Origin of the sequence: uncultured Maribacter sp., from assembly GCF_947496775.1 — a bacterium.
Taxonomy (GTDB): Bacteria; Bacteroidota; Bacteroidia; order Flavobacteriales; family Flavobacteriaceae; genus Maribacter_B.
Genome location: NZ_CANMDU010000003.1, coordinates 1 through 230,686, shown reverse-complemented (window position 1 = coordinate 230,686; position 230,686 = coordinate 1). Strand labels below are relative to the sequence as shown.

General features: G+C 33.2%; 210 protein-coding genes, 3 tRNA genes and 1 CRISPR repeat array (1 of these 214 cut by a window edge). Of the genes, 108 read left to right on the top strand and 105 right to left on the bottom strand.

Annotated features, from left to right (window positions below; all coding sequences use genetic code 11):
* Window positions 1–2,183, top strand: the 3' portion of a protein-coding gene (locus Q0856_RS07720) for a T9SS type A sorting domain-containing protein (protein ID WP_298503899.1). The gene continues 286 nt to the left of window position 1, outside the view; 2,183 of the gene's 2,469 nt are visible here — the last part of the coding sequence; its start codon lies off the left edge, out of view; it ends in the stop codon at window positions 2,181–2,183.
* 3 nt (window positions 2,184–2,186) lie between these two features.
* Here the strand turns inward: Q0856_RS07720 and Q0856_RS07715 are convergent, their stop codons facing one another.
* The 6 genes from Q0856_RS07715 to Q0856_RS07690 are packed head-to-tail and all read right to left on the bottom strand — an operon-like array spanning window position 2,187 to window position 8,457.
* Entirely contained in the window at window positions 2,187–2,792 is a 606-nt protein-coding gene (locus Q0856_RS07715; protein ID WP_298503897.1) for an alpha-ketoglutarate-dependent dioxygenase AlkB, read from the bottom strand.
* Window positions 2,793–2,844: 52 nt separating this feature from the next.
* The gene (locus Q0856_RS07710; protein WP_298503894.1) at window positions 2,845–4,329 is read right to left on the bottom strand and encodes a cellulose synthase family protein; all 1,485 of its coding nucleotides are present in this window, start codon (window positions 4,327–4,329) and stop codon (window positions 2,845–2,847) included.
* A 1-nt stretch (window position 4,330) separates the two neighbouring features.
* The gene (locus tag Q0856_RS07705; protein WP_298503892.1) at window positions 4,331–5,020 is read right to left on the bottom strand and encodes a glycosyltransferase family 2 protein; all 690 of its coding nucleotides are present in this window, start codon (window positions 5,018–5,020) and stop codon (window positions 4,331–4,333) included.
* Window positions 5,020–5,505, bottom strand: a complete 486-nt coding sequence (locus Q0856_RS07700; RefSeq protein ID WP_298477612.1) for a hypothetical protein — start codon at window positions 5,503–5,505, stop codon at window positions 5,020–5,022. The genes Q0856_RS07705 and Q0856_RS07700 overlap by 1 nt, the downstream gene beginning before the upstream one ends.
* Window position 5,506: 1 nt before the next feature.
* Window positions 5,507–7,096: a 4Fe-4S binding protein gene (locus Q0856_RS07695; protein WP_298503889.1), complete on the bottom strand. Its 1,590-nt coding sequence runs from the start codon at window positions 7,094–7,096 to the stop codon at window positions 5,507–5,509.
* A gap of 2 nt (window positions 7,097–7,098) precedes the next feature.
* Complete coding sequence (locus tag Q0856_RS07690) at window positions 7,099–8,457, bottom strand: FAD/NAD(P)-binding oxidoreductase (protein WP_298503886.1); 1,359 nt, start codon at window positions 8,455–8,457, stop codon at window positions 7,099–7,101.
* A 290-nt stretch (window positions 8,458–8,747) separates the two neighbouring features.
* Here Q0856_RS07690 and Q0856_RS07685 point away from each other — a divergent pair, with 290 nt between their 5' ends.
* From Q0856_RS07685 to Q0856_RS07645, 9 genes are all read left to right on the top strand, one after another.
* Window positions 8,748–9,461, top strand: coding sequence for a DUF547 domain-containing protein (locus Q0856_RS07685; RefSeq protein ID WP_298503884.1), 714 nt, complete (start codon window positions 8,748–8,750; stop codon window positions 9,459–9,461).
* 25 nt (window positions 9,462–9,486) lie between these two features.
* Window positions 9,487–10,395 carry a hypothetical protein gene (locus Q0856_RS07680; RefSeq protein WP_298477624.1) on the top strand — a complete coding sequence of 303 codons (909 nt, stop codon included), beginning with the start codon at window positions 9,487–9,489 and terminating at the stop codon, window positions 10,393–10,395.
* 45 nt (window positions 10,396–10,440) lie between these two features.
* Window positions 10,441–11,442: a glycoside hydrolase TIM-barrel-like domain-containing protein gene (locus Q0856_RS07675; protein WP_298503882.1), complete on the top strand. Its 1,002-nt coding sequence runs from the start codon at window positions 10,441–10,443 to the stop codon at window positions 11,440–11,442.
* Window position 11,443: 1 nt separating this feature from the next.
* Window positions 11,444–12,172 carry a hypothetical protein gene (locus Q0856_RS07670; protein ID WP_298477630.1) on the top strand — a complete coding sequence of 243 codons (729 nt, stop codon included), beginning with the start codon at window positions 11,444–11,446 and terminating at the stop codon, window positions 12,170–12,172.
* A gap of 3 nt (window positions 12,173–12,175) precedes the next feature.
* On the top strand, window positions 12,176–13,438 hold the full coding sequence (locus Q0856_RS07665) for an outer membrane protein assembly factor (RefSeq protein WP_298503880.1): 1,263 nt from the start codon (window positions 12,176–12,178) through the stop codon (window positions 13,436–13,438).
* 115 nt (window positions 13,439–13,553) lie between these two features.
* Window positions 13,554–14,606 carry an N-acetylmuramoyl-L-alanine amidase gene (locus Q0856_RS07660; RefSeq protein ID WP_298503878.1) on the top strand — a complete coding sequence of 351 codons (1,053 nt, stop codon included), beginning with the start codon at window positions 13,554–13,556 and terminating at the stop codon, window positions 14,604–14,606.
* A gap of 163 nt (window positions 14,607–14,769) precedes the next feature.
* Window positions 14,770–15,249: an acetyl-CoA carboxylase biotin carboxyl carrier protein subunit gene (locus Q0856_RS07655; protein WP_298477640.1), complete on the top strand. Its 480-nt coding sequence runs from the start codon at window positions 14,770–14,772 to the stop codon at window positions 15,247–15,249.
* A 9-nt stretch (window positions 15,250–15,258) separates the two neighbouring features.
* Window positions 15,259–16,731, top strand: coding sequence for an acetyl-CoA carboxylase biotin carboxylase subunit (gene accC, locus Q0856_RS07650; protein ID WP_298503875.1), 1,473 nt, complete (start codon window positions 15,259–15,261; stop codon window positions 16,729–16,731).
* A 30-nt stretch (window positions 16,732–16,761) separates the two neighbouring features.
* Window positions 16,762–18,303 (top strand): acyl-CoA carboxylase subunit beta, encoded by a 1,542-nt coding sequence (locus Q0856_RS07645; RefSeq protein ID WP_298503872.1) that lies wholly within the window; start codon window positions 16,762–16,764, stop codon window positions 18,301–18,303.
* A gap of 37 nt (window positions 18,304–18,340) precedes the next feature.
* Here the strand turns inward: Q0856_RS07645 and Q0856_RS07640 are convergent, their stop codons facing one another.
* The 4 genes from Q0856_RS07640 to Q0856_RS07625 form a co-directional block, all read right to left on the bottom strand.
* Window positions 18,341–18,844, bottom strand: a complete 504-nt coding sequence (locus Q0856_RS07640) for a MarR family transcriptional regulator (protein ID WP_298477649.1) — start codon at window positions 18,842–18,844, stop codon at window positions 18,341–18,343.
* A gap of 49 nt (window positions 18,845–18,893) precedes the next feature.
* Window positions 18,894–19,907, bottom strand: a complete 1,014-nt coding sequence (locus Q0856_RS07635; RefSeq protein WP_298477652.1) for a nitrilase-related carbon-nitrogen hydrolase — start codon at window positions 19,905–19,907, stop codon at window positions 18,894–18,896.
* Between the two features lie 117 nt (window positions 19,908–20,024).
* Window positions 20,025–21,095: a hypothetical protein gene (locus tag Q0856_RS07630; RefSeq protein ID WP_298503869.1), complete on the bottom strand. Its 1,071-nt coding sequence runs from the start codon at window positions 21,093–21,095 to the stop codon at window positions 20,025–20,027.
* Between the two features lie 53 nt (window positions 21,096–21,148).
* Complete coding sequence (locus Q0856_RS07625; protein WP_298503866.1) at window positions 21,149–22,150, bottom strand: NADP-dependent oxidoreductase; 1,002 nt, start codon at window positions 22,148–22,150, stop codon at window positions 21,149–21,151.
* Window positions 22,151–22,310: 160 nt separating this feature from the next.
* On the opposite strand from Q0856_RS07625, the gene Q0856_RS07620 reads away from it, so the two are divergent.
* From Q0856_RS07620 to Q0856_RS07610, 3 genes are read left to right on the top strand one after another with little or no spacing between them, the layout of a single operon-like run.
* Window positions 22,311–23,342, top strand: coding sequence for an alpha/beta hydrolase (locus Q0856_RS07620; protein WP_298503864.1), 1,032 nt, complete (start codon window positions 22,311–22,313; stop codon window positions 23,340–23,342).
* A 10-nt stretch (window positions 23,343–23,352) separates the two neighbouring features.
* The gene (locus tag Q0856_RS07615) at window positions 23,353–24,108 is read left to right on the top strand and encodes a hypothetical protein (protein WP_298503863.1); all 756 of its coding nucleotides are present in this window, start codon (window positions 23,353–23,355) and stop codon (window positions 24,106–24,108) included.
* On the top strand, window positions 24,087–24,851 hold the full coding sequence (locus Q0856_RS07610; protein WP_298503862.1) for an SDR family oxidoreductase: 765 nt from the start codon (window positions 24,087–24,089) through the stop codon (window positions 24,849–24,851). Before Q0856_RS07615 ends, Q0856_RS07610 begins: the two co-directional genes overlap by 22 nt.
* Window positions 24,852–24,854: 3 nt before the next feature.
* Here Q0856_RS07610 and Q0856_RS07605 read toward each other — a convergent pair whose 3' ends face one another.
* From Q0856_RS07605 to Q0856_RS07550, 12 genes are read right to left on the bottom strand one after another with little or no spacing between them, the layout of a single operon-like run.
* Entirely contained in the window at window positions 24,855–25,628 is a 774-nt protein-coding gene (locus Q0856_RS07605; protein WP_298503860.1) for an SDR family oxidoreductase, read from the bottom strand.
* A 16-nt stretch (window positions 25,629–25,644) separates the two neighbouring features.
* Window positions 25,645–26,538, bottom strand: coding sequence for a DUF1838 family protein (locus Q0856_RS07600; protein WP_298503859.1), 894 nt, complete (start codon window positions 26,536–26,538; stop codon window positions 25,645–25,647).
* Window positions 26,535–27,440 carry a bile acid:sodium symporter family protein gene (locus Q0856_RS07595; protein ID WP_298503856.1) on the bottom strand — a complete coding sequence of 302 codons (906 nt, stop codon included), beginning with the start codon at window positions 27,438–27,440 and terminating at the stop codon, window positions 26,535–26,537. The genes Q0856_RS07600 and Q0856_RS07595 overlap by 4 nt, the downstream gene beginning before the upstream one ends.
* A gap of 13 nt (window positions 27,441–27,453) precedes the next feature.
* Window positions 27,454–28,374 carry a polysaccharide deacetylase family protein gene (locus Q0856_RS07590; RefSeq protein WP_298503855.1) on the bottom strand — a complete coding sequence of 307 codons (921 nt, stop codon included), beginning with the start codon at window positions 28,372–28,374 and terminating at the stop codon, window positions 27,454–27,456.
* Window positions 28,361–29,311 (bottom strand): polysaccharide deacetylase family protein, encoded by a 951-nt coding sequence (locus tag Q0856_RS07585; RefSeq protein WP_298503854.1) that lies wholly within the window; start codon window positions 29,309–29,311, stop codon window positions 28,361–28,363. Before Q0856_RS07585 ends, Q0856_RS07590 begins: the two co-directional genes overlap by 14 nt.
* A gap of 2 nt (window positions 29,312–29,313) precedes the next feature.
* Window positions 29,314–29,976, bottom strand: coding sequence for an isochorismatase family protein (locus Q0856_RS07580; RefSeq protein ID WP_298503852.1), 663 nt, complete (start codon window positions 29,974–29,976; stop codon window positions 29,314–29,316).
* Window positions 29,977–29,993: 17 nt separating this feature from the next.
* Window positions 29,994–30,425 (bottom strand): nuclear transport factor 2 family protein, encoded by a 432-nt coding sequence (locus tag Q0856_RS07575; protein ID WP_298503850.1) that lies wholly within the window; start codon window positions 30,423–30,425, stop codon window positions 29,994–29,996.
* Window positions 30,426–30,429: 4 nt separating this feature from the next.
* Window positions 30,430–31,608, bottom strand: coding sequence for a CaiB/BaiF CoA-transferase family protein (locus Q0856_RS07570; RefSeq protein ID WP_298503848.1), 1,179 nt, complete (start codon window positions 31,606–31,608; stop codon window positions 30,430–30,432).
* Complete coding sequence (locus tag Q0856_RS07565) at window positions 31,609–32,169, bottom strand: carboxymuconolactone decarboxylase family protein (RefSeq protein WP_298503847.1); 561 nt, start codon at window positions 32,167–32,169, stop codon at window positions 31,609–31,611.
* A gap of 3 nt (window positions 32,170–32,172) precedes the next feature.
* The gene (locus Q0856_RS07560; RefSeq protein WP_298487459.1) at window positions 32,173–32,682 is read right to left on the bottom strand and encodes a 3-isopropylmalate dehydratase; all 510 of its coding nucleotides are present in this window, start codon (window positions 32,680–32,682) and stop codon (window positions 32,173–32,175) included.
* Entirely contained in the window at window positions 32,679–33,914 is a 1,236-nt protein-coding gene (locus Q0856_RS07555; RefSeq protein ID WP_298503845.1) for a 3-isopropylmalate dehydratase large subunit, read from the bottom strand. The genes Q0856_RS07560 and Q0856_RS07555 overlap by 4 nt, the downstream gene beginning before the upstream one ends.
* Complete coding sequence (locus tag Q0856_RS07550; protein WP_298503843.1) at window positions 33,914–34,816, bottom strand: hydroxymethylglutaryl-CoA lyase; 903 nt, start codon at window positions 34,814–34,816, stop codon at window positions 33,914–33,916. Before Q0856_RS07550 ends, Q0856_RS07555 begins: the two co-directional genes overlap by 1 nt.
* A 144-nt stretch (window positions 34,817–34,960) precedes the next feature.
* Between Q0856_RS07550 and Q0856_RS07545 the strand changes: the two genes are divergently transcribed.
* Window positions 34,961–36,373, top strand: a complete 1,413-nt coding sequence (locus Q0856_RS07545) for an aldehyde dehydrogenase family protein (protein WP_298503841.1) — start codon at window positions 34,961–34,963, stop codon at window positions 36,371–36,373.
* A gap of 112 nt (window positions 36,374–36,485) precedes the next feature.
* Here Q0856_RS07545 and Q0856_RS07540 read toward each other — a convergent pair whose 3' ends face one another.
* Complete coding sequence (locus Q0856_RS07540; RefSeq protein WP_298503840.1) at window positions 36,486–37,055, bottom strand: VOC family protein; 570 nt, start codon at window positions 37,053–37,055, stop codon at window positions 36,486–36,488.
* Between the two features lie 191 nt (window positions 37,056–37,246).
* Window positions 37,247–39,901, bottom strand: coding sequence for a TonB-dependent receptor (locus Q0856_RS07535; RefSeq protein ID WP_298503839.1), 2,655 nt, complete (start codon window positions 39,899–39,901; stop codon window positions 37,247–37,249).
* Between the two features lie 442 nt (window positions 39,902–40,343).
* Between Q0856_RS07535 and Q0856_RS07530 the strand changes: the two genes are divergently transcribed.
* The 6 genes from Q0856_RS07530 to Q0856_RS07505 all read left to right on the top strand — a co-directional run bounded on the left by Q0856_RS07530 (window position 40,344) and on the right by Q0856_RS07505 (window position 48,115).
* The gene (locus Q0856_RS07530) at window positions 40,344–41,225 is read left to right on the top strand and encodes a DUF1838 family protein (RefSeq protein WP_298503837.1); all 882 of its coding nucleotides are present in this window, start codon (window positions 40,344–40,346) and stop codon (window positions 41,223–41,225) included.
* Window positions 41,226–41,355: 130 nt separating this feature from the next.
* Window positions 41,356–42,384, top strand: a complete 1,029-nt coding sequence (locus Q0856_RS07525) for a hypothetical protein (RefSeq protein WP_298503835.1) — start codon at window positions 41,356–41,358, stop codon at window positions 42,382–42,384.
* Window positions 42,385–42,722: 338 nt separating this feature from the next.
* Window positions 42,723–45,389 (top strand): pyruvate dehydrogenase (acetyl-transferring), homodimeric type, encoded by a 2,667-nt coding sequence (gene aceE / locus Q0856_RS07520; RefSeq protein WP_298503833.1) that lies wholly within the window; start codon window positions 42,723–42,725, stop codon window positions 45,387–45,389.
* A gap of 20 nt (window positions 45,390–45,409) precedes the next feature.
* Complete coding sequence (locus tag Q0856_RS07515) at window positions 45,410–46,705, top strand: dihydrolipoamide acetyltransferase family protein (RefSeq protein WP_298503831.1); 1,296 nt, start codon at window positions 45,410–45,412, stop codon at window positions 46,703–46,705.
* Between the two features lie 18 nt (window positions 46,706–46,723).
* The gene (locus Q0856_RS07510; RefSeq protein ID WP_298477728.1) at window positions 46,724–47,386 is read left to right on the top strand and encodes a hypothetical protein; all 663 of its coding nucleotides are present in this window, start codon (window positions 46,724–46,726) and stop codon (window positions 47,384–47,386) included.
* A gap of 9 nt (window positions 47,387–47,395) precedes the next feature.
* Window positions 47,396–48,115 carry a hypothetical protein gene (locus Q0856_RS07505; RefSeq protein ID WP_298477731.1) on the top strand — a complete coding sequence of 240 codons (720 nt, stop codon included), beginning with the start codon at window positions 47,396–47,398 and terminating at the stop codon, window positions 48,113–48,115.
* A gap of 22 nt (window positions 48,116–48,137) precedes the next feature.
* On the opposite strand, the gene Q0856_RS07500 is transcribed toward Q0856_RS07505, so the two are convergent.
* The 4 genes from Q0856_RS07500 to Q0856_RS07485 are packed head-to-tail and all read right to left on the bottom strand — an operon-like array spanning window position 48,138 to window position 52,325.
* Window positions 48,138–48,785, bottom strand: a complete 648-nt coding sequence (locus Q0856_RS07500; protein WP_298503829.1) for an NAD(P)H-dependent oxidoreductase — start codon at window positions 48,783–48,785, stop codon at window positions 48,138–48,140.
* 14 nt (window positions 48,786–48,799) lie between these two features.
* Complete coding sequence (locus Q0856_RS07495) at window positions 48,800–49,801, bottom strand: zinc-binding dehydrogenase (protein ID WP_298503827.1); 1,002 nt, start codon at window positions 49,799–49,801, stop codon at window positions 48,800–48,802.
* Entirely contained in the window at window positions 49,801–51,057 is a 1,257-nt protein-coding gene (locus Q0856_RS07490; protein WP_298477740.1) for an MFS transporter, read from the bottom strand. The genes Q0856_RS07495 and Q0856_RS07490 overlap by 1 nt, the downstream gene beginning before the upstream one ends.
* Before the next feature lie 8 nt (window positions 51,058–51,065).
* On the bottom strand, window positions 51,066–52,325 hold the full coding sequence (locus Q0856_RS07485; RefSeq protein ID WP_298503825.1) for an MFS transporter: 1,260 nt from the start codon (window positions 52,323–52,325) through the stop codon (window positions 51,066–51,068).
* A gap of 333 nt (window positions 52,326–52,658) precedes the next feature.
* Here Q0856_RS07485 and Q0856_RS07480 point away from each other — a divergent pair, with 333 nt between their 5' ends.
* The 15 genes from Q0856_RS07480 to Q0856_RS07410 all read left to right on the top strand — a co-directional run bounded on the left by Q0856_RS07480 (window position 52,659) and on the right by Q0856_RS07410 (window position 67,434).
* A complete protein-coding gene (locus Q0856_RS07480; protein ID WP_298503823.1) occupies window positions 52,659–53,300 on the top strand; it encodes a VOC family protein in 642 nt (213 codons plus the stop codon).
* Window positions 53,301–53,392: 92 nt separating this feature from the next.
* A complete protein-coding gene (locus Q0856_RS07475; RefSeq protein ID WP_298477750.1) occupies window positions 53,393–53,908 on the top strand; it encodes a DUF3598 family protein in 516 nt (171 codons plus the stop codon).
* 40 nt (window positions 53,909–53,948) lie between these two features.
* Window positions 53,949–55,217 carry a 3-isopropylmalate dehydratase large subunit gene (locus Q0856_RS07470; protein WP_298477753.1) on the top strand — a complete coding sequence of 423 codons (1,269 nt, stop codon included), beginning with the start codon at window positions 53,949–53,951 and terminating at the stop codon, window positions 55,215–55,217.
* A gap of 6 nt (window positions 55,218–55,223) precedes the next feature.
* Entirely contained in the window at window positions 55,224–56,573 is a 1,350-nt protein-coding gene (locus Q0856_RS07465) for an NAD(P)/FAD-dependent oxidoreductase (protein ID WP_298503822.1), read from the top strand.
* 10 nt (window positions 56,574–56,583) lie between these two features.
* Window positions 56,584–57,108, top strand: a complete 525-nt coding sequence (locus Q0856_RS07460) for a hypothetical protein (protein WP_298477759.1) — start codon at window positions 56,584–56,586, stop codon at window positions 57,106–57,108.
* 4 nt (window positions 57,109–57,112) lie between these two features.
* On the top strand, window positions 57,113–57,874 hold the full coding sequence (locus Q0856_RS07455; protein WP_298477762.1) for an aldolase/citrate lyase family protein: 762 nt from the start codon (window positions 57,113–57,115) through the stop codon (window positions 57,872–57,874).
* 68 nt (window positions 57,875–57,942) lie between these two features.
* Window positions 57,943–58,254 (top strand): hypothetical protein, encoded by a 312-nt coding sequence (locus Q0856_RS07450; RefSeq protein ID WP_298503820.1) that lies wholly within the window; start codon window positions 57,943–57,945, stop codon window positions 58,252–58,254.
* A gap of 3 nt (window positions 58,255–58,257) precedes the next feature.
* Window positions 58,258–59,091 (top strand): SDR family NAD(P)-dependent oxidoreductase, encoded by an 834-nt coding sequence (locus Q0856_RS07445; RefSeq protein WP_298477768.1) that lies wholly within the window; start codon window positions 58,258–58,260, stop codon window positions 59,089–59,091.
* A gap of 92 nt (window positions 59,092–59,183) precedes the next feature.
* Entirely contained in the window at window positions 59,184–61,256 is a 2,073-nt protein-coding gene (locus Q0856_RS07440; RefSeq protein ID WP_298503818.1) for a hydantoinase/oxoprolinase family protein, read from the top strand.
* 2 nt (window positions 61,257–61,258) lie between these two features.
* A complete protein-coding gene (locus tag Q0856_RS07435; protein WP_298503816.1) occupies window positions 61,259–62,686 on the top strand; it encodes an FAD-dependent oxidoreductase in 1,428 nt (475 codons plus the stop codon).
* An 84-nt stretch (window positions 62,687–62,770) separates the two neighbouring features.
* Window positions 62,771–64,387 carry a hydantoinase B/oxoprolinase family protein gene (locus Q0856_RS07430; RefSeq protein WP_298503815.1) on the top strand — a complete coding sequence of 539 codons (1,617 nt, stop codon included), beginning with the start codon at window positions 62,771–62,773 and terminating at the stop codon, window positions 64,385–64,387.
* 5 nt (window positions 64,388–64,392) lie between these two features.
* A complete protein-coding gene (locus Q0856_RS07425) occupies window positions 64,393–65,577 on the top strand; it encodes a class I SAM-dependent methyltransferase (protein ID WP_298503813.1) in 1,185 nt (394 codons plus the stop codon).
* Window positions 65,578–65,588: 11 nt separating this feature from the next.
* Window positions 65,589–65,942: a hypothetical protein gene (locus Q0856_RS07420; RefSeq protein WP_298503811.1), complete on the top strand. Its 354-nt coding sequence runs from the start codon at window positions 65,589–65,591 to the stop codon at window positions 65,940–65,942.
* A complete protein-coding gene (locus Q0856_RS07415; protein WP_298477787.1) occupies window positions 65,942–66,361 on the top strand; it encodes a nuclear transport factor 2 family protein in 420 nt (139 codons plus the stop codon). Before Q0856_RS07420 ends, Q0856_RS07415 begins: the two co-directional genes overlap by 1 nt.
* Before the next feature lie 17 nt (window positions 66,362–66,378).
* Complete coding sequence (locus tag Q0856_RS07410) at window positions 66,379–67,434, top strand: CpcT/CpeT family chromophore lyase (RefSeq protein ID WP_298503810.1); 1,056 nt, start codon at window positions 66,379–66,381, stop codon at window positions 67,432–67,434.
* A gap of 3 nt (window positions 67,435–67,437) precedes the next feature.
* On the opposite strand, the gene Q0856_RS07405 is transcribed toward Q0856_RS07410, so the two are convergent.
* Window positions 67,438–68,364 (bottom strand): DUF1838 family protein, encoded by a 927-nt coding sequence (locus tag Q0856_RS07405; RefSeq protein WP_298477793.1) that lies wholly within the window; start codon window positions 68,362–68,364, stop codon window positions 67,438–67,440.
* Between the two features lie 101 nt (window positions 68,365–68,465).
* On the opposite strand from Q0856_RS07405, the gene Q0856_RS07400 reads away from it, so the two are divergent.
* Genes Q0856_RS07400 through Q0856_RS07350 form a run of 11 tightly spaced genes read left to right on the top strand, consistent with a single transcriptional unit; the run spans window position 68,466 to window position 78,249 of the window.
* Complete coding sequence (locus Q0856_RS07400) at window positions 68,466–69,422, top strand: VOC family protein (protein WP_298503808.1); 957 nt, start codon at window positions 68,466–68,468, stop codon at window positions 69,420–69,422.
* A gap of 12 nt (window positions 69,423–69,434) precedes the next feature.
* Window positions 69,435–70,334 carry a DUF1838 family protein gene (locus Q0856_RS07395; protein ID WP_298477801.1) on the top strand — a complete coding sequence of 300 codons (900 nt, stop codon included), beginning with the start codon at window positions 69,435–69,437 and terminating at the stop codon, window positions 70,332–70,334.
* 17 nt (window positions 70,335–70,351) lie between these two features.
* Window positions 70,352–70,816 carry a redoxin domain-containing protein gene (locus Q0856_RS07390; protein ID WP_298477804.1) on the top strand — a complete coding sequence of 155 codons (465 nt, stop codon included), beginning with the start codon at window positions 70,352–70,354 and terminating at the stop codon, window positions 70,814–70,816.
* Window positions 70,817–70,872: 56 nt separating this feature from the next.
* On the top strand, window positions 70,873–71,388 hold the full coding sequence (locus Q0856_RS07385) for a VOC family protein (RefSeq protein ID WP_298503806.1): 516 nt from the start codon (window positions 70,873–70,875) through the stop codon (window positions 71,386–71,388).
* A 1-nt stretch (window position 71,389) separates the two neighbouring features.
* On the top strand, window positions 71,390–72,340 hold the full coding sequence (locus tag Q0856_RS07380) for a formylglycine-generating enzyme family protein (RefSeq protein WP_298503805.1): 951 nt from the start codon (window positions 71,390–71,392) through the stop codon (window positions 72,338–72,340).
* Window positions 72,341–72,363: 23 nt separating this feature from the next.
* A complete protein-coding gene (locus Q0856_RS07375; protein ID WP_298503803.1) occupies window positions 72,364–73,083 on the top strand; it encodes a CpcT/CpeT family chromophore lyase in 720 nt (239 codons plus the stop codon).
* Window positions 73,084–73,097: 14 nt separating this feature from the next.
* Window positions 73,098–74,099: a VOC family protein gene (locus tag Q0856_RS07370; protein WP_298477815.1), complete on the top strand. Its 1,002-nt coding sequence runs from the start codon at window positions 73,098–73,100 to the stop codon at window positions 74,097–74,099.
* The gene (locus tag Q0856_RS07365) at window positions 74,099–74,674 is read left to right on the top strand and encodes a hypothetical protein (protein ID WP_298503801.1); all 576 of its coding nucleotides are present in this window, start codon (window positions 74,099–74,101) and stop codon (window positions 74,672–74,674) included. The genes Q0856_RS07370 and Q0856_RS07365 overlap by 1 nt, the downstream gene beginning before the upstream one ends.
* Window positions 74,664–75,893 carry an MFS transporter gene (locus tag Q0856_RS07360; RefSeq protein ID WP_298503799.1) on the top strand — a complete coding sequence of 410 codons (1,230 nt, stop codon included), beginning with the start codon at window positions 74,664–74,666 and terminating at the stop codon, window positions 75,891–75,893. The genes Q0856_RS07365 and Q0856_RS07360 overlap by 11 nt, the downstream gene beginning before the upstream one ends.
* A gap of 57 nt (window positions 75,894–75,950) precedes the next feature.
* Entirely contained in the window at window positions 75,951–77,174 is a 1,224-nt protein-coding gene (locus tag Q0856_RS07355) for an MFS transporter (RefSeq protein WP_298477824.1), read from the top strand.
* A 19-nt stretch (window positions 77,175–77,193) separates the two neighbouring features.
* Entirely contained in the window at window positions 77,194–78,249 is a 1,056-nt protein-coding gene (locus Q0856_RS07350; RefSeq protein WP_298503798.1) for a histidinol-phosphate transaminase, read from the top strand.
* Between the two features lie 83 nt (window positions 78,250–78,332).
* Here Q0856_RS07350 and Q0856_RS07345 read toward each other — a convergent pair whose 3' ends face one another.
* The 13 genes from Q0856_RS07345 to Q0856_RS07285 form a co-directional block, all read right to left on the bottom strand.
* Window positions 78,333–78,881, bottom strand: a complete 549-nt coding sequence (locus Q0856_RS07345) for a RidA family protein (protein ID WP_298477827.1) — start codon at window positions 78,879–78,881, stop codon at window positions 78,333–78,335.
* A 10-nt stretch (window positions 78,882–78,891) separates the two neighbouring features.
* Window positions 78,892–79,755, bottom strand: coding sequence for a sulfurtransferase (locus tag Q0856_RS07340; RefSeq protein ID WP_298503796.1), 864 nt, complete (start codon window positions 79,753–79,755; stop codon window positions 78,892–78,894).
* 7 nt (window positions 79,756–79,762) lie between these two features.
* Window positions 79,763–80,197: a VOC family protein gene (locus Q0856_RS07335; protein WP_298503794.1), complete on the bottom strand. Its 435-nt coding sequence runs from the start codon at window positions 80,195–80,197 to the stop codon at window positions 79,763–79,765.
* A gap of 10 nt (window positions 80,198–80,207) precedes the next feature.
* Complete coding sequence (locus Q0856_RS07330; RefSeq protein ID WP_298503793.1) at window positions 80,208–80,645, bottom strand: VOC family protein; 438 nt, start codon at window positions 80,643–80,645, stop codon at window positions 80,208–80,210.
* A gap of 25 nt (window positions 80,646–80,670) precedes the next feature.
* Window positions 80,671–81,804 carry a nitrilase-related carbon-nitrogen hydrolase gene (locus Q0856_RS07325; protein ID WP_298503791.1) on the bottom strand — a complete coding sequence of 378 codons (1,134 nt, stop codon included), beginning with the start codon at window positions 81,802–81,804 and terminating at the stop codon, window positions 80,671–80,673.
* Between the two features lie 10 nt (window positions 81,805–81,814).
* The gene (locus Q0856_RS07320; RefSeq protein ID WP_298477836.1) at window positions 81,815–82,807 is read right to left on the bottom strand and encodes a VOC family protein; all 993 of its coding nucleotides are present in this window, start codon (window positions 82,805–82,807) and stop codon (window positions 81,815–81,817) included.
* 4 nt (window positions 82,808–82,811) lie between these two features.
* Window positions 82,812–84,308, bottom strand: coding sequence for an NAD(P)/FAD-dependent oxidoreductase (locus Q0856_RS07315; protein WP_298503789.1), 1,497 nt, complete (start codon window positions 84,306–84,308; stop codon window positions 82,812–82,814).
* Window position 84,309: 1 nt separating this feature from the next.
* On the bottom strand, window positions 84,310–85,800 hold the full coding sequence (locus Q0856_RS07310) for an FAD-dependent oxidoreductase (RefSeq protein ID WP_298503787.1): 1,491 nt from the start codon (window positions 85,798–85,800) through the stop codon (window positions 84,310–84,312).
* Window positions 85,790–86,695, bottom strand: coding sequence for a DUF1838 family protein (locus Q0856_RS07305; protein WP_298503785.1), 906 nt, complete (start codon window positions 86,693–86,695; stop codon window positions 85,790–85,792). Before Q0856_RS07305 ends, Q0856_RS07310 begins: the two co-directional genes overlap by 11 nt.
* A 20-nt stretch (window positions 86,696–86,715) precedes the next feature.
* Window positions 86,716–87,723 carry a chromophore lyase CpcT/CpeT gene (locus Q0856_RS07300; protein ID WP_298503783.1) on the bottom strand — a complete coding sequence of 336 codons (1,008 nt, stop codon included), beginning with the start codon at window positions 87,721–87,723 and terminating at the stop codon, window positions 86,716–86,718.
* 10 nt (window positions 87,724–87,733) lie between these two features.
* Window positions 87,734–89,236 carry an NAD(P)/FAD-dependent oxidoreductase gene (locus Q0856_RS07295; protein WP_298503781.1) on the bottom strand — a complete coding sequence of 501 codons (1,503 nt, stop codon included), beginning with the start codon at window positions 89,234–89,236 and terminating at the stop codon, window positions 87,734–87,736.
* Window positions 89,237–89,251: 15 nt separating this feature from the next.
* A complete protein-coding gene (locus tag Q0856_RS07290) occupies window positions 89,252–89,755 on the bottom strand; it encodes a c-type cytochrome (protein WP_298503779.1) in 504 nt (167 codons plus the stop codon).
* A gap of 110 nt (window positions 89,756–89,865) precedes the next feature.
* Complete coding sequence (locus Q0856_RS07285) at window positions 89,866–91,284, bottom strand: amidohydrolase family protein (protein ID WP_298503777.1); 1,419 nt, start codon at window positions 91,282–91,284, stop codon at window positions 89,866–89,868.
* An 81-nt stretch (window positions 91,285–91,365) separates the two neighbouring features.
* Between Q0856_RS07285 and Q0856_RS07280 the strand changes: the two genes are divergently transcribed.
* Window positions 91,366–92,379 carry an NADP-dependent oxidoreductase gene (locus tag Q0856_RS07280; protein WP_298503775.1) on the top strand — a complete coding sequence of 338 codons (1,014 nt, stop codon included), beginning with the start codon at window positions 91,366–91,368 and terminating at the stop codon, window positions 92,377–92,379.
* On the opposite strand, the gene Q0856_RS07275 is transcribed toward Q0856_RS07280, so the two are convergent.
* The 9 genes from Q0856_RS07275 to Q0856_RS07235 all read right to left on the bottom strand — a co-directional run bounded on the left by Q0856_RS07275 (window position 92,372) and on the right by Q0856_RS07235 (window position 97,825).
* Window positions 92,372–93,082 (bottom strand): TIGR04283 family arsenosugar biosynthesis glycosyltransferase, encoded by a 711-nt coding sequence (locus tag Q0856_RS07275; RefSeq protein WP_298503774.1) that lies wholly within the window; start codon window positions 93,080–93,082, stop codon window positions 92,372–92,374. The two genes, Q0856_RS07280 and Q0856_RS07275, sit on opposite strands and share 8 nt — an antisense overlap.
* The gene (locus tag Q0856_RS07270) at window positions 93,069–93,791 is read right to left on the bottom strand and encodes a DUF547 domain-containing protein (protein ID WP_298503772.1); all 723 of its coding nucleotides are present in this window, start codon (window positions 93,789–93,791) and stop codon (window positions 93,069–93,071) included. The genes Q0856_RS07275 and Q0856_RS07270 overlap by 14 nt, the downstream gene beginning before the upstream one ends.
* A gap of 65 nt (window positions 93,792–93,856) precedes the next feature.
* Window positions 93,857–94,822, bottom strand: coding sequence for an arsenosugar biosynthesis arsenite methyltransferase ArsM (gene arsM, locus Q0856_RS07265; protein WP_298503770.1), 966 nt, complete (start codon window positions 94,820–94,822; stop codon window positions 93,857–93,859).
* Window positions 94,819–95,640, bottom strand: a complete 822-nt coding sequence (locus tag Q0856_RS07260) for a purine-nucleoside phosphorylase (RefSeq protein ID WP_298503769.1) — start codon at window positions 95,638–95,640, stop codon at window positions 94,819–94,821. The genes arsM and Q0856_RS07260 overlap by 4 nt, the downstream gene beginning before the upstream one ends.
* Window positions 95,637–96,308 carry a TIGR04282 family arsenosugar biosynthesis glycosyltransferase gene (locus Q0856_RS07255; RefSeq protein ID WP_298503767.1) on the bottom strand — a complete coding sequence of 224 codons (672 nt, stop codon included), beginning with the start codon at window positions 96,306–96,308 and terminating at the stop codon, window positions 95,637–95,639. The genes Q0856_RS07260 and Q0856_RS07255 overlap by 4 nt, the downstream gene beginning before the upstream one ends.
* A gap of 3 nt (window positions 96,309–96,311) precedes the next feature.
* Complete coding sequence (locus Q0856_RS07250) at window positions 96,312–96,806, bottom strand: rhodanese-like domain-containing protein (protein ID WP_298503765.1); 495 nt, start codon at window positions 96,804–96,806, stop codon at window positions 96,312–96,314.
* Between the two features lie 246 nt (window positions 96,807–97,052).
* A complete protein-coding gene (locus Q0856_RS07245; protein ID WP_298503763.1) occupies window positions 97,053–97,334 on the bottom strand; it encodes a GIY-YIG nuclease family protein in 282 nt (93 codons plus the stop codon).
* Between the two features lie 89 nt (window positions 97,335–97,423).
* Complete coding sequence (locus tag Q0856_RS07240) at window positions 97,424–97,705, bottom strand: GIY-YIG nuclease family protein (protein WP_298477884.1); 282 nt, start codon at window positions 97,703–97,705, stop codon at window positions 97,424–97,426.
* Between the two features lie 47 nt (window positions 97,706–97,752).
* A tRNA-Phe gene (locus tag Q0856_RS07235) sits at window positions 97,753–97,825 on the bottom strand.
* A gap of 100 nt (window positions 97,826–97,925) precedes the next feature.
* Between Q0856_RS07235 and Q0856_RS07230 the strand changes: the two genes are divergently transcribed.
* The 7 genes from Q0856_RS07230 (at window position 97,926) to Q0856_RS07200 (ending at window position 105,662) form a co-directional block, all read left to right on the top strand.
* Window positions 97,926–98,654: a type III pantothenate kinase gene (locus tag Q0856_RS07230; RefSeq protein ID WP_298503762.1), complete on the top strand. Its 729-nt coding sequence runs from the start codon at window positions 97,926–97,928 to the stop codon at window positions 98,652–98,654.
* Window positions 98,655–99,944: a hypothetical protein gene (locus tag Q0856_RS07225; RefSeq protein WP_298477889.1), complete on the top strand. Its 1,290-nt coding sequence runs from the start codon at window positions 98,655–98,657 to the stop codon at window positions 99,942–99,944.
* A gap of 40 nt (window positions 99,945–99,984) precedes the next feature.
* A complete protein-coding gene (locus Q0856_RS07220; RefSeq protein WP_298477892.1) occupies window positions 99,985–101,355 on the top strand; it encodes a hypothetical protein in 1,371 nt (456 codons plus the stop codon).
* Window position 101,356: 1 nt separating this feature from the next.
* Window positions 101,357–101,965 (top strand): LPS export ABC transporter periplasmic protein LptC, encoded by a 609-nt coding sequence (lptC, locus tag Q0856_RS07215; protein ID WP_298477894.1) that lies wholly within the window; start codon window positions 101,357–101,359, stop codon window positions 101,963–101,965.
* On the top strand, window positions 101,958–102,158 hold the full coding sequence (locus Q0856_RS07210) for a hypothetical protein (RefSeq protein ID WP_298477897.1): 201 nt from the start codon (window positions 101,958–101,960) through the stop codon (window positions 102,156–102,158). Before lptC ends, Q0856_RS07210 begins: the two co-directional genes overlap by 8 nt.
* A gap of 5 nt (window positions 102,159–102,163) precedes the next feature.
* Window positions 102,164–103,453, top strand: a complete 1,290-nt coding sequence (locus tag Q0856_RS07205) for a hemolysin family protein (protein ID WP_298503760.1) — start codon at window positions 102,164–102,166, stop codon at window positions 103,451–103,453.
* Window positions 103,454–103,544: 91 nt separating this feature from the next.
* Window positions 103,545–105,662: a peptidylprolyl isomerase gene (locus Q0856_RS07200; protein WP_298503758.1), complete on the top strand. Its 2,118-nt coding sequence runs from the start codon at window positions 103,545–103,547 to the stop codon at window positions 105,660–105,662.
* 102 nt (window positions 105,663–105,764) lie between these two features.
* Here Q0856_RS07200 and Q0856_RS07195 read toward each other — a convergent pair whose 3' ends face one another.
* Together Q0856_RS07195 and Q0856_RS07190 are read right to left on the bottom strand one after the other, a co-directional pair.
* Window positions 105,765–106,709, bottom strand: a complete 945-nt coding sequence (locus Q0856_RS07195) for a GYDIA family GHMP kinase (RefSeq protein ID WP_298477908.1) — start codon at window positions 106,707–106,709, stop codon at window positions 105,765–105,767.
* Window positions 106,710–106,712: 3 nt separating this feature from the next.
* A complete protein-coding gene (locus Q0856_RS07190) occupies window positions 106,713–108,029 on the bottom strand; it encodes a hydroxymethylglutaryl-CoA reductase, degradative (RefSeq protein WP_298477911.1) in 1,317 nt (438 codons plus the stop codon).
* 229 nt (window positions 108,030–108,258) lie between these two features.
* Between Q0856_RS07190 and Q0856_RS07185 the strand changes: the two genes are divergently transcribed.
* On the top strand, window positions 108,259–110,424 hold the full coding sequence (locus Q0856_RS07185) for a S9 family peptidase (RefSeq protein ID WP_298503757.1): 2,166 nt from the start codon (window positions 108,259–108,261) through the stop codon (window positions 110,422–110,424).
* Between the two features lie 21 nt (window positions 110,425–110,445).
* A complete protein-coding gene (locus Q0856_RS07180; protein WP_298503755.1) occupies window positions 110,446–112,011 on the top strand; it encodes a peptide MFS transporter in 1,566 nt (521 codons plus the stop codon).
* On the opposite strand, the gene Q0856_RS07175 is transcribed toward Q0856_RS07180, so the two are convergent.
* The 5 genes from Q0856_RS07175 to surE form a co-directional block, all read right to left on the bottom strand.
* On the bottom strand, window positions 112,008–114,038 hold the full coding sequence (locus Q0856_RS07175) for a ComEC/Rec2 family competence protein (protein WP_298503753.1): 2,031 nt from the start codon (window positions 114,036–114,038) through the stop codon (window positions 112,008–112,010). The genes Q0856_RS07180 and Q0856_RS07175 overlap by 4 nt on opposite strands.
* A 108-nt stretch (window positions 114,039–114,146) precedes the next feature.
* The gene (locus tag Q0856_RS07170) at window positions 114,147–114,701 is read right to left on the bottom strand and encodes a C40 family peptidase (protein WP_298503752.1); all 555 of its coding nucleotides are present in this window, start codon (window positions 114,699–114,701) and stop codon (window positions 114,147–114,149) included.
* Window positions 114,702–114,734: 33 nt separating this feature from the next.
* Complete coding sequence (gene lpxB / locus Q0856_RS07165; RefSeq protein WP_298503751.1) at window positions 114,735–115,844, bottom strand: lipid-A-disaccharide synthase; 1,110 nt, start codon at window positions 115,842–115,844, stop codon at window positions 114,735–114,737.
* Window positions 115,845–116,089: 245 nt separating this feature from the next.
* Window positions 116,090–116,374, bottom strand: coding sequence for a hypothetical protein (locus Q0856_RS07160; protein WP_298503749.1), 285 nt, complete (start codon window positions 116,372–116,374; stop codon window positions 116,090–116,092).
* Window positions 116,367–117,146, bottom strand: coding sequence for a 5'/3'-nucleotidase SurE (gene surE, locus Q0856_RS07155; RefSeq protein WP_298477935.1), 780 nt, complete (start codon window positions 117,144–117,146; stop codon window positions 116,367–116,369). The genes Q0856_RS07160 and surE overlap by 8 nt, the downstream gene beginning before the upstream one ends.
* 194 nt (window positions 117,147–117,340) lie before the next feature.
* Between surE and Q0856_RS07150 the strand changes: the two genes are divergently transcribed.
* The 5 genes from Q0856_RS07150 to cas2 all read left to right on the top strand — a co-directional run bounded on the left by Q0856_RS07150 (window position 117,341) and on the right by cas2 (window position 125,959).
* On the top strand, window positions 117,341–119,461 hold the full coding sequence (locus Q0856_RS07150) for a carboxy terminal-processing peptidase (protein ID WP_298503747.1): 2,121 nt from the start codon (window positions 117,341–117,343) through the stop codon (window positions 119,459–119,461).
* A 337-nt stretch (window positions 119,462–119,798) separates the two neighbouring features.
* Window positions 119,799–123,923: a type II CRISPR RNA-guided endonuclease Cas9 gene (cas9, locus tag Q0856_RS07145; protein ID WP_298503746.1), complete on the top strand. Its 4,125-nt coding sequence runs from the start codon at window positions 119,799–119,801 to the stop codon at window positions 123,921–123,923.
* Window positions 123,924–123,932: 9 nt separating this feature from the next.
* Window positions 123,933–124,835, top strand: a complete 903-nt coding sequence (gene cas1 / locus Q0856_RS07140) for a type II CRISPR-associated endonuclease Cas1 (RefSeq protein WP_298503745.1) — start codon at window positions 123,933–123,935, stop codon at window positions 124,833–124,835.
* 333 nt (window positions 124,836–125,168) lie between these two features.
* Complete coding sequence (locus tag Q0856_RS07135; protein WP_298503743.1) at window positions 125,169–125,483, top strand: GIY-YIG nuclease family protein; 315 nt, start codon at window positions 125,169–125,171, stop codon at window positions 125,481–125,483.
* Window positions 125,484–125,611: 128 nt separating this feature from the next.
* Window positions 125,612–125,959 carry a CRISPR-associated endonuclease Cas2 gene (gene cas2 / locus Q0856_RS07130; protein ID WP_298504038.1) on the top strand — a complete coding sequence of 116 codons (348 nt, stop codon included), beginning with the start codon at window positions 125,612–125,614 and terminating at the stop codon, window positions 125,957–125,959.
* 136 nt (window positions 125,960–126,095) lie between these two features.
* Window positions 126,096–127,583: direct repeats of the CRISPR family, unit length 46 nt; unit sequence ACTGTGAATTATCCTATAAAGATAAGAACTGAAAGCAATTCACAAC.
* 800 nt (window positions 127,584–128,383) lie between these two features.
* Here the strand turns inward: cas2 and Q0856_RS07125 are convergent.
* The 4 genes from Q0856_RS07125 to msrB form a co-directional block, all read right to left on the bottom strand.
* Window positions 128,384–128,794, bottom strand: coding sequence for a DoxX family protein (locus Q0856_RS07125; protein ID WP_298477941.1), 411 nt, complete (start codon window positions 128,792–128,794; stop codon window positions 128,384–128,386).
* A 126-nt stretch (window positions 128,795–128,920) separates the two neighbouring features.
* A complete protein-coding gene (locus tag Q0856_RS07120) occupies window positions 128,921–130,483 on the bottom strand; it encodes a protein adenylyltransferase SelO (protein ID WP_298503740.1) in 1,563 nt (520 codons plus the stop codon).
* An 18-nt stretch (window positions 130,484–130,501) separates the two neighbouring features.
* Complete coding sequence (gene msrA, locus Q0856_RS07115) at window positions 130,502–131,041, bottom strand: peptide-methionine (S)-S-oxide reductase MsrA (RefSeq protein ID WP_298503738.1); 540 nt, start codon at window positions 131,039–131,041, stop codon at window positions 130,502–130,504.
* Entirely contained in the window at window positions 131,034–131,495 is a 462-nt protein-coding gene (msrB, locus tag Q0856_RS07110; protein ID WP_298477950.1) for a peptide-methionine (R)-S-oxide reductase MsrB, read from the bottom strand. The genes msrA and msrB overlap by 8 nt, the downstream gene beginning before the upstream one ends.
* A gap of 154 nt (window positions 131,496–131,649) precedes the next feature.
* Here msrB and Q0856_RS07105 point away from each other — a divergent pair, with 154 nt between their 5' ends.
* Window positions 131,650–132,462, top strand: a complete 813-nt coding sequence (locus Q0856_RS07105) for a DNA/RNA non-specific endonuclease (RefSeq protein WP_298503737.1) — start codon at window positions 131,650–131,652, stop codon at window positions 132,460–132,462.
* Here Q0856_RS07105 and rodA read toward each other — a convergent pair.
* From rodA to Q0856_RS07065, 8 genes are all read right to left on the bottom strand, one after another.
* Window positions 132,459–133,742, bottom strand: a complete 1,284-nt coding sequence (gene rodA, locus Q0856_RS07100; protein ID WP_298503736.1) for a rod shape-determining protein RodA — start codon at window positions 133,740–133,742, stop codon at window positions 132,459–132,461. The two genes, Q0856_RS07105 and rodA, sit on opposite strands and share 4 nt — an antisense overlap.
* Window positions 133,732–135,600, bottom strand: coding sequence for a penicillin-binding protein 2 (mrdA, locus tag Q0856_RS07095; RefSeq protein WP_298503735.1), 1,869 nt, complete (start codon window positions 135,598–135,600; stop codon window positions 133,732–133,734). Before mrdA ends, rodA begins: the two co-directional genes overlap by 11 nt.
* Window positions 135,597–136,106 (bottom strand): rod shape-determining protein MreD, encoded by a 510-nt coding sequence (mreD, locus tag Q0856_RS07090; RefSeq protein ID WP_298503733.1) that lies wholly within the window; start codon window positions 136,104–136,106, stop codon window positions 135,597–135,599. Before mreD ends, mrdA begins: the two co-directional genes overlap by 4 nt.
* The gene (gene mreC, locus Q0856_RS07085; protein WP_298503731.1) at window positions 136,093–136,917 is read right to left on the bottom strand and encodes a rod shape-determining protein MreC; all 825 of its coding nucleotides are present in this window, start codon (window positions 136,915–136,917) and stop codon (window positions 136,093–136,095) included. Before mreC ends, mreD begins: the two co-directional genes overlap by 14 nt.
* A 180-nt stretch (window positions 136,918–137,097) precedes the next feature.
* A complete protein-coding gene (locus tag Q0856_RS07080) occupies window positions 137,098–138,126 on the bottom strand; it encodes a rod shape-determining protein (RefSeq protein WP_298477967.1) in 1,029 nt (342 codons plus the stop codon).
* A 54-nt stretch (window positions 138,127–138,180) separates the two neighbouring features.
* On the bottom strand, window positions 138,181–139,710 hold the full coding sequence (gene purH / locus Q0856_RS07075; protein WP_298477970.1) for a bifunctional phosphoribosylaminoimidazolecarboxamide formyltransferase/IMP cyclohydrolase: 1,530 nt from the start codon (window positions 139,708–139,710) through the stop codon (window positions 138,181–138,183).
* 92 nt (window positions 139,711–139,802) lie between these two features.
* Complete coding sequence (locus Q0856_RS07070; RefSeq protein WP_298503729.1) at window positions 139,803–140,255, bottom strand: GAF domain-containing protein; 453 nt, start codon at window positions 140,253–140,255, stop codon at window positions 139,803–139,805.
* A 153-nt stretch (window positions 140,256–140,408) separates the two neighbouring features.
* The gene (locus Q0856_RS07065; RefSeq protein WP_298477976.1) at window positions 140,409–141,473 is read right to left on the bottom strand and encodes a hypothetical protein; all 1,065 of its coding nucleotides are present in this window, start codon (window positions 141,471–141,473) and stop codon (window positions 140,409–140,411) included.
* Window positions 141,474–141,682: 209 nt separating this feature from the next.
* Here Q0856_RS07065 and Q0856_RS07060 point away from each other — a divergent pair, with 209 nt between their 5' ends.
* From Q0856_RS07060 to Q0856_RS07035, 6 genes are all read left to right on the top strand, one after another.
* Window positions 141,683–142,096: a hypothetical protein gene (locus Q0856_RS07060; protein ID WP_298477979.1), complete on the top strand. Its 414-nt coding sequence runs from the start codon at window positions 141,683–141,685 to the stop codon at window positions 142,094–142,096.
* Window positions 142,097–142,197: 101 nt separating this feature from the next.
* Complete coding sequence (locus tag Q0856_RS07055) at window positions 142,198–142,932, top strand: MauE/DoxX family redox-associated membrane protein (protein ID WP_298503727.1); 735 nt, start codon at window positions 142,198–142,200, stop codon at window positions 142,930–142,932.
* A gap of 3 nt (window positions 142,933–142,935) precedes the next feature.
* Complete coding sequence (locus tag Q0856_RS07050) at window positions 142,936–145,218, top strand: TonB-dependent receptor (RefSeq protein WP_298503725.1); 2,283 nt, start codon at window positions 142,936–142,938, stop codon at window positions 145,216–145,218.
* A 42-nt stretch (window positions 145,219–145,260) separates the two neighbouring features.
* Window positions 145,261–145,617: a heavy-metal-associated domain-containing protein gene (locus tag Q0856_RS07045; RefSeq protein ID WP_298503723.1), complete on the top strand. Its 357-nt coding sequence runs from the start codon at window positions 145,261–145,263 to the stop codon at window positions 145,615–145,617.
* A 115-nt stretch (window positions 145,618–145,732) separates the two neighbouring features.
* Window positions 145,733–146,710, top strand: coding sequence for a hypothetical protein (locus Q0856_RS07040; RefSeq protein WP_298503721.1), 978 nt, complete (start codon window positions 145,733–145,735; stop codon window positions 146,708–146,710).
* Window positions 146,707–147,762: a DUF3179 domain-containing protein gene (locus Q0856_RS07035; RefSeq protein WP_298503719.1), complete on the top strand. Its 1,056-nt coding sequence runs from the start codon at window positions 146,707–146,709 to the stop codon at window positions 147,760–147,762. Before Q0856_RS07040 ends, Q0856_RS07035 begins: the two co-directional genes overlap by 4 nt.
* A 96-nt stretch (window positions 147,763–147,858) precedes the next feature.
* Here Q0856_RS07035 and groL read toward each other — a convergent pair whose 3' ends face one another.
* The 7 genes from groL to miaB all read right to left on the bottom strand — a co-directional run bounded on the left by groL (window position 147,859) and on the right by miaB (window position 154,599).
* Window positions 147,859–149,493, bottom strand: a complete 1,635-nt coding sequence (groL, locus tag Q0856_RS07030; RefSeq protein WP_298477996.1) for a chaperonin GroEL — start codon at window positions 149,491–149,493, stop codon at window positions 147,859–147,861.
* A 97-nt stretch (window positions 149,494–149,590) separates the two neighbouring features.
* Window positions 149,591–149,869 (bottom strand): co-chaperone GroES, encoded by a 279-nt coding sequence (locus Q0856_RS07025; RefSeq protein ID WP_298477999.1) that lies wholly within the window; start codon window positions 149,867–149,869, stop codon window positions 149,591–149,593.
* A 144-nt stretch (window positions 149,870–150,013) separates the two neighbouring features.
* Entirely contained in the window at window positions 150,014–150,382 is a 369-nt protein-coding gene (gene secG / locus Q0856_RS07020) for a preprotein translocase subunit SecG (RefSeq protein WP_298478002.1), read from the bottom strand.
* Window positions 150,382–151,299 (bottom strand): hypothetical protein, encoded by a 918-nt coding sequence (locus Q0856_RS07015; protein WP_298478005.1) that lies wholly within the window; start codon window positions 151,297–151,299, stop codon window positions 150,382–150,384. The genes secG and Q0856_RS07015 overlap by 1 nt, the downstream gene beginning before the upstream one ends.
* 6 nt (window positions 151,300–151,305) lie before the next feature.
* Complete coding sequence (locus Q0856_RS07010; RefSeq protein ID WP_298503717.1) at window positions 151,306–151,836, bottom strand: LptE family protein; 531 nt, start codon at window positions 151,834–151,836, stop codon at window positions 151,306–151,308.
* Window positions 151,837–151,845: 9 nt separating this feature from the next.
* On the bottom strand, window positions 151,846–153,129 hold the full coding sequence (locus Q0856_RS07005) for a sigma-54 dependent transcriptional regulator (protein ID WP_298503715.1): 1,284 nt from the start codon (window positions 153,127–153,129) through the stop codon (window positions 151,846–151,848).
* Between the two features lie 24 nt (window positions 153,130–153,153).
* Window positions 153,154–154,599, bottom strand: coding sequence for a tRNA (N6-isopentenyl adenosine(37)-C2)-methylthiotransferase MiaB (gene miaB / locus Q0856_RS07000; protein WP_298504035.1), 1,446 nt, complete (start codon window positions 154,597–154,599; stop codon window positions 153,154–153,156).
* 183 nt (window positions 154,600–154,782) lie between these two features.
* On the opposite strand from miaB, the gene Q0856_RS06995 reads away from it, so the two are divergent.
* From Q0856_RS06995 to Q0856_RS06955, 9 genes are all read left to right on the top strand, one after another.
* Complete coding sequence (locus tag Q0856_RS06995) at window positions 154,783–155,445, top strand: class I SAM-dependent methyltransferase (RefSeq protein WP_298503714.1); 663 nt, start codon at window positions 154,783–154,785, stop codon at window positions 155,443–155,445.
* A 178-nt stretch (window positions 155,446–155,623) separates the two neighbouring features.
* Window positions 155,624–156,865 (top strand): hypothetical protein, encoded by a 1,242-nt coding sequence (locus Q0856_RS06990; protein WP_298503712.1) that lies wholly within the window; start codon window positions 155,624–155,626, stop codon window positions 156,863–156,865.
* A gap of 203 nt (window positions 156,866–157,068) precedes the next feature.
* Window positions 157,069–159,576 (top strand): type I DNA topoisomerase, encoded by a 2,508-nt coding sequence (gene topA, locus Q0856_RS06985; RefSeq protein WP_298503710.1) that lies wholly within the window; start codon window positions 157,069–157,071, stop codon window positions 159,574–159,576.
* A 1-nt stretch (window position 159,577) separates the two neighbouring features.
* Window positions 159,578–160,732: a formimidoylglutamase gene (locus Q0856_RS06980; protein ID WP_298503709.1), complete on the top strand. Its 1,155-nt coding sequence runs from the start codon at window positions 159,578–159,580 to the stop codon at window positions 160,730–160,732.
* Between the two features lie 123 nt (window positions 160,733–160,855).
* Window positions 160,856–162,220 (top strand): gliding motility lipoprotein GldK, encoded by a 1,365-nt coding sequence (gene gldK / locus Q0856_RS06975; RefSeq protein WP_298478025.1) that lies wholly within the window; start codon window positions 160,856–160,858, stop codon window positions 162,218–162,220.
* Between the two features lie 89 nt (window positions 162,221–162,309).
* Complete coding sequence (gldL, locus tag Q0856_RS06970) at window positions 162,310–162,963, top strand: gliding motility protein GldL (protein ID WP_298478028.1); 654 nt, start codon at window positions 162,310–162,312, stop codon at window positions 162,961–162,963.
* Window positions 162,964–163,015: 52 nt separating this feature from the next.
* Entirely contained in the window at window positions 163,016–164,584 is a 1,569-nt protein-coding gene (gene gldM / locus Q0856_RS06965; RefSeq protein WP_298503707.1) for a gliding motility protein GldM, read from the top strand.
* 86 nt (window positions 164,585–164,670) lie between these two features.
* On the top strand, window positions 164,671–165,573 hold the full coding sequence (gldN, locus tag Q0856_RS06960; protein ID WP_298478033.1) for a gliding motility protein GldN: 903 nt from the start codon (window positions 164,671–164,673) through the stop codon (window positions 165,571–165,573).
* 221 nt (window positions 165,574–165,794) lie between these two features.
* Window positions 165,795–166,856: an FAD-binding oxidoreductase gene (locus Q0856_RS06955; RefSeq protein WP_298503705.1), complete on the top strand. Its 1,062-nt coding sequence runs from the start codon at window positions 165,795–165,797 to the stop codon at window positions 166,854–166,856.
* A 37-nt stretch (window positions 166,857–166,893) separates the two neighbouring features.
* Here Q0856_RS06955 and Q0856_RS06950 read toward each other — a convergent pair whose 3' ends face one another.
* Window positions 166,894–167,232: a DUF983 domain-containing protein gene (locus tag Q0856_RS06950; protein ID WP_298503703.1), complete on the bottom strand. Its 339-nt coding sequence runs from the start codon at window positions 167,230–167,232 to the stop codon at window positions 166,894–166,896.
* Window positions 167,233–167,296: 64 nt separating this feature from the next.
* Between Q0856_RS06950 and Q0856_RS06945 the strand changes: the two genes are divergently transcribed.
* From Q0856_RS06945 to Q0856_RS06910, 8 genes are all read left to right on the top strand, one after another.
* Window positions 167,297–169,210: an ABC-F family ATP-binding cassette domain-containing protein gene (locus tag Q0856_RS06945; protein ID WP_298503700.1), complete on the top strand. Its 1,914-nt coding sequence runs from the start codon at window positions 167,297–167,299 to the stop codon at window positions 169,208–169,210.
* 179 nt (window positions 169,211–169,389) lie between these two features.
* Window positions 169,390–170,274 (top strand): hypothetical protein, encoded by an 885-nt coding sequence (locus tag Q0856_RS06940; RefSeq protein ID WP_298503698.1) that lies wholly within the window; start codon window positions 169,390–169,392, stop codon window positions 170,272–170,274.
* Between the two features lie 232 nt (window positions 170,275–170,506).
* Window positions 170,507–171,394: a hypothetical protein gene (locus tag Q0856_RS06935; protein ID WP_298503696.1), complete on the top strand. Its 888-nt coding sequence runs from the start codon at window positions 170,507–170,509 to the stop codon at window positions 171,392–171,394.
* Window positions 171,395–171,516: 122 nt separating this feature from the next.
* Window positions 171,517–171,981, top strand: coding sequence for a MarR family transcriptional regulator (locus tag Q0856_RS06930; protein WP_298503694.1), 465 nt, complete (start codon window positions 171,517–171,519; stop codon window positions 171,979–171,981).
* Window positions 171,982–171,990: 9 nt separating this feature from the next.
* Window positions 171,991–173,121, top strand: a complete 1,131-nt coding sequence (locus Q0856_RS06925; protein ID WP_298503692.1) for an HlyD family efflux transporter periplasmic adaptor subunit — start codon at window positions 171,991–171,993, stop codon at window positions 173,119–173,121.
* Complete coding sequence (locus Q0856_RS06920) at window positions 173,121–176,369, top strand: efflux RND transporter permease subunit (protein WP_298503690.1); 3,249 nt, start codon at window positions 173,121–173,123, stop codon at window positions 176,367–176,369. The genes Q0856_RS06925 and Q0856_RS06920 overlap by 1 nt, the downstream gene beginning before the upstream one ends.
* Before the next feature lie 22 nt (window positions 176,370–176,391).
* Entirely contained in the window at window positions 176,392–177,753 is a 1,362-nt protein-coding gene (locus Q0856_RS06915) for a TolC family protein (protein ID WP_298503688.1), read from the top strand.
* 13 nt (window positions 177,754–177,766) lie between these two features.
* Window positions 177,767–177,949 (top strand): CPXCG motif-containing cysteine-rich protein, encoded by a 183-nt coding sequence (locus tag Q0856_RS06910; protein ID WP_298503686.1) that lies wholly within the window; start codon window positions 177,767–177,769, stop codon window positions 177,947–177,949.
* Between the two features lie 6 nt (window positions 177,950–177,955).
* On the opposite strand, the gene Q0856_RS06905 is transcribed toward Q0856_RS06910, so the two are convergent.
* A complete protein-coding gene (locus tag Q0856_RS06905; protein ID WP_298503684.1) occupies window positions 177,956–178,636 on the bottom strand; it encodes a head GIN domain-containing protein in 681 nt (226 codons plus the stop codon).
* Window positions 178,637–178,888: 252 nt separating this feature from the next.
* Window positions 178,889–178,962: transfer RNA gene (locus tag Q0856_RS06900), tRNA-Arg, on the bottom strand.
* Between the two features lie 396 nt (window positions 178,963–179,358).
* Here Q0856_RS06900 and Q0856_RS06895 point away from each other — a divergent pair.
* Together Q0856_RS06895 and Q0856_RS06890 are read left to right on the top strand one after the other, a co-directional pair.
* Window positions 179,359–182,388, top strand: coding sequence for a PAS domain-containing protein (locus Q0856_RS06895; protein WP_298503683.1), 3,030 nt, complete (start codon window positions 179,359–179,361; stop codon window positions 182,386–182,388).
* Window positions 182,385–182,780 (top strand): response regulator, encoded by a 396-nt coding sequence (locus Q0856_RS06890; protein ID WP_298503682.1) that lies wholly within the window; start codon window positions 182,385–182,387, stop codon window positions 182,778–182,780. The genes Q0856_RS06895 and Q0856_RS06890 overlap by 4 nt, the downstream gene beginning before the upstream one ends.
* 148 nt (window positions 182,781–182,928) lie before the next feature.
* Here the strand turns inward: Q0856_RS06890 and Q0856_RS06885 are convergent, their stop codons facing one another.
* A complete protein-coding gene (locus Q0856_RS06885; RefSeq protein WP_298503681.1) occupies window positions 182,929–185,031 on the bottom strand; it encodes a thioredoxin domain-containing protein in 2,103 nt (700 codons plus the stop codon).
* Between the two features lie 104 nt (window positions 185,032–185,135).
* Window positions 185,136–186,059 carry a LysR family transcriptional regulator gene (locus Q0856_RS06880; RefSeq protein ID WP_298478123.1) on the bottom strand — a complete coding sequence of 308 codons (924 nt, stop codon included), beginning with the start codon at window positions 186,057–186,059 and terminating at the stop codon, window positions 185,136–185,138.
* Between the two features lie 87 nt (window positions 186,060–186,146).
* Here Q0856_RS06880 and Q0856_RS06875 point away from each other — a divergent pair, with 87 nt between their 5' ends.
* From Q0856_RS06875 to Q0856_RS06860, 4 genes are read left to right on the top strand one after another with little or no spacing between them, the layout of a single operon-like run.
* A complete protein-coding gene (locus Q0856_RS06875) occupies window positions 186,147–186,452 on the top strand; it encodes a hypothetical protein (protein ID WP_298503679.1) in 306 nt (101 codons plus the stop codon).
* Between the two features lie 38 nt (window positions 186,453–186,490).
* Window positions 186,491–188,158 (top strand): ATP-binding cassette domain-containing protein, encoded by a 1,668-nt coding sequence (locus Q0856_RS06870; RefSeq protein WP_298503678.1) that lies wholly within the window; start codon window positions 186,491–186,493, stop codon window positions 188,156–188,158.
* On the top strand, window positions 188,151–189,512 hold the full coding sequence (locus tag Q0856_RS06865) for a biotin/lipoyl-binding protein (protein ID WP_298503676.1): 1,362 nt from the start codon (window positions 188,151–188,153) through the stop codon (window positions 189,510–189,512). Before Q0856_RS06870 ends, Q0856_RS06865 begins: the two co-directional genes overlap by 8 nt.
* Window positions 189,502–190,917, top strand: coding sequence for a TolC family protein (locus Q0856_RS06860; protein WP_298503674.1), 1,416 nt, complete (start codon window positions 189,502–189,504; stop codon window positions 190,915–190,917). Before Q0856_RS06865 ends, Q0856_RS06860 begins: the two co-directional genes overlap by 11 nt.
* A gap of 54 nt (window positions 190,918–190,971) precedes the next feature.
* Here the strand turns inward: Q0856_RS06860 and Q0856_RS06855 are convergent.
* A tRNA-Met gene (locus Q0856_RS06855) sits at window positions 190,972–191,044 on the bottom strand.
* A gap of 184 nt (window positions 191,045–191,228) precedes the next feature.
* Between Q0856_RS06855 and Q0856_RS06850 the strand changes: the two genes are divergently transcribed.
* The 3 genes from Q0856_RS06850 (at window position 191,229) to Q0856_RS06840 (ending at window position 195,071) form a co-directional block, all read left to right on the top strand.
* On the top strand, window positions 191,229–192,593 hold the full coding sequence (locus tag Q0856_RS06850) for an alanine/glycine:cation symporter family protein (protein ID WP_298478142.1): 1,365 nt from the start codon (window positions 191,229–191,231) through the stop codon (window positions 192,591–192,593).
* Window positions 192,580–193,467, top strand: a complete 888-nt coding sequence (gene era, locus Q0856_RS06845) for a GTPase Era (RefSeq protein ID WP_298503672.1) — start codon at window positions 192,580–192,582, stop codon at window positions 193,465–193,467. Before Q0856_RS06850 ends, era begins: the two co-directional genes overlap by 14 nt.
* 86 nt (window positions 193,468–193,553) lie before the next feature.
* Window positions 193,554–195,071 (top strand): choice-of-anchor I family protein, encoded by a 1,518-nt coding sequence (locus Q0856_RS06840; RefSeq protein WP_298503670.1) that lies wholly within the window; start codon window positions 193,554–193,556, stop codon window positions 195,069–195,071.
* A 59-nt stretch (window positions 195,072–195,130) separates the two neighbouring features.
* Here Q0856_RS06840 and Q0856_RS06835 read toward each other — a convergent pair whose 3' ends face one another.
* A complete protein-coding gene (locus Q0856_RS06835) occupies window positions 195,131–195,628 on the bottom strand; it encodes a GTP-binding protein (RefSeq protein ID WP_298503668.1) in 498 nt (165 codons plus the stop codon).
* Window positions 195,629–195,785: 157 nt separating this feature from the next.
* Here Q0856_RS06835 and der point away from each other — a divergent pair, with 157 nt between their 5' ends.
* Both der and Q0856_RS06825 read left to right on the top strand, forming a co-directional pair.
* Window positions 195,786–197,090, top strand: a complete 1,305-nt coding sequence (gene der / locus Q0856_RS06830; RefSeq protein WP_298478154.1) for a ribosome biogenesis GTPase Der — start codon at window positions 195,786–195,788, stop codon at window positions 197,088–197,090.
* A 97-nt stretch (window positions 197,091–197,187) separates the two neighbouring features.
* On the top strand, window positions 197,188–198,378 hold the full coding sequence (locus tag Q0856_RS06825; protein ID WP_298503667.1) for a DUF6786 family protein: 1,191 nt from the start codon (window positions 197,188–197,190) through the stop codon (window positions 198,376–198,378).
* Window positions 198,379–198,387: 9 nt separating this feature from the next.
* Here Q0856_RS06825 and Q0856_RS06820 read toward each other — a convergent pair whose 3' ends face one another.
* From Q0856_RS06820 to Q0856_RS06800, 5 genes are read right to left on the bottom strand one after another with little or no spacing between them, the layout of a single operon-like run.
* On the bottom strand, window positions 198,388–199,188 hold the full coding sequence (locus tag Q0856_RS06820; RefSeq protein ID WP_298503665.1) for a TPM domain-containing protein: 801 nt from the start codon (window positions 199,186–199,188) through the stop codon (window positions 198,388–198,390).
* Window positions 199,169–199,606, bottom strand: coding sequence for a TPM domain-containing protein (locus tag Q0856_RS06815; protein ID WP_298503664.1), 438 nt, complete (start codon window positions 199,604–199,606; stop codon window positions 199,169–199,171). The genes Q0856_RS06820 and Q0856_RS06815 overlap by 20 nt, the downstream gene beginning before the upstream one ends.
* Before the next feature lie 6 nt (window positions 199,607–199,612).
* Window positions 199,613–200,212, bottom strand: a complete 600-nt coding sequence (locus Q0856_RS06810) for a LemA family protein (protein WP_298503662.1) — start codon at window positions 200,210–200,212, stop codon at window positions 199,613–199,615.
* Window positions 200,213–200,231: 19 nt separating this feature from the next.
* On the bottom strand, window positions 200,232–200,561 hold the full coding sequence (locus tag Q0856_RS06805; RefSeq protein WP_298478168.1) for a MerR family transcriptional regulator: 330 nt from the start codon (window positions 200,559–200,561) through the stop codon (window positions 200,232–200,234).
* Window positions 200,561–201,538 (bottom strand): M23 family metallopeptidase, encoded by a 978-nt coding sequence (locus tag Q0856_RS06800; protein ID WP_298478171.1) that lies wholly within the window; start codon window positions 201,536–201,538, stop codon window positions 200,561–200,563. Before Q0856_RS06800 ends, Q0856_RS06805 begins: the two co-directional genes overlap by 1 nt.
* 104 nt (window positions 201,539–201,642) lie before the next feature.
* On the opposite strand from Q0856_RS06800, the gene alaS reads away from it, so the two are divergent.
* The 3 genes from alaS to Q0856_RS06785 are packed head-to-tail and all read left to right on the top strand — an operon-like array spanning window position 201,643 to window position 205,826.
* The gene (gene alaS / locus Q0856_RS06795) at window positions 201,643–204,258 is read left to right on the top strand and encodes an alanine--tRNA ligase (RefSeq protein WP_298503660.1); all 2,616 of its coding nucleotides are present in this window, start codon (window positions 201,643–201,645) and stop codon (window positions 204,256–204,258) included.
* A gap of 6 nt (window positions 204,259–204,264) precedes the next feature.
* Window positions 204,265–205,215: a GSCFA domain-containing protein gene (locus Q0856_RS06790; protein ID WP_298503658.1), complete on the top strand. Its 951-nt coding sequence runs from the start codon at window positions 204,265–204,267 to the stop codon at window positions 205,213–205,215.
* Window positions 205,212–205,826, top strand: a complete 615-nt coding sequence (locus Q0856_RS06785; RefSeq protein WP_298478182.1) for a DUF4230 domain-containing protein — start codon at window positions 205,212–205,214, stop codon at window positions 205,824–205,826. Before Q0856_RS06790 ends, Q0856_RS06785 begins: the two co-directional genes overlap by 4 nt.
* A 12-nt stretch (window positions 205,827–205,838) precedes the next feature.
* Here Q0856_RS06785 and Q0856_RS06780 read toward each other — a convergent pair whose 3' ends face one another.
* A complete protein-coding gene (locus Q0856_RS06780) occupies window positions 205,839–207,590 on the bottom strand; it encodes an aromatic amino acid hydroxylase (RefSeq protein WP_298503656.1) in 1,752 nt (583 codons plus the stop codon).
* Between the two features lie 167 nt (window positions 207,591–207,757).
* Between Q0856_RS06780 and Q0856_RS06775 the strand changes: the two genes are divergently transcribed.
* Window positions 207,758–208,225 (top strand): Lrp/AsnC family transcriptional regulator, encoded by a 468-nt coding sequence (locus Q0856_RS06775; protein ID WP_298478187.1) that lies wholly within the window; start codon window positions 207,758–207,760, stop codon window positions 208,223–208,225.
* Between the two features lie 59 nt (window positions 208,226–208,284).
* Here the strand turns inward: Q0856_RS06775 and Q0856_RS06770 are convergent, their stop codons facing one another.
* A complete protein-coding gene (locus Q0856_RS06770) occupies window positions 208,285–208,845 on the bottom strand; it encodes a DUF4136 domain-containing protein (protein ID WP_298503655.1) in 561 nt (186 codons plus the stop codon).
* Window positions 208,846–208,922: 77 nt separating this feature from the next.
* Complete coding sequence (locus Q0856_RS06765; protein WP_298503653.1) at window positions 208,923–209,081, bottom strand: DUF5522 domain-containing protein; 159 nt, start codon at window positions 209,079–209,081, stop codon at window positions 208,923–208,925.
* A gap of 195 nt (window positions 209,082–209,276) precedes the next feature.
* On the opposite strand from Q0856_RS06765, the gene Q0856_RS06760 reads away from it, so the two are divergent.
* The 4 genes from Q0856_RS06760 to hemL are packed head-to-tail and all read left to right on the top strand — an operon-like array spanning window position 209,277 to window position 212,633.
* A complete protein-coding gene (locus Q0856_RS06760) occupies window positions 209,277–209,609 on the top strand; it encodes a hypothetical protein (RefSeq protein WP_298503651.1) in 333 nt (110 codons plus the stop codon).
* A gap of 11 nt (window positions 209,610–209,620) precedes the next feature.
* Window positions 209,621–210,529, top strand: a complete 909-nt coding sequence (locus Q0856_RS06755) for a pyridoxal-phosphate dependent enzyme (protein ID WP_298478200.1) — start codon at window positions 209,621–209,623, stop codon at window positions 210,527–210,529.
* Window positions 210,526–211,341, top strand: coding sequence for a glucosaminidase domain-containing protein (locus tag Q0856_RS06750; RefSeq protein WP_298503650.1), 816 nt, complete (start codon window positions 210,526–210,528; stop codon window positions 211,339–211,341). The genes Q0856_RS06755 and Q0856_RS06750 overlap by 4 nt, the downstream gene beginning before the upstream one ends.
* Window positions 211,342–211,355: 14 nt before the next feature.
* Window positions 211,356–212,633, top strand: a complete 1,278-nt coding sequence (gene hemL / locus Q0856_RS06745) for a glutamate-1-semialdehyde 2,1-aminomutase (RefSeq protein WP_298478206.1) — start codon at window positions 211,356–211,358, stop codon at window positions 212,631–212,633.
* A gap of 148 nt (window positions 212,634–212,781) precedes the next feature.
* Here hemL and Q0856_RS06740 read toward each other — a convergent pair whose 3' ends face one another.
* The 6 genes from Q0856_RS06740 to Q0856_RS06715 all read right to left on the bottom strand — a co-directional run bounded on the left by Q0856_RS06740 (window position 212,782) and on the right by Q0856_RS06715 (window position 215,953).
* A complete protein-coding gene (locus tag Q0856_RS06740) occupies window positions 212,782–213,351 on the bottom strand; it encodes a hypothetical protein (RefSeq protein WP_298503648.1) in 570 nt (189 codons plus the stop codon).
* Between the two features lie 6 nt (window positions 213,352–213,357).
* Complete coding sequence (locus Q0856_RS06735) at window positions 213,358–213,771, bottom strand: DUF2007 domain-containing protein (protein ID WP_298478212.1); 414 nt, start codon at window positions 213,769–213,771, stop codon at window positions 213,358–213,360.
* 231 nt (window positions 213,772–214,002) lie between these two features.
* On the bottom strand, window positions 214,003–214,479 hold the full coding sequence (locus Q0856_RS06730) for a hypothetical protein (protein ID WP_298503646.1): 477 nt from the start codon (window positions 214,477–214,479) through the stop codon (window positions 214,003–214,005).
* A 163-nt stretch (window positions 214,480–214,642) separates the two neighbouring features.
* Complete coding sequence (locus Q0856_RS06725; RefSeq protein WP_298478219.1) at window positions 214,643–214,810, bottom strand: hypothetical protein; 168 nt, start codon at window positions 214,808–214,810, stop codon at window positions 214,643–214,645.
* Window positions 214,811–215,322: 512 nt separating this feature from the next.
* Window positions 215,323–215,490 carry a hypothetical protein gene (locus tag Q0856_RS06720; RefSeq protein ID WP_298503644.1) on the bottom strand — a complete coding sequence of 56 codons (168 nt, stop codon included), beginning with the start codon at window positions 215,488–215,490 and terminating at the stop codon, window positions 215,323–215,325.
* 280 nt (window positions 215,491–215,770) lie between these two features.
* Window positions 215,771–215,953, bottom strand: a complete 183-nt coding sequence (locus tag Q0856_RS06715; protein ID WP_298478225.1) for a hypothetical protein — start codon at window positions 215,951–215,953, stop codon at window positions 215,771–215,773.
* A gap of 660 nt (window positions 215,954–216,613) precedes the next feature.
* On the opposite strand from Q0856_RS06715, the gene Q0856_RS06710 reads away from it, so the two are divergent.
* Entirely contained in the window at window positions 216,614–217,018 is a 405-nt protein-coding gene (locus Q0856_RS06710; protein ID WP_298503642.1) for a hypothetical protein, read from the top strand.
* 69 nt (window positions 217,019–217,087) lie between these two features.
* Here the strand turns inward: Q0856_RS06710 and Q0856_RS06705 are convergent, their stop codons facing one another.
* From Q0856_RS06705 to lysS, 3 genes are read right to left on the bottom strand one after another with little or no spacing between them, the layout of a single operon-like run.
* Entirely contained in the window at window positions 217,088–218,518 is a 1,431-nt protein-coding gene (locus Q0856_RS06705; protein ID WP_298503640.1) for a DASS family sodium-coupled anion symporter, read from the bottom strand.
* Between the two features lie 45 nt (window positions 218,519–218,563).
* On the bottom strand, window positions 218,564–219,958 hold the full coding sequence (locus Q0856_RS06700) for a pentapeptide repeat-containing protein (RefSeq protein ID WP_298503639.1): 1,395 nt from the start codon (window positions 219,956–219,958) through the stop codon (window positions 218,564–218,566).
* Between the two features lie 60 nt (window positions 219,959–220,018).
* The gene (lysS, locus tag Q0856_RS06695; protein WP_298503638.1) at window positions 220,019–221,710 is read right to left on the bottom strand and encodes a lysine--tRNA ligase; all 1,692 of its coding nucleotides are present in this window, start codon (window positions 221,708–221,710) and stop codon (window positions 220,019–220,021) included.
* Between the two features lie 150 nt (window positions 221,711–221,860).
* Here lysS and Q0856_RS06690 point away from each other — a divergent pair, with 150 nt between their 5' ends.
* Both Q0856_RS06690 and lipB read left to right on the top strand, forming a co-directional pair.
* The gene (locus Q0856_RS06690; protein ID WP_083467550.1) at window positions 221,861–222,016 is read left to right on the top strand and encodes a YqaE/Pmp3 family membrane protein; all 156 of its coding nucleotides are present in this window, start codon (window positions 221,861–221,863) and stop codon (window positions 222,014–222,016) included.
* Between the two features lie 54 nt (window positions 222,017–222,070).
* Window positions 222,071–222,769 (top strand): lipoyl(octanoyl) transferase LipB, encoded by a 699-nt coding sequence (lipB, locus tag Q0856_RS06685; RefSeq protein ID WP_298503636.1) that lies wholly within the window; start codon window positions 222,071–222,073, stop codon window positions 222,767–222,769.
* A gap of 108 nt (window positions 222,770–222,877) precedes the next feature.
* Here the strand turns inward: lipB and Q0856_RS06680 are convergent, their stop codons facing one another.
* The 4 genes from Q0856_RS06680 to Q0856_RS06665 all read right to left on the bottom strand — a co-directional run bounded on the left by Q0856_RS06680 (window position 222,878) and on the right by Q0856_RS06665 (window position 228,129).
* Window positions 222,878–223,573, bottom strand: coding sequence for a hypothetical protein (locus Q0856_RS06680; RefSeq protein WP_298478245.1), 696 nt, complete (start codon window positions 223,571–223,573; stop codon window positions 222,878–222,880).
* Window positions 223,574–223,594: 21 nt separating this feature from the next.
* The gene (locus tag Q0856_RS06675; protein ID WP_298503633.1) at window positions 223,595–224,914 is read right to left on the bottom strand and encodes an OmpA family protein; all 1,320 of its coding nucleotides are present in this window, start codon (window positions 224,912–224,914) and stop codon (window positions 223,595–223,597) included.
* 125 nt (window positions 224,915–225,039) lie between these two features.
* Window positions 225,040–227,502 (bottom strand): ribonuclease HII, encoded by a 2,463-nt coding sequence (locus Q0856_RS06670; RefSeq protein WP_298503631.1) that lies wholly within the window; start codon window positions 227,500–227,502, stop codon window positions 225,040–225,042.
* A 30-nt stretch (window positions 227,503–227,532) separates the two neighbouring features.
* Window positions 227,533–228,129 (bottom strand): ribonuclease HII, encoded by a 597-nt coding sequence (locus Q0856_RS06665; protein ID WP_298503628.1) that lies wholly within the window; start codon window positions 228,127–228,129, stop codon window positions 227,533–227,535.
* Window positions 228,130–228,280: 151 nt separating this feature from the next.
* Between Q0856_RS06665 and Q0856_RS06660 the strand changes: the two genes are divergently transcribed.
* Window positions 228,281–230,269 (top strand): putative porin, encoded by a 1,989-nt coding sequence (locus Q0856_RS06660; protein ID WP_298503626.1) that lies wholly within the window; start codon window positions 228,281–228,283, stop codon window positions 230,267–230,269.
* Window positions 230,270–230,686: the final 417 nt, after the last annotated feature.

Genomic DNA, 230,686 nt, shown 5'->3' with positions numbered 1-230,686 from the left:
ATACTATTTCTACAGAAGCATCTTTATCGATAAATTCTATTGGGCAGTATCGGGTGGTTCTAGGTTATGAAAATGATGTTTTTGAAAGTTTTTATGCTAAGGTTTTTGAAAATAATATTACATCTTCGGTTTTAACAGTTCAGCCTATAAGTAGTAATGGTGCAAGTGATGGTATTATTGAAGTTTTTGTATCGGGTAATTCAGGTCCATATAGTTATCAGTTATTAGATTTTAATTTTAATCCGATTGTAGCTTATCAAGCTAACCCAGTTTTTACAAATCTTCCTGCTGGAACGTATAACATAAGTACTATTAACTCCTATGGGTGTGAAGTTACTTCACAAATTAGCCTTACAGAACCTCCAATTTTAGTAGGCCAGTTAATCCAAACCCAAGCAACATCTTCTTGTTTAGATACAGGAGTAATTACGGCAAATGCATCTGGCGGAATGCCACCATATATGTATTCTATAAACGGAGGGATGACTTATGTAAATACAAATGTTTTTTCCAATTTAGGTATTGGTAATTATACAGTTAATATTAGAGATGCTAGCAACATTGTTATTAGTACTAACGGTGTAAGTGTAACTTCATTAGAAGATATACAGAGTACTTATACAGTTCAAAACGTAACTTGTTATGGAGAATCAAATGGGAGTATTACGGTGGAAACTATAGGTGGTTCAGGACAGTATCAGTACCAGCTATCTAACGGAATAGATGTTTTAGTTCCTTACCAAAATAGTAACGTTTTTAATAATTTGGCAGTTGGGTCTTATGAAATTAATGTGCAAGATAGCTTAGGATGTGTTTTAATTCTTCCAACTATTGTAATTACAGAGCCACTAGCTTTAGATACTTCTGTTTCAGTTACGTCAATAACTGGTCATGGGGCAAATGATGGCATTATTACAATTACACCATCAGGAGGTACACCAGATTATACGTTTGCTATTTCGCCAAACTTAAATTTATTTTCTACAGATAATACTTTTACAGGTTTAGCTCCTGGCGCTTATACAATAATGGTTAGTGATGCTAATGGGTGTATTGTAAATGTTACACAAGAAATTACAGAGCCAGAAGAGTTAATGGTAACGTTAGAGGTACCTTCCATTTTATGTGGAGTAGCGGTAGATACGCAAGTGAAAATTATAGCTACAGGGGGCTCAGGAAATTTTTTATACGCTTATAATTCTTTAGATATAATAGATGCTCAAGTAGACAATATTTTTATGAGCATAACTCCTGGTAATCATTTTATTTCAGTATTCGATGCTAGTGGTTATTTTAAAACGGTAGATTTTACAGTAGAAGAGTCAGAAGGGTTATCGTTAAATAATGAAATAGCATATGATTTTGAGACCAATAAATCATCGGTAAAAATATCTGTAGATGGGGGAGAAGCTCCATATTATTTCTCTAATGATGACGTAGTATATAGTACCTTTCCTTTATTTAACGGTCTAATAAATGGAGAATATATATTTTATGTAAAGGATAAAAATGATTGTAAAAGTTCTATCACAGTAACTATTGATTTTAGAGATTCAGAGTCTGATGGTGTTTTAGATAGGGATGAAGATGTAAATAATAACGGAAATTTAGAAGATGATGATACGGATAATGACGGTATTCCTAATTATTTAGATAGTGATGATGATGGGGATGGAGTTTCTACAATAGATGAAATAGATAATATTGGTACAGATAAAAATAAAAAATCGGCTAAGAAAGTAGTGTATTTAGATACCGATAAAGATAATATACCCAATTATATAGATAGTGATGATGACGGAGATGGCTATTTAACTATAGACGAAGATTATAATAATAATGGAAATCCTGCAGATGATGATATTAACAAAAGTGGGGTTGCAGATTATTTAGAAAAAGAAATTCATCCCGAATCTGTTACGGAATTAGATCTTAAAAAAGAAGTGGTTGTTTTTCAAAATACAGGGCATACAGAATCTATTAATTTATTATGGAAGGCAGTACAAAAATCGGAAACCATTATTAAAATATATAACGGAAAAGGGAACATAGTATATTCTAATAATTTAAAAAATGGGACTTACGAAGCTAAATTAAATGTAAGTCAATTATCTCGGGGAATATATTTTATCTACATTAAAAATGACGACATGGAGGAAATTAAAAAAGTACTAATTCAATAAGATTTACGAAGTTTCTATAGTTCTAAAAGTTAGATTTATTCTTGGTGTATGTACTTTTTTGGTTGGCGGTAATCGGTGTAACCAATGTTTTTGTGTTTCGCCTTTCATTACCAATAAGCTACCTTTTTCTAGAATTATATTAACGGTCTTTTTGGTGTCTTTATGTTTAAAAAGAAACTTTCTCTCTGCACCAAAACTAAGGGAAGCAATGGCTCCATTTTGTTTTAAATCTTTTTCACCATCACTATGCCAAGCCATACCTTCTTCTCCATTATGGTAAAGATTTAATAAACAAGAGTTATATGTTTCACCTGTTTTATTTTCTACTATTTCTTTTAGCTCTAAAAGCTCTTTAGTCCATGGTAGAGATATTTTTGTGCTCTTAGAATAGGTATATTCAAATGATCTAGCAGCATACCAAGCGACTTTACGTTTGGTAAAAATCTTTTTTCCAAAAATTACGGCCTCATCAGGCTTCCATGCTATGGTGTTGTAGAGAGTGTTAAAATAAAATTGACATTTGGAAAGATTTAATACGGTACCATAATAAATAACTTCTCCATCGAAAGGTAAAATATTAGGAGTAGTATCTTGATTAAATAAATCCATCTTTAAAAGGTGAAATTTAAATATATAATGTTAAAAGGTGCGTAAGGGTATATTAAGCTCTTGCCGTAAGAGACTTAAAAAATACATAACCAAAACCTAGAAATAACATAAAATGAAAGGGAAAGAGTCCAAAATCATTTAATGGAATAGCACTATACATTCCAAAAAGGAAGTAAATCATAAGCGCAGCTTCTATTATCATATTAGGAGAAAGTTTCTTTGCTAGGTATTTATTGCCTTTCCAGCTATCTCTAAGATTATTAAGATTAAATTTCGGTGTTCTAACAAACTCGCTACGTTTTCCCATATGACCTTCTAGCACAGCAATAGAATTATGCAGTGAAAACCCGAGCGCTACAGAGAAAAAGGTAAAAAATAGTTTTATATAATCTATAAAATTATCAAAACTACTTCCTTGGATGCTTTTATAGGTAAACCAATAACAAACAAAAAGTATAATAGTACTGACGATGAAAAAACTTGTTACTTCAAAAACCCAACCTAAATGTCCGTACATGTTTTTTATGTAAAGCATAGGAATACTTAAAAGAGCAACTATAAATACGCAAAGAAACATAGAGCTATTAAGTAAGTGCATTACACCATGAAATTTGGTTTTAAAAGGAATATTTTTAGCGCTAATTACGCTCCATACCGTTTTTCTAAAATTTTCAGCCCCACCTTTATTCCATCTAAATTGTTGGGAACGTGCAGCACTAATTACAACAGGTAACTCAGCGGGAGTTTCTACATCTTCTAAATATTTAAACTTCCAATTTTTTAATTGTGCTCTATAGCTTAAATCTAAATCTTCTGTTAGGGTGTCGCCTTCCCAATTCCCGGCATCTAGAATACATTCTTTACGCCAAATACCTGCGGTACCATTAAAGTTTATAAAATGACCTTTAGCATTACGTCCTACCTGTTCTAAAGTAAAGTGAGCATCTAAGGCAAAGGCTTGTATTTTAGTTAAAGTAGAATAATCTCTATTAATATGCCCCCAACGCGTTTGTACAACACCTATTTCTTCATCTTTAAAATAAATAACGGTTTTCTTAAGCCAATCGCTATCTGGTAAAAAATCAGCATCGAAAATGGCGATAAAATCTCCTTTAGCAACTTCGAGTCCTTCTTTTAAAGCACCCGCTTTAAAACCTTGCCTATTTGTTCTACAAATATGTTTTATATCTAAACCAGTTGCTTGCAGTTTTTTTATGTGCTTTGCCGTATCTATTACAGTTTCATCTGTAGAGTCGTCTAGTACCTGAATTTCTAATTTACTAAGAGGATATTCTAATTTTGCAATATTTTCCAAAAGGCGGTCCATCACATATTCTTCATTATATACAGGAAGTTGAATGGTTACAAAAGGAATTTCTTTTGGGTCTAAAAGGTTAAATTTTGGAGCTGTCTTATTCCGTTTTTTATAACCTAAATAATTGACTAGCAGATTAAGTTGTGCTAAGCTGTAGAAAAAAATCAACACCAGAGCAATGCTGTAAATGGCAATAATTATGTATGCAATTGTAAGTCCCATTTTATTTGATGCTATATTTAAATATCCAACTTAATATTTTAATGCCAGCAAATATACTACCTTTTACTGTTCCTGATACTTTTGAGATACCAATTCTTTTTTTGTAACGTACTGGAACTTCGGTATATGCTAGTTTTTGTTTTAAAGCTTTAAGTTGCATTTCAACTGTCCAGCCATAGGTTTCGTCTTCCATTTGTAGAGACAATAATTTATCATATTGTATTGCTCTAAAAGGTCCTAAATCTGTAAATGTAGCTTTAAAAAGTACTTTCATTAAGCTAGTAGCTAGCCAATTACCAAAAATTTGTTGCGGTGTCATACTACCATCTTCTCTAAGCTCTTTTACACGTGCACCAATAACAAAATCTACTTTTTTATCTACTATTGGTTGCACTAATTTAGTAAGTTCTTCGGGGTAATCCGAATAGTCTCCGTCAAGGAATACGATAATATCGGGTTTTTTGGATTGTTTGCTTACATAATCTAGTCCAGCTAAACAGGCAAATCCGTAACCCATTTTAGTTTCCGTAAGTACTGTAGCACCTGATTTTTCTGCATTTATGACCGTTTTATCAGTAGAATTATTGTTTACTACAATAATTTCTGATACTTCTTTAGGAATTTCCTTTATTACCTGGGAAATAGAATCTGCTTCGTTAAAAGCCGGAATAATAACTTTTATATTGGTCATTAATGTAAATCGGATAATTTATTTTCTTTTTTAAAACTGGAAAAAGTTGTCCATTCTTTTATTCTTTTTCCATTAATATATTGAACAGCGGCAGTAATTTTTTCATTTTTATATTTTAGGCAATATCCATTTTTTTTACCGTCTTTAAGTTGGCATTTATGGGTAATTACTCCTTTTTTATCATAAAAAAGCCACCAATTAATCATCTGTCCATTTTCATACTTCCCTTCGCGAAGTCTAACATTATTTTTACTGTAAAAATACCAATAGTTTTCTCTTTTATTGTTTTTATAATGACCTTGTTCGGAAAGGGTTCCGTTTTCATGATAAAATTTCCAATATCCTGTTTTAATATTTTTTCGGAGCCATCCTTCTTCTTTTATTTTTCCATTTTCGTAAAACGCCTTATGATACCGGGTATCGTCTTTTTCTTTTAAATTTAGAAAAAGACATAATATAGCGATTATTGAAACTTTAAAAACCATGCTATTTTTTATTTACTAATTCCATTAAATCTACATCATTGCCGAGGAGCACTTCGGTAGGGTTAATTCTCCCTTCAGTAGGGCCATTTTCTAGTTTTAAAACACCACGTGGACAAACAGCAGAACAAACACCGCAACCAACACAACTAGATCTAACAATATTTTCTCCTTTTTGCGCATATGCTCTAACATCAATACCTTGTTCGCAATATGTGGAACAATTTCCGCAAGAAATACATTGCCCTCCATTGGTAGTAATTCTAAATCTAGATTTAAAACGTTGCACGAATCCTAAATAAGCAGCCAATGGGCAACCAAATCTGCACCAAACTCTATTTCCAAAAATAGGGTAAAAACCGGTTCCAATTACACCAGCAAAGATAGCTCCTATTAAAAAGCTGTAGGTATTCATTATACTTTGAACTTTAATACCTAGTACAGTTCCAGTTTCTGCAAAAAAGCCATATAATGTAAATCCGGTCATAACTAATGCAAAAAGTAATACCCCATGAATTAACCAACGTTCTACTTTCCAAGAAAATAAGGATTTGCTTGAATGTTGGCGATAAGGGTCTCCTAGAGTTTCTGCTAGTCCACCACATCCGCAAACCCATGAGCAGTACCATCTTTTTCCAAAGAAGTAAACCATTACTGGTACAATGACTACTGTTAATAGAATACCCCAAACAAGAATAAATAAGCCTAAACCTCCACTTGATATTAATTCTTTTAAATTCCAATTGAAAAAGAAATCATAGTCTAAAGGGAAGGCATTTTTAAAATCGTACCCTTTAGAGTAAGATAACTGTAACCTTACCATAATCTCTGGAATTAAAAAAGCAAATACAATCTGAAAGAATAATACAGATGTTGTCCTTACCATTTGGTACATATTATGGCGATATTTAATGTACATACGTATGGCCATAACGGTCATAACTACACAATACATAAACCCGTAAACAAACCAATGCCCTGCAAGATTGCCACTTAAAGACACACTTATTGGGTCTACTAAATACGTCCAGTTTACCGCATACTCCGATTTAAAATATAAAATGAGATAAAAACTCACTAAAAAAATAAAAACCAGCCAGGCTATCCAACCTTTGTTTGTAGAACTTTGGTGGTAAATATGGTCATTTTTAATTCCTTTTTTCCCTAAAGTTATTACTTGAGGCACTATAAACATTAGGGCTCCAATAATACCTAAGCCAAAGGTTAAAAACCACATTAAACCTTTATTTTCAGGAATAAAACCGTAACCCGATTTTTTACGAATAGTAGTTGCTAAATCTCCACCGCTAACATAAACTTTTTTGCTCCATTCTTTGTTTTTGGAATGAACAGTATTGGCATTGGTAATTACCTTATCTACTATTGGTTCTAAAGAAGTTACTCCAGTAAAGTCTTTGTCTACTATTTTGCTTTTTAGATTTTGAATGAATAGTTCACTTTTTATACCCTGACTAGTAATCAATTCATCAAAACCTTTTTGGTCTAGTTTAAAATTACCTAAAAATGGTAAGGCAGTAAAAAATCCTAGTCCAACTAAAAATATGGTAATCCCTATGTTTTGTATTGCTTTCATAATTACGCTCTAGATTTAGGTGTAGTAAAGATTCTTGTCCAACTTTTTTTCTTTGGAGAAATTTGAGTGTCAAATTTTTTGTTGAAATGAGTTATAATTTCTTGTTCGTACTGAGCATAAAACTCAGGGTCAAAATTAGCGTCTTTAAGATATTCCATGACGTATTCTATATTTCTATTTTCAGTAAGCCATTGATCAAATATTTTATGACGCATGCGAATACCGAATGTGTTAATTCCTAAAAATTCTTTTGTGTCTTTATGAAAAGCGATAGTTACACATATTTTTTCTGATGCATGTCGCCAATGAAAGTGTTGCTCGTACTCTTTTTTATTTAATTCACTAAAAACCCAACCATAGGTTTGGTATTCTAGATCCAAAAATTTGGCAGAGTTAAACCAATGTCCAGGCTTGTATTCTGTTGGATTGCCGCAAATAGTTTGCGCAAGAGTTTCTCCCATCATTCTTCCAGTATACCAAACGGCCTCAATTGGTCTTCGATTACCTATTCCTTCGTGTTGTTCTGCGCAATCTCCTATAGCATAAATATTAGGAATATTGGTTTCTAACATCCTATTTACTTTTATCCCTCGACCCAGTTCTATTCCAGAATCCCTTAAAAAACTAATATTCGGAGAAACGCCAGCTGTAAGGCCAACAACATCGCAATCAATAGTATCTCCTTTATCCGTAACAACAGCTTTTGCTTTACCACTTTCATCGGATAGTATTTCCACCAAATTCGTCTCTAATCGTAAATCTATATGGTGTTCTAAAATATGTTCATTGATCATTTGAGATTCTCCGTTTGGAAGTACTCCATTCCAAAAACTACTTTCACGAACTAAAAAAGTTACAGGAATATCTCTGCTCCTTAGCATTTCGGCCATTTCTATTCCAATTAAACCGCCGCCAACAATTACAGCTCTTTTGCAGATTTTTTTATTAGGAGCATTTTTTTCTAATGCATCTAAATCTTGTTTAGAATATAGGCCTTGTACATGACTTAAATCTTGCCCAGGCCAGCCAAATTTATTTGGTTTGGAACCTGTAGCAATAATTAATTTATCATATGATATATCCGTGCTATTTTCAATTTTAAGAGTTTGGTTTTTATGGTCAATAAAATGTACATACCCTTTAACTAAATTAATTCTGTTTTTTTTCCAAAACCAATTTTCGTAGGGTTGCGTATGTTCAAACTTCATATGGCCCATATAGATATACATAAGTGCGGTTCTTGAAAAAAAATAATCTGTTTCCGCAGATATAATTGTAATTTTCTTATCGGATAATTTTCTAATATGGCGAGCCGCTGTTACCCCAGAAATACCATTACCTATGATGACTATATGTTCCATAAAATTGATTGGTTATTTGATGTCTGTCGAAGTTAAACATAAAAACTTAACAAAATTTTGAAATTTATTTTTGTGATAATCACGTGATATTCTTCGTGATAACTATGTGATACTTTTGAAGTTCCTTTGACCCAAGAAAGAAAAAGTATTGCTTTGTTAAGTTTTTAAAATATAAGCGACATAGCATATGTAAATTGCATTTAAAACGTAAACAATACAATTTATATTATTATTTATCGATATAATTAACAAGATTTTTCTTTCAGAAATATTAATTTAAAAAAATAATTATGAAAAAAATAGTAGCTCTAATATTATTGGCTTTTATAGGTCACTTTAGTATTGCTCAAAGTACAGAAATGTTTATTAATAAGGCAGATGTTTTTTTAGGTAAACATGTTAAAAATGGTAAAGTTGCATATTCTGATATCAAAAAAAATACAGCAGAATTAGATGCTATATTGCAATTAGCTCAAGAAATAAAAGTGGAAAAGAGCAATGTTAAAGAATACCAATCTTTTTGGATAAATGGTTATAATTTAACAGTAATTAAAAGTATAGTAGATAACTACCCTATTAAATCGCCATTAAATAAAGCAGGTTTTTTTGATAAGATAAAGCATAATATAGGAGGTAAAAACATTACGCTTAATGATATTGAGAATAAATTATTAAGAGGTAATTTTCCTAAAGAACCTCGTTTTCATTTTGTTCTTGTTTGCGCAGGTTTAGGCTGCCCACCAATAATAAATACTGCCTATAAGCCAAGCACTTTAGAGAAACAATTGCAGATGCAAACCGTTGCAGCATTAAATGACACTAAATTTATACAGGTAAATAAAAACAAAGTAAAAATTTCTCAAATATTTGAGTGGTACAAAGGCGATTTTACAAAGAATGGATCTTTAGTAGATTATATTAATCAATACAAAAAGGAAAAATTACCAATGAAAGCTAAGGTGTCTTATTATCCTTATGACTGGACGTTAAATGATTTAAAATAAAAAACAACAACCTAAAAAAAATATAATGAAATCAATAAAAAAATATATAGTTGCATCAGCAGTTCTTTTAGGAACTAGTGTAAGTTTTGCACAAGAAGAAATGGAAGACAAAAAAATGATGTCTTCTGAACCAGAACAAGAAATAAGTAATATACAACAATATACACCTTCTAAACTAATAGGTAAAGGGCAAGTAGATATAAAGTGGTTTAATAATTTATATACACAAACAGAAAGTACTTTTTCAGAAGGTAAAGAAGCAAGGCAAACTTTTTTCACCTCTACTTTAGAGGCGTATACTGGTATCGGAGAAAATAATAGATGGAATATAGGTGCCATATTTGAATTCCGTTCTAATGTAATAGGAGGTAGAGATGCTTTAGATGTTTTTAAGTTTGATGGGGAAGATAACTCAGCACGTTCAGGTTTAACATCCATTGCTCCATCTGTAAAATTTGTGCCTATTAAATCTGTTAGTAATTTTAGTATTCAAAGTTCCTTTTTTATTCCTTTGGTAGATAATGAAACCGAAAATGGAGTTTTTCTAGATCAGAAAGGATTTACATGGCAAAACCGTTTTTTCTATGATTATACCTTCCCTGGGAACAAATGGCAATTATTTACGGAATTAAACTCAGAATACAATTTTGGAGACAAGGAAGAGAGTTTTGCAAATAATAGTTTAAATCTAACTCCAGGAGTATTCTTAAGTTATTTTCCAAGTTCTAAATTTACTATTCTTGGTCTAGTACAACATTCACAACGTATAGATTTAGGAAATAATTTTGAACAAGATTTTACTGCCGCTGGTGGTGGGGTTAAATTTCAATTGACAGATGCTTTGAACTTGGAAGCTCTATATACCAACTTCTTAAGAGGAAATAATACTGGCCTAGGACAAACATTTAATTTAGGGCTTAGAGTAATATTGTAGCAAACATAATAAATAGCTTAAATTAGAAGTCTTAATACTCATTAAATGAAAAAATTAGGACTTCTTTTTTTGTTATTAGCACAATTTTCTTGTTCTAGTCAAAAGGTTATAAAAATGAATGGAGTAAGTTTTGTAGCATCCGGAGAAGAAGCGCTACAAGAACATGTAGATAATGTAAAACATATTAATGCAAATAGTGCGGCAGTAATGCCGTTTGGTTTCCTAAAAGATATAAATTCTCCTAAAATTATTTTTAATACAGACCGTCAATGGTTTGGAGAAACAAAAAAAGGGGCAAAACAGTATATAGAGCTTTTACATAAGAATAAGATTAATGTAATGCTAAAACCGCAAATTTGGATATGGCATGGGGAGTTTACTGGAACTCTAAAAATGGAATCAGAAGAAGATTGGGTATTTTTAGAGAAATCTTACGAAAAGTTTATTATGACCTATGCGCAATTGGCGCAAGAAACAAATGTGGAACTTTTATGTATAGGGACAGAATTAGAGAATTTTGTAAATAACAGGCCCCACTATTGGAGACAATTAATAGCTAAAATTAGAAAAACATATAAAGGAAAGTTAACCTACGCTGCTAATTGGGACGAATATCCTAAGGTAATATTTTGGGACCAATTAGATTATATAGGAATAGATGCTTATTTCCCATTATCAGAGTCTAAAACTCCATCTGTGAAAGAACTGAAAGAAGGCTGGCAGCCCTGGAAAAATAAAATAAAATCTTTGTCTAACGCAACCAGTAAATCTGTACTATTTACAGAATTTGGATATAGAAGTATGGATTATACTGCTAAAAAACCATGGTTGGTAGATCGTACTGATGAAGGCGTTAATTTAATAGCTCAAGCCAATGCTAAAGAGGCTATATTTTCGGAATTTTGGCAAGAAGATTGGTTCGCTGGCGGTTATGTTTGGAAATGGTTTTTAAATCACGAAAATGTAGGAGGACAAAATGATAATAGATTTACCCCTCAGAATAAGCCAGCACAAAACGTTATAAAAAGCTTTTACAAAATATACTAAGATGAAAAATGTTTTTTTCCTTTTTTTACTAACTGTAATTTGTAGTTGTTCTAATGATTTGGAATCTAGACTAGACACTTTAGGCACCAATATACAAGGAAGAGAAATAGTAAAAGATAATGTAATAGCGTGCGCTGCAAGTAATGAAGATTCAGAAAAAGTAAGTATCTATTTTTATCCAAGAGATGGGGCAACGAATATGCAATGTTATAGCACAAATACTGCAAATGACGATAAAAATAACTACGGAAATTACAAATTAATAAACTTGCCTATTTCGGATGTTTTTAATGGATATTTAATGAAGTTTGATGGCCAATTTGATGCTGAAAAATGGGTTATTGTTACTTTTGAAGAAAGCGGGAAAATACATTTATCTAACCCTATTCGTTTAAAACATTTAAGCAAAGAAACGGAGTATTTACCAGAAAATATTGAGATTCAAACGAACACACAAATGCCAATCTTTACATGGCAAGACGGGGCATATACGGATTCTAAAATATACTTTCAAGTAGTATCTAATTCGCAAAGTAACTTGTTATCAGGGACTTATACCTTCGCTAAAACATTTACCTATTATAATTTAAATAATGTAGTGTTAAATATAACCACAAATACACCTCCAGAATTACAAAATGAAACAGATTATGTGTTTAATTTAATGGGTGTTAGTGAAGATAATTGGGTAAATTTATTTTCTATAAAACCATTTGCTCTGCAATTTTAAATTATGAAAAAATTATACTCTTTTTTCCTTCTAATTTTTGTTTTTTTAAACGGGTATGCACAGAAGGAAACTATTACAGAGGTAACCATAAAAGGAACAAAAAAAACAAAAGTTTCCTTTCTTAAAAAACTAATAAAAGTAGAAGCCAGAACGGAATTAGATTCTACTGTTTTAATTTCGGATATAGAGCACCTTAAAAGATTACCTTTTGTAGCCAGTGCTAATTTTTCCGTAGTAAAGAAAATAGGAATTGGTTATGAAGTAGTATACCAAATAGAAGAGAATTTTACTCTAATTCCCTTTGCTAATCTTTTTAGTTCTTCTAATGACGATTTTGCTTTTAGGGTAGGATTACAAGAATTTAATTTTTTAGGTAAAGGAGTTACCCTAGGTGCTTTTTATCAATACGATATTTTTAATTCGTTTGGAGTTAATATTAGAGCCCCTTATTTATTTAATTCTAAATTAGGTTTGGCAATAAATTATAAAGATTTGACCACTCAAGAACCTGTGTTTTTTGACAATACAAGTGCAGATTATAAGTATAATAATAATGGTGTTGAGGTTTTGGGGTTATATCAAATAAATTTTAAAAATAGAGTAGAGTTTGGCTATAGCGCATTTACGGAAGACTATAAATATATTTCTGGAGCTCAAAATACTGAGGTACCATTAGCTTTAAACGTAGATAAACACTTATGGAAACTTATTTATAATTATGATAATATCGATTATCACTATCAATATTTATCAGGTTTTAGAAGCTACTTAAATTTTCAGTATGTTGGAAGTACGGATACTAATTTACCAGAATTTTTAATTGGCTTTAATGATTTTACTTTTTTTAAAAGAATAGGAGAAAAAGGAAATTGGGCAAGTAGAGTACGTTTGGGTTTAGCAACCAATATAGATACCCCTTTTGCTCCTTTTACAGTAGATAATAATATAAATATTAGAGGAGTTGGCAATACTATAGATCGCGGAACTGCGGCAATTATTGTAAATACAGAGTATAGACATACTCTAGTAGATAAAGACTGGTTTGTTTTACAAAGCAATGTATTTGTCGATGGAGGTTCTTGGAGAAACCCCGGAGGAGATTTTGGAGATTTTAGTGATACGCAGAACCTTCGTATATATCCAGGAGTTGGGTTACGCTTTATGCATAAGAAAATATTTAATGCTATTTTTAGAATAGATTACGGTTACGGAATAACCCAAGATGCTTCCCGAGGATTGGTATTTGGTATCGGTCAATATTTTTAATGTTTAAAACATAGTTAGTTTCTTTTTTAAATCCTTTTCTAGAATACCTTAGAGTTGTATAAATTTGAATTGTCTATTTATTACTATTAGGCATCATTTTTGAATTCTAATTTATATGTCCAGATTTAAACCATTTTTTACAAGGAATATCCTTACCATAATAGTACTAAGCTTTTCTTTTATTACTATAGCACAAGACAGTTTAGATGTTGCAGTTGCCGAAAAAGGAGAGGGGGTTTATGCTTTGTTGCGTAAAAAAGGAAGGAACCCTTACGAAACTTTTGATGCCTTTGTTTCCTTAAACATAGATAATATGCGCGATAGTATTCATTTATACGAGGGCAGAACGTATAAGATTCCGGCTTTAAAGAAAGATACTTTAGAGGAAGTGACTACAGAAAAAAATGTAATCGAAAATACAGTATTAAATGATGGGAAAGGGTACGATATTTTTGGAAAAAAATACAATAGAATACCTACTAAGAGTACCAAGCTTAAAAATGCAGTCTACTATTTAGTTTCAGGTCATGGCGGACCAGATCCAGGAGCAATGGGTACTTATATTGGGAAATCTATTGCAGAGGATGAATATGCTTATGATATAACTTTAAGGTTAGCTAGAGAGCTAATTTCTCATGGAGCACTGGTTTATATTATAATAAGAGATATGAATGACGGAATTCGAGACGAACGCTATTTAAAGATTGATCATGATGAAGTAGCTTACCCCGACGAAGCAATTCCATTAAATCAAGTTGCTAGATTAAAGCAGCGTGTAGATATTATTAATAAATTATATAAGAAGCATAGAGGTAAGTACCAACGCTTAATAGTAACGCATATTGATAGTAGAAGTAAAGGTCAGAATATAGATGTTTTCTTTTATCATCACGAAAAAAGCAAGAATGGAAAAAAAATAGCAGAAAATATTCATGCAACCTTTCAAAAAAAATATAAAAAATACCAACCAAATAGAGCATATTCCGGAACTTTTTCGGACAGAACAGAATTGTATTTGGTTCGTAAAACACATCCTGCTATGACCTATATAGAGATAGGGAATATTAAAAATAAAAAGGATCAAAAACGAATTTTAGAACCAGATAATAGGCAAGCCCTTGCCAAATGGATTAGTGAAGGTGCTATTCTAGATTACACCAAAAAATAATAATATAAATAAAGGGTTTGTTATTGTTATATTTTTAATAAATCCATAGTTCATTCAAAATTAGTTAACAATGTTAACTAATTTTTGTATTTTTGAACAAAAGGAACATCTTTTAAATCTGAGTGTTATATTTTTTTAACTCGAAAATAAATATTTTAATAATATGGCGGACTATTTAATTACTGTTGATAAACAGGAGTTTAGGCGAGATAATGAATTGGTAGACTCCCTGGATATAAATACTATAGACAAGGAAAAATTTCATTTGCTTAAAGATAATAAAGCTTACAATGTAGAGCTAGTTAAGGCTAACTATGCAGCAAAAGAGTTAACTATTTCTATTAATGGGAATAATTATGACGTAAAAATAGAAGACGAGTACGATCAAATGGTAAAACAAATGGGTCTACTTTCTAACACTACTCAGAAACTAAATAATATAAAGGCTCCAATGCCAGGACTTATTGTAGATATTATGGTTACTGTTGGTCAGGAAATAGAAGAAGGAACACCTTTATTGGTTTTATCTGCTATGAAAATGGAAAATATAATTCTTTCTCAAGGAGAAGGTATTGTAAAATCTATTACTGCAAAAAAGGAAGACGCTGTTGAAAAAGGACAGATAATAATCGAGATGGAATAAATGAAAAGCATGAAAAAGATACTAATAGCCAATAGAGGAGAGATAGCTCTACGAATAATGAAAACAGCCCAGAAAATGGGAATAAAAACAGTGGCAGTATATTCAGATGTGGATCGTAATGCCCCTCATGTAAAATTTGCAGATGAAGCCGTTCTTTTAGGGAAGGCACCTTCTTCAGAATCTTATCTGGTAATGGATAAGATTATTGAGGCCGCAAAAGAAACCGGAGCACAAGGGATTCACCCGGGTTATGGTTTTTTGAGTGAAAATGCAGAATTTGCTAAAATGGTCACGGATAATGGGATAACTTTTATAGGACCAAAGCCGCATGCCATTGAAGTTATGGGAAATAAATTAGCAGCTAAAGAAGCTGTTAAAGACTATAGTATACCTATGGTTCCAGGAATAGAAGAAGCTATTACAGATATTGAATTGGCTAAAAAAATAGCTAAAAAAATAGGCTTTCCGATATTAATAAAAGCATCCGCTGGTGGTGGTGGAAAAGGTATGCGTGTTGTAGAATCTATCCAAGACCTTCCGGAACAAATGGAAAGAGCAATAAGTGAAGCTGTTGCTGCCTTTGGAGATGGTTCGGTATTTATAGAAAAGTATGTTACATCACCAAGGCATATAGAAATACAAGTATTAGCAGACACTTTTGGTAATGTTGTGCATTTGTTCGAAAGAGAATGTAGTGTACAGAGAAGACATCAAAAAGTTGTAGAAGAGGCACCTTCATCTGTTTTAACTCCAGAGATAAGAAAAGCAATGGGAGAAGCAGCAATAAAAGTAGCTAAAGCATGCGATTATGTAGGTGCAGGAACAGTAGAGTTTTTGTTAGACGCAGATAAGAATTTTTATTTCTTAGAGATGAATACGCGCTTACAAGTAGAACACCCTGTAACGGAGCTTATTACTGATTTAGATTTAGTAGAACAACAAATAAAAATAGCAAGAGGAGAATTGTTAGAATTTACGCAAGATCAATTATCAATAAAAGGACATGCGTTAGAAGTTAGAGTTTATGCAGAAGATCCGTTAGATAATTTTTTACCTAGTATTGGAACGTTGTCTACCTATATAAAGCCAGAAGGCTCTGGTGTAAGAGTAGATGATGGTTTTGAGCAAGGAATGCCTATTCCAATTTATTATGATCCAATGCTTTCGAAGTTAATTACCTATGGTAAAAATAGAACAGAAGCTATACAGTTAATGATTAAAGCTATTGACAATTATAAAATAGAAGGAGTTTCTACCACTTTACCCTTTGGCAAATTTGTTTGTGAGCATGAAGCTTTTCAAACTGGAAATTTCGACACGCATTTTGTAAAGGATTATTATAACCCAGAACACTTAATAAAAGAGTTTGCTATGGAAAAAGAAATAGCAGCTGAGGTTGGTTTAAAATTATATTTAGATAACCTCAAAGGAGTAAAAGTTCCTAGGAACGCATCTTCTAATTGGAAAAAAAATAGAAACTAGTTTAATATTGCCTTTATCAAAATGTATATAATGAAAGACAAACAAAAAATCCTTACAGATAAACTAGAAGCTGCTAAATTAGGAGGCGGTAAAGAACGTATTAAAAAGCAACACGCTAAAGGAAAATTAACAGCGAGGGAACGCATTCATTTTTTATTAGATGAAGGCTCTTTTGAAGAGTTAGGGGCTTTAGTAACTCATAGAACTAAAGATTTTGGAATGGATAAACAAATTTTCTATGGCGATGGTGTTGTAACAGGGTATGGAACTATTAATGAACGTAAAGTGTATGTTTTTGCCCAAGATTTCACGGTTTTTGGAGGCGCTTTATCCGAAACTCACGCAGAAAAAATATGCAAAGTAATGGATTTGGCAATGCGTGTTGGGGTGCCATTAATAGGTCTTAATGATAGTGGTGGAGCTCGGATACAAGAAGGAGTACGATCTTTGGGAGGCTATGCAGATATTTTTCATAAAAATGTTATGGCTTCTGGAGTAATCCCGCAAATTTCGGCTATAATGGGGCCATGCGCCGGAGGAGCGGTATACTCTCCTGCAATGACCGATTTTACTTTAATGGTAGAGAACTCTAGTTATATGTTCGTAACTGGGCCTAATGTTGTAAAAACCGTAACTAATGAAGAAGTAACTTCGGAGGAATTGGGAGGTGCAAATACACATGCAACAAAGTCCGGAGTAACGCATGTAACTGCTGCGAATGATATAGCTTGTATTAACCAAATAAAGGAATTGGTGAGTTATATGCCGCAAAATTGTGAGGATACTCCTGAACAAATACCATATGAATTAGGAGAAGAAATAAGGGAAGAATTAGAAGATATTGTTCCAGAAAACCCAAACCAACCTTATGATATGCGTCATGTAATAAATGGGGTTATAGATCAGGAATCCTTTTTTGAAATTCATAAAGATTACGCAGAAAATATTGTAGTTGGTTTTGCAAGATTAGCCGGTAGAAGTATAGGTATAGTTGCTAATCAACCCATAAGTTTAGCAGGGGTTTTAGATGTAGAAGCTTCTAAGAAAGCGGCTAGGTTTACACGTTTTTGCGATTGCTTTAATATTCCGTTATTAGTATTAGTAGATGTACCGGGATTTCTTCCAGGGACTGATCAAGAATGGAATGGAATTATTACTAATGGAGCAAAGCTATTGTTTGCTTTAAGTGAGGCTACGGTACCAAAGATTACGGTTATTACAAGAAAAGCTTATGGTGGTGCTTACGATGTTATGAATTCTAAGCATATTGGTGCAGATATGAATTACGCTTGGCCAGGCGCAGAAATTGCAGTAATGGGGGCTAAAGGTGCTAGTGAAATTATTTTTAGAAAAGAAATAGCTTCTGCGAAGGACTCTGAAGCTAAGTTAATAGAAAAGGAAAAAGAATACGCTGACAAATTTGCAAACCCCTACAGTGCAGCAGAAAGAGGCTTTATAGACGAAGTAATAGTTCCGAAAGATACTAGAAAAAAGCTGATAAAAGCGTTCTCTATGTTCGAGAATAAGAATATAAAACTTCCTAAGAAAAAGCACGGAAACATACCCTTATAATGGGGTAATGTTTCCATGCTTTTGTAAAAAAGATTGTTTAAATTAACTTATGGAACGATTTTATTTTATCATCTTCATTAATTAACTTACTCATGCATTCTTCTAAAAACGTAAGGAAAGTTTGTTTTTGTTCTGTAGAAAATCCTTCTGTTAAAAAATGAATAACCCCAAGACGAGATGGTTGCGTTTTATCTATTAAAGCTATTCCTTTTTTCGTAAGCCTTAAACGTTTTTTTCTTCTATCCTGACCATCTTCAAATTGTTTTATGAGCTTTTTTTCTAATAAGACATTTATAAGATTGGTTATATTGGCTCTTGAAACATTTAAAGATTCTGCCAACTCACTAGCCATTAGATCTTTTACGTGTTTTTCTCTTTTGAAAAAAGGTAAGTTGGGATTGCCAGAGAGATGTAATAAAATTAACCATTGTTGTGTCGTTAAACCAACTTTTAAATATACGTCATCTCCTATTTTTTTAAGCTGATTTGCTAAATCAAAGATGCTTAATACTATCGATTCTTCAATGCTTTTATTAATCATGTGTTTTTTCTATTAGAAAAATAAGTTGGCAAATATATAATTTAAAGATCTAATTATATAGTTTGTTAACTATTTTTAGTTGGGTTTGTATAAACAATTCTTTAGTAGGTATTTTTCCTTTGAATGAGTTTGGAGGGTAATGGCTATAAGATGTGTAGGAAGGTGCGTACAATTCAAAGCGTTGCCTTGCAATGTAGTTTTGCATGGAAATTTTAGAACGATAATCTCTTAATGCGTTAATATCAATATAGCTATTAGCTACCATACTGTCTCCGGTACCTGCTTCGGAAAGTACATTTCCTTCAAAATGTACAATTTTAGATAGTCCGTCAGTACTAGCAAACGGAAAATCTATCCCGGATATTCCAGCAGAATTGGCAGAAATTGTATAACACATATTTTCTATGGACCTTGCCCTTTTTGCAATATCTTTATGTGTTAAATTTGGGCTTCCAGCTTCTGAAGAAGAATGTAAAAATACCTCTGCTCCCCGCATCATTAAACAGCGAGCAATTTCTGGATATAATATTTCTTCGGATGCGATACAAGCCAGTTTTCCAAGTTTGGTGTCTGCTACAGGAAATAAAGAATCTTCACCATAGATTTTTAAATAATCATCCAAGACATCATGAGGTGTTGGAGCAAACATGGAGTTTAATCGTCTATATTTTAAAATAAGTTCGCCTTCATCATCAATGATAAAACTACTTTGAAAATATAAGTCTGGAAAGTTTTCATCTAGCTCATAAAAATTACCAGATAAGAAAATGGATTCTTTTATGCAGAACTCTTTCATTTGAGTAAAGAGAGTATCGTCTGTTGTTATACATGCTTTAGTATGCCATTCTTCTATAGATTCCCCAAAAGGAAAACTAGTTAAAAAATATTCTGGTAAGACAACCAATTTTAAGTCTGGTCCAATAAATTTTTTAGAACCACTTGTTTGCGCTAAAACGCTGGTTAAGGTTTTTTGCATTAATGCATGTGCAGACTTCTTGTCTGTACAAGAGTTTATTGCAGCGCATTCTATTTGTAGGGCTAGTGCTTTGTATCTTTTAATCAATTTATTTGAAATTAGGATTTTATTAAAGTTACTAAAAATAGTTAACATTATTAACTATTTAAGCTATAAAATCAGTTCAAAATAAACGTATCCAGTAAATTTAGGTGGTTATTTTTTTTAATTGGTAAGTTTAAATTCCAATTCTTGAATTGGTTTATTTTTTGTTGGCTCTGTTTTTTCAATAATTTGCCAACTAACCCCCGCAGTATCAGTAAAAACAAAAGCCTTTTCATTAAATTCATTATTCTGAATTACAGTTGGGTTTAATTTGTGTTCTGTTACTAATTTATGTACCATTTTTAGTTTTGGGGTATAAAAAGAATGAAGTGTAATTCCTTTTTCGCCTACTTTTTGTTTATCAGATTTATTGGTTTTATCTCCTCTTGGAATAAAAAATTTCATTTTACCACAAATATTATTAGGAGACACAAATCCTTGGTACCAATGACTATAGCCAGGTTCCATTTGAAAAACACGTTTAGGGCCTTTTAGCCAATCGCCATCTACAGTGGGTTCTTCTTCAGCCTGTAACCCCAACGCAGTAGATAAGTAGGCCATTTGCTCCATGGAAGAGGCATTTATAACAAAATCATGGTGCGTAAATTCACTCGTTTTTAATGGAGTATTGTTTTCGATAGTACCGTACCCAGGAATTTTATAACCATAACGTTGAAAGAATATGTGATTAAAAAACTCGCCGTAGACTGCATTTTCTCTAACAATAATTGGTCTATTGAAAAAATCTCTTTCGCCAGTATTTAATCCAAACAAATCATCTGCAATAGGTTCTGTTGGTAGCCAAGGCTTTTTGCCAGATTCTCTAGCGGTTTGGTAAATATCGTAGAGTCTAAAGATATCAGTAGTTCGCATTACTGCTATTCTAGTTCCAATAGTTTCTACGGGAGCATAACCAATTCCTTCTCCAAGAGGTTTTTTCCATTCTAATATCCGTAAGAGTCCATGACTGTCTATAGATCCATTTTGTAATCTATAGGAGGTTAATTCGGAATCTACACCATATAAGTTAATAGCTTCTTTAGCTTGTATGGTGGCACTATCTGTTACATTAAAGCCAAAATCTTTAAAATATTTTATAGCATAATCCGCATTGTCTACGCCTATCATTACTTCATATAAGCCACTAATACCAGTATCAGGTATTTTTTGGGAAGAGGTTTCAGTTATCATAAAAAGAAATGTTAATAGTAAAATGTATTTTTTCAAAGTCATATTACTTGACTTTAGGAATGTACGTTTAGAATTAATTTTCCAAAATTTTCTCCTGTGTATAGCATTTTCAATGCAGAAGGAAAATTATCTAAACCGGTAATACTATGTTCTTTTACCTTTATTTTTCCTTCATTTATCCAGTTAGCAATTTCTTTTACAGCTGCTGGCCATTGTTCTATATAATCAAAAACAATAATTCCGTTCATTTTTCCTCTAGCAGTAACTATTTTCATATAGTTTTTTGGGCCATATATATTTGCCATATCATTATACTGAGAAATGGCGCCACAAATTACTACACGCGCTCCTCTTGCCAAGTTTAATAGAGCAATATCTAATGTTGGACCACCGACATTATCATAATATATATGCACGCCATTTGGAGCGTATTCTTTTAATTTTTGATTTAAATCCTCGGTTTTATAATTAATAGCATAATCAAAACCGCATTCCTCTACTAAGAATTTACATTTAGAGTCGCTACCAGCCGAGCCAATAACAGTGCAGCCTTTTATTTTTGCGATTTGACCTACTGTGGAGCCAACAATTCCGGCAGCTCCCGAAATATAAACAACATCACCAGATACGGGCTCGCCACTTTTTAAAAGACCAAAATACGCAGTCATTCCTGGCATACCCAAAACACCTAAATGATGAGATATTTTACTACTAGAAATGTCTAAAAGTGTTAATTCTTCTCCGTTAGATATACAATAGTTTTGTGCTCCTAATAAACCAGAAACGCAATTTCCTTCTTTGAAATTTTCATTTTTAGATTGTATTATTTTTCCAGCAGAAAATGTTCGTACTACAGCTCCAATTTCTATTCCTTTAATATAGGTTGTACCTTCATTCATCCAACCACGAATAGCTGGGTCTAATGAAATATCATAAATTTGAATTAATACCTCTCCATCTTTAATTTCGCGAAGTTCTTCTATCTTTATATCAAAATTAGTATCTTCTATTTCGCCTTTTGGTCTATTAGCTAAAATTACCTTGGTGTTTTTCATTTTCTTGTTGTTATTTGGAGCAGAGTTGGTTTTTACGCTCTTGTTTTAGGAAAGAAATATGTTAAATATGACTCCTGAATATTTAAAAATACAAAAAATATAGTTAACATTGTAAATAATTAACTATATTAACTAAAATTTTTAATATAACATTTTTATTTTGGAAAAGAGAAGATGGGTTACAGTAGGTAATTTAAAGGTTCATTATTATATAATGGGTGATGGACCCGCACTTGTTATGTTTCACCCCTCTCCGCACTCGGGGGAACTTCTTTTGCCTTTAGCTAAAGAATTAGCTTTTGACTATACTGTGATTTGTGTAGATACTCCTGGTTATGGAAAATCGGATAGATTAAACGTTGATCCAACAAGTTTAAGTGACTATACAGAAGTATTGCATATTTTTTTTAAAGAAATTGAAGTAGAACAACCACTTTTATACGGTTCGGCAACCGGGGCGCAACTTGCAATAAGATATGCATTAGATTATCCAAATGAAGTTTCTCATATTTTTTTAGATAATGCAGCTCATTTTAATGATAATTTACGTGCCGCTATATTACGGCATTATTTTCCAGATCTCACACCTGTAATAAATGGCAGTCACCTTAGACAAGTTTGGGTAATGGTTAATAGAATGTTTCAGTATTTTCCATGGTGTTTTGCGGAAAGTGAATATGCCCTTAACCGTCCACAATTACCTAAAGAAGCCTTGCATATGATTGCACTAGATTTTTTAAAAGCAGGAGGAATATATCATTTAGCGTATAAGGCAGCATTTTTACATGAAAAGGGAGAATATGTACAACAATTAAAAGTACCCACTACCATTTTTAGATGGAAAGGAAGCATAATTAAAAAGCACATTGACGATTTGCTTGCTTTTGATTTTCCGGAACATGTTGAGGCTGTTTCCATACCAGAGGGGCATACAGAAAGAAATTTAGAAATGATTAAGCTAATTAGAAGTAAAAAAGAGGGTGTGCTAAACTATCAGCAGCCGGAGAAGTTTAGTCAAGAGCCAGAAATAAAATCTGTTATTAAAGGAAAAATACCCAACAGAAAGATTCCCAAAATTTCAGCTGATGGTTTACATTTTTTTGAAGCTTGGGAAATACTTAAAAGGGAAAACCCAAATTTTAGCGCCCAGGAAATACAAAATCTTATGGTAAAATGGTTTACAGAAATTTAAAAATTACAATATGAAATCTATAGTTACTTATCTTGGAATTATTTGCTTGGTATTTTTTAGTTTTAAGTCTTTTCATGAAACGAACAAAACTACTTTTAGTCATGAACCATTAATAATAGGGGAGTGGGATAATTTTCAACAGTATTGGCAAGAGAATACGGCAGAAAAAATACATGGTATAGAAACAGATGATAAACACAAACATTTATCATTAATAGTAAAGAAAATAGAAAACGGAGGTTTATCTATGGAAATCCGAGAAGGACGAAATGGTAAGAATTTTATAGAAAAAATAAACCTATCTAAAAATCAAACCGAAAGCGATGATTTTGTTTTAAAAGGCGATACGCTGTTTATAAAAGGGGAGAATCACTTTAAAAATAAAGACCCTTACAAGTTTATAAGAGCTCGGAAATTTTCTGGATGGATTGAAATTCCTATGGAATCGGAGCCAGATGGAAAATACCATCAAGGAAATTTAGAAATAAGTGATCAAGGTGGAATGGCAGAGTTAGATGTTGACGGAGTAGATTATACAGTAGAACTAACGCAATTAGTTTATGGTAAAAAATTGGCTATTATGAAGTTGGCAGTATACGATATGCCTTTAGATAGTGTTGGCATTAATAGCCGTTCTATTAGTTATACTTGGGTTAATCCAGAAGCGAAAAGAATTGGAATTAATTTAAGAAAAATTATTTCTGGTTGGACATTTATAGAACCCGGATTTGTTAATCAAAATACTTGGAGAAAGAAGAAAGAATGATAGAACAGTTATATAAAGCAAACAAAAATTTTGTAGTTATTATTGGTTGTAATAGCGGCATTGGTATAGCATTAATAAAGCAATTATTAGAGATTAATGCTAGAGTAATTGGTGCAGATATTCAAGAACACTCTAAAAGCACTTTAACGGAAAATTACTCCTATTCCCAAGTAGATCCTTTAGATGAAAATGCTATTCTACGATTTGTAGATTTTGTAAAGGAACAAACTAACGAAATTATTGGCTTGGTAAATTTATCTGGCGCAATTACTTATTTTAAATCTATTGAAGAAATGAGTATGCAAGAATGGAACCATACCTATAATATTAGTTTTAAAAGTTGTTTTAATTCTTGTAAAGCTTTTGCATCACTTTTAAGAAATACGCCAAATTCTTCGGTGGTAAATATGTCTTCTGGTTTAGCTTTTATTGGACAAAAAAATTATGGTCCTTATAGTGCAGCAAAAGCTTCGGTAATTAGTTTTAGTAAAACCTTAGCGGCGGAGTTAGCACCAAATACAAGAGTAAATACGGTAGCACCAGGAGCTGTTGATACTAACTTTATTTATAAGGAAGATGGGTCTACACGGATTAATAAAGAGCAATACCAAAAAATTGTTCCTTTAGGTTCTATTGCTAAACCAGAAGAAATAAGTTCTGTTGTTTTGTTTTTATTAAGTGCTGGGGCATCACATATGACGGGACAATGCTTACATGTAAATGGGGGTGCAGGTATGCACTAAATATTATCCCATAGTGCCTTTTACTAACCCGCCATCTACTGATATAGTCTGACCCGAAATATAACCACTATGCGGTGATAGTAACCAAAGTGCTAAAGAAGCAAAATCATTAGGACTACCTATTTTTTCCATTGCCGCTTGTTTGGCTACTGAAGCTCTAATTTCTGATTCCGGAATTCCTTTAAGTTCGCTGTTTTTTTTGAATAGGTTTTCCATTCGTTGCGTGGCATGAAATCCAGGGCCAAGAATATTTAAGGTAACGCCAGAAGCTCCTATTTCTTGAGAAAGTGTTTTTACATAACCCACTACAGCTAATCGCATGGCGTTGCTAAGTACTAAATTTTCTATAGGTTGTTTAACCGAAACACTTTCAATATATAGTAAACGACCATATTGTTGCTCTATCATTTTAGGTATTAGGGCTTGTGTTAACCCAATTTTCCAACGTACTACAGTTTTGTAAGCATCATCCCAATCAGATAACTTTGTATCCAAAACAGGCATTGCCGGTGGTCCGCCAGAGTTAATAACTGCTCCTGTTAAAACTCTATTTCCTATAGTATTTACGATAGTATCCAAAACTTTTTCATCCGATAAATCGCCAGCAATAATTTCTATGTTATCACTTAATTTTTGAAGTTCTTTTAGTTTTTCAATAGTACGGGCAACTGCAATAACTTTAGCGTTCTCAGAAATTAATTGTTCTGTAATTGCTTTACCAAAACCACTAGTGGCACCACCAACTAAAAACAGTCTATTGTTAAGATGTAGGTTCATAATAATTTATTTTAATTTAATTCCAAGATATGATAGCATCAAAGAAAATAGGCTCCTGTGTCTCAATAATACTAACAAAATCTTTTGGCATTTTATCTTTAGAAAAATAGCGCCGCACAATTGAAGTATAGGTCATATGTCCACGTGCATTTGCTAGATTAAGTTGAGGAATCCAATTATCTTGGCTCATTTTAGTATGTATTGATGGAATATAACTAAATGAACGATCCATCATATATTTTTTATCAAAATAATATGTGTCCATTCCCATCCGAGTTCTCCAGCTGTTATTTTTTTTAGAATACCACTTTGTAAAAGAGTGTCTTGTTAAACAAAATTGTTCTTCTAATTCAGTAATAACAAAATTTAAAGGTTTTCCTATAGCGGTACTTTCTATTTGCATATTAAACCCAGTAACAGGCCCATTTGGTGTCATGATACCACCATTTGGTTTTGAAATGTATATTGGGAGAGATAGGGTGTCTAAATGGTATGGGTTCTTAATTTTTTCAATGTACTTATTAGTTATTGGGTCCTGGTAAATGCGAGCTATTTTAGATTTACCTTCGATATTACCATCTTCCAGAACTCTTTTTATTTTTATTTCGCAACTTGAATACCGAAATAGCTCTTTACCAAATTCATTCAGGGATTCTGTCTTATCCGGTCTTACTCCAAAAACACGAGTTTCTGTAAAAACATAGGTTTTCTTTTCGGTAACATCACTTTGTAATTTTTCATAGAGTAAAACCTTGTCTTTTGGATTGTTAAGGTCATAAGTGAAAATTTGAGCTGTATTTTCTTTAGCTGGAAGGTTATCTTTACTCTCCTCTTGTTGCTCCATACATCCTATTGCTATAAAGCAAATAAAGAGCAGTATTAGAACAGATGTTCTTAACGGTTTTTTCATGATAAAGCAGTCTTTTTCTCCCTAGCAATTATTCGAGTAAATATAGCTATTACCCCAACAGCAATAACACACATTACTACACCATAAACACCTGCTGTAGCGGCCATCTTTGGTTCGTTTAAAAGTCCGGCGGAAAGAGCAATTGTCATTCCTAAGACATTATTTTGCATACCACTTTCAATGGCTATTGTTGCCGCTTGTTTGGTAGATATTTTTAAAGATTTGGCACTAAAATATCCAACGGAAAGCGTAGCTACATTTAGTAAGATTACACCTAAAAAAGACGCTTTAATAAAATACCAACTGTCTCCAATTTCTTCCAGTTTCATAATCATTAGTACTAGAGCTAAAATAATAACTATTCCGGAGCCCCAAGAAATTACGGATTTACTTTTTTCTGAAAAAAGAGGAAATTTATGTTTAATGTACATTCCAATTAGAACAGGAAGGGCCGTTAACTTAAAAATATTGAATACGGTAGGTCCAAAAGGGAGCTGTATACTTTTGGAGGATGTCCCTAAAATTGCATCTAAAGAGAAATTTATTATAAAGGGAATAGTGATGATGGTTATCAAACTAGAAATAGCGGTTAGGCTTATAGATAAAGCAGTATCACCTTTTGCTAAGTGCGAAAATAAGTTGGATACCGCTCCTCCAGGACAACAGGCTACAATCATTAATCCCATAGCAACCATTGGTTGCATGGGTACAATAGCAATAATGGTAAATGCAATAATAGGAACAAGTACTATTTGATTAAAGAGGCCTACAAAAATTGCTTTTGGAGCTACGCCTACTCTTTTAAAATCTTTAATAGTAAGTGTTAAACCCATTCCTAACATAACAAGGAATAAAATAATTTGTAAAATGACAGGAATATAGGATAAGATTTGTGCCGTCATTTATATTTTATTTTTAGTTGTTTTTCCAAGCTTTTAAAATGGAGCTAGCCGATGTGGACCATACCGCTTCATGACTTCCGAGAAAATCTAAAACGTGCTCTAAATATTTAATTCTATGCGGTTGCCCTAGTATCCATGGATGAATATTTATACTTAAAATTCTTCCTCCTTGCGTTTCCGTTTCTTGTAACAGAAAATGAAAAGCATCTATTACTTGATGTTTCCAATCTTCAGCGGAATGAAGATTGTTTAAAATAATAAAATGATCATCTAATTCTGTAGTCAATGGCATAGCTGTTAAGATACCATTTTTTGTTTTAAAATTGTATGGCATTTCATCATTTACCCAATCGCAAAAATAAGTAATGCCATTTTCTGCTAATATATCTGGGGTGTTTTCCGATTCATTTTTTGCGGGACTAACCCAACCTTTAATATCTTGTTTTGTTAGATTTCTTAGTCCATCTAAAGAACGTTTTACCAATTCTTTTTCTTCTTTTATATTTTGTCCGCCGTAATGTAATTTATCCATGTCATAACCATGACACAAAATTTCATTACCTCTATCTTTTATTGTTCCTGTTAAATAGGGTAAACGTTCTGCAAGTCTCGTATTCATAGCAAAAGTTGGTACTATATTATATTTATCTAACGCTTTAAAAAAACGATAAATACCAACTCGGTTACCATAATCTCTTAAACTGTAGTGCCGTAAATCTGGATATGGCTTTGTCATACCACCAGGAACTTTAAATGGAATTCCTTTTTGGTTTAGCGGAAAAAATTGAACTCCTACATTAACCCAAAGAGCAATTTTTTTACCCTTAGGCCATACTATAGGTTTTCTGTTGCTAAGCATATTCCATTCGTAACGCTCATGATCCATACCATAGGAACGCTCTGGATATTCTAGGTACGATTTATCTAATGCCATAACGATTGTTTTTTTCTTGAATGTCCTTTAAAGAAGTCTCATAATAATTATCTAAAAAGAAAGTAGCAATTTCTTTTCCAGTAGTAACCCAAACATCGGGATGCCCTGTAATGTATTCTAGGGCTTCTTCATATGCTTTTATACGATGTGCATTGGTTACTTGGTAATTATGCGTGGGTATACACATAATAGTTCCGCTTTCGGCACCCTCCGCATAAAGGCGGTCAAAATTATCCTTAAGTTCTTGTCCGTATCTACGAGGCGTTATTTTTTGAACTAAGTACGCAATAGTATCATTCATTTCTAAAGAATAAGGAATAGAAGCAAAACGTTTTCCGCTTCTTAGATGAATTGGAGTTGGTTGGTCATCGTGAAATAAATCACAGGAATAAAATCCCGCTTCGTCTCCAAACAATTCAGTGCCTACTTCTGCAAATAAATCTAAGGTATTTTCGGAATGAGAAAGGGCAGGGGCTAAATATCCCGCACATTTTTGTCCGGTATGTTTGTATATGGTTTCTATAGAATCTTTTATCATGTCTCTTTCTTGAATTTCAGACATTCCATAGGTATATCTTGTATTATATATGCCGTGGCTAAAAAACTCCCAATTACGTTCTTTACACAATTCTATTATTTCTGGATGATGGTCGCATAAAGCGGTAGAAAGGGATATAGAACCGCGAATACCATATTTTTCTAAAAGTTTCATTTGGCGAATATGTCCAACTCTATTACCCCAATCTCTACTGGTATAACCCGGTAAAGCAGGATTGGGTTGCGGCCATGGTTTCCTAAAAGGATTATTTGGAGGATTTAGCTCGTAAAATTCAATATTTGGAGCCACCCAAAAAGCAACTTTAGCCCCATTAGGCCATTTAATTTTGGGTCTGTTTTCGTAAGGCCAATAATCGTAGTATCCTGGGTCTTCCTTCATAATTATATATTATTTAGCCAAGTGAAAACTTCATTAACTTCTCTAACATCGCAATATTTTAAAGATAAATCTGTAAGATTTGCATAATGGTAACTCTCATGTTTATCTGCAACGCATTCTTCAGGAATTATAGTTCTATATCCTCTAGAAAGAGAATCTACTCCTGCAGCTCTAATACAGCCAGAAGTAGAGCCGCCAGTAAGAATAATAGTATCTACCTGATGCCATACTAAAAGGGATTGTAATGGAGTTTCAAAAAAAGGAGAAGGCATTTTCTTTTCATAAAAAACATCGGTGCTCCTATCTAAAATTAAACGATCATCTAATTCCGAACGTTCGGAACCAAATTTTATGTTTTGTAAACTATCTGGAGTGTCGGTTCGGGTTCCCCATACTCCGGCATCGGCAGCAGTATCCATATAAGCAACATTGGTCCAGACTACTGGCCATCCTAATTTTCTGAATTTCGCGGCTAATTCATTTACATAATCCAACTGTTTGGGATCATTTTGATAAGCTGTTTTAAAAAGATCGGTTCTGGTATATGCTTTTTGTATATCTATATTGACTAAAGCAGCTTTTTTACCAAACCCAAAACGTTTACGTGCTGGGTTAGCTTTTACTTCAAAATAAAGTTCTTTGGCTGTTTTATCTGTGGTCTGCATAGTACTATTTTTAAATTTTATTTCTTTTTTTTGATTTTCGAAGATTGCATTGAAATTATAACCCAATTAGTTTCTTGTTTTTTCCATACTACAGTAAGTCTATATTCCCCTTCATCAAACTCTTTAAACTTTCGTTTGTTACTATAATTTGTTAGAATTACATTAGTATCAATTTTTAGAAAGGAAATATCCGAATTCTCATAACTTTCAAAAGCGTTCTTAATATTTGCTAAGGCTTCTTTTTTACTATATTTTTTTCCACTTTGAGAAGTAAGAATAAGATTATCATGGTATATTTTATCTGCCAAGACTGCATCACTATTTAGATGTGCGGTTTTTAAATTCGTAATCTGAAGTAATATTTGTTCTTTTTCAGCAGTACTTATTTCTTGAGAAATACAACCCATGTAAATAAATAACGTACAAAATATGGTAGCTACTAATTTCATAAGATTATTCTGTTTTAATTATTCCTTCCGCAATCATTTTTTCAATAGTTGCATCATCTATATTTAGGCCTTTTAAAACTTCAGTTGTATGCTCTCCAATTTTTGGAGGATCTAATCTTTTTTTAACTCTAGTGCCTTTATATTCTATAGGGAATTTTGGTAGTTTGGTAATTTTACCACCTCCCATATCAACCTCCATAAGACTATTGCCTTTATTTAATTGTTCATCTTCAAAAAGGTCTTCGGGTCTACTTATTGGAGCAAAAGGAATATGTCCTTTTTCGCACTTTGCAATAATCTCTTGTTTGGTAAATTGTTTAACTCTTTCTTCTAATGCGGGGATAAACCATTCTCGTTCATCAATGCGTAGGTTGTTCGTTTTTAAGCGCTCGTCGGCTAACCAATCTTGCCAGTTAAAAACTTCGCAAAAACGTTCCCAATGTTTTTCACTTATAATGCCAATAAAAGTTTTGTCATTGTCCTTAGTGTCAAAAACTTTATAAATAGACCAAGCACTTACTCTTGATGGCATTGGCGGAATTTTATAATCTATTTGTGAAGAATATGCCATGTGTTGCCCCATTAAAAAAGCACAGGTTTCAAACAAAGCAGATTTTACAAAGCCGCCTTCTCCTGTTTTCTCACGTTCGTATAATGCTTGTAAAATGCCAATATAACCAAACATACCGCCTGTAATATCTATTACGGATGTTCCTGCACGTAAAGGGTCTCCTTCACGACCGGTCATATATGCAAGCCCTCCCATCATCTGAACAACCTCATCCATTGCATGACGCTTCTCATAAGGGCCACTTAAAAAACCCTTAAGAGAGCAATAGATGAGGCGTTTGTTTAGATGTTTTAATTTATCATACCCAAGCCCCAAACGGTCCATAGTTCCAGGACCAAAATTTTCTACAACAACATCATATTCTTTTACAAGATCATAAATAATTTTACGACCTTCTTCTGTTTTAATATTTACGGCAAGACTTTTTTTATTTCTATTATAAAACCAAAAATACCCTGTTCCAAAACCTTGTAGCCTTCTGGTACTATCGCCATGTACGGGTTCTACATGCAATACATCTGCACCCATATCTGCAAGCATAAGCCCAGCACAAGGCCCCATAACTGCATGTGTAAATTCTAATACTTTTATACCTTTTAAAGGAGAACTCATTTATTTTGAATTTAAAGATTTATAAAAAGTTTCTGGAGCATCTTCAATTTGTGTATCTAATGTAGCGTTCCATCTATTTAAAAAGCCGAACATAGAAATTACACCTACTATTTCTACAATAGCTTCACTGTCATAATGTTTTTTTAGCTCAATAAAATCGGCATCGGTAGTTTGGTTAGGAACCATACTGCCATTAACCGTAATATTTAGAGCAGCTTTTTCTGCTTCAGAAAAGATAGGGGAGGTTTTATATTCCCATAGTTTTTCTAATTTTTCTTTTTCTACACCTTGCTCGTTAGCTCCATAGGCAGTGTGGGCACTACAATATTGGCAACCACTTACTTTGCTAGAAAGGTGTCCTATCATTCTTTTTAGGCCAGCATTAACTTTACCTTCTGCATATACTGCTTTTGCCAATAAAAAAAAGGATTTTAGAACCTCTGGTTTATGTGCCATAATAAGTCCGTCATTAGGTAAAAAACCCATCCATTTTTCTGCGTTAGAAAATAGGGAGCCTAACTCGCTTTCTTTTGGGTTTGCTATGGGATCTATTCTACTCATAATTTATAAAGTATAATTTCCATTTTTATTAAGATATGGTACTAATCCGCCTTCGTTTAAGATAGCGATCATTATATCTGGCAATTTTGTTGCAGTATATATTTTATTGGCAGTAATATCTGTAACTGTTCCTTCTTTTAGATTTACTGCAATTTTTGCTCCTTTTTGAATAGTATGTTTGCCAATTTCAAGAACGGGGAGTCCAATATTAATAGCATTTCTAAAAAAAATACGAGCAAAATCTTCTGCTATAACTACGGATATTCCGGATTGCTTTAATGCTAAAGGTGCTTGTTCTCTAGAGGAACCACAGCCAAAATTTATCCCAGCAATAAGTATATCTCCTTTCTGTACTATTTTATTAAAATTTGGGTCTAAATCTTCTAAAACATGATTTGCTAGCGTAGATAAATCTAGAGTTTTGGTGTATTTTCCTGGGATAATACGATCCGTATCAATATGGTCGCCATACACATGTGCTTTAGCTTCTATTATTGTATTTATGGAGCTCATATTAAATATTTTTTGGGGTTAATAATTTTACCTTCTAAAGCAGATGCAGCTACAGTGGCTGGTGCTCCTAAGTATATGTTAGAATTTGGGTTACCCATTCTTCCTCTAAAATTCCTGTTTGCTGCAGAAATAACAACTTCGCCATCTGCGGGAACACCTTGATGTGTTCCTACGCACGGGCCACAACCCGATGTTATTAAAGATGCGCCAGATTCTATAAGTGTAGCCATAGTACCATTACTCATAGCATCTAGTAAAACACTTTGAGAAGCAGGAGCAATAATTAATCGCACATCTGGGTGTATTTTTTTGCCTTTTAAAATCTTAGCAGCAATATCTAAATCTTCTAGCCTGCCATTGCAGCAAGTACCTATAAAAGCATAGTCTACTTTAGTTCCTTCGTAGTTAGATATGTTGTGTACATTATCTGGAGATTCTGGCGCACTAACTTGGGGTTCTAAATCGGATACGTCAAAATCGAAAGTTTTAATATACTTGGCGTCTTCGTCTGGGGTAATGGCACTAAAATCGTAATCTAATTCTAAACCAGCAGGATGTACAATACCTGTTTTTGCTCCCATTTCTGACGACATGTTGGCAATGGTCATTCTACTAGCAAGACTCAATCCTTCAAAAGCTTCTCCGCAAAATTCTATGGCTTGGTAAGTAGCTCCTGAAACGGTTATTTTACCAACTAAAAACAAAATTAAATCTTTAGCAGTAACACCATCTTTTAATTTTCCTGAGCAATGTACCTTTATGGTTTGTGGTACTTTTAACCATATTTTTCCGGTCATCATTACGGCAGCTAAATCCGTAGAGCCAACCCCACAAGCAAACGCATTTAACGCACCGTAAGTTGGGGTATGAGAATCTGCACCAATAAAAATATCTCCGGGTTTTACATATTGGTTTTCTACCATTACTTGGTGGCATATACCTTCACCTATTTCAAAAAGACGCATACCTTGTTCTTTTGCAAAATCGCGCATCATTTTATGTAAATTGGCGATACGTTCGTTAGGTGATGGCGCGGCATGGTCAATAATTAAGGCACATTTATCAGGATTAAAAACCTTTTTACCTCCCATTTCTTTAAATGCTTTAATGGTTAAAGGTCCAGTAGTGTCACTAGCCATAGCACCATCTACATTGCTAATTACAAGCTCCCCTGCATAAACTTTATGCCCTACATGGTTCGATATTATTTTTTCAGATATTGTCTGTCCCATTAGATCATTTTAATAGTGTTATTATCTAGTAATTTGTATAATTGTCCTGGTAGTTCATGACCAAGAGTAGATTCTAATTCTTTACTTATTTCAGCCACTTTATTAATATTTATTCCAGTTTGGTAACCCATTTGATGAATCATATTGGCACTATCTTCTGTGGCAATATTCCCAGTGGCACTTTTTATGAAAGGGCATCCGCCAAGACCACCGAAAGCCGTGTCAAAAATTTGAACACCACCTTCAATCGCAGCATATAAATTGGCATAACCTTTATTTTCTGTATTATGAAGGTGTAGAATAACCGGAATGTCCTTTGCCTTTTCTACAACTTTAGACATTAACTCGCCCAATTGTTTTGGATTTCCCATGCCAGTGGAATCTGCCAAAGCTATTTCGTCGATTCCGGAGTCTAAATGATGTTCTACCATATCGAGAACATGATTCTCGTCTATTATACCTTCATACCTACAACCAAAAGCACATTGTATACCACCACGTACCGTAATTTTGTTAGCCTTAGAAAGTTTAACCATTTCTTGAAAAGTCTTTTTTGCTTCAGAAAGAGTAAGTCTCGCATTTTTTTGACTGTGGGTATCACTTGCCGATATAGAACATGCTAGGTGCTGTAATCCAGTATCAATTGCTCTTTCAACGCCTTTTTTGTTAAGTACTAAACCGCTATAAATTATTCCAGGTTTGGGTTTAAGGTTTTTACAGACTTCTTCGGCGTCTGCCATTTGAGGCACTAATTTTGGATGAACAAAAGATGCTACTTGTATACGAGTTATACCCGCCTCAATAAGCAGGTTAATATATTCCAATTTTTTAGTAGTTGGAATTATTTTGGAGAGGGTTTGAAAACCATCTCTTAGTCCTTGTTCTTCAAGAATTACTTTCATATATTTTAAGTTGAAAGTTCTAAAGTACAAAAAAGTTAAGTAAATTAATAGTTAATAAGGTTAACTATTACGATTTTTTCGATTAACTTAGTAAAGAATCTATTAAAATAGGGTTTTTGTGTATTAAAAAATTAATTTATCAATATGAAAATAAGAAATCCAAGAACGGGAGAGTTTGATTATGAGCTAAGCGAAAATAGTGCAGAGTCCGTTATTGCAATGGCGGATAATGCTCGTTTAAACCAAAAAAAATGGCAGCTTAAAAGTATTGATGAACGCGTTTCCGTTTTAAAAAATTGGTTGGAGAGTATTAAAAAGTATGAAAATGAAATAGCCGAGCAACTTGCTGTTGACACCTCTAGAAAACAAATCGCTAAGGTAGAGGTAAAAGGCATATTTGGTTTGTTAGAAGCATGGTTTTTTAGAGCGCCACAATTATATAATCCTCCCAAGGAAAGACAATCTGCTTCGTGTAATACAGTACAAATTGGTCAACAATGGGTTCCTTACCAATTAATTGGCGTAATAAGTCCTTGGAATTTTCCTTTATTACTGGCCTTGATAGATACTATTCCTGCATTGCTAGCTGGGTGTTCGGTTTTACTAAAGCCAAGTGAAGTAACACCTAGGTTTATGGATGGTTTGGAAAAAAGTATACAAGAAGTACCAGAACTTAATGGTGTTTTAAAATTAGTGCGTGGTGGTGCAGAAGCTGGTAAAGCAGTAGTTCAAAGTGTAGATGCTATATGTTTTACAGGAAGCGTGCCCACTGGAAAAAAAATTGGAGCTGCTTGTGCGGAACGTTTCATTCCTGCTTTTTTAGAATTGGGAGGAAAAGACCCAGCAATTGTATTAGATGACGCGGATATGCAAGTTGCGACTGATGCCATTTTAAGAAGTGCAGTAGGAGCAACAGGGCAAGCCTGTCAATCCTTGGAAAGAATCTATGTAGATGAAAAAATATATGATGAATTTGTAACAATTATTACCAATAAATCTGCCGATGTTACTTTAACAACAGACCCTAATAAAGGACAGATGGGACCTTTGATTTTTGAAAAGCAAGCAGAAAAAATTCAACTACAATTGGATGAGGCAGAAGTAAAAGGAGCAAAAATACTTACAGGTGGTAAGGTCAAAAACATTAATGGAGGTTTATGGTGTAGGCCTACAGTTTTAATTAATGTAGATCATAGCATGCAAGTAATGACAGAGGAGACTTTTGGACCAGTAATACCAATTATGGCTTTTAAGTCGGACGAAGAAGCTATTACCTTAGCTAACGATAGTATATTTGGTTTATCTGCTTCTGTATTTTCTAAAAATAAAGAAAGAGCTTTAGAAATTGCTTCGCAAATAGAGGCTGGTGCTATTAGTATTAATGATGGTAGTCTTACTAATAAAGTTTTCGATGCAGAGAAAAACTCATTTAAAGAGTCTGGTATAAATGGTTCTCGCATGGGAGACTCTGGTTTTTTACGTTTTTTTAGAAAAAAGGCAGTACTATTTCAAACAGCTCATCCAGATACCATGTCTGGTTTTGAAGAAATGCAATAATAATAAAGCCTTTCCAATAAGTATTGGAAAGGCTTTATTATTCGGCTAATTTTTCGAAAATTAAAATTCACATCCTTTTAGAATGTTCGTGTAGTTAAAAGGGATAATCTTTCTAATTTTTAATGTATTCATACATGTGAATTCTAATTCCATTTGGATCTAAAACTGTTAGCGTCATTGATTTTCCTGTTGCAGAAGGAGTTATCGGTGCTATTAAAGGTATATTAGCTGCTTGCATTTGTTTTTCAATTTCTAATAAACTTTGAACCGAAAAAGCTATCATTTGTTCCCCTGCAATTGGATTTCTATTTTCTTTTTGTAGGAGGGGACCGTCTAAAGCTTCTGTAATTTCAATGAAATTAATTCCCATTATAATATTATCTTCGGAAAACTCTGCTGGAACAAGGCCAACATAATCTAGTTCTTGGTCACCTTTAACGCCAAAATTAGCAAGCCCCTCAGGAGTATCGATTTTTATGCGTTTTCGCACAGTGAATCCTAAAAACTTAGTGTAAAATAAAATGGAACTTTCAAGGTCTTTTGTTACAAAAGTCATTCCCGAAACAGTTGCGCTAATTTCAGATTTAGAGGCGTGTTTATTTGTAACTGGATCCTGAGCATGAATGCTGTTTAAGCTGGTAATGATAATTGTAATACTTAAAAGTTTACGTAATACGTTCATATATTTAAATTTCGAAAGTGAATGTTAGTTAGTAGCAATTTTTCTACTTAAAGTAATCTATATAGCTTTTCTATGTAATAGGACCTTTAACTCTTTTATAGTTTTTTATTTTTTGTATAAAAAAATTAAAGACACCTTGATATAAATAAGATCAAGATGTCTTTAAAGCTGACTAACTCAAATTTTGTTTTTTAAAACGTATACCCTAAAGTAAACAATACTCTTTTAGGATTTTGGAATACAGCGGATGATATTCTTCCTATACCATCTGGATTAGCTTGTAGTTCTCTTAAACTAGCATCACCATCCTGTCCACCAACAACAAGCTGTCTTGCATTGGCACCATCAAAAAGATTCTTAATACGCATGCTAACTTTTAATTCATTTTTACCCATAGGGAAAGTATAATATGCGCCAAGGTTATATTCAGATAATGTTGGTAACTCCACAAGATTTAGCACATCTGCGTAAGCTCCGGAATATGTAATACCTCCAAAGTCTGCGCCCCATCTATCCGTTCCGTATCCTATGTTTAAATTATATATAGTAGAAGGTCTATTTTGAGCTTTTAACCCTCCAATATCAAAGGCTTGTAAACCATTCTCTGTAGTTACAAGGTTAAGTCCATAGATATTATCAGGATCAGTACCAGAACTTAATGGCACTAAAAATGTATCATATTCAGAATTAGAAAGTGTAACGGCTCCTCTGAATAAAAGACCTTTTATAGCTTTAGGCGTATATACTGCAGAAAATTCACCACCAAACACTTTATTGGCACCTGCTGGTTGTTCTACCCATTCACCAAGGTCACCATCAAAAATAGTTGCAGTTCTATTATCAATAGTGGTGTTAAACAGGGTAAAATCTAATGTTAAATCTCCTAAACCTGCTCTATACCCTATCTCTAAATTATTTACAACCTCATTATCTTCTGGTAATATTGTTGTTAAGTTAATAGATCCGGGTAATGAAAATGCTCTAACGAAGTTTCCGTAAATAGCTGAGGATTTTCCTAATAAATAATTGGCACCTATAGAATAAGATAAATCTTTGAATTTTAACTCATTTTCTTCAAATGTACCAGGGTCGTAATTTATTCCAGTGGATCTAATTTCTTCTGGATCGTTGTTAAATCTAGTTTTTAGCCAATCATAACGAAAAGATACATTAACACTTAATTTCTCGTTAAACACCATTTCATCCCCTATAAAGATAGCCGTACTAGTTTCGGACCTATTAGAAGAAGTGTTAGAAACATAAGAGGTACTTGGTAAATTTGGATTACTAAAGCTACCTCTAGTAAAACCATTTGGTCCAACAGTAGGGTTCCTAAATGTTACGCTAGAACCATATATAAAGTTTAAACCTAAACGATCCCTTTCGGCTGTACTGTAATAAACACCTCCACTAATATTGTGTTCAGTATTGGCTCCTTTAATCTGTTTTGAAATTCTATGTTCGGTAATTAAATCTCTATTTTGGTTATCTGCCTGACCATTAAACCTACTAACTGTAGTGTTAACATCATAAAAAGTAGAGAAGTTAAACTCATTTATGTCTAGGTATTTAAAGTCATTATATCTAAATCTTTCATTCCAGAACCATCCGTTTCCTAAATCAATATTAAAATCCACACCGACTGTTGTTCCACGAGCTTTCTCTTTGTTTCTCCCAGGATTATCTCTAAGAGCATTGCCAGTATTGGCATCTATCGCAGCGGAAGTATCAAAGAAAGCATTTCTAACTCCTATTTCACCAAAAGCCTGAGTAAGGTTTCCTGCATCATTAAAAAATGTATTTGCAGGGTGCCATCCATCAAGTATTTTGCCATTTTCTAAATCCCAAGGTGCATCTGTAATATTTTGAAACTGGTTATTAAAAGTACTTCCGTATACACGAATGGAAGAAGTTTCCGTAATTAACCAATCAAAATTAGCTCTTATTTGCGCACCTCTATCTTTTTCGAATTGTTCTTTTACACCAGAATCTTCTAAAAGGTACCCACCAATATTATAGCGAATTTTTTCAGTAAGAGGGCCATTAAAGTTAAAATCTGTTCGGAAATCTACTTCATCTTCGAATTGATGCCCTTGTCTTGAATTGTTACTGTACTTTGTTAAAGAAAAAGAACCTTTATGTTCTGTTCCACCTGTTTTAGATATAATATTGATGGCACCCGCTGCTGCTGCTCTACCAAATAAGGTTGCTGCCGCACCACGTACTACTTCAATATTTTGAATACTTGGATCAATACCGTAGAATTCTTGAGTACCTCCAGTTAATCCTTGCGTACCAGAAATGGGTAAACCATCTATTAAGGTTGTTGTGTAACTTGATCCTCCAGGAAAACCACGAATGTTAAATCCACCTTTTCTACCTTGAGTTTCGTCTATGGTGACACCCGGTGTATTTTGAATCGCCTCTGTAAATGATTCAGGTTTTAAAATATTTAGTTCTTGAGTGCCAATAGTATTAATGGCAGTCGTGGCCTGTAATTTTCGTACAGGTTTTCTGGTAGAAGACACTACCACTTCATTTAATAAACTTACATCTTCCTTAAGTTGTATGTTTAATGTAGGTCCTGTTACTTCGGCCTTTTTGCGACCGAAACCAATATAAGAAAAGATAAGAATATCTCCGTTTGCTGCTTGTATGCTATACATACCATTGTCATCAGTAACAACACCGTTGGAAGTGCCTTGTTGTTGTACTGTTGCGCCCAAGATGGGAAGATTGTTGTTGTCCGTTACTGTTCCTGTTACTGTTCCTTGGGCAAATATTCCTGCCGAGAAAAGTAAAAAACTAAGTAAACAGATCAAATTTGAAGTTTTGTACGTTTTCATAGATGTAGTAATTATTTAGTTCAATTTAGTTGATATAACCTAGTGTTTTCGGTTGGTTTCGCCTTTTTTGTTTCTTGTTTTTTTGAAAAAAAGCGCTTAATTTCTTCACTAATATAATAATTAATTATGTTAATGGTTAATTAAATTAACTATTTTTTTAAAAAATTACATTTTTATTGTTTTTAACATATGTTATTCACTATTGGTAACTAATGGTCTTTTATATTGTATAATTAGAGGTTTTGGGGGATTTTTGTTAGAAAATGCATGGTTCGTTTTCTATATATTAAGGTGTAGTTATTTTTTCTTATGTAAATATATATGTTAGTTAATTAAGTTAATAGTTTGATTAGTTAACTAATTAATTGTATTTTAGAGCATGTTTAAAAAGCGCTACATTTTTTATTGTATAGCTTGAATTTTCTAAATAATACAAAGAACTATGAAACATATTGCTACTGGTTTATTGCTTGGTTTATTTTTTCTTCTTGGTTGTAAAGAAGAAAAAAGTACTTCGATAGAGAAAGAAGAAGAAAAACGTACAAGAGAGTTTGTACATCCTTCTGAAGATAAGTCATCTTACAAAAACGCACCAGAGGCACTTAAAATATGGGTGAATGCTAGGGCAGGTACTGGGGACGCTGTTCATTGGATTGCAGAAGGCGGCGTATATGAATACCCTTCCGGCAAAAAGCTTTTTGGAATGATAGGTTTTGATAGTTCCACTATTATTTGGCCAGATACCCCTGAAGGTAAAATAACCCACCTTACCAGAAAAACATTTGCGTATACAGATGTTGAAACGGGAGAGGTTATTACGGAGTATAATGGAAAAGTAGTTGCACCGATTGCATATCCTTATCAAATGATAACTTATAGACTAGAAAATAATAGAATATATGGGGATGTAGAACAGGGTGTCGGAGATAGAGTACAACTAATAGAAGCAAAAGAGGGTATCCCATACCGTAAAATGGGAAATACTTTTATATTTAACGCTGCAGTTTTTTTAGATTTTCCGTTGCCCTCTGGGAACCAATACCAGGCATGGGAGAACTATGATTTTTTTATTCACCCAGAGGGTAGTGTAGAAGAACCACATCAAATGAGTTGGCAGCGGTATGGGCAATTACCTAAATGGGCAGGCAGTGGCCCTGCAATTATACAACTATATTCTTGGCGAGTGGAAAGTCATGATGAATTTCCAAAGCAGTTGTTAACTTGGGCAAAGGAAGTTAAACCACAATGGCTCAATCCACCAAAAGATGTTGCGGAAGTACGTAGTTTGCAAAAAGGAGAAGCTGGTGACGGATGGGGAAGGTAATTCTATATGTTACCTTATTATAGTATCTAAGCGCTATAATTCCAAATTAAACTTAAAGTTGTGTGTGTAATACCTTTAGTTAAAAAAGGTTATTAATAATTAGGGAATAGAAATTTAGAAAAAAAATAGTATGGCCAGCCAACAAGAAATTAGAGGAGTTTATGAATCATGTATAGGAGTGCCAGACCTCATATCGGCAATTTCATTTTGGAACCAATTTGGTTATCGAATTGTGGACCATGGAGAACTATCTATGGAAAGTGCTAAAAAACTTTACAATGTTAATTCAAAGGTTAAGTCAGTTCAATTACAACATTTAGATAGTGATCACAGTTTTATACGATTAATGCAATGGGATAAACCAATAAATAAAGGTATAGGGTATACTGCAAATCTCCGTCATAATGGCGGTAGATGGTGCGTATTATTAACAAAAAGCGTTCTTAATATTCTAAACCATGTAGAAGATGCCATTACTAAAGGAGATTTATGGTCTTTTATTATGCCGCATTGGTTACAGGTATATCAAATGGAAAAAGGAAAGCCATTTTTTGACAGACCACTTGGTGTTAGAGAAGGAATTGCTCTACACCCTTATTGCAGATTGGCAATTTTTGAAAGATATAATTATGAAAAGCCAACCTACGGTAAGATAGATGAAAACTCTTTTCTAAAATCTAGCCAATTTACACATCACGGCATCTTATTGCGCATGGATGATATTGGTTCATTAAAGTTTTATGATGAATGTCTTGGGCTTTTAAGACAAAAAGAACAAAATTTAGGAGGAAAACCTACATGTTCATCAGGAAATCAACAGACCTTTGGCCTTAGTAGTTCAGAGGTTTATAGTATTCATGATTTTGATGACCCTAGGTCTTCTTTAGATGTTAAAGGCCATTTGTCGGGTCGTTTAAAAATTGTTAGAATGTTTACTTCTTCAGAGATGAAAGATGTTCATGACCTTTCTCGACCAGGCTCACTTGGGATGTCTCTTTTAACGTATCAAGTAAGAGATATTGAAGCTTATAGAAAAAAAGTCATTAATGGTGGAGCAACTGAAGTAACAGAAATTTATGAAAATGAATTTAAAGAACCTAGTATTTCATTTAAATCCCCCGATGGATTATCGTGGAACTTAGTAGGTAATTTAAAATGATAACCATTTATATAATGCTTATGTATTAGCAACAATAATAAAAATTGGTTGCGAACAAAATCATAATACTTACCTTGAATTACTAGTACTTATATTTTTAAATTCTCAGATTTTATTTTTTATGCCATTGCAAAACCCATTTAATGGGGTCTTCGAATGAAAAATGGTAAGAGAAGTGTATTGCGTTAGAGTGGGTTTTGAAAGTGCCATTAAGCGCAAATAAATCACTTTTTATCCAAAAACATTAAAATTTAATTTAGTTAACATTATTAATAGTTAATAATATTAATTAAATTTATTATCTTTATACGGTATTTAACATACTCAATATTAAGGTTATGAATAAAACAGTAGAAGCTAACGAATTAGAATGGAGTCAAGAATTGCAAGAATGGATAGCATCTTTAGATGAAGTTATCCAAGATTTAGGGGATGACCAAGCGGCAAAACTGATACGCCATTTACGAGCTTTCGCAATAAAAAAAGGGGTAAAATTAGGAGGCGAAGCACTAAACTCCCCTTATATAAATACAATTAATGTAAAACACCAACCACCGTATCCTGGAGATACAGTGCTAGAAACTAAAATTGAGAATATTAATCGATGGAATGCTATGGCAATGGTATTACAAGGTTATGATAGTGGCGCTGGCGTAGGTGGTCATATTGCCACTTACGCATCGGCTGCTAGTATGTACGAGGTAGGTTTAAATCATTTTTTTAGAAAAAAGTCCGAAGATTATGGGGGTGATTTGGTTTCTTTTCAGCCACATGCTGCGCCAGGAATATATGCACGCGCATTACTAGAAGGAAGATTAACAGAAGATAACCTTAAAAACTTTAGAAGAGAACTACAGAAAGAAGGTGGCTTGCCATCGTATCCACATCCAAGAAGAATGCCTTCTTTTTGGGAAATTCCAGCGGCTTCTATGGGGCTTATAGGAGTAAGTGCGATTTACCAAGCAAGGTTTCAAAAATATTTGGAAAATAGAGGATTAAAAGAGAAAAAAGGAGGAAAAATATGGGCCTTTGTTGGTGATGGTGAAATGGACGAACCAGAAACTCTTGGAACATTAAATATTGCGGTAAGAGAACAGTTAGACAATTTGGTTCTCGTTGTTAATTGTAATTTACAAAGATTAGATGGGCCTGTTCGTGGTAACGGAAAAGTTATTCAAGAATTAGAAAGAAGTTTCTTGGGAGCAGGTTGGAATGTTACTAAGGTTATTTGGGGCAGTGAGTGGGATTCTTTAATAGAAAGAGACCATGAAGGTATTTTAGTAGATAGAATGAATGAGGCTTTGGATGGCGATTACCAAATGTATTCTGTACTTCCAGGAGATGAGGTTCGCAAGCATTGGATAAAAGACAACCCGGAGCTCGAAGAATTGATGAAATCTTTATCTGATGAAGAGATAAGAACCATAAGACGTGGAGGGCACGATTATAAAAAGATTTTTGCAGCATTTGATAAGGCAGAAAAACCTAATGGTAAACCAAGTGTTATCCTAATGAAAACTCTAAAGGGTTACGGAATGGGAGATTCCGGTGAAGGAAAAAATACCACGCACCAGAAAAAAAGCATGACGGCAGAAGAACGTATAGACGCTGCTGCAAGATTTGGTATACCTATGAGTAAGGAAGATGCTGCAAAAGCTAAATTTTACATTCCGTCTCCAGATAGTCCAGAGATTAAATACCTTAAAGAAAAAAGAGAAGCTTTAGGAGGCTACTTACCAGAGCGTAAAGATGAGAGTATTGCTATAAAAACTCCCGGAGACGATTTATTTGGAGAGTTTTACGAAGGTACAGGAGATAGGGAAGTTTCTACCACGATGGTCTTAGTACGGTTAATAACAAAATTAATTCGTCATGATGATATTAAAGAATATATAGTTCCTATTATTCCAGATGAAGCAAGAACTTTTGGTTTAGATGGTCTTTTCCGATATGCAGGAATATATCAACCTAAAGGACAATTATATAAACCCGTTGATGCTGGTAGCGTTTCCTATTACAGAGAAAGTGTTGATGGCCAAATACTACAAGAAGGAATTTGCGAAGCTGGGGCCATAGCATCATTTATGGCTGCTGGTTCGGCCTATGCCATGCATGGATTACCAATGATTCCTTTTTATGTATTCTATTCTATTTTTGGTTTTCAACGCGTGGGAGATATGATTTGGGCCTGTGGAGATATGCTTTGTAAAGGATTTCTTATTGGTGGAACCTCGGGTAGAACAACACTTAATGGGGAAGGGGTACAACACCAAGATGGACACTCTCACATGCTATCTAGCGTAGTGCCTAATATGAAAAGTTATGACCCATCTTTTGCTTACGAATTGGCAATAATAATAAAGGATGGTATCTATAGAATGTATGAGCTACAGGAAAAAATATTCTACTACATAACGGTTACCAATGAAAACTATACCATGCCGGTTATGCCTAAAGGGGTAGAAGAAGGTATTATCAAAGGAATGTATCGTTACCAAAAATCAACTAAAAAATCAAAAAGAAAAGCGCATTTAATGGGTAGTGGATCTATTATGACTCAGGTTATAGAAGCTAAAGATTTACTGGAGGCAATGAACATATCTACAGATATTTGGAGCGTAACTAGTTATACAGAGCTACAGAGAGATGCGTTAAACGCAGAAAGAGAAGCGTTGCTAACAACATCGAAGACAACAAAATCTTATGTAGAAACATTAGTCGAAAAAGAAAAGGGAGTTTTTGTTTCTGTTTCTGATTATATGAAATCTTGGGGCATGAGTATTTCTAAATGGATGCCAGATGCGTATCATGTTTTAGGAACAGATGGTTATGGTTTAAGTGAAGCAAGAACCGATTTAAGGGACTATTTTGAAATTAGCCCTAAATATATTGCTTTAGCGGCTCTTCAATTACTTAGAAAAGAAGGGGACGTTACGGCCAAAGAAGTTAAAGATTTTATCAAGGCACAAAATATTGATAGTGCTAAAATTAATCCTGCATTGTAATAAAGCATAATTCTAGAAAGATGATCGAATTTAAATTACCATCCTTAGGAGAAGGCATTGAAAAAGGAACTATTATTTCTATTTTAGTAAAAGAAGGAGATACCATAGAAGCGGAGCAATCCTTAATTGAGGTAGAAACAGATAAAGTGGTTGTAGAAGTTCCAGCAGAACAAGGAGGAACAATAGCGGCTATTTTAGTTAATATTGGTGATGAAATAGGGGAAGGAACCCTTTTTATGCAATTAAATGGAGGAAATTCTTCTTCAACAGGAGAAGCCGAACCTATAAAAGAAGAAAAACAAGTTGCTAAAGAAGAGGAGAGTAAACCTAAAGAGGAACCTGTAATAGAAGAACCTGCTAAAGTTGCGGTTGCACAACCTGTTGTTGCGTCGCCCCCAATTAAAATAGATTCTGAGCCTAAAAAAGGTTTTAGAGCTTCACCCCTTGCCAGAAAAATGGCAAAAGAAATTGGGGTTAATTTGGCTAACATTTCATTAGAAGGAAGAAGTAAACGAATTTCTTTGCAGGATGTGAAAACCCACGCCAAGCAATTAAATGAAGGTAGAAATATAGGAGGAGCTACGCCTATTACTCCGGATTTGCCAGATTTTAGTAAATGGGGAGATATTTCTAAGGAATCATTATCAGGAATATCTAAGGCAACCAGTGAAAACATGAGCACATCATGGTCTACAATTCCACATGCTTGGCTACAAGAAAAAGTAGATATTACAGCATTAGAAGCAAAGAGGCAAGAGCATAAATTTGCAATAAAAGAACAAGGAGGCTCCTTAACAATCACAAGCATTTTAGTAAAAGTTGTAGCTAAAGCTCTTGAGAGTTACCCAATTTTTAATGCTAGTTTTAATCCTAGTGCAAATGAAATAATATATAAAGAGTACATAAACATTGGGGTTGCTGTAGATACAGATCGGGGGCTTTTAGTACCTGGTTTGCGAAGCCCTAACCAGAAAAGTATAAGTGAAATTGCAATAGAACTTACTGAGGTTTCTACCAAAGTAAAAGGGAAAAAAATTTCTAAAGAAGACTTGGAAGGTATTACGTTTACTATTTCTAACCTTGGGGGTATCGGCACTACTGCTATTTTTCCATTAGTAACATTTCCGCAAGTGGCCATTTTGGGAGTGGCAGCAAGTAAAAAAGAGGCTGTTTGGATAGACGGAGAGTTTAAACCAAGATTACTTATGCCAATTACTATTGGTTTTGATCATAGGATAATAAACGGAGCAGATGCCGCTCGTTTTATAAAGCACATAAAAGGGCTACTAGAAGATTGGTTTTTAATAAACCTATAACAATGCAAAAGCAAGAAAATGAGCATATTTTTAATATTAAAATATTTTCACATTCTATTATTCGTTTTTTGGTTAGGAACAGATATGGGAACTTACTATTCTAGTAAATTCGTTATAAATCCTAAATTGTCAGGGGCGCAAAGATCAACTGCCTTGCAGATTTTACTAGGTTGCGATTTAGGGCCGCGCATTGCTATGCCACTAATAATGCCTACAGGTATTCATATGGCTAGCCTTATGGGGATAATGAAAGTTACTAATCTTGGATTAGGGTTAATATGGGGATTTGGTATTTTGTGGTTATTTTTAGTTTTAAAAGTCCATTTCGGAAAAGATGAAGTTCAGAAAAAGAAGTTAAAGAATGTAGATTTTTGGATACGCCCAATTATAGTTTTTGGTGTATCGACATTTGCAATTTATAATCTTTTTAATCCAGATTATATCCTAGTTTCTTGGGTAAGTTATAAGTTATTAATCGTATGCGGATTAATTCTTTGCGGATTAGGAATAAGGTATCATCTTGGAAAATTTACTCCTGCATTTATCAATTTATTGCAAGGTCACAATGTAGAAAAATCTAACACTATAATGAAAGTTAGAATGGATAAATGCCTGCCCTATGTGTATGGTATATGGATTGGATTATTGGTGAACGCAGCTTTAGGAGTTCATTTATTTTAAAATAGTAAAATGAAACATAAAACTATTAGGGGATATATACGATATACCAGTAAAAAACCAGAGCGTTTAAATGCAGAAAGGGGTAGGGAGTTTTTTACTATTACAAAACAGTATGACGAAAAAATAGTTGTACAAGCGCATTGCGAAATTGATGATGAACCCAATGTAGTTAGAGATGTAGTAATCGCCATGGATGAAAAGGGAGCCCCTTTAGATTGTAGTGTGCGATTATCTGTCGGTGACGAATTAGAGGGTACAGGATGGTATTGGTTCAAAGAGGATAGTGTAGAACTTGAAGTTTTTAATAAAGAAAAGGGTAGAATATCAGAACGAATTCCAGTTAAACAACCTGTGAAATGGTTACAAGCACATCCTATAGTAGCAGATGCGCTGCTTATGAAATTATATGATCTTACTAAAGGTAAAGGGGTGCAATATTTTAAAGATTTACTATTAACTTCTCCAGACCATCGTGGAGCCACGGGGCCTATGATTTTCACCTTAGAGTCTATAGGATTGGAATATCATGGAGAGGAAGTAATTACAATAAAAGCAGGCATTTTCAATGCAAGGCATTTTTCTTTAGCAAGCGCTGACGGTTTAGAGGAAGAACATCCAGCTTATAATGTATGGGTAACAGCAAATGAAGATTATTTATTTCTAAAAGCAGGAGTAGAAGGGTATATGCAAACCCATTATGAGTTAGAAGAGCTAGAGTATTTTGAATGATATGTAGTTTTAAAAAAAGGAGTTATTGAAAGTTTTTTTGAATATAGGTCATATAATTTTCTAAAATTGTTTTCCGCTCAACATCGGTTATTCTAGATACTCCATATGCTACAAAATCGGGTAAGACTTCAAATCCTATTAACCCTAAAATGCCTTGATGAATGTTTTTTAAAATAGCAGCTAAAGTTCTTCCATGCGATCCAGTTTCTGTGTAAAAATTCGCGGGACTACCCGTGGTTACGCATAAAAACGCTTTTTTTCCGCTAAACCTACCTTTATCGTAAAAACCGTAATCTCCTCCGTAGGCATAGCCATAGGCTAACACGCGATCCACCCAACCTTTTAGTATTGCTGGCATACTAAACCACCAAAGAGGAAAATTAAAAATAAGAACATCGGCCTTGCTCAAAAGTTCCATTTCTTCTCTTAAATCATCCGAAAACAAATTATTTTGCTGTGCATGTATTTGCTCCGAAGCATATTTGTAATAAGAAGCATCGGAAATCTTTTTAAAATCGTGTTTACCGCCAACGGGGTTAAAATTCTTTTTATATAAATCGGATATAGTTACCTCATAACCTTCTTTTTCAAAAGTAGATTTAGCAATATTGGCTAGAGCAGAACAAAAGGAATCTGCATTTTCATGAGCATGTACAATTAGTATATTCATAGTGTTTTTTTTTGTTAAAGAGCAACAACGACTTTACCGCAACTTTTTCCTGCCAGTAAATATTCCGATGCAGTAGTAATAGATTCAATTCCTTTAAATAAGGTGGAATCTACCTTAACTTGCAGCTTACCTTCCTGATATAATTGGAATAGATAATTACGTGCTTCTGGGTGTTGTTCCTTGTACAAATGATTCATAAAACAACGGACAGAAGCTCCTTTCCAATAGATACTTTCATATACTCTAGGGCCATGTACTTGCTCAAATTCTGGAGCAGTTAACTCTGTTGCTAAACCACTAACTACTAAACGACCTAAGGGTGCTAAGTTTTGTAAAAAAGCATCAAACATGTAAGTGCCAACGGAGTCAAAGCCTACATCTATTTTATTAGTATATTCTTTGTTTAAAACGGTTATTAAATCTTCTTTATTATAGTTAATAATGCGGTCGCAGCAACCTAAATTCTTCAGTAGATTTTCTTTTTCCGGTTTGCCGCAAATAGCAACCACATGGCAGTTTTTTTGTTTAGCAAGTTGCACTACAATATGTCCTAAACCACCCGAAGCAGCAGAAACAACAATGGTTTCTCCGTTTTTTAATTCTGCGGTGTTTTTTATAGCTAAATAAGCAGAAACACCGGTTGGGTTAAGAGTTAAATATTCGGCAGTAGGTTCTGGAATTTTAACAACTTCTTCTTTGGTAATTATTTGATATTCTTGATAGGCGGTACCAACTTTTACGGTAGATACTGCATCTCCAATTTTTACATTGGTAATATTACTACCAACCTCAACTACAATACCAACGGCTTCTACGCCAAAAACATATGGAAATTGAACGTTTATATATGGTATTTTTCCTTTATAAAGCTCCCGGTCGTAAATAGCATTGATACCTAAAAATTTATTTTTGATTAAAATTTGTGATGCTTTTATTTTAGGAATAGGGGTTTCTATAATACTAGATGCCTCCTGTATATATTCTGAAAATTTGTGTATTACAAGTTGTTTATTCATTATGATAGATTAGGAATGCGTTTAATATTGGGAATAAAGACCATTACCAAAATGGCCGAAATAATATGTAGAAATGCAACAATTGTAAAAACGGGAGCATAGGAAATGGTATCTACTAGCCAACCAATTACTGGTGTAAATAACATAGCCCCTAAACTACCTGCGGATCCTGAAATTCCCCAAACGGAAGCAGCATCTTTTTTAGAGAAAATATCAATTGGTAAAGTAAATAAAGAAGATTGCTTAAACTGCGTAGCAAATAAAGAGATACTAATTAAACCTATGGCTACATATGGGGATTGTACATAAAGGCAGCCTAATACCGGAACTACAAGAATGGCCCCAATCCAAAGCACCCATTTTCTTGAAGCATTTAAAGACATCCCATTGGCAATTAGTTTTTCTCCTGTCCAGCCTCCAACAAAGCTCCCTATATCAGAAAAAAGAAAAGGAATCCAAGCGAACATTCCAATTTCTGTTAAACTAAATTCTTTTACATCTGCCAACCAGGATGGCAACCAGAATACAAAAAAATAAAAAGCGCCGTCAGACACGAATCTAGACAGTGCAAGTCCCCAAACCTCTTTATGTTTAAAAAAACTTAACCAAGGGGATTGTTCTTTTTGAAAATTGTCTTTTTCCTTTTTTAGAATTAATTCTAATTCTTCATTAGTAATTTTCGGATGATTTTCGGGTGTATAATATATGCCCCTCCATAAAACTAACCACAAAAATCCCAATGCTCCAGTAATAACAAAAGACAATTTCCATCCAAAGGTTAAAATTAACCAGACAAGTAACGGAGGTGCAATAATTGCCCCAAAACCAGGACCCATATTTAGTATACCAACTGCTTTACTTCGTTCTTCTTTAGGAAACCATTCCGATATAGCTTTCATACCTGCTGGGTAATTGCCTGCTTCTCCCATGCCAAGTAAAAATCTAAAAATGCCTAGGCTTAATATACCAGTTCCAAAAGCGTGTAACATATTGGCAATAGACCACCAAATAATAGAAATAGTAAAGCCTTTTTTTGTACCTAGTATATCTATTAATCTACCAGAAACTATTTGCATAATGGTATACGCAAGTAAAAAAGAACTTACAATCCAACTATATTGTTCGTTAGATAAATTTAAATCTTCGCGTATAACAGGTGCAGCAACAGAAAGTGCTTGTCTATCAATATAGTTTATAGTGGTAGCCAAAAAAATGGTAGCAACAATCCACCAGCGAAGATTTTTTGTAGCTTTCATCACTTTGACTACTTTTTCTCCACATCAAAATTTCTGTATTTTCCAAGAAGTAATAAAGGAAAAGAACCTACTAAAAATGCTATCATAGCATAATGTAAAATAGAATCATAACTACCAGTGGATGCAAAGAACTTACCGAAAATCACAGGGCCAAAGCCTGCTCCAAATGCAAAAAAACCATATAAAAACCCATAAATTGCAGCGTAATTCTTCATTCCAAAATACCTAGAAACTAAATAGGCCATAAGATCATACTCCACCCCAGCTCCGAAGCCTAAAATTACTACAGCGATGAGTGCATTAGTATAAGTTAAATCTGCACCTTGTAAAATATAACAAGATATAGCCGGAATACTTAACAAAATAAAAGCTACGGCAGGAGCCCAGAAACGATCTAGTAAATATCCGCCTAATAATCGCCCCATTAATACAGAGTATCCTATGATGCTTGCTAAAACAACGGCATCTCCAGTGTTGAAGCCTTTATTTGAAAGCAAATTTTCTAAATTTGGTATTGGGCCTCCAACGGCAAAAGAAATAAGAATAAAGCAAAATGCAAGTAGCCAGAATCTCCAATCTTTAAGGGCTTGTTTTACCGTTAAACCAGATTTCGTAATCGTAGCATGGCTGGGCACTTCGTCTTTTAATTTCTTTAATTTTTTGGCAACTTTAGGGTCATCTACATCTCTAAAAAAGAAGAAGGCTATTGGTAAAGCAATAAGTATAGGTAGTAAGCCAACTCCTAAATAAGCTGTTTTCCAATCAAAATTTTCAATTAACGAAAAAGCATATAGTTTGGCAAAGGCACCAAATAATCCGGTTCCTAATAGGGAAAGGCCAAGGGCTAAACCTCTATTTTCATTAAACCAATTGTTTATTACTCTTGTCCAAGTCATAGGTAAGGTTCCTGCACCTGCAAATGCCATTACGCCCCACAAAGTATAGTATAAAGCTTTTGATCCAGTATTTAAACTAAAAGCAATGAAGGATATTCCAAACAATAATAGTGATAACATGGCGGTTTTTCTAGCACTAACTTTATCCGCAATGTATCCAATTAAAGGACTGGCAATTAATGCTGCTAAGGTAAAAACCGTAAGTCCGCCCATAACTGTATCCATACCCCAACCAAAATTTTTGGATAGAGGAATAGCAAAAACACCAATAGTATAAAATGGTAATGGCGACATGCCTAAACCAATTCCAAAAGTTGAAGAAAGGATAACAGGCCAGCCAAATTTAAATTCTTTAAGGTTAGAAAAATTCATATTTTATCTATTTAGTTGTTAGTCGATTTGTTCTATTTTAGAGATTTTTTTTATTATATCTTGAAAATTCCAAGTACCAAACACTTTTTTAAATCAATTTTTGGTCACCTTTTTAAGGTTTTTCTTGTCGTTTTATTTGTTTTAGTGTATTGTTAATCAATATTTTAAGTTGTTTTTTCTCTTTTTTGAAAAGAAGTGTAGACCTAAAATTATTCATAAATTTAATAATTAATAATGTTAATTATTAATAAAATTAACTATTTTTATGAAAATCTTGAATATATATTAATCATTATACAATATATATTCATTCACAAGAGAATATAAAATACTATGGGCGTATTAATAGAGAATTGTAAATTTCGATTTATTGCTGTTGTATTTTTTTTAACAATTACGGCTTGCACTGGTAAAAAAGAAGATAAGGGCAGTATACAGTGGAAACAGGAAGTAGTAAAAGAAACTAATCAAGATTTTAAAATAGAAGATTACCCTCTAGTCTTTAGAAGAACAACATTAATTGTAAGAGATATTAAAAAATCATTAGCGCTATACCAAGACGTTCTTGGTATGGAAATTATTTACGATAAAATATTAATTCGTAAGCATCCAGAAAAAGACGAAGATCACGAAGTAAGACTAGTGTTTCTTAAGGCAATTAATAGCTATTACGGGGTTTTGGGTCTTATGGAGTATTCTTACAATGATCCAAGCAAATTTATAAAGCCAATTCGAAAAGAAGGATTTACTGCGCAAAACTCTGTCTTGCTATTTAATACGAATGATTTGGAAGGAAGATTTGAAAAAATTAAAAACACGGCAGGGGTAGAAATTATAACCGCGCCAACATTAAGAGAATATCCTTCTTATGATGGTAAAGGGGTTATACGTGTTAAGGTCAGTATTTTTTATGACCCAGATGGTTTTTTAGTAGAATTTAATGAGCCTCAGGACAAAATTAATGTAGAAAAATAAAAAAAATAATGATTAACATTATTAATAGTTAATAATATTAACTATATTTATATCGATAAAAAAAACCAAGCTTTTTAAAATAGAGAAATATTATGAGTTATGAATTAAAATTATTTCCTAAACATACAGGGATTTGGGAAGGAACGTACAAGAGAATTGGAGCCGACGGAAAGCTAATACAAGAGTGGAAAAGTCGCTTAACTATTAGGATAATGCCAGATGGAAGGTATCATCAAGTAAACCAATACTTCTGGGATGATGGTTTTGAAGAGTGTTTAGACTTTGGAATTTGCAATTTTAATGACAAGGGAGAATTAATTTTCGAAAACCCAAGATTATCTGGAAAAGCATGGGAAACAGGAAGGAGTGTAGTACTTATATGGGATTATAAGCACAAGCCCGGGATGACGCTTTTTGAGCAAATAGATTTAATAGGTAATGATGATCATAGGATAAGAGTATGGAAGTGGTCGGAGAATGACACTTTCAATGGGATTACCATGATAGAAGAGAGAAAAGTAGGTTCACAGGACGATATTGACCCTAAATTTTGGGAAGAATTACCCAATATTAGAACCAATGGAAAAGAGTCTAGATCGGATATATAATAAATAGGTATTCGAAGATAATATTTAAAACAGTTACAATATGGGAATGACCATTACTGAAAAAATTATGGCCCGCAATAGCGGAAGAGATCATGTAGTGCCGGGAGAACTTGTATGGACAAATGTTCATACTGTTATGACAATGGATTATCTGGGTAAAACTTGTTTTGATAAATTTAGATCTCTTGGTAAAACAGAGGTTTTTAATAAGGATAGAGTAATTTGTGTGTCGGATCACTTGGTTCCTCCGCCAAATCAAAAATTTGCCACCATGTTAAATGAGTGGCGAGAGGTTGTAAAGCAGCATGATATTACTAATTTTTATGATTTAGGAAGACAAGGTATTGCTCATCAAATCATGGTAGAGCAAGGTCATGTACTTCCTGGTACAATCAGTATTGGTACGGATTCTCATGCGAATACTTATGGTGCAGCTGGAGCGGTAGGTAATGCAATAGGGGTTACAGATGCAGCTGTTGCAATGGCAACCGGGAAAGCTTGGTTTAGAGTGCCAAAATCGGTTAAATTTCATATTACTGGAACCTGGCAACCTTGGGTAATGGCCAAGGATTTAAGTCTGCATATTATGGGTATGATGCATTGGAACGGACATCTTTTGTATAAAGCATTAGAGTTTACGGGTCCGGCAATTGAGAGTCTTAGTATGGCAGGGAGAATGACTTTGTGTAATATGACAGTAGATTTAGGAGCAAAAAATGGAATTATAGCTCCAGACGCAATAACCCAAAGATATTTAAAAGATCGCGCAATTGGGGATTGGGATATGATTGCTAGTGATGATGACGCAGAATACGATCAGGTGTATACTATAGATATTTCCGATTTAGGTCCAACAGTAGCTCTGCCAGGAAAATTAGATGATACTGTTCCTGTAGAAAAACTTATTGGCACCAAATTTAATAAAGCTTTTGTAGGGACATGTACCAACGGTAGATTAGAAGATATAGCTACTATAGCTAAAATTTTAAAAGACAAACAAGTACATAGAGACATAAATATGATTCTAGTTCCAGCAAGTCAAACAGTTTATTTAGAAGCTTTACGTGCAGGATATATAGAAACATTGGTAGAAGCAGGAGTAGCTGTAGATACCCCTAGCTGTGCTGCGTGTGCTGGTATACATACTGGTGTTGCTGGCGATGGCGATATTGTACTTAGTGCGGGAAATAGAAATATGACCGGACGTATGGGTAGTAAAAAAGCAGAAATATATTTAACATCTCCGAGTGTAGTAGCTGCATCAGCATTAACAGGGGTAATTACAGACCCTAGAACACTAAGCCTGTAAAGAATTATGAAAAGACGCTCCTTTATACAAAAAACAGGAATAGCTGGGTTAGGTGTGGTACTAAGCCCTTTGGCTTGTGCTAAAACTAAAGCTTTAGATACAGAATTCCTTATTTTGGGAGGTGGCTTATCTGGTCTTTATTTAGCATATCTTCTAGAAAAAGAAGGTAGAGATTATATTTTGTTAGAAGGCAGTAATAGAGTTGGCGGAAGAATGTTTACCCGAAAGGATATTAATAGAGATGTAGGAGGAAAAGGTATTGGTGACGGTTATGCGGAAGTGATGTCTCTTGTTCAAGAACTCCATACAGAGATGATTGATATTACGGAATATATGAATTCTCCAACTGCCATTTATAAAGATGGCCAGTTACATACTACTTGGGACGGTCCAGAACCAAACCCAAGAATGTTACAATATAGAGCCTTTGGCAAAGAAAAGCAATTAGGCTCTTTAGATGAATGGTATAAGCGACCGGAGTTAGATGAGGCTTATAGTAAAGTTTTAAAACGAAACGGTTTATCTGAGACAGAAATAGATTTAGTAAACATATCGGCGAACTACAATGATGTTAGAGAAACATCCGCAATGAATGCTTATCATAGTAGTGCCTTTAGAAAATATAATACCTCTAAGAGAATTCTTAATTTTAAAGGAGGAACAGCCTCATTTATAGAATCTTTAGTCAAGAAATTAGAGAAACCTGTTTTAAAAAATAAAATGGTAGTTTCTATCGATGATTCTGGAGATAGTGTTTCTGTCACTTGTGAAGATGGTGCTAGTTACAAGAGTAAAAAAGTTATTTCGACCATGCCATTTTCTACGTTAAGAGATGTAAAAATGAATGCTAGTTTTAACAGTAAGCAAGAAAAAGCCATACAGAATTTAAACTATACTAAAATAACTCAGATTCATTTAACGCATAGTTCTCCTTTTTGGGAAGAAGATGGTAGCCCCGCTGCAATGTGGACAGATACCCCTTTGGAACGTGTTATGAATTTAAGTTCCCATAAAGATGAAAAACAAATTGCTTGTTGGGTAAACGGAAAAGGAACAGCCTTTTTTGATAAGATGTCGGAAAAAGAAGTGGCGGAGTATACTATTAAAAAAATGAATGAAATACGACCGGCATCGACAGGTAAAATAGAATATTTGGGAATGCAAAATTGGGGAAAATATAAATATAACAAAGGAGCTTATGCTGAGTTTGGTGTAGGGCAAGCGGCTTGGTTTGAAGATATGATAAAACCTGCGAGTAATATACATTTCGCAGGAGAACATACAGCCCATATGTCAAGGGGAATGGAAGCGGCAGCTGAATCTGCCAAAAGAGTATTTTTTGAATTAATTAATTAAAATAAAAACAATGATAAAAGGAAAATGTTGGGTAGCAGATGATTACGTAATGGCCTACGATATTATCATTCAGGAATATTGGACATCGGCAATAGATGCTGCGGAAAACAGTAAATGGGTAATGGCAGGTGTAAAAGAAGAGTTTAACAAAGAAAACGCCTTTAAGGATGAAGGCTTCACTTTTATTGTTGCGGCTCATAATTTTGCTGGTGGCGGTAAATCTATTGAGCATGTTATTACAGGGCTTATGGGAGCCGGTGTACAAGCTGTTTTTGCAACAAGTTTTGCAAGATTACAGTTTCGTAATGCTATAAACTATGGGCTACCATTTGTTACTTGTGATGATATAGATAAGGGGTGTGAAACTGGAGATGAGCTAGAGTATAACCCGGAAACGGGTATAATAACAAACATAACTAAAGGAACTTCTTTTCAGTCCGTTCCAGCAGCTCCATTTGTTGCTGAGGTTGGCGATGCTGGAGGTTTAATGAATTATGTTCGAGAAAAGATAGCAAATGGCGAACCAATAGAATAGGCTTATGAAAGAGAATAGATTAAAAAAAAGAATAGAAGAAGGTAAAGTTGGTTTTGGAATTATAGGACCAACAATAGACCCAACTATATGCGAATATGTGGGCTATACGGGAATGGATTTTTATATGATGGATGGAGAACATGGCGCAATAACACCTTCCGAAGTTACCAATATGGTGCGTGCATGTGAATTGGTAAATACAACTCCGTTAGCAAGAATTAGAAGCGTTGATACTAAATTAATACTTCAGTATATGGATGCAGGTGTCATGGGAGTAATGATGCCAAGCATCGATACCGTTGAAGATGTTAAAAAAATGATAGATGCTATTAAATATCCACCTTTTGGGAAAAGAGGCCTGGGGCCTGTTCGTGCGGCAGATTATATGCAAGGAAGCATGAGTCAAGCTGAATACGTAAAATTTGCTAATGAGCAAACCCTAGTATTGCCTCAAATAGAATCTTTAGAATGTGTAAAAAACCTGCCAGAATTATGCAAATTAGACGGTGTAGATGGGTTTATTATTGGCCCAAGAGATTTAGCCATGTCAATGGGCTTTTATGATGGGCCGGGACATGATGAAGTAAAAAAACTATTGGATGAGATTTTTAGTACTATTCTTGAATCCGGAAAATGGTATGGAACTGTTGCTGGTAATGCTACGCAGGCAGAAGCATTAATTGATAAAGGAGCTTCTTTTATAATGAACTCTGTACAAGGATTAATAAAAGCTTCGGGAACTGCATTTTTGCAAGCAAGAAAATAATGTAGTAATTGTACTACAAAAGAATAATTTGTGTTATAATAAAGAGTCTAATTTATTAAATAGAAAATATGGCAGCTTTAGTAGTTTTATTCAACTTAAAAAACGATGCCTCTATGGAGGCATATGAAAAATGGGCGCAAACTACAGATGTTCCTACGGCTTCTAATATGTCTTCTGTAGATTCCTTTAAAGTATTTAAACTAGGAACTATTATGGGTACTAATAATGCATCTCCTTTTCAATATTGCGAAGTATTAGAAATTAATGATATGACAAAATTAGGTGAAGAAGTAACCTCCGAAACCATGCAAAAAGTTGCTGTAGAGTTTCAAAAATTTGCCGATAGCCCAATGTTTATTATTTCAGAACAAATAGCATAGTATATGTATAATATCAAAGGTAAAACAGCGATTATTACTGGTTCAGGGAAAAGTGGAGCCATTGGGGAAGCCATTGCATTTAAATTAGCATCCGAAGGTTGTAATATAGTAATATCAGACATAGGTATAACAAAAGGAGAACAGTTTAGCGAAGAACATGTAGGTACAACTAAGGAAATGGACGCTATCGTTTCTGAAATTGAAAAACTGGGAGTAAAGGCCATAGGAGTTTCTTGTGATGTACGAATGGAAAACCAAGTAGCGCATCTAATAAAAAAGGCAACTGAGGTTTTTGGCAAAGTAGACATTCTAATAAATAATGCTGGTATTGGATACATTATGGAGCCTTTTACAGAATTCAAGGAAGAGAGTTGGGATGCCGTTTTAGATGTTAATTTAAAAGGAGCATTTTTATGTTCTAAACATGCCGCTTTACAAATGATAGAACAAGGAAATGGCGGTTGTATTATTAATATAGCAAGTCAAGCTGCTAAATCAGGGTTTCCTTTTGCAGCAGCATATACAGCATCAAAACATGGAATGATTGGCTTAACTCGTTCTAACGCAGTAGAATTAGGAGCTTATAAAATAAGAGTAAATGCGGTTTGTCCTAATCATATTACAACAGGTTTAGGACATTGGCAAAATAAATTTTTTAGCGATAAAATGGGGTTAGACTACGATAAATATTTGCAGTCTATAGTAGATAAAAACCCATTAAAAAGAACAGGATTGGTAGAAGATATTGCAAAGGCTGTAGCATTCTTAGTTTCGGATCAAGCAGACTATATTACGGGAGAGGCAATGAACGTTACAGGCGGGGAAGAATATCATTAAATAAAATTTTAGAAAAAGAGGATGTAAATCTTTAACAATGGGACAGTTTTAAACAGTCTCAAGTTACCATCAAATTAACAAGAACTTACAAAATGAAATTAGGAATAGACATAGGAGGAACATTTACAGATTTTGTGCTGTTTGAAGATACTAGTAATCAACTCTATTTTGCAAAAACACTTACTACGTATCCAGATCCAACAGTTGGTATTTTTAATGGGATAAAAGAATTGGAAGCTAAATTTGGTTTTCCTGTAAAAGAAATAGATGCCATTGTTCATGGAACAACTTTGGTTACTAATGCAGTTATAGAGCGTAAAGGAGCCAAAACAGCATTTATAACAACCAAAGGTTTTGAAGATGTTTTAGAAATTGGTCGTGAAATGCGTTATGACATTTACGATATCTTTTTAACCATGCCCAAACCATTAATTCCAAGGAATTTACGAATGGGTGTTTCGGAAAGAGTAGATACGCATGGTAATGTGCTTACAGAATTAAATGAGACTCATTTAGCACCATTGGCGAGGGCATTAAAAGATAATGGTATAGAAGCGGTAGGTGTATGCTTATTAAATTCTTTTGCTAATACAAAACATGAAAAAGTATTAGGAAAATTTTTATCCAAAAATGTACCGGATATATACTACAGTCTTTCTTCAGAAATTATGCCAGAGATTAGGGAATATGAGCGTAGTTCGGCAACAGCAATGAATGCGTATGTACAACCAATAACAGATAAGTATTTAAAAGATTTTGAAACGCAATTAAGAGAATCTGGCTTTCAGGGCAACATAAATATTATGATATCTAGTGGTAAGTTAACCACTATAGATGGCGCTCGTAAATCGCCAATTCATTTATTAGAATCTGGTCCTGCAGGCGGAGCTATGGCAGGTGTTTTCTATGGTTCTCACTTAGAGGAAGAAAACTTGCTTTGTTTTGATATGGGAGGAACCACAGCTAAGGCATGTGTAATTTATGAAGGGAAGCCAGAAATTACGAATCATTTTGAAGCAGGGAGAGTAAAACGATTTAAAAAAGGAAGCGGACTACCTGTTCGTATACCTGTAATAGATTTAATAGAAATTGGTGCCGGCGGAGGTAGTATAGCAAGAGTTAATAACATTGGGTTATTAACCGTTGGGCCAGATAGCGCTTCGTCGACTCCAGGTCCTGCGTGTTATGATTTAGGAGGAGAAGACCCAACTGTGACAGATGCCGATTTAGTATTAGGGTATCTAAATGCCGACTATTTCTTAGGAGGAGATATGCAATTAAGTGTAGATGCGGCTAGAGAAGCAATACGTGTTAAACTTGCCGAACCTTTAAATATTTCTATAGAAGAAGCAGCTATGGGGGTTCATAAAATTGTGAATGAAAATATGTCTAATGCAGCCAGAGTTCATGTTTTGGAAAAAGGAATGGATCCTCGTCATTTTAATATGATAGGATTTGGAGGAGCGGGTCCGGTTCATGCTTTTGGAGTAGCAAAATTATTGAATACAAAACGATTAATTATTCCGGTAGGAGCAGGGGTAACTTCTGCATTAGGCTTTTTAGTATCACCAGTAGCAAGCGAAAAAATACACAGTTTTATTTCAGAAATAGAAGAGATAGATTGGAAAGAAGTTAATAGCTTTTTGGAGAATATGGAGCAGGATGGCTATAATTTCTTAGCACAATCTGGAATAGATAAAAAAGACGCTACTGTAGAACGCGTTGTAGAAATGCGTTATAGTGGGCAAGGACATGAAATTACCATAGAAATTCCAGAAGGAGAATTAAGCGAAAATTCTATTCCAGAAATAGAAAAACGTTTTGTTAAAGAATACGAATTTAGGTATAACCGATCTATAGAAGGTATGTCTTTAGAAATGGTAACATGGCGTGTGGTAGTGCAAGGACCAATTCCGCAAATGAAAGTAAAACAATTTTCGACTACCGCTTCGGATGCAGAGGCGTACAAAGGAGTAAGAAGAGTGTATTTTGAAGAAACAGGATATTTGGATTGCCCAGTTTATGATAGATATGCTCTTCAATCTAACGAAAAGTTTGACGGCCCTGCTATTATAGAAGAAACAGAGAGTACTACTGTAATTGGGGTAAATAGTTCTGTTCATGTAGATAAAGACAAAAACATTATTATCGATTTACATCATTAATTATGAATTACGATATCCTAATTGTGGGGGCAGGTACGGCAGGCATGAGTTGTGCTATTACTGCGGCAGAGCGTGGGCTAAAAGTTGGCGTTGTAGAAAAAGTGGACTATGTTGGTGGGGCTCTACATTGGTCGGGAGGCCATATGAGTGCTGGTGGCACCCATTTACAAAAAGAAAAAGGTATTGAAGATTCCCCTGAGAAGCATTTAGAAGATATTTATAGAATTAATAATAAGTCGGGCGATATAGATCTTACGCAAAAGGCAGTATTCGAAGCGCCAAAAACAATACAATGGCTTACGGATTTAGGAATGGAATGGTCCCAAGATTGTCCAAGAATAATTTACGGTCATGTAGCTTATGAAACCGCCAGAACTATTTATGGTCCAGATAAAGCTTTAAGTATTTATAAGGCTATGTTGCCGCAATGGAATAAGCATATAGATAATGGTGCTATTGAAATTCATTTTAACAACTCATTTTCGGGGTTAGGAAAAAAAGGAAGTAGGTATGATTCTGTTCTTTGTAATTCCCCTGAAGGAGAAAAAATGTATACCGGTAAGAATATTGTAATTACTACCGGAGGTTACGGTAGTAATCCCGCATATTTTCAAGAAAAGCACGGCGATATTCCTTTGGTAAGTAGTTGTTATCCTACTGCTACTGGAGATGGGCACGGTATAGTTGAAAAATATGGTGCTCAATTTAAATACGCAAATTATCATTTACCCAGTTTAGGAGGTATGGAAGAAGTAGAAGGTAGTGGTAGAGTAGACTTTAACAAGGCTTGGGCCATGGTTCTCACTTCTGTGTATAGGCAACCAAGGGATATATATGTAAATGCACACGGAAAAAGATTTATTAGAGAAGATGAGGTAAGTCCAGAAACAAGAGAACTAGCCGTTATGAAACAGCCAAATTGGTGTTTTTGGATAGTATTTGATGAAAGAGCTTTAGTTTCAAAAGATAACAATGGAAACCATAATCCAATTGTAATAGGTTGGTCCGTAGCACAAATAAAAGAAGAAGCCAAAAAAAATCGTTCTTTGAAAATGGCAGATTCTATTGAAGAATTGGCTGTGAAAACGGGATTGCCAGTAGATAATTTAAAAGAAACAGTAGCATCTTATAACTATATGGTTTCCTCTAAAGAAGATACGGAGTTTAGTAGAACCTATTTAGAAGACGCTATTTCGGAACCCCCATTTTACGCTTTAAAAGTTCATGCCTCTGTATTAGTAACTTTTGGTGGAATTAAAGTAAACAAAGATTTACAAATAGTTGACCAAGACGGAAAAGTAATGGAGGGTTTATATGCGGCCGGAGAATTTTTAGGACTTGGAGCAACAAGCGGAAGTTCTTTTTGTAGTGGTATGGCAATTACCCCTGCGTTAAGTTTTGGAAGGCTTTTAGGAGCAACTTTAAGCTAGTTTTTTCAAAGTTTAACATTCAAAATAAGATTACTAATCAAAAATTAGTTAACTTAGTTAACTAATTATAATACATGTTAATTCATGCAAACAAAAACAACATTTGATCCAATAGCGCTGAGTATTCTTTGGTCTCGGCTAATAAGTATAGTAGATGAAGCGGGAACAACCTTGCAGAGAACATCATTTTCCACGGTAACAAGAGAATCGAATGATTTCGCGGTAGTGTTAATGGATAGAAAAGGAAGATCTATAGCACAATCTAGTGTATCTGTGCCCTCTTTTTTAGGAGTTTTACCTATGTTAACCAAGGCACTTTTGGCGGACTATTTTCCATTAGATAGTTGGAAAGAAGGAGATGTAGTAATGACAAACGACCCATGGTTATGTGCAGGTCATAAACCAGATATTGGTATAGTATCTCCAATTTTTTATGAAGGAAATTTAATCGGATTTATTGGTACTATTGCTCATTCTCCAGATATGGGAGGCGTATTGTGGGGGGCTGGTTCTAGAGATTTATACGAAGAAGGTTTAATGGTTCCCCCGACCAAACTTATATCTCAAGGAAAGCCCAACCACACTTTATTTAATATTTTGGAACATAATGTAAGGGCATCGGATCAAACTATAGGTGATATTAGAGCGCAAATTGCAGCTAATGATCAGGGAATAAAATCACTGATGAAATTGATGGAGGAAAATAACTTAGGGGACCTTCAAAATCTGGCAGATGCAGTTATAAACGCATCAGAAAAGGCAATGAGAGAAGCGTTATTGGCAGCACCAGATGGTAGTTATCAATATGCATATGATACCGATGGAGATGGAAAAGGAAATGGATGTCATTTTGAGATAACAGTCACTATTAAAGGAGATGAAATTCATGCGGATTATGAAGGTACCTCAGGGGCACACCCATTAAGTATTAATGCCGTATTAAATTATACGTATGCTTATACGGCCTATCCTATTAAGTGTACTTTTAGTCCAGATGTTCCGAATAATGATGGTTCTTTTTACCCTATAAAGGTAACGGCACCAAAAGGATGTTTAGTAAATGCGCAGAAACCGTCTCCGTTAGGAGCAAGAAATATTACTGGTAATATGTTACACTCGGTAGTTTTTGGGGCATTAGCAAAAGCAGTTCCAGAACAGGTACAAGCAGATTGCGGAAGTGCTTGTTGGTGTATTGTATTAAATGGAGAACATAAAGGTAAAGAGTTTGTAGAATACTTCTTTTTGAATGGAGGATATGGTGCAAGGCCAACTATGGATGGAGAGCATGTACTTAGTTTCCCTACTAATGTAGCAAATGTACCTATTGAAGTTTTAGAAACAGATATTGCAGTTTTGGTAACTGAAAAATCTTTAGTTCCTAATTCCGGAGGAGAAGGTAAATTTAGAGGAGGTTTAGGGCAGCGTTTTAGTTTTAAAAATGTAGGAGAAAATGCCTTAAATATATCGTTACTAACGGAAAAAACACAAACTCCTGCTAAAGGAATTTTATTGGGTCAGGATGGGCAAATGGGAGCAATGAAAATTATTCCGCATAGAGATTTTCCGCCTAAAGGATTAGATAAATTACATCCAGGAGAAGAATTAATATTAACACTCCCAGGAGGAGGAGGTTATGGGGATCCAGCACAACGAGATAAGGTGTTGATGGAAGAAGATAAAGCATTAGGATATATAAATTAAGAGACATGGCAAAGAATTTACCACCAGTTTGGAACAAAATAGCAAAACATGCTATGATGCCAGAAACGAATCATGATGAAAGAGCACGTTATAACTTTTTAGCGAATTTAAACAAGCATCTAGCGCATGTGTCGCAAGGGAATAAAATGGCTTTTGAGAAACGTGTAGAACCTGCTTTTGTTAAGGAAAAAGAACGTTCTATTGCATCTGTAGAGGAGTTAAATGAAGCCATAAGTAAAGATTCTCATTACCAAATATGGTCATCTTTACGAAGAAGTACTATGGAAATGCGCCAACAGGCCGGTCGTTCTATTGTATTAAGACAAGCAGAGGAATTAAGAGATAAAGCAGCGGAATTGAACAAAGGGAAAGCTACATTAGTGTTAGATGCTAATTGTAAAGTTCCAGAATACTTGTTAGCTGTAGATAACCATTTAATGCCAGGGAGTTATCATACAGAACTTATAGAGGGAGACGTAACTCCGGCAGCAAATTATGATTCTGGAATCTTTGTTACAACAGCTGGTTTACTTGGAAGATATAATGATGGAGGCGGTAAAGCAATAACAAGTTGGGTAAAGAAAACGTACCCAGACTTTGCTCCAAAAAGAATTTTAGATATTGGTTGTGGCATGGGGCATAATGTATTACCAATAGCAAGAGCCTTTCCTAATGCCGAGGTAATTGCTATTGATACAGGAGCTCCAATGCTACGATATGCGCATGCTAGAGCATTAGATCTAGGAGTAACCAATGTTACGTTTATGCAAATGGATGCTGCAAAAACAATTTTTGAGAATGAATCTTTTGATTGGATCCAATCCACTATGTTTTTTCATGAAACAGGAGGTAAATCTATATATAAAATTATGGATGAAGTATATCGTCTTTTAAAACCTGGGGGACTTACTTTGCACATAGAACAACCTCAGTACACCGATGATATGAGTTTGTTCGAAAAGTTTATTAGAGATTGGGATGCTCTAAATAATAGTGAACCTTATTGGTCTAAAATGCATGATATTGAACCTATAGATTTAATGGTGTCTTCTGGATTTAAGAAAGAAGATTTTATGCAAATAGGGGCTAAAGCAGAAAACGATTTGGATGATGGCACCCAAAAAGCAGATGAACCAGAAGATCATGGGCGCTCTCCTATATGGAATGTTTTTGGTGCAATTAAAAATTAAAAAAGAATATTATGATCGATCATATAAAATTAGCGTCTAGTAAATCTAAAGGCAAACGCCCGTATTTTCATGATGACCCTGCGGTAGAACGTGTATTAAATATTACCATGGCAATTGCAGGAGAGTTAGCGGTAATGAGAGAGCGTATGGATTCTATAGAGCGTTTGTTAGAGAAAAAAGGACTAGTATCCCAAAAAGAAATAGATACTTATGTACCAGAAACTAAAGAAGAAGAAACGCAAAGGCAAGAATGGCATAGCGAGTATATTTCTCGAGTACTACGTATAGTGCAACAAGAAATGGAAGAATTAGAAAACCCTGATAAGTCTATTGCCGATATTGCTAATGATATAGATAAAATGTAATGGCAGAACTACACGATAGAATTACTAAGTTTTTTAATGCTATTATTCAGGAGGATATAGAAGAAATAAGAAATGGGTACTGCCAAGATGAGAAAACCTATGTAGTATTAGAAGGACCACGTTACAGTACTAAAGGATTTTCAATGATAGCTAAAGGTTGGGAAGATTTTACGGTTTCACCTATTGCTATGACTAAAATTGTTTGGACAGAAGGTCCTTTTGAGGAAATTGTAGGCGATATGGGGTGGATTAGTGGTATTACAGAACTATATTTAAATGTAGGAGGTAAAGAAGTGTTTAACACTTTTAGAACATCTTTTGTATTTAAAAGAGAAAATAACGATTGGAAAATACGTCATGAGCATGTTTCTGCTCCACACCCTGATCCCTATGGTGTTGGAGATTGGTTAAAAAAATAATAGTAAACTTAAATAATATGAAACCCATTAAGAAAATTGTTGTAACCCTAATTTTTTTAATGGGTTTTTTAATTTGTTTCGGCCAAGAAAAAGAGAACAAACCATCATCTAGTTCTCCCGAAATGGGAGAAACCTCAAAAAGTACTATTAAAAGGCTAGCTACCACAGTAGAGCCAAATAGAAAATTTTCTTACCCAGAAAGAGAGTTAGATTATCTTATGCATATTTGGAAAGGAGAGTATGACAATGTAGAGCAGTTAGGGTTTGATAAAATACAAAAGAAAGAAGGAGTAAACGCAAAAGAACATGATAGGGTTCATGTTTCTATTCGCCAGTTTCAAAATTCTAATTTTGGCGTGGGTGCTGTTTATTTAGAAGAGTATAGAGAAAATAATAAAAACGTTATTACAAGACAATCTATTTATCAGTTGCTACCAGAGGATCAAGAAAAAGCAATTAAGATTAAAGTATTTCATTTTAAAGAAAAAAAGCCAATTTTAGCAAAAGGAGATAGTTTTGATGTGATTTCTAAGTTAACACCTACCTCTAATCTTTTGAAAGATGGATGTTCCATGATACTTAGAAGAAACGGTGATGGTTTTCTTGCAAAAACTATTGCTGAAAGTTGTACAGTAAAAGAAGCAAAAGAGTATCAATTTAGTATATCTGAAAATGCATTTAATTTTAGTGATGATAAACAAAAGAGTGCTTATCAATTAGAAAAAGCGCGTTGTTTTACTTGCATGATAGATTTTCCAAATGAAACCAATGGAAGGTCGACGATAACAAAACACTATATAGATATTTTAGACCAAGGAGGTTCTTTTAAATTTGAATATCCAGATGGGCGCAATATGCTGCTAGGAATGCGAAATACTTGGTCTTTTGGTATGCACCGAGAGACTTTCGTAATCTATATTTTAGATCAAAAAACGAATAAAACATTAATATACTCTTGGGGTAACCCAGGAGCAGACCGTATAGGTTTTAATCCCGGTTGGATTCGAGTGCAGTGCGATATAAAAACAACTAGGAATGTAAAATTACAGCAAGAACTAAGGCCAGGATCGTAGTCTCTATTTTTCTGTTTTTCGATTATTTTTATAACTAGTATACGTACTCTTTCTGCCTTTCCATGGTTTTTCGTCATCAAAATAATTGGGTTGTACTTTTGCCACATAATCTAGCATAGAAATAGGTATTTCAGAAACATCTACTATTTTTCTACCTGTGGCACGCCACATTACAAATCCCGGTTTTTGGCCCATTCGTAACCAAGGTTCCCAAGAATTTACGGCTGTCCAGAAGAAAGTTTGATCGCAAGAGGCTAGCTTTGGATTAAAAAGTTGTTTTGCGTTGGCTACATAAGTAGTAGAGGAACCAAAATGCATTTGTTTTCCAGCAGATGAAATTGGCCATTCTTTAGGCTGTATTGGATTTGTAAAACTAGCAGAACCATATTCATCTAACCAAATTTGGTCCCCCGATTGTACCCAGTTATTTGGATAAGGCTTCATAGTTTCTCCAGATAATATTCCTTTTTCAGTGTACACCTTTTTGTTTGCGCCACCATACATAAAATGAAAAGGTTCTATGGTTTCATTTGTATAGGGGTTTTTCCATTTTTCTAAAACTTTACCAGTCTCTAAATCACCAAAAAAACCTAAATCAAAACTTTCTTTGGTAAAATTATTCCCTTCTTTTTTCCAATTGCTCTTAGCTAAACCTTGCAAAGTTGTTAATGCTTTTGGAGCTTCACCTGGAACAATTCCCCATAAATGTCCAGAAAACCAACTGTATATAGTGGTAGGCTCTAAACTTCCCATGAAGCGTATATGAGATTTAAAAATATCTTTTTCGGAAGAGGGAAAATTAATTTTTTCCTTTGACGCAAACTCAGAAATAAAAGGAGCAGCCACTCCTAGACTTGGTATACTTGCAAGAGAGAATGCTGTTGATGTGTTTAAAAAGGAACGGCGGCTAATTTTTTTATCTTCTTTCATAGTTATAAATATATATTTACTTAAAGATATTTAAATAATTAATATAATTAACAGTTAACTAAGTTAATTATTTTGTATATTGTTGATGTAATGCCAAAAGGATGCATCAATTAAAAACTATTCTAGAAGTTATTTACAGTGTCGGTGATATAGAAAAAGCAAAGAAATTTTTCTGTGATTATGGAGGGTTATCTGTAGTTGGCTCTTATGATACTAGTGCCTCGGTGTTACATTTTTGGAATCTTAAAAAAGAAGTTACAGCGCAGGAAATTTTAATTCAATTTAAGAACCATCCTTCTGGAAAATTACGTTTGGTAAAATTTAAGAACGTAGCGCAGGAAATAATTAGATCCTCTCAGAAACCATGGGACACCGGAGGTATAATGGATATAAATTTACGGGTTCCAGAAGTTGCAAAAACGTTCAATGAGATTCGGGATTTAGGATGGCATGGTTTAAGTGATCCATTGTTACAAACTATGGGACCTTTTAAACTGTATGATATTTTAATGCAGGGTTATGATGACATCATTGTGGCATTTACGCATAGAGAAGAACCACCATTAGAATTACCAAAAGGGTATAAAATACCTTCGCATGTTTATAATTCGTCTTTAACAGTAAAAAACCTAGAGGAATCAAGAGAATTTTACGAGAACCTGTTAGGCTTTACATTGCTCAATGAGTACGAGGTTAAGAAAGATGAACCTGTAGAGAATATGTTTGGTATACCTATGAATATGATAACAGAAGTCACCTGTAAAGCCAATATTTTTTCTTTAGATGGGACTAGAGATGTTATGTTTCAGTTATGCGAGTTCAAGGGTGTGGAGGGTAAAGATTTTTCGAGCCTTGCCATTCCTCCTAACAGAGGGTTGTTGTTATATCGTTGTGAAGTAAAAGGATTAAAAGAGTATTATAAGTCGCTTATAGAAAAAGAGGTGAAATTTTTTCAGCCTATGCAAAAAATTATAATGGAACCTTATGGTGAAGTTAGTTGTTTTTCCATACAAAGTCCAGATGGAGTATTATGGGAATTTTTAGAGAATAATAATTAAATATAATGAAAAATGAAAACTAAAATTACATTGCTTTTAAGTATTGCCTTTTTGATTAATTTGAAGGCTCAAGAAATGAAGTTCGAAGGTGCAAAAGCTTTAGAAATAAGGCAGAAAACTACATGTAATACTCTCGAAGAAGGGAAGCCAGTATATGGTATGTGGGAAGGAAGAATATATAGTAGAGTACAAGGAGAAAAGGATCGTCACTTGTTTAATATTGTAGGCATTAATGTACGCCAATGCGACTGTGTTGATGACCCAGTCAGGGGAAAAGGTTTTAGAAGCGTTGGGCGAGAGATTATGATGTACTTGGATCCAGTGACCAATGAAATTATAGACAAGTGGAAAAATCCATGGACAGGAGAAACAGTAGACGTTATTCACGTAGCAAATGATCCTGTAAATATGAGAGGTTATGTATATGAGAAAGATGAAGAGGGTAATGTTACGGCTAAAACTAGTTTTAGGAAGTATGGAGATGTAGCTGTGACTTCATATGAAGTTCCTTTGTTTTATAATAATCCATTATCTGGAGACTATCAAAAATATATAGGAGGTACGTATCATGCCATGGAAATTTTTAATACTTATTATAAAGCAGAAGAATTAACTAATTCTAAGATTAAAAACTTAAGTCAGTCTAACATATCTTGGCAAAGAATGTCTCAATGGTTGCCTTGGATGAAAATGGGAAGTAGACCAGGGTGGATAATTGCAAATGCTACGGGCGAAAGTATTTTAGAAAAAAGTGAAGTTTGGCCTAGAATTCAAAAAATATTAGATGAAAGGTATCCTTTGTATAATACCCCTCCAGTTATAGATGATAAAAGACCTAATGAAACTTCTTGGACAGTTTTTAAAAAGTACCTAGCCAATAAAAAGAAGGAAGAAGAAAGTAAAAAAGAATAATATAAAAACCCAAAGGCATGAAACTAAAAGTAGGAGATAAGGCCCCTGATTTTTCCTTAGTTGGAATAGATTTGAGAGAAATAAAATTAAGGGATTTTAAAGGCAAAAACGTAATACTTCATTTTTTTCCATTAGCATTTACATCGGTATGTACCCAACAGTTATGTACCGCTAATGGAGAAGAGAATGATTATGCTTCTCTTAATGCTTCTGTCATCGGAGTATCTGTAGATTCTCCTTTTGTATTGGAAAAATTTGGTGGCGAAAATAATTTAAACTTTCCTTTAGGGTCCGATTTTAATAGGAAAGTAAGTAAGGATTATGGAGTTCTGTTTGATGGAGATTTTGTAGGGATGACTCATTTTTCCATGCGTTCCGCTTTTGTAATAGATAAAAAAGGAATAATACGTTATGCTGAAGTTACAGATGGAAAAACCTTGCCTAGTTTTGAGAATATTAAAAGCACTCTTACCGGGTTATAAGTATACCCTTTAATAAATAACATAAAGAGGTTATGAAGAAAACAAATAGTAACGGTTTGAGATTAGTTTTAATTGCAATGTTTCTTTTGATTGGCAACGTAAATGCTCAATCAGGCGTTATGGTGAAAAACGAACAAGAAGTTCATTTAAAAAGAAGTTCTATACTTGTTTCAGATCTTGAAAAATCTTTGGAAGTATATCGCGATGTTTTAGGTTTTAAAGTTGCAAGTATTGTCGAATCTGAAAAAGAATCGTATGCGTATCAGGTATTTAGAATTCCTAAGGAAGCGAATATTAGGGTAGCTACTTTAAATTCTAGTGATCAAAATCGTATTATCAATTTAAAAGAGGTTACAGGTATTTCATTGCCAAAACCGACTTCAGCCCCCTATATGAGTACTGTTCTCATTAAAGTTAATGACTTGCATACCGTAATGAAAAAAATAAAACATTTAGGGTTAGAATTAACTGAAGAGCATACCGTAAAAGGAACTAGGCTAAGTTATAAGGAGCAATCTTTTGTCGACCCTGATGGGCATTTGGTTGCACTATATGAAATTTTAAATAAGTAGTATGAAAAGACAGTTTATCAATATTGTAATTATTTGCTTATTGATGGTATTTTCTAGTCTAAAAATAGCAGAAAAAGAAAAGGGTCAGCTATTCAGGGATTGTGATCAGTGTCCAGAAATGGTGGTTATTCCATCAGGGTCGGTTTATGTGGGCTCGTACGAAGAAGAAATAGGTCGTAAAAAAGGAGAACGAAAGCGAGTTTTGGCGACTATTGCCAATTCGTTTGCTCTTGCAAAAACTGAAGTCACTTTGGGTCAATACAGAGTCTTTATGGAAGAAACCAAATATAAATCCAATCAGGCCTTTTATAAAGGAGAACCTTTAGTTGGTTGTAATTATTTCGATGGTAAAAGTTATGGGTATGTTGCTGAGCATAATTGGAAAAATCCGGGTTACCCGCAAAGAGAAACGGATCCAGTAGTATGTGTAAGTTGGAGTGATGCGGATGCCTATGCGCAATGGTTAAGCAAAAAAACAGGTAGAATGTATCGTGTTCCCTCGGCGGTTGAGTTTGAATATGCTTCTAGAGCAGGAAGCTCTTCTCCTTGGTATTGGGGAACAGACCCTACAGAAGCTTGTGATTATGCTAATGTTGGCGATAGGGCATTTGCTAAGAAATTTCCAACCAGAGCTTCTTTTTCTTGTACAGATGGCTATGTCTTTACCACTAGAGTAGGTAGGTTTAAACCTAATAAATTTGGGTTATACGATATGGTTGGTAATGCTTGGGAATGGACCAGTGATTGTTTTCAAAAAGATTTAACTAACGCTCCTATAGATGGTTCTGCTTGGTTAGAAAATGATAATAAGGAATGCGGTGCAAGAACCCCAAAAGGCGGTAGTTGGATAAGTGGAATAGCTTGGAGCAGAGCGGCTGTTAGATCTCGTGATGGAGCCGATTATAAGAGCTTTATGCTTGGGTTCAGGGTTGCTGCAGAAATAGATAAATAGCGGTGTAATTAAACTAAGAGGAGATGAAAATTTTAAGTCAAAAATTTGTTTGCGCTTTCGCTGTATTGGTTTTATTCGGGAGCTGTAAACAAAAGAAAAAGGGGGCAGTAGAGGCCAAAGAAGTACTTGAAAAAGTTGTAGCTACTCCTGAAGAACAATTGGCTGAAATTATGGCTATATGGCCCGGTAAATACAATAACGATATTCAAATAGCGGAGTTAGAAAAAGCTGGAGAAAAAATATGGAGATTTAATGGCGAAGGTAAAGGAGGATATTTAGAAATTGAGTCGCATTACATTAAGTTAGATAACCCAGAAATAGGTAATAATGTACTATATGTAGAAGAGTATAGGAGTCATCAGCCCGATAGTACTTATAGACAGCGGATATATACAATTGATATTGACTCAACGAAAAAAATACGTGTAAAAATGTGGCCATTTAAGGATAAAAAAAAGTATATAGGTGCTTGGAAAAATCCAGCTATGCTCGATTCGTTAACATTAGAAGAAATAAGTGCTTTCCCAGATATATGTGATTTGTTGACAACCAAAGAAGGAGAAGTTTATAATATGGCTATGAATGGTGAGGATTGCGCTTTTGGCGATCGCGTTTTCAATTATGGGGTACGGCTAAAAGACGGAACGTTTAGTTATCATGATAAAATTACTTCACTTTCTACAGGTAAAACAATAGAAACTGCTGCGAATTTTGCTTACCACAACTTAAATAAAATTGAATAATAGAATTAAAAGTTATGCAAAAAACAAAATTAGAGATACCACATGGAATAGGAGAAGGTGCCTTAACTAGCTATATTCATACCGCAACAATTTGTACGGTTAATTTAGAAAGTTATCAGCATTTCTATGGAGAAGTAATGAAAATGCAATTAGATAAAGTTGCTGTTTCGGAGGAGGAAAAAAAGAAACAGCATAAATTTTGGAATATTCCATTAGATATAGATTATGATTTGTATCACTGCTATCGTGCAACTGTACCGAGTCTTATACAGTTGCGAATTATTCATTTAAAAACTGCAACACCGCATATTCATAATAGCTATAATTCTTATGAGACAGGTTCTTTTTCATTAGGTTTTCCAACCTCTAGTGCTAAGAATATGGATAAAAGAATGCAAGAATTTAGTGTAGAAGCTATGGCTCCTATGCAATTAGGAGATATTGTAAGAGCAGATGGCCAAAAGGGGCAGTATCTAGAAACTATTTATAAAGGTCCAGACTATTTGCATTGCGTAGGTATTGAACGTGTTAATTTTCCGCAACTAGCTCCGTGTGATCCTGTAGATGGATTTGGCGGTCCAGGGTATTCTGCTTTTGTAGCAAAAGATTCGGATGCAGAAGTTGCATTTTACACCAATGTATTAGATCATTATATATTATTTGATTCTGTCTGGGAAGCCGCTGAAGGTGGTGCATTAGGAGTAAATACAGGAACACCATTTCGTTTTTGTGGAATTTATGCTCCTGAGGCAAAACAAAACCATTATTTATTACTAGATTTTAAAGATGGTAATATGGTAGATACCGGAGTGCAAAGTTGTATTCCCAATCAAGGATTAGGAATGTATTCTTTTAATACAAGTAATATAGAGGAGGTTATGAAGAGAGCCAAAGCCAATAAAATTAAAGTTGTTTCCGATGTACAAGAGGTGGCCGATTATATTCTAGGAAAGGGCAAGGCTTGCATTTTAGAAACGCCAAATGGATTATATGTTGAAATATTTCAAAAAAGCTAATGGATAAAGTACTCAGTCGATTTACAGAAATTCTTTGTGGCACTTTAGATAATGCTGCCCAAATTGAAGTGGAAAAGAAAGCCGGAAAACAAGTGCATCCCTATGCCAAACACGTTACAGATGTTTTTAGTCACAGGGTAGTTAATAGACCTAAAAATCATGATGGCATTTATGTTTTAGAAGAAAGTTATTATACGTATCCGAATAAAGAAACAGAAGTAAAACCACTTCTATTTTACTTACGTTCCGATGGTAAAAGTAAAGTATTCCTACAGTCTGTTCAGATTCCTTTGAAATATAAGGCTGAAGAAGCAACCAATGCTAATACAGATTTTATTCTGGATTATAAAGATTTAGAATTTAGGCCTTTTGGTATAGCAGAATATACGTTAATGGAAACAGATGAATTTACAGTAAACCACATTGGAATTGTAGGTCCTGGAATGACATTTCAACTCACTGAAACACTTTCTGATGAAGGTCTTTCTGTGATGGAAATACTTAAAATAGATGGTGTTGTTATGACACCTTACGATACACCAATTCACTATAAACCTATTACTATTGGAAACTAAAAGTCAAAATTTTGAAAAATTACTGGGAATCGCAATTTTAGGTACAATAACCCTTATTGTTTCTAATGGTTTAACCATTTCAGGGATAACTGTTTTTGATGATGCCATTCTTACCGATTTCGGATGGACTAAGTCTGAACTTAAATTTCGAGACCTTATAAATTTAGTTGCATCCTCCTTAATAATGCCTTTTGTAGGTGCGGTAATAGACAAATATGGAGTTAAACGATTTATGGTAATTGGGCTAGCCATGATTTCTGCTCTTTATTATTGTTATTCTTTGATAGAAACTACATGGCAAATGTATGCTATTCATCTAGGATTTGCCTTTGCTGTATCTGGTGCAGGAACATTAGCAACAATAATAATGGTTTCTCAGAGGGTTATAAAAAATAGAGGTACAGCTATTGGAATTGCTTTGGCAGGAACTTCATTAGGAGGAATTATAATTCCTCAAATAGGAAGACCTTTATTAGAACAAGTTGGATGGAGAAGTTCTTTTCAATTTGAAGCAGTTATACCCTTACTAGTAATGGTGGCTTTAATACTATTTCTTAAGCCTGTAAAGTATAAGAAAGTTGTTACGGATAAGGTCGTAAAGGATGAAGAAACAGGCCTTACAGAACTTAAGTTTAACGATGCACTAAGATCTCCTGTTTTTTGGGCTATATCTTTTACAGGAATATTTTGCTTTTACAGTATTTTAGGAATTATTAGTAATTTGTTTTTGTACCTTAAAGAGTTAAACTTTACGAATGCGGAGGCTGCCAATGCTTTTAGTATTTTCTTCTTTATAATGCTTGTTGCAAAGCTTTCTTCGGGAGTTATTACAGATTATATTGATAAATACAAATTGTTTAAAATACAACTAGCATTAATGACCATAGGAGTGGTTGGTTTAGCAATGCATAGTGAAATATTAATATGGCCGGCACTTATTGCTATTGGTTTTGGATGGGGTGGTCTTTATACCTTATTAAATTTTATTATTATCACCACTTTTGGTGTAAAATCTGCAGGAAAAATAGGCGGTGTAATTTCTTTTTTCGAAGGAGTTGGTTCCGGTTTAGGTATGTGGCTTACTGCTGTTATAGCAGATAAAACAGGTTCGTATAGTGTTAGTTTTTGGGTGATTGTTGTTTTCTTAGGTATAGCTTTTCTAATTTCTTTTTTTATTAAACCTATCGTTCCTGAAAATAAAAGTACTCCGACTAGTTAAATGTTTTAAAAAAACAGGTTAAATAAGTAAACCCATAACTCTAAAACATTTTAAAACATGGCAAATAAAAATTCTTTTGTAAAGGTATTAGGAGTAGCTATTCTAGGAACTATTTTGTTAATAGTATCTAATGGTTTAACCATATCAGGAATTACAATTTTTGACGAAGCAATTTTGACAGATTTGGATTGGACTAAATCTGAATTGAAATTTAGAGATTTTATTAATTTAGTTTCTTCAGCCTTACTTGCTCCCTTTGTTGGTGCAGTAATAGATAAATACGGAGCAAAACGATTAATGATAATTGGTTTGCTTGTAATCTCTGCTATGCTATACCTGTATTCTAAGATAGCGTTTACTTGGCATGTATATTTAATTCATTTTATTTTTGCCTTTGCACTCTCTGGTGCAGGAGCTCTTGCAGTTTTGATAATGGTTTCAAAACGTGTTACTGAAAAAAGAGGAATAGCAATAGGAATAGCACTAGCAGGAACTTCTGCGGGGGGTATTATTATTCCTCAAATAGGAATTCCGTTATTAAATAATTTTGGTTGGCGTACTGCATTTCAGTACGAGGCTTTACTACCTCTTTTAGTAGCACTACTATTATTTATTTTTATTAAACCTGTTAAGTTTAAGGAGAAAACAAGTACAGATACTTCTGAAAAAGATAAAGAAACTGGGCTATTTGAGATTCAATTTAAAAAAGCGTTAAAAACACGTGTTTTTTGGGCCATTTGTATCGTTGGAGCATGTTGCTTTTATAGTATAATGGGGCTAATAACAAATCTTTTTCTATACTTGAGGGAGCAAGATTTTTCAGTGGTCTCTGCAGGTAATACGCTAAGTGTTTTCTTTATGATTATTTTGGGTTCTAAATTGGTATCTGGTACCATTGCAGAATACATAAATGAACATAAGCTTTTTAAAATTCAGGTGTCTTTAATGGCTTTAGGAGCTTTGTGTATTGCCCTTGATTCTCCTGTTTTAGTATGGCCGGCCTTAATATTATATGCCTTAGGCTGGGGAGGTCTTTACACTATAATTAACTATATTATTATTACCACATTTGGTGTTAAATCTGCAGGTAAAATAGGAGGAATAATTGCAGCTTTTAAAGGCCTTGGAGCCGGCTTAGGTGCTTGGATGACAGGTTTAATATCGGACCAAACAGGTTCTTATAGTATGAGTTTTTGGGTGGTAGTAATTATACTTTGTATTGCAATTTCTGTTTCCTTTTTTATAAAACCAATTATTTCTGTTCAAGAAACAGAAAAGTAACTTCTTAATTTTTATTCCTATGTTATTAGATATTTTAAAAAATAGAAAACCTGAAAATGTAATTACAGAAACAGAATATGATTATGTTAGACTTAGTGCTAACGAGAACCCTTTAGGACCTTCTAAAAAAGTTAGAAAAGCTATGATGGATGCTTTTGATAAAGTGTGTCGTTACCCTTATGAAGAAACAGAGGCATTGGCAGAACTTATAGCAAGAAAAGAAGGGGTTTCTAGAGGACACATAGTTATTTGTGTGGGTTCATCCGAGGGTTTAAATGCTACGGGGTTAACTTATGGAGTTAATGGCGGAGAAATTATAACCGCGGATCCTGTTTATGATTTTTTAATGACTTATGCAGAGCGTTTTGGTGCTTTTATTAATAAAGTACCGCTAACCAAAGATATGCGTCATGATTTAGCCGAAATGAAGAGAAGAATTACTAGCCGTACTTCTTTGGTTTTTGTTTGCAATCCTAATAATCCAACTGGAGATCTAATTCCAAAAGAGGAGTTACTAGATTTCTTTACTTCTGTATCGGAAAGAACAACAGTATTTTCAGATGAAGCTTATTGCGACTATATAACAGAGCCAGATTATCCTTCCATGATTGAATTGGTTAAAGAAGGAAAAAATGTAATTGTGTCTAAGTCTTTTTCTAAAGTGTATGCGCTTGCAGGTCTTAGAATGGGTTATTTAGTTGCTAGGCCAGATATTGCAGCAAGAATTAGAAGAAATATAATGGCAAGGCCAAATATGATGGCAATAGCAGCAATAAAAGCATCTTATGAAGATGAAGAGTTTTATGCAAAAAGTCTTGCCTATAACATGGAATGTAAACAGTATGTATATAAAATACTAGAAGAGCTTAACCTTTATTATATTCCCTCGCATACCAATTTTATTTTCTTTAATTCCGGCATAGATATTAGGCAACTTCGAGTACAAATGAGAGACAAAGGAATAGCTATAGGACGCCCTTTTTTACCCCATACAAATTGGTGTCGTATAAGTATGGGAAACATGGAAGATATGATAAAATTTGGGGAGGCTTTAAAACAAGTTATAAATAGATAACCAATACAATAATCCCTAAAAAAAATAAGACAATAGATAGCTTTTTAAAGCTATCTATTGTCTTATTTTATGTGTATAAGTAATTATTCTTCTTTAATTTGAACAATCATTTCTATTTCACATGCTCCATTAAAAGGAATTGCTGCCATACCCACGGCAGACCTGGCATGTAAACCTCGTTCACCAAAAACTTCAAACATTAAATCAGAAAATCCATTCATTACTTTGGATTGATCTGTGAAATTAGGGTCAGAATTTACCATTCCCAATACTTTTACGATTTTCTCTACTTTGTTTAAGTCTCCCAAATACAATTTTAAAGTAGATAAATGATTAATGGCAACAAGGCGAGCCGCTTTATAGCCTTCTTCTGCAGTTAAATCTTTACCTAGTTTACCTGTGTAATTTTTGGCTTTAGAGAAAGGCAAATTTCCAGATAAATATAGCATGTTGCCACTTTTTACAGCTAATGATATTTTAAAAGTTTTAGGTTCTTTAGGCTCGGTTAATTCTATTCCTAGCTCATTTAATCGTTCTTCTATATCATAATCATACAAATCATTTATAGAAGATTCTTGGGCATTAGAAAATGTTACTCCCACAAAAAATAATAACAAGATGGTCTTTTTCATAAGTTTTAATTTACTGTTTAATGTTAGTTGCAATAGTTTTATTATTTCTAGACCATTCGCTCCATGAGCCTACATAAAGGTTTGGAATTTCAAGATTTGCATGGGCCATTGCTAAAAGGGTATGACAAGCTGTAACTCCAGAACCGCAATGTATTGTTACATTTTCCATAGGTTTTGACCCAATTATTTTTTCATATTTCTCTTTTAAAATAGAAGGTTCTAGATATAGTCCGTTTTCATCTAAATTAGTGCTAGTAAAAGGAATATTGGTTGCCCCAGGAATATGTCCGGCAATTAAATCTATTGGTTCTACTTCTCCGTTATACCGTTCTTTTGCCCTAACATCTATTACAAGATAATCGTTGTCTTGAGAAATTTTCTCTACCTCGTTCATTGTTTTCATTGGTAGTTTCCAGTTAGCTATAGAATAAGGAGCTACTTTGGCAGGCGTTTCTTTGCCAGAACTAGTAGGGTAACCAACTCTTAAGGCTTCTTTTAAGCCACCATTTAATACTTGTACTTTTTCGTGACCAATAGCAGTTAGCATCCACCATAATCGGGCAGAAGCAATAGCAGCACTTTTATCATCATAAATTACAATATGATTATCGGGAGAAATACCTAAATCGGTTAATATTTTTGAGAACTTTTCTATACTTGGTAATGGGTGTCTTCCACCATTTGCAAGATTTTCTTTTATATCAGACAAGTCGTTGTTTAAGTGTACATGTAAGGCACCTTTTAAATGGTTTTCTAGATAGGTAGCCGTTATATCTTTTCCCATTCTAGTATCTATGAGTACTAAATTTTTGTTCTGACGAATGGTTAATAGTTCTTCTGCGGAAATAAGTGGTTTTATTGTTTTTTTGCTCATAGCGTAATTATTTTTTTAAAATTTCATAAAGTAAAATAAGGTGCCCATCAAAGTCCATAAAAGCTTGTTCTAAATAAGATTCGCCATCTGTAGTATCTTTGAGAAGGTCTAATGTTTCTAACCCTAAAGAAGTAATTTTAGATATCCTATTTTTTAAATCATCTACTTGTAAAACTAAAACAGCCATTCTAGGGCCTTTTTGTTCTGGTAGTTTATATTCTTTAACCTCAGTAAGAGCAAAAGTTCTTTTTTGGGTAGGACTATCTAAAGCACAAAAAGAAACCTGTGCATTTTTTGGTAAGTTAAATACAGGGTAGGAGTAGGAGTCATCTTCCGATTTTTTAATATAGTTAACAGAGAACCCTAAAATATCTTTATAAATGGATAAGGATTTTTTTAAATCTGCAACTAACAGTGTAGCTCTTTTAAACTGTATTGGCATAACAAAAGGATTATATTTTCTCCATCAATTGGTATAGAACTATTAAGTGTCCATCAAAATCTACAAATGCTTGTTCTATAAAAGTTGCATAATCGTTTTCATCTGTTTTAATATCGGTAGTTTTTAATCCTAAAGCCTTTATTTTTGCAATTACATCGCTTAAATTGTCCACTTTAATTACAGATGCTGTCATATGAATGCCTTCTTGTTTTGGTAGTGGTACACCTTTAATTTCAGTTAGCGCAAATGTTCGCTCTTGGGTAGGACTATCCATGGTGGCAAAATTTAAATCGGCTTCATTTGGAATATTAAATACGGGATAAGAGAAAGAGTCTTTCTCTGAAGGTTCAATATAATTAATAGTGAAACCTAAAATATCTCTATAAATGCTAAGAGAACGCTCTAAATCTGCAACACAAAGGGTAATTCTTTTATATAATAATGACATACTATTTTCTTTTAGTGAATATTTTTTAATCTGCTGTTTTAACTGGTACGTAACGGCTAATACTATCGAATAACTTTTTCATTTCTTCACCAGTTTTGGGTAATTTATCTTTTTTTACATTTAAATGATTTATTGGTATTTCTTGGCGGTATTGCTCAAAAACAGGCTTTACCATTTCTAGAGCATAATTGGGTATAGTTCTATCTTTTCTAAATGCAGCGATAGGAATTTTAGCTTCTACTATACCATCTTCTTCTTTACTTGGGTGTTTGGCAAGAATTTCGCCATGCGGATTTACAATAATAGACTCTCCGGCATTATAGCCCGTACTAACTGGGAGTGTAAAATTAGCCATGGCCGAATAAAAATCATTACTCCATGCTGTAAAAACAACATCTTCTTGCGCAAAAAGAGTAGCGGTTCTGAGCATTATTTCGGTACCACGCATAGCAAATGCTGCATATATAAAAGGGTCAAATTGCACAGTACTAACAGCTATGTTTCCATATTCAGTTTGTAGTACAGGAAACTCTTCTTCTATTCCATATTTTTTACGATACGCATCTCTAACCCCTTCTATGGTTGTTGTAGTAATTTCTTTGGTTTTGTATAAACGTTTTATGTTTCTAGATTTCCAAAACGTTTTTGCAATTTTTCCATCTCTACCTAATACAGTGTTTATACTAAGTATATGGTCTGGCCATGCTGCGTCTCTAACATAACTACCAAAAATAACATAGCAATCACAAGACTTTGCAACTTTTCCTAGTCTTTCGGTTTCTGGTCCTGGAACTTCAATTGTAAAAGGCATTTTCTCTTGCCTAGTACCAGAAGAATAGCCCGTAAGTGGAAACTCATGAAATAAAATAATATCTGGTTTGCTGCCTTCGGTTTGTGCTTGGTTAGCAAGTTTTTCCATATATTTCATATTCTCTTCTAACCCTTCTTCAATAGAGTTGAAACTAGATAGAGATTTTACACGAGTTTGCATTACTTTTAGTACAATGGTATCTTTTTCTAATGGAATTTTATCATAAGAGCCATCCGCTTTTACTAGTAGAGTTTTATTTTCTTCTGTTTTAGTTACATTATTTTCCTTAGAATCGCCACAAGCAATTGTAATTAAGAGAAATAGTAAGATAAATTTTTTAAGCATCATGTTTTTTATTTTAATCAATAGTTTCTAAAAACTCTAACCAAACACCATCAGGTGTTCTTACCGAAAAAGCCTTTATTTTTCCATACGGATTAATCTCTAAAACCTGCACTTCCGTATTTAGTTTTCCGCCATTGTCTATTATTTTTTTAGCATAAACTTCCGCGTCTTTTACAGGAAACCGAAGCATTAAAATACCTAAGTTTGGGGGTTGTGCTAGTTTAGAACAGTCTTTCCCTTTTAATTCTTTGGTTTCTAATAATTCTATAGATCCAAAATTTTTCCCTTCTGGGTGTACAATGCAAACAGGAGCAGTAATGCCTCCATTAATATTAGGAGGAACTCCAATTACATTTTTACCATTTTCTCGTTTATTTCCAGGGGTTTCAAAGTATATTTTAAACCCTAATACCTCAGTAAAAAAGGCAAGACTTTTTTTGTAATTTTTGCATACCGTAGTAGAATTAAAAATTCGACTCACTTTTTTAAACTCAAACCCTTCTAAAGGAGGGTAAAAACGCTCCATTGCGGCTATAGTAATTCCATCATGACCTTTAAGTACTACTTCAGAGACATCAAATTGTCCAAAGGTAAATCGATGAGGGTCTGTATAGCCATTCCAACCTTCTCTTTGAAAGGTGGTATACATGGTTTTCATATCTTTTACACGAACATTTACATCGAAAATGCCGCCGGAATCCCATATTTGTGTTCCAGAACGTATTTGTTGTTGATCTACGTTGCTGAATTTCACTAATCTAAGGAAACCTTCATGGTCCTCGGGATTACGAAGTACAACTTCCTCTATTGTAACTTCTTCCTCTAATTTCCAAATACTCTTTAAATTGGTATCTCCTTTATGCCGAGTTAAAATTTCCCAACCACAAATTTCTTGATAAAATTGAAGAGCTCGCTCTAGGTTATACACACTGAAAACTACCTCTTGAAACCCTCGAATAGGAGGGTCTTTTTCACTAAAATTAAAATTACGTTTAATATTTTTCATTTTTCTATCCTAATAATTCCATGATTTCTAAAGCTGCCCTTTCGCCAGATTCCATTGCACCTTCCATACCTCTATTCATTATTGCGGTATGTTCTCCAGCAAAATGAATTCTTCCTATAGGAGTAGCAAGATGGTTTGCGAAATCTGTGATTTGTCCAGGTTTCCAGTAAGCATATGCACCACCAGCATAAGGGTTATTTATCCAGGTCCAATAATAAACAAAATCTAATGCCCCTTTAAGACTTGGTCTTATTTCTTCTAGCGTTTTGGTGACAATAGCAATTGCGTCTTCTTGTTTCATTTTGTCCATTTCAATAGCAACATTGCTATTAAGGAAAGCTACACAACTAGTTACCTTGTTAGGGTTTTGCGGGTCATTTTTCATTGCCATAAATCTTCCTGCTAAATTATCGCACCACATACTTGGCGGTAAGCCATCTTCTTCCCAATATTTTTTCTTTGGAACAAAATGCAATTGTACAACAGGTGTATATTCTAAACTTTCAAAACCTCTTTTTTGGTTCTCTGTAGTGCTTAGAGGTATTTTAATATGGCGTAAAGCTGAGGTTGGTAATGTTACTAAAGTGTACGGTGCTCTTAGGGTACTACCATTATTTAAAGTTACAGTTGTAGCATCTTCTTCTGAAGAAATACTTTTTACAGGACTATTTAACATAATATCTTGCTTAAATGCTGCGCCCATAGCTTCTGGTAATCGTTGGTTGCCCCCTACAATAGCTCCGCCTTTACCAGTAGAAACTGTTTGTTGTCCTATCCATGTTAGTATTTGAAAATACATCATTATAGAAATATTTTTAGCATCAACGCCATAACTTGAGTTTGTGCCCATACATAGTTTTATAGCATCCTCTGAGAATCCTTTTTCCTTTAGTACGGAATAAACCGACTTATCCCAATCCTTATACTTAGGGTCTCTCCAAGCCGCCAAATCATTTTTTGGTAATGGGTTTATTTTTGCGAACATGGGCCAAGTGGTATAGGCGGGTAACGATTTTCTAAATCCTTCTGGTAAGGTATTAAAAGGGTGATTTTGCCAGTTTTCTGGTAGAATGAATTCATTTTTTATATGATAAATTAATTCTCCTTTTCTGGCTTCAGTTCTAGGTCTATCTGAGCCTATTTTAACAGAATATTTTTGCGCGGCATCAATAACTCTAGCATAACCGCCACCAATGCCATTTGCGCCCAATTCTGGATGTCCTGGCACATCTTTTTCTTTGGCAGTATGTACACGGCCCCCAAGTCTGTCTGTTGCCTCGACTATTTTAACTTTAAAACCACTTTCTTCTAAAAGTAAAGCGGCGTTTAATCCGGATAATCCGGCTCCAATGATAATAACATCGGCATCCAAGTTTTTTTTACTTCCGTAAATACACGAATTTAATCCAAAATAAAAAGGAGCAGCTGCCAATAAGAGACTACTTTTTTTAAGCATATCTCTGCGGTTCATATCTTTTAAATAAGTCCTAATTTTTTTCATGTTACAATAGATTCATAATGTCAAAAGCAGCACGTTCTCCAGATTCCATGGCGCCTTCCATACCCCTCATCATAACTGCGGTATGTTCTCCAGCAAAATGTATTCTACCGTTTGGTTTTGCAAATTCGTTAGCGTAAGAAGTAATTTGTCCAGGTTTCCAATAAGCGTATGATCCTCCCGCGTAGGGATTATTAATCCACGACCAGTAATGTGCAAATTTTAGAGTTCCTTTTAGGCTAGGTCTTATTTTTTCTAAAATTTTAAGAACCTGTGAAATTCCTTTCTTTTTTCCAAGCTTGCTAATTTCTAGAGCCTGATTTCCGGCAATATATGCTACGCAACTTGTAACTTTATTTGGGTTTTTTGGATCATTCTTCATGGCCATAAAACGACCAAATCGCTGATCACTCCAAATACTTGGAGGTAAGCCGTCTTTTTCCCAATAGTTTTCTGTTGGTATAAAATGAATTTGCAAATTTGGGGTATAGCATAATTCGTTAATTCCTTTTTGTTGTATTTGGTTAGAAAATGATGATATGGATATACGACGAAGCGCAGGAGTTGGTAATGTAGCTATAACATAACGAGCTCTCATGGTTTTATCATTTTCAAGACTAATTTTTACATGGTCTTTGTTATCTATTATAGCTTTTACAGGAGATTTCATTACTATATCCTGATTAAAATCTGCTGCCATGGCTTCTGGAATACGTTGGTTACCTTTAACCACCCCACCTCCAGAATCTTTAAAAGTAGATTGATGGTTAATAAAATTCAAAATTTGAAAATACATCATTGCCGATAAAGAATGTTCATCTGTTCCGTAGGCAGAATTGGTTCCGGCGGTTAAATGAATTGCCTTATCAGAAAAACCATTCTCTTTAAGAATAGTATAGATAGATTTGTCCCATTTTTTGAATTCTTTTTTTCGCCAAGCCACTAAATCATTCTTTGGAAGCGGGTTTAATTTTTGATAAACACCCCATTGTTGAGAAGATGGGAAACCTTTTTTAAACCCTTTAGGAAATGGGTTCATTGCATGATTCGTCCAATTTTCTTCTAAAATATTTTTATTATTGATATGGAAGTAACTTTCCTTTTTTCTAGGGGTTGACCTAGGTCTAAAAGGGCCCATTTCAAGGTTATATTTTTTAGCGGCATTGAGGATTCTGGCATAACCACCTCCTATACCATTTCCTCCTAATTCAGGATGTCCTGGGACTATTTTGTCATCTAAAGAAAAAACGCGCCCTCCGATTCTATTTGTAGCTTCTATAATTTTTACTCTAAAACCACTTTTTTCTAATATTAAAGCTGCGTTTAAACCAGATAATCCTGCCCCAATAACAATTACATCAGCATCAAAAGATTTTTTTCCACTATTTATGCAACTATGTAAGCCAAAATAAAAAGGGGCTACAGCTAAAAAAACGCTGGTTTTTTTTAGCATATCTCTACGATTAATTTTTGGAGATATGTTTTTATTTTTCATTTTCTTCCCATTTTAGTTCTTCTCCGAAAATGTCTGGTTGTTTTTCTTCTGTGGCTGCTATAAAATCTTTAGGTAAATCTTCTTTATTAAAAAGAGTGCCACCACTAGAAGTCCATATCATGTGCCCTGGAGTTCCATGCATTTTTAAGATGGAAAGCCAAGAGGTTTCACTAGTCCAATGGTATTCCGATGGTATGTGAGTTAAAGACCTATCTGTTAAGTATTTTTTATCTACATCATAAGTATCTAAGGTCATTTCAGTTCTCCATGTTTGCGATTTTTTTTCGAACCATTTTGTAAAAGCGTGCCGAGTAATATGAACTTTATTCCCTATTTCCGTAAATTCTAAGTTAAGAGGAGCTCCAAATGCGGTACTTTCCATAGTGAAATTGGCATCTACTATAGGACCTTCAGGGGTCATGATTCCGCCGCGAATTCCTGCTCTAAAAGCAGGTACTTCAACTAATTCACCTGTATAAGGGTTGGTCATTTCACTTAAAAATTCTCCGGTTTTTGGATCTCTATAAAGTAACCAACCTTTAGATTTTGTTTCGATATTTCCATTTTCTAAAAGGCGCATAATTTTCATTCCACAACCAGAATATCTAAATACTTCTTTACCAAATACATTAAGGCTATCTGGTTTGTCTGGTCGTATACCAAAAACACGACCTTCGGAGTACGAATAGGTCATTTTACCAGAAAGATCCCCTTGCATTTTTTCAAAAATTAAAAGCTGATCTATAGGGCTATTAAGGTCATAGGCCATTGCAGTTTTAGCCAGAATAGCTTCTGTCTTTTCTGGAGTTTCTTTTGGGGTGCAATTAAAAAGCAGAATACTGGCGAATAAACCAAATATTAATTTTAGTAGATTATTATTTTTTTTTAGAATCATGGCTATATTTTTAGTAGGTGTTATTCTTCGCATTCGCAAACTGCAGAAACCCAACCTAACTGAAAGCCTATTTTTTTAGCTTTTGGTTCTGCAAAAGCTAAAGCAACTGATGCTTTTTGACCTTCTTCTTTAAGACGTAGAAAGAAAAAATTAGAATCTTCTAGTTTGTAGAAAGGATATTCTTTATCTCTTAATTGAATATAGTATGTTTTTCCATTTATAGGGTTTACCATAGAAGCTTTGCCTCCTTGGTTGTGTACTTTTAAGTTTTTAAAACTTTTATCTTTTTCACTTGGAACATAATAAGCTGTTTTAAAAAAAGAGACATCGCAAGTATAGTATTTTACTTTTTTCATTTTATGCGGTTCTGCATTAGGATGTCCTTTATGAAACGAATCGTCTTTAACCAAAAAAGTGCGATCTACACGCCAGTACTGTTTTTCGGACAAGATAATATCATGCACGGAGTACCTTTTTTCTTTTCCTTTTCCAAATTGACAGGCTTTGCTCTCCATACTTCCGTGGTATTGCTCTCCTTTTCTTTGAAATATAACATCGCAACCATCTAATCCAAAAAGGTTTTTTTTAGAAATAGTGTTCATCATAGTTTGGTGCGTGTCAGAATCTAAAGCATATTTTGAGGCATCTTTTAAAAAATAAATTTTCATTGCAATACCAGGTTTCTCTTTTAAACTATGAAAAGAGACAAGTCTTTGTCTACTAATTTTTGTTTGGTCATTATCAAGGTATTCTTCCACATAAAAAACAAAGTTTCCAATGCTATCTGCTTTTACTCTTTTATGAATGGCGTGCATTTGTTGGTGTTTCTCATTCTCTTTTCCCCACCAATCTCCACGAGCTTCTACCCACATTTGATCGTCATTATCAAATTCGCCTTCAAACCAATTTGCCAAAACTTCTAGGTCACGGGTATTTGGGTCACCTAAATCAAAAATTATATTTGGCGAAGCTATTGTTAGTTGTAAACTACAGATTGCCAATAAAATTAAAGTAGCATAGGGTCTCATATAATTAGTTTTAAGCATTAAGTATAATGTCTAGAGCGGCTCTTTCTCCAGATTCAAAAGCACCTTCCATTCCTCTTTCCATAATGGCTGTATGCTCTCCACAGAAATGAATATTTCCGTGCGACTTACGCATGTGATTAGCAAACTTTTTTACTTGTCCAGGTTGCCAATACACCCAATCACCAGCACCATGAACATCTCTTTCACAGGATTGGATAATTAACCGTTCTAAAGCTCCTTTTGTGGAAGGTCTCATTTCCGCTAATTTTATTTCAACATAATTAAAGACTTGCTCATCTGTCATTAGCCTAAATTTATTAGATTCTGGACCGTTTATATATGCAATTGCTGCATCTGGATCTGTTTTGTTTCTTTTGGTACGCACAGCAAAACGTTCTAATGGGCCATCTGTCCACATATTAGCTTCCATACCATCTTTTTCCCAGAAAGGTTCTTTAACAAGAAAGTGTACTTGTACAGAAAGTCCATAATCCATTTGGTCAATAGCCTCTTTGGTAATCCCAGATATATGTGGTTCAAAAGTTACATTACGTAAAACAGAAATAGGAATGCTACAAATTACCTGTTTTCCTTTATATTCACTACCATCGGCACAACTCACTTGTACAATACCATCTTCTTCTTTAAAACCAACTACGGTTTTACCTAAATGAGGTTCGTTTTTTAAGCTCCCGGCCATGGCTTCTGGTAGTAAGGAGTTTCCGCCTTTTACCATTTTCCAGTTTGTACCATCTGGAAAACTAATTTTACCATTACTAAAATGCATTACGTGGTAACGGCGTAGTTCGTTTATTGCAGAGGTTCTGTGCATTCCGCCAGAATGTATAACAACATTCATTAAGCGAATAGTTTCTTCATTTACACCTTTAGATCTAAGGTATTGATCATGAGGAATATCGTACTTATGAAATTCTGGTTCTAACCAGGCATCTAAAGGTTTTCCTGATAAAGGATTATCTCTGTGCGATATGGTAGAAAGAAAACGATGAGGTAATAAGGTTCTGTCTTCCCCCTCTAGTGGGTTTAACTTATGAGATTCCCAGTTTTTAGCATCTATATAGTTTCCTTTAATGTTATACAACCAAGGTCTATTATTGCCTCCTCCTTCGGGGTTATACATTTCTAAACCAAGCTTATTAACAGTACTAATCATACGAGCATAATTAGCACCTATGTATTCTCCGGCAGCTTCAGGTTTTCCTGGAACATCTAACAGCGTATAAACTCTTCCACCTAATCTTTGTCTTCCTTCAATTACTTGCACATCGTACCCGGATTCTTCTAAAAGCATAGCAGCGTGTAAACCCGAAAGCCCTGCACCAACAACAATAACATCATGAGAGGCTTTAACAGGTTTATTTTTTATATGAATTGCAGGAGCTTTAGAAGAAGCCGATTCCTTTTTGGAACTGGTAGTGCAACTTACGGGTAATATTAATCCTGCCGATGCACCTGCAATTCCTTGAATGAACTTTCTTCTATTTGTTTTCATGACATTGTAGATTAATTATTCCTCTGTTTTTGTTTCTTCTTTAAGGTATTCAATTAAAGCAGTCTGCTGCTCTTCTTTTTTAATACCAACAAAAGCCATTTTTGTTTGGGGAACGTAACCTGCAGGATCTTGCATCCATTTACGAATGGTTTCTTCGCTCCATGTTATTTCAGATGTTTTAAGTGCTTCAGAGTATTCAAAACCTTCTGTAGTAGCAGATTTTTTGCCAAAAATTCCGTATAAGTTAGGCCCAACTTTATGGGCTTCTCCTTTTTTTAAGTTATGGCAAGCTGCACAAGCTATAAACATTCGTTTTCCAAGAGAGTTTGTTTTTATCGATGTCGTTTTATCGGCTGCATCTACATTTTCTACTTTTTTCTTATTTTTTATTTCGAAGGTTTCTTTTTCTTTTTTTTCTCCACATGAAGTAAAAAGAAAAATACCGGCTATAGCTAGTATAAAAAAGTAATTATTTTTCTTTGAAGAAGTAGATTTAAATAAGAACAAAATTTGCAGCATCTGATCCGAATTATTTATAATTAATAAAATTAATAGTTAATAAAGTTAACTAATATAATTGAATCTAAGAAATTTGATTTACAAATAGTTAGGAGCTATTTTTTATTGGTTTAGTTTTTAAGATGAACTTTCCCCTGTTTTATAACGGTATTAATTTTAGTAGTATTCTTAATATTTACGAGTGGGTTGTCATTTAGAATTAGTAAATCGGCCCACATGCCTTCTTTAATTTTTCCAAGTTCTTTTTCTAAATTAAAATATTTTGCAGGGTTTGTTGTGGCAGTTTTAAGGGCTTCTAAAGGTGTTAAACCAGCATCTACCAAGGAGGCAAGTTCTTCATGTAAGCTTAGTCCAGGCGTTAAATAAGCAATAGGCGTATCTGTGCCTGCCATAATGGGAATATTGGCATCGTGAATTTTCTTAACCATTTTTATGTGCCATATATCATATTTTTTTCGAAATTCAGAAGGGACTATTTCGGTTAAAGCTTCTGCTCTAGATAGCCAATGATGTTGGATAGAATCTGGTAATACGGAATAGCTTTCTTGCCATTCTGGTCTTTCAAAATATCTTCTTGTATAAAAAGTATTTAATGCTAAGGTGGGTATTTGCCAAGTATCATTTCTTTTTAGGACAGATAAAATGGAGTCGGCCTTAGTTTCATCATAGTTGTCTATTGCTTTTTCTTGTTGCATTTTATGGATTTTAGAACGCAATCTTCCTCCGGAAATGTTGGCGTTATTTGCAAGCATTTTTCTCCGCTCCTGTAATAACTCATCGGAGTTTGAAGCGCAAGATAAATCTAAATTACGCATGTGTTCTATGCTGTGCAGACCGGCATTAGACGCACTTATCACATCCATACTTAATGGTATGTGCCCTGTTACTTTTAGCCCTTTTTCATTCGCTATTTTTAAGATATGATGAAATTGCTGCGGACTCAACATCTCATAAGCCTTTAAAAAGTCAACTTTTTGACTTTCCAAAAAATCTATTTGTTTTGTAATCGCTTCTATAGAATTAAGGCCAACCGCAAGTTCGGGGAGTCGAGTATCGCTACCATCATAAACCGTAGGAATACCATCTAAAAGAGGACCTGCCATTAATATTCTTGGAGCTTCGAGAGGATTATCTAAAGCTCTATCTTTCCATTTTTTAACAATATCTATTTTGCCACCAGTATCTCTTACACTAGTAACTCCGTATTTTAAAAATAGGTTAGACATTAATGGAGCCAATTCTTCTATATACGCATAATGTACATGGGTATCCCAAAGACCTGGGATAAGATATTTGTCAGTACCATTTATTATGGTGTTTTTTTGGGATAAATTAATGTTTCTTGAGGGAGATATTTTAATAATTTTTCCTCCTTGTATTATCACTGTTTGATTTTTTTTTAGACCGTCAATAGGGTTTATTGTATGTATATTTTCTATACATAAAGCATTTTCAAAAAAAACTTCATTAGAAGAACAAGAAAGTAATATGAAGGTTATAAAGAACAGGTACTTAGATAAGTAAGACATAATTTGTTTGTAAATGTTGCAAGAATAAAAATGATTAGTTAACTTAATTAAACTAAAAATAATAAGATAAATAATCTTCAAATGTATAATAAAAGATTAGTTCTTGCTTCTAGACCAACGGATTATATAAAGAAGACAGACTTTGCATTAGAAAAAGTTTCACTGCCTAAGATTAAACCTGGGGAGTTTTTAATTAAAGTGCTCTATTTGTCTGTAGCTCCCGTAATGAAATTTTATATGCTAGATGGTGCAGGAATAGAAGCTCCATTGCAAATCGGAGATGTTATGCGGGGCAGAGGAGTAGGAGAAGTGGTAGAAAGTAAACATGCCGATTTTAATGTAGGAGATATAGTGCAAGGAAAATGTGGATGGCAAGAATATGTTATATGTGACGGTAGCCCGTATCATATGATGTATAAAGTAGAACAGCGAATTTTACCTTATTCTACAGCTCTAGGTGTTTTGGGTATGACGGGTTTTACTTCTTATTTTGGTTTATATAAAGTTGGGGCTTTACAAAAAGGAGAAAACGTTTTGGTTTCTGCTGCTGCTGGTGGTGTGGGTTCTTCTGTTGGAAGCTTGGTAGCCATTAAAGGAGCAAGGGCAGTGGGCTTTGCTAGTACAGATGAAAAATGTAAATTACTCGTTAATAAACTTGGTTATATAGGAGCTATAAATTACAATAGCGAAAATATAGGAGAACAAATTGATGCCTTTTTTCCAGAAGGTATTGATGTTTATTTTGATAATGTAGGTGGCCCTTTGTTAGATATTGCTTTAACAAAGTTAAGGAGATACGCTAGAGTGGTTTGTTGTGGTAGAATTTCGCAATATTTGGATGGCAAAGATGCCTCTGTTTATCCTTTAAATAATTGGCATAGAATCGGCGCTACAAGATCTAAAATGGAAGGGTTTTTTATTTACGATTTTGAAAAAGATTTTCATATAGCCGAAAAAGAAATGTCGCAATGGATTACGGAAGGAAAGTTAAACTATCAAGAAGATATTTTAATTGGTTTAGAAAACATGCCTGTAGCATTAAACCGTTTGTTTGAAAAGAAAAATATAGGAAAACAATTAGTTAAAATTAACTAGCAGCAATTTTTCTACGATAAAAATCGTACAATTTATCTGGGCTTGCCCCAAAAAGTTTTTTAAAGTGGATTATGCCAAAATAGAATTGTAGTCTGTAAAACCCTATTTCTTCATATCTCCTAGCGGAGGTTTTTACTTTTTGAGGGAGAACAACGAATTTAGTATTCTCATAGACTCTTTCTATAATTTCATTGTCCTCATAAATCTTATATTCCTCATTAAAACCATTAATTTTTGCGAATAAATTTTTGGTAATAAAAAGGGATTGATCACCTCCACGGCAAATTTGATAATTAAGTTTAGAGAACCAAGCAAAGAAATTTAAAAAGAGATTACTACTATCAAAAGCCATCCTAAAACAACCAGACTCTTTATTCTTAGAAATAGATTTATGAATAAAAAAATCAAAATTTTTAGGAGGAAAAGTATCTACATGTAAAAAATAAAGAATATCTCCGGTTGCTATTTTGGCACCACTATTCATTTGTACGGCTCTACCTTTTTTAGAGGAAACCACTATTGCTCCATTTTCTTTAGCAATAGATACAGAGTTGTCTGTGCTGCCACCATCCACTATAATAATTTCTTTGACTAAATTGGCTTTAGAGATGTTCTTCCTAAGAAAATCTAATAGCTTAGCAATGTTTTTCTCTTCATTTAAAACAGGAATAATAATAGATATTTGGGACTTATTTTTTTTCATTTAAGCTCCAATTATAATCTACATAATCAATATCTGTTTGTTTTGTAAGTTTTACCGAAGTATAAGGTGTTATAAAATCTAATACAGAACCTTTAGTAGTAAAATCTTTTTTAAACCAGTTAAAAATTTTAGATAGTTTAGCTTCTTTACTATCGATTTTATTTCTCTTTGGGTCATTTATAAAACTTCTAGTAGCTTCTTCTAGCTGATTTTCTATCTGGGAAGAAACAAAAGCTTCGTTTTTTAATTTAGGACAAGAATACGAGGCGCAATTAATAACAAAGTGAATTCTAGGTTCTTGCATTTTTCTAAGAACCTTGTGTTCAATATCGCCTAACGAAAGAGTCTTATCGCCAACGGCTATCCATTTCTTATCCCATGGTCTAGAAATTTTCTTAATACTTTTTATGGGATAGTTATCTAGAATTAACTTTACTGTTGCTGCATTATAAAGATTAATGTAAAACGCTAGTTTTTCATTTTTACTCCAAGTATAGTTAGGAGCATTATTCTCTAGTTTTGCTAAATAAGCAGCTATTTTTGGGGTGCAACTTTTTAGATTTTTGTAGTCCACATTACCATCGGCATCTACATAGGTTTTTAATAAAGTATTCCAACCAGAATGTAAGTTTTCTGTAGTAGTTTGGGCGGTCATTAGATTACTCCAAGACCAAACTACTACAGAAATTAACAAAATAGATAAACGCATATAAAAAGTTTAATTAAATAGTAGGCTTGTATACGGTTACCTTACAAAATTATTATCTTTTACGTTTAACAACACCCTCCACCGTTATAGTGCCAGGTACTTTCACTAATATGTATGGGTTGTTTTAGTTTAGATAAATCGTTTGCTGTTTTATCGCAAATTGCGATAGGCATATTTTGCATAAGAACATGTCCCTTTTTATCATCAAAATACTCCTCATCTCCGTAATAAATTGCTGTTTTTCCAGTAAAAATACAAGGACCATCTTCTGGCATGGGATCTTTAATGGCTGCAATTTCTATGGATTCTATAAATACCAATTCATCCGTAGGATAGTGGTTAGGAGAAAGAACACGGTAAGATTTACGTGCTCTTATTTCTATCGTTCCAAAGCCAGCATCGGTTAATGCTTTTACATATTCTTTAATTGGTAAACTTCCACTTAAACAAAGGGCTCTTATTCTGTCATCATTTCTTAGTGTATCGTTCATAGGTTGCTCACAAGTAGGATCACTCATTACTAATCTGCCATGTGGTTTTAGAACGCGATACATTTCCGATACAGCTTTCTTTAAATCTTCAGCCTTAAAGATATTAAATAGACAATTTTGCGCAGCTACGTCCATACTTTCATCTTCAATGGGTAGATTTAGCGCATCGCCTTTTACTAGGTTTACATAGTCGCTCTTAAACCAATCGTTTTCTTCTTCGGCAATTTTAAAATTTTTTCTAGACGCTTCTAGCATTTCGTCAACAACATCAACTCCAGTAACACCTCCTTTTTGTCTGGAAAAATAAGAGAATTGAAGCAGCTCCATACCCCCACCTACACCAACATATAGAACTTTAGGGTTGTTTACTAAATCTTGTGCAGAAACCGTACTTCCACAGCCATAATTCATTTCTTGCATTATGGTTGGTATAGAAAGTCCTGGAAATTGCCAAACGGGATTAGTGGTGCAACAAAGTCCAACATCGGGAGTTAATGCAGCATCTTTATAAAGATCATTTGTAGCATCTAAATAACTCATAATTGTTTTATTAATTCTTTAAATAATTGTATCATTTTTGGTTCTGCTTTCCCTGCAATAGCAATAATTTCTTCAATATTTACTGCTTGTAAGTTGTCAGGGTCGCATTCATCTGTAAGCACAGATACTGCTACAATAGGTAATTTTAAATGGTTTGCTACAATTACCTCAGGTACCGTACTCATCCCAACAGCATCTGCACCAATAATTTTTAGCATACGGTATTCTGCTTTGGTTTCTAGTTGAGGACCAACAACGGAGGCGTAAACCCCAGTTTTTAAAGTTATACCTTCATTTTTAGCTATAGTTTTAAGTTGTTCGCGCATTTTAGGATGGTAAGGTTCTAGCATGTCTACAAACCGATCTCCAAATTCTCCTACGTTCCTAAATGCTAAAGGAGAACCGCCTTGTAGATTAATATGATCTTCAATAAGCATTAAATCCCCTTTTTTAAAATCTAAATTGATGGCTCCGGCAGCATTAGAAATGAAGAGACTTTTAATTCCTAATTGGTGCATAACCCGGATTGGATATGTAACATCCATTAAATCATACCCTTCGTATAAATGAAAACGGCCTTCCATTACGACTACTTTTTTTCCTTCAATTGTTCCGTAAATTAATTTCCCTGAATGGAATTCTACGGTTGCTAATGGGAAAAAAGGAATTTGGCTGTAGTGCGCTACAATGGGGTTTTCTATTTCATCCACTAGTTTACCTAATCCTGTTCCCAAAACGATTCCAATTTCAGGTGCTGCAAACCCTTTGTTTTTAAGAAATTGCGCGGATTCTTGTAATTGTTTTTCTGTTACTATCATATATTTTTTATAAACGGTGTAAAGGCCTTTATGTTTTGGATATCTTCATAAATATCTACATCATTTTTAGCCTCTAAAATATGTGTTTTAGTGTTTTCTAAATCTTTTAAAGTATCTTTTAAAACGGTATTTGTACCCCAAGATTTATTCTTAAAAATATCGGAATTTAGAGTTTTCATTCCTAAGAGGTAATACCCACCATCTGTAGCTGGGCCAATAACATAATCGTTGGTGTTTAGCTGAATAAATGCTTGTTCAATATCTTCTTGGGATAAATCGTACATATCGCTTCCAATTACGATAATATGTTCAAAATCATTTTTAAAACCTTCTAAAAAAGCATTATGCATACGTACTCCTAAATCGGAACCTTCTTGTATTTTTTTATTAAAAATGGCGTTGTCCCACGTATCGTCTTCCCAAATTCCTTCGGAATAATAAACGTGCTTTGTGGCGTATAGGTTTTTGGTAATATTAGCGGTATGTTGTAAAAGAAACTTATAGATTTCCAGAGCAACATTTTCGCCAACTGTAGCAGCTAGGCGTGTTTTACATTTTCCCAATTCTGGATTTCGAGTAAAAATAAGAAGTAGGTTTTTAGAGTTTACGAGTTCAAATCGGATAGCTTGTTCGTCAGATTTATTTTCGTTCGGACTTAGTACACCCATAGGTTATTTGTATATTTTTTTACCTTTTTTTAAAAGTTTACCCCATTGTTTGTCGTATGCATGGACGTTTTCGGTTTCTGTATTTTCCATGTTAAAAACGGGTTGGTCTTTGTTTTTCCATTCAAAAATACCACCATATAAATTTTTAACATTAGTATAGCCCATTTCAAGGAGAAGTTCGCCAATATTTTCGGAACGAACACCAATGGAACAATAAACAACAATTGGAGTTTTTTTATCTGTAACTTTGGATGAAACAGCTTTTTTATTAAAAGAATCGTAACCTACCCAAATAGCATTTTTTAGGTGGCTAACAGTATATTCATTTTTTTTTCTGGTATCTAAAAGAACAATATTTTCCATAGAAGCCAACTCTTCTGTGTATATGTATGGCACAGATTCGCTGTTATATAGTTTTAATGTTTTTTCTAATTTTGATTGCCCCTGCGAAACGTAAGAGAAAAGTAACATTAAAAATATAATACTAAATGAACGCATAATTTTTAAATAAGGAGTTATACCAAAGATACTATTTTAGAGATGTTTAGTTATTATAAAATATATAGAAAAACATTTTTATATTTTAAGTTTACATGGATATTTGTCGCTATTGTTTTTGTAATCTTACTATTTCTAAAAATATAAGTTTAGGAAATTGTACAAACAAAATAAATCCTTACTAAAAAGAGTAAGGATTTATTATGGTGCCTCCAGCCCCGAAGCTTCGGGGGAACCAGGTTATAGTTATTTTTTGTTAAGTATATCTTCTAGAATTTTTGGATTTAGGATAATTTTTTTGATGAACTTAGAGCTTTTCATTCGCTTAATAAATTTTTCAAGATAGATTGCATCGGTTTTAGAATTACATTTTTTTGTTAAAACAATTTTCCAGTCATTAGCAGCATTAGTAAATCCTTTTTTAAAGTAATGTGAGTTATGTTGTTCAAGTCTAACTAAGGGTTTAGTCGATTCTCCTGCGTAATATTTATCTAATGCAACAGAGTAAATAATATATAAATAATGCATGGTAAGTTCTTAAAAACAAAAAACCCTGCATATGCAGGGTTTAATTGTGGTGCCTCCAGCCCCGAAGCTTCGGGGGAACCAGGATATAGTTATTTTTTGTTAAGTATATCTTCTAGAATTTTTGGATTTAGGACAATTTTTTTGATGAACTTAGAGCTTTTCATTCGCTTAATAAATTTTTCAAGATAGATTGCATCCGTTTTAGAATTGCATTTTTTTGTTAAAACAATTTTCCAGTCATTAGCAGCATTAGTAAACCCTTTTTTAAAGTAATGTGAGTTATGCTGTTCAAGTCTAACTAAAGGTTTAGTCGATTCTCCTGTGTAATATTTATCTAATGCAACAGAGTAAATAATATATAAATAATGCATTGTAAGTTCTTAAAAACAAAAAACCCTGCATATGCAGGGTTTAATTGTGGTGCCTCCAGGAATCGAACCAGGGACACATGGATTTTCAGTCCATTGCTCTACCAACTGAGCTAAGGCACCATGCCGTTAAGCGGGTGCAAATATATATTCAAATTTAAGATTTACAAACAAAAATGAGAAAAAAGGTGATAGTTTTTTTACATTTCTTAATCTTTGTATCATGAATTTAATAATAGACGTAGGTAATACTAATGTAAAACTAGCTGTTTTTAAAGAAGATAGCCTTTTGTTTTTGGATATAATTCAAGGGGAGGATTTAGAAAAAAAAGCAAAAAATATTTTTAAAGAATTCCCAGAAATCAAAGATTCTATACTTTCTTCCGTGGGTAATTTAAGTAATAAGGACCTAGAGTTTTTAAAAAGACAAACAAAAGTACATGTGTTAAATGCGGATTCTAAGGTTGCCTTCGTTAATAAATATGCCACCCCAAAGACATTGGGTGTAGATCGTATTGCTTTGGCTATGGCTGCAGTTACGTTGTTTCCAAAGAAAAACGCCTTAATCATAGATGCCGGTTCTTGTGTTACATATGATTTTGTAGATTCTAATGGAGATTATCTTGGAGGGGCAATCTCTCCGGGAGTACAAATGAGATATAAGGCGTTATATAGCCTAACATCAAAATTACCTTTGTTAGAAAAAGAAGATATTTTAAGTTTTATTGGGAATTCTACTGAAACGAGTATTCATAGTGGAGTAGTAAACGGAATTTCTTTAGAAATTGATGGTGTAATCAATCAATATAAAACTAGATTCAAAGATTTAACAGTTATTTTAACAGGAGGGGACACTCATTTTTTGTCAAAACGATTAAAAAATACCATATTTGCGGATTCCAAATTCCTGCTAAAGGGACTAAACCATTTGTTGGAATACAACAAACACTAGATGATTAAGAAAATTGTAATTGCAATCGTGTGCATAGTTTCTTTTAATATGTACGCACAAGAAGGGTCAGTTTCTCCATATTCTTACTTCGGTATAGGAGATTTAAGAACAAAAAGCACCGTAGAAAATCAAATGATGGGTGGTATTGGCATGTATGCGGATAGTATACATGTTAATTTAAAGAACCCTGCTTCTTACGGTAAGCTTGGCTTGTCAGGGAATGATAAAGTAGGGATGACCGTTTACACCGCTGGAGTCTCTAGACGTGAAGTTACATTGAGTAGTTTTACAGCTCAAGAAAAAACATCTATAACTACGTTAGATTATTTGGGGTTAGGTTTTAGTTTAGGAAAAGGATTGGGTATTGGGTTTGGCCTTATGCCATATTCTTCTGTAGGGTATAATTTAGTTGGTGAAACAACAAATAGTAGTAATGCATTGGTTACAAATACGTATACAGGAGACGGCGGATTAAATAAAGTATATTTTTCTGTAGGTTATGAATTACGTAAAGATCTTAGCGTAGGATTATCAGCGAATTATAATTTTGGAAAAATAAATAATAATCGAGTACAGGCTGTTGAAAATGTATTGTTTGGAACTTTTGACCGTAGAACCTCTAAGATAGATGGGGTAGATTTTAACTTTGCTGTAAATTATACACCAGCAATTTCGAAAACCCATACACTATTTACTTCGGTAAGAGTGAATGCTCAAGGGAATTTAAAATCGATAAATACTCAAAACATTGGGTCCTATTCCTTAAGTAACGGAAATGATATTGAGACAATAAGCGTAGATTTAGCAAGCAATGGGTTAAGTAATACAGAATTAAAAATTCCTGCAACTACCACATTAGGATTGGGATATGGTAAAAATAAACAATGGTTTTTGGGGGCAGAGTATAGCTTACAGTCGTTAGGGTCTTTTACTAATGATTTTCTAGGAGCAACCAATGTAGTATATACAGATGCTAGCACCTTTGCATTTGGAGGGTTTTATGTTCCTGACTATGATTCTTTTACAAGCTACTTAAAAAGAGTTACCTATAGAGCAGGTTTGCGTATGGATAAAACCGGGATGATGGTTAATAATAAGGAAGTTAATGATTTTGGCATAACTTTTGGACTAGGTCTACCACTGGGAAGGAGTTTTTCTAATATTAACCTTGGTTTTGAACTTGGTAAAAAAGGAACAACCTCCGCAGATCTTATAGAAGAGAAGTATTTTAAAATTAATATAGGACTTTCTTTAAATGATATGTGGTTCCAGAAAAGGAAGATAAATTAAAAAAAATTAGTACATTAACCACCTTTTTAAACAAATTAATATGAAAACGAAACTTTACTTCGCAGCTATATTGTTCTTAGGGACCCTAGGAGTAAGTAATGCTCAGGCGCAAAATCAAGAATGTATGACCAACTTATCTATATATGTTGAGCATGCAAAAGTTAAAAATTATGATGCAGCTTATACGCCATGGAAAATGGTATATGAGACATGTCCAGAATTAAATTGGGCAACTTTTGCTTATGGAGAAAGGATTTTAAAAGACAAAGTAAAAAAATCTTCCGGGGCGGATAAAGATGGGTACATTACAGATTTATTAGCTTTATATGATGGTAGTTCTAAGTATTTCCCAGCTAGAGCTAAAAAAGCAGATGTTATTATAGATAAAGTGCTTTTGAAGTATGATAATAAAATGACAAATGACGCGGAAATATACTCTTCATTAAATGATGCTTTTACTACTGATTTAGCAAATTTTAAAAACCCAAAAGCTTTATATCTATACTTTTCTAGTTTAGTAAATTTACATAAAGCAGGGTCTAAAGAGCTTCAAGAGGTTTTTGATGTATATGATAATGTTCAGGAAAAAATAGAAGCAGAAAATCTTAAATTAACGAATGTTATTACCAAGCTTTTACCAAAAGAAGAGGAAGGAACTTTAACTTCTAAAGAGAAAAAGCAATTAAGTTCTGCTACAACAAACTCTAAGTCATTTGGGAAAATTACTGGAAGTATAGACTCTAAATTAGGAGCTCTTGCAGATTGTACGAACCTAATTCCTTTGTATAACAAGAGTTTCGAATCTAAGAAAAATGATATTGTATGGGTAAAGCGTGCAGTAGGAAGAATGTTTAGTAAAGAATGTACAGAGGATCCTTTATTCGTAAAATTAGTAGAAGCTCAAAATAATTTGGATCCTTCAGCTGATGCCTATTTTTACTTAGGTTTATTAAAACAAAAATCTGGTGATAATAAAGGCGCTTTGGCAGATTTCAACAAAGCTTTAGAGTTAGAAACAGAAGCTAGAAAAAAATCTAAAATTGCGTATAAAGTTGCTACTATATATAGAAGAGGAAGTAAGTCTACAGCAAGAAATTATGCGCAGAAAGCAATTAATGCAGATGGTTCTAATGGTAGAGCATATTTGTTAATTGCAAGTTTATACGCAGGTAGTGCAAATGCTTGTGGAACAACTCCTTTTGAGAAAAGAGCAATCTACTGGAAAGCTGCAGAAATGGCAAGAAAAGCTGGTAGAGTAGATCCATCTATTAGTGGTAGAGCAAATAAATCAGCGGCAAGTTATGCGGCTAAAGCACCAACAAAAGAAATGATTTTTACAGCAGGTATGGCTGGTAAAACAGTTACTTTTAAATGCTGGGTTGGTGGTAGTGTAAAAGTTCCTGCCTTATAGTATGAATAAAGTATTTACAGATAACTTTAAAAGCATTGCTATGGTATTTTCCATAGCAATGCTTTTTTTTTCATGTAAAGACAATTACAAACGTGTTGGGGAAGAAGCTAAAGCAAATATATTTCCTCAGGGTGTGGCTAAAGACTTTGTATTAACTTATACAGAAACCAAGGAAAGGCTCAATCCAGATGAAAGTAAAAACACTAGGGTTATGGCCGTTATGACCAGCAGCATTAGTAATGATTTTGATAATTTAAAATTTCCATATAGAACTTTTCCAGAAGGAGTTCATGTGGATTTTTTTGATGATAATAATGAGAAAAGCACTATAACTGCTGATTATGGGATAATTTACGGGGCAACAAATGTAATAGACTTACAAGGGAATGTTGTTATTGCTAGTCATGATGGTAAAAAGCTAGAAACAACACAATTGTATTGGGATCAAGGAAATGAATGGATTTTTACCCAAGAAAAGTTTACATTTACAAATCCAGAAGATGGAACCGTAATGGATGGGGAAGGAATGGACTTTAACAAAGATCTTAGTTTCTTAAATGCGCATAAGACATACGGATTAATGCTAATAAAAGAGGAGAACGATGATTAAAATATTACGTTATACAGAGTATTTGTATTTATTAGTTTGTGTATTTTCAGTCTACAGAATATTTACAGATTGGAATGTAGATAGAAACGGAGCATACTTATTTATCTTTTTTGCTATTGTTTCTTTAGGGATGTTCTTTTTTAGAAGGAACTATCGTCAAAAGTTCGAAAAAAGAAAACAGGATAACCAGTAGTTTTTGTGGATGCTTCCATTGTCATTATAATTCTATCCCTACTATTTTCAGCCTTTTTTTCAGGTATGGAAATTGCTTTTATTTCCGCGAATAAGATTCACATTGAAATTGAGAAAAAACAAGAAGGACTTTTGTCCAAAGTTTTAACTCTTCTTACCAAAAAACCTTCCAAGTTTATTGCAACTATGTTAATTGGCAACAATATAGCACTGGTAATTTATGGATTGTTTATGGGGGAACTCTTAATGGAGTGGTTTGTAGGAATGCAAACGCCTTCTAATAGTTTCTTGAAACTGTTATTGACAGATTTTAGTCTATTTACGCAGACACTGATTTCTACTTTTGTAATTTTAATAACAGCAGAATTCTTGCCTAAAGTTCTATTTCAAATATATTCTAATACGCTTCTTAAGGTTTTGGCTATACCGGCATATTTTTTTTATGTTTTGTTTTCTTTTATTTCCGATTTTGTACTAAAAGTTTCCGATTTTATACTAAAAACAATATTTAAAACCAACGGAGATCAAGTGCAGTTGGCTTTCAGTAAAATGGAATTGGGAGATTATATAAATGAGCAGATGGAAACCGTAGAGGAAGAGGATGAGGTAGATTCGGAAATACAGATGTTTCAAAATGCTCTAGAATTTACGGCAGTGAAGGCAAGAGAAGTTATGGTGCCAAGAACGGAGATTACCGCTGTAGAATTACATGAGACCCCTAGGAATTTAGCTAAAATTTTTACAGAAACAGGGTATTCTAAAATACTAATTTATAAAGGCACTATTGATAATATTATTGGATATGTACATTCTTACGAATTATTTAAAAGACCAAAAACATTAAAAAGTATTTTGCTTCCAGTAGAGTTGGTTCCAGAAACCATGTTAATACATGATATTCTTAAAGCATTAACAAAAAAAAGAAAAAGTATTGCCGTTGTATTAGATGAATATGGGGGTACTTCGGGAATAATGACTGTAGAAGATATTGTAGAAGAATTGTTTGGTGAAATTGAAGATGAACATGACTCTACAGATTTAATTGAAGAACAAATAGATAGGTTTAATTACTTGTTTTCTGCTCGATTGGATGTAGATTATATAAATGAAAATTATAAAATGGAACTTCCTGAGGATGATGAATATGAAACTTTAGGAGGGTTAATAGTAAGCGAAACGGGAGAAATACCGGAACAAGACACCGAAATTACTATAGATAATTTTCGTTTTACAATTCTAGAAGTATCCAATACTAAAATAGATTTGGTAGGGCTTCAAGTTTTAGAAGATGATTAGAAGCCTATTTTCCTATAGATAGGAGTTTTTAGGTTTTATTATTTCAATTTAAAATGGTATTTTCGCCACCTGATTTTAATTATTCCAAACAATGGCAATTTTAGAAAATATAAGAAAAAGAACAACAGTTTTAATACTGATTATAGGTTTAGCGTTGTTCGCATTTGTTATTTCTGGTGTTTTTACCAGTAGTAATTTTGGTGGGGCTAAAGTAGGTTCTGCTGTAGCGGAGATTAATGGTAATGAAATTTCTATAGATGCCTTTAGGGCAAAAATAGAAGCTGCATCTAGAAGATACGGACCTACAACATCTTCTATGCAACTTGTGAATCAAGTTTGGGATCAAGAAGTAAAGAATACTATTTTAGGAGAGCAGTTCGAAAACCTTGGAATAGGAATTGAGCAAGATCAAATTATTGATTTTTTAAGAACTACTGGTTACGCTCAGAATCCTCAATTTCAAAATGAAAATGGTGTTTTTGATGCTAATAGATTTAAGAATACTATTGCGGAATGGAAAAATAGTAATGATGGCCAGTATGATGCTTGGTTAGAGACAGAAAAGAATATTATTCAATTGGCAAAAGAACAAACGTATTATAATCTTATAAAAGCTGGAGTTGGAGCTACTCTTAAAGAAGGGGAATTAGATTATGAGTTGGCTAATGAAAAAGTAGATATTAAATATGTACGTGTACCTTACACTTCCATTGCAGATAGTACTATAGCTGTTTCTAAAAGTGAAATATCAGAGTATATTAGTGCGCATAAAGAAGACTATAAGCAGGAAGATGCTAGAGATATACAATTTGTATACTTTGAAGAAAAAGCATCTGCTGCGGATGAGGCTGCAATAAAAGAAAAAATTACAAAGTTGTTAGACGATTCTATCGAGTATAATGAGAGTACGGATAGAAATGATACTATTGTAGGTTTTAGAGATACTAAAAATGTAACTGCTTTTTTAGACAGAAATTCAGATACAAAGTTTGACACTATTTTTAAAGCTAAAAAAGATTTACCAGCCTTATTCGCAGATACATTGATGACTTTAGGTATTGGAGAAATTTTTGGTCCGTATAAGGATGGTAATTTCTATAAATTATCTAAAATGGTTGCTAAGAAGGGAAATGGTTCCGTAAAAGCTAGCCATATATTAATAGCTTATGAAGGGGCTACACGTGCAAACCCTGAAGTAAAAAGAACAAAAGAAGAAGCGGAAGAAAAGGCAAATGAGCTTTTAAAAGAGGCAAAAAAATCGGAAACTGTTTTTGTAGAATTAGCAAGAGATAATTCGGATGGACCATCTGCTGCTAATGGTGGAGATTTAGGATATTTTCAAAGAGGAACAATGGTTCCAAAATTTAACGATTTTGCTTTTGGAAATACTACAGGAACTATAGGTTTGGTAGAAACAGATTTTGGTTTTCATGTTATTAAGATTGATGATAAGCAAGATGTATATCAAATAGCTACAGTTTCTAGAGAAATAGAGCCATCAGAAGAAACAATTAATACGTTATTTACAGATGCTACTAAATTTGAAATGGAATCTATCGATGGTTCTAAATCTTTTTTAGATTTAGCTAAAGAGAGCAAGTATTTAGTTCGTCCTGTAAACAAGATTAAAGCAATGGATGAGAATCTTCCAGGATTAGCCTCTCAGCGCAATATTGTACAATGGGCTTTTAATGAGGATTCTAAAATTGGTGACGTTAAGCGTTTTAATATCAACAATGGTTATGCGGTGGTTCAATTAACAGCAACCTATGCAAAAGGTTTAGCAGATGTTGCAGATGCTTCAGCTTCTGTTCTTCCAATAATACGTAAGCAAAAGAAAGCAGCTCAGATAATTAGTGCTAATCAAAATAAAGCGTTTGATGCTTTTGCGAGTAGTAATAATGTGTCTGCAGCAACAGCTTCAGCTTTAACAGTAAAATCACCTACTATTCCTGGAGCAGGTAGCGAACCAATAGTTATTGGTACTGCTTTTTCTTTGGGTGAAAATGAAACTTCTGCACTAATAGAAGGTAATACCGGTGTATTTATGGTAACGGTTACTAAAAAGACAGATGCAGTTAAATTAGATAATTATAGTACCTACGCGAATTCTTTAAAGAATGCGAATAGTGCTAAAGTGAACACAGCAGTTTATAATGCACTAAAAGATGGTTCAGAAATTATAGATAATAGAGCAACATTTTACTAAAATCGTTGCGGATTAAATTATAAAAAAAGCCTCCATATTTGGAGGCTTTTTTTATAATGAAGTGCGGTGTAAACTTTTTGTTTTAAATCTGGAATGTATTCCTTATAGTACCATATCCTTGTAAGGAATCATTACGGAGTAGCCTTTTCTTTTAAAATAACGCATTTCTCTTGGTGTTCCCGTTGCAAGAATAAAATCCCCGCCCCAGGCCCCAAGACTTTTAATACATCCAGTAAAATCAGGAAATAGATTTTCTTTTTGTGTGGGAATTTTTAAATAATCAGAAATTAAATTTTCGTGTTCGTTGATTAAAGTATTAAATTCTTCTATAGTAGTACTACCAATTAGTTTTTTTGTTATTCGAGATATGCTTTCTATTAAATGGGTTTTTTCTACAGAAATCGATTTGTACTTGGCTATACCATCTCGACTATTTTGCTTTTGGTTTAAGTATATAAAATAAAGCTTGTCTTTAAAAGGAGGGTCAAAAGTCGCTTTAGTAACTTCTGGCTTACTAGAATTAAGTGTATAGGTTATGGGAAAATTGTGTTGTGCGCATGCAATATCATATGCGCTCCCAGAAAAAGAATTCCATAATAATTTGTAAGCATCTACTTTAGCCCAACTAGCAATATTATTGATTAGTGTAGAAGAAGACCCTAGTCCCCAATTTCTTGGAAATGTTAATTTGGTTTCTACAAAGTAACCAGCAGTTGCCGAAAGAAAAGGATTAAGTTTCTGGGCTTCAGACAAAATCTTAATTAGTATATGAGCAGTAGATTGCGCTTCAATATTTAAATTATTTTTATTTTCAACTTCTAAGAGTATGGAGCTTGTAGAATCATCAGGTTTTATAAGAAAAGTTGTTTTAAACCAAGTGTCCCCTTTTTCATCAATACTTGTCCATACTATTTTTGGGGCATTATTTTTTCTAATAGTAAGTAGTTGCCCATATTTAGTTGGTATTGCTAAACTTAAAGCACCATCTAAAACAGCATATTCACCAGTTAGGAGTAATTTACCATTACTATAAAAAGTAGTATTCATCTCTTATTTTTTAATGCTATGGTAAATATCTAAAACGGCACTATGGCTAACAGTGTTTGTTTTAAAATGAGCAACAATTTTTTTCTTTTCTGTCTCCGTGGCACCTAATTGATTAAGGATGTTAAGTAAGTGCATTTTCATGTGTCCTTCTTGTATACCAGTAGTTACTAGAGAACTTACAGCACCAAAATTCTGGGCTAAACCAGCTACGGCAACTATTTGCATAAGCTCTTTAGCAGAAGGTTTTTGTAAAATTTCAAAAGCTAGTTTTACTAAAGGGTGTAAATTAGTTAGTCCTCCTATAGTTCCAAGAGCTAGAGGAATTTCTATCCAAAAGGTGAATACATCATTCTCTATCTTAGCATGAGTTAGACTGGTGTATGTACCGTCTTTAGATGCGTATGCATGTACACCAGCTTCAATGGCTCTAAAATCATTTCCGGTAGCTAATACAACGGCGTCTATACCATTCATAATCCCCTTGTTGTGGGTAACCGCTCTATGTGGTTCTGCTTTTGCAATGGCAATAGCTCTAACCATTTTTTTAGCAAATTCTTTTGAGCTTATCTCTTTGCTTAGCGTTAATTCTTCTACAGGGCAACTAACTTCTGCTCTTACCAAGCAGTTAGGAGTATAGTTAGAGAGGATACTCATAACTATTTCTATGTTTTTCTCTTCATCAGAAAACACATCGTACAGTTTTGCTTCTTTTTTAAATGTGCTTGCAAATTGCTCTAAGCAACTATTAATAAAATTGGCACCCATGGCATCCATGGTTTCAAAAGTACAATGTAGTTGGTAGTAATTATCCAACGAATCGGTTTTGTCTCTAAGTTCTATATTGGTTATTCCGCCACCTCTTTTTTCCATGTTTTTGGTTATAGAAGCGGTATCCGAAATTAATTTGGGATATACTTTTTTGTAAAAATCCCGAAGTTTAGAAACATCTCCTGTGTACATAAAATGTACCTGCCCTATTTTCTCTGTTCCGATAATAGAAGTTTTAAATCCGCCACGGTCTAACCAGAATTTGGCTGCTTTACTAGCGGCTGCAACTACAGAACTTTCCTCTATGACCATAGGTATGGCTAACAATTTTTCATTGATTAAAAAATTAGGAGCAACTCCAAGTGGAAGATAAAAGTTAGAAATGGTATTTTCAATAAACTCATCATGCAATTTCTGTAATTGCGCGTCGGTATTCCAATAGGTATATAATATCTCTTTAGTGGATTCAGGATGCTCGGTGTAATTAGTAGCAATCCATTCTATTTTTTCTTTTTTGGTAAGTTTAGAAAAACCTGTAATAGGTTGGTTCATAGGTTCTTTTGTTTCATTTTTAGCTAAAAAATAAACTGCGTTTTAAAAAAACATAAAGCTTTTTAGCTTAGAAATGGTATTAGGTTAAATAAGAGAGTAAATATAAGGATTATGGCAATATGTAGTAATGGCCATAAATAAGCTTTATTGCTTACTTTTTTTGCTGTAAAATGTTGTTTTTAGTAGAATTATTAGTAAACTTGAAAGATTTAACAAAATTAACGTATTTATGAAGAAATATTACTTTTTGATGCTGTTTGTTCTTGGTTTATTTCAGGTAAACTTAGCGCAAGACAAATCAATAACGGTAGAAGAAATTTACCAAGGAGCCTTTAGAACGGAAGGTATGGATGTATTGCGATCTTTAAAAAATGGTAAGCAATACACGGTACTTAATTTCGATAGAAACACCAGAAGTACAAGTATAGATAAATACGATTACAAAACTTTGGAAAAGGTAGAAACCATTGTTTCTTCTGCCGATTTAGCAGATATAGCCTACTTTACTTCCTACGAGTTTAATACCGATGAATCTAAGATAATTTTAGCAACGGATTTAGAATCTATATACAGGCATTCTGCTTTAGGAGTATATTTTATATATGATATTGCTAGTAAGAGTCTAGTGAAAATAGCCGATTATAAAATCCAAGAACCTTCTTTATCTCCAAACGGAAAACAAGTAGCTTATGTAAAGGATAACAACATATTTTTGTTTGATATAGCTACTAAGAAAACAAAACAAATTACAAAAGACGGAGAGAAGAATAAAATTATTAATGGTATAACAGATTGGGTTTACGAAGAGGAATTTGCCTTTGTACGTGCTTTTGAGTGGAATGCAGATGGAACAAAAATTGCTTTTTTACGTTTCGACGAAACCAATGTGCCCGAGTTTTCTATGGATGTCTATGGAGCGGAGTTGTACCAAACACAAGAGGTATTTAAATACCCTAAAGCGGGAGAAAATAATGCTACTGTTTCGTTACACATGTTAGATGTAAAATCCGAAAAAGTGGCAGAAGTAAATTTAAATAACCCATATTATATTGCCCGTATAAAGTGGATGAATAGCACCAATTATTTAAGTGTACAAACCCTAAATCGTCATCAGAATTATTTGCAGTTACTATCTGTAAATGCAAAAGACAATTCATCTACGGTTATATTAGAAGAAACCGATACGGCTTATGTAGACATTACCGATAATCTTACTTTTTTAGAAGATGATAGTTTTATTTGGACAAGTGAAAAGGACGGATGGAATCATATTTATTTATACAATCAAAATGGTAAATTAATGAACCAGATAACCAAAGGGGATTGGGAGGTTACCAATTATTACGGTTATGATCAGAATGAAGATAAAATTTATTATCAATCTACAGAAAATGGTTCTATAAATCGTGGCGTGTATAGTATTGCAAGTAACGGAAAAAACAAGAAATATTTGTCTGTTGAAAAAGGGAAAAACACGGCTGATTTTAGCTCCGATTTTACGTATTATATTAATACTTTTTCTAGCGCTACTACACCTCCGAAATATACTTTGCATACCGCAATTAACGGGAAAAAAGTAAAAGATATAAAAGATAATTCAGGTTTATTAAATCGTTTAAAAAATTACAACTTAAGCACTAAAGAGTTTTCAACGATTACTATTAATGGTAACGCCCTAAATATGTATTTTCTAAAACCAAAAGATTTTGATGCTTCTAAAAAGTATCCTCTTTTTATGTATCAGTACAGCGGTCCGGGGTCACAAAATGTATCTAATAGTTGGAATGGGGCTAATGATTATTGGCATCAAATGTTAGTTTCTAAAGGGTATATTGTAGCGTGTGTAGATGGTCGAGGAACTGGTTTTAAAGGAAGAAATTTTAAAAAAGTAACGCAAAAAGAATTGGGTAAATATGAAGTAGAGGACCAAATTGCAGTAGCTAAAAAATTGAGCGAATTACCTTTTATTGACGAAACCAGAACTGGTATTTGGGGTTGGAGTTATGGAGGTTTTATGTCTACCAATTGTCTTTTAAAGGGCAATGAAGTTTTTGAAATGGCAATAGCAGTGGCACCTGTAACTTCATGGCGTTTTTATGATACTATTTATACGGAGCGCTATATGCAAACTCCACAAGAAAATGCGAGTGGTTATGACGATAACTCGCCTTTTAATTATCCGGAATTACTAAAAGGAAAATACCTTTTAGTTCATGGGTCTGGGGATGATAATGTACACGTGCAAAATACCATGCGTATGGTAGAAGCATTAGTACAGGCAAACAAACAATTTGAATGGGCAATCTATCCGGATAAAAACCATGGAATTTATGGCGGAAATACCAGAATTCATTTGTTTCATAAACTTACCGATTTTATTTATAACAATTTATAATTTAAACTAACGCAACAATTTATGTCAAATTCAATTAAGCCAGCTCATCAAAAAGAGCTTTTTGGGCATCCAATAGGTCTTTATGTCCTTTTTTTTACAGAAACATGGGAACGTTTTTCTTATTATGGAATGCGTGCATTATTGGTGGTTTATATGACAGCCAAAACAATGCAGGCTAATGGACAAAGCGGTTTAGGTTGGTTAGATGGAGAAGCTTTAGCTCTTTATGGGTGGTATACCATGTTGGTATATTTAATGAGTATTCCGGGAGGGTTTATTGCAGATAGATATATTGGACAAAAGAAAGCAGTTTTTATAGGAGCTGTATTATTAACTGCCGGACATGGTATTTTGGCAATTGATGCTGTATGGGCATTTTTCGCGGGATTAGGCTTTATTATTTTGGGCGTTGGAATGTTAAAACCGAATATTTCTACTATGGTAGGAGGGTTATATAAGCAAAATGATATAAGAAGAGATAAAGGATTTAGTATTTTTTATGTGGGAATAAATTTAGGTTCTTTTTTAGCTTCTCTTTCTGTAGGATTAGTGGTTAAAGCCTATGGTTGGCATGCCGGCTTTGGTTTAGCAGGTATTGGAATGTTATTAGGGCTTTTAGTGTATTTGTATGGTCAACAATATTTGGTTCATGTTGGTAATGCCCCAACGGTGGAGCAAAAATCGTCAGATATTAGTATTGGTACGTTATTTAATCAATTATTTAAGTCCCCTCTGCAATTAGGTATAGTAGTTCTGTTATTAATATATTCTCTTTATGCTGGGTTTACCTATGAAGGCGCTGATCATTGGGGATATGGAATTTTATTTATAGTGTTATCATTAATTACAGGAGTAATGATGATGATATACAAGAATTTGCATAATCAGGTAGAAAAAGATAGGTATGTTGTATTGCTTTTGTCCTTGCTTATGGTTATGGTTTTTTGGGGTTGTTTTGAGCAAATGGGGGGGCTAATGAATTTGTATGCGCAAGAAAAAACTAATAGAATGCTTATGGGATTTGAAGTGCCGGCGGCATGGTTTCAAGGGGCAGGAGCTGGATTTATAATTTTATTAGCTGTTCCTATTGCCAATTATTGGGCAAAAAGAAAATTAAAAGGGAATGAAGCCTCTTCCTTATTTAAAATGGGCATAGGTATTGTAATTATGGGTATTGGTTTCGTTTATATGGTATTTGCTTCTATGGAATACGAGGCTAATGGCAGTTCTGCAATGTATTGGTTAGTATTGGCTTATTTATTCCATACTATAGGGGAATTATGTTTATCTCCGGTATCCTTATCTTTCTTTACTAAATTGGCTCCTACAAGATATATGGCTCTAATGATGGGAGTATATTGGGCCGCAACAGGATTAGGAAATAAATTAGCAGGTATAATAGGAGAAAGCTCTGTTAAAGCAGGGGAGTTTAATGTATTTGGAGGGTTGTTTCTGTTTGCAGTTTTATTTGGTTTAATAGTTGTGTTATTATTAAAACCTTTAAAAAGATTAACGCATGGAGCTGAAGATAAAGAAACATTAATACATGATGATGAAACAGAAGGTTTTGAACTTTCCAATCATTAAGGAGAAATAGTATTGGGCACTAAATAAGCTCCTTTTTCACCAGTATAGTGAAAAGGGAGTTTTCTTTTTTTACAAGTTTTTTTCCAACGAGTAATATAGCTTTTGTAGTTACTACCATCCGCAATTATTTTTATGGGTTTAACAGAATCTATAAAACGACTTAAATTTATTTTAGGAGAATTAGACAACAGATAAACAGAAGGTTTCTTTGTATTGCTATACATACCGCTAGAATCTATAACTGTAAATGTTTTAGGGCCGTAACTATAAGAATTAGACAAGAGATTATATACTGTAGAATCTATGTTCTTTTCTATTTGATACGCATTTATGGAAGGGGTAGCTATTTTATCTCTAGTAGACATAACATGTAAATTCTTTCCTTTTTGATGTAAAAGAATTGAATTTTTAGTTTGATGTAAAACCCAGACTTGCTCTTCTTTTTGTAAGCTATTATCCTGATAGAAATATACTATTTGCCACAACATAATACTAGTTAAAAATAAAGCTACTTTTTTAAAAGTAGTTTCGGTTAGAGCATTAACAAATAAAACCAATAAACCATAGCTTAAGAGAACTTGTATTTTGTTAAATGATACGGACGTAAATAAGAAAGTTTCTTGTGCTGCGACCCATGCAATTATATTGTTCATAGTACTAATTACCAAGTTGTATATATGAACTAAAATAGTAGGAAGCCAATTAATTGCAGCCAATAGAATAATGAATATTCCGAAACCTAAAATAATACCTAAGAACGGAATAACCACCAGGTTTGATATAAAGAACAAACTAGGAAATTGATGAAAATAAAAAAGGGAAATTGGCAGTACGCCTAATTGGGCAGCGATACTTACAGAAAGTAATTGCCAAATTTTATTTAGAACAATATTTTTGGGAAACCAAAATCGTTGCAGCATAGGAAATAGCCAAACAATAGCGAAAACTGCAGCATAACTCATTTGAAAACCTACCTGAAAAATAAGATTAGGGTTAATCACTAGAAGAATAAAACCCATAGACAAAGCAAGAATATTAAAAGTATTGCTAGGTCTATTTAGGTGTAGGGCATACGCAACAAAAGTAAACATGGTAGTCGCTCGAATAATAGAAGCAGAGAACCCTGCCACTAAGGCAAAACACCATAAAAGAAGAACTAATAGTCCTAGTTTTATTTTTTTACCATGGGGTAAATATTCTAATGGTTGCAAAAGAAATTCAAGAATAAGGAGTAGAATACCAATATGCAAACCAGAAACGGCAAGAATATGTATAGCACCTGCTTTTTTGTATTGGTCATAAGTGGTATTAGAAATGTCTTGTCGCTGTCCTAATAGTAATGCTTGTATTATAGAAAGCTCTTCTGTACCAAAAGGATGTTTTTTTAGTTTGCTGATAAGGTCTTTACGTATTTTGGATGCAATTCCGAATAGGGTAGAGGAGCTATTTCTTAGTAATAAATAATTGCTCTTAGAAATGTTTGCTTGGTGATAAATACCTAAGTTTTCCATATACTTTTTGTAATTAAATTGATATGGATTTAAAGGAAGAGGTAAAGATTTAGGTAAGATATAAGTTTGTATTTCATCGTCGATTGATAATGAAGCATTAGAAGAATCTTTGGCTATATTTAGGAGTATTTTTCCAGAAGAACCAGAGGTGTTTACCAGTTTTACATCGGCAATATATTTGCGGTAATATGTATTTGACTTTAGGGTTTCTGTAATTTTTAAAGTATATAATTGGGGCTTTTTGGCCAATTTGTTTCCAAAATAAGGTGTGTCATTTTTAGGATTGTTAAGGGCAGTAACTAATACTCCCAAGCAAATAGTAGTGCCAATGGTAAGGATACCAAAAGCTAAAGTCTTATTTTCTTTTTTAGTATAAAAGCATAACCCTAATGCAATTAAGAAAACAACGGTAAGCACACCAGAAATTACTATGTTAACATCAAAAAAAGAACCTAAAAGAATACCTATAACGAGTAGGAGGGTTAGTTTTATAGATGCAAATTTTAAAAGCGACATAAAAGATGGTTGTGCTTCTAAAATACTGTATTTTAGCTATTTTGCATATAATACGTTTGTTATTAGATGTGTACGAGCTTTAAAAAGAGGGAAAAACCATCATAAAAATTATAAAACTCTCGTTGCTTTTACAAAAGCGGACTTCCAGTATCCTTCTTTTAGAGAAGAAACAGTAACCCCTCGGGAACTAGAGGCATGTATAAATTTAATTTCGCCATTCTCTACGGCAACAACCATACCTACATGGTTTATCCTTTTGCCACGTCTACTAGTTTTAAAAAAGAGTAAATCGCCTTTTAGGACTTGTCTTAATCGTATGCGTTTCCCTTCATTAGCCATTACGTAAGACACCCTAGGTAGGGGAACATCATGAGCTCCAAAAGAAACATAGAGTAATCCAGAACAATCCATTCCTTTCTTTGTGGTGCCTCCATATTTATAACGAACGCCAGAAAAGGTAAGAGCAGTGTTAATTATGTCGTCGGCCTTAGATAATTTTTTTTCGGGAATGTTTATAACGGTACTTTCAGAAGTAATAGAAGAATCTTTAGGGGTGGCAGCAACAGTAACTTTATAGGTTTTGCTTTTAACGGTTCTTTTTTTAGAAACGCCACAACTTCCTAGCAATAGAAGAAAAAAAACAAAAATAATTTTTCGGAACATTAATTTAGCTATAGCGTCTTAAGATTTCTAAAGTTAGTTATTTTTTACAATTAAAGAAGCTGCTTTTTCACTTGCTCCGGAACCACCGAGCATTTCTAGTAATTTAGTGTATCCTTGTAACTGTTTTTCACGAGCATCGCCAGAAACTATTTTTAGAAGTTCTGTTTTTAAGTTTTCAGTGTTTAAATCTCCCTGAATGAGTTCTTTAACCACTTCTTTTTTTAAAATTAAATTAACTAAAGAAATGTAGTCTAAGGTAATAATACGTTTGGCAATTTGGTAAGAAATCCAATTGGCTCTATAACATACCACTTGGGGTACTTTAAAAATTGCGGTTTCTAAAGTGGCGGTTCCACTAGTAACTAAAGCCGCTCTGGAATGGGATAACAAATCGTACGTTTTATTACTTACAAAAGTTACATTTGGATTTAGATAAGGTTGGTAAAAATCTAAATCCAAACTAGGGGCTCCAGCGATAACAAATTGATATTCTTTAAAAGAATCAGTTACAGAAAGCATAATCGAAAGCATTTTTTGCACTTCTTGCTTTCTACTTCCAGGAAGTAGTGCTATTAATGGTTTATTAGCGTCTAAATTATTTTCTAATCTAAAAGCAGCGTTTTCCGTTTTTGGCCTTTTTTCTATAGCATCTATTAATGGGTGGCCTACAAAATGTACAGGATAGTTATGTTTGTTTTCGTAGAAGTCTTTCTCAAAAGGAAGAATAACATACATAGTATCAATATCTCTTTTTATTTTTTCAATTCGGCCTTCTCTAGAAGCCCAAATCTGTGGAGATATATAATAATTGGTTTTAAAATTATGCGTTTTAGCCCATTTAGCAATACGTAAATTAAAACCAGAATAGTCAATAAATATTAAGGCGTCTGGTTGGTAGGCAAGAATATCTTCTTTACAAAAGGCTATGTTTTTAAATATTTTGTTTAGATTGGTTATTACTTCTATAAAACCCATAAAGGCCATTTCTTTATAGTGTTTTACCAAGGTTCCACCGGCTTGTTGCATTAAATCGCCACCCCAGCATCTAATCTTTGCATCTGCGTTATTACGGAACAATGCTTTAATTAGGTTAGAACCATGTAAATCGCCAGAAGCTTCCCCAGCAATGATGTAATATTTCATTCTAATTTTTTATATTTTCTAATGTCTAAAGTTTCAAAGTAATTAGTACAGAGTACTTAGTCTTACTTGTTGCTTCTTGACTCTCGACTCTTGAATCTATCTTTTTATTTCTTTTCCTAAAAAAAATCTCTTCATACGTAGTTTTTTAGGGCAGGAGTTTTTTTCTTCCTAACCATCAACCATCAACCATCAACCATCAACCATCAACCATCAACCATCAACCATCAACCATCAACCATCAACCATCAAAAAACTTTATAATATAAAATGGCTAGTGCAGTAATTAAGGTTGCTAATAATACACCACGAGCTCTTTGGTCTCTTTTAATTTTTAAAAACCCAAAAAAGGCTACTAAGTTAAGAATAGCCCCAAGAGCTAATAAACTGCCAACATGGCCTTGTGCTATAGCGGCATTATAGGTTTCTACAATTCCAAATTCAGAAAAGATTAGAATATACAAAAGAGTACCTATGGTATTTGCTATTATACCTACGAGAAAACCAATTATAACTTCTTTCTTATTATTCATTTAAATTCCAATTATTAATATGCGAAATAGCATGGTGTGCTGTTAAATCAAATTGTGTTGGTACTACAGAAATAAAGCCATTAGCTAAAGCCCATTCATCGGTATCTTCCCCTTTATCTAAAAGCTCAAACTCTCCTGTTAGCCAATAATAATCTTTCCCCATTGGGCTGGTACGTTTATCAAATTTTTCTTTCCAATTGGCTCTGGCTTGTCGACATATTTTTATGCCTTTAATGTTTTTTTTAGGAAGTTTAGGAATATTAACATTAAGAACCACTCCTTTTGGAATTCCATTAGTAATTGCTTGGGTTACTATAGTTTTTATAAAATCTTCTGCAGCATTAAAATCAGCCTCCCAAGAGTAATCACACAAAGAAAAGCCTATAGCGGGTATGCCTTCTATTCCTGCCTCAATGGCAGCACTCATGGTACCAGAATAAATAACATTTATGGAAGAGTTAGAGCCATGATTAATACCACTTACGCAAATATCTGGTTTGCGATCTAGTATTTCTTGTAAAGCCAGTTTTACACAATCTGCTGGTGTACCACTACAGCTATATTCTTCATGAAAATCGCTTAAAGGATTTATTTTCATTGGTTTGGAATATAGTGTACTGTCAATGGTTATGGCATGTCCCATTCCCGATTGCGGGCTGTCTGGAGCTACAACAATAACATCGCCAATGGCAGCCATGTATTTTACCAAAGTACGCAAACCGGGAGCAGTTATACCATCATCATTGGTTATAAGAATAAGAGGTTTAGGCATAGTATATACTTTACGGAGTAAAAATACGTTTTTAAAAAAGATAAGACTACTACCTTGTTTAACAAAAAATTATTGCTGTAAGATATTGCTGGCATGGTTTTTTCAGTATCTTAGGGAATTGTATGCCGTAAAAAGCATATTATTTGCAATTTTTTTATCTAAAATCGCAAAAATTTAAAAAAATATTTGAATTTATGAAAAGGAATTTAGCCTACGTTTTAACAGTATTAATGGTAGCTGTAGCTTCTTGCAGTTTTACAAATAAAACATTCGAAAATGATGACAAGGATAAATTGTTATTAGATATTATTACGTATGTTTTAGAAAAAGGACACTATGCACCTAAAGATATTAACGATGATTTTTCGGTACGTGTTTTTGAGGATTTTATAGATATTCTAGACCCAACAAAGCGCTACTTTTTAGAGAGTGATATTGAAGAATTTGAGCAGTATAAGTTTCAATTAGACGATCAAATAAAAAATACGGATATTACATTTTTTAATGTAGTATATACGCGCTTGGTAGAACGTATGGGCAATGTTAAAGGTATTTATAAAGAAATATTGCAAACACCTTTTGATTATTCTAAAGATGAAAGTATAAGTATAGCCTATGATGAAGCTTCTTTTGTGTCTTCTAAAAAGGAGTTAAAAGAAAGATGGAGAAAGCAATTAAAGTATGCTACTTTGGGAACTTATGATTCTAAATTAACTCGTAATAAGAATAATGAAGATGCGGACAAAAGTATAACTCCAGAAGAGGCAGAAATAGCCGCAAGAAAAACAACAGAAACTACCTTAGATGATTTCTTTAGTTTTATTGATGATTTAGAGCGTAAAGATTGGTTTGCACAGTATATTAATAGTATAGTAGATGAATTTGACCCTCATACTTTTTACTTTGCACCAGAAGAAAAAGAAAAATTTGATACCAGTATGTCTGGTAAGTTTGAAGGGATAGGAGCACGTTTACAAAAGAAACCAGAAGGTGCTAAAATTGTAGAAATTATCTCTGGTGGTCCGGTTTGGAGAGATCAAAGAATAGAAGTCGGAGACGAAATTATAAAAGTAGGGCAGGATGGTGCGGATCCAATAGATATAGCTGGTATGCGTTTAGATGATGCTATAAAACTAATTAAAGGAGCAAAAGGAACAGTAGTAGATTTAACCATACGTAAAGTAGACGGTTCTAATACTGTAATTTCTATTACCAGAGATGTAGTAGAGCTAGAAGAGTCTTATGCTAAATCTGCAAATATTATTAAAGAAGAGCAACGATTTGGAATTATAAACCTTCCTAAGTTTTATGTAGATTTTGAAGATTATAGTAATAGAAATGCAGCCTCTGATGTTGCTAAAGAAGTACAACGTTTAAAGGAAGAAGGTGCAGAAGGCTTAATTATAGATTTAAGAGATAATGGCGGCGGTTCTTTAAAAACAGTTGTGGAAATGGCAGGTTTATTTATTAAAGATGGTCCAATTGTACAAGTACGTTCTAGTGGAGAAGGTAAAGATGTGTATGATGATAAGGATGAAAGAATACAATGGGATGGCCCATTGGTTATTTTAGTAAATGAGTTATCTGCATCTGCTTCTGAAATTTTAGCGGCAGCAATGCAAGATTATAAAAGAGCTATTGTAATAGGAAGTAAGCAAACGTTTGGAAAAGGAACGGTACAAAATGTAATACCGCTAGATAATATAGTACGTAGTAATGAACATGGCAATTTAGGAGCTATAAAATTAACTACTCAAAAATTTTATAGAATTAACGGAGGTTCTACACAGTTAGAAGGAGTTAAGAGTGATGTGGTAGTGCCAGACAAGTATAGCTATATAGATTTAGGAGAAAGAGACCAGAGTAACCCTTTAAAATGGGATAAAATTACACCAGCAGATTATACACCTTGGAATGGGTATATAGATTATGATAAAACGGTGGAGAGTAGCACTAAACGTATGGCAGCACACCCGCAAATTAAGTTAATAGAAGAAAATGCTAAATGGTTAAAAGCAGAACAAGCAGAAACCGATATTTCTCTAAATTATGATGTGTATAAAACAGAAGAAGCAAAAGATAAAGAGCAATCAGAATATTTTAAAAACTTATCAGAGTACGATTCTCATCTAACTTTTAAGTCTTTAAAATATGAAGAAGAGTTATTTACAAAAGACTCTATTTTAAGAGAAAAAAGAAATCGTTGGCATAAGCAATTAGCAAAAGATGTGTATGTAGAAGAAGCTGTAAATGTGCTACAAGATTTAAAATTGAATAATATAAAACAAGCCAAGCTTGCTAGTGTAAAAGGATAGTCTTTTATATAGAATTTTAAAAACCGCTTAACGTAATTTAAGCGGTTTTTTTGTGCTTATTTTTATAAAATTTCATTAGAAAAAGACTACAAGAGTTATGCGTAATAGTTATATTTATAGTCCCTAATAATCTATTCTAAGTACCACTTTCCCCCACTACTTTGTTATAAAAAGAAAGCGACCCGTTAAGGCCGCTTTAAATGTTTTCACAACGGAATAATCCTTATTGTGAATTGCTTTCAGTACTGTAAATATACAAAAAGATTACCAGATATGGTTTACAGATTTCTGTAAGGAAATTAGAAAAGAAGAAAATAGCTTTAAAGAAAATATTTAAATGAAAAAAGTTTTAGGCCTTGATTTGGGGACTACCAGTATTGGTTGGGCATTAGTTAACGAAGCAGAAAATAAAGAAGAAAAATCAAAAATTATAGAGTTAGGGGTTAGAGTAAATCCCTTAACTACTGATGAACAAACCGATTTTGAAAAAGGAAGACCACTATCTGTTAATGCGGATAGAACATTAAAACGTGGAGCAAGAAGAAATCTACAGCGTTTTAAACTCAGAAGGCAGTATTTAATAGAGATATTAGAAAAACACAAAATAATTTCTAGTAAAACACCTTTAACTGAAATTGGTAAAGGAACTACACATGAAACGTTAAGGTTAAGAGCTACTGCTGCTGTTGAGAAAATTGAATTGGAAAATTTGGCAAGAGTTTTGCTGGCAATTAATAAAAAAAGAGGTTATAAAAGTAGTAGAAAAGCGGTAAACGAAGATGAGGGTGTAGCAATTGATGGAATGTCAGTTGCCAAAGAATTATATGAGAAGAATCTAACTCCTGGTCAATATGTTTACCAATTACTAAAACAGGATAAAAAGTACCTCCCAGAGTTTTATCGTTCCGACTTACAAAGTGAATGGGATAAAGTTTGGAACACTCAAAAAATATTTTATTCAGAAATTTTAACGAATGAATTGTACAAAGAGCTACAAGGTAAAAACAAAGGTGCTACATGGACTATTTGTCAAAAACCTTTCAATATTGTTGGTAAGAAGCTAGATGGGAAAGCTCAGGAGCAAAAACTAAAAAAGTATCAGCTACGAGCAAAAGCTTTGTCAGAGCAGTTAGATTTAGAACATTTAGCTATTGTTTTACAGGAAATAAATAATGATACTAATAAATCAAGTGGTTATTTGGGCGCTATAAGCGATAGAAGTAAGGAGCTTTATTTTGATAAAATTACAGTTGGTCAATATCTGAATAAGCAAATAAAAGAAAACCCAAATACATCACTTAAAAATCGAGTGTTTTATAGGCAAGATTATCTAGATGAGTTTGAGCAAATTTGGGAAATCCAAGCTAAACATCATTCGGTTTTAACTAAAGAGTTAAAAGAAGAAGTAAGAGATGTTATTATATTTTATCAAAGAAGGTTAAAATCACAAAAACATTTAATTTCTAATTGCCAATTTGAAAAACACCATAAGGCGATTCCTAAATCTTCGCCTTTGTTTCAAGAGTTTAAAATTTGGCAAAATCTTAATAACATACAATTTAAACGAATAGACGGGAAATCGAATAATTTATTTAATGAAGAGGTTGAAGCCGATTATATCTTAGATGAAGAAACCAAGATATTACTCTTTAAGGAGTTAAATGTAAGGGGCGATTTAAAAGCTAATGATGTTCTTAAATTTTTAGGCAAGAAAACGAAAGAATGGAAATGTAATTTTGAGAAAATTGAAGGTAACAGAACAAACCAAGAACTCTATTCCATTTTCAAAGAAATAGCAGATTTAGAAGGTTATGGCTTTGACTGGACTAAAAAATCGGCTTCCGAAATTAAAGAAGAATTAGACGCAGTTTTTACAGAAATAGGTATTACCCCAGAAGTTTTAGATTTCAACGCGTATAAAGAAAATACTGATTTTGATAAGCAAGCCAGTTACCAGTTATGGCACTTGTTGTATTCAGCCGAAGACGACCATAAAATTAATGAAGATGATAAATTAGTTTATGGTAATTCTAGCGTTGCATTAAAAAAGAAACTACACAATAAATATGGTTTTAAACCAGAGTATGCTAAATGGTTAGCAAACATAAAGTTGCAACAAGATTACGGTAGCTTATCGGCAAGAGCTATTCGTAAAGTTTTGCCTTTTCTACAAAGTGGCAACGAGTTTTCAGAAGCTTGTAGACTAGCTGGCTATAATCATTCCAATAGCTTAACCAAGGATGATTTAGACAAACGGGTTTTAAAAGATACCTTAGAGCTTTTGCCTAAAAACAGTTTGCGAAATCCTGTTGTGGAAAAAATATTAAATCAAGTGGTGAATTTGGTGAATCAAGTTATTGAAACTTATGGAAAACCAGATGAAGTTAGAATAGAATTAGCCAGAGAACTTAAGAAATCAGCGTCAGAACGTAAAGATGCAACCTCTTTTATTACAAAACGTACCAAGGAAAATGAGGATGTTAGAAAATTAATCTCTAAGGAGTTTGGGATTCCTAACCCAACAAAAAATGATGTTGTTAGATATCGTTTGTATGAAGAATTAAAAAATTTAGGCTATAAAACTGTTTTTACTAACAAGTATATTCCTAAAGAGAAACTCTTTTCAAAAGAAATAGATATTGAACACATTATTCCAAAAGCTATGTTGTTTGGCGATTCTTTTTCTAATAAAACCTTAGCTTACAGAAAAATAAACCTTCAAAAAAGAGATAGAACGGCACTAGATTTTGTTGAAAGTGATTTTAATAATGATTTAGAAAATTACAAAAATAGAGTTGAGTCACTTTTTAATAAAGGAAATGGTATTGGTAAGTCAAAATATAAAAAATTATTGTTGAGTCAAGAAAACTTACCAGATGGTTCTATAGAAAGAGACTTACGAAACTCGCAATACATAGCTAAAAAAGCTAAATCCTTGTTACAAGAATTGGTTAGAGAGCCTATAGTTTCAACTTCCGGAAGAATAACAGATAAGTTGAGGGAAGATTGGGATTTAATTAACGTCATGAAAGAGTTAAACCTTCCAAAATATAAAGCGTTAGGCTTAACAGAAATACAAACAAGAAAAGGTAATAAAAAAGTTGAAGTAATAAAGGATTGGACCAAACGTAACGATCACCGCCATCATGCAATGGATGCATTAACGGTTGCATTTACAACGCATAATCATATACAATACCTTAATAACTTAAATGCCAGAAAGGATGTTAAACATAAAAAACATTCAAATATTATTGCCATAGAAAAAGTAATAACCCATAAAAATAGTGAGGGTAAAAAAAAGTTTATTGCTCCAATGTCTAATTTTCGTACTCAAGCCAAAGAGCATATTGAATCTATTATAGTTTCTTTTAAGACAAAGAATAAAGTAGTAACTAAAAACATTAACAAAACTAGATTAAAAGGGAAGCAGAACTTCAAATCTAAGATACAGCTTACACCAAGAGGTCAATTGCATAAAGAAACGGTTTATGGTAAATCTAAACAACCAATGGATAATACCGTAAAAATTAATAAGCGAATTACTTTAGAACAGATAAGCAATATTATTAATCCTCAAATAAAGCATTATTTATTAGAATATTTAGTAAAATATAATAATGATACTTTAAAAGCTTTTGATACAAAAACACTTAAGAAAGAGCCGTTGATTTTTAACAACAAACTTATAAAAGAAGTGTTCTGTTATGAAGATATTTATACCATTAGAAAAGCTGTCAATGCAGATAATTTTAAAAACGAAAAGAGTCTAGATAAAATTATAGATAGTAATATAAAAACACTTCTTAAAACACGTTTAAAAGCTTATAATGGAAATGCTAAAGAAGCATTTTCAGATTTAGACAATAACCCCATTTGGTTAAATAAAGAAAAAGGTATTGCGGTAAAACGCGTTACCATTTCTGGTGTAAATAATGTAGAAGCACTTCATGAAAAAAGAGACCATAATGGTAATTTAATTCTAGATAAAAATGGAAAACCAGTACAAAATGACTTTGTGAGTACTGGAAACAACCATCATGTTGCTATTTATAAAGACATTAAGGGTAAACTGCAAGAAAAGGTAGTGTCGTTTTATGAAGCTGTACAACGCGTTAATTCTGGCCTTTCAATAATCGATAAAGATTATAACAAACACCTTGGTTGGCAATTTTTGTTTACAATGAAGCAAAACGAAATGTTTGTTTTTTCAACCGAAGATTTTAAGCCAAATGAAATGGATTTATTAAGTACAAAAAATGCTAAAGAAATTAGTAAATATTTATTTAGAATACAATCTATAAGTGAAAAGGATTATAGGTTTAGACATCATCTAGAGACTATGGTTACTAATAATTTGGATTTTACTTATAAAAGGTTAAGGAGTCCAATGGCAGTTAATAATATTATTAAAGTTAGAACAAATCATTTAGGACAAATAGTACAAGTTGGGGAATATTAATTTTTAGTTATGATAAAACGCACTCTCTTTTTTGGAAAACCAGCCTATTTAAGTACCCGAAATGAGCAATTGGTAGCAACATACCCAGAAGAGGATAAAGAAGAAAGAACGGCAGCCATAGAAGATTTGGGTTTTGTAGTTTTAGAAAACTCGCAAATAACCATTACTACTGGTTTATTAATGAAATTGGTACAAAATAAAACAGCTGTTATAACCTGCGATAAGCAACATTTACCCCGTGGTTTTTTACAACCCTTGGTAGGGCATACAGAACAGACGGAGCGTATGCGTCACCAATTAAATGCCAGCGTACCTTTAAAAAAGCAATTATGGCAACAAACCGTACAGGCAAAAATTGAGAACCAAGCCCAGCATTTATTAGTACAATCTAAAAACGCCTTAAAGTTAAAACGCTGGGCAAAAGAAGTAAAAAGCGGTGATGCTCAAAACCATGAAGCCTATGCTGCGGCGTACTATTTTCAGGAGTTATTTATAGGTATAGAAGGCTTTAGTCGTAACCAAAAGGGAGTAGCGCCAAACAACCTTTTAAATTATGGCTATGCCATATTACGTGCCGTAACGGCAAGGGCTTTGGTAAGTAGCGGTATGTTACCCAGTGTAGGTATATTCCATAGAAATAAATACAATGCATTTTGTTTGGCAGATGATATTATGGAGGCGTATAGGCCTTTTGTAGATATGCTGGTCTATGATCTAGTAGCTACGGGTTGCCAAATAGAAGAGCTTAATACCCAATTAAAAACCGAATTATTGCAAATACCCGCAATGGATGTGGTGATAGATGGTAAAAAAAGCCCGTTAATGAATGCTATGAGCCGTACCACCAATAGTTTATACGAGTGTTTTTATGGCAGTAGCCGAAGAATATTATATCCAGAATTAAAGTTGTAAATATGTTTAAAATTAATTATTAGAACCAATATCAGTTCGATCGCAGTAGGGTAACCATGTCAGTTCAAGTGAAGTCGAGTAACCTTGTCAGTTTGAGTGGAATCAGGTAACTTTTTTCGGTTCAAGCGCAGTCGAGTTTCCTTGTTAATTCAAGAGTAGTCGAGTAACCTTGTCAGTTCGAGCGCAGTTGAGTAACCTTGTCAGTTTGAGTGGAATCAGGTAACTTTTTTCGGTTCAAGCGCAGTCGAGTTTCCTTGTTAATTCAAGAGTAGTCGAGTAACCTTGTCAGTTCGAGCGCAGTCGAGAACAAATTATGTCAATTAATAACAAATCATGAAAACCTATTTTGTTTACATACTAAAATGCCAAGATGGTCTCTTATATACAGGCCTTACTAATAATCTAAGCAGAAGATTAGAAGAACATCAGCTAGGTAAAAATAAAAGCAGTTTTACCTATAAGAGAAGACCAGTGCATTTAATATGGAACCAAATGTTCAATGATATTGAACAAGCTATTTTAGTAGAGAAACAAATTAAAAAATGGAGTAGTAAAAAGAAATGGGCTTTAGCAAATGGCGATGATAAAATGCTAAAAATTTTAGCAGAATGTAGGAATGCTAGTCATTATAAGTATAAGCCAGACTGAGGTCTCGACTGCGCTCGACCTGACACGACTGCGCTCGACTTGATAAATTCGCTCGTCCTGACAAGACTGTGTTTGATTTGACACGCCTGCGCTTGATTAGATGCCATTGTTTTTTTAATATATAAATGATGAACCAGAGCAATTTTAGCCGTTTAAATCAATATCGTAGTATGTGGGTACTTGTTTTTTTTGATTTACCAACCGAGACTTTAACAGAACGTAAAACCGCAGCGCGTTTTAGAAAAAATTTGTTGAATGATGGTTTTGCTATGTTCCAATTTAGTATTTATATGCGTTTTAGTGCTAGTAGAGAAAATGCAGCAGTACATATAAAACGAACAAAAAATATGTTACCCAAAAAAGGTAAGGTGTGTATTATGCAAATTACTGATAAACAGTTTGGGATGATGGAGTTGTTTCATGGACAAAAAGAAACGCCACCAGAACCACCTAGTCAGCAATTAGAGCTTTTTTAATACAAAATAGAGTTTAAAAATATTAGATCAAGCGCAGTCTTGTCAGGTCGAGCGCAGTCGAGACCTCGTTACTCTCATTTTTTTATTTCTAAAAACAGGTTTAAATAACAGTATACCAGCTTTTTATGGCGGGTATACTGTGAATTATCCTATAAAGATAAGAACTGAAAGCAATTCACAACTATTAAAAACAACATTAAATTTGGGAAAGAACTGTGAATTATCCTATAAAGATAAGAACTGAAAGCAATTCACAACGAATTACTATTTAAACAAACGCTGTTTCTTACTGTGAATTATCCTATAAAGATAAGAACTGAAAGCAATTCACAACTGGCAACAGGTTATGGGCTTACCAGAGTCTACTGTGAATTATCCTATAAAGATAAGAACTGAAAGCAATTCACAACAGAGTTAGTGAAACTATTAGTTTAAAGTATACTGTGAATTATCCTATAAAGATAAGAACTGAAAGCAATTCACAACATCTGCTTGGGTATAATCAAAAGTATCTCTTACTGTGAATTATCCTATAAAGATAAGAACTGAAAGCAATTCACAACATTACAGATTTCGACGGTAAATTTTATATAACTGTGAATTATCCTATAAAGATAAGAACTGAAAGCAATTCACAACGATGCCACGACAATAAGTAGCAACCCTTTACTGTGAATTATCCTATAAAGATAAGAACTGAAAGCAATTCACAACATTTAATTTTGGATTTACTTTTGTATATAACTGTGAATTATCCTATAAAGATAAGAACTGAAAGCAATTCACAACACATGGAGCACTCTAAAATAAAAGGAAAAAACTGTGAATTATCCTATAAAGATAAGAACTGAAAGCAATTCACAACGAGATACATTGAGATACATTGAGATACATTACTGTGAATTATCCTATAAAGATAAGAACTGAAAGCAATTCACAACTGCCATTGAAAACAGATTTAATATTGCGGGACTGTGAATTATCCTATAAAGATAAGAACTGAAAGCAATTCACAACATGAAATTTGTTTATTTAATAAAGATAATAACTGTGAATTATCCTATAAAGATAAGAACTGAAAGCAATTCACAACTGGCAAGTTAAAAGGCACAGGTCGCTCAGGACTGTGAATTATCCTATAAAGATAAGAACTGAAAGCAATTCACAACGGGACAGAGTTATTCGCTAAAGGAGTTTCTACTGTGAATTATCCTATAAAGATAAGAACTGAAAGCAATTCACAACGATGCAACAACAATAAGTACTAATTCTTTAACTGTGAATTATCCTATAAAGATAAGAACTGAAAGCAAGTCACAACAGATAAAAGTTTCGATACATCTAAAGAGAACTGTGAATTATCCTATAAAGATAAGAACTGAAAGCAATTCACAACTACAGACATAGCTTTACTTTCTACTAAACAACTGTGAATTATCCTATAAAGATAAGAACTGAAAGCAATTCACAACAACTGTGTTTTTTATAAAAAAAGTGTGGTGACTGTGAATTATCCTATAAAGATAAGAACTGAAAGCAATTCACAACTATTTGGATCAAATACAATAATTAAAGAATACTGTGAATTATCCTATAAAGATAAGAACTGAAAGCAATTCACAACAGATACATTGATTGAGATATTGAGATATATACTGTGAATTATCCTATAAAGATAAGAACTGAAAGCAATTCACAACATGTAAAGTCTTTTCCATATCATCATGATAACTGTGAATTATCCTATAAAGATAAGAACTGAAAGCAATTCACAACTGGGCAAAAGAAAACCCTGAAGGAATGGTTACTGTGAATTATCCTATAAAGATAAGAACTGAAAGCAATTCACAACGTGCGGCAAAAAAGTAATGACTTTTGAAGAACTGTGAATTATCCTATAAAGATAAGAACTGAAAGCAATTCACAACTAGCGACCAAAAACGCTTAAATTTTTAATTACTGTGAATTATCCTATAAAGATAAGAACTGAAAGCAATTCACAACAAAAGCTAGGCATTGGATTGATGAGTTAAGACTGTGAATTATCCTATAAAGATAAGAACTGAAAGCAATTCACAACATGAAATTTGTTTATTTAATAAAGATAATAACTGTGAATTATCCTATAAAGATAAGAACTGACCGAGCGTAGCGACCGATGAATACCTATAGAAAAATAATAAATAAGTTTATGAATAAAGCAATTCACAACTATAATTTAGCATTAGAAACTGAAGAATTAACTGTGAATTATCCTATAAAGATAAGAACTGACCGAGCATAGCGACCGATGAATGCCTATAGAAATAATGAATAAGTTTATGAATAAAGCAATTCTTATAGTAAAAGACCCAAACCTATATAAAAAAGCCTGCTTTTATAGCAGGCTTTTTTAATTGAAAATCTAAAAGTATAACACCCTAATCATGCTACTTTTTTTAAATGATGTAATTCTATATCTTGTTTAGAAGTTTCTTTATGGTATTTTAATTTTTTGTTTTGAATGTAGGTAACCCATACTAGAATAAGGCAAATTACAGCGGTTGCACCATTACCATCTTTAGATAATAAATGTGCTATAATACCAAAAGTAAAGTTCATAAAAAAACCGGCATAGGCCCATTCTAAAAGCCATTTTCCTCTGTTAGATACTACTATAACTAGCCCTAATATTTGAGCAACTCCTAAAACATGTATTAAATAAGGAGGGTAGCCAAGGTGTTCAAATTTTAGTACAATAGAGTCATAGTTAATGTAAGAGTTCGCTACAATAGCTATAATAGCTGTAGCAAATAGGGTAATGGCAATGGTATAATATAATCTGGCATTTTTCATAGCTGTAGGTTTATGTTTATACAGCTAAAGTAAAATGTAATTACTTCTTTTTAAGGAGAAAATAGGTGGTTGGCAAAAATCTGTAGACCAATGGTTTAATACCTTTGCATAAGCGGAAAAATGCTTTTAAGAACTACAAGAAAGCATAGAGCAGCCAACCTTGTCTCTTGCCCAATCTGGCCGTTTGGCGAACCATTTTTTATTTTCTATTTGTTCTTTATAGGGGTTTTTAAGTAGTTTAAAAAGGGCATCTATTAATAAATAGTCTCCCTTTTCCGCAGCTTCGATAGCTAATTGCGCCATATAATTACGGAGTACATACTTAGGATTCACCAAATTCATTTTTTCTTTACGTTCTTTTGGTGCTACTTTTTCTTGTTTTACTCTCTCGGCAAAATTCTTAAACCAGGAATTCCATTTTTGTTTTATTGTTTCTGTGATTTCGTCTGTATTATAAAAAGCATCCCAAACTATTTGCAAGCCTTCGTTGTACTTATCGGAATTAAAATTAGATAAATTTCTAAAGAAGATGGTCATATCTGTTTCTGATTCTTGTAGGTTCTCTTCTAAGTTATGAATAAGCACAATATCTTTTTCGTTGGAAGTTTGCAATCCAAGTTTAGAACGCATCATGGCTGCGTATTTTTGCGCGTATACATCTGTGTATTCTTCTAAGATAGCTTCTAACCCTTGGCTTTCTTCTATTAATGGGTATAGGGCATTTGCTAATTGGTATAGGTTCCAAAGAACAATATCTGCTTGGTTACCAAAACGATATCTTTTGTATTGTCTGTCTGTGGTATTAGGAGTCCATCCGGCATCATATCCTTCTAGCCAGCCATAAGGACCGTAATCTATAGTTAACCCAAGGATAGACATATTATCGGTGTTCATAACCCCATGTACAAAACCAACACGCTGCCAATGGATTACCATATCTAGATTACGTAACATTACTTCTTTAAAGAATTGTAAGTATACTGCTTTAGATGGGGCACCTAAATGCGAGAAAAAATGACGTATCGTATAGTCGGTTAGTTTTTTTAAATTTTTAATATCCTGTCTCGCAGCAAAAATTTGAAAATTTCCAAAACGGATAAAACTTGGAGCTACTCTACAAACTACAGCTCCTTTTTCATAAGCAGGGTTTCCATTATAAAGAATATCTCTTAAAACGTTATCTCCGGTTAAGGACAAAGAAAGAGCTCTAGTAGTTGGTACTCCTAGGTGATGCATAGCCTCGCTACATAAATATTCTCGAATGGAGGAACGCAAGACAGCCAAACCATCTGCTGTTCTGGAGTAGGGTGTAGGGCCAGCACCTTTTAATTGTAGCGCCCAATGTTTAGATTGGTATTCTACCTCTGCCAAATTTATAGCCCTACCATCTCCTAATTGTCCCGCCCAATTTCCAAATTGATGCCCGCCGTAACACATAGCATAGGGTTTGGTATTTGGCAGAAGGCTATTACCGGTAAAAGTCTCTGTAAAAATAGCGGTCTTACTATCTTCTAAAGTAAGCCCTATTTCTGCTAACATGTCCGGAGATACATGAATTAATTCTGGATTCGTTGTTTTTTTTGGGGTAACATAAGAATAGCATGCTCCACTTACTTGCCTAGGCGTATTCTCCAAAATAGGGTCTTCTGGAAGTTCTTTGTTATACGTGTCTTTTATAGTAAGTTTCATAGTGAGCCTTCGTGTATCTTATTTTAATTTATCGGCATGCATTTTTCTTAATTTCGCCAATTTTGGAGTAATAACAGCACTACAGAATCCTTGTTCGGTATTATTTCTGTAATAGTCTTGGTGGTATTCTTCCGCTTCATAAAAAACACCTAGGGCACTTATTTCCGTAACAATAGGGTCTTGGTAATACGGAGCAACTTCATTAGTTACTGCGGTGGCTATTTCCTTTTGAGTATCGTCGTGGTAATATATTACAGAGCGGTATTGGGTTCCCGTATCTCCGCCTTGTCTATTTAATGTAGTAGGGTCATGACTGGTCATAAAAATAACTAATAAATCGTGATAAGTAATTATACTAGAATCAAAGGTAACTTGTATTACTTCAGCATGACCTGTTAAACCAGAGCAAACTTCTCTATATGTCGGTTTTCCTGGGGCTGTACCACCAGTATAGCCAGATACTATTTTTTCAACGCCTTTAATTTCGTTAAAAACAGCTTCGACACACCAAAAACATCCGCCACCAAGGGTAGCTATTTGTATAGTAGAATTATTCATTTGTTTGGCTTTCTTTTTTTAATTGCATAGATTCAGAATTTATACAGTATCGTAATCCGCTTGGTTCAGGGCCATCGGGGAATACATGTCCTAAATGGGCATCGCACGTATTGCATAGAACTTCTACTCGAGTCATTCCGTAGCTACTATCTTTTATATATTTAATCGCATTTTCTTTTACGGGTTGCGTAAAACTGGGCCATCCTGTACCAGACTCAAACTTAATAGTAGAATCGAATAAAGGAGTATTGCAACATATGCAATTATATGCACCTGCATCATGCGTACTGCAAAGTGCACCAGAATGCGGGGCCTCTGTTCCTTTTAGCCTAGTAATACGAAATTGTTCAGGGCTTAAAATTTTTTCCCATTCCGCTTCTGTTTTTTCAATTCTTGTGTCTGGAGTCGGATTTCCTTTAACACTAAAATGTATAACGTCTTTCCAAGTGAGCATAGGCTATTATAATTTCTTAATTAAGTCTCTAAAAAGATATAAAACTTACTCGATAATCGGGCTTAGTATTTTTTAAAGATCCCCCCGAGATAGTTTACTATTTTTGAGTAGAATTTAAACCATTTCAATAGCGAAATTAAGTTAAATTTGAATCATGAGAAAAAGCAATTCTAATAAAACAATGTATTCTGTTTTAATGCTGGTTTGTATAGTGGTGTTTTGGGCATTTGAAAATTTTTATACTCCAGATACATATTCTTCAAAAGATAGCAATGGTTTAAAAGAAGCGCTTCCTGCTTATGTAGTGCCAAGCTCTACTACAGGAGATATAGTAGAGCATTCTTATTATAGTTTATCTTATAATGAGCCTTATGAGCAAGCAGAATGGGTGGCTTATGCTTTACATAAAAAGGATTTAACTTCGGACGATAGAAAACGACCTTATTTTATTGAAGATCCTAAAGTGAAAACAAAATCTGCAGATTGGCGTAACTATAAAGGCTCAGGCTATGATCGCGGACATTTATGCCCAGCAGGAGACCGTAGATTTTCTAAACAAGCGTACAACGAAACTTTTTACACTAGTAATATTAGTCCGCAAAACAGGGATTTTAATGCCGGTGTTTGGAATAGATTAGAAATGAAAACGCGCTATTGGGCTAAAAAATACGGTAGTATATTTGTTATTACTGGTGGTATATTAAAAAGAGGGCTTCCCGAGATAGGAGATGAGGATATAGCGGTTCCTAACTATTTTTATAAAATAATAGCTAGGGGAGATGAAAAGAACTTAAAAGCGGTGGCATTTATAATGGAAAATAAAGAAAGTTCGGTACCTATAAAAGAGTTTTTAGTTCCTATAGATGTTATAGAGAAGGAAACGGGAATAGATTTTTTTAAGGAATTATCCGAGAAAAATCAGTCAAAAATAGAAGCAAAAGTATCCGATAGAGATTGGAAATTTTAAGCACCTTCTTTAAGTCTATTTGCATCTAACCGTAGGAAAATAAATAATAGAATGGTGAAAAATAATAGACCAGAACCACCGTAACTCATATACGGTAAAGGAATACCAATAGTTGGTAAAATACCTATTACCATGCCTACATTAATAAAAAAGTGAATAAATAGAATAGATACAACTCCGTAGCCATACATTCTAGAAAAAGGGTTTTTTTGACGTTCTGCTAAATATACTAATCGCAATAATAGGAAAGTGAATAGTAGTACTACTGTTGCGGTGCCTATAAAGCCCCATTCTTCGCCTATAGTACTAAAAATATAGTCGGAATGCTGTTCAGGAACAAAATCTCCTTTAGTTCTGGTTCCTTCTAAAAATCCTTTTCCGAAAAAACCTCCAGATTCAATTGCTTTTTCAGATTGATAAGTGTTATAGCCAATAGTTTTTCTTATTTGTTCTAGTTTTTTTGGGTCTTTTTCAAGACGTAACCAAAGTCCAAATCTGTCTCTGTGTCTTTGCTCAAAAACACTATTAAATACAAAGTTTACTGATAAGGAAAATAATACAGTAATAACCAAAACGCTAGCAAAGGGGATTATTGGTACTTTAAAAGTTTTTCTTTTAACAAGAAAGAATACCGTGGTTAATAAGGCTAAACCTATACATAACCATAGAGTTCCAAATTTTAAAGTGGCTACGAATATTAATATTGCGAGTAATACGATACCTAGATAATATAAAGGGAGGCCTTCTCTAAAGATTACAAAAATAAGTGCAAAAAATACTAGTGCACTCCCGGGATCTGGTTGCGGAATAATTAGTACTGCCGGTATAAAAAGAATTAATAATGCATATAATTGGTCTTTACGCCTTTTTATATCGGTTTGTATGTCACTAAGGTATTTTGCTAATGCTAGAGCTGTAGTAACTTTAGCAAGTTCTGAGGGTTGTAAATTAAAGAAACCTAAATCGTACCAAGAAGTTGCGCCGGCTATAGTTTTTCCGAAAACAAACAATCCAAGAAGTAATATCATGGAGAGCAGATAAAAAAGGCTAGAAAAGCGTTCGTAAAAATTTACTTCGAGGGCCAATACGAGCATAATTGCAATGACACTTGCGCCAGCGAAAAATAATTGTTTGCCATGTAGGGTGTTAAAATTAAATAAGGAAGATTCTCCTTCTGTAACGGTACTAGAATAAATATTTAACCACCCAATAAAAACTATAGCTATGTAGAATAAAACGCTAAGCCAATCTACTCTTTTTAAAACACTATTACCAGACATACTCGTTAATCTTAAACTCCTCCCCACTATACGGTTTGGCGTATTCTCGTTCTAAGGTTTTCTCTAGCATCCTTTTTTCTAGATTTTTTAAGGTTACCTCTCCTTTTATGTATTTTTCAATCATAAGAGAAGCAATATGACCTGCGTATCTAGAACCGTAATACCCATTTTCAATGTAAACCGCAATGGCAATCTTAGGATTGTTCACAGGGGCAAAAGCTACAAATACAGAATGATCTGTAAGTTGTGTTCTTACACCATCAATTTTAGTGAAGTTTTCGGCAGTACCTGTTTTTCCTGCTACTTCAATATCTGGTATTTGAACCCAACGAGCAGTTCCTTTTCGGTATACATCTGTTAAACCTTCTATTACAGGCTCAAAATGTTTTCTATCAATAGTAGTACGTTTAGGTTCCGTGTATTGGGGATTTATAATATTTTCGCCTTCTATTTTCTTTAAAATATGTGGGGTGAAATAATGCCCTCTGTTGGCAATAGCAGACATCATATTTGCTAGCTGAATTGGTGTAGCTAAAACCTCTCCTTGACCAATAGAATTAGAAATAATATAAGAAGAACTCCATCGATTATCTCCGTACCATTTATCATAATATTCTTTACTAGGGATTCTCCCCTTTTGTCCATAAGGTAAATCATATCCTAAATAATTTCCTAGACCAAAACTTTTCATATGTTTTTCCCAAACGTCCATACCATCATCTGTACTTTCGAACTTGTCATATATTTTTCTAAAAGCTCCTGCAAAATAGGCATTGCAAGATTTATAGATACCAGAATTCATGTTTCTTAATCCACCACCACAATGGCAGCCTCTTTTCTTACGTCCTACATAAAAACCGTTATGGCACCTTATAGTTGTACTTTCATCTAGCACACCTTCTTGTAGTGCTATTAAAGCGTTTAAGGCTTTAAAAGGGGATCCTGGTGGTTGTTGCGCAAGTATAGATCTGTCCCAAGTTGGGTTGGCAATGGTATCATTATATAACTTGGTGTAATTCTTAGAGCGTTGTCTGCCTACTAAAAGGGCGGGATCATATGTTGGTCCAGAAATCATGGATAGTATTTCTCCCGAAGAGGGCTCTATCGCTACAATACCACCACGTTTACCAACCATTAGTTTTTCTCCATATTCCTGTAATACTTTATCGATAGTAAGACTAATTTGTTTTCCTTGAATAGGCAGCGTATCTAATGTTCCTCCTTTGTATGGGCCAATATCCCTATTAAAACGGTCTTTTTGAATGTATTGAACTCCTTTTCTTCCGCGTAAAAGTTCTTCGTATTGTTTTTCTACTCCTGTACGTCCGGTAAGTTCTCCTTGAATGTAGTATTTGTTTTTTGCTAAATCTCTTTCATTTACCTCACTAATATAGCCCAATACGTTTGCGCCACTATTTGTGTCATAATACCTTAGGGAACGTTTTTGGATATAAAAGCCCGTGTACTTTCTCATTTTTTCCTGAAGACGGGCATAATCTTCTTTAGAAAGTTGGTGTACTAGTACAGAAGGTAATCTTGGAGAGTATATTCTAGCTTTTTTGAGCTTTTTTTTGAATTTTTCTTTGTCGATATTTAATAAACCACAAAATTCTAGAGTGTCCAGAGGTTTTACTTCTCTTGGTATAACCATTACATCATAGGCAGGGTCATTACCTACTAAGAGTTTTCCGTTGCGGTCATATATATAACCCCGTTCCGGATAATCATAAATTGCTTTTATCGCGGGATCTTCTTTTACTTGGTCTGGAGAGAAACTAAATATTTGTAAATACGATAGCCTTCCCAAAAAGGTAATTCCAATAAGGACAATTAAAGAGGATAAAAGTAATTTTTTCATTCTTTTTCTACACTAAACAAAGTATTAAAAAGCATGCAAAGTATTAAAGTCGCTAGTCCTGTTGCGAAGACCTTTTTTAAAATAAGCAACATATTACTAAAGCTGAAAATTTCTAAAGTAAAAAATACGAAATGATGTACTATAATTAATAACGCCAAAAAAGTAATTTGTTGTGCCTTAGTGGCATTGCCTAGTTTAAAACTTTGAAATTCTAAATTTATGCCAAAAACAAAACGCATTATGGCAGGTCTTAAATAAGCTATGGTTGCTGTGGCTGCTGCATGAAAAGCCATAGTGTCCGAAAAAAAGTCGATAGAAAGACCTAGTAGAAAACTTAAGCCTATAAAGGCTACTCTATTTTCTTTAATAGGAAACCAGTATAAAAAAAGGATATACACCATCGGGTTTATAAAACCAAAAAAGTTAAGTCTATTAAAAACGATAACCTGCACTAAAACCAATAGTGTAAATCGTAAAATATTTATAAAAAAATTAGTGTTGATCATTGGTAATGGTCTCTTTTTCTAATTCTAATATTTCTTTTCTATTAGGGTTAACAATAATGTAAATGTTTTTAAGATTCGTCATATCATTAAACAAGGTAACATCTATGGTGTAGAAGCTTTTAGAGGTATCTAAATTAAATTCTTTAATAGTTCCTATAGGTATATTTTCTGGAAAAATACTGCTCATTGCACCAGTTACAATAGTGTCTCCAATGGTAAGAGGAACCAGTCTGGGAATATCAATTAATTGTACGGTTGCGTATCCTTTAGCGTTCCATATAAGAGATCCAAAATGGTCCGTATTTTTAATTTTAGCATTAATGTTAGAGTGTTGGTTTAGAACACTTTGTACAGAGGCGTATTTGGAAGAGGTATTTTCTATAATACCAAGAATTCCTTTGTCTGTTATAACGCCCATGTCTTGTTTAATACTGTCTTTTTTTCCTTTATTTATAGTGATGTAATTTCGATTATTGGAGTAGCTGTTTTTAATGACTTGGCCACTAATTACTTTGTAGTTTATGGCGGTAGTGTCCATCGCTACGGTATCTTTTATTCCAATATTGTATAGCGCTTGTCTTAATTTTTTATTGTCTTCTACCAGCTTATTGTTTTCTTCTTTTAGATCAAAATAAGAGGTGATATTGAAGGAAGTTTGATATAAGCTACCAGTTATCCAATTAGAGGAATTAAAAAACTTAGATTGATGAAAAGAATGCGATTGTACAGAGAGAGCCAAAGAAATAATTAGTAACAAGATATAAAGCAAGAATGTTTTATACCGAATTAAAAAATTAATTATTTGCCGCATTCTGTTTCTTAAATTAGGATACTTACTCGATAATCGAGATTTAAATGCTCCGAGATTTTACCTCGAAATAACAATAGGTTTTAAATTCATATCTCATGGACTTTGCCCTGAGGTAGTTTATATTCTTTCTCTATCGAGGGAATTGAAAAAGAAAATAAGGCTGTTGCTAAAAAAAACAGCCTATTTTATTAAAATACTTTTATAGCGTTCAAGGTTTTTTAATGCAATACCAGTACCTCTTACAACAGCTCTTAAAGGATCTTCTGCTATATATACGGGTAAATCTGTCTTTTGAGATAACCTACGGTCTAATCCACGTAACATGGAACCACCACCAGCTAAATATATTCCAGTATTATAAATATCCGCTGCTAATTCTGGAGGTGTTTGAGAAAGTGTTTCCATGACAGCATCTTCTACACGCAAAATAGATTTGTCTAAGGCTTTTGCAATTTCTCTATAAGAAATTTGAACCTGTTTTGGCTTACCAGTAAGTAAATCTCTTCCTTGTACAGATTTTTCTTCAGGAGGCGTTTGTAAATCTTCAGTAGCAGAACCTATTTCAATTTTTATTGCTTCAGCTGTTGTTTCTCCAACGTAAAGGTTATGCTGCGTACGCATGTAGTATATGATATCGTTTGTAAAAACATCTCCCGCAATTTTTACAGATTTATCACAAACAATACCTCCTAAGGCTATAACTGCAATTTCGGTAGTACCACCACCTATATCTACAATCATATTCCCTTTTGGCTGCATAATATCTAGGCCAATACCAATAGCTGCAGCCATTGGCTCATGGATTAAGTAAACTTCTTTACCGTTTACACGTTCAGCAGATTCTTTTACAGCACGCATTTCTACTTCTGTAATTCCAGAAGGAATACAAATAACCATACGCAATGCTGGCGGAAACCATTTCTTTTTTAATGCAGGAATGTTCTTAATGAACATGTTTATCATCTTTTCAGAGGCATCAAAATCTGCAATAACTCCATCTTTTAAAGGACGAATGGTTTTTATATTCTCGTGAGTTTTTCCTTGCATCATGTTGGCTTCTTTGCCAACAGCAATTATTTTCCCAGAAATTCTATCGCGGGCAACGATAGACGGACTGTCTACAACCACTTTATCTAAATGTATGATAAGTGTGTTGGCTGTTCCTAAATCTATTGCAATTTCCTCTGTTAAGAAATCAAAAAATCCCATAGTTTAAAGTTTGGTTTCGATTAAAAGTGCATTTCGTCGATAAAGGTACTAAAATTAATGCTTAAAATGACGTGTGCCTGTCATAACCATTGCAATTTCATTCTCATTACAATAGTCAATGCTCAGTTGGTCTTTAATAGAACCTCCTGGTTGTATTACACTTTTAATTCCACTATTCCCTGCGATTTCAACACAATCGGGGAAAGGAAAAAAGGCATCACTAGCCATTACAGCACCTTTTAAATCGAAATTAAAAGATTGCGCTTTATGTATAGCTTGGTTTAGGGCATCTACTCTAGATGTTTGTCCTGTTCCACTAGCACATAATTGTTTGTTTTTTGCAAGAACTATAGTGTTACTTTTAGTATGCTTACATAGCTTAGATGCGAAAATTAAATCTTCAATATCACTATCAGAAGGAGTTAGCTTGGTAACTGTTTTTAAATCTTCAACAGCATCTGTTTTCGAATCTTTTTCTTGTAATAAAATTCCGTTTAAGCAAGTACGTACATTGTTTTTTGGTAACTCAATATCATTTAATATTAAGATAATACGGTTCTTTTTCCCTTTTAAAATTTCTAAAGCGTCAGGGGCATAGCTAGGTGCAATTACAACTTCACAAAAAAGTTTATGAATTTCTTCTGCAGTTGCTTTATCTATTTCTTTATTACTAATAAGAACTCCGCCAAAAGCAGATACTGGATCACCAGCTAGTGCATCTACATATGCTTGGTGAAGTGTGTCGCGTTGCGCAAGACCACAAGCGTTATTATGTTTTAAGATAGCAAAGGTAGGAGCATCATTCTTAAACTCATTCATTAAGTTTACTGCGGCATCTACATCTAATAAATTGTTGTATGATAATTCTTTGCCATGAAGTTTGTTAAAAATAGCATCAAAATCACCAAAGAAAAATCCTTTTTGGTGTGGGTTTTCTCCATAGCGTAAAACTTTTCCTTTTGTCTCGCTAATTTTTAAAGCAGCTTCTTCATGGTTTTTATTAAAGTAATTAAAAATAGCGCTATCGTAATGAGAAGAAACATTAAAAGATTTTCCTGCAAAACGCTTACGGTCTTCTAAAGTTGTTGCACCATTACCTTCTGTAATTAGTTCTAAAACTTCACTATAATCTTCCATAGAAGAAACACAAAGGACATCTTTGAAGTTTTTAGCAGCAGCACGAATTAAAGAAATACCACCGATATCTATTTTTTCTATTATATCTTGTTCTGGAGCACCACTTGCAACTGTTTTTTCAAAAGGATATAAATCTACAATGACAATGTCAATTTGTGGAATTTCATATTCTGCTAATTGCTTTTGGTCATTTTCGTTCTCCTGACGGTTTAAAATACCACCAAAAACTTTAGGGTGTAACGTTTTTACTCTTCCGCCAAGTATAGAAGGGTAACTAGTTACATCCTCTACAGGTACTACAGGAATGCCTAAGTCGGTTATGAATTTTTCTGTTCCTCCAGTAGAATATATAGTTATTCCAAGTTCATTAAACTTTCTTACAATAGGTTCTAATCCGTCTTTATGGAATACAGATATTAAGGCTGAAGTGGCTTTTTTGGTACTCATTTTTACTTACTTAAGTTAAAGTTCTAAGCATGCAAAAGTAATTTTTTTGAAACTAAAAAACGGGTAAGTTTATTAACAAAAAAGCTAAAGTTTTAAAGAATTTGTGATACTTGGTCATTTACAAATTCTAAAAAGCGCTCATCTTTTTTAGAAAATGGGTTGGGAGTGTTAGAGTCGATGTCTATTTGACCAATGTTTTTTCCATCTTTAAAGAGCGGAATAACTATTTCGGCTTTTACTGTAATACTACAGGCAATGTAATTATCCTGCGCTTGTACATCTGGAACCACAAAATTTTCATTACTCTCTGCTACTTGGCCACAAATACCTTTACCAAAAGGAATAATAGTATGATCTGTAGGTGCGCCAGCATACGGTCCTAGTTTAAGTTCGTTTTTATCTCCATTTTTAAAGTAAAACCCAACCCAATCATAATAGGAGACAGATTCTTTTAAAAGAACACAAATTTCTTTTAGTCTTTCATCTACACTTTGTTCAGAATTTTTAGTAATGTTTTGGACTTGAATCTTTAATTGGTTAAACATAATAACTATTTTTTTTGGCAATTAGGTAAAAATATATATCACAAATTTACAATCTTCTCAGGGTATTTTTCTTTTGTGAATAGAAAATAGTAATAAAAAAGAGGGAATCTATATTGTTATAGATTCCCTCTTTTTAAAATGCTTTTTTTAAGCCTAAGGCTGTACTTTAACATCAAACTCTATAAAGTCATTGTTTCCAAACCCTGCTTTTATATCAGTAATTTTTATAAGACCTTTTTTGCCATAATTATCTACAAATTCCACAACATCACCAACTTCTAAGTTTGTTATGTTTTGACTGTTAGTTTTAATAACTACATCTAAATCGCCAGAAAGTGTTATGTTGTCAAATGCAGTCACATCAAAATTAGATAAACCAAAAAACATTTCGTTTAAAGTTTCATCTGCATCTTCAGTATCGCTAGGTTTAAGTCCTTCTACAGGGAATCCAAAATTAGCATCATAAGTTGCAGTGGAAGAAAAAGAAGCTAATTCTCCGCTAGAAGCTCCTGAAACACCGTAATAGTATCCAAAATCCCAAAAAGCTCTAAATTCTGGGCCTACATTAATTTTGTAAACAGTTTCATTTAATAATGAAAAGAAGGTTTCTGTTCTTCCTTCTACATCTGGAGCGTATAATTTTACTCCGGTATAGGAATGTACTTCTGCTTTAGGATTTGTTCCTGTACCAACTGTTACTGTTATTGTACCAACTCCAAGAGCTTTTCTTTTGTTCGGGTCTCTAAAATCTCCTTTTCCTGTTGTTGTCCAAAAGCTGTAAACTATAGAACCATTATCTATATTTGGGACAGGAAGGTCAAAAGTAAAATCTATTTCCTTTTTGGTAGCGCCATCTAAATCAATAGAGCCATCTGCTTTTAAAGCCTTTTTTAAGTCTTTACTTGTTAAATCAAAATCATTAAACGGCATATCTCCAGCACCCGAAATGTTTTGCGTAATATATAATCTGCGTTGTGTTATATCTGTAGAGGTGTAAATAACTCTACCTGGAACCTTAGTACCAACTTGTCCATTTGCTTTAGCTGTAAAAATGTCTTTGGAAGGGTCACCTTGATTAATAACCAATGTAGCAACAGTGTCATCATTATCCGGAGATTCAAAAATAGAATCATTGTCATTACTACAGCTTATTAGGAATAGGCTAAAAATAATACTAGCTAAACTTGCTTTAAAAAATAATTTTGTACTCTTTTTCATTAATATGTGTTTATAGTTTTTATAAAATGCGGTTATGCATATAGCCATATTAACTTTAATGTTAGGTTTTAAGTATGCTAGTGATGCAATTTTTTTATTACTTTTTTTAGGGCGCATTTTAAAGGCTTTTGTTTCAGTATTTTAGGGTAAATAGTTAATGTTGTGCTAAGAAATTATTTAAAGTTGGCTTATTTTGTATTTTTGTAAAGATGAAAGAAAAGGTATACCGTTGTTTTTCTTGCTTTATGGCTGTAGTGTTGCTTTTGTCTACCACGTCTTGGAAGGTAGAAAAGCATTATTGCATGGGGCATTTGGTAGATGTTGCTTTTTTTGTGGATGCGCAAGATTGTGGTATGGTTATGTCTACGGAAACCCAACCTAAAAGTACTCTTGATAAAAAATCTTGTTGTGATAATGAGGTAGTAGCAATAGAAGGGCAAAACAATGTAAAACCCTCCTTTAATGATCTAGATATAGAAGAACAAGTTTTCTTAGTTGCTTATACTGGTTCTTACTTTGGTTTATTTGAGCCTGTAGAAATAAAAAATACTTCCCATAAAGAATATATTCCTCCTAAAATTATCAAGGATATTCAGTTACTTGATGATGTTTTTTTGATTTGATTTTATAAAAAGAAATAGTTTCTGCGATTTGGAAAATATCCATTTCGCATTTTGTTATTTTCTAATTTTGAGGAAATAAATTATAAATCAAAAAAATAAGAATGAAATATATATATATAATTGATGGAATGACCTGCGGTGGATGTGTGGCTTCCGTGACAAAAAAACTTCTAGATGTTAAGGGGGTTTCTAATGCAGAGGTGCAATTAGAAACTTCGGAGGCTCAAATAAAGATAGATGATTTTGTAGATGTTAGTGTTTTGCAATCTGCTCTGGGGACTAAATATACTATACAGGAAAAAACGAAAAACTTTCCTCCGTCCGAGCGGCTGTTGAAATCTATAGAAAACCCTTCTAAACTAAAACAATTAAAGCCCTTATTACTAATATTTTTATATCTTTTTTCGGCAGCCTTTTTGCTGAATTTTAAAGAATGGAATGTAACAAATGCAATGTTAGACTTTATGGGGCTATTTTATATTGTTTTTAGCTTTTTTAAGCTTTTAGATTTAAAAGGGTTTCCCGAAAGTTTTAAAATGTACGACCCTTTAGCAAAGTTAATTCCTGCTTATGGATGGGTGTATCCTTTTATAGAATTAGCCTTAGGGTTATTTTTCTTAATGCGTTTTCAGATACCAGTGGCATTAGGGGTAACTATTGTCATTTTAGGAATAACTACTATTGGGGTAATTAAAACCTTATTAGATAAAAAAAGTATCCGATGTGCATGTTTAGGTACGGCTCTTAAATTACCGATGACCGAAGCAACTTTTATAGAGAATGCTATTATGCTAGTTATGGCTGTAGTTATGCTAGTGAAATATGTAAACCTATAAGCCATGCGAAACTTATTTATATTAGTTTTAATGGTGCCATTATTTTGTACTTCTCAGGATAAAGTAGAAGGGATGATTATGGAAGCGAATACGGCAAAAAAACATATAGCTCTAGAAGGGGCTAATGTATATTGGTTGCATTCGCAAACGGGAACAGTTACTAATGCAGAAGGCTTATTTTCTATTCCGTATTTAAAAGAGTACAATAAGTTGGTAATTAGTTATGTGGGTTTTAAATCGGACACATTATTGATTAATGCTCCTAAAAAAGTGCATCATTTTTTACAGCCATCTAACAATTTAGATGAAGTGGTAGTTCAACAAAAAAAAGATGCTGTACAGAAAACATTTTTTAGCGCGCAAAATGTGATAACGGTAAATAGTGCAGAATTGCTCAAAGCTGCTTGTTGTAATTTATCAGAGAGTTTTGAAACCAACCCAGCAATTGACGTAAATTTTTCAGATGCCTTAACCGGGACAAAACAAATTCAAATGTTGGGTTTAACAAGTCCGTATTTATTAATTACGCAAGAGAATATTCCTATGGTTCGTGGGGCTTCGCAAGCTTATGGCTCAACATTTACGCCAGGTACTTGGGTAGAAAGTATACAGATCACCAAAGGAGCAGGTAGCGTAGTAAATGGATATGAGAGTATTTCAGGGCAAATAAACACAGAATTGGTAAAGCCGCTAACCGATAATTCTATTTTTATAAATGGCTATGCAAATAAAAATGGCAGACTAGAGCTTAATACCCATTTTAATAAAAAACTATCTAATAAGTTGAGTTCCGGTTTATATATTCACGTAAACAGAAGAGACCAAAAAGAAGATGGTAATAAAGATGGGTTTTTAGATGCACCATTAGCTAATCAGCTAAATGTAATGAATCGTTGGCAATACCAAAATCCGGAAACGGGTTGGGTGAGTTTTTTTAATGTACGTTTTTTAAATGATGAAAAACAAGTTGGGCAAACTAGTTTTAATCCTGTAGAGTGGCTTCAGCTAAGGTCAACCGCCAATGTGAATAATGCTGAACTTTCTGTGTTGAACGAAACTCAAGCATGGGGGAGTGAGATAGATACTCGTCGTTTCGATACTTCTGTGAAATTGGGTTATGTATTTCCAGAGCTGCCATTTCAAAGTTTTGGTTTTCAGGCCTCTTATAGTATCCATAAACAAGATTCTTATTTTGGTTTTAATACGTATAATATTAATCATGAGAGTATCTATTCTAATCTTTTGTTTAATTCTATTATAAATGATACTCGAAATAATTTTAAAACAGGAATAACATTTGCTTATGATGGTTATAATGAAATGGTTAATACTGTTGATTATTCTAGGGCAGATGCTTCTGCAGGGGCATTCTTTGAGTATAGTTACACCAATTTAGAAAAGTTAAGTTTAACAGCAGGTTTAAGAGTGGATACGCATAATCGTTTAGGAAATTTTATAACGCCTAGAGTGCATGTGCGGTATACACCTTGGGAAAAAGCAAGTCTTAGAGGTTCCGTCGGTAGAGGTAAACGGGCAGCCAATATATTCGCAGAAAACCAGCAATTTTTTGCTTCGGCAAGACAAATTAATATTCAAGAAAGTTCTGGAAATATTTACGGACTAGATGCTGAAGATGCTTGGAACTATGGCGTAAGTTTTTTACAAGGGTTTAATTGGTTAGATAGAAAAGGAAATATTACCGTGGATTTTTATAAAACTAACTTTAAGAATCAGATAGTGGTAGATTGGGAAAATCCTCGAGAAATTTCTTTTTACAATTTAGATGGTAAGAGTTATGCTAATAGTTTTCAGTTAGAAGTAAATCACGAAATTTTAAAGAATTTAGAATTTAGAACGGCGTATAAATATTATGATGTAACAACAGATTATAAAAGTGGGTCTTTGCAAAAACCACTACAGGCGCAACATCGTTTTTTTGTAAATCTAGGATATAAAACGTCTTTAAAAGAAAATGGTTCGCAATGGCGAATGGATTATACGTTGCATACTTTGGGGAAACAACGTTTGCCAAATACAAGCTCTAACCCTATTGCATATCAATTAAATGAATATTCGGCTCCGTATAGTTTAATGAATGCACAAATAACAAAAGTGTTTTCTAATCAGTTCGAAATTTATTTAGGGGGAGAAAACCTAACCAATTATAAACAAAATAATCCTATTTTAGGGGTAGATAATCCATTTGGCGCAAATTTTGATACTAGTATTGTGTATGCTCCAATTATGGGACGTATGTTTTATGGTGGATTTAGATTTAAACTTTAGTAATTTGTTAAACCCGTATGGTTTGACCTAAAAATATAAAAAATGAAAAAAATAATTGTAGCATTTGTATTTGCTTTAACAGCGATAACGACTTTCGCCCAAGAGAAGAATAAAAAATTAACTTTTGAGGTAGATGGTAAGTGTGAAATGTGTAAGATGCGAATTGAAAAGGCAGCTTTAAATTGTAAAGGAGTTAAGTATGCGAAATGGGATATTCCTTCGCATCAACTTTCTTTAATAGTAGATGAGCGTAAAACAGACCCTATGAAAATAAAAACAGCCATTATTGCTGTGGGGCATGATACTAAAGAGTTAAAAGCCACGAATGAAGCTTATGATAATGTGCATCCTTGTTGTAAGTACAGAGAAGATAACTCAGATGATAGTGAGCAGCATTAAATAGTGGAGAAAAAAGCAAGCAAAGCCTTAAAATGTTAAATTTTAAGGCTTTGCTCTTTTAATATGTAAGGTTTTCTTTTTGTTGGAGTACTAAAATGGAGTAACGAGCCAATTTATGTACTTTAAAATATCGCTTTATACCTTTCTTTTTATAATAAGTCAACAAGTTTATTCCCAAACATGTTGTTCTGGAGGGGTACCACTGTCTAATAATTTAGGATTAACTAATAATGGTAAAGGGGGTTTTCAGTTAGGGGTTAATTATGATTATAATAATCTTAATACTTTAAATGCAGGGTCTAGTAGGTTAAATGACAATTCTAGACAACGAATAACGAATTCTATTTTATTAAATACGAATTATAGTTTTTCGGATAGGCTCTCTGTAGAAGGTTTATTTACTTGGGTAAACCAGACCAGAACAATTTCGCAATTTGGGAATGAAAATTTTACAGAAACATCGGGAATAGGAGATGCAGTTATTCTTTTAAAATATACCATACAAGATGTTTTAGGGGCTAATTCTTTATTCAACTTTGGCGCGGGAACAAAGGTGCCATTAGGAAAGTCCGATTTAAATTCGGCTCAAGGAATTCAATTAACTTCAGATTTACAGCCAGGCAGTGGTGCTTGGGATGTATTGGGTTGGTTGTCTTTTGCTAAAAGTGGCATTTTAAGGCCTTCAGGAACTATTTCTGCAAGCGTTACGTATCGTTTTACAGGAGTAAATTCTTCTTATTTAAATAACACCTCTACTTATGAGTTTGGAGATGTTGCCCAAGCTAGCCTTGGTTATACGGACCAATTTTTATGGTTTAATACTATTGTTAATCCTGGTCTGGTTTTTAAATATAGAAAATCATTAAATGATAAAATAGAGGATTCCGAAATACCTAATACTGGGGGTAATTGGCTTTTTGTAAGGCCCGAAATAAGCGTCCAGATCACTTCTAGTTTTAGTGTAGTTACTAAGGTAGAATTGCCTTTATATAGTTATGTGGAGGGCACTCAATTAACGCCAACGTTTAGGTTAACCACCGGAGTGCTTTTAAAAATAAACAAAAAAAATACGAACCCTATAAATATTAAATGATGAAAAAAGGATGGTTATTATTGCTTATAGTAAGTGGGCTATGGTCATGTAGTTCCTCAAATACAAATGATTCTAATAAAGAGGGTGATAGAGAGTCTTCGGTATGGACTATTCCTAAAGAAGAGGTGTTAGATGGCGGACCGGGAAGAGATGGTATACCCGCTTTGGAAAATCCAAATCTTATAAATGTATCAGAGGTTAATTTTTTGGCAGATTCGGATTTAGTTATAGGTTTTCAAAATGGAGGAGATGTTAGAGCTTATCCGCATATAATTTTAGATTGGCACGAGATTATTAATGATAATATAGGAGATGTATCTCTTGCGGTTACATATTGTCCATTAACAGGAACAGGTATTGGGTGGAATAGAATTGTTAATGGAAAAGAAACCACTTTTGGAGTTTCTGGTTTATTGTATAATACCAATTTAATTCCTTTTGATAGGGAAACGAGTAGTAACTGGTCTCAGATTTTAAATGAATCTGTAAATGGAGAATTACTAGGAGAGAAAGTAGGTGTATTGCCATTATTTGAAACCACTTGGGGAGTATGGAAAAACTTATTCCCAAATTCAAAAGTAGTGAGTACTAATACTGGTTTCTCTAGAACGTACGGTACCTCGCCTTATGGGGACTATAATACCAATAATAATCGTTTTCTTTTTCCTGTAGAAAAGGATTCTAGATTGCCTTTAAAAGAAAGGGTTTATGCTGTTATTAATAATGATAAGGCAAAAGCATATAGATTTAGTGATTTTTCGCAAGGCGCTGTTATTAAAGATAATTTTGAAGGTGAGACATATTTAATCGTTGGCAATGCAGATTTTATGGTGTCTTTTCTGTTAGATGCAAATACAACGGCCTTAGAGTTTGAGTATGTCTTTTCAGGAACAGAGGTAATCGTAAAAGATGATGAAGGGAATGAATGGAGTATTTTTGGGGAAGCTATATCAGGACCCAGAGCAGGTGAGTTTTTAAAACCAACAACAGCTTTTAAAGGATTTTGGTTTTCTTTTCCTGCGTTTTATGAGACAACAATATATAATAACTAGGCTTTTTTTTAGTTCCTTATAAAAAGAAACCGCCTCTAGTGATAGAGGCGGTTTTTGTAATTGTGTAAAGAATAGTTGCCTGTCGGCACTGTCGATTTACATCATGCCTGGCATTCCGCCACCACCCATAGGAGGCATAGCAGGAGCAGCATCTTCTTTAATATCTGTTAATGCACATTCCGTAGTAAGAATCATTCCAGAAACTGAAGCGGCATTTTCTAAAGCAACACGTGTTACTTTTTTAGGGTCAATGATACCGGCTTTCATCATCTCAACATATTGTTCTGATTTAGCGTCATAACCAAAATCACCTTTTCCTTCTAAAATTTTAGCAACTACTACAGAACCCTCACCACCAGCATTGGCAACAATAGTTCTTATAGGAGCTTCAATAGCTCTAGCAACAATTTGCAGTCCTGTTTCTTCATCTGCATTTTCTGCTTTTATTTTTTGTAAAACAGATTTAGCTCTTACTAAAGCTACACCACCACCGGCAACAATACCTTCTTCAACAGCAGCTCTTGTTGCATGTAAAGCATCATCTACTCTGTCTTTTTTCTCTTTCATTTCTACTTCAGAAGCAGCACCAACATAAAGAACAGCAACACCACCAGCTAACTTAGCCAAACGCTCTTGTAATTTTTCTTTGTCGTAATCCGAAGTTGTAGTTTCTATCTGTGCTTTAATTTGGTTTACTCTTGTTTTGATAGTTTTAGCATCGCCACCACCATTAACAACAGTAGTGTTGTCTTTGTCTATAGCTACTTTTTCACAAGTACCAAGCATATCTAGCGTAGTGTTGTCTAAAGAGAAACCTCTTTCTTCTGAAATAACAGTCCCTCCAGTTAGGATAGCTATATCTTCTAACATTGCTTTTCTTCTGTCTCCAAAACCAGGAGCTTTAACTGCAGCAATTTTTAGAGAACCTCTTAGCTTGTTTACAACTAAAGTAGCAAGAGCTTCACCATCTACATCTTCAGCAATAATTAAAAGAGGTTTTCCCGATTGAGCAACAGGCTCTAATACAGGAAGTAAATCTTTCATTGCAGATATTTTTTTATCAAACAATAAAATGTATGGATTCTCTAAATCTGCAATCATTTTTTCAGAATCGGTAACAAAGTACGGAGAAAGGTACCCTCTATCAAATTGCATTCCTTCTACAACATCTACATACGTTTCCGTTCCTTTAGCTTCTTCTACAGTAATAACCCCTTCTTTGCCAACTTTTCCAAAAGCCTTAGCGATTAAATCTCCAATAGTTTCATCATTGTTAGCAGAAATAGAAGCAACTTGTTTAATTTTTTCAGAAGAATCGCCTACTTTTTTAGATTGCTTAGCAAGGTCAGCAACAATAGCTTCAACAGCTTTGTCGATACCTCTTTTTAAATCCATTGGATTAGCGCCAGCTGCAACATTTTTTAAACCTTCTTTTACAATTGCTTGCGCAAGAACAGTTGCTGTTGTAGTACCATCACCAGCTAAATCATTAGTCTTAGAAGCTACTTCTTTTACCATTTGCGCACCCATATTCTCTAGCGCATCTGCTAATTCAATTTCTTTTGCAACAGTAACACCATCTTTAGTAACTGCAGGAGCTCCAAATGATTTGCTAATGATTACATTTCTACCTTTAGGTCCTAAGGTAACTTTTACTGCATTTGCTAAAGCATCAACACCTCTCTTAAGGCCGTCTCTTGCTTCAATATCAAATTTTATATCTTTTGCCATTGTTTGTGCTTTTTGCCTCTAGCTTTTCGCTGTTGGCTTGGTTTTATAATTTGTTTTAATTAGAGCTATAAGCAGAAGGCTAATAGCTAAAAGCAATTTATACAATTGCTAAAATGTCGCTTTCGCGCATCATTAAATAATCAGTTCCTTCTAATTTTAACTCCGTTCCGGCATATTTTCCATAAAGAACAGAGTCTCCAACTTTTACAGTTACAGCTTCATCTTTGGTTCCTGGGCCAACGGCAACAACTTTTCCTTTTTGAGGTTTTTCTTTTGCTGTGTCAGGAATGTATATTCCAGAAGCAGTTTTTGTCTCGGCAGCCATTGGTTCAATAAGAACTCTGTCTGCTAATGGTTGAATGTTTACTTTAGCCATTATTTATAAATTTTTAATTTGGTTTATTAAATTCTAGGTAATGTTAGGCAGTAACTATGCCATTGCCAATTTACTGCCATATTTAAAAAAAAAATGCCAGCTTGTCATAAAGCTGGCATTTTTATATGTTGTAATGTGTGTTTTTTATTTGTCAGCTGTCGGTGTAGTATCCTCTGTTGCTGGTGCAGGTGTTGTAGTTTCTACTGGAGTTGCTTCTTCTGGAACTATAGTTTCTATATCATCTCCTTGTAATAATTTAGAGTCAGAAGTACCAAAACTACCTTTTAAGGCAATGTTAGAGGCTAAAATTAAAACCACTAATAAAGCTCCTAATGTCCAGGTACTCTTATCTAGGAAATCTCCAGTTTTTTTAACACCACCAACTACTTGTTGGCTACCTCCTCCAAAAGAAGAAGATAGTCCGCCACCTTTAGGGTTTTGTACCATTATTACTAATACTAGTAAGAAACATACGATGATTATAAGAATCAAAAAAATGGAAAAGGTGCTCATTATGCTTTATTATTATCCTGTTGTAATTTTTCTACCGCTTGAATTCGGTCTGCAAAGAAACTACTTTTTTCTGGATATTTCAAACTTAATATTTTATAAGCCTGTATGGCTTTCTTATACTTTTTTTGTTCTAAATAAACCTTCGCCAGAGTTTGGGTCATTAATTCATTTTTATCTAGAGTTACCGAGGCTTTAATATCTATCTTTTCTGTTAGTTCTTTTTGAGGAATTATTTTAGGTTTCTTAGCAATAAATTCATCTATTCGGTCAAATTTATTCTTTTTAGAGTGATTAATTGGTGGTGCCTTTTCAGTAGCCTTTGGCTTTCTGCTTATTTCTTTAAATGAAGTAAGTTGTAACCATTCTGCAAAAGAGTGCTTCTCCTTTTGGTTAAAAGGTAAAGGGGAACCAATATCTAAATCGTCTTCGGGTTTTTTAGAAACCTCAGAGATTTCTGTATTGGAATCGGTAAGTGATACATCCTTTTCTTTAGCTTTAAATAGGGCAGGATCTAAAATTTGATTTGCATCTTCCTTGTCTTGCGGTAAGGGTTTGTCTTGCGATTCTTCTATTAAAGGAATTTCTTTGATAGGAACTTTTATTTCTTCGGCAGAGACGTTTAAGTCAGCTATTTCAGTGTTTTTTAATGTAGTACTTGCTCCTTTGGATTTTTGTAAAAAGTCTTTACTGGTTATAAAGTTAAAAAGGACATCTCTATCTGTGGTATATGCCGCAGTAATTTTTAAAGCATTATTGTATTTGTAGCTATTGAGGTTTTTTAATCCTTTTAAATGTAATGCTCTTGCTGCTTGAAAATAAGGATATTCTTCAAGTATTTCTTCTAGCTGATTAGTTTGAACAGGGTTAACGACCTTGTTCGGGTTTTTTAATAGATATGTGAAATCTTCTACATTCATAAGAAATTACCAATCTGCTAAAGAGGCATTAAAAATATCTTGAGTTATACGTTCAAAAATTACTTCGTGGGCTTCAGATTTAACACTTGCTAGTTGTTGATCCGCGCCAAAATCATAAAAGAAAGAGAAGTTTTGTTCAAAATCGGCATCTTCTTTAGTTTTATTATAGAATCTACATTTTACTCTAACAGTGAGTCGGTTTTGAGCGGCACTTTGTTGAGCTGTCGCTGTCATTGGAGATATACGATATTCGGTTATTTCGCCTTCATATAATAAATCTGCATTGTTGGTATTTACCAAATCTAAACTAGATTGATTGAGTATACGGTCTTGTAGTGCTAAGGTAAAATCTCTATCCATTCCAGGTTCAAAAGTAGAACCGGGGCTTTGTGTGGCATAGTTTTGAAAATAATTAACTTGGAAGGTTTTTGCTAAACCTTGATTGCCTCCTGTAAAATTATAAATACCACAGCTACTTAAACTTAGCGTAAGAAGTAATATAAGTACTTTGTTTTTTTTGTTTAATAAAAGATTCATTTCAGAAATTTATAAATCGTATTGTTTAATTTTTCTATAAAGGGTGCGCTCTGATATACCTAATTCTGCTGCTGCTGCCTTACGTTTACCGCGGTTGCGTTCTAAAGATTTTTTTATAAGTTCAATCTCTTTCTCTTGTAAAGATAAGGTTTCTTCTTCTTCTATTTCCTCAGCAAAATGATACTTATCATCTATTATAGATGCTTCAAAATTATTTTGAATTTGCGGTTCTGGTAAATGTAATATGGGTACAGGAGTATTTTCTTCTTTAGGAATTTCTATATCTTCATTAGCGCTTTTCTCATTTCCGTATATTTTTTGAATAAGATGTTCATTTTCTTCTTGGACCTTTTGGGTGTCGTTATTTTTTAACAACTCCATAGTAAGTTTTTTAAGGTCATTAAGGTCTCCTTTCATATCAAACAAAACCTTATAAAGAATTTCGCGTTCATTACTAAAATCGCTTTCCTTTTTGTCCTTATCTACAAGTGCAGGTAAATTATTCGTATTTGCATTTGGAAGATATCCATTTAATGTAGAGATAGAAATATTTCGTTTTTCCTCTAATACAGAAACTTGCTCGGCAATATTACGGAGTTGGCGTATGTTTCCTGGCCATCTGTATTTTAATAGTAATTGTACAGCATTATCATCTAATCTAATCGTTGGCATTTTATATTTTTGCCCAAAGTCAGAAGCAAATTTTCTAAATAGTAAATGAATGTCGTCTTCTCTGTCTCTTAGAGGTGGAATGTTTATTTCTACAGTACTAAGGCGGTAGTATAAATCTTCTCTGAATTTTTCTTTTTTAATAGCTTCAAACATATTTACGTTTGTCGCAGCTACAATACGAACATCGGTTTTTTGTACTTGGGAGGATCCTACTTTTAAAAATTCGCCATTTTCTAAAACACGTAGTAATCGTACTTGTGTGGTAAGGGGTAGTTCACCTACTTCATCTAAAAATATGGTTCCGCCATCTGCCACTTCAAAATAACCACTACGGGTAGATGTGGCTCCGGTAAAAGCCCCTTTCTCATGACCAAAAAGTTCGCTATCTATTGTTCCTTCGGGAATGGCTCCACAGTTTACAGCAATATATTTGGCATGTTTTCTATGGGAAAGAGAATGTATAATTTTAGGAATAGATTCTTTACCAACCCCACTTTCTCCTGTTACTAAAACAGAAATGTCGGTTGGGGCAACTTGTATGGATTTTTCCAATGCTCTATTGAGTTTTGGGTCGTTTCCAATAATTTCAAATCGCTGTTTTATGGCTTGTATATTTTCCATGGAATACTTTTTTATGCCAATTATTTAGTTATTATCCGAATAACCTACTGCTTTTCCTTTTAGAGTGGCAGAAGTGCAATCTTCAATTTTTACATTTACGAAATCTCCTATTTTGTAATTTTCTTTTGGAAAAACAACAACAGTGCTTTGAGAGTTTCTTCCCATCCATTCGCTTTCCGATTTTTTAGAAGTTCCTTCAATAAGTACTTCTTCGGTTTTTCCAATGTGTGCTTGGGTTCTATATTGGCAATGGTCTCTTTGCAGAGCTATAATTTCTGCCAGTCTTCTTTGTTTTACATCGTTAGGGATATCGTCCTCTAATTTTCTTGCAGCCATAGTCCCAGGTCTTTCGGAATAAGCATACATATAGCCAAAATCATATTTTACATATTCTAATGCTTTTAGGGTGTCTTGGTGGTCTTCTTCTGTTTCTGTGGGGAAACCAGCAATCATATCCTGAGAAATAGAACAATCTGGAATTATTTTACGAATATTATCAATTAAAGTAAAGTACTCTTCAATGGTATGCAAACGGTTCATTGCTTTTAAAATTCGGTTACTTCCGCTTTGCACTGGTAAATGAATGTGTTTACATATATTTTTGTATTTAGCCATAGTTTCAATGACTTCTAAAGTCATGTCTTGCGGATTAGAAGTAGAAAACCGAATTCTCATTTTTGGTTGGGCTTCTGCTACGGTAGCTAATAAACTGGCAAAATTTACGGCAGTTGCTTTTTGCATTGTAGAGGCATTGTCAAAATCTTTTCTTAGTCCACCTCCATACCAAAGGTAACTGTCTACGTTTTGTCCTAAAAGTGTTATTTCTTTATATCCCTTACTCCATAAATCGTTAACTTCTTCTAGAATGGATTGTGGCTCTCTACTACGCTCTCTTCCTCTAGTGAAAGGAACTACACAGAAAGTGCACATATTATCGCACCCACGAGTAATAGAGACAAAAGCATTTACGCCATTGGTGTGTAAACGAACCGGAGCAATATCGCCATACGTTTCTTCTTTAGATAAAATTACATTTACAGCGTTTTTGCCATCATCTATTTCTTGAATAAGGTTGGGTAAATCTTTATAGGCATCTGGCCCAACAACCATATCCACAATTTTTTCTTCTTCTAAGAATTTACTTTTTAGTCTTTCTGCCATGCAACCCAAAACACCAACTTTAAGATGTGGTCTATTCTTTTTTATGGCATTAAATTTTTCTAAACGCTTGCGAACAGTTTGTTCTGCTTTGTCTCTAATAGAACAAGTATTAACCAGAACCAAATCGGCTTCCTGTAATCTTTGGGTAGTACAAAAACCCTCTTTGGTTAAGATGGATGCTACAACTTCACTGTCTGCAAAATTCATAGCGCAGCCGTAACTCTCTAAATAAAGTTTGCGGCTAGTATTATTGTTAGTTTCAATAGAAACGGTTGTTCCTTGTATCGATTCGTCTATGGTTTTCTCCATGGAGTTGCTGGGCTTCATTTAGTTTTAAAAGAAGAGCAAAGATAACGCTAAAATCAAATTTATGACAAATTGACAGTTGTAAAATTTTGGTAAATTTTTAGTTAGAATACTTTCGTATAGTAAGTGTTAGTTCTATTAATATATTTCTTAAAAAAAATAATAGAAGAGCTTACCTTTGTAAATATGGGTAAACAACGCAAAAAAGAACCATGGCCAACAAAGGCGGTTATGAGCCAAATTTATGAGAAAAAAATGTGGGGAGGAGAGGCCTCTACAGATTTTTATTCAGGAACGGGTTCTCATGCGTTAGGTATCGTAAACCCATATGTAGAGGAAGTTTTAGAGTTTTTAAATTCGTTGGATAAAAAACTGATTCTATGCGATTTGGGTTGTGGAGATTTTAATGTAGGGAGGCAATTAGTAGATTCTACTCAAAAATATATAGCGGTTGATATTGTCCCTGCATTGATTGAAAGAAATAAAGGGCTTTTTAAAATGGATAACTTAGAATTTCATTGTTTAGATATTTGCAATGATGTTCTACCAAAAGGAGATTGCGCTATTGTTAGGCAAGTTATGCAGCATTTAAATAATGTAGAGATAAATAAACTTTTGGAGAAGTTAGAGCAATATAAATATCTTATTCTTACGGAGCATCTTCCTCTAAAAGAATACACTGCTAATATTGATATTGTTACAGGACAGGGAATACGACTTAAGAAGAATAGTGGTGTAAATATTTTAATGCCACCTTTTTCTATGCGAACAAAAGTGTTGAGAGATTTGAGTGCCGTTAAGTATAATGATAGTAGCGCTATTTTTACTAGGATTTATCAGAATTTTTAATCGGAGGTTGATAGTCAATGGGGGTTTAATTTATCCAATCTGGCATAGAAATAATAAAGAGAATTGTTACTTAATACCTTTTGTTCCTAGGTTAGGTTGTTTATTAGGACAAAAAGATTTTTCGCAACCAATTACGAAGTTACGCATCTAATTTATAACCAATTAAAAATATAGGGTTATGAAAATAAAAGTTGTGTTAGTGCTTATTATTATTTCTTTTGGATTATTTTCTTGCGAAAAAGATGAGGATGGTAAATATGCAGATTATTTAGTAGCGAAACCTTTAAAAATTACAAAAGCGGAGTTTAAAGAAGGGGTAGATATTATAGCTCCTATGCCAATAGATGAATCTGGAAAAATATACTCTTATGAAAATTATATTTTTATAAATGATAAATATAAAGGAGTGCATGTAATAGATAATACAAACCCTTCTTCCCCTAAAAAAATAGCATTTATTAAAATTGCTGGAAATGTAGATATTTCAGTGAAGGACGATTATTTGTATGCAGATAGTATTACAGATTTAATGGTTTTAGATATATCGGACATTCAAAATATTAAAATTATTAATCGTTTAGAAAATGTATTAAGAGATAATGTGGTTTGGCCAGCAGCTGATTTCTACGAGTATGGAGAGATAGATTACGAAAATGAGATGATAATTGGTTGGGAGACGGTTACAGAAAGACGTTTGGTAGAAGACTATGAAGAAAGATTTGGAAGAGAAATAGATGTTGTTTTTAATATGGAAACAGATGCAAGTTCTGTTGGTCAAGGTAGCTCGTTAGCACGTTTTAAAATTGTAGACGATTATTTGTATGCGGTGGATAGTCATAATATAAATGTATTTAATATTGAAGATTTAGGTAATCCGGAAGATTTAGAAGATGTGTATGCCGGTTTCGATATAGAAACAATTTTTAATAGAGGTAATTACCTTTTTTTAGGAAGTATGCGTGGTATGTATATTTATGATATTACAACGCCGGCAACTCCTACTTTTGTTTCTGAATTTGAACATGGTACTGCTTGCGACCCTGTGGTGGTAGATGGCGACTATGCCTATGTTACTTTAAGAGGGGGTAATGAATGCGGAGCAACGGAAAGTGGATTGTTCATTGTGGATATATCTGATATGGCAAATCCGGTTTTGGAAAAAACATATCCTCTAGAAGGCCCTTATGGATTAGGTATAAAAGATGAAAAATTATTCATTTGCGATGGTGCTGCAGGATTAAAAGTATATGATAAAACAGATATTGCAGACTTAAAGCAGTTAAATCATTTTAAGAATATAGATACTTTTGATGTAATTCCTTTAGAAAATCAATTGCTAATGGTAGGAGATGAGGTTTTGTATCAATATGAATATCTAAATAATAATATTAAATTAATAAGCACTTTAGAATTAAACTAAGACAGCTTAAAAGTAAATAACCTTGGGATAAGCCGATAAGGAAGTTAAAATATATTTTATTTTTAGGCATGCTTCTTAGCATTTAAATTTCGATTATCGAATAAAAAAGTCTCTTTTGAAGAGGCTTTTTTTTATACATATATATTAAGGTACCTTAATTAATTAAAAAATTCGACTACTTTTGTAGCTTCAAAAACTAATGAATGGCTAAGAATTTAGTAATAGTAGAGTCGCCGGCAAAGGCAAAAACCATAGAGAAGTTTTTAGGTAAAGATTTTAAAGTAGAGTCCAGTTTTGGGCACATTGCAGATTTACCTTCCAAGGAACTTGGTGTAGATGTAGATAAGGATTTTGAACCTAAATATATTGTAGATAAGGACAAGAAAGCCTTGGTAAAAAAATTAAAGGACTTAGCAAAGAAAGCAGAAACTATATGGTTAGCGAGTGATGAAGATCGCGAGGGAGAAGCTATATCTTGGCATTTGGCAGAAGAGCTAAAGTTAGACAAGGACAAGACAAAAAGAATTGTATTTAACTCTATTACTAAATCTGCAATTCAGAAAGCGATAGAAAATCCAAGAGAAATAAATTATAACTTGGTAAATGCACAGCAGGCAAGAAGAGTTTTAGATCGTTTAGTAGGGTACCAATTATCACCAGTACTTTGGAAAAAAATTAAGCCGGGCCTTTCGGCGGGTAGAGTACAGTCGGTAGCGGTGCGTCTAATTGTAGAAAGAGAAAGAAGTATAGAAGGCTTTACTCCTGTAGCTTCATATAGAATATCTGCTCAGTTTCTTACTAAGGAAGGAAGCGTATTTACTGCAAAGTTGAATAAAACATTTTCATCTAAAGTAGACGCGCAAGAATTTTTAGATAAAAATATTAATGCTAATTTTTCGGTTGGTAATTTAGATAAAAAACCAGCAAAAAAATCGCCTTCTGCACCATTTACAACTTCTACTTTACAACAAGAGGCATCGAGAAAATTATATTTTTCGGTGGGTAGAACCATGCAAGTGGCACAAAGGTTGTATGAAGCAGGGCTTATTACCTATATGAGAACAGATAGCGTAAATCTTTCTAATGAAGCAATTAATGCGGCAAAAGATGCTATCATTCAAAATTATGGAGAATCGTATAGTACGGTACGTAATTTTACAGGAAAAACAAAAGGAGCGCAAGAGGCGCATGAAGCTGTTAGACCTACAGATATGTTACGTTCTTCGGTGTCTTTAGAAAGAGACCAATCTAAATTATATGAACTTATTTGGAAGCGTACCATAGCTTCTCAAATGAGCGATGCCCAATTAGAGCGAACAAATGTTAAAATAAAAGCCAATACCCACTCCGAAGAATTTACTGCAAACGGAGAAGTTATAAAATTTGATGGATTTTTAAAGGTATATCTAGAAGGTTCCGATGATGAAGACCAAGCCGAAGAGCAAGAAGGTATGTTGCCGGCAATGCAAGTAGGAGAAGCTTTAGATAATAAATACATTACAGCAACAGAACGTTTTTCTAGGGCTCCTTATAGATTTACAGAAGCTTCTTTAGTTAAGAAGTTAGAAGAATTAGGAATTGGTAGACCGTCTACTTATGCCCCAACTATTTCTACTGTTCAAAATAGAGGATATATAGAAAAAGGAACTATTGAAGGTGTAGAAAGGAAGTATACACAGTTGGTTTTAGAGGAAAATACAGTAAAAGAAAAGAACCTTACAGAAACTGTTGGGTCCGATAAAGGTAAAATGGTGCCTACAGATATAGGTATGATTGTTACAGATTTCCTTGTGAGTAATTTTGCTACCATTTTGGATTATAATTTTACAGCAAAAGTTGAGGAAGATTTTGATGAGATAGCAACAGGAGAAGAAGATTGGAAAAAAGTAATGAAAACTTTTTATTCTGATTTTCATCCTACCGTATTAGATGTAGAAGCAAATGCAGAACGCGCTAGTGGGGAACGTATTTTAGGAAAAGACCCTAAAACAGGAAGACAAGTTTCTGTACGTTTGGGGAGGTTTGGGCCAATGGTGCAAATAGGAACAGCCGAAGAAGAAGAGAAACCGTTATTTGCTAGTTTGTTGCCAGAGCAGAATCTAGGGAGTATAACTTTCGAAGATGCAATGGAACTTTTTAAACTGCCAAGAGATTTGGGAGTTTATGAAGGAGAAGAAGTAGCTGCTAATGTGGGAAGATTTGGTCCGTATGTTCGTTTTGGAAAAAAGTTTATCTCTTTACCAAAAGACGAAAGTGCTATGAACATAACCATGGAAAGAGCCATTGAACTTATCATAGAAAAACAAAAAGCAGATGCTCCTATAGCTTCTTATGAAGATAAAGATGTAGTTAAGGGTGTTGGTCGTTTTGGACCTTTCATTAAGTGGGATGGTATGTTTATCAATGTAAACAAAAAATACGATTTCGATAATCTTTCGCAAGCAGATATTGAAGAATTGATTGAAGCTAAAAAACAGAAAGAGATAGATAAAGTTTTACATAACTGGGAAGAAGAAGGTATTCGTGTTGAAAAAGCAAGATGGGGTAGACATAATGTGTTAAAAGGCAAAATTAAAGTAGAACTGGCTAAAACCGTGGATGCTGCTGCTATGACATTAGAGGAGGCAAAAGCTTTAATAGAGGCAAAAACTCCAAAGAAAAAAGCGAAAGCGAAGGCGAAACCTAAAGCAAAACCTAAAGCTAAAAAATAATATGGCGTTTGATTTTTTAGTGCCTGTAGAAGATAAAGTAATGGCACATTGCGAACTATTGCCGGAGCAGGCTTTAGGGAGAAACATTCATGCACATACGCAAAAAGACGGTTTACCAGTTTTGGCAAATGCATCTATAGCAATATTAGGTGTAAAAGAATCTAGAAACGCTTTCGAAAAAAAGCCAGAAAAATTAGATGTTTCTGCAATAAGAATCCAATTTTATAAATTAATGTCTGGTAATTGGGATTCTACTATCGTTGATATGGGCGATATTGAAGAAGGAGAATCAGTAGAAGATACGTATTTTGTAGTTAAAGAAATAGTTGCAGGTTTAATTGAGGAAAATGTTATACCTATTATACTTGGAGCAACACAAGATGTAACCTACGCAGCATATAGAGCTTTCGATGGTTTAAAAGACATGATTAATTTGGTGGCAGTAGATAGTCGCTTTGATTTTGGAATGGAAGATGAACTTATATCTTCTCATTCTTATATGAGTAAAATTATTACAGACAAACCAAATAATTTATTCAACTTTTCTAATATAGGGTATCAAAGTTATTTTAATGCTCAAGAAGAATTAGACCTAATGGAGCGTTTATTTTTCGATTCCTATAGGTTAGGAGAAATGTTTAATGATATTTCTTTGGCGGAACCGGTGTTGCGAAATGCGCATATGGTAAGTTTAGATGTACGTTCTATTAAAGCAAGTGAAATTTGTTTTTCGGAGAATTTTTCGCCTAATGGATTTACCGGACGAGAAATATGTGCTATTGCTAGGTATGCCGGTATCAGTGACAAGATAAGTGTATTTGGTATTTATGAAATGGAAAACACCGTGCAATCTTGTCAAATTATTGCGCAAATAATGTGGTATTTTGTAGAAGGATTTAATTTTAGAATCTCGGAATCTCCATACTCCAATGCCGACTTTATGAAGTATATTGTGCCTAATGAAACCGAAGAACTTATTTTTCATAAAAGTTTATTAACAGAAAGATGGTGGGTAGAAGTACCATCTATTTTGTCTTCACATACTAAAACAAATTCACCTGCGTTATTACCATGCACAGAAAAGGACTATTTAGATGCATGTAATCAGAATATTCCGGAAAGGTGGTTTAAGGCCTATAAAAAAGGCTTCAATTAACAATAAAATTTTTTTAAAGGATTACAAGTACAATACAATAATTTGCTCAAATCGTAGTTTTAGAGAGTAGAATAAACAATTGTGTTTGCAATTTTTAACCATAATCGAAATTTAACCTAAAGTATGAAGAAGCTATTGTTATCATCTATAGCGTTTGTTTTTTTACTCACCAGTTGTGGGTCTAAAACTAAAGGAGAGCTAGTCGGAGTCCAAGGAAAGAAGTGGTATCCGGAAAAACCTTATGGAATGGAATTGATCCCAAGAGGGTCTTTCATTATGGGTAAGAGTGAAGAAGATCAAGCTAAAGTTCTCAACGCGCCAACCAAAACAGTAACCGTTCGTTCTTTTTATATGGATGACACGGAAATTACAAATAGCGAATATCGCCAGTTTGTAGAATGGGTTAAAGATTCTATTACAAGAACAAAATTGGCAATTCTTGCTGATGAGTTAGGTATTGGTCCAGAAGAAGGAGGAATTGGCGATTTTGTATTTAAAGATGCGGATACAACAAAAGCTTCAGTTTACGACAAGTACATGCTAGATAATTACTCTGGTATGGGAGAAACTGGTTTTGAAGGTAGAGCTTTAAACAAAGACGAAGATTTAATTTGGGATGTATCTGAATACCCAGACGAATATTATACAGAAGTTATGGATTCTCTTTATATTCCTGAAGAAGAGTCTTATAATGGACAAAGAACTATAGATGTAACTAAACTTAAATATAAGTATAGTTGGATGGATATTGAGGCGGCAGCACGTGCTTCTAGAAAAGGAAACAAAAGTAGAAAAGACTTTATCCGTCATGAAGAATTAGAAATTTATCCTGATACAACGGTATGGATTCGCGATTTTGAATATTCGTATAACGAACCAATGCACAACGATTACTTTTGGCATGATGCATATAGCGAATACCCTGTAGTTGGTATTTCTTGGAAACAAGCACAAGCCTTTTGTAACTGGAGAACAAAATATAAAAACGACGATCAAAAGAGTAAAGGAGCTCAGTTCGTAAATAAATTTAGATTACCTACCGAAGCAGAATGGGAATATGCTGCAAGAGGTGGTATCGAAGGAGGGACATACCCATGGGGTGGACCTTATGTAATAAGCGATACAGGATGTTTTATGGCCAACTTTAAACCACAACGTGGAGATTATGCAGCCGATCAAGCATTGTATACTGTAGAAGCTAAAGCATACGAGCCTAACGATTTTAATCTATATAACATGGCAGGGAACGTTTCAGAATGGACAAACTCTAGCTACGATCCTAACTCTTACGAGTATGTTTCTACAATGAATCCAAACGGAGGAGACGGTAGTAACGAAAGAAAAGTTATTAGAGGAGGATCATGGAAAGATGTTGCTTACTTCCTACAGGTAAGTACCAGAGATTATGAATATGCAGATTCAGCACGTAGTTACGTTGGTTTTAGAACCGTACAAGATTACATGGGTGAGGAAGATGCAACTAAATAAGAATTTTATTAACAAGTATATTTAAATACACAAGTATCAAATTTTAACCAAATCTTTATTATTTATTAAACCTTAAATTAAATTAAATTATGGCACAGTCAAAATCAACAAAGAAATTATTCAATATGGCCTATGGTCTTGGAGCCTCTATTGTAATTATCGGAGCTTTATTTAAAATTCTTCACTGGGAATTTGGACCATTAACAGGTGGATTATTATTAGCAGTAGGTCTTATTACAGAGGCACTTATTTTTGCTATTAGTGCGTTTGAGCCTATTGATGACGAATACGATTGGTCTTTAGTATACCCTGAATTAGCAGGTGGTATGGCTGGAGAGAAAAATGTAAACGAAGCAGCACAAATTAAAGAATCAGAAGCTTCTTTATCTAAAAAATTAGATAACCTTTTACAAGAAGCTGGTATCGATGCGAACTTAATGGAGAGCTTAGGTTCTAGTATTAAGAATTTTGAAGGAGCTGCAAAAGGAATCGCACCTACTGTAGATGCAATGGAGTCTACTAAGAAATATTCTGATGAAATGGTACAAGCTGCATCTCAGATGGAATCTTTAAACAGTCTTTATAAAGTGCAGTTAGAAAGTGCAAGCAAGCAAGCTTCTGTAAACGAAGAAGTGGTACAAAATGCAAGTGCATTAAAAGAGCAAATGGCATCTTTATCTACAAACCTATCTTCATTAAATGGAGTGTATGGTGGAATGTTATCTGCAATGAGCAAAAACTAATTAGATATTAGTAAATAACCCCAAATTAATAACAAAATCTAATTAGAAAAACATGGCAGGAGGAAAACAGTCACCACGTCAGAAAATGGTAAACCTAATGTATTTGGTTTTCATTTGTATGTTGGCATTAAATATGAGTAAAGAAGTTCTAGCAGCATTCGGAATTATGAATGTGAAGATGGAAGCTTCTAATGCGAAAACAACGGATAACAACTTAGCCTTAGTAGATAATTTAGGAACGAAAGCTTCTGAAGATGCTAAAAAATACGGAGAGTTGTATAAAAAAGCGGAAAGGATAAAAGTTTTATCTCAAGACTATTATGATTATTTGGAAGGTCTTAAAGCCGAAATGATGAAAGGCGTTAAGGATCCAAAAGATTATGCAGTAATGGATAAGTCAGATTTCTTAGATCAAAAGTTCTTTCAAGGCGATAATCTTGCCGAAGGCGGTAAAGAATTCATGAAAAGAATTAACGATTATCGTACGCAAATATCTGCTATTTTACCATCAAATATGAAAGATGTAAAAACATCTGTTAGCACTAGATTTGAAACTGGTGATGCTAATGGTAAAGTAGAAAAGAGAGACGGTACAAAGCAAGATTGGATTAACTATCATTATGAAGGTTTTCCATTAATCGCTTCTAAAGCTAAGTTAACTGCTTTACAGTCAGATATTAGAGCAACAGAAGAAGATGCTTTAAAGTCAATGTTAGCTGGTAACTTAACAGATCAGGTTTCTTTAAAAAACTTTGCAACTTCTTTAAGTGCTAGTAAATCAGCATTTTATAGTGGAGAAAAGTATGATGGAAAAATTATCATTAGTAAAACAGATAATTCTTCTACTCCAGTAAGAGCAGAGTTAAAACTAGACGGTAGAAAACTTGTAGAAGGTAAAGATTATAAGTTAGAAGCTGGTGGAGTAAAATTGTTAATAGGAGCTGGAGCAGCTGGCGATCATTCAGTAGAAGGTCAAATTTTCTTCAAACAAGACGGAGAAGAGATACCTGTAAAAGTAAAGAATGCTTTTGCTACAATATCTAAGCCTAATGCAGCATTAATTGCAGCAGATAAGATGAACGTTGTTTATCGTGGTGTTCCTAACCCAATGTCTATATCTATACCTGGTATACCTAACAATAAGGTTAGTGCTTCTGCAGCTGGTCTTAGAAAAAGTTCTGGTAGCAAGTATATTATGACTCCAGGAAAAGGAAGAACAGTTAGTATTGTTGCTTCTGGTACATTACCTGACGGACAAAGAGTATCTTCTAAATCTGAGTTTAGAATTAAAGATATTCCAAGACCTTCTGGTTCTATTAGAGGAGAATCTGGTTCTGCTAAAATGCCTAGAAAAAACTTAGAAGTATCTACAGTTGGTGCATTATTAGAAGATTTCGATTTCGATTTAAATCTTAAAGTAAGCGGATTTAAATTTAAAGTTCCTGGACAGCCAACAGTTAGTGTTAAAGGTAGTAGATTAGATTCTAGAGCTAAATCAGCATTAAAGAGAGCTAAAAGAGGTGATGCAGTACAGATATTTGATATCAATGCGTACATCACAAATAACAAAGGTTATAAATTAAAGAAAGTATCTCCAGTAGTTGTTGAGATTACAAACTAATAATTAGTAACTATAAAAATGTAATGAGTTATTTAACTAAAATGGCTCATTACATTTTAAAAAATTAAAACAATAAATATTTACAAATGAATTGGAAAAAAGTTTTATTAATCGGAGCAGTTAGTTTTTTGCCCTTGTCCATGATGGCCCAAGCGAATATTTTAAACGCTAAAAAGCCACAAGAAATTGGAATAAGAACTGCTGAGCAAAAAGCTTTGGACAACGATGCCCCATTAAGATATGGTTATGTAGATGACAGAGACATTCTTTGGTCTAAAACTATATGGGAAACGGTTGACTTAGATGAGCGTGTAAACTTTCCTTTATACTACCCTATAGATACTATAGATATAGGTTCTGATAGAAGATCTTTATATGATGTTTTAATAAAAAACATTAAAAATGGAAAGCTAGAAGATGTATACGTGGATTCTTATTTTACAGAAAAAAGAAAATTCAGTGATTTAGAAGCTACATTACAGAAAGTAGATACTACTGATTATGGATACGAGCAGTTAAATGCTGGTGAACAAATCTCAGAAGAGTATATTAACAAAAGAGATTTAACCGCAGCTGATATCGAAGAATACCGTATTAAAGGAATTTGGTATTTTGATAAAAGGCAAGGAGAATTAAAATACCGTTTATTAGGTATTGCTCCGGTAGCTCCAGATGTTAACTTTATAGATGATGAGTCTATGGATCCAGGAGATGCTAAAGTGGAACTTTTCTGGGTATGGTACCCAAGTGCAAGACAAATTTTGCACGAGGCTAAGGTCTTTAACCAACGTAATTCTGCACAGCCAATATCTTTTGATATGTTACTTAATGCAAGAAGGTTTAATGCCGTAATTTATAGAGAAGATAATGTGCATGGAGACCGTAAGGTTAGCGATTATATTGCAGACAATGCATTGTTTCAATTATTGGAAGCCAAACGTATAAAAGAGGTTATCCGAGACAGGGAACAAGATATGTGGGCATATTAACCACTTAGAATATTCCAATTCAATATAATATGATAAAAATCCTCAGCGAAAGCTGAGGATTTTTTTATTCCCCCTCCCAATTGGTTTAATACCTTGTGTTACTATTGAAAGAGTACATCATATTTTTTAAGTGTACCAAAGATTTACCCTGAGATAGTTTATAGTAAAAATTCGAATACCAGATATATGACATACTATATAGTTTATAATACCTTTGTCTTATGGTAGATTACTTAGTAGTAGGTTTAGGATTGGCAGGAATATCTTTTTGCGAACAATTGCAGAAAAACAATAGAACGTTTAAAGTTGTAAGTAACAATTCTCAAACATCGTCCATTGTAGCTGGTGGATTATATAATCCGGTAATTCTTAAAAGATTTACTCTAGCATGGAACGCCAAAGAACAATTAGAGCTAGCGAAACCTTTTTATGCGGCATTAGAAAAAAAGTTACAGATTAAACTAGATTATAAAGTTCCTGTATATAGAAAGTTTGCATCTATAGAAGAGCAAAATTTATGGTTTGAAGCTGCAGATAAAATAGCATTGCAATCATTTTTATCTACCAAAATAATAAAGAATACAAATAATGCAATAGAAGCGCCATTTGGTTTCGGAGAGGTTTTAAATACGGGGAGGATAGATACAAATACTCTAGTTAAAAAGTATGCAGAATATTTAGAAGGCCTTGAGTTACTAGAAAAAGAGGTGTTTAGTTTTACAGATTTAAAACATACCATAGAAGGAGTTCATTATAAATCTATAAAAGCAAAAAAAATAGTCTTTGCTACTGGTTATGGCTTAAAGAGTAACCCGTATTTTAATTACTTGCCTTTAAATGGTACCAAAGGAGAATTACTTACCATTAGTGCGCCCGAATTAAAGGAAGAAAATGTTATAAAATCTTCCGTTTTTACTATACCAATGGGTAAGAGCTTATATAGAGTAGGTGCAACCTATAAATGGAAAGATAAAACCAATGCGCCAACTATAGAAGCTAAGGAAGAGCTGTTAAAAAAACTAGATACTTTTTTAAAGTGCAGCTATAATGTTATAGACCATAAAGCTGGTATTAGGCCAACAGTAGCGGACAGAAGACCTTTATTAGGAAGGCATCCAGAACATAATAATATGTTTGTCTTGAATGGTTTTGGCTCTAGAGGAGTAATGATTGCTCCTTATGCTTCGGGGGTATTATTAAATCATATAGAACATAACGCTCCCTTACCTAAAGAAATTGATATTTCAAGATTTACAAAAAAGTATTACACTCCTATTGCTTAATTTTTTCTTCAGGATTATAGGGTATAAAAAAGTTGATTCAGATATTTCTAGATAAACGCATAATAATGGGCATAAAGAAAATTAAAGTGCCAATTATTGCAAAAAAAGAAGTTAAAAGGCCAGACTGTAAAATTAATTTGGATATTACAAAGGCGGCAACAGCAAAGGCAATACCAACACCGTAACTTACGTACATAGCACCATAAAAAAAGGATGGTTCTATTTTATATTTGGTGTTACACTGGGAACAACGCTCATGCATTTTTAGAATATTACCCAAATGATAGGGGTTTTTGTCTAAATACATGCTTTCTTCATGACATTTAGGACAAGTTCCTGTTAAAATACTGTAGAGTTTGTTTCCTTTTTTTAACATTTGCAAAATGTTTTTGTAAAAGTACAAGAATGTGTTCTATATAATTTAAAATTCAACTGCTAAAATGCTCAATATCCATAACCTTTCTGTTTCGTTTGGAGGCGAATATTTATTTCAAGAAATATCTTTTAGATTAAACGGGGGTAACCGTGTTGGTTTAGTAGGGAAAAACGGAGCAGGGAAGTCTACTCTATTAAAATTACTATCTAAAGATATGCCAATAGATTCTGGTACTATCGCAATAGAAAAAGATATAAAAATAGGTTTCTTAAGACAAGATATTGATTTTGTATTGGGCAGAACTGTTTTGGAAGAGTCCTACCAGGCTTTTGAAGAAATTAAGGCCTTAGAACTTAAGATAGATGAAATAAATCATCAGCTCGCGGAACGTACCGATTATGAAAGCGAAGGGTATAATCAACTTATTATAGATTTAAGTGACATTACGCATCATTATGAAATATTAGGAGGGTATAATTATCAAGGAGAGACAGAGAAAATACTACAAGGCTTAGGTTTTAAACGCGAGGATTTTGATAAAAAAACGGAAACGTTTTCTGGCGGATGGCGTATGCGTATAGAACTGGCGAAGTTGTTATTACAGAGTAATGATGTTTTGTTGTTAGATGAGCCAACAAATCATTTAGATATTGAATCTATTATATGGTTAGAGCAGTTTTTAAATAATTATTCTGGGGCAGTAGTTATTGTATCACATGATAAAATGTTCTTAGATAATGTTACGAATAGAACTATAGAAATTTCTTTAGGGAGAATATATGATTATAATAAACCATATAGTGAGTATTTAGTTTTAAGACAAGAAATAAGAGATCAACAGCTAAGTATTCAGAAAAACCAAGATAAAGAAATACAACAAGCAGAACGTTTAATAGAAAAATTTAGAGCAAAATCTACCAAAGCTTCTATGGCACAGTCCTTAATGAAGAAGTTAGATAAAATGGATCGTATTGAGGTAGATGAAGATGATAATAGTGTTATGAATTTGCGTTTTCCAATTTCTATAACTCCAGGAAAAGTGGTAGTAGAAATAGAGAATTTGGCAAAGAATTATGGAGAGAAGCAAGTTTTAGAGAATATAAATCTTTTAATAGAAAGAAATAGTAAAACTGCTTTTGTGGGTCAAAATGGTCAGGGTAAATCTACCTTAGCTAAAATAATGGTTGGTGATATTGAGTATGATGGTCATTTAAAACTAGGACATAATGTGCAAATAGGATATTTTGCTCAAAATCAGGCAGAGTATTTAGATGGTAATAAAACCATTTTAGATACTATGATAGATGCTGCAAATGAAAAAAATAGAAGCAAGGTAAGAGATATACTTGGGTCTTTTCTTTTTCGCGGAGATGATGTTGAGAAATATGTAAAAGTACTATCCGGAGGAGAACGAAATAGGTTAGCATTAGCCAAAATGTTATTACAACCTTTCAACGTATTGGTAATGGATGAACCAACCAACCACTTAGATATTAAATCTAAAAATGTATTAAAACAGGCATTGCAAAATTTTGAAGGTACATTAATATTAGTTTCTCATGATAGAGATTTTCTACAAGGGCTAACAAATAGTGTTTATGAATTTAAAGATAAGCATATTAAAGAGTACTTAGGAGATGTAGATTATTATTTAGAACAACGTAAAGAGGAGAACTTTAGAAATATTGAAAAAACAGAGAAAACTACTAAAGTAAAAGAATCTGCATCTAAGAATACAAATGATTTTCAAAATCAGAAAAAAGTAAAGTCATTAAAGAATAGGCTAAGCTCAGTAGAGAGTAAGATTGCGAGTTTAGAAAAAGAAATTAGCGATATTGATCACGAATTGTTAATGAATTATGACGAAACCATAGCTAAGCCAAACTTTTTTGATTCTTACGAGACAAAAAAGAAAACCTTAGAAGAGCTAATGGCCAAATGGGAAGATATTACTATTGAATTGGAGCAGGTGTCTTAATTCAAAGATTATTAAGTAATAAAATTCCTACACCACAAAAAAGAAGTACTACACAACAAAATTGAGCATTTCACCGAATACTTTTGGTTTTCTTCCGTTAATAGTTCAAATTTGTAAGATAATTCTTAGTTAGAGTTGTTAAATTATTTTTTAGCTTTATAAAAGCAAAAACTTTATATATGAAAAAAGTCATTTACATATTGTTCGTAATGTTTTTAATTTCCAATGTGGTTACAGCTAAAGTATCTAAAAAGGAAAAGAAAGCTCTTTTGGATTTGTACAATAGCACGAATGGTGCCCACTGGATTAAAAAATGGGATTTAAAAGCTCCGGTCTCTAATTGGTATGGAGTTAAAGTGGAAGATAACCATGTTGTGGAGATTAATTTATTTAGAAATAATTTAATGGGCAAACTTCCTGCGAGTATAGGAGAGTTAAGTCATTTAATAAAATTAAATCTTGCATTTAATTCTATAACAGGGGAATTACCTAAAGAAATTGTGGAGTTACAAGAATTAAAGACCTTGAAATTAGAAATGAATAGGTTAAAGGGGATAATTCCTAATGCAATTGGTAGTTTAGATAAATTACAAGAATTAACAATGTTCAATAATTTTATTTCGGGCTCTATTCCAGATAGTATTGGAGAAATAGCCGGTTTAAAGGTGTTAAACTTATCTAGTAATAATTTAAGAGGAGAAATACCTAGTTCTCTAGGTGATTTAGCCGAGCTTGAAATTTTAGGGCTTTTTGAGAACTCCTTGTTTGGAGCAATTCCAAATGAAATGGGAAAATTAAGTCAATTAAAAGAATTGGTTTTGGCTAACAATCAATTAAATGGCTCTATTCCAGAAGAATTTGGTCAATTAGCAAGCTTAGAAGTATTACAGATTCAGAATAATGAGTTTAATTCTTATAAAAGTTTGCAAATGATGGATAGCCGTCAGTTTTTAGTTTTTGATTACGATAAAGATGTAGAAAAAGTAGATTTTAAAGATATAAATTTCAGCAAGTCAAGAATGGCTGATACAAAATTTGAAGATGAAGAGGAGGATGAAAATTAAATAATATTTTAGTTAGTTTGGTTAATGGTGGGGGTGTGTGGTGCACCCCTTTTTTTTGTTCATTATTTTGTGAATAATAAAAAATGCAATTTTTTTATCAGAAAACACTATTAATTACGTTTGTTATATACTAATATAATTTATTTAAGGTCTATTGTTGACGAATAAATAGGGTAATTACCAATATAGAAAAATAAATTATAGTAGTTAAACCAGGCTAATTATATAGATTATGAAACAAGTTTTACTCCCCATAAAAATTGTGTTACTTCTTTTTTTTACCAATATTGTAATGTCGCAAATATCTAAAAAAGAGAGGGTTGCTTTATTAGATTTATATAATTCAACTAATGGCAATGAATGGTCGACCCCTTGGGATATATCTAAGCCCATCGATAGTTGGTATGGCGTAACCTTAAAAGATAACCATGTAGTGTCTATTAGTTTACATAGAAATAATCTGCAAGGGAATATTCCAAAATCAATTAAAAATTTAGCTTTTTTAGAAGAATTAAATTTAGCTTTTAATAAATTATCAGGAAACTTACCAGAAGAAATAACAAGTTTTTCAGAGTTAAAAATTTTGAAGTTAGAGATGAATCAGTTTAAGGGAGAGTTACCTAAGGATTATTCTAGGCTGCTAAACTTAAAAGAGTTAACGTTGTTTAATAATTCGTTGGTAGGCGACATCCCTAGAGGAATAGGAGCAATGTCTAGTTTAACTCTTTTGAACTTATCTAGTAATTATTTAACGGGTAATTTGCCAAAGGAAATAGAAGAAATGACTTCTTTGGAAAGTATTGAGCTATTTGGAAACAAATTTGAAGGCCAGATTAATGTGGATTTAAGCGAATTAAAAAATTTAAGAGAATTAGTTTTGGCTTATAATAATTTTGATGGTGTTGCCCCTAAAGGACTTCAGAAACTTTCTAAGTTAAAATTTGTACAACTACAGGGAAATAAATTTAGTTCTTTTAAAGGATTAGAAAATCTTCAGAATCAAAGTTTGTTAACTTTTGATAGTGATAATGCAGAATTGAATAGAAAATATAATAAGCCAAGATTTAGTTTATCTCGCTTGGCAGATTCTAAATTCGAAGATACTAGAGTAAGACATTAAAAAATAAATAAATAAGTTTTAAAAAAAAAGGGGTGCAAAACGCATCCCTTTTTTTTGTTTTCTTAGGAAATATTTAACATTAGTTGCATATACAACTAATAGGTTTTGCTTAGTTTCGCATTATGAAATCTGTTAACAATTTTGTTGATTTTGAAGCCTCTATTATACCATGGTTAGGTAAAACTTCTAAAATGGCAGACTGTTTTTTACAGGAAAAACTGAAAGAAAAAGGTTTGGACTTAAGTAAAGAGCAAGTTGTTGTATTGAAAAAATTACACGAAAAAGATGGTTTAAACCAGAATGAGCTAGCTTTTTTAACACTAAGAGACAAATCTACCTTAACACGGTTATTGTCTAAGATGGAAAATAAGAAGTATATCCAAAGAATTAGAAGTAAAGAAGATAAAAGAATTAGTCAGGTTTTTTTAACAGAAGAAGGTAGAAATATTTACACTAAAACAACACCAGTACTTAGAGATTTGTTAGATTCTTTAGGAAAAGGAATTACAATAGAAGAAAAAGAACTAACCATTCGAATTTTAAAAAAAGTACAAGTTAATATGGGCGTAAATGCCGATTCATTATAATAACCGATCATGAGAAAAACTATATTATCCGTATTAGGCATTTTGTTTATTATAGGTGCAGTTGTTATCGCTACTATAATAGTAGAGAATAAAACTAAGCCAAAACCAAAGGTAGAGAAGGTAATAAAAACTGTTTTTACAGATATTGTAACCAATACTACAATTCCTATAGTTGTGCCTGCAAATGGTAATTTGGTAGCTAAAAGACGTGTAGATATATATGCAGAAGTGCAAGGTATTTTTAGAAAAGGAGGCAAGCTTTTTAAAGCAGGTCAATTATACAATTCAGGAGAAACAATAATAAAAATAGATGATGCAGAGTATAAAGCCTCTGTTAAGTCTGCTAAAAGTAATTTATACAACCAAATTACATCAATAATGCCAGATTTGCGATTAGACTATCCAAATATTTATCCTAAGTGGAAAACGTACTTAAGTGCTTTTGATATGGATAAAAACACACCTGAGTTACCAAAAATGGATTCGGAGAAGGAAAAGTTCTTTATTTCTGGAAGGGGGATATTAACTACCTATTACAATGTTAAAAATCTAGAGCAAAGACTATCTAAGTATAGAATATTTGCACCATTCAAGGGGGTGCTAACAGATGCATTGGTAACAGAAGGGACACTTGTTAGGTCGGGGCAAAAATTAGGAGAATTTATTAATACAGATGTTTACGAATTAGAGGTTTCTATTAGCAAAGAATATAGCGATTTATTAAAAATAGGAGAAGAAGTAGCACTTACTAATTTAGATAAAACAAAAGAATACTCAGGAAAAGTAGTAAGAGTTAATGGTAGAGTAGATGTAGCTTCACAAACCATAAAAGCCTTTATAGAGATAAAAGATAATAGCTTAAAAGAAGGAATGTATTTAGAGGCAAGTCTAAACGCAAGAGCAGAAGAAGAGGCTATAGAGATAAATCGCAATTTGTTGTTAGAGACAAATCAAATTTATGTGGTTAAAGATTCTGTTTTAGGCTTAATTGATGTAAAACCAATATATTTTTCGGATAAAAAAGTAGTGCTAAAAGAGGTGCCCAATGGAACTACAATTTTAGCAAAGCCTTTGTTAGGATCTTACAACGGAATGGCCGTAAAAATTTTTACAGAGAAAAAAGCTAAATCAAAAAAATAATGCGAAAAATAATTGAATACTTTATAAAATATCACATAGCAGTTGATGTGGTAATTATAGCTGTTTTTGTTTTTGGTATAGCCGGGGCATTGTCACTAAAATCTTCTTTTTTTCCACTTTCAGATTCTAAAAATATTTCTATTAATATATCGTATCCGGGGGCATCTCCACAAGAGATAGAAGAGGGTATTGTATTGAAAATTGAGGATAATTTAAAAGGGTTACAAGGTGTGGATCGAGTAACTTCTACCTCGAGAGAAAATAGTGGAAGTATTAATGTAGAAATAGAAAAGGGCAGAGATATAGACTTTATGCTCCTAGAGGTTAAAAATGCAGTAGATCGTGTTCCGACATTTCCGACAGGAATGGAGCCATTAATTGTATCTAAATTAGAAGCGGTAAGACAAACTATTGGTTTTGTTGTTAGTGGAGATGGAATTCCTTTGGCAACATTAAAACAAATAGGAAGGCAAATAGAGAATGATATTAGAGCTATTGATGGTATTTCGCAGATTACAATAACCGGTTACCCAGAAGAAGAAATAGAAATTGCGGTAGATGAAAATAGTCTTTTAGCCTTTAGTATATCTTTTTCAGAAGTAGCCCAAGCAGTTGGCAATGCCAATATTTTGGTTACCGGAGGAAATATAAAAACAGATGCAGAAGAATATTTAATTCGTGCAAATAACAGAGCGTATTACGGTACAGAATTATCTAACTTAATTATTAAATCAGATGTCTTTGGAAGAGCCATACGACTACAAGATGTTGCCACCATTAGAGATCGCTTTGCAGAGTCTCCAAATGCATCTTATTTTAATGGTAACTTGGCTGTTAACACAACCATTACAAGTACCAATACAGAAGATTTAATAGATTCAGCAGAAAAAGTAAAAGAGTATATTGAGATTTTTAATCAGAAATATAATAATGTACAGTTAAGCGTAGTAAGCGATCAATCTAAAACCTTAACTCAAAGAACAGAATTGCTTACTGAAAATGCTATTATGGGAATGATTTTGGTTCTCATTTTTCTTTCTCTTTTTTTAAATACAAGATTGGCTTTTTGGGTAGCATTCGGACTACCAATCTCTTTTTTAGGAATGTTTGTTTTTGCTGGGTTTTTTAATGTTACAATAAACGTACTTTCTCTTTTTGGGATGATTATTGTAATTGGTATTTTGGTAGATGATGGTATTGTAATTGCAGAAAATATATACCAGCATTATGAAAAAGGAAAATCTCCAATACAAGCGGCCATAGATGGAACTATGGAGGTAATACCACCAATTGTTTCGGCAATTATAACCACTATTTTAGCCTTTTCTATATTTTTATTTTTAGATGGTAGAATAGGAGAGTTTTTTGGTGAAGTCTCTGTAATTGTTATTTTAACCTTGGTAGTTTCTTTAGTAGAAGCTTTAATTATTTTGCCAGCACATTTAGCACATTCTAAGGCATTGCAACCAATAGCTAAAAAACCCAAAACAAGTATTGGGCAAGCTTTTGCAAAACTTAGAATAATCAATGAAATGGGAGACCGTTTTATGAAATGGATGCGAGACAATTTATACAGCCCGGCATTAAGATTTGCTATGCGTTACAAATTATTGTCCTTTTCGTTTTTCGTAGTAGCATTAGTTTTAACTATAGGATCTGTCGGAGGAGGAATTATAAGAACTTCTTTTTTTCCTAGAATTGCAAGTGATAGAATTCAGGTAAATTTATTAATGCCCAACGGTACTAATGAAAAGGTTACAGATTCTATTATCTCTTATATAGAAAGTAAAGCTAAAATTGTAAACCAAGAATTATCAGAAGAGTATTTAAAAGGAAGCGATAAGTTACTTTTTGAAAATGTAATTAAAAGATTAGGGCCAGGTTCCTCTTCTGCAACATTGACTATAAACCTTCTTCCCGGAGAAGAACGCCCAGATGCAGTGGTATCAAACTTAGTTACCAATAGATTAAGAAAGTTAGTTGGGCCAGTAATAGGAGTAGAGAGTCTTATATATGGTTCTGGAGGCAATTTTGGAGGCTCTCCGGTTGCAGTTTCTTTATTAGGGAATAATATAAAAGAACTAAAAGAAGCTAAAAAAGAATTGAAAGATGCTTTGTTTAGTAACCCAGCTCTGAAAGATATAGCCGATAATGATCCAGAAGGGATAAAAGAAATACGATTAGAGCTGAAGGAAAATGCATATCTATTGGGGTTAAACTTGCGAGGTATAATGTCGCAAGTAAGAGCAGGTTTCTTTGGAACACAGGCGCAACGTTTTCAAAGAGGACAAGATGAAATACGAGTTTGGGTAAGGTACGATAGAGAGAATAGGTCTTCTATCACGGATTTAGACGAAATGCGCATAGTAACTCCTAGTGGAGCTAGAGTTCCGTTAAAAGAAATAGCAAATTATGTTATTGAGAGAGGAGATGTAGCTATTAATAGGTTAGAGGGGCGAAGAGAAATTCAGATTTCTGCAGATTTAGTAAATGATAAGGAAACTAGTGGTACGGATGTTATGGAGGATATTCGAAAGAACATTATGCCAGAAATAGAATCTAAATATCCAAGTGTATCTGCCTTGTATGAAGGACAAAATAGAGAAGCTGACAAGATGATTAAATCATTAAAAATAGCAGGTTTATCGGTTTTGGCACTTATATATATTACTATAGCTTTTACCTTCAGAAGTTTTGGTCAACCTTTAATGTTACTGTTGCTAGTTCCATTTAGTTTAACAGCAGTTTCATGGGGGCATTGGATACATGATTTTCCAATTAATATACTTTCTATGTTAGGAATTATAGCTTTAATAGGAATTATGGTAAATGATGGTTTGGTGCTCATAGGTAAGTTTAATAACAATCTAAGGAGTGGTATGGCATTCGATGATGCATTATACGATGCAGGTAGATCTAGATTTAGGGCTATCTTTCTCACATCTATAACTACTATTGCGGGTCTAGCTCCATTAATGCTAGAGACAAGCAGACAGGCGCAATTTTTAAAGCCAATGGCTATATCTATTGCCTACGGAATAGCTTTTGCAACGGTACTTACTTTATTAATGCTTCCTATTTTTCTTTCTTTTAGTAATAAAGTAAAGGTTATTAGTAAATGGTTAATTACAGGAAATAATATCTCAAAAGAAGAAGTGGAGAGAGCAATAAAAGAGCAGAAAGAGAAAGCACATTTGTCTAAGGGTTTGCAGCATAATGCAGCCAGCCACATAGAAGAAGAGATATAGAAAGGATTAAAGATTAGGAAGAATGAACATAGAGAATAGAACAAGTATTAGTTGTTTTTTATGGATACTATTTATTTGTACAATAAATGGGCAAGAGAAATTAATAACTAAAGATGATGTTGTAGCATTGGCTTTGGAGAATAATTTTGGAATTAAGGTAGCTAAGAACCAAGTAATAATAGCAGATAATAACGCAAGTATATTAAATAGTGGGTATTTGCCGACCTTAACAGGAAATGCTTCTGCCAATTATCAAAGGGATGATAATAGTATCGAATTCCCTGGGCAGTTTACTAATGATGGTACTCCTAGGGAGGATGCAAATTTGTACAAAGCCGAAGCGCAGAATTACTCTACTTCATTGAATGCCAGCTATATACTTTTTGATGGTTTAAATCGTTTTTATAATTATAAGCAATTAAAAGAGCAGTATCAATTAACCGAATTACAGGCTAGAGAAACCATTGAAAATACTATTGTTCAGCTATTTAGTGTGTATTTTGAATTGGCTAGATTAAGTGAAAATGAAAAAGTATTGCAACAAACTCTAGAGATTTCTACACAACGTTTTAAAAGGGCTGAATATGCTTTTGAGTATGGTCAGAGTACTAAGTTAGATATTTTGAATGCTCAGGTGGATATAACAAATGATAGTATAAATTTATTAAATACACAACAACAGTTAGCAAATACAAAACGAGATTTAGGAGTATTAATAGATCAAGATTTGAATCAAGATTTTAAGGTAGATACTGTAGTAGAATTTATACCCAAACTTAAAATCGAAGAATATGTTTCTGAAGCCAATTTAAATAATGTAGCATTATTACAAGCAGAGCGTAATTTAGCGATTAACGCTTATGATATAAAAGTTAGTAAATCTGGGTATTTGCCTACCATAAACTTAACGGGAGCTTATGGTTGGAATCTGAACCAGTCTGCTGCATCCGTTTTTTTTCCTGGAACTAATTCTAATAATACAAGAGATTTTGGTTTAGGGGCTTCTTTAAGGTGGAGTCTCTTTGATGGAGGCAGTACTAATGTGCGAGTAAAGAATGCCAAAATAGCGTATCAAAATCAAGAGTTATTAAAAAAACAGGTTGCGCTTGAGGTAAATAGAGATATTAAAAACGCACAGGGGGTTTATGAAAACCTTTTAAACATCTATCAGATTCAAGAGCAAAATGTAATTACCAATACTAATAATTTTGAACGTTCTAAAGAACAGTTTCAATTAGGAAGAATTACTTCTATAGAGTTTAGACAAGCACAGATTAACTTACTGAATGCCCAGACTAATAAAAATTTAGCAAAGTATGATGCTAAATTATCGGAGTTACAATTATTGCAATTGATTGGGCAATTATTAAACGTAGCTTTTTAAAATAAAACATTTTATGTTAGAACATTTCTTTCAATGTCCGTACTGTTGGGAAGAAGTGTCTATGCTATTAGATACTTCTATATTAAGTCAATCCTATATTGAGGATTGCGAAGTTTGTTGTAACCCTATAGAAATAAAAACGCAATTTTATAAAAAGGAATTGCAAAATTTTACGGCAATTAGTTTAGAGCAATAATTGGTATTATTCCATTACTTTTATTTTTCCTCCAAATATTTTGTCTTTTTCAATAGTTTTAGGGTTTCCGTAAATATAAATATATCCACCCGCTTTTACCTTAGCTTTCATTAAAGTAGTAGCATATACATCTGCGCGTCCACCTGCCATTACAACTACTTTGGTGTTTTTAGATTGTAATTCTTTATTAAAAACTCTACCTCCGGTATTTACGGTCACTTCCTGTTCGTTAGAGTTTCCAGAGAGTGTTATTTCACTACCAGAAACGGACTTCACAAAAAGTTTTTCTATAGTTACTTTTAAATCAACTTTACCGCCTTCTTGGCCTTTAATTTGTGTATAGTTCCCTTTAAAGGTTTCATTAGATATAACTTGCGCATTTTCGTTCACATCAATTAAACTAAGGTTTTCGGTATAATATAAGGTAGCCTTAGCTTCGTTTCCGTCTAAAAAATTATCAAATTCCATTCGTATTTTTAACAAACCACCTTTGTTAGAAATATTTACTTCGTCTTTGTCATCGCCAGTAATTACAATCTTATTTTCGGTGCTTTTTACAAGAGAAACAATAATACGATCATAGACTTTAAGTTCTGTAAATTTATCTAATTCTTTAGTATTTTGTTTTTGAGCAAAAACAGAAAACGTCATTAGTAAAAGAAAGGAGAATGATATAATATTTTTCATTTTGTTATTTTTTTAGGTTCTAAATATGTGTGAATACAAATTGTATTCCAAAAAGTAGAAAAGTATAATACTTAACGAATTTGTAATCAAATTTACAATTTATTAGGTAAGTAGTAGTGCGGAGTTAAAGATTAACAAATCTTTAGGTGAGGCCTTTTTTAACTACTTTTTTATAGTAAGTAGTTTAGGAAAAGTATAAGGCAAAAAATAAGCCTCAGAAGTAAAATACTAATGAGGCTTTCCAAATATTTGTGATCGCAGGAGGATTCGAACCTCCGACCGTCTGCTTAGAAGGCAGATGCTCTATCCAGCTGAGCTATGCGACCATTCTTTAATTGGTGCGGCGAAGTTAATAAAAATATAGATTCTGAAAAGAGAAAAGTGTCAAATTATTTTCACTTTTTTAAAAGTTTATAGTTACTCTTTGAGTTAAATGTGTTTTATTCTGATAATCAAACAGTTATAATTTTTGTTTTTCACTTCTTTATATTAAAATCTCGGGTAAGTAGTGCTAGATTTACTTTCAGCATACTCTAAATTTGCCGTTTTTTTAGATGGATACCCGCTTGTAGATTGGTTTTTAATAAGAACTATTTATGTTTTTGCTGCTAATCTCTCTTTCTCTGGAGCATTTTTTTTGGTCTTGCATGATAAGATACCAATAAAGGATAGAGTATGATAGTATTAATTTCTTACATTTACTAAGTAATTTACTTTAAAAAATGTCAAATTTAATAACCAACATAAATAGTCGATTTGGTGAAGACTATAATGTATTAGCGGAAAATTTTTTTGATAATTTTTGGGAAATAGACTTAGTTTCTTTAGAAAATTCTTGGATAGATGATAACTTTTGGTCTCTATTGGGCTTTAAATCCGCTATAAGTATTAAAAATATTGGCTCATGGCTTACCATGGTCAATACTGAAGATTTGGAATCTCTTTTAGTGGAGATTAAATCGCTGTCTGCAAAATGTAATTCTACAAAATTCAGTAGGGTTATACGATTTAATCTTTCAGATTTGGATCCGACTTGGATAAAGTTAAGTGGCGTTATAATAACAAAAAAAGGAACTACTAGAGTATTTGGCAGTGCTACAAATATTACGGAGTATAAAAAAAAGAGAGTAGCATTAGAAGAAAGAGTAGAGTATTACAAAAACGTTATAAAAGGGGGGAATTTTGCAACTTGGGAATATAACTACAAAACGAATCTTATTGAAATTAATGAACGTTATGCAGAAATTATAGGATATAAGGTAAAAGAATTGCAACCTCTTACTAACGTTTTATGGAGAAGCTTTGTACATCCTGATGATGAAGAAGTAATAGATAAAACATTAAGTAACTTAATAGAGAAGAAAGAGATTTTTGAAGTTGAATTTAGGTTAAAACATAAAAAAGGATTTTGGGTATGGGTGTTATGTTCTGGTGAGATAACTAAAATAGATAAAGAAGACAAGCTTCATCTTATGTCTGGATTTATGTATGATATTACGAGTCGTAAGAGAAATGAACTTTTACTTTTGGATTATTCTAATATAATGAAAAGGATTAACTCCGTCGCTAAGGTAGGAATGTGGGAGGTAAAAATAAGTAATAATCAGCGAGCTGTAGAAACAGAGGGAGTTTGGGATACTAATATTAGAAAATTTATAGGAGTTTCTGGAGACTATGTACCAACTTTTGATAACGTAATCCAAGTTATAAAAGAGGGAGGTTATAGGGAAAAATACCTTAAAAAAGTAAAAAGAGCAATAGAAAAAGGTATAGAATATGATATTGTACTGCCAATTATAACACAGCCAAATAATGTTGAAAAATGGGCAAGAGTTATTGGTATTCCGGAATATAGGAATAATGAATGTTATAGGTTATACGGATTTTTTCAGGATATTGATAAGGAAACTAGGTTAGCAAAAGAGTTAGCAATAAAAGAAGAGGAATTTAGGCAAACTTTTGATCAAGCGAGTTTGGGCATGGGGGTTATCGATTTAGATAATAACCTTAAAAAAGGAAATAAGAGTTTATTTAAAATTTTTAAATATTCAGAAGAAGAATCTTATAAAAATTCTTTTAAAGATATAGTTCATCCAAAAGATTATAAAAAAACGATACCATTAATCCAGGAAATATTAAATGGCAAGAGAGATTTTTTTAAAAAAGAGCTTAGAGGGATAACAAAATTTGGGGAAGAAATATGGGTAGAAATGAGTTTATCAGCAATAAAAAATGATAAAGGAGAACTTATTCATATGCTAAACCAAATGCAAGATATAACGCAAAAAAAGCGAATAGAACTTAAGCTTGCAGATTTTTCTAATTTAATGTCCAGAATAAATATTGTAGCAAAAATTGGCATTTGGGAGCTAAATTTAGAGAATAACACGGTGTATTGGGATAATATTATAAAAAAAACTTTGGGTGTCCCTTATGATTATGAAATGAGTTTACAGGAAAACATTACTTTCTTTAAATCTGGTTATTCTCGAGAAAAAATAACAGAATTATTATATAGGGCTATTACAAAGGGAGAGAACTTTGATGTACTATTAGAAGTCAGGGCCGAACCAAGAAAAAAATATATATGGACAAGAACAACTGGAATAGTTGAGTTTAAAAAAGGGAAGTGCATTCGTTTGTATGGTTTTTTTCAAGATGTAGATAAAGAAACCTGCATATCCAAAGAGTTAGCTGTAAAAGAAGAACAATTAAGACTGAATTTTAATCAGGCAGCTGTAGGCATGGTTTTCATTAATTTGGAAGGCTCTCCAGAGAAAGTAAATAGTGAAATGTCTAGGATTACTGGTTTTTCGGAAAAGGAACTATTGAGTTTTACCTTTGGCGATTTGTGGCATCCGGAAGATTATGAAAAGGCACAAAGATTGTGGAATAAAGTAATACATGGCAATGTAGATTCTGTTCAAGATGAAATACGTTGTATTCATAAAAAAGGGTATGTAATTTGGTTAAGCATTATAATTACTGCTGTAAAGAATGATGCCGGAGATGTAATTCATCTTTTTTCACAGAATCAGGATATTTCCGAGAACAAAAACTTAACATTAAGCTTAGAAGAGCATAATAACCGTTTGGTGAATTTCGCGCATATAGTTTCCCATAACTTGCGTTCTCATGCCAGCAATATCTCTATGTTGTTAGATTTAGTTTTTAAAGATTATCCATTAATAATGGAAAATGAGTTTCTTAAGAATATAAAAATAGTATCAGATAATATGAATGATACTATTTACGATCTTAATGAAATAGTTGAATTAAGTTCTAATATTAATGCAAAATTAACAGCTCAAAAACTATCTCTTTGTTTAAGCAAATCAATGCAAAACATAAATTCAATAATTAAGGAATCCAATGCAATAATTACGGTTAATGTTGATGATGGTATAGAAGTATTAGCAATACATGCATATTTAGAAAGCATAATACTAAATCTTATTACAAATGCCGTTAAATATAGAATGCCTAATAGAAGATTAAAAATTAACATAACTGCGGAAATTTTTTGGGATGAAGTTGTTTTTTCTGTTGAGGATAACGGTTTAGGAATGGATTTAGAAAGATACGGAGACAAACTTTTTGGGTTATATAAAATATTTCATGAACATAAAGATGCCAAAGGAGTAGGTTTATTTATTGTAAAAAACCAAATAGAAGCCATGGGAGGAAGAATAGAAGTTGCAAGTATAGTAGATAAAGGAACAAAATTTAAAACATATTTTAAGAAAGCATGAAAATTAAAACAACATGTATCATTGATGATGACCCAATATTTATTTTTGGCACCAAAATTTTACTAAAAAACAACAATTTTAGCGAATTTGTCTTGGTAAGTAATAACGGTAAAGAAGCTATATCAGACTTGCAAGAATATGTAAAGAAAACATTAAAACTACCGGAGATTATTTTTTTAGATTTAAATATGCCGGTAATGGACGGATGGGAGTTTTTAGATTCTTTTGACTCCTTTTTTAAAGATTTAAATACTAAAATTTATATTCTAAGTTCTTCTATAGATTCTAGAGATATGGAGCGCTCCAAGAAATATAGTATAGTAAAAGGTTTTATAGCAAAGCCTCTTACAGATAAAAGGATTAACGATTTAAAAAATGATTTTTCCATATAACACTTTTAGGAATTTTACTAATACTTAATAATAAAACGATAATGAAAAGTCATGTTACCAGTATTTGGATAAAAATTGGTCTTTGGTTAGCTTTTATTTTTGCCTGTGTCGTTTCTTATAGTGGTATTCTTGGAATTGTGGAATTGTTTTAAAACCCATTAAGCTGTTTTATGGCTGCTTCCGCTGTTTCTACGGGTAGCTTACAAGAGTTGTCTCTACATACATATATGTATGTACCGTCGGGAACATATCTTCCTTCAAATAAAGGAAGTTTACTATCTTCCGTACTTCCAACCAAAAGTGTATTCGGAATATATTTATTATGTAATTTTTTAACTAGAGGTTTTGCTTTTGCTCCTACAACCGCTATTTCGTAATAGGTGTAAGTGGTATTTAATAATACAGAATTCCATCTTGCGTAACTGGATGCATTTGGGGTTATCATTGGTACCATAGCGGAAACCATAGATTTAGATTTATCTAGGAATTTTTTATCATAATTTAAATGCCCTAATCTAAGCAGATTTTGAGCCATAACGGCATTAGGAGATGGTATTACACCATCATTTGTTTTTATTATCTGGGCAATTAAATCCTTATTTTCATTAAAACGATACATTCCAGAAGAATCGTCGCTAAAGCTTGTCATAGCTTTAGAATTTAAACTATTGGCTAAGTCTAAGTATTTAGTATCTAATGTGGCACTGTATAGATTAATAGATGCATCCACTAAAAAAGTATAATCTTCTAAAAAGCCTTTTACTTGTTTAGAATTAACTTTATAGGAGTGTCTTAATTCATTATTTTTTAAACTGTTATTAAGAAGATTAGTTATGCCTTTTGTGGCCATATCTAAAAAACTAGAGTCGCCAAAGGCATTATAGGCATCAGTAAAGCCAGTAATTAATAGAGCATTCCAGGATGTAATTATTTTATCGTCTAATCTTGGCGGTATTCTTTTTCCTCTTTCTGTTAAAAGTAATTTCTTCCAGAGTTCTTTAGATGCTTGTAGTTTACTATTTGCTATTTTATTTTTTGTGCAAAATTCTGCATCTGTAATACCTCTATGTAAAACATAATTTTTATGTTCCCAGATATTTTCAGAAGTAATGTTAAAGTACGATTTGAATTCGGTAAACTCCTCTCCAAGAGTATTTTCTAATTCTTCTTTTTTCCAAACATAGTATTTTCCTTCTTCCCCCTCACTATCCGCATCCATCGCAGCGTAATAGCCTCCATTGGGGTTTTTCATATCCCTTTCAAGGTATTCAATTGTTTTATAAACAACTTCTTTATAAATAGGTTCTTTAAAAGCTCCGTATGCTTTGGAGAAAACGCTAAGCAATTGGGCATTATCATATAACATTTTTTCAAAATGTGGAACTTTCCAACTAGGATCGGTACTATACCTATAGAATCCACCGCCAACAAAGTCATAGATGCCGCCAAAAGCAATTTTGTTTAGAGTGTTTTTTATATGATTTTCTACTTCCTTATCTCCAGTCAAAATTGCATAATCTAACAGAAAATTAAGGTTGCTAGGTAGCATGAACTTCTCTTGACTTTGGTCCCCACCTTTTTTTGTATCCCATACATTTTTCCAATTTTCTACACTTTCTTTAGCTACCTTTTTAGTTAAAGATTCATAATCGGAAGACGGAGTTATGAGGTTTGCTTCTTGAATACCTTGTGAAACCATATCGGCATACTCGTTGGCCTTTTTAGGGTCGTTTTTGTATAGCGTACTTATTTTTTCTAAAACCTTAATCCATTCTTCTTTGGAATGATAAGTGCCTCCGTAAATAGGTTTTCCGTTAGGCAAAGTAATTACATTTAATGGCCAGCCACCACTACCTTTTATCAATTGTAAGGCGGTCATATAAACTTGATCAACATCTGGTCTTTCTTCTCTATCTACTTTAATATTTACAAAATTGGCATTCATAATTTTGGCAACTTCTTCATCTTCAAAAGATTCTTTTTCCATTACATGGCACCAGTGGCAAGAAGAGTAGCCTATACTAACTAACACTAATTTGTCCTCTTTTTTTGCATTTTCTAGAGCTGTATTACTCCAAGCATGCCAGTTTACAGGGTTATGCGCGTGTTGTAATAAATAAGGACTTGTCTCAGTGATTAAGGAATTGGTAAATTTATGTTCTTCTTTTTGCTTTTTAGTGTCCTTGCAAGACAGTATGGTTATTGCTAAAAAGCTATAGAAAAATATTTTTGAGAATAATGTGTTAAGCATAGGAATTTGTATAAAGAAGATACTAAAATACAATATAATTGCCTAACTATATTGTAGAGTAAGAGCTTGTTATTAATGAGGGACTTATATTTTGTGAAATGACATTAATAATTCTCGAACCAACCAAAATGTTCCTGGATAATAGCTTCTTTGTTTTCTTCAATATGGGTTATGAAAGCTTTAGCAACGCTAGATAAATTTTTGGATTTCATCCAAATTAAATTCCATGTAGTTTCAATAGGCAATCCTTTTGCCGGAATTATTTGAAGTTCAAAAGTGTTTAAGGAGCTTTTAATCCCTATCAATGGCATAATAGAAAACCCTAATCCTGCAACTATAGCTTGTTTAATAGCTTCATTAGAAGTTAACTCCATCTTTTTAGAGATAGATAATTTATGCTCTGCTATATAATGTTCCATTGCTAAGCGAGTAGCAGAACCTTTTTCCCTAAAGATAATGGGCTGTTTTTCAAAAGTTAATTTAGATATGTTTTTTGTGGTTTTAGAATAATTGCGCCCCCCTACAAGAAACAGCTTATTTTTCATAAGTTCTATACGTTCAATAGGTAATTTTGTTGGTATGGTAGAAACCATAGCGAAATCGACCTCATTATTTTCTAAACTCTTTATTACACTGGCTTTATTAGTAACATCGATACTTAAGTCTACCCCCTCATTAATATGAATAAAATCGGAAATTAAATATGGCATTACGTACTTGGCGGTAGAAACAATTGCAATTTTAAGTTTACCGGCAATTTTTCCGTCATGGCTTAGAGCTTTGTAGTTGATAGCCTTAATTTCATCGAGAATTTTTTGTACAGCTAAAGCTATTTCTTCTCCAAATTCTGTGATAAATAATTGCCTTCCGATTACTTCAAATAGAGGAATTTTAAATTGATCTTGAAAATTTTTAAGTTGAATAGATACAGCAGGTTGGGTTAAAAAAAGTTCTTCAGAAGCTCGTGTTACACTTTTTAATTCCGCTACTTTTTTAAATATTTCTAATTGATGTAAAGTATAATTCATAAATTATTTTTATGATAATCATAATAAATATATATAAAAATATATGAATAAAACAATACATCTTTGTGAAAATAAAAAGATCATTTTATGAAACCAACCACTTCAGAACCCAAAAAAGTAAAACAAAAAATAAGTCTTATAGATGGTCATTTTACCACAAGTGAAGCATCGGATATTATAAACAATGTTTTAAACGTAAAAATAAATTTTCATAAGCTACAACGTTTATCCCTTACGGAAGGCAATACATTGGATGAGTGTAAATACGATAGTAGTCGAATAGGACAATTACTTAAAGAGCAAAAAATTGCAAAAGACTTTTTTAAAGATGTGCGTTTAAATGGTGGTAAACTAAGAATTAATAGTACCATTGAAATTACCTTAGAAGGCTAAAATTTATAGTGTAATAATATATTAATAAGAAGAAAATAATGAGTATACCTATGTCTCCATGGCGAAGATTTATTGGTTTGTTAGAATTGGATAAGCGCGATATAAAGCAACTATTTTATTACGCTGTTTTTGCTGGTTTAGTGGCATTGTCTTTACCATTGGGTATCCAGGCAATAATTAACCTTATACAAGGTGCTCAAATATCTTCTTCATGGATTGTACTTGTATCTCTTGTTACTTTGGGTGTTGCTTTTCAAGGAGGGTTACAAATAATGCAGATACGTATTTTGGAGAATATTCAGCAAAAAATATTTACACGATCTTCTTTTGAATTTGTATATAGGTTTCCGAAAATAAAGACGAATGAGCTAGAGAATTACTATCCGCCAGAATTAGCTAATCGTTTTTTTGATACGCTAACAGTTCAAAAAGGATTATCTAAAGTATTGATAGATTTTCCTGCTGCAGTATTGCAGATTATTTTTGGAATTATATTACTTTCTTTTTACCATGCGTTCTTTATAATATACGGGGTTTTATTAATTCTTCTTATTTACATTGTTTTTAAATTTACTGCAAAAAAAGGGTTAGAGACTAGTTTAAAAGAGTCTAAAGCAAAATATAAAGTTGCTCATTGGATACAGGAGCTAGCACGCTCTATTGTAAGTTTTAAACTATCCGGAAAAACGACATTGGCAATGTATCGTAATGATAAATTAACCTCTGAGTATTTAGAAGCAAGGGAAAGTCATTTTAGAATATTGCTAATTCAATTTATTCAAATGATTGGTTTTAAGATTCTTGTAACCGCTGGTCTTCTCTTAATTGGAGGGTTGTTAGTTCTTAACCAAAAAATGAATATTGGTCAATTTGTTGCTGCAGAGATTATAATTCTTTTAGTTATAAGTTCTGTAGAGAAACTTATAAAAGGCTTAGAAACTTTTTATGATGTACTTACGTCTTTAGAAAAAATAGGACAGGTAGTAGATAAAAAGTTAGAACTACAAGAGGGGGTAAATCCTTTTAAAACGGAACAAGAATTATCTATAGAATTGGAAGGGGTATCTTATAAGACGTCTAATGATTTTCAAATTTTAAGTAATATAAATTTCTCTATTTCGGGAGCAGATAGAATATTGTTAGATGGAGCATCTGGATCAGGTAAAACAACACTTCTTAAATTATTATCGGGTATTTTTTCTCCTACTTCTGGTACTATTTATATAAATAATACATCTGTTCAAGGAATATGGCTTAATAAATATCGGAATGGTGTTGGGCAAGTATTACCAGAACAACTACCTTTTGAGGGTACTATTTTGGAAAATATTACTTTCGGTGATGAAACTATTTCTAGAGAAAGAGTAAATGTGATTCTTAAAAATTTAGGATTACTTCCTTTTGTAAAACAACAACTCAATGGAATAGACACTATGTTGTATCCTCAAGGGCAACAAATACCTTATACCGTATCTAAGAGAATATTAATTGCCAGAGCAATAATAAATAACCCTAAACTATTATTGCTTAAAGACCCATTGGAGCATTTTGAGCCGTTAGAAGCAAAAGACATTATTGAGTATTTAACCCAAGATACTCATACATGGGCTATTGTGGTTGCTTCGCGTAATCCTCTTTGGAGAAAAAAATGTTCAAAGACAATAAAGCTGTCTAAAGGAACTCTAAATACAGAAAAAAATGCTTAATATATCTCACAATCAATTAAATAAAAAAGTAACTCTCGAGGGGTATAATGCTTTTAATAAAGCTTTTAAAACCCGGCAATATAAAATATTTAATAGGTTTTTATATGCATTCGCAATTTTGGTTGTTATTATTCTTTTTTTGCCTTGGACGCAGAATGTATCTGGTAATGGTTTTTTAACAACACTTACTCCGGATCAGAGACCACAAACCATACAATCACCTATTCCTGGGCGCATAGAAAAATGGTATGTTAAAGAAGGGGATTATGTAAAAAAAGGAGATACCATTTTGTTTATTTCTGAAATAAAAAATGAATATCAAGACCCTAAGCTTGTAGAACGTACGAATGAGCAAAGAGAAGCAAAAAGTCGTTCAGTACTATCTTACCAAGGAAAAATAGAAGCACTTAAGATGCAGGTTGCTTCTTTGCAAAAAGAAAAAGAGCTGAAGTTATCTCAGGCAAAAAATAAGTTAATTCAATCCCGTTTAAAAGTAAAAAGTGATAGTATTGATTTTCTCGCAGCCAAGACGAATATAGAAATTGCAGAACGCCAATATAATAGAACGCTTCTTTTGCAAGAAGAAGGGTTAAAAGCATTGAAAGATGTAGAAGAAAAGCGTTTAAAATTACAGGAAACACAAGCAAAACTAGTTTCACAGGAAAATAAGTTGCTGTCTAGTAAAAATGAGGTAATCAATGCACAAATAGAAATAGGAAGAATAACCGCTAGTTATACAGATAAAATAGCTAAATCTAGAAGTGATGGTTTTACGGCAGAATCTAGCCAGTTTGAGGCACAAGCTCAAGTAAGCAAGTTAGAAAATCAAACCGCAAATTATAAGATGCGTAATGCACTTTATTATATAACAGCTCCTCAAAATGGATATATTAATAAAGCAATCCGTGCGGGTATTGGAGAAACTTTTAAAGAAGGAGAACAATTAGTGGGTATTATGCCTGCAAACTATGATCTTGCTGTAGAAACCTATGTTAGTCCTATAGATTTACCATTAATTCATTTAGAGGAAAAAGTGAGAATTCAGTTCGATGGGTGGCCGGCTATTGTTTTTAGTGGATGGCCCAATGCTTCTTTCGGAACCTATGGAGGTAAAGTGGTTGCCATAGAAAACTTTATTAGTAAAAATGGAAAATTTAGAATTTTAATAGCCCCAGACAAAAATGCAGAGGCTTGGCCAGAAAATATGCGAGTGGGTTCTGGTGCGTATACAATTGCTTTGTTAGAAAATGTTCCTATTTGGTACGAGTTGTGGAGGCAATTAAATGGTTTTCCTCCTAACTATTATACACCTGAAAGTAATTCACCAATAAAAGGAAAAAATAATGACTACTAAAATCAAAAATTTATTAGTATTGGTTTTCTTTCTTTTTTTTGCTGTTTCAACGGCTCAAGAAGAGGTGCAGGAATTAAGGAAGATACTTTCCTTTAAGGAGTATTTAGGCTATGTTAAAAAACATCACCCTCTAGTAAAACAAGCTAATTTGGAGTTAAGTATAGGAGAGGCGAACCTTTTAAAAGCACGCGGAGGTTTTGATCCTAAGATTGAAGTAGATTATGATCGAAAAAAGTTTAAAGAAACAGAATACTTTGACCAATTAAATGCAACCTTTAAAATACCAACTTGGTATGGTATAGAGTTTAAAGCCAATTTTGAAGAAAACAGCGGAGAGTTTTTAAATCCAGACCTTACAGTTCCGGAAGACGGATTATATAGTGCGGGTGTTTCATTTTCTTTAGCGCAAGGTTTTTTAATTAATGAGCGTATGGCGATGCTTAAAAAAGCAAAATTCTATGTAAGTCAGACAAGTGCGCAGCGAGAATTGTTGGTGAATAATTTAATATTCGAAGCAAGTAAGGCTTACTTTAAATGGTTAGAAGCTAGCAACGAGTTAAAAATTTATAGTAGTTTTTTAACCAATGCGGAAATTAGGTTTTCCGGTGTTAAGCGAAACGTAGAAGTAGGAGAAAAACCTGCGATAGATTCTATAGAGGCAAAAATAATAGTTAAAAACCGAAAACTAAATTTAGAAGCGGCAAGGTTAACAATGAGAAAAGCAAAGCTTAAGGTTAGTAACTATTTATGGGTAAATAATGTGCCACTAGAAGTACAACATAATGTAGTTCCAATTATCCCTGAGGATGAGGTGTTGTCCCTATACTTTAAAAAAGCTAATACAGAAAGTGTTTTAATGAACCATCCTAAGTTAAGGAGTTTAGAAGCAAAAAAGAATGTAATTAAGGTAGATCGTTCTTTATATAGAAATAAACTGTTACCAAAATTAGATGTACAGTATAATTTTTTGGCGCAAGATGCTACTAGACTAAACAATTTTAACGCTTCTAATTATAAAGCATTTGCAAATTTTAGTTTCCCTTTATTTTTAAGAAAAGAACGTGGAAATCTTAAAATGGCAAGCATAAAACTACAAGATATAAATTTGGAAACCGTTAGTGCTTCTCTAGGCATTCAAAATAAGATAGATGCTACTATTGCCGAAATAAATTCTTTAGAGGTGCAAAAAAATATTGTTGTAGGGATGGTTACCGATTATGAAACCATGCTTATAGCAGAAGACAGAAAATTTGAATTAGGTGAAAGTTCTTTATTCTTAATTAATTCTAGGGAGCAAAAGTTAATTGAAGTTAAATTAAAAGCAAACGCTATTACGGTAAAGTTATTAAATGCTAATGCTAGTATGTATAACGCAATGGGGGTGTCAAATGCCGCTATTAATTAATAATCTTTTTGGAAAAATAAAAAGCCTTTCAGTTTTCTGAAAGGCTTTTTCTAGTAGCGGGAACTGGACTCGAACCAGTGACCTTCGGGTTATGAGCCCGACGAGCTACCTACTGCTCTATCCCGCGATATGAGATTCCAAAACTATCAACTTTGCTTTAAAGCACTCAGTTCATAATGCTGACTGATTTGTTTCGGACTGCAAATGTACAAAGCTTTTTCTATACTATCAAAATAAAAAGACATATTTATTTTACTTCCATCGTTTTTAAAATCCTTAAATTACCCGCACTTAAATGTTACCTTTAATTTATGAATTATTTAAACGATTTCTTATCTACTATTTTACCCTATACGGAGTGGCCTATGTTTATGCTTTTAATAGGTGGTGGACTTTTTCTCTTGTTTTATTCCAAGTTTGTGCCATTTCGTTTTTTTGGTCATGCTATAGCTATAACATCAGGTAAGTATGACGATAAGGAAGCCAAGGGAGACGTTAGTTCTTTTCAGGCATTGTCTGCAGCTGTTGCAGCAACGGTAGGTTTAGGTAATATATCAGGAGTAGCTATTGCTATTCATGATGGTGGTCCTGGAGTGGTTTTTTGGATTTGGGTTACGGCCATTTTAGGAATGGGGATAAAGTTTTATTCTTGTAGTTTGTCTATCATGTTTAGAGGAGAAGATTCAGATGGAAATTTACAAGGAGGTCCTATGTTTTATATTACGCAAGGATTGGGGAAGAAAGCTAAGCCTTTAGCGGTGTTTTTCTGTATTTGTGGTTTGTTTGGTTTTCTAGGGGTATTTACGGCTAATCAGTTTACAGAAACTTTTATGAGCGTCATAAAACCATCAGAAACTATTTTTGCTATGGGAGATGAAAGTTGGAAATGGACAGTAGGAATCTTTTTAGCAATAATAACTTCTTTTGTAATCTTCGGAGGATTAACAAAAATTGCCAAAGTAGCATCTACTATTGTGCCTTTTATGGTAATGGTATATTTAGTTGCAGTTGTAGTAGTAATGGTCTTAAATGCGGGTCAGGTTTGGCCATCTTTAAAATTAATCTTTACAGAAGCTTGGAACTTTAAAACCATAGTAACCGGAGGCTTCTGGGGGTTGGTAATTATAGGTGTTCGTAGAGCAATGTTCTCTAACGAAGCTGGTTTGGGAAGTGCCCCTATGTATCACGGACAGTCTAAAACAGATAATCCAATTAAAGAAGGTCTAGTAGCTATGTTAGGACCTTTTATAGATACAATTATGGTATGTACTTTTACTGCGATAGTAATTATTTTAAGTGGAGCATATACCGAAGATGTTAGTGGTATTTTAATGACCTTAGAGGCTTTTGAACGTACTTTATTTGGTTATGGAGACGATTTATTAATGTTAATTGTTACTGCTTTTGCCTTTTCAACCTTATTTACGTATTCCTATTACGGTGTAAAATCTCTTTCTTATCTAACAAATGCACGAATAGGTAAGTTATATAACGTATACTTTGTTATTATGATTATTTTTGCCGCAGTGGCATCTTTAGAATTGGTTAAAAATTTGATTGATCTTTCTTATGCCCTTATGGTAATTCCAAATATGATTGCAGTTTTATTGTTGGCGCCAAAAGTAAACGTAGCTGCTAAAGCATATTTTAAAAAGTTGAAGAATGATAAAGCATAAAGCAGGATTTGTAAATATTATTGGTAACCCAAATGTAGGTAAGTCTACATTGATGAATGCTTTTGTGGGAGAAAAGTTGTCTATTATAACATCTAAAGCGCAGACTACAAGACACCGTATTTTAGGAATAGTAAACGGAGAAGATTTTCAGGTAATTCTTTCCGATACCCCTGGTATTATAAAACCGGCATATGAGTTGCAAAATTCTATGATGGATTTTGTGAAATCTGCCTTTGAGGATGCCGATGTATTGATTTACATGGTAGAAATAGGAGAAAAAGCTTTAAAGGACGAAAAGTTTTTTGATAAGATTAAGAGTTCAAAAATTCCAGTTTTATTACTCTTAAATAAGATTGATGTTACAGAACAAGAAATAATAGAAGAACAAGTACAATACTGGCAAGAACAATTGCCTACGGTAGAAATTCATTTAATATCTGCTCTGCAAAACTTTAATGTAACTGGTGTTTTTGAGCGTATTATCGAATTATTGCCTGCTTCGCCAGCTTATTATCCTAAAGATCAGTTAACAGATAAACCAGAGCGTTTTTTTGTTAATGAGACTATTCGTGAGAAAATCTTAATGCATTATAAAAAAGAAATTCCTTATTCTGTGGAAATAGAGACGGAGGAGTTTTTTGAGGATGAAGATATTATACGTATGCGTGCAGTAATTATGGTAGAACGCGATTCTCAAAAAGGAATTATTATTGGTCATAAGGGAAGTGCCTTAAAACGAGTAGGAGTAGAGTCACGAAAAGATCTAGAGAAATTTTTTGGAAAACAAGTGCATTTAGAATTATATGTTAAGGTAAACAAGAATTGGCGTAGTGATTCTCGTCAGCTGAAACGTTTTGGTTACAATAAGAAGTAATTAGTAACCTTAGAATATAGTTTTCTTTACTTTATAATTATAGTGGTTTTTCACTTTTGTTGCTATAAATAATCAACAAAGACCAAATGAAAAAATCACTTAGTATTGCGGCATCAATAGCCCTTGTTTTTAGTTCTTGTATTAATGATGATGATACAGATTTTAGTAAAGATAAAGATATATCCGCGCTAACTTTTACAAAATTAAGTACGTCTACCAATGGAACTGGCGATGAAGGTTTCGCAGAAATTAGCGCCTATGATGCTAAAACAAAGAAATTATTTGTTGTAAACCCTAACGAAGAAGAAATCTCTGTTTGGGATATATCTAATCCGTCTGCGCCAATAAAAGGAGCCTCTATAGTCCTAGCAGGTATACCAAATAGTGTAGCTGCCAAGGATGGTTTATTAGCCGTTGCTGTTGAGAGTAATCCAAAACAATTAGATGGTCAAGTAGTAACTTTTAATACGGAAACACAAGCACAAGAAAATTCTTATAGTGTAGGCGCATTACCAGATATGGTTACATTTACCCCAGATGGTAAATATATTATTTCAGCTAACGAAGGAGAGCCAAATGATGATTATACGATAGACCCTGAAGGTTCCATATCTGTAGTTAACCTAGAAAAAAAGGAAGTAAACACGTTGTTCTTTGGGGCTTTTAATGGACAAACTATAGGAAACGATTTTCGTGTTTTTGGGCCATCTGCTTCTCTTAGTGAAGACGTAGAACCAGAGTATATTGCTGTTTCTGATGATAGTAAATATGCTTATGTTACGTTACAGGAAAATAACGGAATTACCGTAGTTAATTTGCAAACTATGGCAATTACAAATATATATGGTTTAGGAGTTAAAGATTTTTCTTTACCTGGTAACACCATGGATGCTAGTAATAAGGATGGTGTTGTAGGTAATTTTAAGAATTGGCCAGTTTTAAGTTTTTATCAACCAGATGCTATTGCTTATACCAATATAAATGGTAATGATTATATAATTACAGCTAATGAAGGGGATGCTAGGGACTATGACGGATATTCTGAAGAAGAAAGACTAAAAAAAGTTACTTTAGACCCTACTGTTTTTCCAAACGCCGAAGAATTGCAATTAGACGAAAATTTAGGTCGACTAAAAATTACGACTGCAAATGGCGATGTGGATAATGATGGAGATATAGACCAAATTTATGGTTATGGTGGTCGTTCTTATACTATATGGGATACTACAGGGACATTAGTGTATGACAGTGGGGATCAAATAGGTAAGAAGACATTGGAGTTAAATGCCTCACTTTTTAATAATGATGAAGGAGAAACAGATGGTCGTAGTGATGATAAAGGAGCTGAACCAGAATCTGTTACTACTTTAAAAATAGGAAATAGTACTTTATTGTTTGTTGGTTTAGAAAGAACAGGCGGTGTTATGGTATATGATATAACAAACCCAACTGCCCCTACTTTTGTAGACTGGATTTTTAATACAGAAGATATTGCACCAGAGGGTTTATTAGTGATTCCGGGTGAGGAGAGTCCTAATAAAGAAAATTTATTAGTAGTAACCAATGAAGTTTCTAATACAATATCTATTTACGAGATAAAATAAACAAATTAATAGTTATTGAATCTTCTAGTTTACTTTTAAAAGGTAAGCTAGAAGATTTTTTATGAAATATCTAAGATTGTATTTATAAATTCATTTAACATATGCATTTGGGGTTTTCCTTTTTTTCTTCCGATTCTACCAAAAGCGTATAAAGTAAACCATAGTATTATCATAGCTACCATTAATCCTAATTGAAGATAATAGGGTTTATTTAGTGAAGCGCTAGAATATGCCCAAACAGATAGGGTTACAAATAGTATAGCTACCCCAAAATGTAAGAACATAAAAAAGGTCCATAAAGTAGGGTTAGGGCCAAATAAGCCATAAATTTTAGAGGTGTTAGGTGACTTTTTCGTTATTTCTAGATGCAATTGTGGAGACCAAAAATGTATTTTCTCTTTATTAAATTTAATAAATATGTGGTCATCTATTTTATTAATTAAAAATGGAGGTTTGGTTTTTATATCAAAAGCGGCAAGTAGTTGTTGTTTAGGTTTATTTATATCTAGCTGAAAACGAGGTCTTAAAGCAATGTCATTATTGGGAAGGGGTTTCATGAAGAGGTAGTTTGTTTAAAATTAGTAATTAAAACGTATTGTTTTTAATAAGAATAAATATTTCCATTTTTCTGGTATATAGAAAATAAGTCTATCCGCTTGCATTCTTTGCTATTATTTAAGTATTAGCACTACCTTTGTCGCTTAATTTTATATTATGAGTGCTATTGTTGCTATTGTTGGAAGACCAAATGTTGGAAAGTCTACATTTTTTAATCGTCTAATTCAAAGAAGAGAGGCCATTGTAGATGCAGTAAGTGGGGTTACCAGAGATCGCCATTATGGAAAGAGTGATTGGAATGGAAAAGAGTTTTCTCTTATAGATACAGGGGGTTATGTTGTAGGTAGCGATGACGTCTTTGAGCAAGAAATAGATAAACAGGTAGAGTTGGCTATAGAGGAAGCAGATGCTATAATTTTTATGGTAGATGTAGAATCTGGTATTACTGGTATGGACGAAGATGTGTCTAAGTTACTCCGCAGAGTAAATAAGCCAGTTTTTTTAGCGGTAAATAAAGTGGATAATGCTATGCGGGCAGAAGATGCTGTAGAGTTTTATAATCTTGGCTTAGGTGATTTCTTTACGCTGTCTAGTATTAACGGAAGTGGTACAGGGGAACTTTTAGATGCCGTTGTTAAAGTGCTTCCGGAGGTAGAAGAAGAAGAAAGTAATCTCCCAAGGTTTGCTGTAGTGGGTAGACCAAATGCAGGAAAATCTTCGTTTATAAATGCGTTAATTGGAGAAGACCGTTATATAGTGACGGATATTGCTGGGACAACAAGAGATAGTATAGATACGAAGTATAATCGTTTCGGTTTTGAATTTAATTTAGTAGATACAGCAGGAATTCGCCGTAAAGCTAAAGTAAAGGAAGATTTAGAGTTTTATTCTGTTATGCGTTCGGTAAGAGCTATAGAACATAGTGATGTGTGTTTGTTACTTTTAGATGCTACCCGTGGTTTTGATGGTCAGGTAGAAAATATATTTTGGCTAGCGCAAAGAAATAATAAGGGAATAGTAATATTAGTTAATAAGTGGGATTTAGTTGAGGATAAAGAAACCAATACTATTAAACATTATACTGATAAAATTAAAAAAGCAATTGAGCCTTTTACAGATGTACCTATTCTTTTTATATCTGTATTAACAAAGCAGCGTATTTTTAAAGCCATTGAAACTGCGGTTGAGGTGTATAATAATAGGAATACAAAAATACCTACGCGTAAGTTTAATGATACCATGTTGCCTATTATAGAAAACTATCCTCCACCAGCTTATAAGGGTAAATTTGTAAAGATTAAATTCTGTATGCAACTGCCAACACCATATCCGCAATTTGCATTCTTTTGTAATTTGCCGCAATATGTTCGCGAGCCTTATAAGCGTTATTTGGAGAATAAATTAAGAGAAAATTTTGATTTTTCAGGAGTGCCCATTAGTGTGTTTATGCGAAAAAAGTAAATACAAATTTGTATTTGGTAGTAGCTTATAAAAATTCTTTAGATGGCATATATGAAAAGAAATAGGTATTTTTAGAAAAACCTTTTCTTTTACTATTATGATAAAATATGCTAGCTTTTTTTTGGGGAGTATTCTATTACTTTCTTGTTCTACAAGAAAAGAATTCGCGAAAGGTTCTTTTGGAGCTGATTTAGAAATTTTAAAATCCGTAATTTCCCCAATAATCTTGGAGGATGGTGACAAGAGAATAATAGTTTCTAAAGAATTTCAAGGAAGAGTTTTTACAAGTACTTCTCAAGGATTGAGTGGTATGAGTTATGGTTGGTTTAATAAAGATATTTTACTTAGTGATAGTGTTCTTGTAAATAGAAGTAAACTAGGAGGAGAAGGTAGAATATGGTTTGGACCAGATCAAGGGCCAAACACTATTTTTTTTGATATTGATAAAGTTTCTGGGGAACAAAAACTTGCTGCGCCAAAAGACTTAGATACATTACCATTTAAAATTGTACAGCAATCTTCAAAAGCTGTTGCATTACAGAATAAATTACAAATTAACAACTTACAAGGTTTTAAGTTTTTTATTGATGTAAAAAGAGATATAGAAATACTAAAGGAAGATTACGTAGCAGATTTTTTGGGAGATAGTTTTTCTGATGAATTGTCTTTCGTTGGTTACAAAACCAACACGAAAATGACAAATGTTGGTAAGCAGGATTGGTCTAAAGAATCTGGACTTTTGTGTTTGTGGGATCTAGGGTGTTATCATCCAACACCTAAAACAACAGTAATAATACCTTTAAAAGGAAATCCAAAAAATGCTACAGTTTATTTTACAGAAATTGATAGTACAAGAATTGTATTTAAAGACAATTTTCTTTTTTATAAGGCAGATGCCAATTATTTAAATAAAATAGGAACAAAACCGGAAATTACATTACCTTATTTTGGGAGTTATAGCCCTGAACTAAATTCATTGACAATAGTTAAATTTAGTTTTAATGCAATGGATAAGGATTATGTAAATGCGCATCCTGAAAATATAGAGAATCAATATGCTGGGGATGTTATAAATGTTTTTAATGATGGTGTTTGGGACAATGTAGGTCCTTTTGGTCCTTTTTATGAATTAGAGACGTCATCTCCCGCAAAAGAACTAAAAGTGGGAGAGAGTATAAGTCATTTTCAAGAAGTATATCATTTTAATGGTTCGGAAGCTGAGCTTACTAAAATTTCCGAACAAATATTTGGGGTAAAATTAAAATCGGTACAAGACGCTTTACCTTAGAAGGTTTTTTTACCAACCTCCGGAAGCGCCGCCACCACCAAATCCGCCGCCGCCGAAACCACCTCCAAATCCACCTCCACTAAATCCGCCTCCTCCGAAGCTTCCACTTCCACTAGATGAACCACCGCGTCCCAAATTACTTAAAATAATAATATCTCTAAAGTCTAGTCCTGAACCTCTGCGTCCACCACCATTATTACCATTATTATTTCCTTTTCTACTCCAAAGGATAATAAGGATAATAAAAAAGATAATGAAGGGCAAAAAAGCTTCAAAAGAGATTCCTTCATCATTAAATGTTCTATCTTCTGTAAATTCGCCATTAAGTACTTTAAAAATAGCATCGGAACCTTTACTTAATCCTCCATAGTAATCATTCTGTTTAAACTTAGGCACAATTACGGTTTCAATAATTCGTCGAGACATGGCATCTGTTAGGGACCCTTCTACACCATATCCGGTATTAATGGCAATTTTACGATCATCTTTAGCAAGTAAAATTAAAACACCATTATCTTTCCCTTTTTGTCCTATTCCCCATTTTTCGCCCCAATTTGCTCCTAAGTACGTAATATTCTCTCCTTGCGTAGAACTTATGATAGCAATAACTATTTGTGTTGAGGTACTGTCCGAATACTTAATTAATTTTTGAGTAAGAGCTAGGTTTTGCGATTTAGATAACAAACCAATATAGTCATAAAGACTAGTTTGATTGTGCTTACCAGGTTTTGCGGGTATATTAAATTGTGCCTGAGAAACGGTCCAAAAGCATAAAAAAAGTAAAAGAATATTATCCTTTAGATATTTCATTGCTTAGTTCGTTTGTGTCTCCATGTATCCACGGAAAATGTTCCTCTAACTCTTTACCAGCTTTTAGAACACCATTAATAATTCCTTCTTTAAAGTTGCCAACAACAAAATGGTTTTGAATAGTTTCTTTAGTGCTGTCCCAAAAATTATCAGGAACCACTTGGTCTATGCCTTTGTCTCCGTAAATAGCAAATTTTTTATCGTTAACAGCTATATAAATAAGCACCCCGTTTTCGGCCTTAGTGTTATCCATTTTTAATAAGTGGAAAACTTCTTTAGCTCTATCTAATAAGTTAAGTCGAGTATGAGCTTCTATATGTACGCGAATTTCTCCAGAAGTATTCTTTTCAGCTTCTATAATAGCCGAAACTATTTCATGTTCTTCTTCGGGTGTTAAAAAGTCTTCAACTTTAGACATTAAATTTTATTTAAAGTCGAAATTTACATCGGGTGCATTTTCAGAACCTGCTTCTGATTTAAAGTACGCTAATTCATCAAAATTAAAAATTCCCGCAAGGATAGATCCTGGAAATTTTTTAATAAGAACATTATAAGGCTTAACGCTTTCATTAAAACGTTTTCTAGCTGTTCTAATCCTATTTTCTGTGCCTTCAATTTGCGATTGCAATTCTAAAAAATTTTGATTAGCTTTTAAATCAGGATAACGTTCTACTGTAACCAAAAGACTTTTTAAAGCGCCACTAAGACCGCCCTGTACTTTATTAAACTGGGCAAGTTGTTCCGGAGTTATGTTTGTTGGGTCTATAGATATTGAGGTCGCTTTTGCTCTAGCATCAATAACGTCTTTTAGTGTGCCGCGTTCAAAATCTGCCGCTCCTTGTACTGTTTGTACTAAATTATCAATAAGGTCATTTCTTCTTTGATATTCACTTTCTACGTTAGCCCATTTTTCAACAGACGTTTCTTTTAATTCTACAGCGGTGTTGTTAAAGCCAACGGCCCATTGGTAAATACCAAAAGCAAATACGCCAAGTACGATTAAAGCAATCAATCCTTTTTTCATAATAGTTGTGTTTATAGTTTTATAGATTGTCTTTTATTTTTATTAGTTCTGCTTTTACTTTTTCTAATTTCTGAATTAAATCAAAGTTAGATAAGGTTTTATGGCGTTCTTCTTTTAAATGGATTTTAGCACCTTCTAAGGTAAAACCACGTTCTTTTACCAGATGGTATATTAATTTTAAATTGTTAATATCCTGTGGTGTAAATTTACGATTGCCCTTAGCATTTTTTTTTGGTTTTAGAACATCAAATTCTTTTTCCCAAAAACGAATTAGAGAGGTGTTTACGTCAAAAGCCTTAGCGACTTCGCCTATACCGTAATACCTTTTTTCTGGAAGATCTATTTGCATTAATCTAAAGATTGATTTTCTTGGTTGGCATATTTTAGCATATTCTGAAATTCTTCAGGAGATAAACTGCCATAGTAAAAATTAAGAGGGTTAATTCTGTCGTTTTCCTTCCAAACTTCATAATGTAAGTGAGGAGCTTCTGAACGACCTGTGCTTCCTACAAAACCAATAAGGTCTCCTCTTTTTACTCTTTGTCCTTTTATCACATTATATTGACTCATATGCGCATAAAGACTAAGGTAACCATAGCCATGGTCAATTCGAATATGCTTTCCGTAACCAGAGGAGTTATTATCTGCTCTAATTATTTTTCCGTCACCAGAGGCGTAAATCGGTGTTCCTTTAGGAGCCGTAAAATCCATGCCGTAATGCATTTTTCTTGCTTTTGTAAAAGGATCAGAACGCCAACCATAACCAGAAGCCATACGGGTTAAATCTTCATTGTTTATTGGCTGTATTGCGGGTATTGCAGCAAGGAGTTTCTCTTTTTCTTCAGCTAGTTTGGTAATTTCGTCTAAAGATTTAGACTGTATCGCCATTTGTTTTTTAATAACATCTAATCTTTTGGTAGTTGCGATTACCATATCAGAATTATTAAAACCTTCTAAAGACTTGTATCTGTTTATACCTCCAAAACCGGCTTTGCGTTGTTCTTCCGGTATTGGGTTTGCCTCAAAATATAATCGGTATATGTTATTGTCGCGATCTTCAATATTCGCTAGAACATCTTCTATTTGCTCCATTTTTTTATCTAACAACTCAAACTGAAGTTCATAGTTTTTAACTTCTCTTTGTAGAGATAATTCTTTTGGAGTGTTTATTAAGTTGGTGTTTAATAGTAATACTAATGCCAACAAGCCAAATAATATAGACCCTAAAAAAAAGAGCCCAATATTACGTAACCGTTTCGATTTTTTAGGTTCAATCTTACGGTAAGAAAGCGTATCGGGATCGTAATAATATTTTACTTTAGACATGAATGGATTTTATCCTATTTTTGTGCTGTAGTTTTAACAGAACAAACAAATATAAAAATTGTTTTGCAGAAACCATTATTTTTTAAAAAACCTTACCATTTTAGATGAATTCCAAGGAAATTAGAAGTCAGTTTTTAGATTTTTTTAAAGAAAAGAATCACAAGATAGTAGCATCAGCACCAATGGTTATTAAAGATGATCCAACACTGATGTTTACCAATGCTGGTATGAACCAGTTTAAAGAATACTTTTTAGGGAATAGCGTGCCAAAAAACTCACGTGTTTCGGATAGTCAAAAGTGTTTAAGAGTTAGTGGTAAGCATAATGATTTAGAAGAGGTCGGTAAAGATACATACCACCATACGATGTTCGAGATGCTTGGAAACTGGAGTTTTGGAGACTACTTTAAAAAGGAAGCTATTTCTTGGGCATGGGAATTTCTTACAGATACTTTAAAAATAGATAAAGACAGTCTTTATGTTTCCGTTTTTGAAGGAAGTACTGATGCAGATAATTTAGAGATGGATATGGAGGCTTACAATTTATGGAAGGCTATCGTTCCGGAAGACCGAATTATTAAAGGGAATAAAAAAGATAATTTTTGGGAAATGGGAGAACAAGGGCCATGTGGGCCGTGTTCTGAAATTCATGTAGATATTCGTTCGGCAGAAGAAAAAGCAAAAGTTTCTGGAGCAAGTTTGGTAAATGCAGATCATCCTTTAGTAGTAGAAATCTGGAACTTGGTTTTTATGCAATACAATCGTAAAGCCGGAGGGAAATTAGAGCCTTTACCCTCTAAACATGTAGATACAGGAATGGGTTTTGAGCGTTTGTGTATGGTTATGCAGAACGTAAAATCTAATTACGATACGGATGTTTTTACCCCAATTATTAGAGAGATAGAAACCATTACGAATTCTAAATACGGTACTAATGAAGAGCTGAATATTGCTATACGTGTCATCGCAGACCATATTAGAGCTGTTTCTTTTTCTATTGCAGATGGGCAATTACCTAGTAATACTGGAGCTGGTTATGTAATACGAAGAATATTAAGAAGAGCAGTGCGTTATGGCTTTACTTTTTTAGAAACTAAAGAGCCTTTTATGTATCGTTTGGTAAAAGTTCTAACAAGTACCATGGGCGATGCTTTTCCAGAATTAAAAGAACAACATCATTTAATAGAAAATGTAATTAAAGAAGAAGAGCACTCTTTTTTAAAGACCTTAGATCAAGGATTAGTTCTATTAGATAATGTTATAGAGAATACAAAAGGAAAAGAAGTAGATGGAGCAAAGGCATTTGAATTGTACGATACTTATGGTTTTCCAATTGATCTTACTGCATTAATTCTAGGAGAGAGAGGGTATACTTTAGATGAAGCAGGATTTGAAAAAGCAATGTTAGCTCAAAAACAACGTTCTAAGTCTGCCTCTGAAATATCCAAAGAAGATTGGACGGTTTTAGCAAATGATTCGGAACAAGAATTCGTAGGGTATGATAGGTTAGAGGCAGATGTAAAGCTCATTAAATATAGAAAAGTAACTTCTAAGAAAGGCGGAGAGCAATTTCAAATGGTATTTAATCTAACACCTTTTTATGCCGAAGGAGGAGGACAAGTTGGTGATAAGGGGTATTTAGAAGTTCCTAATGGAGATGTAGTTTATATTATAGATACAAAAAGAGAAAATAATGAGATTGTTCATTTTTCTAAAAACTTACCAAAAAAAATAGAAGAAACCTTTAAAGCGGTAGTAGATAAAAAACAACGACAAAGAACGGAATCAAATCATACAGCTACACACTTATTGCATCAAGCTTTACGGGAAGTTTTAGGTGCGCATGTAGAGCAAAAAGGTTCCGCAGTACATTCTAAATATTTACGATTCGATTTTTCTCATTTCTCTAAGTTAACTACAGAAGAATTAAGAGAAGTAGAGAACTTTGTAAATGCAAGGATAGAAGGTAAGTTAGCTTTGCAGGAAAATAGGTCTGTACCTATGAAACAAGCATTAGAAGAAGGGGCTATGGCTTTATTTGGAGAAAAATATGGCGATGCTGTACGTACTATTCGTTTTGGTCAGTCTATAGAATTATGTGGAGGTACCCACGTAAAGAATACTGCGGATATTTGGCATTTTAAAATTAAGAGCGAAGGAGCAGTAGCATCTGGAATTCGTAGAATTGAAGCTATAACTTATGATGGAGTTAAAGAATTTTATTTTGATAATAATAGAACTTTATTTGAAATTAAAGATTTACTAAATAATGCTAAAGACCCAGTCAAAGCGGTGTCTACTTTGCAAGAAGAAAACAGTAGTCTTAAAAAGCAAATAACAGAACTTTTAAAGGATAAAGCAAAGAATTTAAAAGGCGATTTGTTAGGTGGATTAGAAGAAGTTAATGGTATCCAATTTTTAGCAAAAAAGGTGGATTTAGATGCTGCGGGAATAAAGGATCTTTCCTTTGAAATGGGGCAGAATAAAGAAAATTTATTTTTATTGTTTGGTACGGAACAAAATGGAAAGGCATTATTGTCTTGTTATATTTCTAAAGAATTAGCAGAGGCGAAAAACTTAAATGCAGGAACCATTGTTCGTGAGCTTGGTAAGTATATCCAGGGCGGTGGCGGAGGACAACCATTTTTTGCTACTGCGGGAGGTAAAAACCCAGCAGGAATAGAAGAAGCTTTAGGGAAGGCGAAAGATTATATTTCATAATAGGTTATGAAACTCCAAACCCAACTTTCTTTACAAAAGGAAAAGAATCAAATAGATTATAACAGTAAATTACTATTACTAGGTTCTTGTTTTGTAGAGAATATAGGGGAGCAACTAACATACTATAAATTTCAAATGGTACAGAATCCGTTTGGAATTTTATTTCATCCTATAGCTATAGAGAATCTTATAACCAGAGCGGTTACTCATCAAGAGTATAGTAAAAAATTTATTTTTGAGCATAACGAACGTTGGCATTGTTTCGATGCGCATTCCGATGTAAGTGCAAGCAGTCAAGAAGAATTGTTACAGAACCTTAATTTAGGATTGCAACATACTCGGGAGCAATTAGAAAAAGCGTCTCATATTGTAATAACATTAGGTACCGCTTGGGTGTATTCTTTTTTAGAAACTAAAAAAACAGTAGCTAGTTGTCATAAAGTGCCGCAAAAGCAGTTTTCAAAAAGAATTTTATCAATAAAAGAGATACAAGATAGTTTAGAGCGTATAGGCCATCATATAAAATCTATAAATAAAGAGGTAACTGTAATTTTTACTATTTCGCCGGTGCGTCATTTAAAAGACGGATTTATAGAAAATCAACAAAGTAAGGCGCATCTTATTACTGCTGTACATGAGGTAATTAAAAAAAGTAATGTAACTTATTTTCCATCCTATGAAATTATGATGGATGAGTTACGCGATTACCGTTTTTATAAAGAAGATATGGTGCACCCCAATATAACCGCTGTAAATTATATATGGCAAAAGTTTACTTTAAGTTGGATTAATGAAGAAGCACAAAAAGTGATGGATAAGGTTTCTGTGGTTCAAAAAGGACTAGCACATAGACCTTTTAATGAAAAGTCTCTTAAGCATAAAGAGTTTTTAAAAGCGCTTGAAAAGAAAAAAACGTATCTTCAAGAAGCATATCCTTTTATGAAATTTAGGCCATGAAAAAAGTTTTAATAGGTGTAGTTGTTGCATTAGCAGGAGTTCTTGTTTTTCGGTCTTGTACGGAGAGCAATAAGGAAAAATCTATTTTACAAGAAAATACGATGCTAATTCAACAGCAGATAAAAAATGTATCTAAATTGGTGGTTACTGAAGGGCATTTTGCTGAGGTTTATAATTATAAAGATTCGCAAGAACTTTTTGGACAGTTGATTACAGCGGATAAAAAGGCTTTGGTAGTTGTAAATGCTGAGGTGACCATTGCATACGATTTAAGTAAACTGGTTTTTGAGTTAAATGAAGAAACAAAAACTTTGCACATAAAGAGTATTCCTGAGCCCGAGATTAAAATAAACCCAGATTTTGAGTATTACGATGTTACTGCGGATTATCTTAATCCATTTAAGGCTAAAGATTATAACGTTATAAAGAAAAACGTTCGTACTTCTTTGTTAAAGAAAGTTGAGGCATCTACCTTAAAGACCAATGCAAAGAATAGACTGTTAAGTGAGCTTTCTAAATTTTATGTCTTAACTAACTCTATGGGATGGGCATTACAGTATAACGACCAAGTGTTACAGGGTAATAGTTTAGAGCAATTATTTAAAGATTAAGACGGAATAGTTTTATTGTCTTTTTTTTGCTAAATGAAGTCCATTGTCTATAAGCATACCTATTTTAGGATTATCTAATTTTACCTGTTCTAAATAGGTAGTTATGGAGTCTGCAAATTCTATATTTTTACTTTTCATAGCCAATTCGTAGAGCTCTACGGAAAGTAGCCAATCATTAGAGTAATTTTCTTGAATTTCTTTAAACACTTTATTTCTAGATATTGTTTTGTTTTTTCCTTCTCTATAATCTCTTACCTGTTGGTAAAGTTCCTCTAATTTTATCTGTTTAGGAGTTTTGTCTATTCTGTGTTTGGTAGAGGTAACTTCATGAGTTACTCTATTAAAGCTAGATAAATCTGCAGGACCGTGGAATGCTGAAACCACTTTTTCTCCAATGGCCATATTGTATAGATCTTCTTCGGATTGAAATAAGATTTCCTCGAAATAGGAAACCACGCAATTCTTTAGGGTAATTAAAATAATTTCCCCTTGTAAATTCCTTGTGCCTGTAATTATTTTTCCTTTAACTTTAATGCCGCCTTCAAATTCTAAAACAACTATTTCTCCTTCAAAAATAGTATAAGCTTTTAGATCTCTTGGACTCATATTCTCAATGGCAATATTAATACCCTTTAATTTGCCTATTGGAGAGCCAAAACCATGTGGATGTTGGTTAGTTCCTTGCCCTACTAATTCTTGATTTCTATAAGAAAGCGCTGTAGGTCCAGAAGTTTGAAAAAATATAGGGTTGCCATTATTAGCAATTACATTAGTAAAGTTTCCGGAAACTTGTAAACCAGTACTTAATTCAATAGTGCCAATCCCTTGTGAATCTATTAGTTTTTTAAGACCTTCCCATCCGCCGGTTCTTAACGCCATGGTGTTAGCAAATTCTTCTAAAACTTGACTTAAAAAGGAAAAATCTGGCGTTACAAATAATTGTGGTTGCGGTTTAGTAATATCAAAAGTTGTATGCGCTGCAATTTTGGAATAAGGAATTTTTTTAACTTCGTTGGTCATGCACCAAGCACTTTCTCCTATAGAGGATAAAAGTCCTGCTCCATATATTTTAGGATTTTCTATAGTCCCAATTAAGCCATATTCCACCGTCCACCAATGTAAGTTTCTTATCAGAGCCATTTCGCTTGGCTCTCCCATATTTTGTTGGAGTGTTTCTATTTTGCTTTCTGCTATTTTGATTTCGTTTTCTGGAGTATTCGGGGCCTCTTTTATAATGGATAAATGCCGAACGGCCTCATACAATTCGTAATCTTTTTTGCTAGAAATAGCTTTACATCCTATTTCTCCAAAACGTCTTAAATATTCGGCATATTCAGGATTTGCAATAATGGGTGCGTGCCCAGCTCCTTCATGTATAATATCTGGAGCCGGGGTATATTCTATGTTTTCTAATTGTCTTATATCCGATGCAATTACCAATACGTTGTACGCTTGAAACTCCATAAATGCAGAGGGAGGAATAAAACCATCTACAGCAACTGCGGCCCAACCTATTTCTTGTAAAATACGGTTCATACCGTACATGTTTGGAATATTATCTATAGAAATTCCGGTTTTCTTTAAGCCGTTTAAATAAGAGGAATGTGCTACTCTTCCTAAATAATCTACGTTTTTACGCATTACATAACGCCATACAGCTTGGTCAATAGCAGAGTAATCATCGTAGTTCTGGGGTTTTATAAATTGTCTTAAGTGTTCTGGTAATTTATCTAAAATTGGATTGCTTTGGTAGTTATTCCGCATGGAGCTTATTTTTTAGATTACTTAGCGTAAAAATGCTATTAAAGATATATTTTTAGTTTTATAGTATAGAACATAGTAGTTGAATTAGTTATTTTTCCTATTTTTTGTAAATATTTAGTAATTTGTGCTTTTCTAAGTAGTGTTGTATTTATAATACAGGAAAATTTATGGAACAAAAGTTAGATGTTGTAGATAGAAAAATATTAAGAATCTTGGAAAAGGATGCAAAAACCAATGCTAAAGAAATAGCAGAGCGGTTACAGATGACAAAAACTCCTGTTTATGAGCGTATTAGGCGGTTGGAGCAAAAAGGTTTTATTTCTAAGTATGTAGCAATCATAGATAAAAACAAGGTAGAACCTAGTATAACCGTTTTTAGTTTTGTATCCTTAGATGCGCAAAAAGAAAGGTTAATGGACGATTTTGCTGCTAGTGTTAAAAAGTACCCAGAAGTAGTGGAGTGTTTTGTAGTAGGTGGAGAGTTCGATTTTTTACTTAAAATTATAGTAAAGGACTTAGATGATTATTTTAAGTTTTCTAAAGATAAGGTAGCCTCCTTACCGCATATAGGAATGGTTAAAAGTGCATTTGTGCTAAACGAGGTAAAAGATGGGAATTATTTTCCGCTACTATAAAAAAAAGAGGTGGTTTCTCCATGAAACAACCTCTTTGGTTTCTATTGCTTCTAGATGTTTTATTTAGAAGCTACTATTTGTGGCGGATACGCTTTAAGTATTTCGCTAACAAATTGCTGTATGCGTTCTTCTTTTTTCTCTATGCTTTTAGAATTCCCTAGGGTTCCTACCCCTTTTCCTTGCCAAACCAATTCTTTGCTTTTAGCATCAATTAAATCAATATATAATGAGCCTTGGGTTCTGGTACTTACTTGTGTGCCATTGTTCCATCCTGGACCCCAAAAATAAGGATTCCATCCCCAACCAAAGCCTCCGCCCCAATAGTTGTTGTAAATATCTACTTGTTCTTTTTCTTTGGTAAAAATGCTTACTAATATATCTGGTGAATTAGATTTTGTAAAGCCTCTTGTTACCATTTGAGCGTCAATAGCTCTTAAGATTCTTTTCTTATCTAAATCAGATATTTGTGCTTTATCAATACCTGTTTTATAAAATGCATACGTCTTATAAGTGTTAAAATTGGCATCTTTATCGTAATCAGAAAGTACACGTACCGAAGTACAGGCGCTTAATAGTACCACCATTAATAGGGGTAGCGCTAGTATTTGTATTTTTTTCATAACAACTATTTTTATCAAGTTAAAAACAATATTCTTTATAGAAAAGTTCTCAAAAATCGTGCCGAAGAATGTCTGTTTTATTGTCTGTTGGTTTTTGCATTATAACCATAAGGGCAATGTCTGCATCCGCTTTCGCAACAATATCCTCTTTTTAAATGAAACTGTTTCGTAAACACTTTATATCCCTGTTCGGATAAATAATAATCTCCTTCTTCTAATGGAATAATCTCTTTCATAGTACTATTATAACGGATAAAATTAAGATTTCTTGGTTGATAATGGGTGTTGTATGCCTAGAAATTACCATGTTAGGTTGGAAATGCCTTTGTTTTTAGGCACTTAATCGTCTTTGTTCTTCTGGAAATCTAGAATATATTTAGATTTAAAAAATTACAATTATCTTTGAGGATAAGCGTTTGTACAAAGCATTTATGATATTAGTATTTAGACATTTCTTTTATAAAAATTATGTAGGCTTGTCTTTATGGCCTTTCATAATCCTAAAGGATAATACCTTAAAGGAAGATATTGTACTTATTAATCACGAAAAAATTCATCTTAAGCAACAGCAAGAGCTGTTAATTCTTCCTTTTTACATCTGGTATATTACAGAATGGCTTTTGCGAAGCTTATTTTATTTAGATAGCTATAAAGCATATCAGAATATAAGTTTTGAGCGAGAAGCATATTACAATGAAAACAACTTAGATTATTTAAATCAAAGGAAATTCTTCAGCTTTATTAAATATCTTTGGCGTTACTAAACTAAGGTCTAGTGCATACGCAGAATCAAAAAGTAAATCTCTCCATAATAAAAAATAAAGGAATTACGCTATATATAAAGCGTGAGGATTTAATACATCCATTAATTTCAGGAAATAAGTATCGTAAACTAAAGTATAATATACTTGCAGCAAAGGCGGCAAAACACGATACTTTTTTAACTTTTGGAGGTGCCTATTCTAATCATATTGCCGCTACTGCATATGCAGGTAAAAAAGAGGGGTTACATACTATCGGAATTATAAGAGGGGAAGAATTAGAAGATAAATGGCAAAAGAATGCTACCTTACTTTTGGCTCGTGCACATGGTATGAAGTTTAAATTTGTATCTAGAGAAGCATATAGAAATAAAAACACTTTAGCGTTTAAAGAGGAGTTAGAAAAAGAATTTGGCCGTTTTTATATGCTGCCAGAAGGTGGTACTAATGGTTTGGCCGTAGAAGGTTGTCAAGAGATTATCACAAAGGAAGATGCTTTTTTTAATGTGATAACTTCGGCTGTAGGCACAGGTGGAACCATAGCAGGCATTATTAATGCTTCTAGTGAATTGCAAAAAGTAATTGGTTTTCCTGCTCTGAAGGGCAATTTTTTACAAGAAGATATTCGTAAATTTGCAAACAAAAGAAATTGGGAGCTTCAAAATAAATATCATTTTGGAGGTTATGGCAAAGTATCGCCAGAGTTAATCCAGTTTATTAATAATTTTAAAAAGGAAACAAATATCCCTTTAGATCCTGTATATACGGGAAAAATGATATTTGGCTTAATAGAAATGATTAAGGAAGGTTGTTTTAAATCGGGAACTAAAATTTTAGCCATTCATACAGGAGGCTTGCAAGGAATTCCAGGAATGAATACTTTATTAAAAAGAAAAAAACAACCATTGCTAATAGTAGAATGAAAAAATATATAATCTTTTTTTGTGTAGGTCTTTTTTTAGTAGGTTGTAAATCTAAAAAAACTGTTGTTCGGTCAGGAGAGTTAAGAACCAAAAATGTAGTTTCTCATAAAAAGAAGCCCAAAACAAAAACGTATAAAGATCTGCCCAAAGATGAAGGTAAGTTTGTTTCTTTTAAAATAAACTCTATTCAAGAATATATAGATACTTTTTCTGAAGTTGCCCAAATAGAAATGATGGCTTATGGTATTCCTGCTAGTATAACACTAGCTCAAGGATTATTAGAAAGCGGTTATGGAAAAGGAGAGTTAGCTATGAAAACTAATAATCATTTTGGAATAAAATGCCATAAAGGATGGGATGGAGATTACGATTTTCATGATGATGATGAAAAAGGCGAGTGTTTTAGAAAATACAATCATCCAAGGTATTCTTATAGAGATCATAGTGTTTTTTTAACTACGAGATCTAGATATGCTTTTTTATTCAATTACCACCGTAACGATTATAAAGCATGGGCAAGGGGTTTAAGAAAAGCAGGCTATGCAACCGATGTAAAATATCCACAGAAACTAATTTATCTTATAGAAAAACATAATTTGGATCAGTATGATTCTCCTTCGAAGGCAGCCTCTGGAGTAAAGAAACAGCCTGTGATGATAGTAGCATCAAATCAGAAAACGCATATTGTACAAAAAGGAGACACCCTATATTCTATCTCTAGAAAGTACTTTGTTTCGGTAGAAGAATTAATGCGAATTAATAAAATGAAAGATTCTAACTTAGCCATTGGTCAAAAGATTACGGTAAAGTAAAAGCATAAAGAAAGATGATTTATAAAAGAAGTAGTGCCCTATTTAATGAAGCTAAACAATATATTCCTGGAGGTGTAAATTCTCCTGTACGTGCTTTTAAAGCCGTAGGTGGTGACCCAGTATTTGTAAAAGAAGCTAAAGGGGCTTATTTGTATGATGAGGATGGTAATGAGTTAATAGACTATATAGCTTCTTGGGGACCATTAATTTTGGGCCATGCATATGAACCGGTTTTAAATGCAATAATTGACAAAGCAAAAAAAGGAACTTCTTTTGGTATGCCAACAGAGATAGAAACCGATTTGGCTAAACTTGCCGTTTCAATGGTTCCGAATATTGATAAAATACGCTTTGTAAATAGTGGTACAGAAGCTTGTATGAGTGCTGTTCGTTTAGCAAGAGGATATAGCGGAAAAGATAAAATAATAAAATTTGCAGGTTGCTACCATGGGCATTCCGATTCTTTTTTAATCCAAGCAGGTAGTGGTGCCGTTACTTTTGGTAGCCCTAATAGCCCAGGAGTTACCCAAGGCACTGCAAAAGATACGCTTTTAGCAAATTATAACGACTTAGAAAGTGTAAAAGCATTAACTACTGCGAATAAAGGAGAAATTGCAGCTATTATAATAGAGCCAGTTGCAGGTAATATGGGTTGTATTATTCCAACTGAGGAATTTATAACAGGTTTACGAGAGCTATGTACTAAGGAAGGTATTCTGTTAATTTTTGATGAGGTAATGACAGGTTTTCGTTTAGGAACAGGTGGCGCACAAGAAGCATTAGGAATAGATGCCGATATTGTTACTTTTGGAAAAGTAATAGGTGGCGGATTACCCGTTGGTGCTTTTGCTGCGCGTAATGAAATTATGAGCTACTTAGCGCCAGAAGGGCCCGTATACCAAGCAGGAACGCTTAGTGGTAACCCATTGGCAATGAGTGCTGGTTTAGCAATGCTTACCGAGTTAAATAGCAGACCTGAGGTCTTTGAAAGCCTTGCAGACAAAACAGAACATTTACATGAGGGGTTTGATAATGTATTGAGAACAAAAGGAATTCCTTACCAAATAAACCGATACGGAAGTATGATTTCGGTGCACTTTACGGATGCTCCAGTAGTGGACTTTGCGTCTTCGGCAAAAGGAAATAATGAGACATTTAAAACGTATTTTCATGGTATGTTGAACCAAGGAATTTATTTGCCTCCTTCTGCTTTTGAAAGTTACTTTTTAAACGATGCTTTATCCTACGGAGATTTAGATAAAACTATAGATGCTTTAAAAAAAGTGTTTTAATTCCGGCTTTGGTATCTGTTAAAAGGGGTATTCATTTGTTACAATTATCATTGTAGAATTTCGCAATTTTAAGAGTATTGTATTTATCTATTACTTTGCTTTTACGAGCATAGCCCAATGTTTCATGCTGTAATTTATTCAGACAGTTTTACTTTTCTTTTAAAGTTTCTAAACTTGGCGAAATACAAGAAACTAATTTATTGTTTTCAGTAGCGCCGATATATCCATGTCCTTTTAGATAATAGAACTTAAATTCACCAAAACTTAATTTGGCATTAATTACTAATAAATTTTTGTAACTGCAGTAAGGTGTTTTTAGCTTTCCTTTATAAGATACAATTTTATATTCTCGTAAACCATCGGCTGATTTCCAGAGATGGTCTTTTTTAAAATTACTGTCATACCTTATAGTTTCTTTTTTACAACATTCTTCGTATTGATAAACAACATTGTTTTCCTTTCGTAAAAATAATGTGGTAGGCGCTATATTTTTCCAATTCTGTTTAAACTCTAAATAGGTTTTTCCATTAATTATTTTAGTGCCAATTTTATCTTCAGTATAATAAGTATCTGCCCATAAAATGTTCTTCTTGTTTAAAGACAAAGGAAAATAGTTGCCTTCTGGAGATTCGTCACAAAAATTTTGTCCTTCTCTGAGTTGCGCATTACTGAGCAAAGAAATTAAAATGAAAAGGCTGAGTAGTAGTTTGTTTTTCATTTTAACTTAATCTTTCGCAAGTTTGTGCCTAAACTCTTTGTGGCATTCGTAGCATTGGTGTTTTTTAGTTAAAAAAGGAATTGGTAATCCAAAAAGCATTAAGGCAACTAATGACCGAATACGATTAAACTTAATTTTGTTGATGTTGCTAGAACCACAATTTGGACATTTAATTTCGGAGATACTTTTCTCATCTGTCTTTATATCGGGATAGTCACTTAAAATCTCATTAGCTTTTTCAAAATCTTCTGTTCGGACTTGTAGTCTTATACCACCAATGGCATTGGAGTAAAAATTATGAACTTGTGCTGTAATTTCATCTTTAGTTAAGCATTCAATGCCAAAAGATTCTAATTTGCTTCGGTCGATATAAAGTTCATGGGGGAAAACGTAGGTTTTTACAGTTATATATTCTTTCATTTTTATATATGAATCCATTGTATTGCCTAAATAAAGAAACAAAATATATTCATTTCCGTCTGCTTTACGTCCGTTTTGGGCAACCAAAATATTTTCAACCTCTAAAATAATTTAAAATACTGTAGCATAAATCTTTCGTCATCTGTAGTTATTAACATGTTCTATAAAAAAGCCATGTGTTTAACTACCACATGGCTTAACATGCAACAATAAAAAACGTAATTACAACTATTATTTTCCTTTTTGGTTTTGGGCTTGTTTTTTAGCACCGTTTTTTTTTCTGTGTTTTCTCATTTTATGGTTTTTATGAGCTTGCATTTTCTCCCATTTACTATACTGTTCTTCCGAGAGGATATTTTTCATCTTTTTCTTCTGCGCAATTTTATGGTCTAACCTAGCATTTTGCATTGTAAAACGTTCTTCAGAGGTTGGTTTTTTAGTATCTCCTTCTTCCCTTTTTGTTTTACGTTCTTCCATTTTGGCTTTACGCTCCGTTGCATTTTCTAAGGCTAAAGCTTTTATTTTACTTTGTTGAGCAGTTGTAAGGTCTAGAGCTAATGTCAGTTTTTTGGTGTGTAACGTCGCTATTTGTTCTGGTGTAAAATCTTGCATTGCGCCACGTTGTCCTTTTCCTTGTTTTCCTTCAGGTCTTTGGGCTATAGTAGTCATTCCTACTAAAAGCAAAAGTGTTATCATTATTTTTTTCATGTCTTATTTTTTTAAGATTATACTTCTAAGACCATTATACTTTTAAAAGGTTTAATATAGAATTCTACTTTAGGATTTTATTAACGATATGTTATAAAACAAAGAAAGGCGTAGAGTTGCCTCTGCGCCTTTTCTTTATAGTAGGTTATTTTTTTGGGTATTATTATCTTTCTAGTACTTCTAAAGTAGTTGTAGAAATAGTATTCGTTTGTGTTAACTCAGCGGTCTTTACGTAGGTATTAGTTTCCGTCTGGTTATCTGTAATATGGTATGTAAAAGCAATGGATACAAATGCTACTAAATATGCTAAACTTTTTACTTTATAAGTCATGATCTGGGGGTTTTTAATTTCTTTAGTAAAGGTATGTTTCATCTTAGTATCAAAAAGTGCATTGTTGCCAAATGAGCGTTTTTAGATGTGAAAAGATAGAAAAATGTGGTGTTACGCTTTTTTTCATCGGATTAATTTTACCGTTCATCTACGGACATGAATTATGCGTATTTCAACGATGTTTTTGTCAATATGTAGTAGCACTCCATGTAAGGTAATAAAAGGAACGGGTTATTAGTTTTTGGTTGGTAACATATTAATGTTTAAGTACAGGGGGAATTAAAAAAAAACTGGTTTTAGTATTTTCTCAGCATGTGTTTTAAGCCGTAATTAAGATTTAAATACACTGGGGCCAGTCGCCAAATAAAGAATAGTTTCCACTTTGTACCACACGTGCTTCTATAGATGTAGTTTATTACCTATTGATATATTGCACCATCTTCTATAAATAAGAAAGGCTCGGAGTATTAGTCCGAGCCTTTTCTTATAGTAGGTTAATTTTGGGGGTATTATTATCTTTCTGTTTCTTCTAAAGTAGTCGTAGAAATAGTATTCGTTTGTATTAACTCAGCGGTCTCTACGTAGGTATTAGTTTCCGTCTGGTTATCTGTAATATGGTATGTTAAGGCAATGGCTACAAATGCTACTAAATATGCTAAACTTTTTACTTTATAAGTCATGATTCGGGGGTTTTTAATTTCTTCTACAAAGGTATGTTTCATCTTAGTATCAAAAAGTGCATTGTTGCCAAATGAGCGTTTTTAGATGTGAAAAGATAAAAAAGTGTGGTATTGTGCTTTTTTTCATCGGAATAATTTTACCGTTCATCTACAGGCATGGATTATATGCATTTCATCGGTGTTCTTAACAAGATTATTTGGTGTATACTTTAATAGGTATGTAAAATAAGAAAGGCGCAGAATTAATTCTGCGCCTTTCTTATAATGAGTTTCGTTTGTGTTACTCTCTGTCTTCTAATTCAATACCAACAGTAGTATTCTTATCTGTTTCTGTAACATCTTTAATCTCTTGGGCTTCTACATAGGCTTCTACCTTATTTTCTGTTGCAGATGTTAAATGATAGGTAAGAGCAAGACTTGCAAATACTCCTAGATAGATTAAACTTTTTGCTTTGTAGGTCATAATTTGGGGAATTTAACGTCTTATATAAGATTTAATTAAACAAAAGCGGTTAAGTATATTGTTGTCAAATACATCTTTTAATATGTAAAGAATAACATTAGTGTGGTAATAACGGATATTAACTCATCTTATTTTACCGTTTGTCGAAAGTCGATCACTTTGCTATGTATTTCATCGAATAGTATATTGCTTGGTATTTTGTAAGGCAATACCTCGTCTTTATTAATTGGAGAATAATCGTATTTCATATTTATTATAATTAGTGTAACATTTACTTTTTTATGCCGTCTTTTAAATAGAGAGTTATCATTTTTAAATTCTTTGAATTAGTCAAGCGCAAAGCCCAAAGTCATCTTTGGGCTTTGCCTTTAGAGATCTATTTTAGATAAAAGGTTAAAAAATTCGACAAAAGGTATACTTAGAGGTGCTTAACAAAAAAATAACATAGAAATGGCACTTTTTTTTGTCGTAAAAATTGTCTGTAAAAATTGAATAGGTGGTAAGATTAGAATAGACGATTTATCAAATTCATAATTTTCGTAGAGAGCTTTTATCAAAGTGTATTTTAGGGCTTCATTAGGCTACTGTTAAGAAAAATGAAAAAGCAATAATTAATAAAAAAGTCGGTTCTACCTTTGCAAAGAATTTAACCTGAAAGTTATGAATTATAAAAAAATGAGTTTATCTATTGTCTTAGGATTGGCAATTTGCCAAGGAGCTTTTGCAACAAGTACTCCTAAAGAGATTAAAGATTTTGATATTAATTCTATTGAGTATATTGAGGAAGAAGAAGTAATAGATTTAGGATTTAATACAGCAGATTATTTACCAGAAAGCTTTGATCCGAATTCTTTTTATTTTGATATTAATAGTGTTGATTATATTAACAATACTATCATTGAGGAAGAAGATTTTAGCAAGCATTTACCAGTTGGTTTTGATGCTTATGCGTATGCTAAAGACGTACAGAGCATTAATTATATAGATGCGAAGGATGAAATAGTATTAGATTTTAATACAAAAATATATTTACCAAAGAACTTTAATGCTTTTGCGGTAAAGTAAAATTAAGTTAGTTAGTTATTTTTTGAGTTAGTTAGTTTAAACCCCTGTGGAGACAGGGGTTTTTGTTTTTTAAAATAGTAGCGGAATAACAAATTGAAACATAATTATTAATAATGCTACAGCAATAAGGTTAAGGATAATCCCCACGCGTGCCATTTGGTGTACTTTAATATATCCGCTTGCAAAAACAATAGCATTGGGAGGGGTAGCCATAGGCAACATAAAAGCACAACTACTAGCCATAGTTACAGGGATTAGTAAATAAAGAATAGGAATTTCTAGACCAATAGCTATACCTGCAACCACCGGGGCTAAAACTGCGACTAAGGCTACGTTGCTCATAAGTTCTGTCATAAACAACATTAAGAAAATAAGCAGAGCAGCAGTTATAAAAATACTAATATCACTTGCGGCAATGGCATTTGCTACCAAATCTACAATACCGCTAACGGACATTCCTTTTGCTAAGGCCAAACCTCCTCCGAACAGTATTAAAATACCCCAAGCCAATTTGCTTGTATCTTGCCATTGAATAATGTAATCTCCTTTTTTTAAATTATAAGGAATAGTAAATAAAGATATTGCGGCTAGTATACTGATAATAGTATCGGATAACCCTAACTCCGGAAAAATACTATTTATAAGTGTACGGAATATCCAAAGGAAAACAGTTACACCAAAAATTACTAACACCATTTTTTCTTTTCCGGTTGTTGGTCCTAGTTTTTTAAGTTCCTCATGAATAATATCTTTAGAAGCGTTAAATTCTAAGCCTTTATTTGGAAACATCCACTTTACTAGAACAAAATAGCTAATGGCTATCATGGTAAAAGAAAAGGGAACCCCTATTACCATCCATTTTAAGAAAGATATTTCAATATTATATTGGTTTTCTAGTAAACCAATCATAACGGAGTTTGGTGGTGTACCTATAACGGTGGCTATCCCACCAGCATTGGCAGAAAATGCTATTCCAAGCATAACACTCAAAGCAAAGTTTTGGTCTTTTTTGGTAAAACCATTTTCATCATTTATTAGTAAACCTATAACTGACATGGCTATGGGTAGCATAACTACGGTGCTAGCGGTATTACTAATCCACATACTTAGTGTTGCTGTGGCAATCATAAAGCCAAGCACTACTTTATTGGGAGTAGTGCCTGTTATTTTTATAATGTTAAGTGCAATGCGTTTGTGCAGGTTTACTTTCTCTAATGCTAGAGCCATAATAAATCCTCCAAAAAACAAGAATACTATGGGGCTTCCATAGTTTGCTCCTACATCAGCAATAGGCATAATTTTTAAAAGGGGAAATAAGAGTAAAGGTAAAAGAGCAGTTACCGATATAGAAACTGCTTCTGTAATCCACCATACAACCATCCAAAGCGCTACAGCAATAACAGCATCTCCTTTATTAGATACTACTACAAAAGGTAAATTAATACAAAGAAGAAATAAGGTTGGTCCTAGAAAAAGTCCAATTTTTTTACTGAGGTTCATTATGACTATTTAATGTCCTCTAAACTATGCTTTTTATTGGATTTATTAAAGTTTAAATTTTCTAAAGGAAACTATAGTTTGATATATTCCATAGGTTACAAAAATTTTGCCAATTAAAAAGGGAATATATAGATACCATTTACTTAAACCATTTTCTATAGGTGAAGAGTATGAGGGAACTAAAAATTTGAAATAACCTATTAAAAAAACGTTTAGACTTTCACAGTTAATAATAAAAGGTTGTGTAAAATTTTCAAAAGAAAAATAAATAGAGTAAAAAACTAAGCCAACAATGATTGTAAATGTAATGCCTTGAAGCCAATTAAGACCATGATTTGATGATTTTGAATTTAACCACAAAACAAATTTATCTTTCCAATCTTTTTTATTTAACTCTCTATTTAAGGCATCTAGTTCGAATGCTTTAAAATTATTATAATCTATTTTGTTTTCTGTTTTCTGTAGTTGAAGTTTAATAATTCTTAAAGTTTTTCTAGTACAATTTTTGAGATTGTTAATTTTAATACCATCAAAAAAAGCAGGTTTTTGAAAGACGATTCTTTCAAAAGTGATGTTATCGAACTCAGTTTCTTCAAAAGATACTAGGTTATCAAAAAGAACATTTTTTATTATTAGACTTTTAAATTTAGAATAGCTAAAATTTATGTTTTTGTAGATAGTACATCCTGAAAAATCTGCTATCGTATTCTCAATATTTTGACAAGAAATGAAATGTGCGTCATTATTAAAGATGCTACCATTAAAATAGGCACTATTTCCGAAATTGGTTTCATTAAAATAAGATTTACCGAACGTACAATTTTCAAAATTTAAATGACCTTTATTATTAGTTAAAACCATTCCGTCGAAGTTGACTTCTTCTGAAAACTTAGTTTCAGAGAAGTCAGCTTTATTAAAAGAAGACTTTTTGAAAAATGCAAAAGAAGAGGCCTTCGTAGGGACAGTTGTATTCTTTTTTATATCATTATTAGTAAATATAAATTCACCTGAATGATGATTTATCTTAGAAATATTAATTTGGTCAATGGATTTATTATTGGTGATAATTATATCTCCTTCTAATTTATAACGACAATCATGTGTATTTTTGAAATAAAGTTCTTCTATACGAATAGATTTAGTTATTTCTAATGTTTTGATTTTTTTTGTATTAATAAACTTTAAAGCTTTAAAATAGCAGTTATTGAATTTTACATCACAATTGAAAACACATTCTCTAAAATATACTATTAGTTTTGAGCCATTATTTTTGTAAAAAACAAATTCTTTTCCATCAAATTGACAATTGGTAAAAATAATTGAATTTTTATTAGATATATGCCAATTTTCTACAATACAATTGTTAACGTCTATAGTTTTGTTTTCTATATTAATCTCATTAGTATCTATACGTTCGGTAAATATTTTTTCTAAATTCATTTATTTTATAATAAAAAAAGGAGCTAGCATAGCTCCTTCGAATATATAAAAAAATGTAATTTATTCTTGCAAAAGGCAAAGAAGAGATTCTCCTTCTTTAACAACTTTCACCAACCCATGTTTGGTAAGTCCTTTAATACCTTTGTCCCAAGCTTTATTACTTAAATCTGCTGCAGATTTTAAATTTGCAAGCGGCATTTGTTTTTCTTTTTTAAGAATCTCGAAAATAATTTTTTCGTTATCATTTAATTCCACCGCTTTTTTCTCTGGACGCATTTGCGGGAAGAATAATACTTCTTGTATCGAAGAATTATTAGTCATTAACATCACTAAACGATCTATACCTATACCAATACCAGAAGTGGGGGGCATACCATATTCTAAGGCACGTAAAAAATCTTGGTCTATAAACATAGCCTCGTCGTCTCCTTTTTCGGACAACCTTAATTGTTCTTCAAAACGTTCGCGTTGGTCTATAGGGTCGTTTAACTCTGAATAGCAATTGGCTAGTTCTTTACCATTTACCATAAGCTCAAAACGCTCTGTTAATGCAGGGTTGTCTCTATGTTCTTTAGTTAACGGACTCATCTCTTTAGGATAGTCCGTAATAAAAGTGGGTTGTATATAGTGGTGTTCACATTTTTCACCAAAAATTTCATCAATTAATTTTCCAACTCCCATAGAGTCGTCAACTTCCAGACCTAATTTTTTAGCCACTTCTATTAGTTCTTTTTGATCCATTCCAGCGACATCAAAACCTGTGTGAGTTTTTATACCTTCTAAAATAGGTACTCTTGCGTACGGCGCTTTAAATTCTATTTCATTTTCTCCTACAGTAACTTTACTAGTTCCGTTGGAGTCTATTGCAATTTTTTCTAATAGTTCTTCCGTAGTATTCATCATCCAATGGTAATCTTTGTAGGCAACATACAATTCCATTACTGTAAATTCTGGATTATGCGTACGATCCATACCCTCGTTTCTAAAATCTTTAGAAAACTCATAAACACCATCGAAACCTCCAACAATAAGTCTTTTTAAATACAACTCATTCGCTATTCTTAAATACAAAGGAATGTTTAATGCATTATGATGTGTTAAAAACGGACGTGCAGATGCACCTCCAGGAATAGGTTGTAATATTGGTGTTTCTACTTCTAAATACCCACGGTCATTATAAAACTGACGAATCGTGTTTGTTATTTTGGTACGCTTTACAAAAGTTTCTTTTACAGACGGATTTACAATTAAATCTACATAACGTTGTCTGTAACGTAATTCAGGGTCATTAAACTCATCATAAATATTCCCCTCTGCATCTTTTTTAGGTAAAGGAAGTGGCCTTAGAGTTTTACAAAGAATAGTAAAGTTTTTTACCATCACGGTTTTTTCACCAACCTGTGTTGTAAAAAGCTCCCCTTCGATACCAATAATATCTCCTATATCTAAAAGCTTTTTATAAACCTCATTATATTGCGTTTTGTCTTCACCTGGGCAAATTTCATCTCTATTAAAATAGATTTGTATACGCCCTTCGCTATCTTGAAGCTCCGCAAAGGAAGCTTTACCTTGTATTCTTCGAGACATTAATCGTCCAGAAATAACAACTTTTTTCCCTTCTTCGTAATTCTCCTTACTACTTTTTGAGGTAGCATCTACAGGGTATAAAGCCGCAGGATAAGGATCTATTCCTAAATCTCGTAAGCGGGCTAATTTATCTCGTCTTATTACTTCTTGTTCCGAAAGTTGCATATCTAAATAATTAAGGCTGCAAATATAGGTAGTCTAGGCTAATCTATCAATTTTGCAAAAAGAGAATGTTGTTAGAAAGTAGCCTACTTTGTAACAATTAAAGGAAATAAGCGTCAAATAAGTACATCAATCAAATTAAATCAAAATAGAATGAGTTTTTTACGTGTATTATTGGCCATTATTTTTCCACCGCTCTCGGTAATAGGAAAAGGTTGTGGTTCTTTTTTAATTGTTCTGTTGCTCACCTTTTGCGGTTGGGTGCCAGGAGTAATTGCTGCTTTGGTAATTTTAAATAATCCTAACTAAACTTAGAAACTAGTATTAATAATTGTTTCTTAGCAGCTTTGTATCTTTGTAGTAATGAATAAAGAGGTTATTTTACAAGATTTAGGGCTAAAGGATTATAAAGAGACTTGGGAGTACCAAGAGCAAATTTTTAAAGAAACTTTAGATATTAAAATTAAGAATAGGAGAGAGGATGCCCAATTGGTAACCCCTAATCATTTTCTTTTTGTAGAACACCCGCATGTATATACTTTAGGTAAAAGCGGAGATATGCAAAACTTGCTTGTAGATGAAAAGCAACTTAAAGAAAAAAATGCTACTTTTTATAAAATTAATAGAGGTGGAGATATAACCTACCATGGCCCAGGACAAATAGTGGGCTACCCCATTTTAGATTTAGATAATTTTTTTACAGACATACATAAATATCTGCGTTTATTAGAGGAAATGGTAATTTTAACCTTGCATGAATATGGGTTAAAAGCAGAACGTTCTAAGGGAGAAACTGGAGTTTGGTTAGATGTAGGAACACCTTTTGCGCGTAAAATATGTGCAATGGGCGTACGTGCTAGCCGTTGGGTAACTATGCATGGTTTTGCTTTAAATGTAAATACAGATTTAGGCTATTTTGATTTAATGATTCCTTGTGGAATAAAAGATAAAGCAGTTACTTCTTTAAATGTAGAATTAGGACAAAAAGAAGTTTCTATGGAAGAGGTAAAAGAAAAACTCCTAAAACATTTTAAGGTTTTGTTTGAAGCGGAGCTAAAATAAATATCATTTCGAGAAACAAAGTAATCTTTGAATAATGGACAGTTAAAAAAAGATGACTTTGAATCTCAAAACAATGACTTGTAATCTATTAAAGATACTATTTTTTATTTAATTACTGAATTTGGTCAGTACAGTTTTACTTATTAAATCACCATTCTTTTTATAGGTTTCTTGCTTTACCATACCCACACCTTCTGCTAGCCATAATTTAGAAGACATTTCTATAGTAGCTCCCATGGTTTTAGAAGTAGTATTCTCTGATACTACATAACAAGTATACGTTCCTGCAACTGTGGTTACACTTTCTTTAGCTAGAACCTTACGATTAGTCATATCCACAGATACAGACATGTTCATACCACTCATATTCATATTAATAGTAACATTGGCGTCTTTAAGTTCTTTACCAACTTCTAGATTATTAGGAACTTCAATATCATTCCCTGATATTTCCATTTTCATTCCCATGCTTTCATACTGTTTCATCATAGCCGCAGGGAATAAAGACTTATAGTCAATGCTTACCATATTATTCTCGCAAGTATAGGTGTAGCTTGTGTTATAATTTTCCTTTCCTTTTTTATCGCTTAAAGTTAAATTTAAAGTTGCTTTTGTAGCAGCACCTTCCGAGGAAACAGAGGAGGTATTGTAGGTGGTAATTCCTTCTACTTTTCCTTTTTTGTTATAATTAGTATACTCAAAAGAAGAGCCCTCTTTCATGGGGTAATATTTACTGCAGCCATCTTGGGCGCATAATCCTATACTAAAAAGAGAACAAATTAAAAGGGTTACTATATTTTTCATTTTGGTACGTTTAGTTGTTTATTATTGCTTTATAAATTCTACTCTTCTGTTTTGGGCTTTGCCGGGATTAGTTGCATTGTCACCTACTGGTTCAGAAGCTCCTTTTCCTTCTGTAGTTAACCTATTAGGTGTAATACTGTAAATATTCACTAGAGCATTTTTTATGGCTTCTGCTCGTTTTTTAGATAGTTTTAAGTTGTTTTCCGCATTTCCATCAGAATCGGTATGACCAACAATTTTTAAATTTAAATTGTTTTCTTGTGCCATTACCTGATATATTTGACGAATTATCCCCATAGACTGTGGTTGTATAGTAGCAGAGCCACTATCAAACAAAATACCATTGGTTGATATTTTTCCTTCTGCAATTAGTTTTCTTCGTAAATCTACACCACCTTCTGCAATTTTTAAGTTTCTAATAAAAACTTTATCCACGCCATCTCTAAAATTAAACGGAGAAAACTTAACAGATGTAATATTTGTATTTGGTAGTAATCTTGGAATATCTACATACTTAGTTTCATTAATCCATAAGCGAACACGCTGTTTATTAATTGCCATAGAAATATGAGACTCCTTTTGTATGGTTTTACGAATATCCATATCTAATGAATTTCGCATGGTTCTTTTTCCATTGCTCCAGGATTCTATAACCATTCCTATATCTATAAACTGGCACATTGGAATTTCTATTATAGCCGTATTTTTTTTAGTGGTAAAACCGTTATTATCATCTAAATAAATGCCAAAAGTAGTGGTAGAAGATGTTTTGTTATCTAATCCCGTTGTTAAAAAATCAAATTCAATAGTAAACTCTTCTGGTAAATCTGGAGTATCTGGAATATAGTATGTGCCGCGCCCAGATTTTAGTTCCATCCATTTATCACGATTTTCTCCCATAGTAACCACTTCTCCACTACCATTACTATTCCACTTTGCAGGAAAATCACCAGGAAAATCATTGGCTAAATCATCATACAAAAGCACCTTGTCTCCTGGGACAAAATCAAACTTTCTATATACTTCAATGGCCGAGTCAGAAGAAGAACTTTGGATGCTAATTTCAGAAGAATTTTCAGAGGAGGCATCTTGGTTTGTTTTCGTTTGTTTTTTCTTCTTTGGAGCTTTCTTTTTCTTAGTTCCAGGTTCAAAAATACTATCTAATGCTTGGTCTGTTTTTTGTTCAGTTTCTTTTTCTATTCTTTTTTCTACAGCTCTTTCAGCAGCTTTTTCTGCTCTCTTTCCTAACTTCTTTAAAAACTGAGCTTGAGCGTTTATAGAGAATAAACATATACTTAGTATAGTAAGAATAAGTTTTAAGAGACTTTTTGTTGTTTTCATCTGTGTTGTTTACTTATTAATAGCAAACAAAATACAAAGGTTAACATTAAAAAAATACTTTTATTTGCTCGCGGAAGACTATCTTGTGTTTCTGGTAATAAAATATGTATAATTGGTAGAATAAATCAATGAATTTTATACACCACAATAGAATTGTCATTGTCTTTAGTGACCAATTCAGGCTTTTTATCACCATCCATATCTATTAAATCTATGGCACTTGTTCCAAAAATAGGAAAATTAGGAAGTAGGTTTGCTTGGCTATCGAACAAGTAAATGTTTTGGTTTTGAATATCCGTTACTCCAATATACATTTTGTTATGAATCAGAAATATTTGAGGTTTATTATAAACTCCTAAATCTAATTCCACCTTTTTACCTTTAATGCTAATGGTGTTATCATTCATATAAACCAAAGTTCTAGAAGTTGTAACTAAACCATGATCTTTAACAAGAGATAATGCTGTTTTAGAGTCCTTACCTTCTGTATTTATTTGGTGTAAGTTTCCGTCCATATCGGAAAGATTAAAGCGGTCTTTGTAAACATAAATCTCATTTTCAGAAAAAGCTATTTTGTTTTTCACTTTCACACGATCTTTACCAACTCTATTTACTATTTTAAGATTTCCGTTTTCCAATTTAAAAACGAGGTAATCTTTGTTTTTTATAACAAAATGTTTAGGTGCTGCTATTATGTTTTCTTTAGTTTTTGTTAATTTAAAACCCTTGACAATTTCTCCTTTAGAATTATACATAAAAATCTTTTTTCCTTGCGTAACTAGGAAACGATATTCTTTTTTCTTCTCATAGTCAAAAACAGCTAAAGGATTAAGATTACCACCATCAAAACTCATCGAAAAAGGAGCAACTTCTTTCCCATTTCTGTCTAAAATCATAAATTGATTGGTAGTGGTAAAAGCTAATTGTAAACGACCATTTTTATAGAGGTCTACTTGGCGTACTTTCCCTTGAATAGGGTTTTGTAGTTCTTTTTTCCATATAACAAGACCTGTGTCAGAAATTAGATAAAGTACATTGTTAATATCCTGTACCAAAATTTCTTTCTTTTTGGTAACATGGTTCGTTACAAATTGAGGTTTACTGGTAATCTCATTATCTAATTGAAGAGAAAATAGGGGGGATACAATACTAGTATTCTCTTCTTTTTTTATCGGAAGTATGTTCAAGTTAGTATGATGAAAATTTGCATCAACAGCAGTTTGAAGTACAAAAGCATATTTCGAAAAGTCAGACTTTTTAAAATCCTTATAAACAGTTTCAGTGGCATGTTTTTTAAGAATATGTTCTAAATTTTTTGCGCCAGACAAATATAAAGTTGAAGATTCTTCTGCTAAAATGGTGTTGCTAGAAGAAAAAAGTGCGGTTTTATTAAAAGTGGCTCCATTTTTATAATTGTTAATGATGGTTTGTATAAGATCTTTGTTCGGAGCAAATACAAAGGCATTTTCTATGATAGAACAAAAAATAGCTTTGTATTCCTTTACAACAGGAGAAAGAGCATTGTTTAATAGGGTAGAATTGCTAAGTTCTAAAATCTCACTTCCTTGATAGTCGTAAGATTCTTTTTTGTTTGCATTTAAGTAATCATAAATATTTTCTGCACCATAAGTATTTATTAAAATAGCCTTTTGATTGTTGATGTGAATGTATCCAATTTCTTCGACTGTATTAAACAAAGAATCCATTGGGGATGAGCGATCAAGAAAATTCTGTTGATTTTTGGCGAATGCAGAATAATCATCAAAAGTGTAAGATTGTATAGCATCAGAATGTAAAGGAGCTAATTCCGAAGTCCTATTATTTATAGGATTAGTGTTCTTAAAAAGATTAAGGTAATTTGGAACAGAATCGCTAGTAATACTTATTCCATTAAAATTTAGACTATTGGCACTTAGTTTTAAATCTAAAGAAACCCAATCTGCAAATTGCGCAATTTTTAAGGAAGATTCCTTTTTTAATAAAGGGTTAATAATAGAACTAGCTTTTTTTAAATTTATAAATATGCTAGCAGATTTATTAGCATTAGACATAGTGTAAAGCCTATGCAAAATAGGGTTTGTATTTGTTTTTTTTTGGTTCCTAATTAGGTTTTCTATCAATACTTCCGAAGAACTTAAGAAGGAACTGTTATTTGTATGATATAGATAGTAGGATGCGTCAGCAATGGTTATCTTTTTTATTTCTTGATTTTCATATGCTATGGTTTCTGTTCTATGTGTTATGGCACTATCTATAACCACTATATTTTTTTGAGGAGATGTAATATAGGTAAACTCAAATTTTTCTTTACCTAATTCAGAAAAGCATAATAAGCCTTTATTATTTTCTTTAAGATGTTTTAGAAGGGCAATTTTAGAAACTATATTTTCATAATTTCCCCAAGGCTTAATTTTAGAAATTATGGTATTTCTGTTTAACTGATTTTTTAAAGAATCTAGATTGTTTATTCTAATGACAAAAGCAGTATTTTCTGGAACATAATGAACTAAAGAGCTCGATGTTTTAGTGTCCGTAGTACAACTGTAAACTAGTACAACCAGAAGTGCAATTAATATTTTAAATTTCATTAGAAGTGCTTTATAGCAAAGTTAAAATTTTTAAGGTTTTAGCGTATCCTGTTCTGGTAATTGTCTAAAACTTTTTCTGTGGTATTTCGTAATACCATATTGTCGTATTGCTTCTCTGTGCTCTTTTGTGGGATAGCCTTTGTTCTTCTTCCAGTTATACATTGGGAATTCTTCATGGATTTTATCCATATAATCATCTCTATAGGTTTTCGCTAGAACGGATGCAGCGGCAATACGCATATACTTACTATCTCCTTTAATAATGCACTCGTGGCTAAAATGTTTGTATTGCTTAAATTTATTACCATCCACTATAATAAATTCAGAAAGTGTTTGTAGTTGGTCAATAGATTTGTGCATGGCCAGTATAGAGGCATTTAATATATTTATTTCATCAATTTTTTCAGGAAAAACATGCGCAACAGCATAGGATATACAGGAAGACTCAATAACAGGGCGCAATTTCACGCGCTTTTTTTCGGATAATTGTTTAGAATCATTTAAAATAGAATTAGAAAACCCCATAGGAAGTACTATGGCTGCAGCAGTTACAGGGCCAGCTAAACATCCTCTTCCGGCTTCGTCTGTTCCTATTTCATCGTGAAATTTATAAATATTAGTAAGCAAAAGAAGTTGATTGAGTTTAGCGTTAAACAGTACTAAAATACTAACAAGAGGGGGAATTTTAAAGCGTAAATAAGAATAATTTTAATATGAGTTAAAACTTTCACATTTCATTAGGAACAAAAAAATTAACTTTGCAATTGTAAGTTATACTATGAAATATTTCCTTCTTTTCTTTTTAGTTTGTTCTTTTTCTATAGTTTCTGCTCAGAAAGATTCTATTCCGTTTTTAAAACAAAACGACACTGTACTTAAAAAAATAGGGCTAAAGCCTAAAGGCGTAAAGTCATCAAAAAAAGGCGATACACTCGGTGTTACCATAAAAGATTATAAAATTATTACGCATGCAAGAGACACCACTTATTTAGATACAACATTAACCATTAAGAAAGAATATAGATATAATTACTTAAGGAAAGATGATTTTGAGTTAATGCCTTTTGCAAATGTTGGTCAACCCTATAATAAATTAGGAGTTAATTTTAATAGAGCAACACTATATCCAGGTCTAGGTGCAAAAGCAAAACATTTTAATTATGCGGAAGTAGAAGATATAAAATACTACAATGTAGCTACTCCAATGACCGATTTATTTTTTAAAACCACTTTTGAACAAGGGCAGTTATTAGATGCTATGCTTACTTTTAATACCTCTAGAAGATTAAATTTTTCTATTGGTTTTAAGGGTTTTAGATCTTTAGGTAAATACCAGATAAACCAAGCAGAGTCGGGTAATTTTAAAATGACAACAAATTATACTTCCCCAAACTATCGTTATTTTTTAAGAGCGCATATAGCAGCGCAGGATATTAAAACAGAAGAAAATGGAGGGCTTTCAAATGCGGAATTGCAATTTGAATCAAGAGACCCCAATTTTAGGGATCGGGGAAGATTAGATGTCATGTTTACTAATGCAAATAATAAAGTATTGGGGAAACGCTATTACTTAGATCATAAATATAAGTTATTAAGAAAAAGGAAAGATTCTAGTAGAATAGAAAAAACATCTTTGGCGATAGGGCATCAATTTAATTACGAAACAAAGTATTATCAATTTGCACAAGTAGCGAAAAATGATTTTTTTGGAGATGCAGTGTTACCTGGGATTGATGATAAGGCAAGTCTTAAAACAATGTACAATGAAGCTAATGTGCAGTTTTATAATGCTACATTGGGGATGTTGCAAGGAAATATAAGCCTTTATAATTATAACTATTATTTTAATAGCTTGTTTATCACAGATGCGCAAACAATACCCTATCAATTAAAAGGAGAGGAAATTAGTTTGGGAGGTACTTATCAAAAAGAGATAGGAGGTTTTAATGTTGATGCCGATATAAAGTATACATTAATAGGAGATTTAACAGGCCAAAGTATTAATGCTTCCGCAGGTTATAGCTTTGATTCAAATAATAAAATAAATTTTGGATTTCATTCTTCCTCTAGAATGCCGGATTATAATTTTTTATTATACCAAAGTGAGTATATTAATTACAATTGGCTTAATACAGATTTTAAAAAAGAAAGAGTTAATAATCTAAACTTTAAATTTACCTCTAAAAAATGGGGAAATGTTGAAGCGGATATTACAACCGTAGGTAACTATACCTTCTTTAAAGTAGACCCAGATGCGGAATTTGTTGAAGGAGCTGAAAACGCAAACATAAGACCCTTTCAAGAAGACAAAAGTGTAAATCATTTAAAAATTAAATACAGTAAGGAAATTAAAGTAGGGAAGTTTGCTCTTAATAATACCTTAATGTATCAGAACGTAGCTCAATCTAATGATGTCCTAAATGTCCCCAGCTTAGTAACTAGGAATACCATATACTTTTCTTCCGACGTTTTTGAAAAAGCAATGTTTATACAAACTGGAGTTACATTTAAATACTTTAGTTCTTATAATATGGACGCTTATAATCCGCTTATGGGGGAATTTTATATTCAGAACAACGAAGAATTTGGAGCATATCCATTGTTAGATTTTTTCATAAATGCAAAGGTGCAGCAAACGAGAATTTATCTAAAAGCGGAACATTTTAATTCTTTATTTAGTAAGACCAATAATTTTTATGCAGCTCCTAACTATCCGTACAGAGATTTTGTTATTCGTTTTGGGTTAGTTTGGAACTTCTTTTCTTAGTACTCGGAACGTATTTACTTACTTTTTTAATGCTGAGAAAGTTTCTTTTTGTGGTACTAAAAGAGTTTCGTGTAATGTTCTTAAAAATGAGAAAAAAAACGATTGTTTTTTTCAGGGTCTAAGTATCTGTTTTACAGTCTTTTTTGAAGGGGTGAAAAAAAACTTCAAAATAAATTTAAAAAAGGCATTGCAGGAAAGAAAAAGAGGCGTACATTTGCAGCCCGCAAAACACTAAGCGAATTAGTTGAATGGCGAGACAATAAGCTAGCTTTGGTTAGTGTATTAGAGTTCATTGAAATATTGTAAAGACAAGCGTAAGAATGTTGTTAGGAAACGAAGGCATTTGAACATAAAGAATTTTTAAATCGAGAGACGGGATTGAGACTTGTTTAGTTGTTGTTGCTTAACATATTTAAA

What these genes read in the sequence shown, in the direction of transcription:
- Q0856_RS06700 (WP_298503639.1), bottom strand. Translation starts at nt 219,958, where the DNA reads ATGAATTTAGAAAAAATATTTACCGAACGTATAGATACTAATGAGATT.
- Q0856_RS07065 (WP_298477976.1), bottom strand. Translation starts at nt 141,473, where the DNA reads ATGAAAAAGAGTACAAAATTATTTTTTAAAGCAAGTTTAGCTAGTATT.
- Q0856_RS07585 (WP_298503854.1), bottom strand. Translation starts at nt 29,311, where the DNA reads ATGAAGGAAGACCCAGGATACTACGATTATTGGCCTTACGAAAACAGA.
- Q0856_RS06790 (WP_298503658.1), top strand. Translation starts at nt 204,265, where the DNA reads ATGAAACTCCAAACCCAACTTTCTTTACAAAAGGAAAAGAATCAAATA.
- gldK (WP_298478025.1), top strand. Translation starts at nt 160,856, where the DNA reads ATGAAGAAGCTATTGTTATCATCTATAGCGTTTGTTTTTTTACTCACC.
- lysS (WP_298503638.1), bottom strand. Translation starts at nt 221,710, where the DNA reads ATGCAACTTTCGGAACAAGAAGTAATAAGACGAGATAAATTAGCCCGC.
- Q0856_RS07675 (WP_298503882.1), top strand. Translation starts at nt 10,441, where the DNA reads ATGAAAAAATTAGGACTTCTTTTTTTGTTATTAGCACAATTTTCTTGT.
- lptC (WP_298477894.1), top strand. Translation starts at nt 101,357, where the DNA reads ATGAATAAAGTATTTACAGATAACTTTAAAAGCATTGCTATGGTATTT.
- Q0856_RS07060 (WP_298477979.1), top strand. Translation starts at nt 141,683, where the DNA reads ATGAAAGAAAAGGTATACCGTTGTTTTTCTTGCTTTATGGCTGTAGTG.
- msrB (WP_298477950.1), bottom strand. Translation starts at nt 131,495, where the DNA reads ATGCTCACTTGGAAAGACGTTATACATTTTAGTGTTAAAGGAAATCCG.
- Q0856_RS07660 (WP_298503878.1), top strand. Translation starts at nt 13,554, where the DNA reads ATGTCCAGATTTAAACCATTTTTTACAAGGAATATCCTTACCATAATA.
- Q0856_RS06740 (WP_298503648.1), bottom strand. Translation starts at nt 213,351, where the DNA reads ATGAAAAACAAACTACTACTCAGCCTTTTCATTTTAATTTCTTTGCTC.
- Q0856_RS07580 (WP_298503852.1), bottom strand. Translation starts at nt 29,976, where the DNA reads ATGCAGACCACAGATAAAACAGCCAAAGAACTTTATTTTGAAGTAAAA.
- Q0856_RS07440 (WP_298503818.1), top strand. Translation starts at nt 59,184, where the DNA reads ATGAAATTAGGAATAGACATAGGAGGAACATTTACAGATTTTGTGCTG.
- Q0856_RS06750 (WP_298503650.1), top strand. Translation starts at nt 210,526, where the DNA reads ATGAAAAAATATATAATCTTTTTTTGTGTAGGTCTTTTTTTAGTAGGT.
- Q0856_RS07250 (WP_298503765.1), bottom strand. Translation starts at nt 96,806, where the DNA reads ATGCGTTCATTTAGTATTATATTTTTAATGTTACTTTTCTCTTACGTT.
- Q0856_RS06980 (WP_298503709.1), top strand. Translation starts at nt 159,578, where the DNA reads ATGGCGTTTGATTTTTTAGTGCCTGTAGAAGATAAAGTAATGGCACAT.
- Q0856_RS07005 (WP_298503715.1), bottom strand. Translation starts at nt 153,129, where the DNA reads ATGGAAAATATACAAGCCATAAAACAGCGATTTGAAATTATTGGAAAC.
- Q0856_RS07395 (WP_298477801.1), top strand. Translation starts at nt 69,435, where the DNA reads ATGAAAACTAAAATTACATTGCTTTTAAGTATTGCCTTTTTGATTAAT.
- Q0856_RS06825 (WP_298503667.1), top strand. Translation starts at nt 197,188, where the DNA reads ATGATAAAATATGCTAGCTTTTTTTTGGGGAGTATTCTATTACTTTCT.
- Q0856_RS07445 (WP_298477768.1), top strand. Translation starts at nt 58,258, where the DNA reads ATGTATAATATCAAAGGTAAAACAGCGATTATTACTGGTTCAGGGAAA.
- cas2 (WP_298504038.1), top strand. Translation starts at nt 125,612, where the DNA reads ATGAACCAGAGCAATTTTAGCCGTTTAAATCAATATCGTAGTATGTGG.
- Q0856_RS07245 (WP_298503763.1), bottom strand. Translation starts at nt 97,334, where the DNA reads ATGCATTATTTATATATTATTTACTCTGTTGCATTAGATAAATATTAC.
- purH (WP_298477970.1), bottom strand. Translation starts at nt 139,710, where the DNA reads ATGAGTACCAAAAAAGCCACTTCAGCCTTAATATCTGTATTCCATAAA.
- Q0856_RS07405 (WP_298477793.1), bottom strand. Translation starts at nt 68,364, where the DNA reads ATGAAAGAAGATAAAAAAATTAGCCGCCGTTCCTTTTTAAACACATCA.
- Q0856_RS07625 (WP_298503866.1), bottom strand. Translation starts at nt 22,150, where the DNA reads ATGAAAAACACCAAGGTAATTTTAGCTAATAGACCAAAAGGCGAAATA.
- Q0856_RS07010 (WP_298503717.1), bottom strand. Translation starts at nt 151,836, where the DNA reads ATGAATCTTTTATTAAACAAAAAAAACAAAGTACTTATATTACTTCTT.
- Q0856_RS07220 (WP_298477892.1), top strand. Translation starts at nt 99,985, where the DNA reads ATGAAAACGAAACTTTACTTCGCAGCTATATTGTTCTTAGGGACCCTA.
- Q0856_RS07175 (WP_298503753.1), bottom strand. Translation starts at nt 114,038, where the DNA reads ATGTCGCTTTTAAAATTTGCATCTATAAAACTAACCCTCCTACTCGTT.
- Q0856_RS07325 (WP_298503791.1), bottom strand. Translation starts at nt 81,804, where the DNA reads ATGATGCTTAAAAAATTTATCTTACTATTTCTCTTAATTACAATTGCT.
- Q0856_RS07135 (WP_298503743.1), top strand. Translation starts at nt 125,169, where the DNA reads ATGAAAACCTATTTTGTTTACATACTAAAATGCCAAGATGGTCTCTTA.
- Q0856_RS07190 (WP_298477911.1), bottom strand. Translation starts at nt 108,029, where the DNA reads ATGAACCAACCTATTACAGGTTTTTCTAAACTTACCAAAAAAGAAAAA.
- Q0856_RS06785 (WP_298478182.1), top strand. Translation starts at nt 205,212, where the DNA reads ATGAAAAAAGTTTTAATAGGTGTAGTTGTTGCATTAGCAGGAGTTCTT.
- secG (WP_298478002.1), bottom strand. Translation starts at nt 150,382, where the DNA reads ATGAGCACCTTTTCCATTTTTTTGATTCTTATAATCATCGTATGTTTC.
- surE (WP_298477935.1), bottom strand. Translation starts at nt 117,146, where the DNA reads ATGCCTAAACCTCTTATTCTTATAACCAATGATGATGGTATAACTGCT.
- Q0856_RS07700 (WP_298477612.1), bottom strand. Translation starts at nt 5,505, where the DNA reads ATGGTTTTTAAAGTTTCAATAATCGCTATATTATGTCTTTTTCTAAAT.
- Q0856_RS07710 (WP_298503894.1), bottom strand. Translation starts at nt 4,329, where the DNA reads ATGGGACTTACAATTGCATACATAATTATTGCCATTTACAGCATTGCT.
- Q0856_RS07305 (WP_298503785.1), bottom strand. Translation starts at nt 86,695, where the DNA reads ATGATTCTAAAAAAAAATAATAATCTACTAAAATTAATATTTGGTTTA.
- Q0856_RS07590 (WP_298503855.1), bottom strand. Translation starts at nt 28,374, where the DNA reads ATGGCATTAGATAAATCGTACCTAGAATATCCAGAGCGTTCCTATGGT.
- hemL (WP_298478206.1), top strand. Translation starts at nt 211,356, where the DNA reads ATGATTTATAAAAGAAGTAGTGCCCTATTTAATGAAGCTAAACAATAT.
- Q0856_RS07105 (WP_298503737.1), top strand. Translation starts at nt 131,650, where the DNA reads ATGAGAAAAAGCAATTCTAATAAAACAATGTATTCTGTTTTAATGCTG.
- Q0856_RS07355 (WP_298477824.1), top strand. Translation starts at nt 75,951, where the DNA reads ATGGCAAATAAAAATTCTTTTGTAAAGGTATTAGGAGTAGCTATTCTA.
- Q0856_RS07515 (WP_298503831.1), top strand. Translation starts at nt 45,410, where the DNA reads ATGATCGAATTTAAATTACCATCCTTAGGAGAAGGCATTGAAAAAGGA.
- Q0856_RS06885 (WP_298503681.1), bottom strand. Translation starts at nt 185,031, where the DNA reads ATGCTTAACACATTATTCTCAAAAATATTTTTCTATAGCTTTTTAGCA.
- Q0856_RS06925 (WP_298503692.1), top strand. Translation starts at nt 171,991, where the DNA reads ATGAGAAAAACTATATTATCCGTATTAGGCATTTTGTTTATTATAGGT.
- Q0856_RS07050 (WP_298503725.1), top strand. Translation starts at nt 142,936, where the DNA reads ATGCGAAACTTATTTATATTAGTTTTAATGGTGCCATTATTTTGTACT.
- Q0856_RS07125 (WP_298477941.1), bottom strand. Translation starts at nt 128,794, where the DNA reads ATGAAAAATGCCAGATTATATTATACCATTGCCATTACCCTATTTGCT.
- Q0856_RS06945 (WP_298503700.1), top strand. Translation starts at nt 167,297, where the DNA reads ATGCTCAATATCCATAACCTTTCTGTTTCGTTTGGAGGCGAATATTTA.
- Q0856_RS07655 (WP_298477640.1), top strand. Translation starts at nt 14,770, where the DNA reads ATGGCGGACTATTTAATTACTGTTGATAAACAGGAGTTTAGGCGAGAT.
- Q0856_RS07715 (WP_298503897.1), bottom strand. Translation starts at nt 2,792, where the DNA reads ATGGATTTATTTAATCAAGATACTACTCCTAATATTTTACCTTTCGAT.
- Q0856_RS06915 (WP_298503688.1), top strand. Translation starts at nt 176,392, where the DNA reads ATGAACATAGAGAATAGAACAAGTATTAGTTGTTTTTTATGGATACTA.
- Q0856_RS07150 (WP_298503747.1), top strand. Translation starts at nt 117,341, where the DNA reads ATGAAAAGGAATTTAGCCTACGTTTTAACAGTATTAATGGTAGCTGTA.
- lipB (WP_298503636.1), top strand. Translation starts at nt 222,071, where the DNA reads ATGAATAAAGAGGTTATTTTACAAGATTTAGGGCTAAAGGATTATAAA.
- Q0856_RS06780 (WP_298503656.1), bottom strand. Translation starts at nt 207,590, where the DNA reads ATGCGGAATAACTACCAAAGCAATCCAATTTTAGATAAATTACCAGAA.
- Q0856_RS06730 (WP_298503646.1), bottom strand. Translation starts at nt 214,479, where the DNA reads ATGAAAAAAATAATGATAACACTTTTGCTTTTAGTAGGAATGACTACT.
- Q0856_RS07665 (WP_298503880.1), top strand. Translation starts at nt 12,176, where the DNA reads ATGAAAAAATTATACTCTTTTTTCCTTCTAATTTTTGTTTTTTTAAAC.
- Q0856_RS07210 (WP_298477897.1), top strand. Translation starts at nt 101,958, where the DNA reads ATGATTAAAATATTACGTTATACAGAGTATTTGTATTTATTAGTTTGT.
- Q0856_RS06760 (WP_298503651.1), top strand. Translation starts at nt 209,277, where the DNA reads ATGATATTAGTATTTAGACATTTCTTTTATAAAAATTATGTAGGCTTG.
- Q0856_RS07595 (WP_298503856.1), bottom strand. Translation starts at nt 27,440, where the DNA reads ATGACGGCACAAATCTTATCCTATATTCCTGTCATTTTACAAATTATT.
- Q0856_RS07045 (WP_298503723.1), top strand. Translation starts at nt 145,261, where the DNA reads ATGAAAAAAATAATTGTAGCATTTGTATTTGCTTTAACAGCGATAACG.
- Q0856_RS07335 (WP_298503794.1), bottom strand. Translation starts at nt 80,197, where the DNA reads ATGCCAATACAGTTTAAAAGAGCTACACTGTTAGTTGCAGATTTAAAA.
- Q0856_RS07260 (WP_298503769.1), bottom strand. Translation starts at nt 95,640, where the DNA reads ATGATAGTAACAGAAAAACAATTACAAGAATCCGCGCAATTTCTTAAA.
- Q0856_RS07185 (WP_298503757.1), top strand. Translation starts at nt 108,259, where the DNA reads ATGAAGAAATATTACTTTTTGATGCTGTTTGTTCTTGGTTTATTTCAG.
- Q0856_RS07295 (WP_298503781.1), bottom strand. Translation starts at nt 89,236, where the DNA reads ATGAAAACAAATAGAAGAAAGTTCATTCAAGGAATTGCAGGTGCATCG.
- Q0856_RS07015 (WP_298478005.1), bottom strand. Translation starts at nt 151,299, where the DNA reads ATGAATGTAGAAGATTTCACATATCTATTAAAAAACCCGAACAAGGTC.
- Q0856_RS06690 (WP_083467550.1), top strand. Translation starts at nt 221,861, where the DNA reads ATGAGTTTTTTACGTGTATTATTGGCCATTATTTTTCCACCGCTCTCG.
- Q0856_RS06680 (WP_298478245.1), bottom strand. Translation starts at nt 223,573, where the DNA reads ATGAAAAATATAGTAACCCTTTTAATTTGTTCTCTTTTTAGTATAGGA.
- Q0856_RS07455 (WP_298477762.1), top strand. Translation starts at nt 57,113, where the DNA reads ATGAAAGAGAATAGATTAAAAAAAAGAATAGAAGAAGGTAAAGTTGGT.
- Q0856_RS07380 (WP_298503805.1), top strand. Translation starts at nt 71,390, where the DNA reads ATGAAAAGACAGTTTATCAATATTGTAATTATTTGCTTATTGATGGTA.
- Q0856_RS07195 (WP_298477908.1), bottom strand. Translation starts at nt 106,709, where the DNA reads ATGAATACTACTTTTTATAGTAATGGTAAATTACTCCTAACTGGTGAA.
- Q0856_RS07430 (WP_298503815.1), top strand. Translation starts at nt 62,771, where the DNA reads ATGCAAACAAAAACAACATTTGATCCAATAGCGCTGAGTATTCTTTGG.
- Q0856_RS07500 (WP_298503829.1), bottom strand. Translation starts at nt 48,785, where the DNA reads ATGAATATACTAATTGTACATGCTCATGAAAATGCAGATTCCTTTTGT.
- Q0856_RS07285 (WP_298503777.1), bottom strand. Translation starts at nt 91,284, where the DNA reads ATGTCTTACTTATCTAAGTACCTGTTCTTTATAACCTTCATATTACTT.
- rodA (WP_298503736.1), bottom strand. Translation starts at nt 133,742, where the DNA reads ATGTCTGGTAATAGTGTTTTAAAAAGAGTAGATTGGCTTAGCGTTTTA.
- Q0856_RS07375 (WP_298503803.1), top strand. Translation starts at nt 72,364, where the DNA reads ATGAAAATTTTAAGTCAAAAATTTGTTTGCGCTTTCGCTGTATTGGTT.
- alaS (WP_298503660.1), top strand. Translation starts at nt 201,643, where the DNA reads ATGAATTCCAAGGAAATTAGAAGTCAGTTTTTAGATTTTTTTAAAGAA.
- Q0856_RS07510 (WP_298477728.1), top strand. Translation starts at nt 46,724, where the DNA reads ATGAGCATATTTTTAATATTAAAATATTTTCACATTCTATTATTCGTT.
- Q0856_RS07630 (WP_298503869.1), bottom strand. Translation starts at nt 21,095, where the DNA reads ATGATAACTGAAACCTCTTCCCAAAAAATACCTGATACTGGTATTAGT.
- msrA (WP_298503738.1), bottom strand. Translation starts at nt 131,041, where the DNA reads ATGAATAATTCTACTATACAAATAGCTACCCTTGGTGGCGGATGTTTT.
- Q0856_RS07255 (WP_298503767.1), bottom strand. Translation starts at nt 96,308, where the DNA reads ATGGGTGTACTAAGTCCGAACGAAAATAAATCTGACGAACAAGCTATC.
- Q0856_RS07525 (WP_298503835.1), top strand. Translation starts at nt 41,356, where the DNA reads ATGGCCAGCCAACAAGAAATTAGAGGAGTTTATGAATCATGTATAGGA.
- Q0856_RS07270 (WP_298503772.1), bottom strand. Translation starts at nt 93,791, where the DNA reads ATGCGTTTATCTATTTTGTTAATTTCTGTAGTAGTTTGGTCTTGGAGT.
- Q0856_RS07705 (WP_298503892.1), bottom strand. Translation starts at nt 5,020, where the DNA reads ATGACCAATATAAAAGTTATTATTCCGGCTTTTAACGAAGCAGATTCT.
- Q0856_RS06930 (WP_298503694.1), top strand. Translation starts at nt 171,517, where the DNA reads ATGAAATCTGTTAACAATTTTGTTGATTTTGAAGCCTCTATTATACCA.
- Q0856_RS07570 (WP_298503848.1), bottom strand. Translation starts at nt 31,608, where the DNA reads ATGAGTTCTCCTTTAAAAGGTATAAAAGTATTAGAATTTACACATGCA.
- Q0856_RS06725 (WP_298478219.1), bottom strand. Translation starts at nt 214,810, where the DNA reads ATGACTTATAAAGTAAAAAGTTTAGCATATTTAGTAGCATTTGTATCC.
- Q0856_RS07475 (WP_298477750.1), top strand. Translation starts at nt 53,393, where the DNA reads ATGAGTTATGAATTAAAATTATTTCCTAAACATACAGGGATTTGGGAA.
- Q0856_RS07070 (WP_298503729.1), bottom strand. Translation starts at nt 140,255, where the DNA reads ATGTTTAACCAATTAAAGATTCAAGTCCAAAACATTACTAAAAATTCT.
- Q0856_RS07645 (WP_298503872.1), top strand. Translation starts at nt 16,762, where the DNA reads ATGAAAGACAAACAAAAAATCCTTACAGATAAACTAGAAGCTGCTAAA.
- Q0856_RS07600 (WP_298503859.1), bottom strand. Translation starts at nt 26,538, where the DNA reads ATGAAAAAACCGTTAAGAACATCTGTTCTAATACTGCTCTTTATTTGC.
- Q0856_RS07390 (WP_298477804.1), top strand. Translation starts at nt 70,352, where the DNA reads ATGAAACTAAAAGTAGGAGATAAGGCCCCTGATTTTTCCTTAGTTGGA.
- Q0856_RS06935 (WP_298503696.1), top strand. Translation starts at nt 170,507, where the DNA reads ATGAAACAAGTTTTACTCCCCATAAAAATTGTGTTACTTCTTTTTTTT.
- arsM (WP_298503770.1), bottom strand. Translation starts at nt 94,822, where the DNA reads ATGAGTTATTTAGATGCTACAAATGATCTTTATAAAGATGCTGCATTA.
- Q0856_RS07575 (WP_298503850.1), bottom strand. Translation starts at nt 30,425, where the DNA reads ATGAAATTAGTAGCTACCATATTTTGTACGTTATTTATTTACATGGGT.
- Q0856_RS07435 (WP_298503816.1), top strand. Translation starts at nt 61,259, where the DNA reads ATGAATTACGATATCCTAATTGTGGGGGCAGGTACGGCAGGCATGAGT.
- Q0856_RS07025 (WP_298477999.1), bottom strand. Translation starts at nt 149,869, where the DNA reads ATGGCTAAAGTAAACATTCAACCATTAGCAGACAGAGTTCTTATTGAA.
- Q0856_RS06990 (WP_298503712.1), top strand. Translation starts at nt 155,624, where the DNA reads ATGAAAATAAAAGTTGTGTTAGTGCTTATTATTATTTCTTTTGGATTA.
- Q0856_RS07275 (WP_298503774.1), bottom strand. Translation starts at nt 93,082, where the DNA reads ATGAAAAAAAATAAGTCCCAAATATCTATTATTATTCCTGTTTTAAAT.
- gldM (WP_298503707.1), top strand. Translation starts at nt 163,016, where the DNA reads ATGGCAGGAGGAAAACAGTCACCACGTCAGAAAATGGTAAACCTAATG.
- Q0856_RS06835 (WP_298503668.1), bottom strand. Translation starts at nt 195,628, where the DNA reads ATGAAACCCCTTCCCAATAATGACATTGCTTTAAGACCTCGTTTTCAG.
- Q0856_RS07240 (WP_298477884.1), bottom strand. Translation starts at nt 97,705, where the DNA reads ATGCATTATTTATATATTATTTACTCTGTTGCATTAGATAAATATTAC.
- Q0856_RS07555 (WP_298503845.1), bottom strand. Translation starts at nt 33,914, where the DNA reads ATGGGACAGACAATATCTGAAAAAATAATATCGAACCATGTAGGGCAT.
- Q0856_RS07680 (WP_298477624.1), top strand. Translation starts at nt 9,487, where the DNA reads ATGAAATCAATAAAAAAATATATAGTTGCATCAGCAGTTCTTTTAGGA.
- Q0856_RS07695 (WP_298503889.1), bottom strand. Translation starts at nt 7,096, where the DNA reads ATGAAAGCAATACAAAACATAGGGATTACCATATTTTTAGTTGGACTA.
- Q0856_RS07315 (WP_298503789.1), bottom strand. Translation starts at nt 84,308, where the DNA reads ATGAAAAAAATTAGGACTTATTTAAAAGATATGAACCGCAGAGATATG.
- Q0856_RS07530 (WP_298503837.1), top strand. Translation starts at nt 40,344, where the DNA reads ATGAAACATATTGCTACTGGTTTATTGCTTGGTTTATTTTTTCTTCTT.
- Q0856_RS07290 (WP_298503779.1), bottom strand. Translation starts at nt 89,755, where the DNA reads ATGCTGCAAATTTTGTTCTTATTTAAATCTACTTCTTCAAAGAAAAAT.
- era (WP_298503672.1), top strand. Translation starts at nt 192,580, where the DNA reads ATGATAAAGCATAAAGCAGGATTTGTAAATATTATTGGTAACCCAAAT.
- Q0856_RS07490 (WP_298477740.1), bottom strand. Translation starts at nt 51,057, where the DNA reads ATGAAAGCTACAAAAAATCTTCGCTGGTGGATTGTTGCTACCATTTTT.
- Q0856_RS07540 (WP_298503840.1), bottom strand. Translation starts at nt 37,055, where the DNA reads ATGAACGTATTACGTAAACTTTTAAGTATTACAATTATCATTACCAGC.
- Q0856_RS06820 (WP_298503665.1), bottom strand. Translation starts at nt 199,188, where the DNA reads ATGAAATATCTAAAGGATAATATTCTTTTACTTTTTTTATGCTTTTGG.
- Q0856_RS07035 (WP_298503719.1), top strand. Translation starts at nt 146,707, where the DNA reads ATGATGAAAAAAGGATGGTTATTATTGCTTATAGTAAGTGGGCTATGG.
- Q0856_RS06660 (WP_298503626.1), top strand. Translation starts at nt 228,281, where the DNA reads ATGAAATATTTCCTTCTTTTCTTTTTAGTTTGTTCTTTTTCTATAGTT.
- mreC (WP_298503731.1), bottom strand. Translation starts at nt 136,917, where the DNA reads ATGCGGCAAATAATTAATTTTTTAATTCGGTATAAAACATTCTTGCTT.
- Q0856_RS07225 (WP_298477889.1), top strand. Translation starts at nt 98,655, where the DNA reads ATGATTAAGAAAATTGTAATTGCAATCGTGTGCATAGTTTCTTTTAAT.
- Q0856_RS06950 (WP_298503703.1), bottom strand. Translation starts at nt 167,232, where the DNA reads ATGTTAAAAAAAGGAAACAAACTCTACAGTATTTTAACAGGAACTTGT.
- Q0856_RS07565 (WP_298503847.1), bottom strand. Translation starts at nt 32,169, where the DNA reads ATGAGTAGAATAGATCCCATAGCAAACCCAAAAGAAAGCGAGTTAGGC.
- Q0856_RS06715 (WP_298478225.1), bottom strand. Translation starts at nt 215,953, where the DNA reads ATGACCTACAAAGCAAAAAGTTTAATCTATCTAGGAGTATTTGCAAGT.
- Q0856_RS07320 (WP_298477836.1), bottom strand. Translation starts at nt 82,807, where the DNA reads ATGAAAAATATTAAACGTAATTTTAATTTTAGTGAAAAAGACCCTCCT.
- Q0856_RS07370 (WP_298477815.1), top strand. Translation starts at nt 73,098, where the DNA reads ATGCAAAAAACAAAATTAGAGATACCACATGGAATAGGAGAAGGTGCC.
- Q0856_RS07160 (WP_298503749.1), bottom strand. Translation starts at nt 116,374, where the DNA reads ATGAATAATAAGAAAGAAGTTATAATTGGTTTTCTCGTAGGTATAATA.
- aceE (WP_298503833.1), top strand. Translation starts at nt 42,723, where the DNA reads ATGAATAAAACAGTAGAAGCTAACGAATTAGAATGGAGTCAAGAATTG.
- Q0856_RS07465 (WP_298503822.1), top strand. Translation starts at nt 55,224, where the DNA reads ATGAAAAGACGCTCCTTTATACAAAAAACAGGAATAGCTGGGTTAGGT.
- Q0856_RS07345 (WP_298477827.1), bottom strand. Translation starts at nt 78,881, where the DNA reads ATGAAAAAGACCATCTTGTTATTATTTTTTGTGGGAGTAACATTTTCT.
- miaB (WP_298504035.1), bottom strand. Translation starts at nt 154,599, where the DNA reads ATGGAGAAAACCATAGACGAATCGATACAAGGAACAACCGTTTCTATT.
- Q0856_RS07055 (WP_298503727.1), top strand. Translation starts at nt 142,198, where the DNA reads ATGAAATATATATATATAATTGATGGAATGACCTGCGGTGGATGTGTG.
- Q0856_RS07450 (WP_298503820.1), top strand. Translation starts at nt 57,943, where the DNA reads ATGGCAGCTTTAGTAGTTTTATTCAACTTAAAAAACGATGCCTCTATG.
- Q0856_RS06720 (WP_298503644.1), bottom strand. Translation starts at nt 215,490, where the DNA reads ATGACTTATAAAGTAAAAAGTTTAGCATATTTAGTAGCATTTGTAGCC.
- Q0856_RS06995 (WP_298503714.1), top strand. Translation starts at nt 154,783, where the DNA reads ATGGGTAAACAACGCAAAAAAGAACCATGGCCAACAAAGGCGGTTATG.
- Q0856_RS07685 (WP_298503884.1), top strand. Translation starts at nt 8,748, where the DNA reads ATGAAAAAAATAGTAGCTCTAATATTATTGGCTTTTATAGGTCACTTT.
- Q0856_RS07495 (WP_298503827.1), bottom strand. Translation starts at nt 49,801, where the DNA reads ATGAATAAACAACTTGTAATACACAAATTTTCAGAATATATACAGGAG.
- Q0856_RS06770 (WP_298503655.1), bottom strand. Translation starts at nt 208,845, where the DNA reads ATGAAAAAAATACAAATACTAGCGCTACCCCTATTAATGGTGGTACTA.
- Q0856_RS06860 (WP_298503674.1), top strand. Translation starts at nt 189,502, where the DNA reads ATGACTACTAAAATCAAAAATTTATTAGTATTGGTTTTCTTTCTTTTT.
- Q0856_RS07280 (WP_298503775.1), top strand. Translation starts at nt 91,366, where the DNA reads ATGTATAATAAAAGATTAGTTCTTGCTTCTAGACCAACGGATTATATA.
- Q0856_RS06765 (WP_298503653.1), bottom strand. Translation starts at nt 209,081, where the DNA reads ATGAAAGAGATTATTCCATTAGAAGAAGGAGATTATTATTTATCCGAA.
- Q0856_RS07505 (WP_298477731.1), top strand. Translation starts at nt 47,396, where the DNA reads ATGAAACATAAAACTATTAGGGGATATATACGATATACCAGTAAAAAA.
- Q0856_RS06710 (WP_298503642.1), top strand. Translation starts at nt 216,614, where the DNA reads ATGAATTATAAAAAAATGAGTTTATCTATTGTCTTAGGATTGGCAATT.
- Q0856_RS06880 (WP_298478123.1), bottom strand. Translation starts at nt 186,059, where the DNA reads ATGAATTATACTTTACATCAATTAGAAATATTTAAAAAAGTAGCGGAA.
- Q0856_RS07545 (WP_298503841.1), top strand. Translation starts at nt 34,961, where the DNA reads ATGAAAATAAGAAATCCAAGAACGGGAGAGTTTGATTATGAGCTAAGC.
- topA (WP_298503710.1), top strand. Translation starts at nt 157,069, where the DNA reads ATGGCTAAGAATTTAGTAATAGTAGAGTCGCCGGCAAAGGCAAAAACC.
- Q0856_RS06775 (WP_298478187.1), top strand. Translation starts at nt 207,758, where the DNA reads ATGGAACAAAAGTTAGATGTTGTAGATAGAAAAATATTAAGAATCTTG.
- Q0856_RS06810 (WP_298503662.1), bottom strand. Translation starts at nt 200,212, where the DNA reads ATGAAAAAAGGATTGATTGCTTTAATCGTACTTGGCGTATTTGCTTTT.
- Q0856_RS06940 (WP_298503698.1), top strand. Translation starts at nt 169,390, where the DNA reads ATGAAAAAAGTCATTTACATATTGTTCGTAATGTTTTTAATTTCCAAT.
- Q0856_RS06875 (WP_298503679.1), top strand. Translation starts at nt 186,147, where the DNA reads ATGAAACCAACCACTTCAGAACCCAAAAAAGTAAAACAAAAAATAAGT.
- Q0856_RS06815 (WP_298503664.1), bottom strand. Translation starts at nt 199,606, where the DNA reads ATGTCTAAAGTTGAAGACTTTTTAACACCCGAAGAAGAACATGAAATA.
- Q0856_RS07550 (WP_298503843.1), bottom strand. Translation starts at nt 34,816, where the DNA reads ATGAAAGTAATTCTTGAAGAACAAGGACTAAGAGATGGTTTTCAAACC.
- cas9 (WP_298503746.1), top strand. Translation starts at nt 119,799, where the DNA reads ATGAAAAAAGTTTTAGGCCTTGATTTGGGGACTACCAGTATTGGTTGG.
- Q0856_RS07415 (WP_298477787.1), top strand. Translation starts at nt 65,942, where the DNA reads ATGGCAGAACTACACGATAGAATTACTAAGTTTTTTAATGCTATTATT.
- Q0856_RS07605 (WP_298503860.1), bottom strand. Translation starts at nt 25,628, where the DNA reads ATGAACCTACATCTTAACAATAGACTGTTTTTAGTTGGTGGTGCCACT.
- Q0856_RS07400 (WP_298503808.1), top strand. Translation starts at nt 68,466, where the DNA reads ATGCATCAATTAAAAACTATTCTAGAAGTTATTTACAGTGTCGGTGAT.
- Q0856_RS07330 (WP_298503793.1), bottom strand. Translation starts at nt 80,645, where the DNA reads ATGTCATTATTATATAAAAGAATTACCCTTTGTGTTGCAGATTTAGAG.
- Q0856_RS06675 (WP_298503633.1), bottom strand. Translation starts at nt 224,914, where the DNA reads ATGAAAACAACAAAAAGTCTCTTAAAACTTATTCTTACTATACTAAGT.
- cas1 (WP_298503745.1), top strand. Translation starts at nt 123,933, where the DNA reads ATGATAAAACGCACTCTCTTTTTTGGAAAACCAGCCTATTTAAGTACC.
- Q0856_RS07230 (WP_298503762.1), top strand. Translation starts at nt 97,926, where the DNA reads ATGAATTTAATAATAGACGTAGGTAATACTAATGTAAAACTAGCTGTT.
- Q0856_RS07040 (WP_298503721.1), top strand. Translation starts at nt 145,733, where the DNA reads ATGTACTTTAAAATATCGCTTTATACCTTTCTTTTTATAATAAGTCAA.
- Q0856_RS07690 (WP_298503886.1), bottom strand. Translation starts at nt 8,457, where the DNA reads ATGGAACATATAGTCATCATAGGTAATGGTATTTCTGGGGTAACAGCG.
- Q0856_RS06670 (WP_298503631.1), bottom strand. Translation starts at nt 227,502, where the DNA reads ATGAAATTTAAAATATTAATTGCACTTCTGGTTGTACTAGTTTACAGT.
- der (WP_298478154.1), top strand. Translation starts at nt 195,786, where the DNA reads ATGAGTGCTATTGTTGCTATTGTTGGAAGACCAAATGTTGGAAAGTCT.
- gldN (WP_298478033.1), top strand. Translation starts at nt 164,671, where the DNA reads ATGAATTGGAAAAAAGTTTTATTAATCGGAGCAGTTAGTTTTTTGCCC.
- Q0856_RS07410 (WP_298503810.1), top strand. Translation starts at nt 66,379, where the DNA reads ATGAAACCCATTAAGAAAATTGTTGTAACCCTAATTTTTTTAATGGGT.
- Q0856_RS07670 (WP_298477630.1), top strand. Translation starts at nt 11,444, where the DNA reads ATGAAAAATGTTTTTTTCCTTTTTTTACTAACTGTAATTTGTAGTTGT.
- Q0856_RS07170 (WP_298503752.1), bottom strand. Translation starts at nt 114,701, where the DNA reads ATGTTCCGAAAAATTATTTTTGTTTTTTTTCTTCTATTGCTAGGAAGT.
- gldL (WP_298478028.1), top strand. Translation starts at nt 162,310, where the DNA reads ATGGCACAGTCAAAATCAACAAAGAAATTATTCAATATGGCCTATGGT.
- Q0856_RS07350 (WP_298503798.1), top strand. Translation starts at nt 77,194, where the DNA reads ATGTTATTAGATATTTTAAAAAATAGAAAACCTGAAAATGTAATTACA.
- mrdA (WP_298503735.1), bottom strand. Translation starts at nt 135,600, where the DNA reads ATGAAAAAATTACTTTTATCCTCTTTAATTGTCCTTATTGGAATTACC.
- Q0856_RS06865 (WP_298503676.1), top strand. Translation starts at nt 188,151, where the DNA reads ATGCTTAATATATCTCACAATCAATTAAATAAAAAAGTAACTCTCGAG.
- Q0856_RS07120 (WP_298503740.1), bottom strand. Translation starts at nt 130,483, where the DNA reads ATGAAACTTACTATAAAAGACACGTATAACAAAGAACTTCCAGAAGAC.
- Q0856_RS07615 (WP_298503863.1), top strand. Translation starts at nt 23,353, where the DNA reads ATGAAATCTATAGTTACTTATCTTGGAATTATTTGCTTGGTATTTTTT.
- Q0856_RS07310 (WP_298503787.1), bottom strand. Translation starts at nt 85,800, where the DNA reads ATGAAAAATAAAAACATATCTCCAAAAATTAATCGTAGAGATATGCTA.
- Q0856_RS06895 (WP_298503683.1), top strand. Translation starts at nt 179,359, where the DNA reads ATGTCAAATTTAATAACCAACATAAATAGTCGATTTGGTGAAGACTAT.
- Q0856_RS06910 (WP_298503686.1), top strand. Translation starts at nt 177,767, where the DNA reads ATGTTAGAACATTTCTTTCAATGTCCGTACTGTTGGGAAGAAGTGTCT.
- Q0856_RS07535 (WP_298503839.1), bottom strand. Translation starts at nt 39,901, where the DNA reads ATGAAAACGTACAAAACTTCAAATTTGATCTGTTTACTTAGTTTTTTA.
- Q0856_RS06805 (WP_298478168.1), bottom strand. Translation starts at nt 200,561, where the DNA reads ATGCAAATAGATCTTCCAGAAAAAAGGTATTACGGTATAGGCGAAGTC.
- Q0856_RS07560 (WP_298487459.1), bottom strand. Translation starts at nt 32,682, where the DNA reads ATGAGCTCCATAAATACAATAATAGAAGCTAAAGCACATGTGTATGGC.
- Q0856_RS07340 (WP_298503796.1), bottom strand. Translation starts at nt 79,755, where the DNA reads ATGAGCAAAAAAACAATAAAACCACTTATTTCCGCAGAAGAACTATTA.
- Q0856_RS06840 (WP_298503670.1), top strand. Translation starts at nt 193,554, where the DNA reads ATGAAAAAATCACTTAGTATTGCGGCATCAATAGCCCTTGTTTTTAGT.
- Q0856_RS06905 (WP_298503684.1), bottom strand. Translation starts at nt 178,636, where the DNA reads ATGAAAAATATTATATCATTCTCCTTTCTTTTACTAATGACGTTTTCT.
- Q0856_RS07460 (WP_298477759.1), top strand. Translation starts at nt 56,584, where the DNA reads ATGATAAAAGGAAAATGTTGGGTAGCAGATGATTACGTAATGGCCTAC.
- Q0856_RS06955 (WP_298503705.1), top strand. Translation starts at nt 165,795, where the DNA reads ATGGTAGATTACTTAGTAGTAGGTTTAGGATTGGCAGGAATATCTTTT.
- lpxB (WP_298503751.1), bottom strand. Translation starts at nt 115,844, where the DNA reads ATGAAATATTACATCATTGCTGGGGAAGCTTCTGGCGATTTACATGGT.
- Q0856_RS07200 (WP_298503758.1), top strand. Translation starts at nt 103,545, where the DNA reads ATGGCAATTTTAGAAAATATAAGAAAAAGAACAACAGTTTTAATACTG.
- Q0856_RS07485 (WP_298503825.1), bottom strand. Translation starts at nt 52,325, where the DNA reads ATGAATTTTTCTAACCTTAAAGAATTTAAATTTGGCTGGCCTGTTATC.
- Q0856_RS06800 (WP_298478171.1), bottom strand. Translation starts at nt 201,538, where the DNA reads ATGTCTAAAGTAAAATATTATTACGATCCCGATACGCTTTCTTACCGT.
- Q0856_RS06920 (WP_298503690.1), top strand. Translation starts at nt 173,121, where the DNA reads ATGCGAAAAATAATTGAATACTTTATAAAATATCACATAGCAGTTGAT.
- Q0856_RS06850 (WP_298478142.1), top strand. Translation starts at nt 191,229, where the DNA reads ATGAATTATTTAAACGATTTCTTATCTACTATTTTACCCTATACGGAG.
- Q0856_RS06735 (WP_298478212.1), bottom strand. Translation starts at nt 213,771, where the DNA reads ATGAAAGAATATATAACTGTAAAAACCTACGTTTTCCCCCATGAACTT.
- groL (WP_298477996.1), bottom strand. Translation starts at nt 149,493, where the DNA reads ATGGCAAAAGATATAAAATTTGATATTGAAGCAAGAGACGGCCTTAAG.
- Q0856_RS07470 (WP_298477753.1), top strand. Translation starts at nt 53,949, where the DNA reads ATGGGAATGACCATTACTGAAAAAATTATGGCCCGCAATAGCGGAAGA.
- Q0856_RS07480 (WP_298503823.1), top strand. Translation starts at nt 52,659, where the DNA reads ATGGGCGTATTAATAGAGAATTGTAAATTTCGATTTATTGCTGTTGTA.
- Q0856_RS06705 (WP_298503640.1), bottom strand. Translation starts at nt 218,518, where the DNA reads ATGAACCTCAGTAAAAAAATTGGACTTTTTCTAGGACCAACCTTATTT.
- mreD (WP_298503733.1), bottom strand. Translation starts at nt 136,106, where the DNA reads ATGATCAACACTAATTTTTTTATAAATATTTTACGATTTACACTATTG.
- accC (WP_298503875.1), top strand. Translation starts at nt 15,259, where the DNA reads ATGAAAAAGATACTAATAGCCAATAGAGGAGAGATAGCTCTACGAATA.
- Q0856_RS06870 (WP_298503678.1), top strand. Translation starts at nt 186,491, where the DNA reads ATGAGTATACCTATGTCTCCATGGCGAAGATTTATTGGTTTGTTAGAA.
- Q0856_RS07180 (WP_298503755.1), top strand. Translation starts at nt 110,446, where the DNA reads ATGTCAAATTCAATTAAGCCAGCTCATCAAAAAGAGCTTTTTGGGCAT.
- Q0856_RS07640 (WP_298477649.1), bottom strand. Translation starts at nt 18,844, where the DNA reads ATGATTAATAAAAGCATTGAAGAATCGATAGTATTAAGCATCTTTGAT.
- Q0856_RS07080 (WP_298477967.1), bottom strand. Translation starts at nt 138,126, where the DNA reads ATGGGATTTTTTGATTTCTTAACAGAGGAAATTGCAATAGATTTAGGA.
- Q0856_RS06890 (WP_298503682.1), top strand. Translation starts at nt 182,385, where the DNA reads ATGAAAATTAAAACAACATGTATCATTGATGATGACCCAATATTTATT.
- Q0856_RS07420 (WP_298503811.1), top strand. Translation starts at nt 65,589, where the DNA reads ATGATCGATCATATAAAATTAGCGTCTAGTAAATCTAAAGGCAAACGC.
- Q0856_RS07365 (WP_298503801.1), top strand. Translation starts at nt 74,099, where the DNA reads ATGGATAAAGTACTCAGTCGATTTACAGAAATTCTTTGTGGCACTTTA.
- Q0856_RS07425 (WP_298503813.1), top strand. Translation starts at nt 64,393, where the DNA reads ATGGCAAAGAATTTACCACCAGTTTGGAACAAAATAGCAAAACATGCT.
- Q0856_RS07300 (WP_298503783.1), bottom strand. Translation starts at nt 87,723, where the DNA reads ATGAGACCCTATGCTACTTTAATTTTATTGGCAATCTGTAGTTTACAA.